213 protein-coding genes, 2 tRNA genes, 2 pseudogenes and 1 riboswitch (2 of these 218 only partly in view) are annotated in these 225,376 nt (G+C 71.9%); of the genes and pseudogenes, 135 read left to right on the plus strand and 82 right to left on the minus strand.

What is annotated here, in order from left to right; genetic code table 11:
* Positions 1-1,046, plus strand: partial view of a succinyl-diaminopimelate desuccinylase gene (gene dapE, locus OG753_RS27250; RefSeq protein ID WP_327264292.1) — the 3' portion only. 34 nt of this gene lie to the left of the window's left edge; only the last 1,046 of its 1,080 coding nucleotides appear in the window; its start codon lies off the left edge, out of view; the stop codon is at positions 1,044-1,046.
* Between the two features lie 64 nt (positions 1,047-1,110).
* Positions 1,111-1,878, plus strand: coding sequence for a TIGR00730 family Rossman fold protein (locus OG753_RS27255; protein ID WP_327264293.1), 768 nt, complete (start codon positions 1,111-1,113; stop codon positions 1,876-1,878).
* A 41-nt stretch (positions 1,879-1,919) separates the two neighbouring features.
* Here the strand turns inward: OG753_RS27255 and folP are convergent, their stop codons facing one another.
* The gene (folP, locus tag OG753_RS27260; protein ID WP_327264294.1) at positions 1,920-2,780 is read right to left on the minus strand and encodes a dihydropteroate synthase; all 861 of its coding nucleotides are present in this window, start codon (positions 2,778-2,780) and stop codon (positions 1,920-1,922) included.
* Positions 2,781-2,857: 77 nt separating this feature from the next.
* Between folP and OG753_RS27265 the strand changes: the two genes are divergently transcribed.
* Together OG753_RS27265 and OG753_RS27270 are read left to right on the plus strand one after the other, a co-directional pair.
* Positions 2,858-3,226, plus strand: a complete 369-nt coding sequence (locus tag OG753_RS27265) for a DivIVA domain-containing protein (RefSeq protein WP_405792823.1) — start codon at positions 2,858-2,860, stop codon at positions 3,224-3,226.
* Positions 3,223-3,801, plus strand: coding sequence for a DNA-3-methyladenine glycosylase I (locus OG753_RS27270; protein WP_327264295.1), 579 nt, complete (start codon positions 3,223-3,225; stop codon positions 3,799-3,801). Before OG753_RS27265 ends, OG753_RS27270 begins: the two co-directional genes overlap by 4 nt.
* Positions 3,802-3,823: 22 nt before the next feature.
* Here the strand turns inward: OG753_RS27270 and OG753_RS27275 are convergent, their stop codons facing one another.
* Positions 3,824-4,627, minus strand: a complete 804-nt coding sequence (locus OG753_RS27275; protein ID WP_327264296.1) for an enoyl-CoA hydratase-related protein — start codon at positions 4,625-4,627, stop codon at positions 3,824-3,826.
* Positions 4,628-4,960: 333 nt separating this feature from the next.
* Between OG753_RS27275 and OG753_RS27280 the strand changes: the two genes are divergently transcribed.
* Together OG753_RS27280 and OG753_RS27285 are read left to right on the plus strand one after the other, a co-directional pair.
* Positions 4,961-5,128, plus strand: a complete 168-nt coding sequence (locus OG753_RS27280; RefSeq protein WP_003966491.1) for a DUF3117 domain-containing protein — start codon at positions 4,961-4,963, stop codon at positions 5,126-5,128.
* A 160-nt stretch (positions 5,129-5,288) separates the two neighbouring features.
* Positions 5,289-5,906, plus strand: coding sequence for a hypothetical protein (locus tag OG753_RS27285; RefSeq protein ID WP_405790490.1), 618 nt, complete (start codon positions 5,289-5,291; stop codon positions 5,904-5,906).
* 61 nt (positions 5,907-5,967) lie between these two features.
* Here the strand turns inward: OG753_RS27285 and OG753_RS27290 are convergent, their stop codons facing one another.
* A complete protein-coding gene (locus OG753_RS27290) occupies positions 5,968-6,630 on the minus strand; it encodes an O-methyltransferase (RefSeq protein ID WP_030385883.1) in 663 nt (220 codons plus the stop codon).
* 178 nt (positions 6,631-6,808) lie between these two features.
* On the opposite strand from OG753_RS27290, the gene sigE reads away from it, so the two are divergent.
* The 5 genes and pseudogenes from sigE (at position 6,809) to OG753_RS27315 (ending at position 11,101) form a co-directional block, all read left to right on the plus strand.
* The gene (sigE, locus tag OG753_RS27295) at positions 6,809-7,588 is read left to right on the plus strand and encodes an RNA polymerase sigma factor SigE (RefSeq protein WP_327264298.1); all 780 of its coding nucleotides are present in this window, start codon (positions 6,809-6,811) and stop codon (positions 7,586-7,588) included.
* Positions 7,585-8,064 (plus strand): annotated as a pseudogene (locus tag OG753_RS27300) (anti-sigma factor family protein); the annotation flags it as partial. The gene sigE and the pseudogene OG753_RS27300, both read left to right, overlap by 4 nt.
* 234 nt (positions 8,065-8,298) lie before the next feature.
* On the plus strand, positions 8,299-9,675 hold the full coding sequence (locus OG753_RS27305; protein WP_405790492.1) for a S1C family serine protease: 1,377 nt from the start codon (positions 8,299-8,301) through the stop codon (positions 9,673-9,675).
* A gap of 117 nt (positions 9,676-9,792) precedes the next feature.
* Positions 9,793-10,230, plus strand: coding sequence for a sec-independent translocase (locus OG753_RS27310; RefSeq protein WP_405790494.1), 438 nt, complete (start codon positions 9,793-9,795; stop codon positions 10,228-10,230).
* A 139-nt stretch (positions 10,231-10,369) separates the two neighbouring features.
* Complete coding sequence (locus tag OG753_RS27315; RefSeq protein WP_327264301.1) at positions 10,370-11,101, plus strand: hypothetical protein; 732 nt, start codon at positions 10,370-10,372, stop codon at positions 11,099-11,101.
* A 133-nt stretch (positions 11,102-11,234) separates the two neighbouring features.
* On the opposite strand, the gene OG753_RS27320 is transcribed toward OG753_RS27315, so the two are convergent.
* The 3 genes from OG753_RS27320 to OG753_RS27330 form a co-directional block, all read right to left on the minus strand.
* On the minus strand, positions 11,235-12,350 hold the full coding sequence (locus OG753_RS27320) for an Mrp/NBP35 family ATP-binding protein (protein WP_383201639.1): 1,116 nt from the start codon (positions 12,348-12,350) through the stop codon (positions 11,235-11,237).
* Positions 12,351-12,437: 87 nt separating this feature from the next.
* Positions 12,438-13,034, minus strand: a complete 597-nt coding sequence (locus OG753_RS27325; protein WP_327266922.1) for a DUF1003 domain-containing protein — start codon at positions 13,032-13,034, stop codon at positions 12,438-12,440.
* Positions 13,035-13,119: 85 nt separating this feature from the next.
* A complete protein-coding gene (locus tag OG753_RS27330; protein ID WP_327264303.1) occupies positions 13,120-14,391 on the minus strand; it encodes a magnesium transporter MgtE N-terminal domain-containing protein in 1,272 nt (423 codons plus the stop codon).
* 187 nt (positions 14,392-14,578) lie between these two features.
* Here OG753_RS27330 and OG753_RS27335 point away from each other — a divergent pair, with 187 nt between their 5' ends.
* Entirely contained in the window at positions 14,579-15,370 is a 792-nt protein-coding gene (locus OG753_RS27335; RefSeq protein ID WP_327264304.1) for a hypothetical protein, read from the plus strand.
* A gap of 86 nt (positions 15,371-15,456) precedes the next feature.
* Here the strand turns inward: OG753_RS27335 and OG753_RS27340 are convergent, their stop codons facing one another.
* Both OG753_RS27340 and OG753_RS27345 read right to left on the minus strand, forming a co-directional pair.
* Positions 15,457-15,969, minus strand: coding sequence for a hypothetical protein (locus OG753_RS27340; protein WP_327264305.1), 513 nt, complete (start codon positions 15,967-15,969; stop codon positions 15,457-15,459).
* A 76-nt stretch (positions 15,970-16,045) separates the two neighbouring features.
* Positions 16,046-17,161: a magnesium and cobalt transport protein CorA gene (locus OG753_RS27345; protein WP_327264306.1), complete on the minus strand. Its 1,116-nt coding sequence runs from the start codon at positions 17,159-17,161 to the stop codon at positions 16,046-16,048.
* A gap of 394 nt (positions 17,162-17,555) precedes the next feature.
* Here OG753_RS27345 and OG753_RS27350 point away from each other — a divergent pair, with 394 nt between their 5' ends.
* The 4 genes from OG753_RS27350 to OG753_RS27365 all read left to right on the plus strand — a co-directional run bounded on the left by OG753_RS27350 (position 17,556) and on the right by OG753_RS27365 (position 20,455).
* Positions 17,556-18,140: a suppressor of fused domain protein gene (locus tag OG753_RS27350; protein ID WP_327264307.1), complete on the plus strand. Its 585-nt coding sequence runs from the start codon at positions 17,556-17,558 to the stop codon at positions 18,138-18,140.
* Between the two features lie 60 nt (positions 18,141-18,200).
* A complete protein-coding gene (locus OG753_RS27355) occupies positions 18,201-18,848 on the plus strand; it encodes a DUF6758 family protein (protein WP_401272964.1) in 648 nt (215 codons plus the stop codon).
* Positions 18,849-18,910: 62 nt separating this feature from the next.
* Positions 18,911-19,774, plus strand: a complete 864-nt coding sequence (locus OG753_RS27360; RefSeq protein ID WP_327264309.1) for a PHP domain-containing protein — start codon at positions 18,911-18,913, stop codon at positions 19,772-19,774.
* A gap of 75 nt (positions 19,775-19,849) precedes the next feature.
* Positions 19,850-20,455, plus strand: a complete 606-nt coding sequence (locus OG753_RS27365; RefSeq protein WP_327264310.1) for a MarC family protein — start codon at positions 19,850-19,852, stop codon at positions 20,453-20,455.
* An 84-nt stretch (positions 20,456-20,539) separates the two neighbouring features.
* On the opposite strand, the gene OG753_RS27370 is transcribed toward OG753_RS27365, so the two are convergent.
* The 3 genes from OG753_RS27370 to OG753_RS27380 form a co-directional block, all read right to left on the minus strand.
* The gene (locus tag OG753_RS27370; RefSeq protein ID WP_167745535.1) at positions 20,540-20,692 is read right to left on the minus strand and encodes a hypothetical protein; all 153 of its coding nucleotides are present in this window, start codon (positions 20,690-20,692) and stop codon (positions 20,540-20,542) included.
* Positions 20,693-20,789: 97 nt separating this feature from the next.
* A complete protein-coding gene (locus OG753_RS27375; RefSeq protein ID WP_327264311.1) occupies positions 20,790-21,647 on the minus strand; it encodes an alpha/beta hydrolase in 858 nt (285 codons plus the stop codon).
* Between the two features lie 107 nt (positions 21,648-21,754).
* Positions 21,755-23,701, minus strand: a complete 1,947-nt coding sequence (locus OG753_RS27380; RefSeq protein ID WP_405790497.1) for a DEAD/DEAH box helicase — start codon at positions 23,699-23,701, stop codon at positions 21,755-21,757.
* A 471-nt stretch (positions 23,702-24,172) separates the two neighbouring features.
* Here OG753_RS27380 and OG753_RS27385 point away from each other — a divergent pair, with 471 nt between their 5' ends.
* Entirely contained in the window at positions 24,173-24,931 is a 759-nt protein-coding gene (locus OG753_RS27385; protein ID WP_327264313.1) for a ferritin-like fold-containing protein, read from the plus strand.
* Between the two features lie 113 nt (positions 24,932-25,044).
* Here the strand turns inward: OG753_RS27385 and OG753_RS27390 are convergent, their stop codons facing one another.
* From OG753_RS27390 to OG753_RS27405, 4 genes are all read right to left on the minus strand, one after another.
* Complete coding sequence (locus OG753_RS27390) at positions 25,045-25,347, minus strand: hypothetical protein (protein WP_327264314.1); 303 nt, start codon at positions 25,345-25,347, stop codon at positions 25,045-25,047.
* A 109-nt stretch (positions 25,348-25,456) separates the two neighbouring features.
* Entirely contained in the window at positions 25,457-25,684 is a 228-nt protein-coding gene (locus OG753_RS27395) for a DUF3107 domain-containing protein (protein WP_326588154.1), read from the minus strand.
* Between the two features lie 129 nt (positions 25,685-25,813).
* Positions 25,814-26,452, minus strand: coding sequence for a TetR/AcrR family transcriptional regulator (locus tag OG753_RS27400; RefSeq protein WP_202199848.1), 639 nt, complete (start codon positions 26,450-26,452; stop codon positions 25,814-25,816).
* A gap of 172 nt (positions 26,453-26,624) precedes the next feature.
* The gene (locus OG753_RS27405) at positions 26,625-26,840 is read right to left on the minus strand and encodes a hypothetical protein (protein ID WP_327264315.1); all 216 of its coding nucleotides are present in this window, start codon (positions 26,838-26,840) and stop codon (positions 26,625-26,627) included.
* Between the two features lie 133 nt (positions 26,841-26,973).
* Between OG753_RS27405 and OG753_RS27410 the strand changes: the two genes are divergently transcribed.
* From OG753_RS27410 to moeZ, 12 genes are all read left to right on the plus strand, one after another.
* Positions 26,974-27,969: an alpha/beta fold hydrolase gene (locus tag OG753_RS27410; RefSeq protein ID WP_405790500.1), complete on the plus strand. Its 996-nt coding sequence runs from the start codon at positions 26,974-26,976 to the stop codon at positions 27,967-27,969.
* Between the two features lie 5 nt (positions 27,970-27,974).
* A complete protein-coding gene (locus OG753_RS27415; RefSeq protein ID WP_405790502.1) occupies positions 27,975-29,387 on the plus strand; it encodes a DUF3152 domain-containing protein in 1,413 nt (470 codons plus the stop codon).
* An 82-nt stretch (positions 29,388-29,469) separates the two neighbouring features.
* On the plus strand, positions 29,470-29,565 hold the full coding sequence (locus OG753_RS27420; RefSeq protein ID WP_323185344.1) for an Ms4533A family Cys-rich leader peptide: 96 nt from the start codon (positions 29,470-29,472) through the stop codon (positions 29,563-29,565).
* Positions 29,566-29,737: 172 nt separating this feature from the next.
* Positions 29,738-31,498, plus strand: coding sequence for an ABC transporter substrate-binding protein (locus OG753_RS27425; protein WP_405790504.1), 1,761 nt, complete (start codon positions 29,738-29,740; stop codon positions 31,496-31,498).
* Positions 31,495-32,493, plus strand: a complete 999-nt coding sequence (locus OG753_RS27430) for an ABC transporter permease (protein WP_405790506.1) — start codon at positions 31,495-31,497, stop codon at positions 32,491-32,493. The genes OG753_RS27425 and OG753_RS27430 overlap by 4 nt, the downstream gene beginning before the upstream one ends.
* Positions 32,490-33,482 (plus strand): ABC transporter permease, encoded by a 993-nt coding sequence (locus OG753_RS27435; RefSeq protein WP_327264319.1) that lies wholly within the window; start codon positions 32,490-32,492, stop codon positions 33,480-33,482. Before OG753_RS27430 ends, OG753_RS27435 begins: the two co-directional genes overlap by 4 nt.
* The gene (locus OG753_RS27440) at positions 33,479-35,146 is read left to right on the plus strand and encodes an ABC transporter ATP-binding protein (RefSeq protein ID WP_327264320.1); all 1,668 of its coding nucleotides are present in this window, start codon (positions 33,479-33,481) and stop codon (positions 35,144-35,146) included. The genes OG753_RS27435 and OG753_RS27440 overlap by 4 nt, the downstream gene beginning before the upstream one ends.
* A 221-nt stretch (positions 35,147-35,367) precedes the next feature.
* Entirely contained in the window at positions 35,368-36,972 is a 1,605-nt protein-coding gene (gene pelF / locus OG753_RS27445) for a GT4 family glycosyltransferase PelF (RefSeq protein ID WP_405792826.1), read from the plus strand.
* Positions 36,969-37,919 (plus strand): hypothetical protein, encoded by a 951-nt coding sequence (locus tag OG753_RS27450; RefSeq protein WP_405790507.1) that lies wholly within the window; start codon positions 36,969-36,971, stop codon positions 37,917-37,919. Before pelF ends, OG753_RS27450 begins: the two co-directional genes overlap by 4 nt.
* A gap of 135 nt (positions 37,920-38,054) precedes the next feature.
* Positions 38,055-39,065, plus strand: coding sequence for an NAD-dependent epimerase/dehydratase (locus OG753_RS27455; protein ID WP_033218566.1), 1,011 nt, complete (start codon positions 38,055-38,057; stop codon positions 39,063-39,065).
* Positions 39,053-39,808 carry a spherulation-specific family 4 protein gene (locus tag OG753_RS27460; protein WP_405790508.1) on the plus strand — a complete coding sequence of 252 codons (756 nt, stop codon included), beginning with the start codon at positions 39,053-39,055 and terminating at the stop codon, positions 39,806-39,808. Before OG753_RS27455 ends, OG753_RS27460 begins: the two co-directional genes overlap by 13 nt.
* 84 nt (positions 39,809-39,892) lie before the next feature.
* The gene (gene moeZ / locus OG753_RS27465) at positions 39,893-41,071 is read left to right on the plus strand and encodes an adenylyltransferase/sulfurtransferase MoeZ (RefSeq protein WP_030011110.1); all 1,179 of its coding nucleotides are present in this window, start codon (positions 39,893-39,895) and stop codon (positions 41,069-41,071) included.
* A 75-nt stretch (positions 41,072-41,146) separates the two neighbouring features.
* On the opposite strand, the gene OG753_RS27470 is transcribed toward moeZ, so the two are convergent.
* Both OG753_RS27470 and OG753_RS27475 read right to left on the minus strand, forming a co-directional pair.
* On the minus strand, positions 41,147-42,751 hold the full coding sequence (locus OG753_RS27470) for an alpha/beta hydrolase (protein WP_327264323.1): 1,605 nt from the start codon (positions 42,749-42,751) through the stop codon (positions 41,147-41,149).
* Between the two features lie 87 nt (positions 42,752-42,838).
* Positions 42,839-45,673 (minus strand): YbhN family protein, encoded by a 2,835-nt coding sequence (locus OG753_RS27475; RefSeq protein WP_405790509.1) that lies wholly within the window; start codon positions 45,671-45,673, stop codon positions 42,839-42,841.
* Positions 45,674-45,840: 167 nt separating this feature from the next.
* On the opposite strand from OG753_RS27475, the gene OG753_RS27480 reads away from it, so the two are divergent.
* The 5 genes from OG753_RS27480 to nudC all read left to right on the plus strand — a co-directional run bounded on the left by OG753_RS27480 (position 45,841) and on the right by nudC (position 56,369).
* On the plus strand, positions 45,841-46,203 hold the full coding sequence (locus OG753_RS27480; RefSeq protein ID WP_383199221.1) for an MGMT family protein: 363 nt from the start codon (positions 45,841-45,843) through the stop codon (positions 46,201-46,203).
* A 192-nt stretch (positions 46,204-46,395) separates the two neighbouring features.
* A complete protein-coding gene (locus tag OG753_RS27485; protein WP_405790511.1) occupies positions 46,396-49,935 on the plus strand; it encodes an ATP-dependent helicase in 3,540 nt (1,179 codons plus the stop codon).
* Positions 49,936-50,014: 79 nt separating this feature from the next.
* A complete protein-coding gene (locus OG753_RS27490; RefSeq protein ID WP_405790513.1) occupies positions 50,015-53,938 on the plus strand; it encodes a UvrD-helicase domain-containing protein in 3,924 nt (1,307 codons plus the stop codon).
* Between the two features lie 9 nt (positions 53,939-53,947).
* A complete protein-coding gene (locus OG753_RS27495) occupies positions 53,948-55,360 on the plus strand; it encodes a dipeptidase (protein WP_405790515.1) in 1,413 nt (470 codons plus the stop codon).
* A gap of 52 nt (positions 55,361-55,412) precedes the next feature.
* Positions 55,413-56,369, plus strand: a complete 957-nt coding sequence (gene nudC / locus OG753_RS27500) for an NAD(+) diphosphatase (protein WP_405790517.1) — start codon at positions 55,413-55,415, stop codon at positions 56,367-56,369.
* A 97-nt stretch (positions 56,370-56,466) separates the two neighbouring features.
* On the opposite strand, the gene OG753_RS27505 is transcribed toward nudC, so the two are convergent.
* Complete coding sequence (locus OG753_RS27505; RefSeq protein ID WP_327264330.1) at positions 56,467-56,727, minus strand: mycoredoxin; 261 nt, start codon at positions 56,725-56,727, stop codon at positions 56,467-56,469.
* 179 nt (positions 56,728-56,906) lie between these two features.
* On the opposite strand from OG753_RS27505, the gene OG753_RS27510 reads away from it, so the two are divergent.
* The 5 genes from OG753_RS27510 to OG753_RS27530 all read left to right on the plus strand — a co-directional run bounded on the left by OG753_RS27510 (position 56,907) and on the right by OG753_RS27530 (position 60,763).
* On the plus strand, positions 56,907-59,072 hold the full coding sequence (locus OG753_RS27510; protein ID WP_327264331.1) for an ATP-dependent DNA helicase UvrD2: 2,166 nt from the start codon (positions 56,907-56,909) through the stop codon (positions 59,070-59,072).
* Positions 59,073-59,251: 179 nt separating this feature from the next.
* On the plus strand, positions 59,252-59,563 hold the full coding sequence (locus OG753_RS27515) for a hypothetical protein (protein WP_327266925.1): 312 nt from the start codon (positions 59,252-59,254) through the stop codon (positions 59,561-59,563).
* A gap of 197 nt (positions 59,564-59,760) precedes the next feature.
* Positions 59,761-60,132, plus strand: a complete 372-nt coding sequence (locus tag OG753_RS27520) for a WhiB family transcriptional regulator (RefSeq protein WP_053167873.1) — start codon at positions 59,761-59,763, stop codon at positions 60,130-60,132.
* Positions 60,129-60,458: a hypothetical protein gene (locus tag OG753_RS27525; RefSeq protein WP_327264332.1), complete on the plus strand. Its 330-nt coding sequence runs from the start codon at positions 60,129-60,131 to the stop codon at positions 60,456-60,458. Before OG753_RS27520 ends, OG753_RS27525 begins: the two co-directional genes overlap by 4 nt.
* 98 nt (positions 60,459-60,556) lie before the next feature.
* A complete protein-coding gene (locus OG753_RS27530) occupies positions 60,557-60,763 on the plus strand; it encodes a hypothetical protein (protein WP_327264333.1) in 207 nt (68 codons plus the stop codon).
* 13 nt (positions 60,764-60,776) lie between these two features.
* On the opposite strand, the gene OG753_RS27535 is transcribed toward OG753_RS27530, so the two are convergent.
* Together OG753_RS27535 and OG753_RS27540 are read right to left on the minus strand one after the other, a co-directional pair.
* The gene (locus OG753_RS27535) at positions 60,777-62,105 is read right to left on the minus strand and encodes an AarF/ABC1/UbiB kinase family protein (RefSeq protein WP_327264334.1); all 1,329 of its coding nucleotides are present in this window, start codon (positions 62,103-62,105) and stop codon (positions 60,777-60,779) included.
* Between the two features lie 73 nt (positions 62,106-62,178).
* Positions 62,179-63,312, minus strand: coding sequence for a ThiF family adenylyltransferase (locus tag OG753_RS27540; RefSeq protein ID WP_327264335.1), 1,134 nt, complete (start codon positions 63,310-63,312; stop codon positions 62,179-62,181).
* A gap of 134 nt (positions 63,313-63,446) precedes the next feature.
* Here OG753_RS27540 and OG753_RS27545 point away from each other — a divergent pair, with 134 nt between their 5' ends.
* The 4 genes from OG753_RS27545 (at position 63,447) to OG753_RS27560 (ending at position 67,332) form a co-directional block, all read left to right on the plus strand.
* Positions 63,447-64,085 carry a M48 family metallopeptidase gene (locus tag OG753_RS27545; protein ID WP_401682516.1) on the plus strand — a complete coding sequence of 213 codons (639 nt, stop codon included), beginning with the start codon at positions 63,447-63,449 and terminating at the stop codon, positions 64,083-64,085.
* Positions 64,086-64,223: 138 nt separating this feature from the next.
* On the plus strand, positions 64,224-65,858 hold the full coding sequence (locus OG753_RS27550) for a TerD family protein (protein ID WP_327264337.1): 1,635 nt from the start codon (positions 64,224-64,226) through the stop codon (positions 65,856-65,858).
* Between the two features lie 11 nt (positions 65,859-65,869).
* A complete protein-coding gene (locus tag OG753_RS27555) occupies positions 65,870-66,559 on the plus strand; it encodes an AIM24 family protein (RefSeq protein ID WP_327264338.1) in 690 nt (229 codons plus the stop codon).
* Positions 66,560-66,576: 17 nt separating this feature from the next.
* On the plus strand, positions 66,577-67,332 hold the full coding sequence (locus OG753_RS27560; RefSeq protein WP_327264339.1) for an AIM24 family protein: 756 nt from the start codon (positions 66,577-66,579) through the stop codon (positions 67,330-67,332).
* A 69-nt stretch (positions 67,333-67,401) separates the two neighbouring features.
* On the opposite strand, the gene OG753_RS27565 is transcribed toward OG753_RS27560, so the two are convergent.
* Both OG753_RS27565 and OG753_RS27570 read right to left on the minus strand, forming a co-directional pair.
* Positions 67,402-67,932: an NUDIX hydrolase gene (locus OG753_RS27565; protein WP_327264340.1), complete on the minus strand. Its 531-nt coding sequence runs from the start codon at positions 67,930-67,932 to the stop codon at positions 67,402-67,404.
* On the minus strand, positions 67,929-69,335 hold the full coding sequence (locus OG753_RS27570; RefSeq protein ID WP_327264341.1) for a zinc-dependent metalloprotease: 1,407 nt from the start codon (positions 69,333-69,335) through the stop codon (positions 67,929-67,931). The genes OG753_RS27565 and OG753_RS27570 overlap by 4 nt, the downstream gene beginning before the upstream one ends.
* A gap of 192 nt (positions 69,336-69,527) precedes the next feature.
* On the opposite strand from OG753_RS27570, the gene OG753_RS27575 reads away from it, so the two are divergent.
* The 4 genes from OG753_RS27575 to OG753_RS27590 all read left to right on the plus strand — a co-directional run bounded on the left by OG753_RS27575 (position 69,528) and on the right by OG753_RS27590 (position 72,893).
* On the plus strand, positions 69,528-70,694 hold the full coding sequence (locus tag OG753_RS27575) for an SDR family oxidoreductase (protein WP_327264342.1): 1,167 nt from the start codon (positions 69,528-69,530) through the stop codon (positions 70,692-70,694).
* Positions 70,695-70,852: 158 nt separating this feature from the next.
* A complete protein-coding gene (locus OG753_RS27580; protein ID WP_327264343.1) occupies positions 70,853-71,314 on the plus strand; it encodes a molybdenum cofactor biosynthesis protein MoaE in 462 nt (153 codons plus the stop codon).
* Between the two features lie 145 nt (positions 71,315-71,459).
* A complete protein-coding gene (locus OG753_RS27585; RefSeq protein WP_327264344.1) occupies positions 71,460-71,675 on the plus strand; it encodes a hypothetical protein in 216 nt (71 codons plus the stop codon).
* Between the two features lie 126 nt (positions 71,676-71,801).
* On the plus strand, positions 71,802-72,893 hold the full coding sequence (locus OG753_RS27590; RefSeq protein WP_327264345.1) for a PDZ domain-containing protein: 1,092 nt from the start codon (positions 71,802-71,804) through the stop codon (positions 72,891-72,893).
* Between the two features lie 60 nt (positions 72,894-72,953).
* On the opposite strand, the gene OG753_RS27595 is transcribed toward OG753_RS27590, so the two are convergent.
* A complete protein-coding gene (locus OG753_RS27595; protein WP_327264346.1) occupies positions 72,954-73,523 on the minus strand; it encodes a PPA1309 family protein in 570 nt (189 codons plus the stop codon).
* Between the two features lie 130 nt (positions 73,524-73,653).
* Here OG753_RS27595 and OG753_RS27600 point away from each other — a divergent pair, with 130 nt between their 5' ends.
* From OG753_RS27600 to OG753_RS27610, 3 genes are all read left to right on the plus strand, one after another.
* Positions 73,654-76,545, plus strand: coding sequence for a UPF0182 family protein (locus tag OG753_RS27600; protein ID WP_327266926.1), 2,892 nt, complete (start codon positions 73,654-73,656; stop codon positions 76,543-76,545).
* 49 nt (positions 76,546-76,594) lie between these two features.
* Positions 76,595-76,668, plus strand: a tRNA-Met gene (locus tag OG753_RS27605).
* Positions 76,669-76,860: 192 nt separating this feature from the next.
* Positions 76,861-78,717, plus strand: a complete 1,857-nt coding sequence (locus OG753_RS27610) for a tetratricopeptide repeat protein (RefSeq protein WP_327264347.1) — start codon at positions 76,861-76,863, stop codon at positions 78,715-78,717.
* 42 nt (positions 78,718-78,759) lie between these two features.
* Here the strand turns inward: OG753_RS27610 and OG753_RS27615 are convergent, their stop codons facing one another.
* Positions 78,760-79,836, minus strand: a complete 1,077-nt coding sequence (locus tag OG753_RS27615) for an FAD-dependent oxidoreductase (protein WP_405790522.1) — start codon at positions 79,834-79,836, stop codon at positions 78,760-78,762.
* Positions 79,837-79,925: 89 nt separating this feature from the next.
* Here OG753_RS27615 and OG753_RS27620 point away from each other — a divergent pair, with 89 nt between their 5' ends.
* The gene (locus tag OG753_RS27620) at positions 79,926-80,540 is read left to right on the plus strand and encodes a TetR/AcrR family transcriptional regulator (RefSeq protein ID WP_405790523.1); all 615 of its coding nucleotides are present in this window, start codon (positions 79,926-79,928) and stop codon (positions 80,538-80,540) included.
* Between the two features lie 47 nt (positions 80,541-80,587).
* Positions 80,588-80,661, plus strand: a tRNA-Met gene (locus OG753_RS27625).
* Positions 80,662-80,791: 130 nt separating this feature from the next.
* On the opposite strand, the gene OG753_RS27630 is transcribed toward OG753_RS27625, so the two are convergent.
* Positions 80,792-81,208, minus strand: coding sequence for a Fur family transcriptional regulator (locus OG753_RS27630; protein WP_327264350.1), 417 nt, complete (start codon positions 81,206-81,208; stop codon positions 80,792-80,794).
* Between the two features lie 130 nt (positions 81,209-81,338).
* Between OG753_RS27630 and OG753_RS27635 the strand changes: the two genes are divergently transcribed.
* Positions 81,339-82,808, plus strand: coding sequence for a catalase (locus OG753_RS27635; RefSeq protein WP_327264351.1), 1,470 nt, complete (start codon positions 81,339-81,341; stop codon positions 82,806-82,808).
* Positions 82,809-82,877: 69 nt separating this feature from the next.
* Here the strand turns inward: OG753_RS27635 and OG753_RS27640 are convergent, their stop codons facing one another.
* Both OG753_RS27640 and hisN read right to left on the minus strand, forming a co-directional pair.
* Entirely contained in the window at positions 82,878-83,270 is a 393-nt protein-coding gene (locus OG753_RS27640) for a CBS domain-containing protein (protein WP_327264352.1), read from the minus strand.
* Between the two features lie 170 nt (positions 83,271-83,440).
* Positions 83,441-84,244: a histidinol-phosphatase gene (hisN, locus tag OG753_RS27645; protein ID WP_405790525.1), complete on the minus strand. Its 804-nt coding sequence runs from the start codon at positions 84,242-84,244 to the stop codon at positions 83,441-83,443.
* Positions 84,245-84,369: 125 nt separating this feature from the next.
* Here hisN and OG753_RS27650 point away from each other — a divergent pair, with 125 nt between their 5' ends.
* Positions 84,370-84,912 (plus strand): TetR/AcrR family transcriptional regulator, encoded by a 543-nt coding sequence (locus OG753_RS27650; RefSeq protein ID WP_327264354.1) that lies wholly within the window; start codon positions 84,370-84,372, stop codon positions 84,910-84,912.
* Here OG753_RS27650 and OG753_RS27655 read toward each other — a convergent pair.
* The 4 genes from OG753_RS27655 to OG753_RS27670 all read right to left on the minus strand — a co-directional run bounded on the left by OG753_RS27655 (position 84,878) and on the right by OG753_RS27670 (position 88,472).
* On the minus strand, positions 84,878-85,201 hold the full coding sequence (locus OG753_RS27655) for a multidrug efflux SMR transporter (protein WP_030011402.1): 324 nt from the start codon (positions 85,199-85,201) through the stop codon (positions 84,878-84,880). The genes OG753_RS27650 and OG753_RS27655 overlap by 35 nt on opposite strands.
* A 103-nt stretch (positions 85,202-85,304) precedes the next feature.
* Positions 85,305-86,315, minus strand: coding sequence for a ribosome small subunit-dependent GTPase A (rsgA, locus tag OG753_RS27660; RefSeq protein ID WP_327264355.1), 1,011 nt, complete (start codon positions 86,313-86,315; stop codon positions 85,305-85,307).
* A gap of 8 nt (positions 86,316-86,323) precedes the next feature.
* Positions 86,324-87,694: a 3-phosphoshikimate 1-carboxyvinyltransferase gene (aroA, locus tag OG753_RS27665; protein ID WP_327264356.1), complete on the minus strand. Its 1,371-nt coding sequence runs from the start codon at positions 87,692-87,694 to the stop codon at positions 86,324-86,326.
* Between the two features lie 64 nt (positions 87,695-87,758).
* Positions 87,759-88,472 carry a M50 family metallopeptidase gene (locus OG753_RS27670; protein ID WP_327264357.1) on the minus strand — a complete coding sequence of 238 codons (714 nt, stop codon included), beginning with the start codon at positions 88,470-88,472 and terminating at the stop codon, positions 87,759-87,761.
* Positions 88,473-88,552: 80 nt separating this feature from the next.
* Between OG753_RS27670 and OG753_RS27675 the strand changes: the two genes are divergently transcribed.
* From OG753_RS27675 to def, 8 genes are all read left to right on the plus strand, one after another.
* Positions 88,553-89,371, plus strand: a complete 819-nt coding sequence (locus tag OG753_RS27675; protein ID WP_327264358.1) for an SOS response-associated peptidase — start codon at positions 88,553-88,555, stop codon at positions 89,369-89,371.
* Positions 89,372-89,407: 36 nt separating this feature from the next.
* Complete coding sequence (locus tag OG753_RS27680; protein WP_405790528.1) at positions 89,408-90,064, plus strand: alpha/beta family hydrolase; 657 nt, start codon at positions 89,408-89,410, stop codon at positions 90,062-90,064.
* A gap of 377 nt (positions 90,065-90,441) precedes the next feature.
* Positions 90,442-91,086 carry a sigma-70 family RNA polymerase sigma factor gene (locus tag OG753_RS27685; RefSeq protein ID WP_030385954.1) on the plus strand — a complete coding sequence of 215 codons (645 nt, stop codon included), beginning with the start codon at positions 90,442-90,444 and terminating at the stop codon, positions 91,084-91,086.
* Entirely contained in the window at positions 91,083-91,388 is a 306-nt protein-coding gene (gene rsrA / locus OG753_RS27690; RefSeq protein ID WP_030012982.1) for a mycothiol system anti-sigma-R factor, read from the plus strand. Before OG753_RS27685 ends, rsrA begins: the two co-directional genes overlap by 4 nt.
* A gap of 201 nt (positions 91,389-91,589) precedes the next feature.
* Positions 91,590-93,080: an HD-GYP domain-containing protein gene (locus OG753_RS27695; protein ID WP_405790530.1), complete on the plus strand. Its 1,491-nt coding sequence runs from the start codon at positions 91,590-91,592 to the stop codon at positions 93,078-93,080.
* Positions 93,077-94,336 carry an HD-GYP domain-containing protein gene (locus OG753_RS27700; protein ID WP_405790532.1) on the plus strand — a complete coding sequence of 420 codons (1,260 nt, stop codon included), beginning with the start codon at positions 93,077-93,079 and terminating at the stop codon, positions 94,334-94,336. The genes OG753_RS27695 and OG753_RS27700 overlap by 4 nt, the downstream gene beginning before the upstream one ends.
* A 131-nt stretch (positions 94,337-94,467) precedes the next feature.
* Positions 94,468-95,454 carry a hypothetical protein gene (locus OG753_RS27705; RefSeq protein WP_030385957.1) on the plus strand — a complete coding sequence of 329 codons (987 nt, stop codon included), beginning with the start codon at positions 94,468-94,470 and terminating at the stop codon, positions 95,452-95,454.
* Positions 95,455-95,536: 82 nt separating this feature from the next.
* Positions 95,537-96,172 (plus strand): peptide deformylase, encoded by a 636-nt coding sequence (gene def / locus OG753_RS27710; RefSeq protein ID WP_327264362.1) that lies wholly within the window; start codon positions 95,537-95,539, stop codon positions 96,170-96,172.
* A gap of 73 nt (positions 96,173-96,245) precedes the next feature.
* Here def and OG753_RS27715 read toward each other — a convergent pair whose 3' ends face one another.
* A complete protein-coding gene (locus OG753_RS27715; RefSeq protein WP_327264363.1) occupies positions 96,246-97,211 on the minus strand; it encodes a helix-turn-helix domain-containing protein in 966 nt (321 codons plus the stop codon).
* An 81-nt stretch (positions 97,212-97,292) separates the two neighbouring features.
* Between OG753_RS27715 and OG753_RS27720 the strand changes: the two genes are divergently transcribed.
* Positions 97,293-97,517 (plus strand): hypothetical protein, encoded by a 225-nt coding sequence (locus OG753_RS27720; RefSeq protein ID WP_327264364.1) that lies wholly within the window; start codon positions 97,293-97,295, stop codon positions 97,515-97,517.
* A 118-nt stretch (positions 97,518-97,635) separates the two neighbouring features.
* Here OG753_RS27720 and OG753_RS27725 read toward each other — a convergent pair whose 3' ends face one another.
* From OG753_RS27725 to OG753_RS27750, 6 genes are all read right to left on the minus strand, one after another.
* A complete protein-coding gene (locus OG753_RS27725; RefSeq protein WP_327264365.1) occupies positions 97,636-98,652 on the minus strand; it encodes a ribonucleotide-diphosphate reductase subunit beta in 1,017 nt (338 codons plus the stop codon).
* A complete protein-coding gene (locus OG753_RS27730) occupies positions 98,652-101,030 on the minus strand; it encodes a ribonucleoside-diphosphate reductase subunit alpha (RefSeq protein ID WP_405790535.1) in 2,379 nt (792 codons plus the stop codon). Before OG753_RS27730 ends, OG753_RS27725 begins: the two co-directional genes overlap by 1 nt.
* A 143-nt stretch (positions 101,031-101,173) precedes the next feature.
* Positions 101,174-101,303: riboswitch (cobalamin riboswitch) on the minus strand.
* 44 nt (positions 101,304-101,347) lie between these two features.
* Positions 101,348-101,845 (minus strand): GNAT family N-acetyltransferase, encoded by a 498-nt coding sequence (locus OG753_RS27735; RefSeq protein ID WP_327264367.1) that lies wholly within the window; start codon positions 101,843-101,845, stop codon positions 101,348-101,350.
* Between the two features lie 98 nt (positions 101,846-101,943).
* On the minus strand, positions 101,944-102,138 hold the full coding sequence (locus OG753_RS27740) for a YbdD/YjiX family protein (RefSeq protein WP_327264368.1): 195 nt from the start codon (positions 102,136-102,138) through the stop codon (positions 101,944-101,946).
* A complete protein-coding gene (locus tag OG753_RS27745) occupies positions 102,138-104,357 on the minus strand; it encodes a carbon starvation CstA family protein (RefSeq protein ID WP_327264369.1) in 2,220 nt (739 codons plus the stop codon). The genes OG753_RS27740 and OG753_RS27745 overlap by 1 nt, the downstream gene beginning before the upstream one ends.
* Positions 104,358-104,520: 163 nt before the next feature.
* The gene (locus OG753_RS27750; RefSeq protein WP_030016685.1) at positions 104,521-105,285 is read right to left on the minus strand and encodes a GntR family transcriptional regulator; all 765 of its coding nucleotides are present in this window, start codon (positions 105,283-105,285) and stop codon (positions 104,521-104,523) included.
* A gap of 289 nt (positions 105,286-105,574) precedes the next feature.
* On the opposite strand from OG753_RS27750, the gene OG753_RS27755 reads away from it, so the two are divergent.
* From OG753_RS27755 to OG753_RS27770, 4 genes are all read left to right on the plus strand, one after another.
* A complete protein-coding gene (locus OG753_RS27755) occupies positions 105,575-106,855 on the plus strand; it encodes an extracellular solute-binding protein (protein WP_327264370.1) in 1,281 nt (426 codons plus the stop codon).
* A 75-nt stretch (positions 106,856-106,930) separates the two neighbouring features.
* Positions 106,931-107,926: a sugar ABC transporter permease gene (locus tag OG753_RS27760; RefSeq protein WP_327264371.1), complete on the plus strand. Its 996-nt coding sequence runs from the start codon at positions 106,931-106,933 to the stop codon at positions 107,924-107,926.
* Positions 107,927-107,928: 2 nt separating this feature from the next.
* The gene (locus OG753_RS27765; RefSeq protein ID WP_383196560.1) at positions 107,929-108,831 is read left to right on the plus strand and encodes a carbohydrate ABC transporter permease; all 903 of its coding nucleotides are present in this window, start codon (positions 107,929-107,931) and stop codon (positions 108,829-108,831) included.
* 7 nt (positions 108,832-108,838) lie between these two features.
* Positions 108,839-110,320 (plus strand): glycoside hydrolase family 3 protein, encoded by a 1,482-nt coding sequence (locus OG753_RS27770; protein WP_327264373.1) that lies wholly within the window; start codon positions 108,839-108,841, stop codon positions 110,318-110,320.
* A 166-nt stretch (positions 110,321-110,486) separates the two neighbouring features.
* Here OG753_RS27770 and nagB read toward each other — a convergent pair whose 3' ends face one another.
* Positions 110,487-111,272, minus strand: coding sequence for a glucosamine-6-phosphate deaminase (nagB, locus tag OG753_RS27775; RefSeq protein WP_327264374.1), 786 nt, complete (start codon positions 111,270-111,272; stop codon positions 110,487-110,489).
* Positions 111,273-111,390: 118 nt separating this feature from the next.
* Complete coding sequence (locus OG753_RS27780) at positions 111,391-112,152, minus strand: SDR family oxidoreductase (RefSeq protein WP_327264375.1); 762 nt, start codon at positions 112,150-112,152, stop codon at positions 111,391-111,393.
* Between the two features lie 84 nt (positions 112,153-112,236).
* Between OG753_RS27780 and OG753_RS27785 the strand changes: the two genes are divergently transcribed.
* Positions 112,237-112,833 (plus strand): TetR/AcrR family transcriptional regulator, encoded by a 597-nt coding sequence (locus tag OG753_RS27785; RefSeq protein WP_327264376.1) that lies wholly within the window; start codon positions 112,237-112,239, stop codon positions 112,831-112,833.
* Positions 112,834-113,250: 417 nt separating this feature from the next.
* Positions 113,251-114,720 (plus strand): PAS domain-containing sensor histidine kinase, encoded by a 1,470-nt coding sequence (locus OG753_RS27790; protein ID WP_327266927.1) that lies wholly within the window; start codon positions 113,251-113,253, stop codon positions 114,718-114,720.
* Positions 114,721-114,889: 169 nt separating this feature from the next.
* Here OG753_RS27790 and OG753_RS27795 read toward each other — a convergent pair whose 3' ends face one another.
* Complete coding sequence (locus OG753_RS27795) at positions 114,890-115,147, minus strand: WhiB family transcriptional regulator (protein WP_003953983.1); 258 nt, start codon at positions 115,145-115,147, stop codon at positions 114,890-114,892.
* Between the two features lie 324 nt (positions 115,148-115,471).
* A complete protein-coding gene (locus OG753_RS27800) occupies positions 115,472-116,437 on the minus strand; it encodes a diacylglycerol kinase family protein (RefSeq protein ID WP_327264377.1) in 966 nt (321 codons plus the stop codon).
* A gap of 84 nt (positions 116,438-116,521) precedes the next feature.
* Here OG753_RS27800 and OG753_RS27805 point away from each other — a divergent pair, with 84 nt between their 5' ends.
* Positions 116,522-116,980: a hypothetical protein gene (locus OG753_RS27805; protein ID WP_405790540.1), complete on the plus strand. Its 459-nt coding sequence runs from the start codon at positions 116,522-116,524 to the stop codon at positions 116,978-116,980.
* Between the two features lie 33 nt (positions 116,981-117,013).
* On the opposite strand, the gene OG753_RS27810 is transcribed toward OG753_RS27805, so the two are convergent.
* The 3 genes from OG753_RS27810 to OG753_RS27820 all read right to left on the minus strand — a co-directional run bounded on the left by OG753_RS27810 (position 117,014) and on the right by OG753_RS27820 (position 118,930).
* Positions 117,014-118,054 carry an RNA polymerase sigma factor SigF gene (locus OG753_RS27810; protein ID WP_327264378.1) on the minus strand — a complete coding sequence of 347 codons (1,041 nt, stop codon included), beginning with the start codon at positions 118,052-118,054 and terminating at the stop codon, positions 117,014-117,016.
* Positions 118,051-118,464, minus strand: coding sequence for an anti-sigma regulatory factor (locus tag OG753_RS27815; protein WP_030012703.1), 414 nt, complete (start codon positions 118,462-118,464; stop codon positions 118,051-118,053). Before OG753_RS27815 ends, OG753_RS27810 begins: the two co-directional genes overlap by 4 nt.
* Before the next feature lie 205 nt (positions 118,465-118,669).
* On the minus strand, positions 118,670-118,930 hold the full coding sequence (locus OG753_RS27820; RefSeq protein ID WP_327264379.1) for a UBP-type zinc finger domain-containing protein: 261 nt from the start codon (positions 118,928-118,930) through the stop codon (positions 118,670-118,672).
* 211 nt (positions 118,931-119,141) lie between these two features.
* On the opposite strand from OG753_RS27820, the gene OG753_RS27825 reads away from it, so the two are divergent.
* The gene (locus OG753_RS27825; protein WP_327264380.1) at positions 119,142-120,722 is read left to right on the plus strand and encodes a Na+/H+ antiporter; all 1,581 of its coding nucleotides are present in this window, start codon (positions 119,142-119,144) and stop codon (positions 120,720-120,722) included.
* Here the strand turns inward: OG753_RS27825 and OG753_RS27830 are convergent.
* Positions 120,704-121,621 carry a 1-aminocyclopropane-1-carboxylate deaminase/D-cysteine desulfhydrase gene (locus OG753_RS27830; RefSeq protein ID WP_405790543.1) on the minus strand — a complete coding sequence of 306 codons (918 nt, stop codon included), beginning with the start codon at positions 121,619-121,621 and terminating at the stop codon, positions 120,704-120,706. The genes OG753_RS27825 and OG753_RS27830 overlap by 19 nt on opposite strands.
* Positions 121,622-121,899: 278 nt before the next feature.
* On the opposite strand from OG753_RS27830, the gene OG753_RS27835 reads away from it, so the two are divergent.
* Positions 121,900-122,097 carry a superinfection immunity protein gene (locus tag OG753_RS27835; RefSeq protein WP_327264382.1) on the plus strand — a complete coding sequence of 66 codons (198 nt, stop codon included), beginning with the start codon at positions 121,900-121,902 and terminating at the stop codon, positions 122,095-122,097.
* A gap of 53 nt (positions 122,098-122,150) precedes the next feature.
* Here the strand turns inward: OG753_RS27835 and OG753_RS27840 are convergent, their stop codons facing one another.
* The 3 genes from OG753_RS27840 to OG753_RS27850 all read right to left on the minus strand — a co-directional run bounded on the left by OG753_RS27840 (position 122,151) and on the right by OG753_RS27850 (position 124,685).
* Positions 122,151-122,741 (minus strand): N-acetylmuramoyl-L-alanine amidase, encoded by a 591-nt coding sequence (locus OG753_RS27840; protein ID WP_327264383.1) that lies wholly within the window; start codon positions 122,739-122,741, stop codon positions 122,151-122,153.
* A gap of 128 nt (positions 122,742-122,869) precedes the next feature.
* A complete protein-coding gene (locus OG753_RS27845; protein WP_405790545.1) occupies positions 122,870-124,066 on the minus strand; it encodes a globin domain-containing protein in 1,197 nt (398 codons plus the stop codon).
* Between the two features lie 163 nt (positions 124,067-124,229).
* Complete coding sequence (locus tag OG753_RS27850) at positions 124,230-124,685, minus strand: Rrf2 family transcriptional regulator (RefSeq protein ID WP_327264385.1); 456 nt, start codon at positions 124,683-124,685, stop codon at positions 124,230-124,232.
* 235 nt (positions 124,686-124,920) lie between these two features.
* Here OG753_RS27850 and OG753_RS27855 point away from each other — a divergent pair, with 235 nt between their 5' ends.
* The 5 genes from OG753_RS27855 to OG753_RS27875 all read left to right on the plus strand — a co-directional run bounded on the left by OG753_RS27855 (position 124,921) and on the right by OG753_RS27875 (position 129,019).
* Positions 124,921-126,327 carry a family 2B encapsulin nanocompartment shell protein gene (locus OG753_RS27855; RefSeq protein ID WP_405790547.1) on the plus strand — a complete coding sequence of 469 codons (1,407 nt, stop codon included), beginning with the start codon at positions 124,921-124,923 and terminating at the stop codon, positions 126,325-126,327.
* Entirely contained in the window at positions 126,324-127,376 is a 1,053-nt protein-coding gene (locus tag OG753_RS27860; RefSeq protein ID WP_405792830.1) for a family 2 encapsulin nanocompartment cargo protein polyprenyl transferase, read from the plus strand. The genes OG753_RS27855 and OG753_RS27860 overlap by 4 nt, the downstream gene beginning before the upstream one ends.
* 139 nt (positions 127,377-127,515) lie before the next feature.
* Positions 127,516-128,109, plus strand: a complete 594-nt coding sequence (locus OG753_RS27865; protein ID WP_327264387.1) for a GNAT family N-acetyltransferase — start codon at positions 127,516-127,518, stop codon at positions 128,107-128,109.
* An 88-nt stretch (positions 128,110-128,197) separates the two neighbouring features.
* The gene (locus OG753_RS27870) at positions 128,198-128,779 is read left to right on the plus strand and encodes a dihydrofolate reductase family protein (protein WP_405790548.1); all 582 of its coding nucleotides are present in this window, start codon (positions 128,198-128,200) and stop codon (positions 128,777-128,779) included.
* A gap of 36 nt (positions 128,780-128,815) precedes the next feature.
* Entirely contained in the window at positions 128,816-129,019 is a 204-nt protein-coding gene (locus OG753_RS27875) for a hypothetical protein (protein WP_327264389.1), read from the plus strand.
* A gap of 1 nt (position 129,020) precedes the next feature.
* Here OG753_RS27875 and snpA read toward each other — a convergent pair whose 3' ends face one another.
* Positions 129,021-129,689, minus strand: a complete 669-nt coding sequence (snpA, locus tag OG753_RS27880; protein ID WP_327264390.1) for a snapalysin — start codon at positions 129,687-129,689, stop codon at positions 129,021-129,023.
* A 209-nt stretch (positions 129,690-129,898) separates the two neighbouring features.
* Between snpA and OG753_RS27885 the strand changes: the two genes are divergently transcribed.
* A complete protein-coding gene (locus tag OG753_RS27885; RefSeq protein WP_327264391.1) occupies positions 129,899-130,846 on the plus strand; it encodes a LysR family transcriptional regulator in 948 nt (315 codons plus the stop codon).
* 18 nt (positions 130,847-130,864) lie between these two features.
* On the opposite strand, the gene OG753_RS27890 is transcribed toward OG753_RS27885, so the two are convergent.
* Positions 130,865-131,686, minus strand: a complete 822-nt coding sequence (locus OG753_RS27890) for a hypothetical protein (protein ID WP_405792832.1) — start codon at positions 131,684-131,686, stop codon at positions 130,865-130,867.
* 154 nt (positions 131,687-131,840) lie between these two features.
* On the opposite strand from OG753_RS27890, the gene OG753_RS27895 reads away from it, so the two are divergent.
* Together OG753_RS27895 and OG753_RS27900 are read left to right on the plus strand one after the other, a co-directional pair.
* A complete protein-coding gene (locus OG753_RS27895) occupies positions 131,841-132,791 on the plus strand; it encodes a DUF4097 family beta strand repeat-containing protein (protein WP_327264392.1) in 951 nt (316 codons plus the stop codon).
* A 1-nt stretch (position 132,792) separates the two neighbouring features.
* Positions 132,793-133,734 (plus strand): helix-turn-helix transcriptional regulator, encoded by a 942-nt coding sequence (locus OG753_RS27900; protein ID WP_405790551.1) that lies wholly within the window; start codon positions 132,793-132,795, stop codon positions 133,732-133,734.
* Positions 133,735-133,750: 16 nt separating this feature from the next.
* On the opposite strand, the gene OG753_RS27905 is transcribed toward OG753_RS27900, so the two are convergent.
* The 4 genes from OG753_RS27905 to OG753_RS27920 form a co-directional block, all read right to left on the minus strand.
* Complete coding sequence (locus OG753_RS27905) at positions 133,751-134,323, minus strand: Clp protease N-terminal domain-containing protein (protein WP_327264394.1); 573 nt, start codon at positions 134,321-134,323, stop codon at positions 133,751-133,753.
* Entirely contained in the window at positions 134,323-134,532 is a 210-nt protein-coding gene (locus OG753_RS27910; protein ID WP_030013034.1) for a helix-turn-helix domain-containing protein, read from the minus strand. The genes OG753_RS27905 and OG753_RS27910 overlap by 1 nt, the downstream gene beginning before the upstream one ends.
* Before the next feature lie 60 nt (positions 134,533-134,592).
* Positions 134,593-135,555 carry a zinc-binding dehydrogenase gene (locus OG753_RS27915; protein WP_383195918.1) on the minus strand — a complete coding sequence of 321 codons (963 nt, stop codon included), beginning with the start codon at positions 135,553-135,555 and terminating at the stop codon, positions 134,593-134,595.
* 208 nt (positions 135,556-135,763) lie between these two features.
* Entirely contained in the window at positions 135,764-136,966 is a 1,203-nt protein-coding gene (locus OG753_RS27920) for an NADP-dependent malic enzyme (protein ID WP_405790554.1), read from the minus strand.
* A 526-nt stretch (positions 136,967-137,492) separates the two neighbouring features.
* Between OG753_RS27920 and OG753_RS27925 the strand changes: the two genes are divergently transcribed.
* Genes OG753_RS27925 through OG753_RS27935 form a run of 3 tightly spaced genes read left to right on the plus strand, consistent with a single transcriptional unit; the run spans position 137,493 to position 140,200 of the window.
* Positions 137,493-138,455: an ABC transporter substrate-binding protein gene (locus OG753_RS27925; RefSeq protein ID WP_327264396.1), complete on the plus strand. Its 963-nt coding sequence runs from the start codon at positions 137,493-137,495 to the stop codon at positions 138,453-138,455.
* Between the two features lie 39 nt (positions 138,456-138,494).
* Complete coding sequence (locus OG753_RS27930; RefSeq protein WP_405790556.1) at positions 138,495-139,436, plus strand: amino acid ABC transporter permease; 942 nt, start codon at positions 138,495-138,497, stop codon at positions 139,434-139,436.
* Positions 139,436-140,200 carry an amino acid ABC transporter ATP-binding protein gene (locus tag OG753_RS27935; RefSeq protein WP_166663123.1) on the plus strand — a complete coding sequence of 255 codons (765 nt, stop codon included), beginning with the start codon at positions 139,436-139,438 and terminating at the stop codon, positions 140,198-140,200. The genes OG753_RS27930 and OG753_RS27935 overlap by 1 nt, the downstream gene beginning before the upstream one ends.
* Positions 140,201-140,301: 101 nt before the next feature.
* Here the strand turns inward: OG753_RS27935 and OG753_RS27940 are convergent, their stop codons facing one another.
* Positions 140,302-141,090, minus strand: a complete 789-nt coding sequence (locus OG753_RS27940; RefSeq protein WP_405790559.1) for a methyltransferase domain-containing protein — start codon at positions 141,088-141,090, stop codon at positions 140,302-140,304.
* Between the two features lie 82 nt (positions 141,091-141,172).
* Between OG753_RS27940 and OG753_RS27945 the strand changes: the two genes are divergently transcribed.
* Entirely contained in the window at positions 141,173-141,802 is a 630-nt protein-coding gene (locus OG753_RS27945) for a CGNR zinc finger domain-containing protein (protein WP_327264398.1), read from the plus strand.
* Here the strand turns inward: OG753_RS27945 and sodX are convergent.
* Positions 141,706-142,128 (minus strand): nickel-type superoxide dismutase maturation protease, encoded by a 423-nt coding sequence (gene sodX / locus OG753_RS27950; RefSeq protein WP_327264399.1) that lies wholly within the window; start codon positions 142,126-142,128, stop codon positions 141,706-141,708. The two genes, OG753_RS27945 and sodX, sit on opposite strands and share 97 nt — an antisense overlap.
* A gap of 171 nt (positions 142,129-142,299) precedes the next feature.
* Here sodX and sodN point away from each other — a divergent pair, with 171 nt between their 5' ends.
* The gene (sodN, locus tag OG753_RS27955; RefSeq protein ID WP_030709803.1) at positions 142,300-142,695 is read left to right on the plus strand and encodes a superoxide dismutase, Ni; all 396 of its coding nucleotides are present in this window, start codon (positions 142,300-142,302) and stop codon (positions 142,693-142,695) included.
* A gap of 277 nt (positions 142,696-142,972) precedes the next feature.
* Here sodN and OG753_RS27960 read toward each other — a convergent pair whose 3' ends face one another.
* Complete coding sequence (locus OG753_RS27960) at positions 142,973-143,161, minus strand: DUF6104 family protein (RefSeq protein ID WP_052873789.1); 189 nt, start codon at positions 143,159-143,161, stop codon at positions 142,973-142,975.
* A gap of 105 nt (positions 143,162-143,266) precedes the next feature.
* On the opposite strand from OG753_RS27960, the gene OG753_RS27965 reads away from it, so the two are divergent.
* The 9 genes from OG753_RS27965 to OG753_RS28005 all read left to right on the plus strand — a co-directional run bounded on the left by OG753_RS27965 (position 143,267) and on the right by OG753_RS28005 (position 157,002).
* Positions 143,267-145,399, plus strand: coding sequence for a trypsin-like peptidase domain-containing protein (locus tag OG753_RS27965; RefSeq protein WP_405790562.1), 2,133 nt, complete (start codon positions 143,267-143,269; stop codon positions 145,397-145,399).
* 61 nt (positions 145,400-145,460) lie between these two features.
* Complete coding sequence (locus OG753_RS27970; RefSeq protein ID WP_327264401.1) at positions 145,461-146,492, plus strand: MoxR family ATPase; 1,032 nt, start codon at positions 145,461-145,463, stop codon at positions 146,490-146,492.
* Between the two features lie 6 nt (positions 146,493-146,498).
* Entirely contained in the window at positions 146,499-149,768 is a 3,270-nt protein-coding gene (locus tag OG753_RS27975; RefSeq protein WP_405790564.1) for an SAV_2336 N-terminal domain-related protein, read from the plus strand.
* A 112-nt stretch (positions 149,769-149,880) separates the two neighbouring features.
* On the plus strand, positions 149,881-150,075 hold the full coding sequence (fxsA, locus tag OG753_RS27980; protein WP_202199748.1) for an FxSxx-COOH cyclophane-containing RiPP peptide: 195 nt from the start codon (positions 149,881-149,883) through the stop codon (positions 150,073-150,075).
* 156 nt (positions 150,076-150,231) lie between these two features.
* The gene (locus OG753_RS27985) at positions 150,232-151,677 is read left to right on the plus strand and encodes an FxsB family cyclophane-forming radical SAM/SPASM peptide maturase (RefSeq protein ID WP_405790566.1); all 1,446 of its coding nucleotides are present in this window, start codon (positions 150,232-150,234) and stop codon (positions 151,675-151,677) included.
* Entirely contained in the window at positions 151,674-152,930 is a 1,257-nt protein-coding gene (locus OG753_RS27990) for an aKG-HExxH-type peptide beta-hydroxylase (protein ID WP_405790568.1), read from the plus strand. The genes OG753_RS27985 and OG753_RS27990 overlap by 4 nt, the downstream gene beginning before the upstream one ends.
* A 62-nt stretch (positions 152,931-152,992) precedes the next feature.
* Positions 152,993-156,016, plus strand: a complete 3,024-nt coding sequence (gene fxsT, locus OG753_RS27995) for an FxSxx-COOH system tetratricopeptide repeat protein (protein ID WP_327264405.1) — start codon at positions 152,993-152,995, stop codon at positions 156,014-156,016.
* A gap of 223 nt (positions 156,017-156,239) precedes the next feature.
* Positions 156,240-156,599, plus strand: coding sequence for a hypothetical protein (locus OG753_RS28000; protein WP_405790570.1), 360 nt, complete (start codon positions 156,240-156,242; stop codon positions 156,597-156,599).
* Between the two features lie 127 nt (positions 156,600-156,726).
* Entirely contained in the window at positions 156,727-157,002 is a 276-nt protein-coding gene (locus OG753_RS28005) for a hypothetical protein (protein ID WP_327264407.1), read from the plus strand.
* Between the two features lie 75 nt (positions 157,003-157,077).
* Here OG753_RS28005 and OG753_RS28010 read toward each other — a convergent pair whose 3' ends face one another.
* The 4 genes from OG753_RS28010 to OG753_RS28025 all read right to left on the minus strand — a co-directional run bounded on the left by OG753_RS28010 (position 157,078) and on the right by OG753_RS28025 (position 165,048).
* Entirely contained in the window at positions 157,078-160,989 is a 3,912-nt protein-coding gene (locus OG753_RS28010; RefSeq protein WP_405790572.1) for a multifunctional oxoglutarate decarboxylase/oxoglutarate dehydrogenase thiamine pyrophosphate-binding subunit/dihydrolipoyllysine-residue succinyltransferase subunit, read from the minus strand.
* A 271-nt stretch (positions 160,990-161,260) separates the two neighbouring features.
* Positions 161,261-162,352 (minus strand): HAMP domain-containing sensor histidine kinase, encoded by a 1,092-nt coding sequence (locus OG753_RS28015; protein WP_327264409.1) that lies wholly within the window; start codon positions 162,350-162,352, stop codon positions 161,261-161,263.
* A complete protein-coding gene (locus OG753_RS28020; protein WP_030390170.1) occupies positions 162,349-163,089 on the minus strand; it encodes a response regulator transcription factor in 741 nt (246 codons plus the stop codon). The genes OG753_RS28015 and OG753_RS28020 overlap by 4 nt, the downstream gene beginning before the upstream one ends.
* Before the next feature lie 201 nt (positions 163,090-163,290).
* Positions 163,291-165,048, minus strand: coding sequence for a glycoside hydrolase family 3 protein (locus OG753_RS28025; RefSeq protein WP_405790574.1), 1,758 nt, complete (start codon positions 165,046-165,048; stop codon positions 163,291-163,293).
* Between the two features lie 142 nt (positions 165,049-165,190).
* Here OG753_RS28025 and OG753_RS28030 point away from each other — a divergent pair, with 142 nt between their 5' ends.
* Positions 165,191-165,871 carry a TetR family transcriptional regulator gene (locus OG753_RS28030; RefSeq protein WP_405790576.1) on the plus strand — a complete coding sequence of 227 codons (681 nt, stop codon included), beginning with the start codon at positions 165,191-165,193 and terminating at the stop codon, positions 165,869-165,871.
* On the opposite strand, the gene OG753_RS28035 is transcribed toward OG753_RS28030, so the two are convergent.
* Positions 165,868-166,455: a hypothetical protein gene (locus OG753_RS28035; protein ID WP_405790578.1), complete on the minus strand. Its 588-nt coding sequence runs from the start codon at positions 166,453-166,455 to the stop codon at positions 165,868-165,870. The two genes, OG753_RS28030 and OG753_RS28035, sit on opposite strands and share 4 nt — an antisense overlap.
* Before the next feature lie 36 nt (positions 166,456-166,491).
* Between OG753_RS28035 and OG753_RS28040 the strand changes: the two genes are divergently transcribed.
* The 5 genes from OG753_RS28040 to OG753_RS28060 all read left to right on the plus strand — a co-directional run bounded on the left by OG753_RS28040 (position 166,492) and on the right by OG753_RS28060 (position 172,882).
* Positions 166,492-167,874: a hypothetical protein gene (locus OG753_RS28040; RefSeq protein ID WP_405790579.1), complete on the plus strand. Its 1,383-nt coding sequence runs from the start codon at positions 166,492-166,494 to the stop codon at positions 167,872-167,874.
* Positions 167,875-168,008: 134 nt separating this feature from the next.
* On the plus strand, positions 168,009-168,932 hold the full coding sequence (locus tag OG753_RS28045; RefSeq protein WP_405790580.1) for a sulfurtransferase: 924 nt from the start codon (positions 168,009-168,011) through the stop codon (positions 168,930-168,932).
* A gap of 65 nt (positions 168,933-168,997) precedes the next feature.
* On the plus strand, positions 168,998-169,762 hold the full coding sequence (locus tag OG753_RS28050) for a DUF4097 family beta strand repeat-containing protein (RefSeq protein WP_405790582.1): 765 nt from the start codon (positions 168,998-169,000) through the stop codon (positions 169,760-169,762).
* Between the two features lie 94 nt (positions 169,763-169,856).
* Entirely contained in the window at positions 169,857-172,274 is a 2,418-nt protein-coding gene (lon, locus tag OG753_RS28055) for an endopeptidase La (RefSeq protein ID WP_383192263.1), read from the plus strand.
* 167 nt (positions 172,275-172,441) lie between these two features.
* Complete coding sequence (locus OG753_RS28060; protein WP_053704694.1) at positions 172,442-172,882, plus strand: MarR family winged helix-turn-helix transcriptional regulator; 441 nt, start codon at positions 172,442-172,444, stop codon at positions 172,880-172,882.
* Positions 172,883-172,904: 22 nt separating this feature from the next.
* On the opposite strand, the gene OG753_RS28065 is transcribed toward OG753_RS28060, so the two are convergent.
* Positions 172,905-173,678: a hypothetical protein gene (locus tag OG753_RS28065; RefSeq protein WP_327264417.1), complete on the minus strand. Its 774-nt coding sequence runs from the start codon at positions 173,676-173,678 to the stop codon at positions 172,905-172,907.
* Between the two features lie 397 nt (positions 173,679-174,075).
* On the opposite strand from OG753_RS28065, the gene OG753_RS28070 reads away from it, so the two are divergent.
* Genes OG753_RS28070 through OG753_RS28090 form a run of 5 tightly spaced genes read left to right on the plus strand, consistent with a single transcriptional unit; the run spans position 174,076 to position 179,852 of the window.
* The gene (locus tag OG753_RS28070; RefSeq protein ID WP_405790584.1) at positions 174,076-177,069 is read left to right on the plus strand and encodes a nitrate- and nitrite sensing domain-containing protein; all 2,994 of its coding nucleotides are present in this window, start codon (positions 174,076-174,078) and stop codon (positions 177,067-177,069) included.
* Positions 177,066-177,551 (plus strand): roadblock/LC7 domain-containing protein, encoded by a 486-nt coding sequence (locus OG753_RS28075; protein ID WP_327264419.1) that lies wholly within the window; start codon positions 177,066-177,068, stop codon positions 177,549-177,551. The genes OG753_RS28070 and OG753_RS28075 overlap by 4 nt, the downstream gene beginning before the upstream one ends.
* Complete coding sequence (locus OG753_RS28080) at positions 177,548-177,937, plus strand: DUF742 domain-containing protein (protein WP_327264420.1); 390 nt, start codon at positions 177,548-177,550, stop codon at positions 177,935-177,937. Before OG753_RS28075 ends, OG753_RS28080 begins: the two co-directional genes overlap by 4 nt.
* Positions 177,918-178,559, plus strand: a complete 642-nt coding sequence (locus OG753_RS28085) for an ATP/GTP-binding protein (protein WP_327264421.1) — start codon at positions 177,918-177,920, stop codon at positions 178,557-178,559. The genes OG753_RS28080 and OG753_RS28085 overlap by 20 nt, the downstream gene beginning before the upstream one ends.
* 3 nt (positions 178,560-178,562) lie before the next feature.
* Entirely contained in the window at positions 178,563-179,852 is a 1,290-nt protein-coding gene (locus tag OG753_RS28090) for a styrene monooxygenase/indole monooxygenase family protein (RefSeq protein ID WP_405790586.1), read from the plus strand.
* Here OG753_RS28090 and OG753_RS28095 read toward each other — a convergent pair.
* From OG753_RS28095 to OG753_RS28105, 3 genes are all read right to left on the minus strand, one after another.
* Positions 179,774-180,973: a C40 family peptidase gene (locus OG753_RS28095; RefSeq protein ID WP_405790588.1), complete on the minus strand. Its 1,200-nt coding sequence runs from the start codon at positions 180,971-180,973 to the stop codon at positions 179,774-179,776. The genes OG753_RS28090 and OG753_RS28095 overlap by 79 nt on opposite strands.
* Before the next feature lie 111 nt (positions 180,974-181,084).
* On the minus strand, positions 181,085-182,008 hold the full coding sequence (locus OG753_RS28100) for an RNA polymerase sigma-70 factor (protein ID WP_405790590.1): 924 nt from the start codon (positions 182,006-182,008) through the stop codon (positions 181,085-181,087).
* 103 nt (positions 182,009-182,111) lie between these two features.
* A complete protein-coding gene (locus OG753_RS28105; RefSeq protein WP_327264425.1) occupies positions 182,112-182,585 on the minus strand; it encodes a carboxymuconolactone decarboxylase family protein in 474 nt (157 codons plus the stop codon).
* A 269-nt stretch (positions 182,586-182,854) separates the two neighbouring features.
* Between OG753_RS28105 and OG753_RS28110 the strand changes: the two genes are divergently transcribed.
* Positions 182,855-183,343, plus strand: a complete 489-nt coding sequence (locus OG753_RS28110) for a hypothetical protein (RefSeq protein WP_405790592.1) — start codon at positions 182,855-182,857, stop codon at positions 183,341-183,343.
* 6 nt (positions 183,344-183,349) lie between these two features.
* Here OG753_RS28110 and OG753_RS28115 read toward each other — a convergent pair whose 3' ends face one another.
* Both OG753_RS28115 and OG753_RS28120 read right to left on the minus strand, forming a co-directional pair.
* Positions 183,350-183,769, minus strand: coding sequence for a hypothetical protein (locus OG753_RS28115; protein ID WP_405790594.1), 420 nt, complete (start codon positions 183,767-183,769; stop codon positions 183,350-183,352).
* A complete protein-coding gene (locus OG753_RS28120) occupies positions 183,769-184,176 on the minus strand; it encodes a DUF6325 family protein (RefSeq protein WP_327264428.1) in 408 nt (135 codons plus the stop codon). The genes OG753_RS28115 and OG753_RS28120 overlap by 1 nt, the downstream gene beginning before the upstream one ends.
* A 106-nt stretch (positions 184,177-184,282) precedes the next feature.
* Here OG753_RS28120 and OG753_RS28125 point away from each other — a divergent pair, with 106 nt between their 5' ends.
* On the plus strand, positions 184,283-185,653 hold the full coding sequence (locus OG753_RS28125; protein ID WP_327264429.1) for an FtsW/RodA/SpoVE family cell cycle protein: 1,371 nt from the start codon (positions 184,283-184,285) through the stop codon (positions 185,651-185,653).
* Positions 185,650-187,113 carry a penicillin-binding transpeptidase domain-containing protein gene (locus OG753_RS28130; protein WP_327264430.1) on the plus strand — a complete coding sequence of 488 codons (1,464 nt, stop codon included), beginning with the start codon at positions 185,650-185,652 and terminating at the stop codon, positions 187,111-187,113. The genes OG753_RS28125 and OG753_RS28130 overlap by 4 nt, the downstream gene beginning before the upstream one ends.
* A 57-nt stretch (positions 187,114-187,170) precedes the next feature.
* Here the strand turns inward: OG753_RS28130 and OG753_RS28135 are convergent, their stop codons facing one another.
* On the minus strand, positions 187,171-188,280 hold the full coding sequence (locus OG753_RS28135) for a ferritin-like domain-containing protein (protein ID WP_327264431.1): 1,110 nt from the start codon (positions 188,278-188,280) through the stop codon (positions 187,171-187,173).
* A 168-nt stretch (positions 188,281-188,448) separates the two neighbouring features.
* On the opposite strand from OG753_RS28135, the gene OG753_RS28140 reads away from it, so the two are divergent.
* From OG753_RS28140 to OG753_RS28150, 3 genes are all read left to right on the plus strand, one after another.
* A complete protein-coding gene (locus tag OG753_RS28140; protein WP_327264432.1) occupies positions 188,449-189,378 on the plus strand; it encodes a diiron oxygenase in 930 nt (309 codons plus the stop codon).
* A 143-nt stretch (positions 189,379-189,521) separates the two neighbouring features.
* Entirely contained in the window at positions 189,522-190,235 is a 714-nt protein-coding gene (locus tag OG753_RS28145) for a helix-turn-helix domain-containing protein (RefSeq protein ID WP_327264433.1), read from the plus strand.
* A gap of 10 nt (positions 190,236-190,245) precedes the next feature.
* Positions 190,246-190,515, plus strand: a complete 270-nt coding sequence (locus OG753_RS28150; protein ID WP_327264434.1) for a hypothetical protein — start codon at positions 190,246-190,248, stop codon at positions 190,513-190,515.
* Between the two features lie 202 nt (positions 190,516-190,717).
* Here OG753_RS28150 and OG753_RS28155 read toward each other — a convergent pair whose 3' ends face one another.
* The 3 genes from OG753_RS28155 to OG753_RS28165 form a co-directional block, all read right to left on the minus strand.
* On the minus strand, positions 190,718-191,971 hold the full coding sequence (locus OG753_RS28155; protein WP_405790598.1) for a histidine kinase dimerization/phospho-acceptor domain-containing protein: 1,254 nt from the start codon (positions 191,969-191,971) through the stop codon (positions 190,718-190,720).
* Positions 191,968-192,747, minus strand: a complete 780-nt coding sequence (locus OG753_RS28160) for a hypothetical protein (RefSeq protein WP_405790600.1) — start codon at positions 192,745-192,747, stop codon at positions 191,968-191,970. The genes OG753_RS28155 and OG753_RS28160 overlap by 4 nt, the downstream gene beginning before the upstream one ends.
* A gap of 107 nt (positions 192,748-192,854) precedes the next feature.
* Entirely contained in the window at positions 192,855-193,523 is a 669-nt protein-coding gene (locus OG753_RS28165) for a hypothetical protein (RefSeq protein WP_327264437.1), read from the minus strand.
* A 186-nt stretch (positions 193,524-193,709) separates the two neighbouring features.
* Here OG753_RS28165 and OG753_RS28170 point away from each other — a divergent pair, with 186 nt between their 5' ends.
* Positions 193,710-194,522 carry a nuclease-related domain-containing protein gene (locus OG753_RS28170; RefSeq protein WP_327264438.1) on the plus strand — a complete coding sequence of 271 codons (813 nt, stop codon included), beginning with the start codon at positions 193,710-193,712 and terminating at the stop codon, positions 194,520-194,522.
* A gap of 361 nt (positions 194,523-194,883) precedes the next feature.
* Here the strand turns inward: OG753_RS28170 and OG753_RS28175 are convergent, their stop codons facing one another.
* The gene (locus OG753_RS28175) at positions 194,884-196,047 is read right to left on the minus strand and encodes a Ku protein (protein ID WP_405790603.1); all 1,164 of its coding nucleotides are present in this window, start codon (positions 196,045-196,047) and stop codon (positions 194,884-194,886) included.
* Between the two features lie 31 nt (positions 196,048-196,078).
* Between OG753_RS28175 and ligD the strand changes: the two genes are divergently transcribed.
* Positions 196,079-196,981 carry a non-homologous end-joining DNA ligase gene (gene ligD / locus OG753_RS28180; RefSeq protein ID WP_327264440.1) on the plus strand — a complete coding sequence of 301 codons (903 nt, stop codon included), beginning with the start codon at positions 196,079-196,081 and terminating at the stop codon, positions 196,979-196,981.
* Positions 196,981-197,865 carry an ATP-dependent DNA ligase gene (locus OG753_RS28185; RefSeq protein ID WP_405792834.1) on the plus strand — a complete coding sequence of 295 codons (885 nt, stop codon included), beginning with the start codon at positions 196,981-196,983 and terminating at the stop codon, positions 197,863-197,865. The genes ligD and OG753_RS28185 overlap by 1 nt, the downstream gene beginning before the upstream one ends.
* Before the next feature lie 43 nt (positions 197,866-197,908).
* Here the strand turns inward: OG753_RS28185 and OG753_RS28190 are convergent, their stop codons facing one another.
* Positions 197,909-198,304 carry a DUF6479 family protein gene (locus tag OG753_RS28190; RefSeq protein WP_401682727.1) on the minus strand — a complete coding sequence of 132 codons (396 nt, stop codon included), beginning with the start codon at positions 198,302-198,304 and terminating at the stop codon, positions 197,909-197,911.
* A 155-nt stretch (positions 198,305-198,459) separates the two neighbouring features.
* On the opposite strand from OG753_RS28190, the gene OG753_RS28195 reads away from it, so the two are divergent.
* The gene (locus OG753_RS28195) at positions 198,460-198,738 is read left to right on the plus strand and encodes a plasmid stabilization protein (RefSeq protein WP_405792836.1); all 279 of its coding nucleotides are present in this window, start codon (positions 198,460-198,462) and stop codon (positions 198,736-198,738) included.
* 57 nt (positions 198,739-198,795) lie between these two features.
* Here the strand turns inward: OG753_RS28195 and OG753_RS28200 are convergent, their stop codons facing one another.
* A complete protein-coding gene (locus OG753_RS28200) occupies positions 198,796-199,782 on the minus strand; it encodes an XdhC family protein (protein ID WP_405790605.1) in 987 nt (328 codons plus the stop codon).
* A 295-nt stretch (positions 199,783-200,077) separates the two neighbouring features.
* Here OG753_RS28200 and OG753_RS28205 point away from each other — a divergent pair, with 295 nt between their 5' ends.
* The 6 genes from OG753_RS28205 to OG753_RS28230 all read left to right on the plus strand — a co-directional run bounded on the left by OG753_RS28205 (position 200,078) and on the right by OG753_RS28230 (position 208,241).
* On the plus strand, positions 200,078-200,488 hold the full coding sequence (locus tag OG753_RS28205) for a hypothetical protein (RefSeq protein WP_405790607.1): 411 nt from the start codon (positions 200,078-200,080) through the stop codon (positions 200,486-200,488).
* On the plus strand, positions 200,485-201,972 hold the full coding sequence (locus tag OG753_RS28210) for a hypothetical protein (protein WP_405790609.1): 1,488 nt from the start codon (positions 200,485-200,487) through the stop codon (positions 201,970-201,972). Before OG753_RS28205 ends, OG753_RS28210 begins: the two co-directional genes overlap by 4 nt.
* Positions 201,973-202,094: 122 nt before the next feature.
* The gene (locus tag OG753_RS28215) at positions 202,095-202,589 is read left to right on the plus strand and encodes a hypothetical protein (protein WP_405790610.1); all 495 of its coding nucleotides are present in this window, start codon (positions 202,095-202,097) and stop codon (positions 202,587-202,589) included.
* An 805-nt stretch (positions 202,590-203,394) separates the two neighbouring features.
* Positions 203,395-204,636 (plus strand): hypothetical protein, encoded by a 1,242-nt coding sequence (locus OG753_RS28220; RefSeq protein ID WP_405790611.1) that lies wholly within the window; start codon positions 203,395-203,397, stop codon positions 204,634-204,636.
* Between the two features lie 80 nt (positions 204,637-204,716).
* Positions 204,717-205,025 carry a hypothetical protein gene (locus OG753_RS28225; RefSeq protein WP_405790613.1) on the plus strand — a complete coding sequence of 103 codons (309 nt, stop codon included), beginning with the start codon at positions 204,717-204,719 and terminating at the stop codon, positions 205,023-205,025.
* A gap of 1,782 nt (positions 205,026-206,807) precedes the next feature.
* Complete coding sequence (locus tag OG753_RS28230; RefSeq protein WP_405790614.1) at positions 206,808-208,241, plus strand: hypothetical protein; 1,434 nt, start codon at positions 206,808-206,810, stop codon at positions 208,239-208,241.
* Positions 208,242-208,381: 140 nt separating this feature from the next.
* On the opposite strand, the gene OG753_RS28235 is transcribed toward OG753_RS28230, so the two are convergent.
* The 4 genes from OG753_RS28235 to OG753_RS28250 all read right to left on the minus strand — a co-directional run bounded on the left by OG753_RS28235 (position 208,382) and on the right by OG753_RS28250 (position 211,581).
* Positions 208,382-208,834, minus strand: coding sequence for a deaminase (locus OG753_RS28235; protein ID WP_405790616.1), 453 nt, complete (start codon positions 208,832-208,834; stop codon positions 208,382-208,384).
* Positions 208,831-209,514, minus strand: coding sequence for a RibD family protein (locus tag OG753_RS28240; protein WP_405790618.1), 684 nt, complete (start codon positions 209,512-209,514; stop codon positions 208,831-208,833). Before OG753_RS28240 ends, OG753_RS28235 begins: the two co-directional genes overlap by 4 nt.
* Before the next feature lie 43 nt (positions 209,515-209,557).
* Positions 209,558-210,976, minus strand: coding sequence for a helix-turn-helix domain-containing protein (locus tag OG753_RS28245; protein ID WP_405790620.1), 1,419 nt, complete (start codon positions 210,974-210,976; stop codon positions 209,558-209,560).
* Positions 210,977-211,203: 227 nt separating this feature from the next.
* Positions 211,204-211,581, minus strand: a complete 378-nt coding sequence (locus tag OG753_RS28250; protein ID WP_405790621.1) for a winged helix-turn-helix domain-containing protein — start codon at positions 211,579-211,581, stop codon at positions 211,204-211,206.
* A gap of 550 nt (positions 211,582-212,131) precedes the next feature.
* Here OG753_RS28250 and OG753_RS28255 point away from each other — a divergent pair.
* The 10 genes from OG753_RS28255 to OG753_RS28300 all read left to right on the plus strand — a co-directional run bounded on the left by OG753_RS28255 (position 212,132) and on the right by OG753_RS28300 (position 218,207).
* Positions 212,132-212,434: a hypothetical protein gene (locus OG753_RS28255; protein WP_405790622.1), complete on the plus strand. Its 303-nt coding sequence runs from the start codon at positions 212,132-212,134 to the stop codon at positions 212,432-212,434.
* Positions 212,431-213,084, plus strand: a complete 654-nt coding sequence (locus tag OG753_RS28260; protein WP_405790624.1) for a GGDEF domain-containing protein — start codon at positions 212,431-212,433, stop codon at positions 213,082-213,084. The genes OG753_RS28255 and OG753_RS28260 overlap by 4 nt, the downstream gene beginning before the upstream one ends.
* Positions 213,081-213,959, plus strand: coding sequence for a DUF2637 domain-containing protein (locus OG753_RS28265; protein WP_405790626.1), 879 nt, complete (start codon positions 213,081-213,083; stop codon positions 213,957-213,959). The genes OG753_RS28260 and OG753_RS28265 overlap by 4 nt, the downstream gene beginning before the upstream one ends.
* Positions 213,959-214,297, plus strand: coding sequence for an RRQRL motif-containing zinc-binding protein (locus tag OG753_RS28270; protein WP_405790628.1), 339 nt, complete (start codon positions 213,959-213,961; stop codon positions 214,295-214,297). Before OG753_RS28265 ends, OG753_RS28270 begins: the two co-directional genes overlap by 1 nt.
* 95 nt (positions 214,298-214,392) lie before the next feature.
* Entirely contained in the window at positions 214,393-214,731 is a 339-nt protein-coding gene (locus OG753_RS28275; protein WP_405790630.1) for a hypothetical protein, read from the plus strand.
* Positions 214,725-216,617 (plus strand): cell division protein FtsK, encoded by a 1,893-nt coding sequence (locus OG753_RS28280; RefSeq protein WP_405790632.1) that lies wholly within the window; start codon positions 214,725-214,727, stop codon positions 216,615-216,617. Before OG753_RS28275 ends, OG753_RS28280 begins: the two co-directional genes overlap by 7 nt.
* A 140-nt stretch (positions 216,618-216,757) precedes the next feature.
* Positions 216,758-217,009: a hypothetical protein gene (locus tag OG753_RS28285; protein WP_405790634.1), complete on the plus strand. Its 252-nt coding sequence runs from the start codon at positions 216,758-216,760 to the stop codon at positions 217,007-217,009.
* Between the two features lie 23 nt (positions 217,010-217,032).
* The gene (locus OG753_RS28290) at positions 217,033-217,227 is read left to right on the plus strand and encodes a hypothetical protein (RefSeq protein ID WP_266784542.1); all 195 of its coding nucleotides are present in this window, start codon (positions 217,033-217,035) and stop codon (positions 217,225-217,227) included.
* A gap of 12 nt (positions 217,228-217,239) precedes the next feature.
* Positions 217,240-217,689, plus strand: a complete 450-nt coding sequence (locus OG753_RS28295) for a hypothetical protein (RefSeq protein ID WP_405790636.1) — start codon at positions 217,240-217,242, stop codon at positions 217,687-217,689.
* Between the two features lie 11 nt (positions 217,690-217,700).
* A complete protein-coding gene (locus OG753_RS28300; protein WP_405790638.1) occupies positions 217,701-218,207 on the plus strand; it encodes a hypothetical protein in 507 nt (168 codons plus the stop codon).
* A gap of 168 nt (positions 218,208-218,375) precedes the next feature.
* On the opposite strand, the gene OG753_RS28305 is transcribed toward OG753_RS28300, so the two are convergent.
* Positions 218,376-218,840, minus strand: a complete 465-nt coding sequence (locus OG753_RS28305; protein ID WP_405790640.1) for a hypothetical protein — start codon at positions 218,838-218,840, stop codon at positions 218,376-218,378.
* Between the two features lie 232 nt (positions 218,841-219,072).
* Between OG753_RS28305 and OG753_RS28310 the strand changes: the two genes are divergently transcribed.
* From OG753_RS28310 to OG753_RS28320, 3 genes and pseudogenes are all read left to right on the plus strand, one after another.
* Positions 219,073-221,055 carry a DUF3987 domain-containing protein gene (locus OG753_RS28310; protein WP_405790642.1) on the plus strand — a complete coding sequence of 661 codons (1,983 nt, stop codon included), beginning with the start codon at positions 219,073-219,075 and terminating at the stop codon, positions 221,053-221,055.
* Positions 221,056-221,391: 336 nt separating this feature from the next.
* A complete protein-coding gene (locus tag OG753_RS28315) occupies positions 221,392-221,583 on the plus strand; it encodes a helix-turn-helix transcriptional regulator (RefSeq protein ID WP_405790644.1) in 192 nt (63 codons plus the stop codon).
* Positions 221,553-223,037 (plus strand): annotated as a pseudogene (locus tag OG753_RS28320) (tyrosine-type recombinase/integrase). The gene OG753_RS28315 and the pseudogene OG753_RS28320 overlap by 31 nt, the downstream one beginning before the upstream one ends.
* 126 nt (positions 223,038-223,163) lie before the next feature.
* Here OG753_RS28320 and OG753_RS28325 read toward each other — a convergent pair.
* Positions 223,164-224,351, minus strand: a complete 1,188-nt coding sequence (locus tag OG753_RS28325; RefSeq protein ID WP_405790646.1) for a hypothetical protein — start codon at positions 224,349-224,351, stop codon at positions 223,164-223,166.
* A 434-nt stretch (positions 224,352-224,785) separates the two neighbouring features.
* On the opposite strand from OG753_RS28325, the gene OG753_RS28330 reads away from it, so the two are divergent.
* On the plus strand, positions 224,786-225,376 hold the 5' portion of the coding sequence (locus OG753_RS28330; protein ID WP_405790648.1) for a hypothetical protein. Its footprint extends 51 nt past the window's final position; only the first 591 of its 642 coding nucleotides appear in the window; it begins with the start codon at positions 224,786-224,788; its stop codon lies beyond the right edge, outside the window.

Here is a 225,376-nt window from a genome sequence, read left to right on the forward strand (position 1 = left end):
CCGCCGAGCTGACCGCCCGGCTCGTCGACATTCCGTCCGTGAGCGGCGACGAGAAGGTACTCGCCGACCTCGTGGAACACGCGTTGCGGGGCCTTGCCCACCTGACCGTGGACCGCTTCGGCAACAACGTCGTGGCCCGAACGAACCTCGGCCGGGCCGAGCGCGTCGTGCTCGCCGGCCACCTCGACACCGTGCCGATCGCCGACAACGTGCCCTCCCGCCTCGACGAGAACGACGTGCTGTGGGGCTGCGGCACCACCGACATGAAGTCCGGTGTCGCCGTGCAGCTGCGCATCGCCGCGACCGTGCCCGAGCCCAACCGGGACCTCACCTTCGTCTTCTACGACCAGGAGGAGGTCGCCGCCGACCTCAACGGCCTCGGCAAGGTCGCCGAAGCCCACCCCGACTGGCTGACGGGCGACTTCGCCGTCCTGCTGGAACCCTCCAACGCCGAGGTCGAGGGCGGCTGCCAGGGCACCCTGCGCGTCCTGCTGCGCACCGCCGGCGAGCGCGCCCACTCCGCCCGCAGCTGGATGGGCTCCAACGCCATCCACACGGCGGGCCCGATCCTCGCCCGGCTGGCGGCCTACGAGCCCCGCAAGCCGGTCATCGACGGCCTGGAGTACCACGAGGGCCTCAACGCGGTCCGCATCGCGGGCGGCGTCGCCAACAACGTCATCCCCGACGCGTGCACGGTGACGGTCAACTTCCGCTACGCCCCGGACCGTACCGAGGCCGAGGCGCTGGCCCACGTACGGGAGGTGTTCGCGGACTGCGACATCGCCGAGTTCGTGGTCGACGACTCCTCGGGCGGCGCCCTCCCGGGGCTGTCCCACCCGGCGGCGGCGGCCTTCATGGAGGCGGTCGGCGGCCGGGCGATGCCCAAGTTCGGCTGGACGGACGTCGCCCGCTTCAGCGCCCTCGGAGTCCCGGCGGTCAACTACGGTCCGGGCGACGCCCTGCTGGCGCACAAGGTCGACGAACGCGTCGAGACGAAGGCGATCCTGCACTGCGAGGAACGACTCCGCGCCTGGCTGACCTCCTGAATTCCGCTTCTCGTCACCTTTGTGCGCCTACCCTGATCCAACGATCAGCAGGAGGGAGCACAGCATGGGCAACCACGGCAATCCCGAAGGTTCCGCTCGTCGCCGGCCCGAGGAGCAGCAGCTCGGGCCGGTGTTGAGGAGGCGGAGCCAGGTGCAGGCGGGCAGTACGACGGACCAGCGGCTGCTGGATTCGGCCGGGCCCTCCGAGTGGGTGCACACCGATCCCTGGCGGGTCCTGCGCATCCAGTCGGAGTTCATCGAGGGCTTCGGCACGCTCGCCGAGCTGCCGCCCGCGATCAGCGTGTTCGGTTCGGCCCGTACGCCGCAGGGCTCGCCCGAGTACGACGCGGGCGTACGGATCGGCAGCGCGCTGGTCGACGCCGGCTTCGCGGTGATCACCGGCGGCGGTCCGGGGGCGATGGAGGCGGCCAACAAGGGCGCCCGGGAGGCCAGCGGCATCTCCGTCGGCCTCGGCATCGAGCTGCCCTTCGAGCAGGGGCTGAACGAGCACGTCGATCTCGGGCTGAACTTCCGGTACTTCTTCGTCCGCAAGACGATGTTCGTGAAGTACAGCCAGGGCTTCGTCGTCCTGCCGGGCGGCCTGGGCACGCTGGACGAGCTGTTCGAGGCGCTGACCCTGGTCCAGACCCAGAAGATCACCCGCTTCCCGATCGTGCTGTTCGGCACGGAGTACTGGAGCGGCCTGATCGACTGGCTGCGGAACACGGTGATCGCCCAGGGCAAGGCCTCGGAGAAGGACCTCTACCTGTTCCACGTCACGGACGACGTGGACGAGGCCATCGCGCTGGTGACGAAGGAAGTCGGCAAGTAGGCCCCGGGGTCCGGGGCGGTCCGCCCCGGACCCGGAAGGCCTCAGGCCAGGCCGCGGCGGGCGACCGCCGGGGGACGGTGGCCCTGGATGGAGCGGACCATGTCCAGGATCTGCCGGGTCTCGGCGACCTCGTGGACGCGGTAGACCTGCGCGCCCAGCCAGGCCGAGACGGCCGTCGTGGCCAGGGTGCCCAGCAGGCGTTCCTTGACCGGCTTGTCGAGGGTCTCGCCGACGAAGTCCTTGTTGGACAGGGAGACCAGGACCGGCCAGCCGGTCGCCGTCATCTCGTCCAGCCGGCGCGTGGCCTCCAGCGAGTGCCGGGTGTTCTTCCCGAAGTCGTGGCCGGGGTCGATCATGATGGCGTCCCGGCGCACACCCAGCGCCGCCGCCCGCTCCGCCAGCCCGACCGTCACGCGCAGGACGTCCTCCATGACGTCCTCGTACGCGGTCCGGTGCGGCCGGGTGCGCGGCTCCACGCCGCCCGCGTGGGTGCAGACCAGGCCCGCGCCGTGGCGCGCGGCCACCTCCGCCAGCCTCGGGTCCACCCCGCCCCAGGCGTCGTTGAGGACATCGGCGCCGGCCTCGCAGACCGCCTCGCCGACCTCGTGCCGCCAGGTGTCCACGCTGATCACCACGTCCGGGTGGCGGCGCCGTACCTCGGCCACGAAGCCGACCGTGCGCCGCGCCTCCTCGGCCGCGTCCACGTGCTCGCCCGGGCCGGCCTTGACGCCGCCGATGTCGATGATCGCGGCGCCCTCGGCGATGGCGTGTTCGACCCGGTCCAGCGCCGGCTCGTCGCGGAACGTCGCGCCCTGGTCGTAGAAGGAGTCCGGCGTCCGGTTCACGATGGCCATGATCACCGGCTCGTGGGTGTCGAACTCGCGCCTGCCCAGTCGCAGCATCCTGCTCTTTCCTCCTTCGGCGGCCCTTGCGCCTCGCCTGCGACCTTAACCTGGTGGCCGGAAGTCTCTCAGGGGAGTTGATCGTGTTCTTCTTCTTGATGATCGCGCTGGTCGTGGTCGTGGCAGCGGTCACCCTGGCGGTGATCGGCGGCGGTTCGGAGGCCGTCCTGCCGGAAGCGGAGCCGGACCGGGTGGCGGACGGTCTGCCGGAGAGCCGGCCCGTCGTGCGCGAGGACATCGACGCGCTGCGGCTGCCGGTCGCCCCGCGCGGGTACCGGATGGCCGAGGTGGACGACGTGCTGGAGCGGCTCGCGGCCGAACTGGCCGAACGGGACGCGCGCATCGCGCAGCTGACGGCCCGGTCCCAGGCCCCGGCGGCGGAGCCCGCCGACGCCCCGGCGGACGCGCCCGCGCACGTCGACCTCGCCAAGGGCGGCGAACGGTGACCGGTCCGGTCGCGGGCGCGGACGGGCTGCTGCGCTGCCCGTGGGCGCTGTCCACGCCGGACTACGTGGCCTACCACGACACCGAGTGGGGCCGCCCGGTCCACGGCGACGACGCCCTGTACGAGCGCCTGTGCCTGGAGGCCTTCCAGTCGGGGCTGTCCTGGCTGACGATCCTGCGCCGCCGGGAGGGGTTCCGTAAGGCCTTCCGCGACTTCTCGATCGCCGCGGTCGCGGAGTTCGGCGACGGGGACGCGGAGCGGCTGCTGACCGACGAGGGGATCATCCGCAACCGGGCCAAGATCGAGGCGACCCTCGCCAACGCGAAGGTCCTCGCCGGGTGGGAGCCGGGCGAACTGGACACCCTCATCTGGTCCCACGCCCCCGAGGAGCCGGGACCGGCCCCGCTGACCGTCACCGAGGTCCCGGCGGTCACGACGGAGTCCACCGCCCTCGCCAAGGCCCTGAAGAAGGCCGGCATCCGCTTCGTCGGCCCCACGACGGCCTACGCCCTGATGCAGGCCTGCGGGCTGGTCAACGACCACCTGGCCGCCTGCGTCTCCCGCGACCCGGCCTGACCGGCCGGGCCGCGGGCCGGCCTCAGCGGCCCAGGTACTTCGGCGGCTGCTTCGCGAGGAAGGCCTGGACGGCGATGGAGTGGTCCTCGGAGGCCCCTGCACGGGTCTGGAGGGCGTCCTCGTGGGCCAGCGCCTCGGAGAGCGTGTGGGAGGCCCCGTAGGCCAGGGACTCCTTCAGCGCGGCGTACGCGACCGTCGGGCCGGCGGCCAGGGTGCGGGCCACCGCCTCCGCCTCGGCGTGCAGGGAGTCCGCGGGCACCAGGCGGTTGACGATGCCCAGCTCGAACGCCTCCTGCGCCTTGACCGAACGCGGGAAGAGCAGCAGGTCCGAGGCGCGGGAGGCGCCGATCAGACGGGGCAGGGTCCACGAGACCCCGGAGTCGGCCGTCAGCGCCACCCCGGCGAACGAGGTGTTGAAGGACGCGGTGTCGGCGACGACCCTGAAGTCCGCCGCCAGCGCGAAGCCGAAGCCCGCTCCGGCCGCGACGCCGTTGACCCCGGCCACCACGGGCTTCGGCATCTCGGTGAGCGCCCGCACGATCGGGTTGTAGTGGTCGGCGACCGTGGTCATGGTCAGCGAGGAACCGGTCTCGCGGTCCGAGGCGAGGTTCCCGATGTGCTCCTTGAGGTCCTGGCCCACGCAGAAGGCCCGGTCGCCGGCCGCGGTGAGCAGAACGGCCCGAACGGCGGTGTCCGCGGCGGCGGCCTGGACCGCGTCGCGCAGGGCGACCTTGGCCTCGGTGTTCATCGCGTTCATCGCGTCCGGACGGTTGATCGTGATGGTGGCGAGTCCGTCGGTCACTTCGTAGAGCACGCTGTCGGCCATGGCAGGGGGTCCCCCTTCGTCGCGGGCTGGGCTACCGGTCGGTACTGTCCGGTGCAAGGGCCAGCATGGCGGACCGGACGTGGCGCGCACATGTGATGTGCGTCAAAGAAAGCCGATGCCGCTTCCCGGGTGCGGCGGCGAAGTATCGCAGGCGGATCCCCGAAATGAGTGGTTTTGGTCGAGCGCGTTGCCCAAGCGTTCACGGGCGATGTTGGTCATCGGGTCCTGACATGCGGGATAATGGCTGGGAAGCAATGTGTTCGATGCCGGGTATTAGGCGCCTGAATGGGGCCGTCGGCTGACGATGAGCTGGTTTCAGGAAGGGGAACGAGCATGGCGGCCATGAAGCCGCGGACGGGCGACGGCCCGCTCGAGGTCACCAAGGAGGGGCGGGGCATCGTCATGCGCGTACCGCTCGAGGGCGGCGGTCGGCTTGTCGTCGAGCTGACCCCTGATGAGGCGGACGCCCTGGGTGACGCCCTGAAGAAGGTCGTCGGCTGACCCTCCGGGGGCACTGACAGCACTTCCACCTTCTGCGTTTCTGCATTCTCTGCGCTGCCCCGACCGCGATCAGCGGCCGGGGCAGCGTTGTGTCGTGCCCCGGCCCGGGCCGGCCCGACCTGCAAGCACCCCTGGACCTGACCTCTTCGGGAGCCATGCCATGACCTTCGCCCCGCCCGCGCCGCCCGCCTTCGCGGACTGCACGCCCCGCCAGAAGGCGGCCCGGGTCCTCTCCGACGTGCTGGCCCCGGCGAACCTCGTGGTCGCGCTGCTCCTGCTCGTCGGATGGCACAGCACCGCCTCGTGGGCCGGGCTCGGCTGGGGTCTGCTCGCCGCCCTGTTCTGCGGGGTGGTCCCGATCGGGATCATCACCCTCGGCGTCCACCGGGGCGCACTGACCGACCAGCACATCCGGGTGCGGCGCCAGCGCATCGTCCCGATGGCCCTGAGCCTGGTCTCCGTCGTCGCCGGGATCACCCTCCTGCACGTCCTGGGCGCCCCCCGGGAGGTGTTCGCGCTCGTCGTCGCGATGCTGGTGGGCCTCGTGTCGTCGCTGCTCGTCACGATCGTCTGGCAGATATCGATCCACATGTCGGTGGCCGGCGGCACCGTGATGATCCTGCTGCTCGTCCTCGGGATCCAGGTGCTCCCCGCGGCCCTGGTCGCCGCGGCGGTGGGCTGGTCCCGGCTGGTGCTGGGGGCGCACACCCCGGCCCAGCTCCTCGCCGGCACCGCGCTCGGCGGCACCGCGGCCCTCACCTTCGCGCTCCTGAGCTGACCCGCCGCCCGGCAGGGCCGCAGGACGCGCCCTACGGGAGCCTTCGGCGCGCCCCCGGTGGTCAGCGGCGCACGGCGCACAGCAGCCCGTCGCCCACCGGGAGCAGCGCGGCCTCCAGGGCGGGGCTCTCGCGGACGCTGCGCAGCAGCTCGCGGACGCGCAGCACCTCCACCGGCTGGGCCGCGGAGTCGACCGTACGGCCGTCGGAGAAGACCCCCTCGAAGCACACCAGTCCGCCGGGGCGCAGCAGCCGCAACGATTCGGCGAGGTAGTCGAGGGACTCGGAAGGGTCCCCGTCGCAGAAGACGAGGTCGTATCCGCCGTCGGCGAGCCGGGGCAGTACGTCGAGGGCGCGGCCGGGGATGAAGCGGGCGCGGTTGCCCGCGAAGCCGGCGGCGCGGAAGGCCTGGCGGGCGAAGGCCTGCCGGTCCGCCTCGGGATCCACGGTGGTCAGGACCCCGTCGGGGCGCATTCCGTGCAGGAGGTGGATGCCGGAGACACCGGTTCCGGTGCCGATCTCGGCGACCGCCTTGGCGTCCGCGGTGGCGGCCAGCAGGCGCAGCGCGGCCCCGGTGCCGGGTGAGACGGACCGCAGGCCCGCTTCCCTGGACCGGTCGCGGGCCCATCGCAGAGCGTCGTCCTCGGCGACAAACGCGTCGGCGAACGCCCAGCTCGTCTGCCGGTTGCCGGTAATGACCCTCTCCTGTCCCCATAGTTGGCGCAACGGTGACTGTATCCGTTGACGTCGGGAACCCGCAGATGGGACCGGGCGTTGTGAAGGGTGGAGGCGGGATAAGAAGGGACGGTGCCGGGCAGATCGACGGCCGGGACCGCTCCGGGGCCTAAGTCTCGCGTAAAGATACTGCAAAAACGCTTATCCGGAGCTGACAGAGGGGGTGGCTATGGTAGGGACTCCGCTGGACACCACCAGAGCCGATAGGGGAGGTGCGGCTGCGCCTGTGGATCGTGGGGGCGTACTGAGACGCCTCTTCTGGTCGGCGGGTGAGCCGAAATCCGTGACCAACATTGCTGACCGCTTCCACACCGCAGACACCGCAACCACCGCGACCTTTGCCGCCGATGCGGGCTCCCAGGCGTGGACCCCTCCTTCGTGGGAGGAGATCGTCAGCACGCACAGCGCGCGGGTCTACCGCCTTGCCTACCGTCTGACGGGCAACCAGCACGACGCCGAGGACCTGACCCAGGAGGTCTTCGTCCGGGTCTTCCGCTCGCTGTCCACCTACACGCCCGGCACGTTCGAGGGCTGGCTGCACCGCATCACCACGAACCTCTTCCTGGACATGGTCCGCCGCAAGCAGCGGATCCGCTTCGACGCGCTCGGCGACGACGCCGCCGACCGGCTGCCCAGCCGTGAGCCGTCCCCGCAGCAGGTCCTGCACGACACCCACTTCGACGCGGACGTGCAGCAGGCGCTGGACACCCTCGCCCCCGAGTTCCGCGCGGCCGTGGTGCTGTGCGACATCGAGGGTCTTTCGTACGAGGAGATCGCCGCGACCCTCGGGGTGAAGCTCGGCACCGTGCGCAGCCGTATCCACCGGGGCCGTTCACACCTGCGCAAGGCGCTCAAGCACCGTTCTCCCGAGGCCCGCGCCGAGCAGCGCGCGCTGGCGGGAGTGGCGATGGGCGCACCCGGCGCCGGGGGAGAGGGCGGAGCCGAGTGAGCGAGGTCAGTCCGTCCCCCGCCGAACAGCACCTGGGCGACCGGCTTGCCGCCCTCGTGGACGGGGAGCTGAAGCACGATGCCCGCGACCGGGTCCTGGCCCACCTGGCGACCTGCGCCAAGTGCAAGGCCGAGGCCGATGCCCAGCGCCGTCTGAAGACCATGTTCGTGGAGAGCGCGCCGCCACCGCTGTCCGCCGGGCTGCTGGCCCGGCTGCAGGGGCTGCCGGGCGGCGGTCTCGACGACCCGTCCGGCCCCGCCGGTCCGCCCGGCACCACGGGGGCCGGCCCGTTCGACGCGTTCGCGTACGGACTGCCGGTCGCCGCCCGTCCCGAGCCGCAGGACGGCTTCCGCATCCACGAGGTGGGCCGGCCGCGCCGCCGGTTCGCGTTCGTCGCCGCCGGGGCCGTCTCGCTGGCCGCGCTCGCGCTCGGTGGCGCCCTGCCACTGGAGGCGGACCCGAACCTCAGGGGCGATTCCCCGGCCCCGGCCTCCCGGCCCGGTCCTCCCGCCCTGCCCGTGGCCGATCAGGGGGCACGTGACCGCCTGCCCACCCCCGCGGCCGTCCCGACCCTCCTGTCGGCCGTGGCGACCCCGCTGCCGCCGCTGCGGCCCTCCCCGCAGGTCCCGGCCCGCCCGGTCTCCCTGCTGCGCTGACGCGGGACCTGATTGAATCTGCGGCACATGCGCATAGGTACGCGGGGAGCGCCCATGGCCGACAGGCAGCAGACCGATCCGGCTCCGCAGTGGTGGAGCCGGCCCGAGGGGACGGCCGAGGACGGCCGCCGCGAGGGCGTTCCCGCGCCCCGGCCCGAAGCCGGGAGCGGGTCCGACGGCAGCGAGTCCGACGGCACTGGGTCCGACGGTGGCGTGACCTTCGGCGAGCCCTCCGGCGGGGGCGAGCCGGCGCAGCAGGCGGCCGATGCCCCCGCGGTGCGGTACGACCCCTGGGCCGCCGTGCCGCTGCAGGTCGTGGACCGGGGCCGGACGCCGCGCGGGATCAGGCTGTGGCAGGTGGTGGCCCTCAGCCTCGGAACGGCCCTGCTCGCGGGCGGGATCGGCGGCTACGCCGGCGTGCTCGCCGAACGGCGCAGCAACACCCGGCTGGAACTGCCCCAGGCAGCCGCCGCCGACAAGGGCCGGGCACCCGAGAGCGTGGCCGGCATCGCGGCCACCGCCCTGCCCGGGGTGGTGACCCTGCACGTGCGGGGCGCGAAGGGCAGCGGTACGGGCACCGGCTTCGTGCTCGACCAGCAGGGGCACATCCTGACCAACAACCACGTGGTGGCCGACTCCAAGGAGATAGCGGTCACCTTCAGCACCGGCGAGAGCGTCACCGCCGAGCTGGTCGGCCGCGACTCCGGCTACGACCTGGCCGTGGTCAAGGTCAGCGGGGTGCGCGGGCTCCAGCCGCTGAGCCTGGGCAACTCCGAGAACGTGAAGGTCGGTGATCCGGTGGTGGCCATCGGTGCGCCGTTCGACCTCTCCAACACCGTCACCGCCGGCATCATCAGCGCCACCGGCCGGCCCGTCACCGCGGGCGGCGACAAGGGCGACGGCAGCGACATCAGCTACGTCGACGCGCTGCAGACCGACGCCCCCATCAACCCGGGGAACTCCGGCGGCCCGCTCCTCGACGCCAAGGCCCACGTGGTCGGCATCAACAGCGCCATCCGCGGGGCCGACAAGGACGACCCCACCCGGCAGGGCGGCTCCATCGGGCTCGGCTTCGCCATCCCCATCAACCAGGGCAAGCGCGTCGCCGAGGAGCTCATCCGCACCGGCCGCGCCACGCACCCCGTCATCGGGGTCACGCTCGACATGGACTACACGGGCGACGGAGCCCGGGTCGGGGACAAGGGCGAGGACGGCAAGCCGTCCGTGGTCGCCGACGGACCGGGCGCGCGCGCCGGGATCAGGGCCGGAGACGTGATCACCAAGGTGGACGGACAGCGAGTGCGCGGCGGTGACGAGCTGATCATCAAGATCCGGGCCCATCGCCCCGGAGATCCGCTGACCCTCACGGTGCTGCGCGACGGCCGCGAAAGCACACTGAAAGTGGTCCTCGGATCGGCGAACGGCTCATGAGCGCGGCATGACGGCCGGGTGAAACCGCCGCGGAGGCGGTACGGAGGTATGGGCCCGCGGGCAACGACGGGTACCGTGTGTCGGGGCCCGAAGTGAGAGAGAGCCGAGGAGCGGCAAGTGTTCAACGACATAGGCGCACTCGAACTTGTCACGATCGTGGTGCTCGGCATTCTCATCTTCGGCCCGGAAAAGCTGCCCAAGGTCATTCAGGACGTCACCGGCTTCGTCCGGAAGATCCGTGAGTTCTCCGACAGTGCGAAGCACGACATCCGCTCCGAACTCGGCCCGGAATTCAAGGACTTCGAGTTCGAGGACCTGAATCCGAAGACCTTCATCCGCAAGCAGCTGACCGAGAACGAGGACCTCAAGGAGATCCGCGGCAGCTTCGACCTTCGCAAGGAGCTGAACGACGTCTCCGACGCCGTGAAGAGCTCGGCGTCCGACAGCGCCCCGGCCGCCGCCGCCACGCCCGCCGTGACCGGCCCCGACCTGCTGAAGAAGCCCGCCGCCCCCGCCCCGGAGCAGCACTCGCGCTTCGACGCCGACGCCACCTGACGCGCGGCCTGCCCGGCGATCCGCGGTCGGATGGCTATCCTCCATCTGTCCGGATCGCAGGACGCCCGAGGGAGGGGGTCCCCCCAGCGAAGCGAGGGGGAGGGCCGTTCCGGACCCCACGGAACGAGAGGCCGCCCAGATGGAGACGACGAGCAGCAGCCGGGCAGGGACGCAGACCGCGGAGGCCCTCGCCCCCGCAGGCGCACCCGGCCAGGAGCCGGATACCGGCCCGCACGGTGATACGCAGCCACAGGAGGCCCCTGCGCCCGTACCGGCGGCCCGCCGGACGGCCGAGGGGTTCCTGGCCGCGGACTTCCCCTGGTACGGCCTGGACGGGGCCTTCAGCGGCCCCCGCTGGCTCATGCAGGTCGGTACCGCCGCCGACGGCACCGTGGAGCACGGCTCCACCGGCCACGGCGACGAGCCCTCCGCCCGGGGTGAGATCGCCACCGGCGAGAAGGAGCGCTTCGCGGTGGTCATCACCGTGGCGAGCAACCCGCTGCGCCGCAGCGGAGACGGCACCGGAGTCCTGGAGGCCACCTCGGTCGCCTCGGCGGCCTGGCTGGCCGGCTCCGGACTGCTGGCCTACAGCTGGCCCGGCCAGATGGACCACACGCTGCGCGACGACTGGCTGGACCAGCAGACCGAGGCCGCGTGGGAGCTGGCGGACGACCTGGCCGGTGAGGACTGGTCCACGCTGTCGCTGCCCGTGGACGGGGAGCCGACGGCCTTCCACTACCGCGAGTCGGAGTTCGGCTGGGTGCTGGCCGGGTCCACCGGCAGCGGGGTCCACCTGGGTGCTTACGGCCGCGGGATGAGCGCGTACGGGCTCGGGTTCTCCGCGATCGCGGACCTCGGTTCGTACGAGTGAGGCCCGGCGGCCGTCGGGTGACCGGCGGCGGGTGACCGGGAGCCGGCGACCCGTCGCCGGTACGCGGAAGGGCGCCGCTCGGCGAGCGGCGCCCTTCCGCGTGGTATCCGGGGCCCGGATCAGAACTTCCGGATCAGAACTTGTTGCGCGGGGTGATCCCCAGGGACATGCCCGACAGTCCGCGCGCGCGGCCGCCCAGCTTGCCCGCGATCGCGCGCAGGGCCGCGCCGGCCGGGGAGTCCGGGTCGGACAGCACGACGGGCTTGCCGTCGTCGCCGCCTTCGCGCAGCCGGACGTCGATCGGGATCGAGCCCAGCACCGGCACGGACGCGCCGACCGTCTTGGTCAGGCCGTCGGCGACCTTCTGGCCACCGCCCGAGCCGAAGACGTCGACCATCTCGTCGCAGTGCGGGCACGGCAGGCCCGACATGTTCTCGACCACGCCGACGATCTTCTGGTGGGTCTGCACGGCAATGGAGCCGGCCCGCTCCGCGACCTCGGCCGCGGCCTGCTGCGGGGTGGTGACGACCAGGATCTCCGCGTTCGGCACCAGCTGGGCCACGGAGATCGCGATGTCACCGGTGCCCGGCGGCAGGTCCAGCAGCAGGACGTCCAGGTCGCCCCAGAACACGTCGGCGAGGAACTGCTGGAGGGCGCGGTGCAGCATCGGCCCGCGCCACACCACCGGCGCGTTGCCCGGGGTGAACATGCCGATGGAGATGACCTTCACGCCGTGCGCGGACGGCGGCATGATCATGTTCTCGACCTGGGTCGGACGCCCGTCCACACCCAGCATGCGCGGCACGCTGTGGCCGTAGATGTCCGCGTCGACCACGCCGACCTTCAGGCCGTCCGCCGCCATCGCCGCGGCCAGGTTCACCGTGACGGACGACTTGCCGACACCGCCCTTGCCGGACGCGACCGCGTACACGCGGGTCAGCGAGCCCGGCTTGGCGAAGGGCACCTCGCGCTCGGCGGTGCCGCCGCGCAGCGTGGCCGCCAGGTCCTTGCGCTGCTCGTCGCTCATCACGTCGAGGGTGACGGCGACGGAGGTGACGCCCGCGACCTTCTCGACGGCCTCGGTGACGTTCTTCGTGATGGTCTCGCGCATGGGACAGCCCGACACCGTGAGGTAGACCGTGACGGCGACCTCGCCGCCCTCACCGATCTCCACCGATTTGACCATGCCGAGCTCGGTGATCGGCCGGTGGATCTCGGGGTCGTTCACCGTCGCCAGCGCGTCCAGGATCGCGTCCTGCTCAGGCACGGCGGCGGAGCTTGTGTCGGTAGCCATGCACCGATGGTACGGCTCGGTAGCAGGCCGCAGGAAAGCCCGTCAGCGGTCGCCTTCATCACGTTCCGCGGGGAATAGACGCCGCTCGTCCATCTCCTTGATCAGGTCCTGGAACTCGGACCTGATCCAGTCGCGCGTGGCGACCTCGCCCAGACCCATCCGCAGGGCGGCGATTTCCCGGGTCAGGTACTCCGTGTCGGCGATGGACCGCTCGTTCTGCTTGCGGTCCTGCTCGTGCGTGACCCGGTCGCGGTCGTCCTGGCGGTTCTGCGCGAGCAGGATCAGCGGAGCCGCGTAGGAGGCCTGGAGCGACAGCATCAGCGTCAGGAAGATGAAGGGGTACTTGTCGAACCGCAGGTTGTCGGGCGCGAAGACGTTCCACAGCACCCAGACGACGACGACCAGGGTCATCCAGACGATGAACCGGCCGGTGCCCAGGAAGCGCGCCACCCGCTCCGACAGCCGTCCGAAGGCCTCCGGGTCGTACTCGGGCAGCAGCGACCGCCGCGGCGCGCGCGGCAGGTCCAGGCGCACCCGCGAGCGCGTCAGCGCGCTCGACCCGGTGCCCGACGACTTCGCCGCGCGCTCGCCGGAACGTTCCGCCGCGTCCGCCGCCAATCCGTGTTCGCGCGCCTGCATCCGCGCCTGCTCGCGCCGCTCCCGGATCTGCTCCCGGCGCCGCTCGCGCGCCTGCTCGCCCCGTCCCCGGTCGAAGCGTCCTCGCTCAGCGGCCACCGATGGCCTCCTCGGAATGGAAGTCCGTCTCCCGCCAGTCGTCCGGCAGCAGGTGGTCCAGCACGTCGTCCACCGTCACCGCGCCCAGCAGTGAACCGCTCTCGTCGACCACCGGCACCGCCACCATGTTGTAGGCGGCGAGGTGCGTGGTCACAGCGGGCAGCGAGGCGTTCGGCCGCAGCGGCGGCAGGTCCGTGTCCACGATCGAGCTGACCAGCGTGAACGGCGGATCCCGCAGCAGCCGCTGGAAGTGCACCGTGCCCAGGTACTTGCCCGTCGGCGTCTCGTCCGGCGGCCGGCACACGTACACCTGCGCCGCCAGCGCCGGCGACAGGTCCGCCTGCCGTACGCGGGCCAGCGCGTCCGCTACCGTCGCGTCCGGCCGCAGCACGATCGGCTCGGTGGTCATCAGACCGCCGGCGGTGTTCTCCTCGTAGGACAGCAGGCGGCGCACATCGGCCGCGTCGTCCGGCTGCATCAGGGTCAGCAGCCGCTCCTTGTCGTCCTCCGGCAGCTCGGACAGCAGGTCGGCCGCGTCGTCCGGGTCCATCGCCTCCAGGACGTCGGCGGCGCGCTCCTCCTTCAGCTTGCCGAGGATCTCCACCTGCTCGTCCTCGGGCAGCTCCTCCAGCACGTCCGCGAGCCGGTCGTCGTCGAGGGCGTTGGCCACCTCGGCGCGCCGTTTCGGCGTCAGGTGGTGCAGCACGTTCGCCACGTCGGCCGGGCGCATCTGCTCGAAGGTGGCGACCAGGTTCTCGGCGCCCTGGCCGTGCTCCTCCAGCGAGAAGCCCGTCACCGCCGACCACTCCACGGTCAGGGCCTCACCGCGTCGGCGCAGCGCCCCCGACTTGCCCTTCCGTACGAAAATCCGGTCGATCTCCCAGTCCCGGCGGGCCGGCAGCTGCTGGATGGCCACGTCCAGGACGGTGACCTCCTCGCCGCTCGAGACCAGGGTCACCCGCCGGTCCAGCAGCTCGCCCAGGACCAGGCGTTCGGTCGGGCGCTGCTCGAACCGCCGCATGTTGACGACACCGGTGGTGATGACCTGCCCGGACTCCACACCGGTGACCCGGGTCATCGGCAGGAAGATCCGCCGCCGGCTGACGACCTCGACCACCAGGCCCAGCAGCCGCGGCGGGCGGCCGCCGACCCGGAGCATCGCCACGAGGTCGCGGACCCGGCCGACCTGGTCGCCGTTGGGATCGAACACGGGCACACCCGACAGATGCGAGACGAAGATCCGCGGGGCGCCTGCAGCCATCCGAGCGCCTCCTAGTGCGTCGATCAAGAGTCGTGCCGCCCCTCAGGCTAGCCCGTGCCGCAGGAAAGCGTCCTGGTGGGGCGGTCCGCCCGGGGGCCCGTGAACACCGGGGCGCGGTCGCGGGGCGCGACGTACGGACGGGTACGCTGCCTGCTGCTCGCAGACGACCGACGAGAGGCCCCCGCCCGTGACCGCCTACTTCCCTGCCGCGCGGCTGCGCCGGGCCGCGTTCATCGGTGTGCTGTGCGCGGGCCTCGCCGTCACCGGTACGGGCTGCGGGGACGACCCCGACGAGGGCACGAACGGCGTCGGCAAGCTCACCGCGGACAAGATCGAGGCGAAGGCGAAGGCCGCCGCGACCGAGGCCGACTCGGTGCACCTGTCCGGCACGCTGGTGAGCGGCGGCAAGTCCTTCACGCTCGACATGCGGCTGAAGGCCGACGGCGGCTCCGGCGAGGTGAAGTCGAAGGACGACACCTTCCAGCTGCTGCGCGTGGGGGAGCAGCTGTACCTGAAGGCGAGCGCGGCGTTCTGGGGCCAGTCCGACTCGGCCGGCAAGCTCGGCGACAAGTACGTGAAGGTGCCCGAGGGCGACCCCTCCTACAAGCAGTTCCGCGGCTTCACCGACATGGACGTCCTGCTGGACGGGCTCCTCGGCCTGGAGGGCAAGCTCGCCAAGGGCTCGTACACCAAGGTCGGGCACACCCGTGCGGTCCAGGTCACGGCGAACGAGGGCAAGGGCGGCAAGCTCTCGGTCTCGCTGGAGGGGACCCCGTACCCGTTGATGATGGAGCGGGCGGGCGGCGCCGGCCGGGTGGAACTCGCCGAGTGGGGCAAGACGTTCCCGCTGGAGGCGCCCGCGCAGGACCAGACCGTCGACTACGGGTCCCAGCTGCCGACGACCAAGGACCAGAGCGGCGAGCCGGCCCCGGCCCCCTCCAAGGGCTCCGGCCAGGGCTCGAACCCCACGAAGCCGTAGGGCTGCGATCGGCGGATCAGCGGGTGTCGTGCCGATCACTCCGGCTCGCGGGTTCCGGCGCCGCCAAGACGCCCTGACGACAGGACCTAGCGGGCGGCCTTCTTGCGCTTGAGCAGCAGCTTCGGCAGGCCTGCCGGAACGGCCCGGCGGGTCGTCGCCGGAGACGGCAGCGGCACCGCGGCCAGCGAGCCGTCCGGCAGCTGTGCCCGGACCGACTCCGGCTCCAGCCGCAGCAGCCGGCACTCGCGCGCCCATCGCTCGGTCATGTCCCCCGAGTCGGGCGCGTTCAGCCGCTTGCCCTTGAGCTCGGCGACGGCCGCGGCCCACTCCTCGCCGCGCGGCGGGAGCTCCCGTACCGTCGCCGTCCAGGCCACGAGCCGGCCGCCCTTGTCCTTGCTCCGCACGGTCACCTCGGCGCTCGCCCCGTCCGCCAGGCCCGGGAACGGCTGCTCGCCGGGCCCGTCGCCCAGCACATGGGCCGCGCCGTCCACCCAGGCGTGCCACAGGGCGCGGTCGGCCCCGCCGCCGCGCACCCAGATCAGGCCGGACTTCTTGGTGGCCTCCTCGACGAGGGCCAGGTCGAGCGTGCTGAGAGTCATGCCGACAGGGTAGGGGGTCGCTCCCCGCGCGCGAGCGGGCGTCCCGGCCCCCGGGACACCCCGCCGTCGGCCCCGCTCAGAGCCAGCCGTGGCGGCGCAGCGCCCGGTGGATGGTGAAGCAGGCACCGAAGATCGTGGCCATCACCATGGGGTAGCCGTACTCCCACCGGAGCTCGGGCATGTGGTCGAAGTTCATCCCGTACACGCCGCAGATCATCGTCGGCACGGCGATGATGGCCGCCCAGGAGGTGATCTTGCGCATGTCCTCGTTCTGGGCGACCGTCGCCTGCGCGAGGTTGGCCTGGAGGATCGAGTTCAGCAGTTCGTCGAAGCCCACCACCTGCTCGTGCACCCGCGCCAGGTGGTCGGCCACGTCCCGGAAGTACTTCTGGATGTCCGGGTCCACCAGCCGCATCGGCCGCTCGCTCAGCAGCTCCATCGGACGCAGCAGCGGCGAGACCGCCCGCTTGAACTCCAGCACCTCGCGCTTGAGCTGGTAGATCCGGCCCGCGTCGCCGCCGCGCGCACTGCCTTTGGCGGGGGCCGCGAAGACCTCGCTCTCCACCTCGTCGATGTCGTCCTGCACCGCCGCCGCCACCGCGATGTAGCCGTCGACGACGTGGTCGGCGAGGGAGTGCAGGACCGCCGAGGGGCCCTTGGCGAGGAGGTCCGGGTCGTCCTGGAGGCGGTGGCGCAGCCCCTTGAGGGAGCCCTGTCCGCCGTGCCGGACGGTGATGACGAAGTCGGGGCCGGTGAAGCACATCACCTCGCCGGTCTCCACCACCTCGCTGGTGGCGGTCAGTTCGGCGTGGTCGACGTAGTGGATCGTCTTGAAGACGGTGAAGAGGGTGTCGTCGTAGCGCTCCAGCTTCGGCCGCTGGTGCGCGTGCACCGCGTCCTCCACGGCCAGTGGGTGCAGCCCGAAGGTGGCGGCGATCCCCGCGAACTCGGCCTCCGTGGGCTCGTGCAGGCCGATCCAGGCGAACCCGCCGTCCTCGCGGACCCGGCGGATCGCCTCACGGGGCGTCAGACACGCCGGACCCAGCATTCGCCTCCCGTCCCGGTACACGGCGCAGTCGACCACCGCGCTGCTCGCCGACGGGTCGCGGGTCGTGTCGTATCCGGGCTGTACGGGGGTGGCCCTGCGCAGGGACGGGCGTACGGCCGCACGCAGGTAGGGCAGCATCGACATGGCAGGCTCCTTCGCGCGCACGGCCGCGGACCGTACGGGTGGGAGACCCTCCACCGCGGGCGGGCGGGCAGGCCCGGGCAGGGGGGAGGGAACAGGACGGGAGGACAACGTTCTGCCGTCGCTCTTCTACTGATCGGCGGATCAGGTGATCGAGCAGATCAAAGGGGGCGGGATGCGCCCGTCACAGAAGTGGAAGAGCGATTGGTACTGCACGATCGACTTCGGTCCACCGCAGCCCCACCTCCTCCGGCCGGTCCCCCGTGAGGGACGTCCTGTTGCCGGGGCGCTGAGACACCGCTTCTGCGTGCGGCCCCGAACAGCTGTCAACACTATCAGCCGACGGATGGTCAAGACCCGCCCTTTACCCGGCTGATACGAGTTCTATGCTCGCTCCATGGCAGAAATTCTGGCCCTCGTGGAGGCCCGGCTGCGGACGGCGTTCGGTGAACCCGACGCGCGCGCCGCCGTCACCTTCCTGGGCACCGACCGCATCGAGGTACTCCGTTTCGCCGAGGGCGACCTCGTGCGGTACGCGACCCTCGGGATGTCCGCGCACCCGATGACCGATCCGACCGCCGTGGTCGCCGACCCCGTACGGGGCCCGCGCGCGGAGCTGGTGCTGACCGTACGAGGAGGGCTGGCGGCCACCGACAAACTCCTGCGGCCGCTCGCGGTGCTGGCGGCGTCCCCCCAGGTCGAGGGGCTGATCGTGGCTCCCGGGGCCTCGCTGGACGTGGGCGCGCCGCTCTGGGACGGGGCCCCCTTCAGCTCCGTCCTCGTGGCGGAACCGGGCGGTCTGGTCGAGGACCTGGAGCTGGACGAGCCCATGGATCCGGTCCAGTTCCTCCCCCTGCTGCCGATGACGGCGAACGAGGCGGCCTGGAAGCGCGTGCACGGAGCGGGCGCCCTCCAGGAGCGCTGGCTCGCGCGCGGAACGGACCTGCGGGACCCTTTGCGCAGTGCTGTCGCACTGGACTGACAGCCCGGACGGGTGAGCGTGCCTTGACTGGCGGCCGGGCGGGGAGGAGCGTGGCTTCCTATGAGGGGTGAACCAAGTTGCCCGAAGTGCGGTGGCCGGGTCAGGGCGCCCGGACTCTTCTCCGACTCCTGGCAGTGCGCGCTGCACGGCGCTGTCCACCCCCTGCAACCCGTGATCCCGCCGAGCGTCGAGGGCCTGAGCGTGGTGGCGCACCGGGCGCGGGTGCCGGTGTGGATGCCGTGGCCGCTGCCGGTGGGGTGGCTGTTCACGGGGGCCGCGTCCGCCGGTGACGACCGCAGCGGCGGCCGGGCGACCGCGGTGGCCTGTTCGGGCCCCGGCCCGCTGGGCGGCATCGGGGAGTTGCTCCTGATCGCGGAGGAACTGGGCGTCGGCCTGGGCGCGCGGTACGCGGGCATCGACGGCCTCGACCCCGGCTCCTCCATCAACGTGTCGGCGCCGCCGCACGCCAAGGTGGTCGCGGCCGGCCGGCCGACACCGCTGTGGCACGTGGGCGGCGGCCCGGACGACCGGGCCGTCTTCGCCGGAGAGGCGCGGGGCCTGTGGCTCTGGGCGATCGTCTGGCCGGAGCAGTCCGGCCTCCTGATGTACGACGAGCTCGTCCTCACCGACCTGCGCGACGCGGGGGCCGAGGTCGAGCTCCTTCCGTGCGGGGCCCTGAGCCCCCGTATCCTGGGCGGCCCTGCCTGAGCGGGCCCTGAGCCCGGTTATCCTGGACCGTCACCCGTTCGTACGACCCATGGAGCCAGGCTGTGCGCATCGACCTGCACGCCCACTCCTCGGCCTCCGACGGTACGGACACCCCCGCCGAGCTGATGCGCAATGCCGCGGGCGCCGGCCTGGACGTGGTGGCGCTGACCGATCACGACACCGTGCGCGGCCACGGCGAGGCCGTCTCGGCCCTTCCCGCCGGACTGACCCTCGTGACCGGCGCCGAACTGTCCTGCCGCCTCGGCGGGATCGGCGTGCACATGCTCGCGTACCTCTTCGACGCCGAGGAGCCCGAGTTCGCCCGTGAGCGCGAGCTCGTCCGCGACGACCGCGTCCCGCGCGCCCGCGCCATGGTCGGCAAGCTCCAGGACCTGGGCGTCGGCGTCACCTGGGAGCAGGTGGCCCGGATCGCCGGCGACGGCTCGGTCGGGCGGCCGCACATCGCCACCGCCCTCGTCGAGCTGGGCGTCGTCCCCACCGTCTCGGACGCCTTCACGCCCGACTGGCTCGCCGACGGCGGCCGCGCGTACGCCGAGAAGCACGAGCTCGACCCCTTCGAGGCCGTACGCCTGGTCAAGGCGGCGGGCGGGGTCACCGTCCTCGCGCACCCCGCCGCCGTCAAGCGCGGCCAGTGCGTCTCCGAGTCCGCGATAGCCGAACTGGCCTCCGCCGGCCTGGACGGCATCGAGGTGGACCACATGGACCACGACGCCGTCACCCGCACGCGGCTGCGCGGCCTGGCCGCGGGCCTCGGCCTGCTGACCACCGGGTCCAGCGACTACCACGGCAGCCGCAAGACCTGCCGGCTCGGTGAGTACACGACCGACCCCGAGATCTACGGCGAGATCACGCGCCGCGCGACCGGGGCCTTCCCGGTGCCGGGCGCGGGCGGACGCGAGCGCTGACGGCCGGATCCGGCCCGCTCCACCCGTCCCACCTTCTTCTCTTCGCGACACCCCTCTCTCCTGCAAGGCATCACTGTGTTTGATTTCGCCGTCTTCGGATCCCTTTTTCTCACGCTTTTTGTGATTATGGACCCTCCGGGGATCACGCCGATCTTCCTCGGTCTGACCTCCGGCCGCCCCGTCAAGGTGCAGCGCCGCATGGCCTGGCAGGCCGTCTGCGTGGCCTTCGGCGTCATCGCGGTCTTCGGCATCTGCGGCCAGCAGATCCTGGACTACCTGCACGTCTCCGTTCCGGCGCTGATGATCGCCGGTGGTCTGCTGCTCCTGCTCATCGCGCTGGACCTGCTCACCGGCAAGAACGACGAGCCGAAGCAGACCAAGGACGTGAACGTCGCCCTGGTCCCGCTGGGCATGCCGCTGCTGGCCGGTCCCGGTGCGATCGTCTCCGTCATCCTGGCCGTGCAGAAGGCGGACGGCGCCGCCGGGCAGGTCTCGGTCTGGGCCGCGATCGTGGCCATGCACGTCGTGCTGTGGATCACCATGCGCTACTCGCTGGTGATCATCCGGGTCATCAAGGACGGCGGCGTCGTCCTCGTCACCCGGCTCGCCGGCATGATGCTCTCGGCGATCGCCGTCCAGCAGATCATCAACGGCGTGCTCCAGGTCGTCCAGGGCGCCTGACACCCAGCCGCGCCGGCGCGACCGCGCACACGAACGCCCCCGCACCGATCTCGGTGCGGGGGCGTGAACGTTTGGTGCGATGCGTCAGCAGGACGCACTCTCGGCCGGTCGGATCAGAATGCGCTGGCCGACGGCTGCGGCCTGCTGCACGATCCGGTTGACGGAGGCCGCGTCGACGACGGTGCTGTCCACGGCGGACCCGTCGACGTCGTCCAGGCGCAGAATCTCGAAGCGCATGGGGCTTCTCCCTTCGTCAGTGTTTCTCCTTGCACTGGGTCAACGAAGTGTAGGCCGCAATCATTCCCTACGCTAAGGAAATTTTTTCACTGTCTAACTACACACGTTCGCAGGAGCCCCAGAACGAGGCCAGCTCTCGCGCCGTCGTTCCCGGATCCTCGGCGTTCGGGGAGTGATCCGTCCCCGGCACGATCACCCGCCGCGCACCCAGGCGCCGGGCCGTCCCGTCCAGCAGCGGCACCGGCCAGGCCTGGTCCACGGCCCCCGAAAGGACCAGCTTCGGCAGGTCCACGCGGCTCAGCTCCGCCACCCGGTCCGGCTCACAGATCAGCGTCCGGCCGGTGACGATCAGCTGCTCGGGGACGGTGGCCAGCCACCGCTCCCGCAGGAAGTGCGCGAGCTCGGGGGAGTCCGCGGCCGCGTCCTCGGGATCGTGGGCGCGCATCGCCGCCCAGATCCCGGGCATGTCGTCGCCCATCGCCTCCAGCGCGGCCACCAGCAGCTTCGTCCGGGCCTGCTGCTCCTCGGAGATCGCGGCGGGCCCGCTGCTCATCAGGGTGAGCGAGGCGAAGGGCGAGGCGTCGCGCAGCACGGCGGCGCGCGAGATCAGCCCGCCGAGCGAGTGGCCGACGAGGTGCACGCGGTTCCCGCCCAGCGCCCGGACCTGCGCGAGGACGTCCTGCGCCAGCTCCTCCAGGGCGTACGGGGCCTCCTCGCGCGGGCCCGGGGTCTCGTACTGGCCGCGGCCGTCCACGGCGACGACCCGGTACCCGGCGGCGGCCAGCGGCTCCAGGAGGCCGATGAAGTCCTCCTTGCTCCCCGTGAAGCCGGGAACCAGCAGGGCGGTGCCACGGACGGGCTCACCGGCTTCGTGCACGGCGAAGGGGCCGCGGTCGGTGGCGAGGAGGTACGCGCGGGCGGCGGAGGGCAGGGTGAGGCGCGGCGGCTTGCTCATGGCCCGAGGTTACCGGCCCGTACGCGGCCGGCGCGGCCCGGGCAGACCGATGGCCCCGGCCCCCTCGGAAGGGGATCGGGGCCATCGGCCGCGGTACTGCGTGAGGCCTACGCCTCGGGCGCGGCCGCGACCTTGCGGGTGCGGGTCCGCTTCGGCTTGACCGGGGCCTCCTCGGCCACGGCGACGGCCTCGGTGGCGACCGGGGCGGCCTCCGCGACCTTGCGGGTGCGGGTGCGCTTCGGCTTGACCGGAGCCTCTTCGGCCACGGCGACGGCCTCGGTGGCGACCGGGGCGGCCTCCGCGACCTTGCGGGTGCGGGTGCGCTTCGGCTTGACCGGAGCCTCCTCGACGACCGCGACGGCCTCGGCGACCGGGGTCACCGCGACGACCGGGGCCGGCGCGACGGCCGGGGCCGGCGCGGCCTTGCGGGGGCGACGGGTCGCCCGCACGGGCTCGACCAGCGGCGGCATCTGGAAGTCCGGCTCCGGGGCGGTCTCCACGACCTTGCGGGTACGGACGCGCTTCGGCCGGACCGGAGCCTCCTCGACGACCGGGGTCACCGGGGCGGCCACGGGGGCCGGAGCCTCGACGACCGGCGCGGCCACGGGGGCCTGGACCGGCACGACGGCCGCACGGGTGCGGCGGCGGCGCGGACGGCGCGTCTCCTCGGCGGCCGGGGCAGCGGGGGCCTCGGGAGCCTGGACCGGGGTCACCGCGGCGGTGGCCTCGGCGCCCTCGGCGAGCTCCGAACCGCCCCGCGTACGGCGGCGCTGGCGCGGCGTACGGGTACGGGCGGGACGCTCCTCGGTCACCACGGCTGCGGCCGCCGGACCGGAGCGGCCGCCACGGCCACCGCGGCCGCCGGTCTCGCCCAGGTCCTCGAGGTTCTCGGCCTTCAGGCCGGCCCGCGTGCGTTCGGCGCGCGGCAGGATGCCCTTGGTGCCGGCCGGGATGTTCAGCTGCTCGAACAGGTGCGGCGACGTGGAGTACGTCTCGACCGGGTCGTGGAAGTCCAGCTCCAGCGCCTTGTTGATCAGCTGCCAGCGAGGGATGTCGTCCCAGTCGACCAGGGTGACGGCGATGCCCTTGTTGCCCGCGCGGCCGGTGCGGCCCACGCGGTGCAGGAAGGTCTTCTCGTCCTCCGGCGTCTGGTAATTGATGACGTGGGTCACACCCTCGACATCGATACCGCGCGCGGCGACGTCGGTGCACACCAGCACGTCGACCTTGCCGTTGCGGAACGCGCGCAGGGCCTGCTCGCGCGCGCCCTGGCCCAGGTCGCCGTGGACGGCGCCCGAGGCGAAGCCGCGCTTCTCCAGCTGCTCGGCGATGTCGGCCGCCGTGCGCTTGGTGCGGCAGAAGATCATGGCGAGGCCACGGCCCTCCGCCTGCAGGATGCGGGAGACGAGCTCCGGCTTGTCCATGTTGTGCGCACGGAAGACGTGCTGCGCGATGTTGGCGACGGTCGCGCCCTCGCCGTCCTCGGAGACGGCGCGGATGTGGGTCGGCTGCGTCATGTACCGGCGGGCCAGGCCGATGACCGCACCCGGCATGGTCGCCGAGAACAGCATCGTCTGACGCTTCGCGGGCAGGTAGGCCATGATCTTCTCGACGTCGGGCAGGAAGCCCAGGTCGAGCATCTCGTCGGCCTCGTCCAGGACGAGCGCCTTGACCTGCGAGAGGTCGAGCTTCTTCTGGCCGGCCAGGTCGAGCAGGCGGCCCGGGGTGCCGACGATCACGTCGACGCCCTTCTTGAGCGCCTCGACCTGGGGCTCGTACGCGCGACCGCCGTATATGGCGAGGACGCGGACGTTGCGGACCTTGCCCGCGGTCAGGAGGTCGTTGGTGACCTGGGTGCACAGCTCGCGGGTCGGAACCACCACGAGGGCCTGCGGGGCGTCGGTCAGCTGCGCGGGGGTGGCGCGGCCGGCCTCGACGTCCGCCGGGACGACGACCCGCTCCAGCAGGGGAAGGCCGAAACCGAGCGTCTTGCCGGTACCGGTCTTGGCCTGGCCGATGACGTCCGTGCCGGAAAGGGCGACGGGGAGGGTCATCTCCTGGATCGGGAAGGGGGACACAATGCCGACGGCCTCGAGGGCTTCGGCCGTCTCGGGAAAGATCCCGAGGTCTCGGAACGTAGTCAGGGTGCTGCCTCTTCTGTGAGACGCGGCGCGAGGCGGCGAGGGGGGTCGTACCGTGCCGTGCTTGCAGTACTGCTACGTACGAAGCTGCGCGGGACCACTAGCCTTCGCTCAAGCGCATCTGCCGCTGAGGGGGCCCCTCGTGGGAGGCGGTACGCATGAACGTACGCACCGCACCGAGGGCGGTCGGTTGGAGCCGATCGGGCCACCGACCGGGCATCCTCATTCTGATGGCCCGCCGAGTATTCGGCAGGCGCATTACCACTGTACCTCGGAATCGCGCAGCTGTGTCGGGTGAATTCACCGGGTAGGTGCGTTTAGCTGGACAGGCAAGGATCCGGCGTGGTGACTTGGAGGGCCATTCGGCGGGCTATTGTGCGGAGCATGTCGACCGTAGAAAACGCCTCGCCCGCCGACGACAGCGCCCCCGCCGCAGCGGTGGGTATCGCCTCCCAGGACTGGGCCGCCGCCTCTGCCTCGCCGCAGTACCGCGCCGCCGTCGTGGACCTGCTCGGCGCGCTCGCGTACGGAGAGCTCGCGGCCTTCGAGCGCCTCGCGGAGGACGCGAAGCTCGCGCCCACCCTGGACGACAAGGCCGAGCTCGCCGCGATGGCCTCCGCCGAGTTCCACCACTTCGAGCGGCTGCGGGACCGGCTCGCGGCGATCGAGGTCGAGCCCACCGCCGCCATGGAGCCCTTCGCGAAGGGCGTCGACGACTTCCACCGCCAGACCGCTCCGTCGGACTGGCTGGAGGGCCTGGTCAAGGCCTACGTCGGCGACTCCATCGCCAGTGACTTCTACCGTGAGGTCGCCTCCCACCTGGACAACGACACCCGGGCGCTCGTGCTCGGCGTGCTCGACGACACCGGCCACGGCAACTTCGCCGTGGAGAAGGTGCGCGCCGCGATCGAGGCGGACCCGCGCTGCGGCGGCCGGCTCGCGCTGTGGGCCCGCCGGCTGATGGGCGAGGCCCTCTCGCAGGCCCAGCGCGTGGTCGCCGAGCGTGACGCGCTCTCGACCATGCTGGTCGGCGGCGTCGACGGGATGGCGGCCGGCTTCGACCTGGCGGCCGTCGGCGAGATGTTCACCCGGATCACCAAGGCGCACACCAAGCGCATGGCGGCCCTCGGCCTCGCGGCCTGACCCGGACCGCTTCCGTACGTCGGCCCCGGCGCGCCGTGTGCGCGCCGGGGCCGACGTATGTGGTTCAGGGGCTTGCGAGCCCTGCAGCGGCCTGCAGGGGGCGCAGTCAGGGGTCACCCCCGCGACGGGAGCGAAAACGGAGTCCTGTGGGACGGCCTGCGGGGCCCTGCGGCCGGACGGAGCAGCAAGGACAGGACCACCGCCGACACCAGCAGGCCGCCGATGAGGGTCGCGGTCAGGGTGTTGTGCCCGGGGCCGAGCGCGAAGTGCGTGAGATACGCCCCGAACAGCGCCCCCAGCACCCCGCTGACCAGCACCACTCTGCGGGAAGGCAACCGGCGTGCGAGCACTCGGGCGGCTGTCGCGGACAGGGCGAGGCCCAGGAGCGCGGAGCCGAGCACTTCCAACAGCAGCATGTGGTCTCTCCCATACGTCAGGGCAAACCGGGTCACTGCGGTCCTACCCGAAGCGGAAGAAACAGAAACGGCCCGGTGGGATCAACCACCGGGCCGTTCAGCACAGTTCTCAGAGCGCGCCGAAGCCCACCTTGCGCACGCTCGGCTCGCCCAGGTCGACATACGACAGGCGGTCGGACGGCACCAGGACCTTGCGGCCCTTGTTGTCGGTGAGGCTCAGCAGCGGCGCGGTGCCGGACAGCGCGGCGGTGACGATGCGCTCCAGCTCCTCGGCGCTCAGGTCGCTCTCCAGCACGATCTCCCGGGGTGCGTGCTGCACGCCGATCTTGACCTCCACGGCTATGTCCCTCCGACGATCCGGTTCGCGCGATCAGCCGCGCCGTACGCGGTCCACATTAGCCCGGTGAGGGGACGCGGACCGCGCAGAGCGGACACGCTCGCAGCGAACACGGGCCGTAACGGCCCCTCAGGCCTCCGTGCCGTGCAGCGGGAAGCCCGCGATACCGCGCCAGGCCAGCGAGGTCAGCAGGCCGACCGCAGTCTCGCGGGCGACCGGGCTCTCGCTGGAGAGCCAGTAGCGGGCCACGACCTGCGAGACCCCGCCCAGGCCCACGGCCAGCAGCATCGACTCGTCCTTGGACAGGCCGGTGTCCTCGGCGATCACGTCGGAGATGGCCTCGGCGCACTGGAGCGAGACGCGGTCGACGCGCTCGCGCACCGCCGGCTCGTTCGTGAGGTCCGACTCGAAGACCAGCCGGAAGGCGCCGCCCTCCTCCTCCACGTACGCGAAGTAGGCGTCCATCGTGGCCGCCACGCGCAGCTTGTTGTCGGTCGTCGACGCGAGGGCGGTGCGCACGGCGAGCAGCAGGGCCTCGCAGTGCTGGTCCAGCAGCGCCAGGTAAAGGTCCAGCTTGCCGGGGAAGTGCTGGTAGAGCACCGGCTTGCTCACGCCGGCCCGCTCGGCGATGTCGTCCATCGCCGCAGCGTGGTACCCCTGCGCGACGAAGACTTCCTGGGCCGCGCCCAGCAGCTGGTTGCGCCGGGCTCGGCGCGGCAGTCGCGTGCCCCGCGGACGCGCTGCCTCGGTCTGCTCGATGGCTGTCACGCCGCCTCCCACTTTCTCTAAGAACACAGTGCGCTCTGCGCCGCGCCGCCATCGTACTTTTCGGTAACCGAATCTGGAGGGTTCAAGCCGACTTTTCTCGCGGTACGGACGGCCCGGAGGCGCTGGTCAGCGGTTTGATCAGCGGTTTGACCGGCGGTCGGCCGGCTGCGGGTCAGCGGTAGTCGTCCTCGTCCAGCGGGACCACCCGCGCCTGCTCGACGGCATCGCCGTCCGTGGCCTCGCCCGCCGTGCGATCGGTGATCGGGTCGTCCTCGTCCGGCCGGAGATCGGCCAGCTGCTCCGCCACATCCGCCTCGGGCGCCTCAGGATCGAGGGATTCCGGAAACTGCTCCCGGAAGGTGTCCGGCTCCGCAGGGTCGACAGTCATGCCGCTCCCCTCGCTTCCTTGTGCTCACTTACGAGCCTAGGAGGATCGCGGATGCACCGCTATAGGGATCCGGCCCGTGTCTGTGACGGCGAACACAAGAGGAGGAGCGTGATCGTCTCGTAACATTGCCCGCATGTCTTCGACCGAGCTGCCTGGCGTACGCTCCACCGCCGAGCCGTCCTCCCAGGTGGGAGCCGTTCGGCTGGCCGAAGGGGAGCAGCTGCGCACCGTCGCGCTGCCCGGGCTGGAGCTGGCCGTCCGGGACCGCCCACCCCTGCGCACGGGCCTTGCGCCCGCGCTTTTCGTGCACGGACTCGGCGGTTCCTCCCAGAACTGGTCGGCCCTCATGGAGCAGCTGGCCGGCACCGTCGACGGCGAGGCCCTGGACCTGCCGGGCTTCGGCTGGTCCCCGCCGCCCGCCGACCGAAACTACTCCGTCACCGCCTTCGCACGCGCCGTCATCCGGCACCTCGACGCCGCGGGCCGCGGCCCGGTCCACCTCTTCGGGAACTCCCTCGGCGGCGCCGTCTCCACCCGCGTCGCGGCCGTCCGGCCCGACCTCGTACGCACCCTGACCCTGGTCTCGCCCGCCCTGCCCGAACTGCGCGTGCAGAGGTCGGCCGTGCCGACCGCGCTGCTCGCCGTGCCCGGGGTGGCCGCACTCTTCAGCCGGATGACGCAGGGGCTCAGCGCCGAGCAGCGCACCCGGGGGGTGACGGCCCTCTGCTACGGAGACCCCTCCCGGGTGACGCCCGAGGGATTCCGCAACGCCGTCGAGGAGATGGAGCGGCGGATGGCCCTGCCGTACTTCTGGGACGCGATGACCCGGTCCTCGCGCGGCATCGTCGATGCCTATACCCTCGGCGGCCAGCACGGACTGTGGCGGCAGGCGCAGCGGGTTCTCGCACCCTCCCTCCTGGTCTACGGTGGCCGGGACCAATTGGTCTCGTACCGCTTGGCGCACAAGGCGGCCTCGGCGTACCGGGGTTCGCGGCTGCTGTGTCTGCCCGAGGCCGGACACGTGGCGATGATGGAGTACCCCGAGGTGGTTGCCGCCGCCTTCCGGGAGCTGTTGAGCGACACCGGGACGGGCGAGAGTGACCGATATACCGAAGACGGCAGAGGCTGAGGACCGTGGGACGACATAGTCGCAAGGCCTCCGCTCCGGCGCCCGCTCCGGCCCCCGCGCGGCCGCAGCCGGAGCCCGAGCCGCTGCCGTACGAGGAACCGCCCGCCGCCTACTGGCCCGAACCGACCGTCACCCACGACGGGTACGCGTCGGCACAGGACCGGTCCTTCGCCGACGCGCGGACCGGGGGGCACCCCCAGCAGTACGAGTCCGGCGGCGCCTGGGGGACCGGCCCCGACGCCGTGTACGGGGACTGGCACGGGGTGCGGCGCCCCTACGGCGCCAACGCCGGCGGGCCGCCCGCCGACTTCCTGGACTCCGGCACCCCGGCCTACGGCACCCCCGCGGTGGGGTTCCCGCAGGTCGGCCCGACACCGCCGTACGCCTCCGGCCCCGTGCCGGCGGCCGGCCCCGACCCCGTCACGTCCACCGGGTCCCACCGCCGCGTGCCCGGGCCGCGCAGGCCCGTCGATCCCGTCGGTCCAGTAGGTCCCGTCCTTCCCGAAGGACCGGCCGGGCCGGACGGTCCCTCGGGGTCCGCCGGCGCCGACGAGGAGGCGCCCGGCTCCAGCCGCGGCTCGAAGGTCCGTACGTACACCGGCATGGCCGCCGCGGCCGTCACCACCGTCCTCGCCGTGGTCGTCGCGGGCCAGGTCATCACCGAGGGCGACGGCGCCCGGATCGGCGCGCAGCCCGCCTCCGGCGACAGCCGTACCGGCGAGGCCGCCTCCCGCTCGGACGACCGTCCGACGCCGCCGCAGGCCGCCGTGCCGGCCGGGCCCGCGGCGCCGTCCGCCGTCGCGCCCCCGCCGGAGCTGACGTACGAGCAGAAGATGGCGGAGCAGCTGCCGATCGACGCGAAGCTCGCCGGTCCCGGGACCTTCGACACCGTGCCCGGTGTGGCCAAGGCCCCCGGCAAGGGCAAGCTGGTGCGCTACCGGGTCGACACCGAGCAGGGCCTGGGCCTGGACCCGCAGCTCTTCGCCGAGGCCGTCCACCGCACCCTCAACGACCCGCGCAGCTGGGCCCACGGGGGTGCCATGACCTTCGAGCGGGTACCGGGCGGCGAGGCCGATTTCGTGATCACCCTGGCCAGTCCCGGGACCACCGGGGTCTGGTGCGCCAAGTCCGACCTGGACACCACCGTCGACAACGTCTCCTGCGACTCCGCCTCGACCGAGCGCGTGATGATCAACGCGTTCCGGTGGGCGCAGGGCTCCGCGACGTACGGACCGGACCAGATGTTCGCCTACCGGCAGATGCTCATCAACCACGAGGTCGGCCACCGGCTCGGACACGGGCACGTGAACTGCCGCACGCCGGGCGCGCTCGCGCCGATCATGCAGCAGCAGACCAAGTCCCTCGACATCAACGGAGTCCAGTGCAAGGCCAACCCGTGGGTGCACCCCGGTAGTTGACCAGCGCGGCCGGGTCCCCGCCCGCCGGCCGGGCGGGGACCCGCGTTGACAATCCGTCCGATCATCGGCAATCGTTCTCCGCATGTCGCACCACCACACCATGACCGCGAGCGCCGCCATTGAGCTGGCGCTGCTTGGTGTGACCGCGCACAGCGTGGCCGACATCCTCTGTCGCTGAGCCTGCCCGCAAGCGCCGCGACCCTTTTCGAGTTCCTTCGCCGCGCCCGGGTGTACGTACGCCCGCAGGCGCGGCTTTCTCATGCTCCGGTGCCGGATCCGGCACCGTCGTCGACCGCTGCCCCTCGCGTGGCCCTTCCGCCCTTCCTTCACGCCGAGAGGTCAACACACCCATGTCTTCCGCCGGACCTGCCCGTCATCTCACAGCGCGCCGCGTGGCCGCCGTCACCGTCAGCCTCGTCCTGGCCGGGGGCGCCGCGGCCTGCGGGCCCAAGGACGGTGCGGACAAGGCCGGTTCGGGCGCCAAGCCGGGCGCCGCCGGGGGTGCGCCGCAGAAGGGCGGCACCCTGAGCGTCCTCAACTCCGAGCCGCAGAGCGACTTCGACCCGGCCCGGCTCTACACCTCGGGCGGCGGAAACGTTCCCTCGCTGGTCTTCCGCACCCTGACCACCCGCAACCGCGAGGACGGCCCGGCCGGCACCAAGGTCGTGCCCGACCTGGCCACCGACACCGGAAAGCCCAACGCCGACGCCACCGAGTGGACGTACACGCTCAAGGACGGGCTGAAGTACGAGGACGGCTCCCCGATCACCACCGCCGACATCAAGTACGGCATCGAACGGTCCTTCGCCGCCGAGCTGTCGGGCGGAGCCCCGTACCTGCGGGACTGGCTGGTCGGCGGGGAGAGCTACGAGGGCCCCTACAAGGACGGCGGCAAGGGCCTCGACTCGATCCTCGTACCCGACGCGAAGACGATCGTCTTCAAACTCCGCAAGCCCGAGGGCGAATTCCCCTTCGTCGCCACGCAGACGCAGTTCGCACCCGTCCCCAGGGCCAAGGACACCGGGGTCACGTACGAGGAACACCCCGTCTCCTCCGGCCCGTACAAGGTCGTCAAGAACGACAACGACGGCGAGCACCTCACCCTGGAGCGCAACGAGCACTGGGACGAGAAGACCGACGAGGAGCGCAAGGCCTACCCGGACAGGATCGACGTCCGCTCCGGCCTGGACGCGGCCGTCATCAACCAGAGACTGACCACCAGCTCCGGTCCCGACGCCGCCGCCGTCACCACCGACACCAACCTCGGCCCGGCCGAGCTCGCCCGGATCGGGGACTCCGCCGACAAGAACGAGCTCGCCGGACGCGTCGGCACCGGCCACTTCGGCTACGTCAACTATCTGGCCTTCAACCCGAAGGTGGCCCCCTTCGACAACCCGAAGGTGCGCCAGGCCATCTCCTACGCCATCAACCGCACCAGCGTCGTCAACGCCGCCGGAGGATCCGCGCTGGCCGAACCGGCCACCACCTTCCTGCCCGAGCGCGAGGCCTTCGGCTTCACCCCCTACGACCACTTCCCGGCGGGGAAGACCGGCGACCCGGCCAAGGCCAAGCAGCTGCTGGCGGAGGCGGGCTTCCCCGACGGCGTCACCGTCACCCTGACCCACTCCACCGCGCAGAACCGCCAGACCAGCCCCGAGGTCGCCACCGCCGTGCAGCAGGCGCTCGCCGCCGCCGGGATCACCGTCAAGCTGGAGGGCCTGGAGAACAACGCCTTCAACGAGAAGCGCTGGGACGTCAAGAACACCCCCGGCTTCTTCCTCTCCCGCTGGGGCGCCGACTGGCCCTCCGGCGCCCCCTTCCTCGCGCCGATCTTCGACGGCCGGCAGATCGTGACCAGCGGCTCCAACTACAACCACGCGCAGCTCAACGACCCGGCCGTGAACGCCGAGATCGACGAGATCGCCAAGCTGACCGACCTCGCGGCCGCCGGCAAGCGCTGGGGAGCACTCGACAAGAAGATCGGCGAGCAGGCCCTGGCCGTGCCGCTCTTCCACCCGGTCTACAAGCGACTCGTCGGCAAGGACGTCAAGAACGTCGTCATCAGCGACTGGACCGGCGTCCTCGACGTCTCGCAGGTCTCCGTCAAGTGAGCGTCGCCCTGAAGCAGCCGGCACCCGACCTGCCGGTGCCCGCGTCCGGGGCGATCGCCCCGGGCGCGGGCACCGCGCGCCAGGTCTGGCGGCGCGTGCGCCGCCGGCCGGCGGCCCTCGTGGCCGCCGGGGTGCTCGCCCTGCTCGTCCTCCTCGCCCTCGCCGCGCCGCTGCTCGCGCAGCTCACCGGCCAGGACCCGAACACCTACCACGACGACCTCGTCGACTCCGCGCGCGGCGGGGTCCCGCTCGGCTCCTTCGGCGGGATCTCCGCCGACCACTGGCTCGGCGTGGAACCGGGCACCGGCCGCGACCTGCTGACCCGGCTCCTTCACGGCGCCCGCATCTCGCTGCTCGTCGCCCTCGGGGCCGTCGTCGTCCAGACGCTCGTCGGCGTGGGCGTCGGACTCGCCGCCGCGCTCGGCGGCCGCCTCGCGGGCCAGCTCATCGGCCGGTTCACCGACGTGATGATCGCGCTGCCGATGCTGGTGATCGGTATCGCCCTCACCGCGGTCGTCCCGCCCGACTTCCCGCGGCCGCTGCTGCTGATCCTCGTCATCGGACTGCTCGACTGGGGCGGCACCGCCCGGATGGTGCGCGCCCAGGCCCTCGCCCTGCGCGGCCTCGACTTCGTCGACGCCGCCCGCCTCTCGGGCAGGGGACCGGTGGCCGTCGCCCGCCGCGAGCTGCTGCCCTCGCTGGCCGCGCCCGTCATCACCTACGCCGCGATCAAGGTGCCCACCGCCATCGTCGCCGAGGCCTCGCTGTCCTTCCTCGGCGTCGGCGTGAAGCCGCCCACGCCCTCCTGGGGGCAGATGCTCGCCGGCGCACAGACCTGGTTCCGCGCCGACCCGGCCTACGTCCTGCTCCCCGCCGGGCTGCTGTTCGTCACCGTGCTCGCCTTCACCGTGCTCGGCGACGCCGTCCGCACGGCCCTCGACCCGCGCGAAGGCTCCCGCCTGCGGGTCGGCACCGACAAGGAGCGCAGGGCGTGACCCTCTTCGTGCTCAAACGGACCGGCGGCGCACTCCTCGTGCTGCTCACCCTGTCCGTCATCGTCTACGCCCTCTTCTACCTCGCCCCCGGCGACCCCGCCCGCCTCGCCTGCGGGGAGCGCTGCAACCCGGCGCAGATCGCCCAGGTCCGCGAACAGCTCGGGCTGAACGATTCCGCCCCCACCCAGTACCTGCACTTCCTCCAGGGGCTGCTGGCAGGCCGCGACCACTCCGGCGGAGCCGGGCTCGTCCTGCACTGCGACGCGCCCTGCCTGGGATTCTCGTACCAGAACGACCAGCAGGTCACCGAGCTCATCCTGGACCGACTGCCCGCCACCCTGTCGCTGGCGCTGGGCGCGCTGGTGATCTGGCTGGTCGTCGGCGTCGGCACCGGGCTGCTGTCCGCGCTGCGCCGCGGCGGCATCACCGAACGGGCGCTGACCGTCCTCACGCTCGCCGGGACCGGCACCCCCGTCTTCATCCTGGGGCTGCTGCTGCTCATGACCGTCTGCGCCCACCTCCAGTGGCTGCCCTTCCCGACGTACGTGCCGCTGAGCGAGGACCCCGAGCAGTGGGCCTGGAACCTGCTCCTGCCGTGGGTCACCCTCGGCTTCTTCGAGAGCGCCAAGTACGCCCGTCTCACCCGCAGTTCGACCCTGGAGACGCTCGCCGAGGACCACATCCGCACCTTCCGCGCCTACGGGGTGGGGGAGCGGGCCGTCGTCACCCGGCACGCGGTGCGCGGCGCCGTGGCCCCCGTGATCGCGCTCAGCGCCGTGGACTTCGGCACGATGATCGGCGGCGCCGTGCTGACGGAGTCGCTGTTCGGGATCCCCGGCCTCGGCAAGACCCTCATCGACGGGGTGCGCGTCGTGGACCTGCCGGTCGTGGTGGGCGTCGTCCTCACGATCGGCACGGCCGTGGTCCTCGCGGGCGCGATCGCCGACCTGCTGTACGCCGCCGCGGACCGAAGGGTGACCCTCGCATGACGCACTCGCTGGTGGAGGTCACCGACCTCGTCGTCGAATTCCCGGTCGGCGGGGCGGGGGAGCACGTACGGGCCGTGGACGGGGTCTCCTTCACCCTGGAGGCCGGCCGGGCCCTGGGCATCGTGGGCGAGTCCGGCAGCGGCAAGTCCACCGTGGCCACCGCCCTGCTCGGACTGCACCGCGGTACGGGCGCCCGCCTCGGCGGAACCGTCCGGGTGGGCGGCACCGACGTGGCCACCGCGTCGGCGGCCGAACTGCGCCGGCTGCGCGGCGGGACCGCCGCCATGGTCTTCCAGGACCCGCTGAGCGCCCTGGACCCGTACTACGCCATCGGCGACCAGATCGCCGAGGTCCACCGGATCCACGCGGACGTCTCCCGGCGGGCCGCCCGGGCCCGGGCCGTCGAGGTGCTCGACCGGGTGGGCATCCCGGACGCGGTACGCCGCTCCCGCGCCAGGCCGCACGAGTTCAGCGGCGGCATGCGGCAACGGGCCCTCATCGCGATGGCGCTGGCCTGCGAGCCGCGGCTGCTGATCGCCGACGAGCCGACCACCGCACTGGACGTCACCGTCCAGGCCCAGATCCTCGACCTGCTGCACGGGCTGCGCGAGGAGCGCGGGCTCGGGCTGCTGCTGGTCACCCATGACGTGGGGGTGGCGGCGGAGAGCGTGGACGAGGTGCTGGTCATGCGGGGTGGCGGCGCCGTCGAGCGGGGGGCGGTGGCTTCCGTCCTGGCCGCACCGGTGGAGGCGTACACGCGGGCCCTGCTGGCGGCGGTGCCGAGGCTGGACGGGCCGCGCCGTTCCCGGGGATCCGCCCCGGACCCCGAGCCTCGAACGCCGACGGGGCCGGAGGTGCCGCCGGCCGGGGAAGGGGCGCCCGTTGTCGAGGCCTTCGCGTTGCGACGGGAGTTCGGGCGGGGGCGGCGCAGGGTCACAGCCGTCGCCGGGGTGTCCCTCGCCGTGCACGCCGGGGAGACGCTGGGGATCGTCGGCGAGAGCGGCTCCGGCAAGAGCACGCTCGGGAGGATGCTCGTCGGCCTCCTGGAGCCCGGCTCCGGGCAGCTGCGCCGCGACGGCGCCGAGGTCACCGGCGTCGCGAGCGGTGTGCAAATGGTGTTCCAGGACCCCGTGTCCTCCCTCAACCCGCGCCGCTCCATCGGCGAGTCCATCGCCGACCCGTTGCGCGCCGCCGGGGAACGGAACGAGGCGGCCGTACGGGCCCGGGTGGAGGAGCTGCTGCTGCGCGTCGGGCTGGAGGCCGAGCACTACGACCGCTACCCGCACGAGTTCAGCGGCGGCCAGCGCCAGCGGGTGGGCATCGCACGGGCGCTGGCGCCGCGGCCCCGGCTGATCGTCTGCGACGAGCCGGTCTCCGCCCTCGACGTGACCACCCAGGCGCAGGTCACCGCCCTGCTCGCGGAGCTCCAGCGGGAGCTCGGCATCGCCCTGGTCTTCATCGCGCACGACCTGGCGGTGGTCCGGCAGGTCAGCGACCGGGTGGCCGTCATGCGGGCCGGCGAGATCGTCGAGGAGGGCCCGGTCGACCAGGTCTACGACCGCCCGGCCCACGCCTACACCCGGCAGCTGCTGGCCGCCGTGCCGGCCCTGGATCCCGGGCGGGCCGCCGATCGCCGCAGGACGCGGCAGGAGGTCTTCGCGTAGCCGGGCTTCCGGTGGGCCCGCTGCGGTCCGGCCCCGTTCCGAGGCTGTACTTCTAGCGTGCTCGAACGCGAACCGTACGGGAAAGTTACGACTCTTCACCCCTTCCGGTGGCGCGACGGACAACCGTCCGTCGCGCCTTCGGCATATCCGCTTGAGTTCTCCCGCGGCGGGTCGCCTGACCGAACGGCGACCGCCTGAACGGGAGATCGGGGGTGCCACTCGTGCGGATCGGACTGCTCACGGAAGGTGGTTATCCGTATGCGACGGGAGAGGCGAGGCTGTGGTGCGACCGGCTCGTGCGCGGGCTCCCGCAGCACGAGTTCGAGATCTACGCACTGAGCCGCAGCGCCGAGCAGGAGCGCACCCGGGTGCCACTGCCCGAGAACGCCGTCCGGGTCCGGACGGCCCCCCTGTGGGCCCCCGCCGACGACGGGCGCAGCTACTCCCGGCGTGAACGCCGCCGGTTCGTGGACTGCTTCAAGGAGCTGGTCCACGGGATCTGCGCCGGTGAGCCGGAGCCCTTCGCCGCCGGCCTGTACGGGCTCGCCGGACTCGCCCGCGAACAGGGCGGGATGTACGCGGCCCTGCGCTCCGAGTCCGCCGTGCGGGCCCTGGAGTCCGCCTGCCGGGCGCCCGGCGCCGCACGGACCGTACGGACGGCGCAGGTGACCGACCTGCTGGAGTTCGTCGACGAACTGGAAGTCATGCTGCGGCCGTTGTCCCTCGACTGGTACGAGGAGAACTCCGAGCCCGGTGGCCTCGGCGAGGCCGACATCTGCCACGCGGCCGCGGGCGGGGTGGCAGCGCTCCCCGGACTCCTGGCCAAACGCTTCTTCGGGGTCCCGCTCCTGGTCACCGAGTACGGGGTGCAGCTGCGGGCCCACTACCTGGCCCAGCTCGACACCCGGAGCGAGCCGGAGACCCGCCCCGCCGTACGGGCCCTGCTCGCGGCCTTCCACCTGCGGCTGGCCACCGAGATCTACGCCCGGGCCGACTTCCTGACCCCCGGGAACGCGCACGCCCGGCGCTGGCAGGAGCGGTGCGGGGCCACCCGGGAACGGCTGCGGACCGTCTATCCCGGGATGGAGGCGGACCGATTCGCCACCGTCGGGGAGGCCGCGGACTGCGGGGACCCCGACACGCTGGTGTGGGTCGGCCGGGTGGAGCCCGCCAAGGACCTCATCGCGCTGCTGCACGCCTTCGCCGAGGTCCGCCGGGCCGCGCCCGGCACCCGGCTGCGGATCTTCGCCACCGCCGTGGCCCCCGGCTACCTGACCGACTGCCGTTCCCTGGCGGCCCAGTTGTTCCCCGACGAGGCCGCCGACTCGGTCACCGTGGGGGAGAACCCGGTCTCCTTCGAGGAGATCGGCGGACCCGACGCCCCCACCACGGCCGAGGCGTACGGCGCCGGGCGCGTCGTCGTGCTGTCCTCCGTGATCGAGGGCTTCCCGGTCACCCTCGCCGAGGCGATGCTCTGCGGGCGCGCCACCGTCTCCACCGACGTCGGCGCGGTCTGCGAGGTCATCGGCGGCACCGGCCTCGTGGTCCCGCCCCGCAATCCCCGGGCGCTCGCCGAGGCCTGCCTGTCGCTGCTGCAGGACCCCGAGCGGGCGCAGCGGCTCGGCGCCGCCGCCCGGGCCCGGGCCCTGGAGCTCTTCACCGTCGAGCAGAACGTGGCCGCCTTCCAGGAGATCTACCTGCGGCTGCTGGCCAAGGGCTCCGCGCGGCCGGACGGCGGGATCCCCTTCGCCCGGCCCCCGGAGGCCCGGGTGCCCGGCCACTGGACCAGCCCGACGTGGGCTCCCGCCCCGGAGGCGAGCGTATGACCACCGTCGACCCCGAGATCTCGGCCCCGGCGCCGCCGGAGAGCGCGGCGGCCGGTCCGGCCCGGAACCCTGCCGCGGGCACCGGCCCCTCCGCCGCCCGGCGCAAGGCCGCCGGGGATCCCGTCAAGGCCCTGCTGCACCGTCACCGGGACCTGTGCGAGCGGGCCGTGGACCCGCTGGAGATCGCCGCCGGGCTGGAGGCCCACGGCATCACCGACCGCACCGCCGCCCGCTTCCGGCACCGGGACGTCTTCTCCCTCGCCGAGGAGCTGTATGCGCGCAGCCCCCACGAGGAGGTCTCCGCGGCCGCGCCCGCCCTGGTCCCGGCCGGCCCCGCCGCCTTCCGCGGCATCGGCTACGCGCTGCTGCCCGCCGCCCTCGCCTGCTCCGCGGCCGCCGCCGGGCAGGTGTGGGCCGGGGCCGCCGCCGCGGCCGCCGTCGCCGCCGCCCTGGTGTGGCCCGGGCGGGCCGCCGGGGGCCGGTTCCCCTACGCGGCGCACCTGCTGGCCGCGGCCGTCGCCGGCTGGGCCGTGTACCGCCACGGCACCGCCCTCGCGGTCGGCCTCGCGCTGGCCGTGGTCCCCGGGCACCTGGCCGCCGTCGCCTTCGCCGCCGGGGGCAGGGCCCGGCTCGACGGGAGCCGCGCCCTGGAGGACTTCGCCGACCGGACCCGTCCGCTGCTGGTGGCGGCCGTCGTCGTGTTCACCGGGGCAGCGGCCGGGGCCGCCGCACTCGCCGGGACACCGCTGCCGGTGGCCGTGCCGCTCGCCCTGCTGCTGTTCCTGACCCGGCTCCTGCTGCGGCACGGCGCGCACCGCGCACCGCTCGGCGCCGCCCTCGCCCTCGCCCTGGTGCCCGTCCCGGAGGCGGCCCTCGCCGCCGCGGCCGGACTCCTCGTACACGCCGTCCTCGCCCTGTCCCGCGCATCCGCGCATGCGAGGCCCTGACGTCCCCGGGACGTCCCCAGACCTTCGGAGCCGACGCCGAGGCGCTTTACCCGTACCCCGCCCCACCCGTCCGTCCACCCGTCCGCAAGGAGAAACAGACATGACCGGCCAGCCAACCAACCAAGGGGTCACGCGATGAGGGTGCTGCTGATCGGAGCCAACGGATACCTCGGCCGCTACGTCGCCGACCGGCTGCTCGCCGACCCCGCCGTCCAGCTCACCGCGCTCGGCCGCGGCGACGACGCCGACGTCCGCTTCGACCTCGCCACCGGCAGCCCCGGGGCGCTCACCCGCTTCCTCGACGCAGTCCACCCCGGCGTCGTCATCAACTGCGCCGGAGCCACCCGGGGCGGGGCCCGTGAACTGACCCGGCACAACACCGTCGCCGTCGCGACGATCTGCGAATCGCTGCGCCGCAGCGGCTGCGGGGCCCGGCTGGTGCAGCTTGGCTGCGCCGCCGAATACGGGCCCAGCCAGCCCGGATCGTCCACGGCCGAGGACGCCGTGCCGAGACCGGGTGGGCCGTACGGGGTGAGCAAGCTCGCCGCCACCGAACTGGTCCTCGGCTCCGGACTGGACGCCGTCGTCCTGCGGATCTTCTCGCCCGTCGGCCCCGGCACCCCCGCCGGATCCCCGCTCGGCCGGCTCGCCGAGGCCATGCGCCGCGCGATGCAGGCGGGCGACGGCGAGCTGAAGCTCAGCGGGCTCGGCGTGCAGCGCGACTTCGTGGACGTACGGGACGTGGCGCGGGCCGTGCACGCCGCCTCCCTGTCCGCCGCCCAGGGCGTGGTCAACATCGGCACCGGCCGTGCCGTCCGGCTGCGCGACGCGGCCGCGGTCCTCGCCCGGGTCGCAGGGTACGGAGGCGCCCTGCACGAGCTGGACGTCCCGCACGGCGGACCCCAGCAGGCCCACGGACACCCCGGCCGCCCGGCCGGACTCGCCACCATCGGCTCCCCCCGCTCCGAGGCCACCGCGGAGCAGATGGCCGCCGCGGCGCCCCAGCCGTACCCCTACCCGGACGGCTGCGGGGCCTGGCAGCAGGCGGACGTCCGTACCGCCCGGGACCGGCTCGGCTGGCGGCCCCGGATCAACCTGGAGGAGTCCCTCGCGGACATCTGGATGGAGGCGGCGTGCCGTATCTGACGACCCCTCCGGGTGCCCTGACCGCCGCCGCGACCGAGGCCGGCCGTCTCGGCCTCGGCATCCCCGGCTACGGGCACCCGCTGCTCGCCCCCGTCGAGTGGGCCGAGCTGACCCGCCCCGGCACCCCGCTGCACTGGGCCGTGCTCAACGTCAAGGACGGCCCGGGAGGGCGGCCCGACCCGCACTGCACGGAGGCGGCCGCGAAGCTGCGCCGGGCGGGCGGCATGATCCTCGGGCATCTCGCGATGCGAGACGGATCGAGGTCCTTCGGGGAGCTGATCTCCGACGCCCACCGCTTCCGCGACTGGTACGGCGTCGGCGGCTTCTATCTCGCCGGGGCCCCGGCGAGCAAGGCCGAACTGGCCTCGGTGAGCCGGGTCGTGGACACCCTGCGGAGCCTCGGCGAGGACCTGCGGATCGTGCTCGGGCACGGCACGCACCCGTACGAGGGCTATGCGGAGACCGCCGACCAGCTGGTCACCTTCTCCGGGGCCTGGGCCGACTACCGCTGGTCGCAGGTGGCGGAGTGGACGGCGGACCATCCGGCGGAGCGGTTCTGCCACCTCGTCCACGGGGTGCCGCGCACGCACCTGGAGGAGGCGATGCGGATCGCCCGCTGGCAGGGAGCGGGCACGATCTGGTTCACGGACCGGCCCGGGGTGCGCGGCAGCGACCCGTGGGCGTCCATGCCCGCGTACTGGGACGAAATTGTCTCAAGGATCGGGACAGGTGTCTTGGAATGAAGACGGCCGTGGCAGTGTTACTGGGAGAACAACCATCAGTTTGCTCCCTGCACCTGCGGGGATGCTCCCACCTCCGGAGTGCCCGTGTCGCTGCCACCGCTGGTCGAGCCAGCAGCTGAGCTCACCGTTGACGAGGTCCGTCGGTATTCGCGGCACCTGATCATCCCGGATGTCGGGATGGACGGCCAGAAGCGCCTGAAGAACGCCAAGGTGCTGGCCGTGGGTGCCGGCGGTCTCGGCTCGCCCGCCCTCATGTACCTCGCCGCGGCCGGTGTCGGCACGCTGGGCATCGTGGAGTTCGACGAGGTCGACGAGTCGAACCTGCAGCGCCAGATCATCCACAGCCAGGCGGACATCGGCCGTTCCAAGGCCGAGTCGGCCCGCGACAGCGTGCTGGGCATCAACCCGTACGTGAACGTGGTCCTTCACGAAGAGCGGCTCGAGGCCGAGAACGTGATGGAGATCTTCAGCCAGTACGACCTCATCGTCGACGGCACGGACAACTTCGCCACGCGCTACCTCGTCAACGACGCCTGCGTGCTGCTGAACAAGCCGTACGTGTGGGGCTCGATCTACCGCTTCGACGGCCAGGCCTCGGTCTTCTGGTCCGAGCACGGCCCGTGCTACCGCTGCCTCTACCCCGAGCCGCCCCCGCCGGGCATGGTCCCGAGCTGCGCCGAGGGCGGCGTGCTGGGCGTGCTCTGCGCGTCCATCGGGTCCATCCAGGTCACCGAGGCCATCAAGGTCCTCACGGGTGTCGGCGAGCCGCTGGTCGGCCGTCTGATGATCTACGACGCCCTGGAGATGCAGTACCGCCAGGTCAAGGTCCGCAAGGACCCCGACTGCGCGGTGTGCGGTCCCAACGCGACCGTCACCGAGCTCATCGACTACGAGGCCTTCTGCGGCGTCGTGTCGGAGGAGGCCCAGGAGGCGGCCGCCGGTTCGACGATCACTCCCAAGCAGCTCAAGGAGTGGATCGACACCGACGAGCCCATCGAGATCATCGACGTCCGCGAGATCAACGAGTACGAGATCGTCTCGATCCCCGGCGCGAAGCTGATCCCCAAGGGCGAGTTCCTGATGGGCACCGCCCTCCAGGACCTGCCGCAGGACAAGCGCATCGTCCTGCATTGCAAGACGGGTGTCCGTAGTGCGGAAGTCCTCGCGGTGCTGAAGTCCGCGGGCTTCGCGGACGCGGTGCACGTCGGCGGCGGCGTGATCGGCTGGGTCCACCAGATCGAGCCCGAGAAGCCGGTCTACTAGGCGGCCCCGGCAGCAGTGGTCCGAAGGGGCCGTACCCCACGCGCGTGGGGTACGGCCCCTTCGGCGTCCTGCGGGTCAGGCGGCCGGCGGCGGCTGCGGCGGCTGCTGTGTCCCGGGCGGCGCCGTCGGGTCCGCGACCGCGGTGCAGACGGTGCCCTCGGCCGGCGTCTTCCCGTCCAGCAGATAGGTGTTCACGGCCGTCTGCACGCACGGGTCACCGCTGTTGTAGGCGCCGTGCCCCTCGCCCTTGTAGGTCAGTTCCACGCCCACGCCCGGGCCGAGCCGCTCCACCATCTTGCGCGCACCCTCGTACGGGGTGGCCGGGTCACCGGTGTTGCCGATCACCAGGATCGGGTCGGAGCCCGGTGCGGAGACGTCGGGCGTCTCCCAGGTGCCGGCGACCGGCCAGCCGGTGCAGGACATCATGGCCCAGCCCAGGAGGTCCCCGAAGACCGGTGAGGCGGCCCGGAAGGTCGCCAGCTTGGCCTTGGTCTCCTCCAGGGTGTAGCGCTCCTTGTCGTCCACGCAGTTGATGGCCGTGTTGGCCGCGCCGATGTTGCTGTAACGCCCTTGCTGGTCACGCCCGTTGAGCGCGTCCGAGAGGGCCATCAGCAGCTGGCCCTGACCGCCCTGCGCCTCGTCGATGCCCTGCTCCAGCAACGGCCACAGCTCCTGGGAGTACAGGGCCTGCGCGATGCCGTTGGTCGCCTGGTTCTCGGTGAGCATCCGGTTGCCGGTGCCCGGAATGGGCTTGGCGGCCAGCGACTTCTGCAGCTCGATGATGCTGTCCTCGATCTCCTTGGGCGTGCTGCCCTGGAGCCGGCACTCGTCACCGCGGTCCACGCAGTCCTGGGCGAAGTTGCCGAGCGCGAGCTGGAAGCCCTTGGCCTGGCCCAGCGCACTCTGCTCGGCGGTCTTGGTCGGGTCCACGACGGCGTCGAAGACGGCCCGGCCGACGTTCTTCGGGAAGAGGTGGGCGTAGACCCCGCCCAGTTCGGTGCCGTAGGAGATGCCGAAGTAGTTCAGCTTCTCGTCGCCGAGCGCCTGGCGGATGCGGTCCAGGTCGCGGGCGGCGTTCTCGGTGCCGACGTGGGGGAGGAGCTTGCCGGAGTTCTTCTCGCAGGCCTCCTGGTACTTCCTGATGTTGTCGACGAAGGCCTTCTCCTCCTCCGGGGTCTCGGGGGAGGAGTCCTCGCTGTGGTAGGCGTCCAGCTCCTTGTCGCTCTCGCACAGGACGGGATCGCTGCCGCCCACCCCGCGGGGGTCGAAGCTGACCAGGTCGTACCGGGCGCGCAGGGCCTCGTACTCCTTGGCGGCGCCGGGCAGCGTACTGATCCCGGACCCGCCGGGGCCGCCGAAGTTGAAGACCAGCGAGCCCAGCCGGTTCTTCCGGTCGCGCGCCTCGGCCCGGATCAGGGAGATCGGGACCGTCCCGCCCTCGGGCTTCGCGTAGTCGAGCGGGACGTCGAGGGTGGCGCACTGCCAGTCCTTCGGCGGGGCCGGACCACCGCCCTGGGCGGCGGTCGGGGCGTCGCAGTCACCCCACTTGAGAGGCTTGACCTCCGGTGTGCCGTCGGCCGTCGTCTTCTTCCCGTCGCCGTCGTCGGAGCAGGCGGCCGTGGCGAGCAGCCCGGCTGCGAGCGTGGCGGCGGCGGTGACCCGCCAGGCGTGTGTCGGCATGTCCCCATCCTGTGGGCCCCGTGCCGACCCCGCCCGCGCGCTGACCCGAACGGGGGGCCGCGGCCGGCGGGGCCCTCGCCCGACCCCCTAGATGGCTTCCTTGCGGGTCAGGAAGTTGAACGAGATCCACCCCGGCAGCACCGGCAGCCAGAAGGTCATCAGGCGGAACAGCAGCACCGCCGAGATCGCGACCTCCTTCTCCAGGCCCGCCGCGATCAGCCCGAGGGTGAGCGTGGTCTCCACCGCGCCCATACCGCCCGGTGTCGGCGCCGCCGACCCCAGCGCGTTGCCCGCCAGGAACACCACCGCGATGCTCGCGTAGCTGATGGCCTCGCCGCCCCCGAACGCGCGGATCGACGCGTCCAGGCACATCACGAAGCAACCCGTCAGCAGCAGCATGCCGCCGATGCCCGTCACCAGCTTCTTCGGCCGCTGCAGCACGTCCAGCATGCGCGGCACCACACCGGCGAACAGTGCCCGTACCCGTGTCACCACGAACTTCCGCATGAACGGGACCGCCGTCACCACCAGCACCAGCACGGCCACCGTCAGCAGACCCGCGATGACGGCCCGGGACGGGGTCATCTCCGGGGTCTTCTCGGTCCCGGTCAGATAACCGAACGACAGCAGCAGCACGATGTGGCTGGCCAGCCCGAACAGCTGGGAGGCGCCCACGCTCGCGACCGCCAGCCCCGGCCGGACACCCGCCCGCTGCAGGAACCGCGTGTTCAGCGCGACACCGCCGACGGCCGCCGGAGCCACCAGCTTCACGAACGACCCGGCCACCTGCGCGACCACCGTCCGCAGGAACGGCACCCGCTCCGGCACGAAGCCCAGCAGGCTCATCGCCGCCGCGAAGTACGTCAGCGCCGAGAAGGCGAGGGCCGCCCCGACCCAGCCCCACTGCGCCTCGCCGATGATCGTCGCGAAGTCCACGTGGGCGAGCTGCGTGAGCAGGAAGTACGCACCGAACGCGCCCGCGATGAACGAGACCAGCGTGCGCGGCCGGATCCGCTCCAGCCGGGCCGGCTCCACCGGCGCCTGCGGGCGGATCAGCAGCACCTGGTGGCGGATCTGGGTCAGCAGATCCTCCTCGCGCGCGCCGTCCAGCGCGTCCTCCAGGGCCTTCTTCTCGGCCTTGCGGTCCGCGGCGGCCGAGGCGGAGACAGGAGTGGCGGAGTGGGCGGATTCCGCCTCGCGCGCCGCCTTCGCCGCGCGCGAGGACTCCAGTACGGCCTCCCGCTGCCGCTCGGCCCGCTCCCGGGCCAGCTTGCGCAGCGTCGCCCGGGTGGAACGGCTCAGCGCGATCGGCTGGAGCAGCGGCAGGCAGTCCGCCACCGCATCCGGGCCGAGCACCGACACGGCCGAGGCCACCGCGCGCTCCGCGCCGACCCGCAGGCCGACCGTGGTCAGCAGCTGTGCGATGTCCATCCGGAGCACGAGGTCGCCCGCGGCGATCTCGCCGCCGCGCAGGTCGGTGAGGATGACGTTGCCGGAACGATCCACCACCAGGGCGTCACCGGTCAGCCGCCGGTGCGCGATCCGCCGCGACTGGAGGGCCCGTACCTGCTTCCACGTGGTGTGGATCAGTTCGTCGGTGATCTCCTCGTCGGAGAGCGCGTCGAGGGCCCGGACATCCAGGTGCTCGTAGACGAGCATCACCGCGTCCGGACCGAGCTCGGACGTGGCGATCAGCTTCGGTGCGTTCGCCCCGGCCGCGATGGCCGCGTAGGCGAGGAGCGCCTCCTGCTCCAGCGCCTGGCGCAGCGACTGCAGGCTGCGCCCGGTGGTGATGCCGCGCAGGGTGAGCCGGCGCCAGACCCGGTAGAAGAAGCCGTGAGCCTGCTGCTCGCGGTCGACGATCGTGACGTCGAGCGGCGGCCCGTCCTCGAGGGTCACGTGGTAGCGGCGCCCCCGGTCGTTGGCCTCGGACGGCTCGGGGCCCTCCGGCATCTCGGCGCGCATCGCGCTGACCGGCTGGAAGCCGACCCGGCGCAGTCCGGCGAGGAGGTGCTGCCCGGTGGGGCGCACGTTGGGCGAGCCGACGGCGTAGAGGGTGCCGTAGGCGACGCTCCAGCCGATCAGCACGGTCAGGACGATCGAGAAGGGTGTGGTGTACCCGTTGACCAGCATGGCCAGGGCGTTGAGCAGCAGGACCACCCACAGCGCGACGCGCCAGTGGGGTCTGCGGGTCATGCCGACCGCGGTCATGTACGCGATGACGGGCGCGAGGTAGCCGTGGACCGGGTCGGTGAGGGTCCCGCCGCCCGCGGGGCGGGTGAGGGCGTCCTGGATGGTGTCGGGGGCGGCCTGCGAGACCCACAGGTCGGTGGCGAGGGTGACACCGTGGGCGAGGACGGCGGCGAGCACGCCGTCGGCGATGCGCAGGCCGTCGCGTTTGATCAGCCGCTCGATGGCGAAGGCGACGGGCAGCAGCAGCACCGCGATGCTGGACACCAGCGCGGCGACCTTGATCAGCAGGGCGGGCGCCTGGCCGGTGCCCTTGCTGATGTCCTCCTCCAGGCCGACCGTGGTGCCGTGGGCGAAGGCGGCGATGGCGAGGAGGACGGCGATGCCGAGGATGCCGACGAGCAGGCGTACGAGGTCGGACGGCCGGTGCACGCGGGCGGCGAGCAGCGGTTCGTCGACCTCGACCCGGTCGGCGGGCGAGGAGGCGTGGCCGTGCGAGACCTCGGCGCCGCGGGCGTCCAGGGCATCGCCGGCCCGGTCGTCCCGGTCGCTCAGGTCGTCCCGGTCGTCCTGGTCGCTCCGGTCGCTCAGGTCGTCCCGGTCGCCGCGGACACCTCGGCCGTCGGGGCGCGGGGGCTCCGGACGGGGCTCCGGGACGGGTTCGCGGTGGGAGGCGTGGCCGTCGTCAGGGCGTGCGCCGTCGTCGGTCGCCGCGCCGTCCGGAGGGCTCACACCCTGCTCCTTCGTCGTCACTTCCGTCTCTTCTTGATCACGTATCACCAGTCACCGCCCGGAAGATGGTGGCACGGACCGACACGCCAGCGGGGCATCAGGGTGCGCGCCGGTGCGGAAGCGAGACTTCCGCCCGAGCGCCGACGATGTGCTGCACCATGTGCCGAATGAGTGAGGAGCTGCCCGCGTACGCGGAGCGCGTGCTGGAGGTGGCCGAGCGTATTCCGCCCGGCCGGGTGATGACGTACGGGGACGTCGCCGAGTGGCTGGGCGAGGCGGGACCCCGTCAGGTCGGGCGTGTCATGGCCCTGTACGGGGGAGCCGTGCCCTGGTGGCGCGTGGTGCGGGCGGACGGCCTGCCCCTGCCCGGCCACGAGGTGCGCGCCCTGGAGCACTACCGGACCGAGGCCACCCCGCTGCGCCTGACGGCGGGCGGCGAGCCGCGCCTGGACATGCGCCGGGCGCGCTGGGACGGGTCCCCCGGACAGGATGGCGGACAGGACGGCATGCGCGACGAGGCTCACACCTGACAGCTTCGGCCATGCGGGGCCGGGGCGGGCGATCGGGCGACGGTCCGAACGCCCGTCCGGGCTACCCGGGGGGACTGCGCGGCGTCGGCCGGTTGCCGTAGCGTTGCCTCTTCGGCTTCCGCGCCGGCTCGCGCCCGAGCCGTCACGGCAGCACCGCCCCACCCCGCAGACCCACCAGGACCGGCACCCCACGTGATCACCTCTTCCTCCGACCGCACCGAACGGCGGCGTACGCGGACCCCCGACGCGTACCGCCTCGTGCGCACCGGGCCGGAACGGGTGGATCCCCCTGAGCTGGACGCAGCGCAGCGGGCGGTGGTTGACCACACCGGCGGACCACTCCTGGTTCTCGCCGGGCCGGGCACCGGGAAGACGACCACGCTGGTCGAGGCCGTGACCGCCCGTGTGGAAGCGGGTACCGACCCCGCCCGGATCCTCATCCTCACCTTCAGTCGCAAGGCGGCGGTGGAACTGCGCGACCGGGCCGCCCTGCGCCTCGGCGGAGCGCGCGCCCCGCAGGCCACCACCTTCCACTCCTTCTGCTACGGACTGGTCCGCGCCCACCAGGACACCGACCTCTTCGCCGACCCGCTGCGGCTGCTGTCCGGCCCCGAGCAGGACGTGATGGTCCGCACCCTCCTGGAGGGCCAGCGCCGGATCCGCTCCATCCGCTGGCCGGACGACCTGCGGGCCGCGCTGACCACGCGCGGGTTCGCCGACGAGGTCCGGGCGGTGCTCGCCCGCGCCCGCGAGCTGGGCCTCGGGCCGCAGGCCCTCTCCTCGTTCGCCGACCGCATAGGGCGCCCGGACTGGAAGGCGGCGGCGGCCTTCCTCTCCGAGTACCTGGACGTCCTCGACATGCAGGGCACGCTGGACTACGCGGAGCTCCTGCACCGGGCGGTGCTCCTCGCCGAGCGCACGCCGTCCCTCGCCTCGGCGTACGACGCGATCTTCATCGACGAGTACCAGGACACGGACGCCTCGCAGCTGCGGCTGCTGCGGGCGCTGACCGGCCCGGGCGGCACGCTGGTCGCCTTCGGCGACCCCGACCAGTCGATCTACGCCTTCCGGGGCGCCGACATCAACAACGTCCTGGACTTCGAGTCGGCCTTCCCCGGCGCGCGGGTCAAGGCCCTCACCGTCGGCCGCCGCTCCGGCGCGGCCCTGCTGGCCGCCACCCGGCTCCTCACCACCCGGATGCCGGTCCCGCGGCTGCCGGCCGAGGCGGTCCGCGCTCACCGCAACCTCGCGCCGGTGCGGGACGGCGGGCGGGTGGAGGTCTTCACGTACCCGACGGCGGGCGCCGAGCTGGACAACATCGCCGACATCCTGCGCCGGGCCCACCTGGAGGACGGTGTCCCGTGGCAGGACATGGCCGTCCTGGTCCGCGCCGGGGGCCGCACCCTTCCGGCGATGCGCCGCGCCCTGATCTCGGCGGGAGTCCCGGCCGAGACGGACGGCACGGACACCCCGCTGCGCCACGAACCGGCGGTCTCCCCCCTCCTGACGGCCCTCCGCGCCGCAGCCACCGCCGCCGAACCGGCTACGGGCCCCGTGCCCCCCACCGGCTCTGCCGCCGCGGCCGCGCCGGGCGCGGGCTCCTCGGGAACCGACCCCGACGCGGTCGAGCCCGGCTCTGCCGACGCCGAGCCGGCCGGCGACCCCGCCGGAGGCGACCAGGCCGGCGAGCTCGCTCGCGCTGTCGGGGTGGGTGGGCGGGAAACATCCCCGGCCGGAGGCGAGCCCGACGCCGTCACAGAGAGCCCGGGGTCGAGCCACGCGGACCCCACCGGTGGCGAGCCCGACGCCGTCGAAGCGGGCCCGGGGTCCGACCTCGCGAGCACGGCCGACCCCGCCGGAGGCGTCACCGTCGAGGCCGCCCTCACCCTGCTCGCCTCCCCCCTCGGTGGGATGGACGCCGCCGACCTGCGGCGGCTCGGCCGCGCCCTGCGCGACGAGGAGCGCGCCGCGGGCATCAAGGTGCCCGCGCCCTCCGACGTGCTGCTCGCCCGCGCCCTCGCCGAGCCGGAACGGCTCACCGCCCACGACCCTGCCTACGCCCGCGGCGCGCAGCGCCTCGGCCTGCTCCTGCGCAAGGCCGGAGAGCTCCTCCAGGGCGGCGGCACCGCCGAGGAGGCCCTCTGGGTCCTCTGGGACGGCACCCCCTGGCCGCAGCGCCTGGAGCGCAGCGCCCGCCGCGGCGGCGCTGCCGGCCGCAACGCCGACCGCGACCTCGACGCCGTCTGCGCCCTCTTCGACACCACCGCCCGCGCCGAGGAGCGCACCGGCGGCCGCGGCGCCCTCAACTTCCTCGAACAACTGGAGGCGGAGGACATCGCCGCCGACACGTTGACGGCCCGTGCCACCCGCTCCGACGCCGTCCGGCTGATGACTGCCCACCGCTCCAAGGGACTGGAGTGGTCCCTCGTCGTCGTCGCCGGCGTCCAGGAGGGCCTGTGGCCCGACCTCCGCCGCCGCGGCTCCCTCCTGGAGGCCGACCGCATCGGCCGTGACGGTCTTGCCGAGCCCCTCACCCCCGGCGCCCTGCTCGCCGAGGAGCGCCGGCTCTTCTACGTCGCCGCCACCCGCGCCCGCGACCGCCTCGTCGTCACCGCCGTCAAGGCCCCCGCCGACGACGGCGACCAGCCCTCCCGCTTCCTCACCGAGCTCGGCGTCCCCCCGCGGGACGTCACCGGCCGCCCCCGCCGCCCCCTCGCCGTCGCCGCGCTCGTCGCCGAGCTGCGCGCGACCACCGTCGACCCCGACGCCTCGCCCGCCCTGCGCGACGCGGCCGCCCGCCGCCTCGCCCGCCTCGCCGCGCTCACCGACGACGAGGACCGCCCCCTGGTCCCCGCCGCGCACCCGCAGCGCTGGTGGGGCCTGTACGAGCCCACCCGCAGCAGCGTCCCGCTGCGCGACCGGGACCGGCCCGTCGCCCTGTCCGGCAGCGCCCTGGAGCAGCTCGCCAACACCTGCTCCCTCCAGTGGTTCCTCGGCCGCGAGGTCAAGGCCGACACCCCCTCCACGGCCGCCCAGGGCTTCGGCAACGTCGTCCACGTCCTCGCCGACGAGGTCGCCTCCGGACGTACCCCCGCCGATCTGGCCGTCCTCATGGAACGGCTCGACTCGGTGTGGGACGCCCTCGCCTTCGACGCGCCCTGGAAGTCCCGCCAGGAGAAGGACAACGCCCGCGCCGCCCTGGAGCGCTTCCTGCGCTGGCACACCACCGACCGCGGGGGCCGGGCGGCCGTCGCCACGGAGCACGAGTTCGACGTCACACTCGAGGCCGGTGACGTCGCCGTCCGCATCCGGGGCTCCATGGACCGGGTCGAGACGGACCCGCAGGGGCGTGCGTACGTCGTCGACTTCAAGACCGGCAAGTCCGCGCCGACCCGGGACGAGGTCGCCCGCCACCCCCAGCTCGCCGTGTACCAGCTCGCCGTCCGCGAGGGCGCCGTCGACGAGGTCTTCGACGGCGTGCGCCCGCCGCCCGGCGGCGCCGAGCTCGTCCAGCTCCGCCAGGGCGCCGCGATCCGCGAGGGCGGCGAGGCGGTGCCCAAGGTCCAGGCCCAGCAGCCGCTCGACGGGGAGTGGGTCGGGGACCTGCTGGCCACTGCCGCGGGCCGGGTGCTGGACGAGCGGTTCGCGCCCGCCGCCGGCCGCCACTGCGACCACTGCTCCTTCCGCAGCTCGTGCAGCGCCCGCCCGGAGGGCCGCCAGACCGTCGAGTGAGCCCGGGGCAGGGGCGGCCACCGCGGCTGCGGTGGCCGGGGCGGTCGGGGCTGTCGGTGGGGGCGGCTAGCCTTTTTACGTGCCCGCGCGTCCGCCCGCCCTCTCCGACCCCGAGCAGCTCAAGGAGCTCCTCGGGATCCCTTTCACGCCCGAACAGATGGCCTGCGTCACCGCCCCGCCCGCCCCGCAGGTCGTCGTCGCCGGCGCGGGCTCGGGCAAGACCACCGTCATGGCGGCCCGCGTGGTCTGGCTCGTGGGCACCGGCGCCGTCGCCCCCGAGCAGGTGCTCGGCCTGACCTTCACCAACAAGGCCGCCGGTGAACTGTCCGAGCGCGTGCGCAAGGCCCTGGCACGGGCCGGCATCACCGATCCGGACCCCTCCCCGGCCGACGCCGACGCCGTCGGCGGCGAGCCCCGCATCTCCACCTACCACGCCTTCGCCGGCCAGCTCCTGAAGGACCACGGCCTGCGCATCGGCCTGGAACCCAGCTCCCGCCTGCTCGCCGACGCCACCCGCTTCCAGCTCGCCGCGAAGGTGCTGCGCGAGGCCCCCGGCCCCTACCCCTCGCTCACCAAGTCCGTCCCCGACCTCGTCGGAGACCTCCTCGCGCTCGACGGAGAGCTCTCCGAGCACCTCGTCGAGCCCGAGCACCTGCGCCTGCACGACACCGGACTGCTGGACGTGCTCGCCGGCACCAAGCTCACCAACGAGGACCTCCGCAAGGTCCCGGAGGCCGTGCGCGGCCGCCTCGAACTGCTGGAACTGGTCGTCCGCTACCGCGCCGCCAAACGCTCCCGCGACCTCTTCGACTTCAGCGACCAGATAGCCCTCTCCGCACAGCTCGCCACCACCCGGCCCGAGGTGGGGGCGCTGCTGCGCGAGGAGTTCCGGGTGGTCCTGCTCGACGAGTACCAGGACACCTCCGTCGCCCAGCGGCTGCTGCTGTCCGGCCTCTTCGGCGCGGGCTCCGGCCATGCCGTGACCGCCGTCGGCGACCCCTGCCAGGCGATCTACGGCTGGCGCGGGGCCTCCGTCGCCAACCTCGACGACTTCCCGGAGCACTTCCCGCACGCCGACGGCACCCCCGCCACCCGGCTCTCCCTCAGTGAGAACCGGCGCAGCGGCGGCCGCCTGCTGGACCTCGCCAACGGTCTCGCCGCCCCGCTGCGCGCCATGCACGAGGGCGTGGAGGCGCTGCGCCCGGCGCCGGGGGCGGAGGCCGCCGGGCAGGTCCGCTGCGCCCTGCTGGAGACGCACGCGCAGGAGCTCGACTGGCTCGCCGACTCCGTGGCCCACCTGGTCCGGACCGGGACCGAGCCGCGCGAGATCGCCGTACTGTGCCGCTCCGCCGGGGATTTCGCGCAGATCCAGGCCGTGCTGGTGGACCGGGACGTGCCGGTGGAGGTCGTCGGCCTCTCCGGGCTGCTGCACCTGCCCGAGGTCGCTGACCTCGTCGCCGTCTGCGAGGTCCTCCAGGACCCGGGAGCCAACGCCTCCCTGGTCCGGCTCCTGATCGGCCCGCGCTGGCGGATCGGCGCGCGCGACCTGGCCCTGCTGGGCCGCCGGGCGCGGCTCCTCGTGGGCCGGTCGCCCGCCGAGTCCGACCCGGACGAACGGCTCGCGGCGGCCGTGGAGGGTGTGGACCCGGCCGAGATCGTGTCGCTGGCCGACGCCCTGGAGACCTTCCTCGACGGCTCCGGCCAGGCCCCGGACGACCTGCCCTTCTCCGCGGAGGCCCGGGTCCGCTTCGCGCACCTCGCCCAGGAGCTGCGCGACCTGCGGCGTTCCCTCGCGGACCCGCTGATGGACGTACTGCACCGGGTGCTGGGCGCCACCGGCCTGGAGGTGGAGCTGTCGGCCTCCCCGCACGCGCTGGCGGCCCGCCGCCGCGAGACGCTGTCGAACTTCATGGACGTCGCGGCCGGTTTCGCCGCCCTGGACGGCGAGGCCACACTGCTGGCCTTCCTGGCGTTCCTGCGCACGGCTGCCCAGTACGAGAAGGGCCTGGACCACGCCCTGCCCGGCGGCGAGAACACGGTCAAGGTGCTCACCGCCCACAAGTCCAAGGGCCTGGAGTGGGACGTGGTGGTGGTCCCGGACCTGTGCGCGGGGGCCTTCCCGAAGGAGAAGCCGCCGGAGGCCTGGACCTCGTACGCGAAGGTCCTCCCGTACGCGCTGCGCGGCGACGCCCCCACCCTGCCCGGGGACCCGGCCTGGACCTCGGCCGGCCTGAAGGCCTTCAAGGCCGCGCTCAAGGACCACAAGGCGGTGGAGGAGCTCCGCCTCGGCTATGTGACCTTCACCCGGCCGCGCTCCCTGCTGCTGGCCTCCGGCCACTGGTGGGGCCCGAGCCAGAAGAAGCGCCGCGGGCCCTCGGCGTTCCTGGAGGCCCTGTACGAGCACTGCGCGGCCGGTTTCGGCGAGATCGAGGCCTGGGCGGACGAGCCCGATCCCACCGCCGAGAACCCGGCGTTGTCCGGGGAGTCCACCCAGGACCACTCCTGGCCCCTCCCGCTCGACCCGCAGTCCCTCACCCTGCGCCGCGCGGCGGCCGCCCTGGTGGAGTCCTACCTCGCGGCCCCGCCCCCGCAGGAGGACGAGTCCTACCTCTGGCCCCCGGACTGCGAAGAGCCGTGGCCGGCCGAAGACCCCTGGGAACCCGACCTCGCGTCCGACGCCGCCCCTGCCAGGGACCAGGACGACGACCGCCGGTCCGGCGAAGCCTGGGCGCCCTCGGGGCCGGACGCGGACGACGTCCGGCCCGCCGAGGCCCACGCCGCCCCCGTCAGGGGCCGGGGCGACGACCACCGGTCCGGCGACGCCTGGGCGCCTCAGGGCTCGGACGACCTCTGGGCCACCGAGGGAGACCTCGCCCCTGCCCGGAGGCAGGACGACGACCGCCGGTCCGGCGACGCCTGGGTACCTCCGGGGCCGGCCTCGGACGACCTCTGGGCGGCCGAGGCCGCGCAGGCCTCCGGGCGGCCGGGGCCGGCAGGCCGGGCCGTCCCCGGGGTCCGGGGCAGCGCCCCGGTTTCGGGAAGGGGCGGGGTGGGGGACGAATCCGCCTCCGCCCACCCCACCGCCGCGCCGGACGACGACCTCTGGGCCGGAGCGTCCCCGTCCGCCGCCGGAGCGACTGCATCGACCCCGCACGCGCGGCAGGGCGCACCCGCCGGTCGGCATGCCGTCCCGCAGGACGACGACCTCTGGCCGGAGGCCGAGCTCCGGGCCCCCGCTGCGGCGGCCGTACCCGGCCCCCCCGCCGGGAGGCACCTCGTACCCGAAGAGGCCCGCGCCGTCGCCTCCTGGGACCGCGACCTCGACGCCCTCGAGGGCGAGCTCCGCCGAGCCCGAGCCGCCGTCCGTGACGTCGAGCTGCCCTCCGCCCTGTCCGCCAGCCAGCTCCTGCGGCTCGCCGCCGACGAGCAGGGCTTCGTACGCGACCTCGCCCGCCCCATGCCGAGGCCCCCGCAGCCCGCCGCCCGCCAGGGCACCCGGTTCCACGCCTGGGTCGAGTCCCGCTTCGACGAACTGCCGCTGCCGTTCCTCGACGTCCTCGACCCCGTCGCCGACCTCCCGGGCGCCGGTTCCGACCAGGAGATCGCCGACGAGGCCGACCTCGACTCCCTCAAGGCCGCCTTCGAGCGCAGCCCGTACGCGGACCGGCCCCCGTACCGCATGGAGGCCCCGGTCCAGCTGACCCTCGCCGGCCGGGTGATCCGCGGCCGGATCGACGCCGTCTACCGCGACCCGGACGGCTCGTACGAGATCGTCGACTGGAAGACCGGCCGGACCACGGAGGCCGATCCGCTCCAGCTCGCCGTCTACCGCGTGGCCTGGGCAGAGGCCACCGGCACCCCGCTCGACCGCGTCTCCGCCGTCTTCCTGCACGTCCGCAGCGGCCGCGTGATCCGTCCCCGCAACCTCCCCGACCGCGCCCGCCTTGAGCGGATCCTCCAAGGCGAAACGGCCCCGGACGGTGCCCACCGGGCGGACGGCTAGGCTCGGGGCATGAGCGACACCCCGCCGGACAACGTCGTCCGCACGTACATCGACACGCACCGCGCCGCCTTCCTCGACGACCTCGCCGAGTGGCTGCGCATTCCCTCCGTGTCGGCGCAGCCCGAGCACGCGGGCGATGTACGCCGCAGCGCCGAATGGCTCGCGGCCAAGCTCAAGGAGACCGGCTTCCCGGTCGCCGAGGTGTGGGAGACCCCCGGCGCGCCCGCCGTCTTCGCGCACTGGCCCAGCGAGGACCCGGACGCCCCGACCGTCCTCGTGTACGGGCACCACGACGTACAGCCCGCCGCCCTCGCCGACGGCTGGCACACCGACCCGTTCGAGCCGGTGATCCGCGACGGCCGCATGTACGGGCGCGGCGCCGCCGACGACAAGGGGCAGGTGTTCTTCCACACCCTCGGGGTGCGGGCGCATCTGGCCGCCACCGGCGCCGCCGCGCCCGCCGTGCACCTCAAGCTGATCGTCGAGGGCGAGGAGGAGTCCGGCTCCCCGAACTTCCGCGCCCTCGTCGAGGCCCGCGCCGCCGAGCTCGCCGCCGACGTCGTGATCGTCTCCGACACCGGCATGTGGTCCGAGACCACCCCCACCGTCTGCACCGGCATGCGCGGCGTCGCCGACTGCGAGATCGACCTCCACGGCCCGGACCAGGACATCCACTCCGGCGCCTTCGGCGGGGCCGTGCCCAATCCGGCCACCGCCGCCGCCCGCCTGGTCGCGGCCCTGCACGACGCCGACGGGCGGGTCACGATCCCCGGCTTCTACGACAACATCGCCGAGCTGACCGACGCGGAGCGCGCGCTCATCGCCGAGCTGCCCTTCGACGAGTCCGAGTGGCTGCGCACCGCCAAGTCCCACGCGGCCGCGGGCGAGGCCGGGTACTCCACCCTGGAGCGCGTCTGGGCCCGCCCCACCGCCGAGGTCAACGGCATCGGCGGTGGCTACCAGGGCCCCGGCGGCAAGACCATCGTGCCCGCCTCCGCCCACCTGAAGCTGTCGTTCCGCCTGGTGTCCGGGCAGGACCCGTACGAGGTAGAGGCCGCCGTCAGGGACTGGGTCGCGGCCGGGATCCCGGACGGGATCCGGCACTCCATCACCTTCGGCGCACCGACCCGCCCGTGCCTGACCCCGCTGGACCACCCGGCCCTGCAGTCGGTCGTGCGGGCCATGGGCCGCGCCTTCGGCCAGAAGATCCGCTTCACGCGGGAGGGCGGCTCCGGCCCCGCGGCGGACCTCCAGGACGTCCTCGGCGCGCCCGTCCTCTTCCTCGGCATCTCGGTGCCGTCCGACGGCTGGCACTCGCCGAACGAGAAGGTCGAGCTGGACCTGCTGCTCAAGGGTGTCGAGACGACCGCCTACCTCTGGGGAGACCTGGCCGCCCACCACAGCCACCGCACCACCGCCTGACCCGACGCACACACCTGTCGTACCGAGCCTGCCTGTCCCACCACCGGGGGAGTTGGAAGTACCTGTGAGCACCCATACCGAGCGCCCTCTCACCGAGCGCCCTCTTTCGCTCGCCGCGCCCAGCGGGATCGACCGCGCCGCGCACCACCGCCTCGACGAGGCGTGGCTCGCCGCGGCCTGGAGCCACCCGACGACCCGCGTCTTCGTCGTCTCCGGGGGCCAGGTCCTGATCGACGACACCCCCGACGGCGGTACCGGCATCGTGATGACCCCGGCCTTCGAGGCCCCGGTCACCGAGACCCACCGCTACTTCCTGGGCACCGACGAGGACGGCGTACGGTACTTCGCGCTGCAGAAGGACGCGCTGCCCGGCCGCATGGACCAGTCGGCCCGCCCGGCCGGCCTGCGCGAGGCCGGACTGCTGCTGTCGCCGCGCGACGCCGGACTGATGGTCCACGCGGTGGCGCTGGAGAACTGGCAGCGGATGCACCGCTTCTGCTCGCGCTGCGGCGAGCGCACGGTGGTCGCGGCCGCCGGGCACATCCGCCGCTGCCCGGGCTGCGGCGCCGAGCACTACCCGCGCACCGACCCTGCCGTGATCATGCTGGTCACGGACGATCAGGACCGGGCGCTGCTGGGTCGCCAGGTGCACTGGCCGGAGGGCCGCTTCTCCACCCTCGCCGGGTTCGTGGAGCCGGGCGAGTCGATAGAGCAGTCCGTCATCCGCGAGGTGTGGGAGGAGGCGGGCGTCAAGGTCGGCGAGGTCGAGTACGTGGCCAGCCAGCCGTGGCCCTTCCCGTACAGCCTGATGCTGGGCTTCACGGCCCGCGCCACCACTTCGGAGATCACCGTGGACGGCGAGGAGATCCAGGAGGCCCGCTGGTTCTCCCGCGAGGAGCTGCGCGCGGCGTTCGTGTCGGGCGAGGTGCTGCCCCCGTCGGGCATCTCCATCGCGGCCCGGCTGGTCGAGCTCTGGTACGGCGAGCCGCTGCCGAAGGCGGCCGCGTAACCTTCGTCACGTCCCGCTCCGCGGGACATGCGTCACACACGTGCGTCACACAGCGGAGGGCCCCCGCACCGGCGGGGGCCCTCCGCTGTGTCTCCGGTCAGACGGCGAGAGCCTGCTTGACCTGGGCCAGGCTCGGGTTCGTCATGACGGACTCACTGCCCGCGGCGGACTTCACCAGCACGGTGGGAACCGTCTGGTTGCCGCCATTGGCCTTCTCCACGAACGCGGCGGACTGCGGGTCGAGCTCGATGTTGATCTCGTTGTACGCGATGCCTTCCCGGTCCAGCTGGGTCTTCAGCCGACGGCAGTAGCCGCACCAGGTCGTGCTGTACATCGTGACGGTGCCCGTGTCCTGCATGCTGCGCTCTCCTTCGTGAGGGCTCGGTGGTCCGAGTACTCGAACGTACGCCACCCTGCGGCCATTCCCTTGCGGCGTCCCCCGCGCACCCGGTGTGACCGATACGACTGATACGACGGATACGTGCCGCCTGTGGACAACTTTCCCGCCCGACCCACGGGACCTGGCAGCATGGCGGGGTGACAGCAGCAACGCACTCCTCATCGTTCCCCGCCGCAGCAGACTCGGCCGACGCGGTGCTCCTGGGCCTCGACCCGGAGCAGCGCGAGGTCGCGACGACCCTGCGCGGGCCGGTGTGCGTGCTGGCGGGCGCCGGTACCGGCAAGACCCGCGCGATCACCCACCGCATCGCCTACGGCGTCCGCTCCGGGCAGCTCATGCCGGCCAGCGTGCTGGCGGTCACCTTCACCAACCGCGCCGCGGGCGAGATGCGCGGACGCCTGCGCACCCTGGGCGCGGGCGGGGTCCAGGCCCGCACCTTCCACTCCGCCGCCCTGCGCCAGCTCCAGTACTTCTGGCCCAAGGCGGTCGGCGGGGACGTGCCACGGCTGCTGGAGCGCAAGATCCAGTTCGTCGCCGAGGCCGGCGCGCGCTGCCGCATCCGCCTCGACCGCAACGAGCTGCGCGACGTCACGGGCGAGATCGAGTGGGCGAAGGTCACCCAGACCGTGCCCGCCGACTATCCGGTGGCCGCCCTCAAATCGGGCCGCGAGGCCCCCCGGGACCTGGCCGAGATCGCCCAGATCTACGGGACGTACGAACAGCTCAAGCGCGACCGCGGCATGATCGACTTCGAGGACGTGCTGCTCCTGACGGTCGGCATCCTCCAGGACCGCCACGACATCGCCGAGCAGATCCGCGGCCAGTACCAGCACTTCGTCGTCGACGAGTACCAGGACGTCAGCCCGCTCCAGCAGCGGCTGCTGGACCTGTGGCTCGGCGAGCGCGACAGCCTCTGCGTCGTCGGTGACGCCAGCCAGACCATCTACTCCTTCACCGGTGCCACCCCCGACCACCTGCTCAACTTCCGCACCCGCTACCCGCAGGCCACCGTGGTCAAGCTGGTCCGTGACTACCGCTCCACCCCCCAGGTGGTCCACCTGGCCAACGGGCTCCTGAACCAGGCCAAGGGGCGGGCCGCCGAGCACCGGCTGGAGCTGATCTCGCAGCGCGAGACCGGCCCCGACCCCGTCTACGCGGAGTACGCGGACGAGCCCGCCGAGGCCGAGGGCGTCGCCCACCGGATCCGGGACCTGATCGCCGCGGGCGTGCCGGCCGGCGAGATCGCCGTCCTCTACCGCATCAACGCCCAGTCCGAGGTCTACGAGCAGGCCCTCGCCGACGCCGGTGTGCCCTACCAGCTGCGCGGCGCCGAGCGGTTCTTCGAGCGCCAGGAGGTCCAGAAGGCGATCCTCGCGCTGCGCGGAGCCGCCCGTTCCGGCGGGAACGACCCGCTGCTCGAGGACGTCGTGGAGCTGGGCTCCCAGGTCCGGGCGGTGCTCAGCTCCACCGGCTGGAGCACCGAGCCGCCCGCCGGTTCCGGCGCCGTGCGCGACCAGTGGGAATCGCTGGCCGCGCTGGTCCGGCTCGCCGAGGACTTCGCCCGGACCCGGCAGGGGGCCACCCTGGCGGACCTCACGATCGAGCTGGACGAGCGCAAGGCCGCCCAGCACGCCCCGACCGTCCAGGGCGTCACCCTCGCGTCGCTGCACGCGGCGAAGGGCCTGGAGTGGGACGCCGTGTTCCTCGCCGGCCTCACCGACGGCATGCTGCCGATCACCTATGCGAAGACCGACGAGCAGGTCGAGGAGGAACGGCGGCTGCTCTACGTCGGAGTCACCCGGGCGCGGCTGCACCTGACCCTCTCCTGGGCCCTCTCCCGCGCCCCCGGCGGCCGGGCCTCCAGACGCCCCAGCCGCTTCCTGAACGGCCTGCGGCCGGGCTCCGCGGCCCCGGGCGCCCCGGCGGCCTCCGCGGCCGAGCGAGGGGCCCGCAAGCGCGGCCGCCGCGGGCCGGTGCTGTGCCGGGTCTGCGGCAGGACCCTGACCGAGGCCGGCGAGCTGAAGCTGATGCGCTGTGAGGACTGCCCGTCAGACATGGACGAAGGCCTCTACGAGCGCCTGCGGGACTGGCGCGCGGGCCAGGCGAAGGAGCAAGGCCTGCCCGCGTACTGCGTCTTCACGGACAAGACGCTGATGGCGATCGCGGAGGCCGCGCCCTCCGAGGAGGGGGAGCTGTCGATGATCTCCGGAGTGGGCGGCCGTAAGCTTGACCGGTACGGAGCCGATGTCCTGGCGATCTGCGCAGGTCAGGAGGTTGAGTCCGGGCATCCTGACGACGCGTAGAAACTCGTCGGAAAAATAGTTTGCACATGCCCAGCGAAGACCCATAGGTTCTTAGCAACGGAAACGGTGGCTTCTCCGAAGCCCTGGATCCGTGCTGTACTTATCCGAATACGCATGGGACAGGCCCTCGGGCCGAGTCCCCGAGACGCCGAGAGGAGGCGAGACCAGTGACCAGCTTCATGACCTTCACCAAAATGACCGATCGCTCGGTCGACGCTTCCTGCCTGCTCGGTTCCGTCTCCCTCCTGGGTACCGGTGTGTCCGCGATTTCCGCCGACCGCCCCGCCCTGCTGGCGACCCTTCCGGTCAGTGAGCGCAATGAGCGACCGACCCAGGCACCGGTGGCAGTACTGGCAGCAGAAGCGCAGACGCATGGCGCCTATGGATTCGCTGCCGCAGCCGGTGCCGGATCCCTGAAGAAGCAGACGAAGCAGCAGCACCACCTGATGTGGGCCTTCCGCGGGCTCGAACCCTGGAGTGATCCAGTCTGATCGCATGATCAGACCGGCGCCTTCAGGGCCGCGGAACCCCACCCGGGATCCGCGGCCCTTCTGTTTGTCCCCGACCGGGGGCGACGGAGCGAAGGGGCCTCGGGACTGGCCGAGCCAGTCGGTGTGAGAGCACAGCCCAGCCGAACCCGGCCGACCGGCCGGAACGACTAGCCGAACAAGACGAGGAAGAAACCACCGTGCAACTCGAAGCGCACGCCCCGTCCGTACCGCAGACCCAACTGATCTCCCCGCCCGCAGTCCCGGAGGACCACACCTTGACCCCGCTCACCGCGCTGACCGCGCTCGACGACGCCATCGAGAACCTCGGCGTACCCGTCCCGTGCCGCACCTTCGACCCCGAGGTCTTCTTCGCCGAGTCCCCGGCCGACGTCGAGTACGCCAAGTCCCTCTGCCGCACCTGCCCGCTGGTCGAGGCCTGCCTCGCCGGTGCGACCGAGCGCCGCGAGCCCTGGGGTGTCTGGGGTGGCGAGCTCTTCGTCCAGGGTGTCGTCGTCGCCCGCAAGCGTCCCCGTGGCCGTCCGCGCAAGAACCCGGTTGTCTCGGCATGACCGCCATCGGAACCATCGACCGCCCCCTGACGCACGACCCCTTGAAGCAGGCCCTCATGACCGCCCACATCACGAGCGAGCAGCCCCACGGCGCCGCCCACGCAGACTTCATCACCACCGGCGCGATCACCTCGCGTCAGAACAGGACCCGCGAAATGCAACTCATCCCAGAAGCCCTGGCTCGTGCCCATATGGACGAGCTCATGCGTGAGGTGGACGTCGAGCGTCACGCCGTGCGCCTGGTCGCCGCCCGCCGCATGCAGCGGCGAGCCGAGCGCGTCTCCATGCGCGCCCGGCGTGCGCTGGCCATGGCCGTCATGCAGTAAGAGCTGAAACAGCATCCCCGGGGGGACCGGTCCGCACGGACCGGTCCCCCCGGTGCGTTGCGCGGCGCTGTCCCGCCGTACGGGGATATCGTCTGGAGGTGGACCAGCCGACTCCCCGCCCCGGCCCGTCGGGCTCCGAGGCCCAGCCCGTCGTCTGCGCGGGCTGTGGCGCCAAGGCCCCGGGCGAGACCCCGCCCACCTGGACCTGTTCGGTGGAGAACGGGACCAGACAGTACTTCTGCGTCGACTGCGCGCGCGCCAACCTCCGGGCGATCGAGGGCAGGCTCGATTCGTCCTGGTGGTGACGCGCCCGCGCGGTCACTCCGCGGAGGCGAACCCCGGCAGCCAGGAATCCAGTTCGTCCCGCAGCCGCACCGTCGCGCCCAGCTGGCACAGCACCCCGATGGTGCTCAGCGTCACGCGGTGGATCAGCAGGTACGAGGGCGGCAGGTTGATCTGCCGGCCCAACTGGTGCGCGGGGGAGCGGGGATCGGCGATCCGTGCCGCCTGTCCGCGCAGCCACGGCCGGGTGAAGGTGAACTCATCGGCCTCGGCGGGCTCGATGATCGGCTTCAGGTAGTCCAGCACCGCGTCGGGGTCGAGCTCGATGGACTCCTTCACGAACCCCTCGGCGCACAGGTGCCCGTAGACCCCCTCGGCGTCACCGTCCAGCGTCATCCGCAGCGACCTGCCGATGGGCTTCGGCCAGCCCCCGGGCAGCCGGTCGACAGTGCCGAAGTCCAGGACACCCAGCCGCAGCCGGCCGTCCGCACCCGGTATCAGCCTGAAGTTGCCCGGATGCGGGTCCGCGTGCAGCAGACCGGTGCGCGCAGGACCCGAGAACAGGAACCGGGCCAGCAGCTGTCCGGCACGGTCCCGCTCCTCCTGGGTGCCGTCGGCTATCACCTCCGACAGCGGGGTCCCCTCCATCCACTCCGTCACCAGCACCTGATCGCCCTGGTGCACGACGTCCGGCACGACCACGTCCGGGTCGTCCACGAAGGCGTCCGCATGCGTCCTCTGGGCCTCGGCCTCCAGCTCGTAGTCGAGCTCCTCGGCGACCCGGTCGCGCAACTCCTTGATGAGCGGCTTGATCTCCATGCCCGGGATCAGCGGCCCGAGCAGCCCGGCGAACCGGCCCAGCTGCTTCAGATCCGACAGCAGCGCCTCACCGGCCCCCGGGTACTGGACCTTGACGGCCACCTGCCGGCCGTCGTGCCACACCGCCCGGTGCACCTGCCCGATCGAGGCCGCCGCGGCCGGCTTGTCCTCGAACTCCTCGAACAGGTCCCGCCAGTCGGCGCCGAGACGCTCCGTCAGCACCTGGTGCACCGTCGCCGCGGGCAGCGGCGGGGCCGCCTCCTGAAGCTTGGTCAGCGCCGCCCGGTAGGGCCCCGCGACCTCCTCGGGCAGGGCCGATTCGAAGACCGACAGGGCCTGCCCGAATTTCATCGCACCGCCCTTCAGTTCCCCGAGCGTGCGGAACAACTGCTCGGCGGTGCGCTGCTGGAGCTCGCGCGCCACGATCTCCGCGGACTTGCCCCCGATCCGCTTGCCCAGCCCCCACGTGGCCCGGCCTGCGATGCCGAGCGGCAGCGCGGCCAGCTTGACGGTACGGGTGACCGCCTTCCGGGGAAGATCAGACATACGCCCCTCCATGTCCCAGACAGCTGCGCCGCGAGCGGCGGAATTCAGGAAGGGCTCCGCCGACCCGACAGCCTCAACGCATCCTGTCATGGCGCTCCCGGCCGGTCCCCTCCCCGTCCTCGTCCACGGCTCTTCCCGCCCCACAGGGACAGTCGAGATGCGGACGGACCGGGGTGGATTCCCAGTTGAGGGTGGGCAGAGCGGCCTCCCAGCGGGAGGCGGTGGACGCGGGCAGCCTCCCGTCGAGGAAGGACAGCGCATGGGCCGCGGCGAGCCCGGCCACCGCCGTGGACAGGCCCAGGTCGCAAGCGGCGCTCGCGCGCCGGCGGTGCGCCGAGCGCCACTGCACCAGCATCCTCGGCCAGGCAGGGTCCCGTTCCACGCGGTCGCGCTCCATGCACCCCGCGCAGGCCGTCGCGCCCGGCAGCACCAGAGGACCCACCAGCCCCGTCCCCTCCAACACCCCCGCGTACAGGTGCGGGATGCCCGCGGCGACCCAGTCGGCTGCGGTGTCCGGATCGGGTGCCCAGGCGTGCAGCCCGTCCCGGGGCGCGACCACGACCAGGGCCAGCCCCGGATCCGCCCCCTCGTCGTCACCGGCCCGCGGGCTGCGCCCCGGCGCCGACTCGCGCACCAGCCTGCCCGCGGACTCGGCCCGCAGCCGGCCCACGCTCCCGGTGTCCAGCCCGCCCGGTGCCACGTCCGCCGGCTCCACCCGGCCCCCGTCGAGCACTTCGACCCGGCCCACGCCGGCTCCCGCCAGGACCGCGGCGATCACGGCGCCGACCCGGCCGCTCCCGCGCACCCGGACCCGTATCGACCGGCGGGCCGCGATCGCCCGGAGGTCCCCGCCCGGCTCACGGTGGACCAGGGACAGCGACCCCAGATCGGGCCCCAGCCGCTCCACCGTCTCCGGATGTCCCCTCAGGGCCTGGGCCCGCGGCCCGCCCGCCGTGGCGTCGTCGAGCAGACCGGCTCCCGCCAGCGTCCTGACCACCTCGTCGGCCCGGCCGTCGGGCAGTCCCATCCCCGAGGCCTCCGCCCGCAACAGCTCCATCCCCCGGGTCCCGTCGATCCGGTCGATCAGCGTGCCCGTCGCCGTGTCCACGGGGCCGAGCACCACCGCATGGGCGGGCGTCACCCCGAACTGGACCGTCTGAAGATCCCGCCACGCCCTCGCCAACGCCGGCTTCACCCTTGGATACATGTCCGGTCCCCCTCGATATCCCTTGCGTCCCTTGCGCACACGCGCCGCTCGATTCCCGCTCTTCCGCCACACTGCCCGCCCGTCGGAATCCGTGCAGGAATTTGTCCACAGGTGCGAGGTATTAGGCATATGAGATGAAGGGAAATGGTGTTCCGGAAATCGGCTGCGAATCCCTCGTGTTCGACCCCCGGACGGGCGGGACTTCCGCAGGGGGAACCGGGTACCGTCGTGGCGTGTCCGCCGACCCACCGCAGCGCGCCGTCGAAGTCCGCCGGAGCGCGCGCCGCCGCAGGACCGTATCCGCCTATCGCGAGGGTGACCGTACGGTCGTCCTCATCCCTGCCCGGATGTCCGAGGCGGAGGAGCAGCGCTGGGTGGGCGTCATGCTCGACAAACTGGCCGCCCAGGAGAGCCGGCGCACCTTCGGGGACGCGGAACTCACCGAGCGTGCCGCACAGCTGTCCGAGCAGTACTTCGACGGCCGCGCATGCCCCCGCACCGTCCGCTGGGTGACCAACCAGAACACCCGCTGGGGCTCCTGCACCCCCGCCGAGGGCAGCATCCGGCTCTCGCACCGCCTTCAGGGGATGCCCGAGTACGTCGTCGACTACGTGCTCCTGCACGAGCTGGCCCACCTGCTCGTACCCGGCCACGGACCCCGATTCTGGGCGCTCCTGGAGGCGTACCCGCGTACCGAGCGGGCCCGCGGCTATCTGGAGGGCGTGGTCGCGGCCGAGCGGCTGCCGCAGGTCCCCGCCGCCCGCGAGGAATGACCCGGGACGCGTGATCGCCGCCCGTCACGTCACGCAGAGTGTTTTGTACCGGGTCGGTACCGGCTTGGCCGGATGTCGGCAGTTGCCGTTAGCCTGAGCCGCACGCATTCACAGTCGGGATGGGGGACGGTCGTACGTATGGCCAGGGAATTCCAACGCGGCCACAAGGCCAAGATCAGTGATCTCACGGCGGGCACCGATCTGTATGTAGGCGTACAGATCGCCGGGTCCGGACTCTCCTTCGACATCAGCTGTTTCGGCCTCGACGCCAATGAGCAGCTGTCGGACGACCGTTACTTCGTCTTCTTCAATCAGCCGAAGTCACCGGAAGAGTCCATTCAGCAACTCGGTGCCCAGTCAGGTGACACCGAATCCTTCCGGGTGACGCTGGACCGCATTCCGGCGTCGATCCACAAGCTGTCCTTCACCGCCACCATCGACGGTGCCGGACAGATGTCGCAGATCGGACCGGGCTACATCCGGATCGTGGCCGGCGGCGAAGAGGTCGTCCGGTACGCCTTCACGGGTGCGGAGTTCACCACCGAGCGGGCCGTGATGCTCGGCGACTTCTACCTGAAGGACGTGTGGCGCTTCGCCGCCGTCGGCCAGGGCTTCGACGGCGGGCTCGACGCACTGCTGCGGAACTTCGGCGGCGAGGTCGCCGAGGAGGCGCAGCCGCAGGCCCCCGCCGCCGCCTCGCCCGGGTTCGCAGCGCCGCCGCAGGCGGCCGCCCCGGCCCCGTCCTTCGGCGCCCCGGCCCAGCAGGCCCCGGCCCCCGCGCCCTCCTTCGGCGCGCCCGTGCCCGCACCCGGCGCCGCGCAGCCGCAGTACCAGCAGCCCGTCGCCCCGGCCCCGGTGCACGCCGCGCCCACCATGGCCGCGCCGATCGCCCCGCCGGCCCCGGCGCCGTACGGCCAGCCGCCGCAGCCGCCGCAGCCCTCGTACGGTCAGGTCCCCGGACAGGTCCCGGGCCAGTACCCGGGCCAGGTCCCGCCGCCCGCCCCGGCCCCCTACGGGCAGCAGCCGGGCTACGGCCAGGTCCCCGGCCAGCCGCCCGGTCAGTTCCCGGGCCAGCAGCCCGGGGGTTACGCGCCGCAGGCCGCGGCCCCGGCCGCCGGACTCGCCGCCGCGCTCCAGCCCTACAAGGAAGCCCCCACGGGCAGCCGCTGGACCCCGCAGAACCAGCAGCTCATGCGCGTCGACCTCGCGATGGGCGGCCAGGCCGTCCTCGCCCGCCAGGGCAGCATGGTGCTGTACCAGGGCAAGGTGGACTTCAGCTACAAGGGCGCGGGCTTCGCCGGCCGCATCGTCGGCAACGCCACCGGCCAGGAGATGCAGCTCATGCGCTGCACCGGCCGCGGCCAGGTCTTCCTCGCCGAGGACGGCGCCCACCTGCACGCCGTCGAGCTGCAGGGCGACGGAATCTGCGTCTCCGCCGAAGCCGTGCTCGCCTTCGACGAGTCGCTCCAGCACGAGATCCGCCGTATCGAGGGTCACGGCATCCCGGGCGGCGCCCTGTTCACCATGCAGTTCCAGGGCACCGGCACGGTGATCATCAAGACGCACGGCGTCCCGGTGGTCCTGCCCGTCACCCCGACCACCTTCGCGGACAGCAACGCCATCGTCGCGTGGTCCTCGGCCGCGCAGGTGATCCTGTCCAGCCAGGTCCGGCTGCGGCGCAACGCCTATCCCGGCCACAGCGGGGAGACCGTGAACCTCCAGTTCCGCGGCGCGCCCGGAAACTTCATCGTCGTCCAGCCGTACGAGGTCTGAGGGAGCCCGATATGAACGCAACGAACCAGCAACTCGCGGGCTACGCCCCGACCCCTGTCACGGCCCGCATGGAGAACCACGGCCGGTCCATGCTCAAGGTCGCCATGCAGAGCGGCCAGGACCTCTTCGCCCGCACCGGCTCGATGGTCGCCTACGAGGGCTTCGTCCAGTACGAGCCCAACCCGCCGGCCGTCCGCCAGATGGCCTCGCAGTGGGCCACCGGCGAAGGCGCGCCGCTGATGAAGTGCACCGGTGACGGCCTGCTCTACCTCGCCGACTACGGCGCGGACGTCGTCGTCATCAACCTCAACAACGACTCGCTCTCGGTCAACGGCACCAACCTGCTCGCCTTCGACGCCCACCTCCAGTGGGGCGTCGAGCGGGTCAAGGGTCTCGCCAAGTTCGCCGGCCAAGGCCTGTTCAACGTCGAGGTCGCGGGCACCGGGTGGGTCGCCCTGACCTCCCGCGGCACCCCGATCGTGGTCGACTGCGGCCGCGGTGAGGACGAGACGTACGTCGACCCCGACGCGCTCGTCGCCTGGTCCCCGAACCTCAAGGTCAAGGGCAAGCGCAGCTTCAAGGCCTCGTCGATGATCGGCCGGGGCAGCGGGGAGGCCTACCAGATGGCCTTCTCAGGCCAGGGCATCGTCGTCGTACAGCCCAGCGAGGACAGCACCGACCGGCTCCGGGTCCGGGGCTGAGGGGGAGCGGACACATCATGCAGAGCGCACTTTTCGCCCACGCCGAAGCCCAGTCGCAGGAGCGGTACGCCATCCAGAACCCGCAGTTGCTGCGGGTCTCGCTGACCGGCTCCGACGACGTACTCGCCCGCAAGGGCGCGATGGTCGCCTACCAGGGACTCATCGACTTCGACGGCGAGTACCAGACCACCAGCCAGCGCAACGCCCGCCGCCGCACCGGCGAGGGCCTGGACCTCATGCGCTGTTCCGGGCAGGGCACGGTCTACCTGGCCAACCTCGCCCAGTACGTGCACGTCGTGGACGTGGACCAGGAAGGCCTCACGGTCGACAGCAGCTACGTGCTGGCCCTGGACTCCACCCTGCACACCGAGGTCATCGCGGTGGACAGCCAGTACGGGATCTCCGGGTCCGGCAAGTACCAGCTCAACATCACCGGCCGCGGCAAGGTCGCGCTGATGACCTCCGGGCAGCCGCTGATGATGCACGTCACGCCCGACAAGTACGTCAACGTGGACGCGGACGCGATCGTCGCCTGGTCCACCTCGCTGCGGGTGCAGATGCAGGCCCAGACGCACTCCAGCGGAGTGTGGCGGCGGCGCGGCAACACCGGCGAGGGCTGGGAGCTGAGCTTCCTCGGCACCGGCTTCGCGCTGGTGCAGCCCAGTGAGGTGCTGCCACCGCAGAACGCCCAGCTCGGCCAGGGCGTCGCCGCGCAGTTCGGCATGGGCCAGCAGGGCTCCCACGGACAGAACCAGAACAACGCCTGGAACTGACCGGCCCGAATGCGGCGAAGGGGCGGTCCCGTCCGGGGCCGCCCCTTCGCCGTGTCCGCGTCCGCGCGCTCAGCCCCCGAGACGGGCCAGGGTCGCCTCCAGCAGCCGCACGACGGAGTCGTCGGCCACCGCCGCCACCTCCTCGTACGGGAACCAGCGCAGGTCCAGCGACTCCTCGCTGATCTCCGCCTCGGCGCCGGCCGGGGCCAGCGCCGCGTACTGCACGTCCAGGTGCCAGTTGCAAGGCGCCGGGATCGGATGCCGGTCCAGGCGCACCGGGCCGCCGTCGAGCAGGGTCAGTCCCGAGGCGATGCCCGACTCCTCGCGGGCCTCGCGCAGCGCCACCTCGGCGAGGGTCGCGTCACCGGGCTCGCAGTGGCCGCCCATCTGGAGCCACATGCCGAGCTTCTTGTGAAGGGTCAGCAGGACGCGCCGCCGCACCGGGTCGATCACCAGCGCGCTGCCCGTGACGTGCCCGGCCCCGCACGGCTTGTAGACCCCGTCCGGATGGGCCGCCAGGTGTTCCAGGTACAGATCGCGCAGCTCCGGCTGGTCCTCGTACGCCTTCAGTACGAGAACCGCGTCTTCGTGCAGGCTCACTTCTTCTCGTCGCCGTCCTGTTCGCGCTTCTCGGCGGCCTCGCCGAGCATCTTGTCGATCTCGGAGAAGTCCAGCTGCTCGCGGTGCACGAAGCCGTCCGGGTCGTCCAGGTCGGAGGCCGTCGGAAGCATGTCCGGGTGCTCCCACAGACCGTCGCGGCCGTCCACCCCACGGGCGTCCGTGAGCGAGGCCCACAGGCGCGAGGCGTCCCGCAGCCGGCGCGGGCGCAGCTCCAGGCCGATCAGCGTCGCGAAGGTCTGCTCGGCCGGGCCGCCCGAGGCGCGCCGCCGCCGCATGGTCTCGCGCATCGCGTCCGCCGAGGTCAGCCGGGGCTTGGCCGCCTCGTGCACCACCGCGTCGACCCAGCCCTCGACCAGCGCGAGCGCCGTCTCCAGGCGGGCCAGTGCTGCCTTCTGCTCCGGGGTGTCCTGCGGCTGGAACATGCCGCCCTGGAGCGCTTCCTGCAGCTGCTCCGGGTTGGACGGGTCCAGCTGGCCGACCACGTCCTCCAGCTTCGAGGTGTCGACCTTGATGCCGCGGGCGTAGCCCTCGACCGCGCCGAACAGGTGCGAGCGCAGCCACGGCACGTGGGCGAACAGCCGGGCGTGGGCGGCCTCGCGCAGGGCCAGGTAGAGCCGCACCTCGTCCGAGGGCACGCCCAGGTCCTTGCCGAAGCCCTCGATGTTCAGCGGCAGCAGCGCGGCCTTCCCGGCCGGGCCCAGCGGCAGACCGATGTCCGTCGAGCCGACGACCTCGCCCGCGAGGGTGCCGACGGCCTGGCCGATCTGCTGGCCGAACATGGCGCCGCCCATCGAGCGCATCATGCCGAGCAGCGGGCCCGCCATGGCCTGCATCTCCTCGGGCAGCACGCCGCCCATCGCCGCGCCGACGCGCTCCGCGACCGGGTCCACGAGCTCCTTCCACACCGGGAGGGTCGCCTCGACCCACTCGGCGCGGCTCCAGGCCACGGCCGTGGTCGCGCCCGAGGGCAGCGAGGTGACACCGTCCAGCCAGTGGTCGGCGAGGCGCACGGCCTCCTCGACGGCGGACTTCTCGGCGACGCCGACGCTCGTGTCCTTCACGCCGTCCGAGGTGCCCTGGGCGACGGTCTGGCGGGCGATGTCCTTGGCCATGTCCCAGTTCACGGGACCGCCCTCGTAGCTCAGCATCTGGCCGAGCTGCTGGAAGGCGGCGCCGAGGTCGTTCGGGTTCATCGAACCGAACATCGCGGCGAACGGGTTGTCCGCTCCGGGAGCGCCCGCGCCGCCCGGCAGACCCATGCCGGGGAACCCGAAGGGATTCGCCGGGCCGCCCTGACCGCCCTGGTTGCCCTTCTTATTGCCATCGTCGCCGTTCTCCGGCTCCTCCGGCGGAAGGCCGAATCCGAATGGGGTGTCGCTCACGGGTTTCCTCGGCTCGTAGGGCCGCCGGCGGGAGCCGACGGGCAATGGTCCGACAACACCACCCAGCGTAGACACCGCAGCCGCATCCGGGCTCGGTGCTCCGCCGACTCCTGGGCTGCGGCAGGATGGACATCACCTGGTGGGTACGCGTCACGGCGCGTCCCTACTGAAGACAACCGCTGGAGACGCCCGGTGAGTTCCCCAGATCCGCAGTTTCGCGCGATGCCCGACGACGAAAACAGCTCCGACCACGGTGACGGCGCCCCCGGCGTTCGCCAGCCGCGAAACCCGTCGGACATCCGCCGGCGCAGCCCCGTGATCGCCGTGACCGGCGCCGCGTCGGGCGTCGGCGCCGCGCTGGTGAGCCGCCTGGCCGCCTCCGACGAGGTCAAGCAGGTCGTCGCCATCGACGAGCGGCGGGGGGACTGCGCCGCCGCGCAGTGGCACATCCTCGACGTGCGGGACCCCGCGATCGCCGAGAAGCTGCGCGGCGCCGACGTCGTGGTGCACCTCGCCCTCGACCTCGACCTGGAGACGGACCCGGCCGCCCGTACGGCGTACAACGTGCGCGGGACCCAGACCGTCCTGACGGCCGCCGCCGCGGCCGGCGTGCACCGGGTCGTGCTCTGCACCTCGGCGATGGTCTACGGGGCCCTGCCCGACAACGACATCCCGCTGTCCGAGGACTCCGAGCTGCGGGCCACCGCCGAGGCGACCGGTGTCGGCGACCTCCTGGAGATCGAGCGCCTCGGCCGGCGCGCCCCCCGCGCGCACCCCGGACTGAACGTCACCGTGATCCGCCCGGCCGTCCTGGTCGGCGGCACCGACACCGCCCTGACCCGGTACTTCGAGTCCCCGCGGCTGCTCGTGGTGGCGGGATCCCGCCCCACCTGGCAGTTCTGCCACGTGGACGACCTGGTCAGCGCCCTGGAGTACGCGGCCCTGGAGAAGGTCGAGGGCGAGCTGGCCGTGGGCTGCGAGGGGTGGCTGGAGCAGGAGGAGGTCGAGGAGCTGAGCGGCATCCGCCGCATGGAGCTCCCCTCGGCGGTCGCCCTGGGTGCGGCGGCCCGGCTGCACCGGATCGGCCTGACCCCGTCCCCGGCCGGGGACCTCGCCTACACGATGCACCCGTGGGTGGTCAGCGTCAGCGGGCTGCACGCGGCGGGCTGGCGGCCGCGCTGGACCAACGAGGAGGTGCTCGCCGAGCTCCTCCGGGAGGTCTCGGGCCGGCACACGGTCGCGGGCCGCCGGCTGGGCCGCAGGGACGCCGCCACGGCCGCCGGTGCGGCCGGCGCCACGGTCGCCCTGCTGGGCGCGGCCGCGGCCGTCCGCCTGGCGCGCAAGCGGCGCGGGATCTGAGCGGACCCGCGGCGCCCGCCGGCCGGGCGGACGCGGCTCCGGCCGGGGCGGACCGCGGGCCCGTGCGGGCCCGCCCTGTAGGAGGCTCCCAAGGCCGCGGGCCCGCACCGGGCGAATCTGCTATTTCGCCGGGTCAGCGGCTAGGGCACGATGAAGACATGGCACCGCACTTCGACCACCCCGGTGAGCAGGCCGCTTCGGACCCGATCCGGCTGCTCCAGATCCGCAGGACCCCGCTCTCGATCGACGAGGTCTTCCAGGCCGTCGGCGACGACGCTTCGGGCGGTACGACGCTCTTCGTCGGCACGGTGCGCAACCACGACAGCGGCGCGGACGTCGACTCGCTCGGCTACTCCTGCCACCCGACCGCCGAGGCCGAGATGCGCCGTGTGGCCGAGCGCGTCGTGGCCAAGTTCCCGGTCCGCGCCCTCGCGGCCGTGCACCGCGTCGGTGACCTGGCCGTCGGTGACCTGGCCGTCGTCGTCGCCGTGTCCTGCCCGCACCGCGGCGAGGCCTTCGAGGCCGCCCGGATGCTGATCGACGACCTCAAGCACGAGGTCCCGATCTGGAAGCACCAGACCTTCAGCGACGGCACCGAGGAGTGGGTCGGAGCCTGCTGAACCCCCGGTCGCGGAGAGCCACCCGGAAGGCGGTAGCCTCGCACCCGTTCGGCCGCGCAACACGCCCTCGATTTGCGTAACCCCCCCACGGGCACGAGCGTTGAAGCCACCAACGAAACGTACTTCGGGGTAGGGAGGCAGGCCCATGGCATCTTTGGCGTGGTTGCTGATTCCGCTGTTCGCCGCGATCGGAGCGGCGATATGGGGCAGCTGGGCGGCACGCGACCGCACGCAGGGCGACATATCCGAGCTCGCGGGTTACGCGCGCTTCCGTGAAGCCATGGCCAATGCCGATCAGGTGAGGGTGAAGGCGGACGCCCATTCCGCGCACACCCCCCACTCCGCCTCCGACGCCGTCTGACGCTCCGCATCCGTCCCGTTCCGGTGCGCCGCCGTCGCTGAGAATCCGCTGAGAGTTTCGCGTACGGACCCCGTACGGACCGGCCCCGAGGGCCACCCGCCAGGGCCGTCCCGTACTGTCGGATCCATGCCACGCCGCACCGCGACGATGCTCGCTTCCACCCTGGTGCTGTTCGCGCTGCTCTGCGCAGGGGTGTTCATCAAGGTCCCGTACTCCGAGATGAGCCCCGGCCCCACCGTGAACACGCTCGGTGACTCGCACGGCGCGCCCGTCCTCAACATCTCGGGACGCAAGACGTACCCGACCAGCGGCCACCTCAACATGACGACCGTCCGCGTCACCGGCGCCGACTACGACATGAGCCTGGTGGAAGCGGTGTACGGGTGGCTGGCCGGCGACAACATCGTCGTCCCGCACGAGAACCTCTACCCGAACGGCAAGACGGAAGCGGAATCCACCCAGGAGAACGCCGAGGAGTTCAGCCAGTCGCAGCAGAGCGCCAAGGTGGCCGCCCTGAAGCAGCTCGGCATCCCGGTCACCGCCCGGGTGATCGTCTCCACCGTCGTCAAGGACAGCCCCGCCGAGGGCCGGCTGCACGCCGGCGACGTGATCAAGGCGGTGGACGGCACCGCCGTCACCGCCCCCGAGGACGTGGCCAAGCTCGTCACCAAGCACAAGCCGGGCGAGCCGGTGGAATTCACCATCGTGCCCGCCAAGGAGGCCGCCGAGGCGGCGAAGGCGAACCACGAGGCCACGGGCTCCTCGAAGGTGACGATCAACGCCGGCAAGGCGGAGGGCGACGGTCACGCCATCGTCGGCATCCGGGCCGGCACCGACCACACCTTCCCGTTCACGATCGACATCAAGCTCGCCGACGTCGGCGGCCCGAGCGCCGGTCTGATGTTCGCCCTCGGCATCGTCGACAAGCTCACCCCGGAGGACCTGACCGGCGGGAAGTTCGTCGCGGGAACCGGCACCATCGACGACGCGGGCAAGGTCGGCCCCATCGGCGGCATCCAGATGAAGACCATCGGGGCCCGTCAGGCCGGCGCACGGTACTTCCTGACGCCCGCCGAGAACTGCGCCTCCGCGGCCTCGAACGTGCCCGACGGGCTGACGCTGGTGAAGGTCGCCACCATCGACGACGCCACCAAGGCGCTGCAGAAGATCAGCAAGGGGGACACGGCCGGGCTGCCGCAGTGCAGCACCCGGCCCTGACCGCTCCGTCCCCCCGGCGGGCAGGGCCCGCGTCCGGGCGGGACCCGCGTCCGGCCGGACCTAGGAGAAGGTCGCCGCCAGGGCCTCCGCCAGGCCGGGCACCAGGCCCGCACCGGTGAGGACCTCCGTCGAGGAGTCCTTCTCGCGCAGCCGTACGGCCGACTCGCGCGAGCCGTCGCGCAGCACGGCCACCGTGAGGCGGACCTCCTGACGCTCCGGGTGCGCGGCGACCCACTTGGACAGCTGCTTGTCGTTCAGACCCTCCGGCACGGAGGCCTCCGCGGACGGCGGCAGCATCAAACGCTCCACCGTCAGCGCGCAGCCGACGACGGCGTCGGGCCAGGCGATGGTGCCCAGGAACTTGTCGAGCGGGGTCCCCTTGGGGACCTCGTCCTGCTCGATCGGGGTGAGGGAGGACTTTCCGGCGTCGTCCTGGTCGAGACCGAGCTGGCCCGCGAGGCGAGGCTCCTGCTTCTTGAGCCGGGCGGTGTCGACGAGCGCGAAGAGCCGCGCGGGCTTGTCCCAGCCGAGGCCGGCCGCGTACTCGTCGATCTCGAGGCAGGCACGGGTCAGCGGACTGGCCGCCATGGGGGTGCCGGGGGAAGGTGAGAGGTTGGACATGGGCAACATCCTGCCTCCTTTCCATCGATTACCGGGAACTGACCGAAGCCTCAGTAAGTTGCATGAGTGGGCTCTACGATCGGGGGCCCGTTCATTACCAGACTCAGCGACTTTCGAGGTGCGCACCTTGGCTTTCCAGATGCCGGACCGCGGCGGAGGCCCTTCCGGGCCACGGATGAGAGTCGGCCGCCCCTCCCGGCGGGCCCGAACTCTCCTGATGACCTTGGGCGTGCTGGCCGTCCTGGCCATGCTCTTCATCATGTTCGCGGGCTTCTGGACTGACTGGCTCTGGTTCCGCTCCGTGAAGTACTCCACCGTCTTCACCACCACGCTGTGGACCAAGATCGGCCTCTTCGCCGTGTTCGGTCTGCTGATGGCCGGTGCCGTCGGGCTGAACATCTGGCTGGCCCACCGGCTGCGCCCGCCGCTCAGCGCGATGTCGATGGAGCAGCAGAGCCTCGACCGTTACCGGATGAGCATCGCCCCGTACAAGAAGTGGCTGCTCCTGGGCATCGCCGTGCTCGTCGGCCTGATCGCGGGAGCGTCGGCGGCCGGCCAGTGGAAGACCTGGCTCATGTATGTGAACGGGGTGACCTTCGGTACGAAGGACCCGCAGTTCAACATGGACGTGTCCTTCTACACCTTCGACCTGCCCTGGTACCGCTTCCTGCTCGGCTTCGGCTTCGCCGCCGTCGTCCTGTCGGTGATCGCCGCCGCCGTCGTGCACTACCTGTACGGCGGACTGCGCGTGACCAGCCCGGGCGCCCGCGCGACCGCCGCGGCGACCGGGCACCTGTCGGTGCTGCTCGGCCTCTTCGTGACGCTGAAGGCGGTCGCCTACTGGCTCGACCGGTACGGCCTCGCCGTGAAGTCCAGCGACTTCAAGGCGGCCGACAACTGGACGGGCCTGCGCTACGTCGACGCGAACGCCTACCTCCCGGCGAAGACGATCCTCGTCGCCATCGCCGCGATCTGCGCCGTGCTGTTCTTCGCGACGCTGTGGCGCCGCACCTGGCAGCTGCCGGTCATCGGCTTCGGCCTGATGGTGCTCTCGGCGATCCTGATCGGCGGGCTCTACCCGGCGATCGTGCAGAAGTTCCAGGTCCAGCCGAACGAGCAGGCCAAGGAATCCCCGTACGTCCAGAAGAACATCAAGGCCACGCGCGACGCCTACGGCATCGCGGGCTCCGAGGTCACGGACTACCCGGGCTCCCCGCAGACCGAGGACCGGGGCAAGCTGCGGCCGCAGGCCGACAGCACGGCCAGCATCCGCATCCTCGACCCCAACATCGTTTCGCCGGCGTTCCAGCAGCTCCAGCAGGTCAAGGGCTACTACGCCTTCCCGTCCACGCTCGCCGTGGACCGGTACAGCGGCCAGGACACGGTCATCGGGCTGCGCGAGCTGAACATCGGCGGCATCCCGAAGAACAACTGGATCAACGACCACTTCAAGTACACGCACGGGTACGGCGTGGTCGCGGCCAAGGGCACCACCGTCGGTGCCGAGGGCGCTCCCGACTTCACCCAGTCCGACCTGCCCTCCAAGGGCATGTTCGGCACGGACTTCGAGCAGCGCATCTACTACGGCGAGCAGACGAAGCAGTACTCGATCGTCGGCGGGCCGCAGAAGGAGCTCGACTACTCGGACGACAAGGGCGAGAAGGAGACGAGCTACAAGGGCGACTCCGGAGTCAACCTGGACAACCCGGTCAACCGGGCCGCGTACGCGCTCACCTTCAACGAGCCGCAGATCCTCTACTCGGGCGCCATCGGCGACGGCTCGCGGATCCTCTACAACCGCACGCCCAAGCAGCGCGTCGAGGCCGTCGCACCGTGGCTGACCATCGACGGCGCGCCCTACCCCGCCGTGATCGACGGCCGGATCAAGTGGATCGTCGACGCGTACACGACCACCAACGGCTACCCGTACGCCTCGCGCACCACGCTGGGCCAGAGCACCGCGGACTCGCTGACCAACAGCCAGCGCGCGGTGGTGGCCCAGGAGAACCAGGTCAACTACATCCGCAACTCGGTGAAGGCGACCGTCGACGCGTACGACGGCTCGGTCGACCTCTACCAGTGGGACACCCAGGACCCGGTCCTGAAGACCTGGATGAAGGCATTCCCGGGCACGGTCAAGCCCAAGGCCGACATCGCCAAGCCGCTCATGGACCACCTGCGGTACCCGCAGGACCTCTTCAAGGTCCAGCGCGAGCTGCTGACCCGGTACCACGTCACCGACCCGCAGACCTTCCTCAGCGGCAGTGAGGCGTGGGCGGTCCCGGACGACCCGACGACCAAGGCCGGTACGGCGGTTCCGCCGTACTACCTGTCGATGAAGATGCCGGGGCAGAAGGAGAAGGACCAGGTCTTCTCGCTCACCACGACGTTCACGCCGAACGAGCGGCCCAACCTGAGCGCCTTCATGGCGGTCAATGCCGATCCGGGCACTGCGGACTACGGCAAGATCCGCATTCTGAAGATGCCGACCAGCAAGCCGCCGGACGGCCCCGGTCAGGTGCAGAGCAAGTTCCAGTCCGAGCCGAAGATCGCCGAATCCATCCGCCTGCTGCGCGGTGGTGACTCGGAGATCGAGTACGGCAACCTGCTCGCGGTGCCGCTCGACGGCGGCATGCTCTACGTGGAGCCGGTCTACGTCCGCAGCTCCGGCCTGAAGTACCCGCTGCTGCGCAAGGTGCTCGTGACCTACGGCGGCCAGACGGCCTTCGAGGACACGCTGGAGAAGGCGCTGAACGTGGTCTTCGGGGCCGAGGCCCCGACCACGCCGGTGCCCCCGGTCCAGCCGCCGGGTGACGGCACCGTCACGCCGCCGACCATCCAGGACCCGACGGTCAAGGCGGCCCTCGGCGACGCGCAGAAGGCGATCGAGGAGGCCGAGAAGGCCCGGCAGGCCGGCGACTGGGCGGCCTTCGGCAAGGCCCAGGAGGACATCAAGGCGGCGCTGAAGCGGGCGATCGAGGCCGAGGCGAAGACCGCGACGCCCGCGCCGTCCGCGCCGTCCGGCCAATGATCAATGGGTAATGGTTCCACCCCGCGTCGTGATACTGTGGTTTCACCGACGCGGGGTGGAGCAGCTCGGTAGCTCGCTGGGCTCATAACCCAGAGGTCGCAGGTTCAAATCCTGTCCCCGCTACTGAAGATGAAGGCCCGGATCCATGGGATCCGGGCCTTCGTCATGCCCGGGGCAGACACGCGGTAGCCGGGGAGGGTGAGTTGTCGGTGGAGCGTGTTTGACTTACTCCACTGTGGGCATGTCGACAAAACGCTGTAGTGACCTCACTGGCTGCGACATACCAGGTGTACGCGGGTAGCAGGTGATGCGACGATGGGATTTATGGGGGACAGGTCAACTCTGCTGGAGACAGGGCGGTTTGTGAGGGCGGAGTCCGGGACGGACACAGAGGCCGAGGGGGCGTCTCCGGTCGTCGACGCGCAGACCGCACTGACCGATGCGGATTTCGCTGAGGACATGTTCGCTGAGACCGACGCGGCGAGCGACGCCGAGCTGGAGGCTCGGCACCGGGTGGCCGCCGACAAGGGCGACCCCGGTGCCATGAGCGTGCTCGGCGCCCTGCTGCTGCGCCGCGGCGACCTCGACGGCGCCGAGCCGTACCTGCGCGGAGCCACCGGCGAGGGGGACCGCGCCGCCGCCAACAACCTCGGCGTGCTGCTGCACCAGCGGGGCTACCCCGAGGAGGCCGCCGGCTGGTGGCGGGTCGCCGCCGTCGCCGGATCCGCCCCCGCGGCCCACGCCCTGGGCCGCTACTTCCGCGAGCGCGGGGACGAGCCCGCCGCCGAGTACTGGATGCGGCAGGCGGCCGAATCCGGCCACGCGCTGGGCGCGTACGGGCTGGCCGACCTGCTGGAACACCGCGGGGACAAGGGCGTCGAGCGCTGGTTCCGCGCCGCCGCCGAACAGGGGCACCGCGAAGCCGCGTACCGGCTCGCGAGGCACCTGCGCAAGGGCGACCCCGCCGAGGCCGAGCAGTGGTACCGGCAGGCCGCCGCGCGCGGGCACCGGCGCGCCGCCCTGCACCTGGGCGCCCTGCTGGAGGCGCGCGGCGAGCTCAAGGAGGCCGGGCGCTGGTACCTGACCTCCGCCAAGCAGGGCGAGGCGCGGGCGGCGTGCGCGCTCGGCTTCCTGCTGCGCGACGCGGGCGACGAGGAGAACGCGGCCGTGTGGTGGCACCGGGCGGCGCAGGACGGCGACGGCAACGCCGCCAACGCGCTGGGCGCGCTGCACGCCGCACGCGGCGAGACCCAGACCGCGGAGCGCTGGTACCGGACCGCCATGGACGCCGGAGATCAAAACGGGGCGTACAACCTTGCTCTGCTGTGCGTCGCACAGGACCGGACCGCGCAGGCCGAGCAGTGGTACCGGCGCGCGGCCTACGCCGGGCACCGCGAGGCGGCCAATGCGCTGGCCATCATGCTGCTCCAGGTCGGGGACGCCGCGGGCGCCGAGCCGTGGTTCTCGAAGGCGGCCGAGGCGGGCAGCGTCGACGCCGCGTTCAACCTCGGGATCCTGTTCGCCAGCCGGGACGAGGACCGGACGGCGCTGAAGTGGTACGAGCGGGCCGCGTCGGCCGGCCACACCGACGCGGCGCTGCAGGTCGGGATCGCGCTGGTACGGGACGGGGAGGACCGGGCGGCCGAGCGACACCTGCGCTGCGCGGCCGGCGGCGGCAGCGCGGAGGCGGCCTTCAGGCTGGCCGCGCTGCTGGAGTCGCTGGCCCCGCCGCCGGAGCCGGTGGCCCTGGGCGAGCCCGTGGGCGGAGCCCCGCGCACCGAGAGCGAGGAGTGGTACGAGCGGGCCGCGGAGCTGGGCCACCGCCGGGCCCAGGTGCGGGTCGGCATGCTGGCCGCCGCCCGCGGTGACCTGGCGGTCGCCGCGCGCTGGTACCGCGAGGCGGCCGAGGCCGGTTCCCGCAACGGGGCCTTCAACCTCGGGCTGCTGCTGGCCCGTGAGGGGAACGAGCCGGAGGCCGCCCTGTGGTGGACCCGCGCGGCGGTGGCGGGCCACGGCCGTGCCGCCCTGCGCCTCGGACTGCTGGCGGCCCGCCACGGGGACCTCGCGGAGGGCCAGAAGTGGTGCGTACGCGCCATGGAACTGGGCCCGGCCGAGGTCTCGCAGCGCGCGGCCCGGCTCCGCGAGGCCCTGGCCGAGGAACTCTCGGCCTGAGGCTTCAGGCCTCAGGCCCCCGCCCGGGTCCGCCCCCGGCTCTCAGCTGTAGAGCCAGGAGGTGGAGCGGGCGTAGACGTGGCGGAAGGCCAGGGGCATCAGCAGGTCGTTGACACGGCGCTGCATCGTGCCGGGGGTCTTCGAGTCGCGGTTCGTCGCCGCGGCCCGGGTCATCCGCGCCACGCGGGGGCGCCGCACCCGGGTGTACTCGGCCAGGGCGCCCGCCACCCCCGGTACCGAAGAGACGCAGCGCGCCAGGGCCACGGCGTCCTCGATCGCCATCGACGCGCCCTGCCCGGCCCCCACCGGGTGGGCCGCGTCACCGATCAGCACGGTGCGCCCGTCGTGCCAGACGGGCACGTCCGCCAGCCGGTGCATCGGCATCGGGCGGTCGACGCGGGTCGCGGCCCGGATCAGGGACAGCGGCAGCTCCTCCTTGCCGTACAGCTCCGCCAGCAGGCCCTGCGTGACCTCCTCGGGGTCCGGGGGCTCCGGCGAAGGCACCTGGGCCGACCACCACACGGTGCCGTCGGCCGCCGGGACGCAGAGGAACGCCCCGCGGCGGCCGAAGACGAAGTGATAGGTGCCCGGGGTGAGGCGCACGCCCTCGGAGACCCCCGACACGCTGTAGAGGCCCGCGTACCGCACCTGTGGCGCCGCCGGGTCCAGTGCCGTACGGGTCGCCGACCAGATGCCGTCGGCCGCCACCACCAGGTCGGCGTCCAGGTCCGCCGGGTCCACCCGCCGCCCGGTCTCGATCCGCGCCCCGGCCAAGGCCGCCTCGGCCCGCAGGACCTCGACCAGCCGCCCGCGCAGCAACGTCGTGCTGTGCAGGCTGTCCGAGGCGCGCCGGCCGCGGGGCACCTCCCCGAGGAGCTTGCCCGAGGCGGACCACATCCGCTGCAGGGCGACCGGGAATCCGGCGGCCTGCACCTCGGGCAGGCAGCCCAGCGCGTCCAGGCCGCGCAGCCCGTTGACGGCGAGGCTGAGGAACGAGCCCACCTGCCCCGCCGGGTCCTCGTACGCCTCGTGGACCGTGACCTCCGCGCCGGTCGCGCGGCGCAGGGCGATCGCGCTCGCCGCTCCGGCGACCCCGCCCCCGATGACTGACACGCGCATGTCCTACCTCTTTCGCTGAATCAACATTCACTGAACTTCGATTCGGTGAAACTCGGTTCAGTATGATGAGCGCGAGAAGACGGCGTCAAGTGGGAACGGGGATCGCGGTGGGAGTGCGCAAGGAGCGGGCGGCCGGCACGGAGGCGGCGCTCAAGGAGGCGGCGCGGGCGCTGTTCCTGGAGCGCGGCTACGCGCAGACGAAGATCACCGACATCACCAAGGCCGCCGGCCGGTCCACCGGGTCGTTCTACGAGCACTTCGCCGGCAAGGACGAGCTGCTGGACGCGCTGCTCGCGGACATGGGGGCCCAGGTGGACGTGGAGGTCGGCGCCCACGACCACCCCCGCGATCACGACCTCGCCGACCGTGCGCAGCTGCGCATGCATGTAGCGGCCACCTGGAGGGTGTTCCGCGATCATCTGCCGGTCGTGGTGGCCCTCTTCCAGAAGTCCATGGCCGAGCCGCCCGGCTCGGGGCAGGTGTGGGGGCGGCTCCTCGGGGACACCGAGCCGCTGCGCGAGCACCTCGCGTACATGCGCGAACAGGGCCGTGAGCTGCCCGGTGACCCCGAGCTCGTCGCCGCGGCGATCGGGGCGATGATCTCGATGCTGGGGTACGCCGCCATGACCGGCGAGGCAGGGCTCGACGACGACGAGGTGGTGGAGACGCTGACCGCTCTCCTGCACCGGGGTCTGGCCGGTTAACCGATTTGCATCTGCCGGGGGCCTTCACGTAACGTTGGGTTTACCGACGCGGGGTGGAGCAGCTCGGTAGCTCGCTGGGCTCATAACCCAGAGGTCGCAGGTTCAAATCCTGTCCCCGCTACTGAAGGCCCAGGGCCCGGATCCAATGGATCCGGGCCCTGAGTCGTTTCCGTCCGCCAAGAGCGCGAACAGAAGCCGAACGCGGAAGGGCCCGGACCCCCGAGGGGTCCGGGCCCTTCCGCGTCGTGTGCTCAGGCGGCCGCGCAGTTCGGGCAGACGCCGCGGTACGTCACCTCGACCGCCGATACGACGAAGCCGAAACGCTCCGCGTCGGGAAGGTCGGCCAGCGGGTTGCCCGACGGGTGCACGTCGCGGATCGCGCCGCACTGGGCGCAGACCAGGTGCTGGTGGGGGCGGTGGGCGTTCGGGTCGTACCGCTTGGCGCGGCGGTCCGTGGAGACCTCGAGCACCTCGCCGAGGGTAACGAGCTCGCCCAGCGTGTTGTAGACGGTCGCACGGGAGATCTCGGGCAGCTTGGCCACCGCGAGCGCGTGCACCTCGTCGGCCGTCAGGTGCACGTGGTCACCGTCGAGCACCTCGGCCACGACGCGCCGCTGCGCCGTCATGCGCCAGCCGCGTCCGCGAAGTCGATCCAGCAGGTCACTCATAGACATCAGCCTAACAGTGAGGGATTCGGTGTAAGTCCCGAACCAGTGCGGACTTGGATGCTTACTTGACTTAGACAAAGTCCATCGTAGGATCGGTTACGGCAAACGCCAAGGACAGGACACGCAGGGAATGACGCAGGAGGCGCACGTGACGCAGGGACCGCTCACCACGGAGGCCGGAGCGCCGGTCGCCGACAACCAGAACAGCGAGACCGCCGGCGTCGGCGGCCCCGTCCTGGTCCAGGACCAGCTGCTGCTGGAGAAGCTCGCGCACTTCAACCGCGAGCGGATCCCGGAGCGCGTGGTGCACGCCCGCGGCGCCGGTGCGTACGGCACCTTCACGCTGACCCGCGACGTCTCGCAGTGGACCCGGGCCAAGTTCCTGTCCGAGGTCGGCAAGGAGACCGAGACCTTCCTGCGCTTCTCCACCGTCGCGGGCAACCTCGGCAGCGCCGACGCGGTCCGCGACCCCCGCGGCTGGGCGCTGAAGTTCTACACCGAAGAGGGCAACTACGACCTCGTCGGCAACAACACCCCGGTGTTCTTCATCAAGGACGCCATCAAGTTCCCCGACTTCATCCACACCCAGAAGCGCGACCCGTACACGGGCTCGCAGGAGGCGGACAACGTCTGGGACTTCTGGGGTCTGTCGCCCGAGTCGACCCACCAGGTGACCTGGCTGTTCGGCGACCGCGGCATCCCCGCGTCCTACCGCCACATGAACGGCTACGGCTCGCACACGTTCCAGTGGAACAACGAGGCCGGCGAGGTCTTCTGGGTCAAGTACCACTTCAAGACCGACCAGGGCATCAAGAACCTCACCCAGGCCGAGGCCAACGCCCTCGCCGGCGAGGACCCGGACTCGCACCAGCGCGACCTGCGCGAGTCCATCGAGCGCGGCGACTTCCCGAGCTGGACCGTGCAGGTCCAGATCATGCCCGCGGCCGAGGCGGCCGAGTACCGCTTCAACCCGTTCGACCTCACCAAGGTGTGGCCGCACGAGGACTACCCGCCGATCGAGATCGGCAAGCTGGAGCTCAACCGCAACCCGGAGAACGTCTTCGCCGAGGTCGAGCAGTCGATCTTCTCCCCGGCGCACTTCGTCCCCGGCATCGGCCCCTCCCCGGACAAGATGCTCCAGGGCCGCCTCTTCGGCTACGGCGACGCCCACCGCTACCGCGTCGGCATCAACGCCGACCACCTGCCGGTGAACCGCCCGCACGCCACCGAGGCGCGCACCAACTCCCGCGACGGCCACCTCTACGACGGCCGCCACAAGGGCGCGAAGAACTACGAGCCGAACAGCTTCGGCGGCCCGCACCAGACGGACCGCCCGCTGTGGCAGCCCATCGCCGTGACCGGTGGCACCGGCAACCACGCCGCCGCCGTCCACCGCGAGGACAACGACTTCGTCCAGGCGGGCAACCTCTACCGCCTGTACTCGGAGGACGAGAAGTCCCGTCTGGTCGAGAACCTGTCCGGCTTCATCGCCAAGGTCTCCCGCGACGACATCGTCGAGCGGGCGATCAACAACTTCCGCCAGGCGGACGGTGACTTCGGCAAGCGGCTCGAGGCCGCGGTCCAGGCCCTCCGCGGCTGACACGGATCGCTTGCCGTAGCAGGACGCCGGGCCGCAGCCCTCTTCGGAGGGCTGCGGCCCGGCGTCGTTTCACGCGGGGACCGTGCGCCGGGCCGGTACCCAGCAGCGGATGACGTCGCGCACGGACACGATGCCGACCGGTCCGCCGTGCTCCAGCACGATCAGGTGCCGGAAGCCGCCGTGGGCCATCGCCTCGGCGGCTTCCTGCAAGGTCGCCTCCGGGGTGCAGAACACGACGTTGTTGGTGGTGTGCGCGCCCACGGACTCCCGGTCCGGATCGTGGCCCGCGCCGATCGAGTTGAGGATGTCGCGCTCGGTCAGGATGCCGATTCCGCTGTGGTCGGGGTCGAGGACTACGGCCGCGCCGACGCGTCGGCCGGACATCAGGCAGGCCGCCTGTCGGAGGGTGTGTGCGGGTCCGAGGGTGAGGATCACGGTGCTCATGGCGTCACGGACGAGCATGAAGAGAGCCACCTCCTGGGGTGATTCCCCCCGCCTGGGTGGGTGCGCCCGAGGAGCCGCCTCAAGAGAAACGCTTCACAAGCGCACAAGCGGGGGGAGTATCAGATTCCCATGGACCCGGATGGCCGACAAGAAGGCGTGCAACGGAGCGCGAAGGGCGCTCGACGGACTCAGGCGCGCGGGCGCAGCAGGCCCAGCATCTCCTCGTGGAGCAGCCCGTTCGAGGCCGCGGCGTTCCCGCCGTGGACCCCGTCCACCCCGTCGAGGCTGGTGAAACGGCCGCCGGCCTCCTCGACCACCACCGCGATGGCCGCCATGTCCCAGAGGTTCAGCTCCGGCTCCGCACACAGGTCCAGCGAGCCCTCCGCGACCATCATGTAGGGCCAGAAGTCGCCGTAGCCCCGGGTGCGCCAGCACGCACGCGTCAGGTCCAGGAACCCGGCGAGCCGGCCCTGCTCCTCCCAGCCGCTCAGCGAGGAGTACGCGAACGAGGCGTCGCCCAGAGCGCCCACCTTCGAGACGCCGATCGCCGTGGTCGCGCCGAGCGCGCCGCCCGCGTACGCGCCCCCGCCCCGGGTCGCCCACCAGCGGCGGCCCAGCGCCGGGGCGGACACGACGCCCACCACCGGGCGGAACTCGCCGTCCTCGCCCTCGGCCATCAGGGAGATCAGCGTCGCCCAGACGGGGACCCCGCGCACGTAGTTCTTGGTGCCGTCGATCGGGTCCACGACCCAGCGGCGCGGACCGCTGCCCTTGAGGCCGTACTCCTCGCCCAGGATCGCGTCGCCCGGCCGGGCGGCCGCGATGCCGGCCCGGATGATCTCCTCGGCGGCCTTGTCCGCCTCGCTCACCGGCGTCATGTCCGGCTTCGTCTCGACCTGCAGGTCGAGCGCGCGGAACCGCTCCATCGTGGCGGCGTCCGCCGCGTCGGCGAGTTCGAGGGCAAGGCGCAGGTCATCGTCATACTCGGGCATGCCCGAACAGTATCGAGACTCCCGGACCCCGACCAACGCAGTCCACAGTGCGGCACCGACGCGCCCTTGACAGGACCTGGCGACCCGTCAACTCTGGCCGGAGAGAGCCGAACGGGGAGGCGTGGATGCCGGCAGCCCGGGAGTCCTTACTGGAGGCGGCGGGAGTGGCGCTCTCGGCGCGCCCCTGGCCGGACGTGCGGATGGTCGACGTGGCCGCCGCTGCCGGGGTGTCCCGGCAGACCCTCTACAACGAGTTCGGCGGCAAGGCGGGCCTCGGCCGCGCCCTGGTGCGCCGCGAGGCCGACCGCTACCTCGCCGGGGTGGACCGGGCCCTGTCCGCCCCGGCCCAGGCCGCCGAGCGGCTCGCCGCCGTCGCGGAGTGGACCGTACGGGCCGCCCGCGCGCAGCCCCTCGTACGGGCCCTGCTCACCGGCAGCTGGGACGCGCGCCTGCCCGCGGCGGGCGGCCGGGCACCGGGGCCCGGCGAGCTGGCCCGGGCCGTCCGGGACCGGGCGGCCGCCGCGCTGACGCCGGGGGAGGGCCCGCAGCGCTGCGAACTCGCCGTCCGCCTCGCCCTCTCCTACGTGATAGCTCCGGGGGAGGACCCGGGGCCGGGAGAACTGCGCAGGATGCTCAGTGTGCCGACCCGGACAGCTGGAGCCCGATGACGCCCAGGATGACCAGCGAGATCGAGACGAGTTTGAGGGTGGAGACCAGGTCGCCGAGGAAGACCATGCCGTAGATCGCCGTCCCGGCGGCGCCGATGCCCGTCCACACCGCGTACGCCGGTCCCACGTCCAGCTTCTTGAGCGCCAGCGTCAGCAGACCGAAGCTGCCGAGAGCGAAGCACGCGAAGGCGACGGTCGGCCACAGCCGGGTGAACCCGTGGGAGAGCTTGAGACAAACCGCGAAACCGGTCTCCAGGAGTCCCGCGACCACGACCAGCAGCCACGCCATGTCGAATGCCTCCCCGCGTCACGTGACGTCACGTCACTTGGTGCGATTATGCATTTATCCAGACAGAGGGCTCGACAAACGCGGCCGACCCCCGCCCGTACGGTCAGTCGCCCTCGCGGCGTTCGCGCGTCTCCAGCAGCCGCCGCAGCGAATACAGCCGCGCCGGGTCCGCGTGGCCGTCCTCCACCCATTTGTCGAGCGCGCAGTCCTGTTCGTCGTGGCTGCACGCCCGCGGGCACTCCTCCGTCCCCGGCACCAGGTCCGGGAAGGCCAGGATCACCCGGGACGGGTCCACGTGGTGCAGGCCGAAGGAGCGCACGCCCGGGGTGTCGATGACCCAGCCGTCACCGCTCGGCAGCGGCAGTGCCAGCGCCGAGGTGGTGGTGTGCCGGCCGCGGCCGGTGACCGCGTTGACGTGCCCGGTGGCGCGCTGGCGGCCCTCGGCGACCAGCGAGTTCACCAGGGTGGTCTTGCCGACGCCCGAGTGGCCGACGAAGGCGGTGATCCGCCCGTCGAGCCGCTCGCGCACCCGGTCGGCCGCGTCGCCCGTGGCGAGCTCCTCGCGGTTGGTCACCACGTAGTTCACGCCGAGCGTCGAGTAGATCTCCAGGATCTTGTCCGCGGAGGTCAGATCGGACTTGGTGAGCACCAGCAGCGGCTCCAGCCCCGCGTCGTACGCCGCCACCAGGCAGCGGTCGATCATCCGGGGCCGGGGCTCCGGATCGGCCAGGGCCGTCACGATGGCCAGCTGGTCGGCGTTGGCGACGACCACCCGCTCGTACGGGTCGTCGTCGTCGGCGGTGCGCCGCAGGACGGACTTGCGCTCCTCGATCCGCACGATGCGGGCCAGCGTGTCCTTCTTGCCGGACAGGTCACCGACGATCCAGACCAGATCGCCCACGACCGCCGCCTTGCGGCCCAGTTCACGAGCCTTCATCGCGTGCACCGTGCGGTTCTCGACCAGGCAGGTCAGCCGGCCGCGGTCCACGGTGAGGACGAAGCCCTCGGCCGCGTCCTCGTGCTTGGGCCGGATGCTGGTCCGCGGCCGGTTCCCCTTGGGGTTCGGGCGCTGGCGGATGTCGTCCTCGTCGGTGTGCTTGCCGTACCTGCGCATGACCGGCCCTACGCTCCCGCACCCGCTCCGGGAGTCCCGGAGTCACCGGCGTCCCCGGCGAGCATGTCCGCCCACATCTTCGGGAAGTCCGGCAGGGTCTTCGCGGTCGTCGCCACGTTCTCGATCTGTACGCCCTCCACCGCCAGGCCGATCACCGCGCCCGCGGTGGCCATCCGGTGGTCGTCGTACGTGTGGAAGATGCCGCCGTGCATCCGGCGCGGGCGGATGCGCAGGCCGTCGGCGGTCTCGGTCACGTCGCCGCCGAGCGCGTTGATCTCCTTGGTCAGCGCGGCCAGCCGGTCCGTCTCGTGCAGGCGAAGGTGCGCGACACCGCGCAGCACCGACTCGGAGTCGGCCAGGGCCGCCACCGCCGCGATGCCCGGGGTGAGCTCGCCCACCTCGCTCAGGTCCACGTCGATGCCGTGGATCTTGCCGGTGCCGGTGAAGACCAGGCCCGCATCCGTCAGTTCGCAGGAGCCGCCCATCTCGGTGAAGATCCGGCGCAGCGCGTCACCGGGCTGGGTGGTGCGGCGCGGCCAGTCGGGGACGGTGACCGTACCGCCGGTGATCAGGGCCGCGGCCAGGAAGGGCTGCGCGTTGGAGAGGTCCGGCTCCACGACCATGTCGCGGCCCAGCAGCGCGCCGGGGGTCACTCGCCACACGTCCTTCTCGCCGCCGGCCTCGGGGGTGTCGACCTGGGCGCCCGCCGCGCGCAGCATCTCCACCGTCATCCGGATGTGCGGCATCGACGGCAGGGTGGTCCCCACGTGCCGGACCTCGACGCCCTGGTTGAAGCGCGGGGCGGAGAGCAGCAGCGCCGAGACGAACTGCGAGGAGTTGCTGGCGTCGATCTCGACCGTGCCGCCCTCGAGGGCGCCGCCGCCCAGGACGGTCATGGGCAGCGCGCCCCGGTTGTCGTCGTCGATGCGGGCACCGAGGGTGCGCAGGGCGCTGATGACCTGGCCGAGCGGGCGCTCGTAGGAGCGCGGGTCGCCGTCGAAGCGGATGTCGCCGTCGGCGAGGGTGGCCACCGGCGGCAGGAAGCGCATGACCGTGCCCGCATTGCCGACGTCCACGGTCGTCGGGCCGTGCAGGGCCGCCGGGATGACCCGCCAGGCCTCGCCGCCGGCGCCGTCGCCGGAGCTGGAGGAGACGGTCTCCTCGATGCCGACGCCCATCGCGCGCAGCGCGTCGGCCATCAGCTGGGAGTCGCGCGAGCGCAGCGGGCGGCGCACCCAGCCGGGCTCGGAGGCGAGAGCGGCGAGGACCAGGGCGCGGTTGGTGACCGATTTGGACCCCGGCACCGTGACGGTGGCGTGGACGGTCCCATCGGCGAGCGGAGCGGGCCAGAGGGCAGGGAGCGCGGGGGTCTCGGTCATGGCCCCCACTTTAGTGGCTTCCTCCGGCCCCAGATCTTGATCCCGGTCCCGTCTCAGGGAGCGGTCACAGACCGAGCAGCCAGCGGGCGCCGCCGATCAGCGAGCACAGGGCGACCACGTGGAAGAAGAGCAGCCACACCACCGGGTGCAGGTGAGTGAGCCGGCCGAGCTGGTCGGCGTCGGAATCCGGCGCCCCGCCGTTCCTGCGCTTGGCCCCCAGCTCGAAGACCGGCCGGACCCCGCCGAGCAGCAGGAACCACACCACGAGGTAGACGAAGGCGGCCTGCACGTCGGCCGGCGTCAGCCAGGACACCAGCAGGAAGGTCCCGCCGGTCAGTACCACCGTCAGCGCCCCGTACGCGTTCCGGATCATCACCAGCATCGCCAGGAGCAGGGCGGTGGCCACCCACAGCAGCAGCGTGATCCGGTGCGCGGAGAGCAGTGCCGCGCCGCCCAGCCCGAGCAGCGAGGGCGCCGTGTACCCGCCCGCGGCGGTCAGGATCATCCCGATCCCGGTCGGTCTGCCCCGGCTGACGGTGACCCCGCTGGTGTCGGAGTGCAGCCGTATCCCGCTCAGGCGCCGCCCGGTCAGCAGCGCCAGCAGGCCGTGCCCGCCCTCGTGCGCGATGGTGATGGCGTTGCGCGACAGCCGCCACAGCGGGCGGGGCCCCACGGCGGCGAGGGCGACCAGCCCTGTCACGATCACCAGCCACAGTTCGGGCGCGGCCTGTATGCCCGTGAGCCGGTCCCAGAGACCGGCCGTCGTACTGCTGTCCATAGGGTGGCGGACTCCTTGCGGTGGTGTTCCTGGGGGCACCTTCCGGCGGTGGCCGGGGGCGACATGGCAGTCTGGCAGCCATGTGCGGACGGTATGCAGCCAGTCGTGGGCCCGAGGACCTCGTGGAGGCGTTCGGCATCGAGAAGTGGGAGCCGGAGGAGGTCCTGGCCCCCGATTTCAACGTGGCGCCGACGAAAGAGGTCCACGTGATCCTCGACCGTCCCCTCAAAGACGCTTCGCACGCCCGTCCGGTTCGCCAGCTGCGCGTCCTGAAATGGGGGCTGGTCCCCTCCTGGGCCCAGAACCCCGACGGCGCCGCCCGGATGATCAACGCCCGGTCCGAGACCCTGCACGAGAAGCCGTCCTTCCGCCGGCCGTTCGCGCAGCGCCGCTGCATCGTCCCCGCGGACGGCTACTACGAGTGGGTCACCGCCCACGACGAGCGGCAGCTGGAGGTGGAGGGCAAGAAGAAGCGGGCCCGCAAGCAGCCCTACTTCGTGCTCCCCTCCGACGGATCCGTCTTCGCCATGGCCGGGATATACGAGTTCTGGCGCGACCGGACCCTGCCTGACGAGCACCCGCTCGCCTGGTGGGTCACCTGCTCGGTGATCACCACCGAGGCCGAGACGACACCCCTGGGCGTGGCCCCCGCCGAGGGGCCGCGCTCGCTGTCCGAGATCCACCCCCGGATGCCGCTCATGCTGACCCCGGACCGCTGGGACGCCTGGCTGGACCCCGCGAACACCGACACCGAGGGCTCGCTGCGGGCGCTGCTGGCGCCGCCGCCCGGCGGGCTGATGCGGGCCTACCCGGTGTCCACGGCCGTGAGCAGCGTGCGCAACAACGGCCCGGAACTGCTGACGGAGCTCGCCGCGCCGGAGGAGGCCACCCTCTTCTAGGGGGTCCTTCGGCTCCTGCCCGGCAGGATGGGACGCATGACCACGCGTACCGAGAGCGTCGACACCCCGGCGGGCGAGGCCCGCATCACCTGGCACACGGCGCCGGAGCCCGGGCCAAAGCTCGTCCTCGCCGTGAGCCACGGAGCCGGCGGCGGCATCGAGGCCCGGGACCTCCGGGCGCTGGCCGACGCCCTGCCGGCCCGCGGGATCACGGTGGCCCTGGTCGAACAGCCCTGGCGGGTCGCCGGGAAGAAGGTCGCCGCCGCCCCCAAGGTGCTGGACGAGGGCTGGCGCGGGGTCTGGCCGGCGCTCACGGCGCCCGGACTGCCGGTGGTCGCGGGCGGCCGCAGCGCCGGGGCCCGGGTGGCCTGCCGGACCGCCGCCGAACTGGGCGCCGCCGGGGTGCTGGCGCTGGCGTTCCCGCTGCACCCGCCGGGCCGGCCGGAGAAGTCCCGCGCCGCGGAGCTCACCGGGGCCGGCCGGCCCACCCTCGTGGTCCAGGGCGGCCGGGACCCCTTCGGGCGGCCCGAGGAGTTCCCCGAGCCGGGCGGCCGGGACCCGTACGAGCTCGTGGAGGTGGCGCACGGGGATCACGGCTTCGCGGTGCCGAAGAAGGCGGACACCACCCAGGAGGAGGCGCTCCTGACGATCACCGAAGCGGTCGCGGAGTGGCTCGCGCGGCTCCCCGTGTGACGGCGGACGGGCGCGCCCCGGGGACGGGCCGCATACCTGCAAAAAGATCCGCCGAGGACCTGCCGGGGACCTGCCGAAGATCCGCCGAGGACCTGCCGGGGACCTGCCGAAGATCCGCCGAGGACCTCGCGGCCCCCGGGAATGCGCCGCCCGCCCCTTCTGTTGTCTCGGATGTCGGAACGTAGGGGAACTCGTCGGAGGAGAGGGAGCGCATGACCCAGGTCATCAGCCAGAACCGTCGGCAGGCCGCTGACCTGGACTGGACCGTGCTGCCCGCGCCCAAGCGCAGCTCGCTTCGGGCGGCGGAGGGCCGGGAAGGTCGACTATTCTCCGATTCGAGCGGATCCGCTTTCGGAGCCGCCACGCTGTCGGAGGAGGTGGGTCCTGTCGCTGGGACCGACGAAGGCCACGCGGAGGAGACGACCCTGGAGCGCAATGCGCGCTTCGAACGGGACGCCCTCGGCTACCTCGACCAGATGTACTCGGCCGCGCTGCGCATGACGCGCAATCCGGCCGACGCCGAGGACCTGGTCCAGGAGACGTACGCGAAGGCATACGCGTCCTTCCACCAGTTCCGCGAGGGCACCAACCTGAAGGCGTGGCTGTACCGCATTCTGACCAACACCTTCATCAACTCCTACCGCAAGAAGCAGCGCGAACCCCAGCGCAGCGCCGCGGAGGAGATCGAGGACTGGCAGCTGGCGCGCGCCGAGTCGCACATGTCGACCGGACTGCGTTCCGCCGAGTCGCAGGCGCTCGACCACCTGCCCGATTCGGATGTGAAGGAAGCACTGCAGGCCATTCCGGAGGAGTTCCGCATCGCGGTCTACCTTGCCGACGTAGAGGGCTTTGCGTACAAGGAGATCGCGGACATCATGGGTACACCCATCGGTACGGTCATGTCGCGACTGCACCGTGGCCGCCGTCAACTCCGCGGAATGCTGGAGGACTATGCCCGTGAGCGCGGGCTGGTTCCCGCGGGCGCGGGAGAGTCGAACGACCGGAAAGGCTCGGGCTCATGAGTTGCGGAGAGCCGCACGAGACAGAATGCTCCGAGGTACTGGATCACCTGTACGAGTTTCTCGACCAGGAGATGCCGGACAGTGACTGCACGAAGTTCGAGACGCACTTCGGCGAGTGCAATCCCTGCCTGGAGAAGTACGGCCTGGAACAGGCCGTGAAGAAGCTCGTGAAGCGTTGCTGCGGGTCGGACGACGTGCCGACCGACCTGCGGTCGAAGGTGATGGGCCGGATCGAGCTGATCAGGTCCGGTCAGGCGGTTCCCGACCACGACGTCACCGCCGACAACCCCGCGCCCGGCTGACCGGCCCGGTAACCGGCCGACGATTCGACAGCCGCCCCCGGAAGGGCACTTCGTTCACCCGAATGTGCTAATCCGGGGGCGTCCGCATGGCCCAATGCACAAATCCGGCCCACCACGCTCCGGGCCCCGCCTATTCTCCCCATTCGGTGCTGGTTCCTTATCTCAGTACCCGGTGTGCACGGCACAGGGGAGGAGAGCGCCATGCGGGCACTTCCGCCGGGGGCGCGCGGATTCATCCTGTGCGCCGTCCTCGCCGCCGCCGCGTGCGTCACCCCGGCCCTCACGGATTCCGGTACGCCCTGGGCGGCCGTGGCCCTGCTCGCCGTGCTCTGCCTCGCCTGCGAACTCGTCAGGATCTGCCCGCTGCTGGGCAGCCGGGTGCCCGAGGGCCTCGGCTCCTTCTTCCCCGTGGTGCTCGCCGCCGTCTTCCTGCTGCCGCCCGCCGCCGCCGCGCTCGTGGCGCTGCCCGGAGGGCTCGCGGGGACCGTCGCCCAGCGGCCCGTCCGGGTGCGCCGTGTGTGGCACGGCGCTCAGCAGGCGATGGCAGCATGGGCCGCGGGGCAGGTGTACGGGCTGCTGGGCGGCCCCGCCGCCCTCGCCGCGGGCCCACCCGCCACCGCGTCCGGACCGCCGGCCGGCTTCCCCTGCCTGCTGCTGCCCGCGGCCGGTGCGGCCGTCACCTTCTGCCTGGTGCTCGCCGCCCTCGACGTCGGCATCCTGGCCGTCGCCGAACGCAGGCCGGCCGCCACGGCCCTGCGCGGGCTGCCGGCCCTCGCCCCGTACTGCGTCCACGGCCTCGCCGGCCTGATGATGGCCGTCATGTGGCGCAGCCCGTACGGGATCCCGGCCGCGCTGCTCGTGCTGCTGCCGATGTACGTCTCCTGCTGGGTCTTCGCCCAGTACCACCGCGAGCACGCCGCCCACCGGGCCACCATCCGCGCCCTCGTCCAGGCCGTCGACATCAAGGACCGCTACACGCGGGGCCACAGCGAACGGGTGGGCCAGGCCTCGGCGATGATCGCCCGTGAGCTGGGCATGACCGGGGACCGGCTGGAGACGGTGCGCATCGCCGGGATCCTGCACGACGTCGGCAAACTCGGCGTTCCCACCCGGCTGCTGCGCAAGGACGGGCCGCTCACCCCGCAGGAACGCCGGATCATCGAGCTGCACCCCGAGTACGGGCACGAGATGGTGCGCGGGATCGACTTCCTGGGCGAGGCCCGGTGCGCGATCCTGCACCACCACGAGCGGGTCGACGGCTCCGGCTATCCGTACGGGCTGACCGGCGAGCAGATCCCGGTGCTGGCCCGGGTGGTGGCGGTGGCCGACGCCTTCGACGCGATGACCTCGACCCGCTCGTACAGCAGGGCCCGGCCGGTCCCGACGGCGCTGGCCGAGCTGGAGCGGTGTGCGGGCGCCCAGTTCGACCCGGCGATGGTACGGGCCCTGACGGGCGCCATCGGGCGGCACGGCTGGCACCCGGTGGTCACCTCGGACGAGGACCTCCAGGTGATCAGCGGCCCGGCTCCCGCAGGCCCCCTGCCCGGACCCGGCGCCCCCGCCCCCGCTCCCAGGGCCGGTGCGAGCGAGGACGGGCCCGGCGGGAGCGGCACCCCGGGCCGGAGCCCGCAGGACAGCAGCCCGGCCGACGGCGGTGCGGGCCCGATGCAGCCCACCCGGGGCGCGCGGTGAAGGGGACCGCCACCTGGGGCGTGCGCGGCGCGGCCGCGCTGCTCACCGTCGCAGGGCTCGGCCACACCCTGTGGCACGGCGTCGACGAACCCGGCGCGGCCCTGGCCTTCGGAGCCCTGATCGCCATCGGGGAGCTCGCCCGGCGCGACCGCCAGGACCCCCCGGGCCGCCGGCCCGCACCGCTCGGCTCCGCCGGGGCCCTCGCCTACGCCCTGCTCGGCCAGAACGCCGGGCAGCCCACCCACCACGGGGTGCTCCAGACCGTCGCGGTCGTCGTCGCGGCCGCCCTCGCCGGGATCGTCCCGCACATCGCCCGCGGCCGGGGCCCCGCCCTCGACCACCTCTCCCGCCGGGTGCTCACCGCCGCCTTCGCCGCCGCCTGTTTCCAGCCGCTCTACAACTCGGGCCGGCTGGAGCAGTGGCTGGGCCAGGGCCCGTACCTCGTCCTCTTCCTGCTCCTCCTCCTCGGCCTCACCGTTCTGTGCGACGCGGTGCTCGCCGCCGCGCCGGCGGGTGCCCGGACCGGCCGGCCGTACGGTCCGCTGCTGCGCGACGAACTGCGAGCCCAGCTCGGCATCGGCTCGGCGATCTGCGCCACCGGGGTCGTGATGGCGCTCGGTGCGGCCGTCGCGGGCCTGTGGGCCGTACCCGTCTTCAGCGTGCCCCTGCTGCTGACCCAGCTGTCCTTCCACCGGATCACCGCGATCCGCACCACCTACCGCCAGACCATCACCTCCCTGGCCCGCGCCACCGAGATCGCCGGCTGCACCCGGCCGGGCCACTCGCGCCGGGTCGCCGCCCTGAGCTGCGCCGTGGGCCGGGAGCTGGGCCTGTCGGAGCGGGAGCTCACGGTGCTGGAGTACGCCGCCCTGATGCACGACATCGGGCAGCTCTCCCTCGTCGACCCGGTCCCGGACGGGGCCACGGCCGGGCTGCCGGGCGCCGAGGCCCGGCGGATCGCCGAGCTGGGCGGGGAGGTGGCCCGGCAGACCGGGGTGTCCGCCGAGGTGGCCGTGATCGTGGAGCGGCAGGCGGATCCTTACCGGGAACAGCCGCTCGCGGCCCGGATCGTGCGTACGGTGAATGCGTACGACGATCTGGTCGGCGGGAGCCGTCACCCGGGTGGCTCACTGGCCGCTCTGGAGCGGCTCCGCCTGGGCACCGGGCATGATTACCAGCCGGAGGTCGTCGAATGCCTGGCAAGGGTTCTGGCCAGGGGCGGACGTGGCAGAGTGGTGCCCGTCCCACCTGGGTAACCCATGGGTAATGAGCGGCCGTCCGAGTGGGCATGGTTGGATGCCAGTAAGAGGGACCGTAGGAGTGTCCGCAAGGCTGCACCGTAGTCACCCGGCGACCGCCGGGAGGTGCCCCCAGGCAGGCGGGAATCGTGAGGATCTTCGGGAAGGTACGGCATCGGCCCTCCGCCTCGTGGCGGCAGGCCACCGACCGCGCGTTCACGCTGATCGGCGACGGGCGGTACGAGGACGCGGGCGCGCTGCTGACGAGAGCGGCGGACCTGGAGCCCTGGCTGTCCGAGTCCTGGTTCAATCTGGCCCTTTTGCACAAGTTCCGGCACGACTGGGAGCAGGCGCGGGCCGCCGGGCTGCGCGCCGTGGCCCTGCTGGACCGTGAGACCGGCGCCCCGGACTGGTGGAACGTGGGGATCGCCGCCACCGCGCTGCAGGACTGGCCGCTGGCCCGGCGGGCCTGGCAGGCGTACGGGCTGAAGGTGCCCGGGGACGCGGCCGGGGCGGGCGAACCGGTCGGCATGGAGCTCGGCAGCGCCGCCGTGCGGCTCTCGCCCGAGGGCGAGGCCGAGGTGGTCTGGGGCCGTCGGCTGGATCCGGCCCGGCTGGAGGTCCTGTCGATCCCGCTGCCCTCCTCGGGGCGGCGCTGGGGCGAGGTCGTGCTCCACGACGGGGTCCCGCACGGCGAGCGGGTGACCGCGGCCGGGCCCTCGTACCCCGTCTTCGACGAGATCGAGCTGTGGGCGCCGTCCCCCGTGCCGACCTGGGTGGTGCTGCTGGAGGCGGCCACCGAGGCGGACCGTGACGCGCTGGAGCAGCTGGCCTCGGACGCCGGTTTCGCCGCCGAGGACTGGTCCTCGTCGGTGCGGCTGCTGTGCCGGACCTGCTCGGAGAGCGAGATGCCGAGCGACGAGGGCGACGGCGAGCACCTCGATCCGCATGATCACAGCGAGCCGGGGCACCCCGGACCGCTGGGGCACCGTACGGCCGGCTCCGGCTCCCTGTGGGTCCCCGAGCGCGAATGCGGGATCGCGGCGCCGGCCGGTCTGGTGCGCGGACTGCTCGACGGCTGGGTCGCGGACAGCCCGGGCACCCGCGAGTGGCGGGATCTCGAAGAAGTCTGCTGACCCGGGGCCGTAGGCTGTACGGGCACATCGGTGGCCGTCACGGCCATCGGTGACCGGGACTTACGGAAGGCGTACGGCGGACATGGCGCAGCAGGAGAACGAGGTTGTCGAGAGCGTGAACGACGGGTACGTCGTGGACACCGAGGACTGTGAGGCGCGCGAGCTCGCCCACCGTCAGCGCGGCACGGCCCGTCCGATCACGGTGGTCGGCAACCCGGTCCTGCACAGTGAGTGCAAGGACGTCACCGAGTTCGGCGACGAGCTGGCGCAGCTGATCGACGACATGTTCGCCAGCCAGAAGGCCGCCGAGGGCGTGGGCCTGGCCGCGAACCAGATCGGTGTGGACGCCAAGGTCTTCGTCTACGACTGCCCGGACGACGACGGCAAGCGGCACACCGGTGTCGTGGTCAACCCGAAGCTGATCGAGCTGCCGGCCGCCACCCGCGTGCTCGACGATTCGAACGAGGGCTGCCTGTCGGTCCCGACGGCGTACGCCTCGCTGGCCCGCCCGGACTACGCCGAGGTCGAGGGCCAGGACGCCCAGGGCAACCCGATCAAGGTGCGCGGCACCGGCTACTTCGCCCGCTGCCTGCAGCACGAGACCGACCACCTGTACGGCTACCTCTACATCGACCGCCTCTCGAAGCGGGACCGCAAGGACGCCCTGCGGCAGATGGAGGAGGGCACCCCGCGCTACGAGACGGTCCCCAACGCCTGACCGTCCCGCCGCGGCAGAGCTCCGCGTACGCCCCGCAGGCCCCGCTCCGGACCGGAGCGGGGCCTGCGGGGCGTCAGGCGGCCCGGGGGCCGCGGAAGGTGCGCCGGAAGGCGTTGGGGGTGGTGCCCAGGGTTCGCAGGAAGTGGTGGCGCAGGGCCGCCGCGTTGCCGAAGCCGCAGCGCCCCGCGATCGCGTCCACCGTTTCGTCGGTGGACTCCAGCAGCTCCTGCGCCAGCAGGACCCGCTGGCGCAGCACCCACTGGTACGGGGTGGTGCCGGTCTCCTGGAGGAAGCGGCGGGCGAAGGTGCGCGGGGACATCAGCGCGCGTTCCGCGAGCTGCTCGACCGTGATCTCCTCGTCCAGGTGGCGGGCCATCCAGCCGATCACCTCGCCGACCGTGTCGCAGGCCGTCCGGGGCAGCGGCCGCTGGATGAACTGGGCCTGCCCGCCGTCCCGGTGCGGGGGCACGACCATCCGGCGCGCGATGATGTTGGCGACCTCGGCCCCGTGCTCCTGGCGCACCACGTGCAGGCACGCGTCGATGCCCGAGGCCGTGCCGGCGGCAGTGATCACCGGGCCCTCGTCGACGTAGAGCACGTCCGGGTCGACGGCCGCCCGCGGGAAGCGGCGTGCCAGGGCCGCGGCGTGCATCCAGTGCGTGGTGCACTGTCGGCCGTCCAGCAGCCCGGCCGCGCCGAGGATATAGGCCCCGCTGCACACGCTCAGGACCCGCGCGCCCCGCTCCACGGCCCGGCGCAGGGCGGCGAGCAGGGGCTCGGGGTAGATGCGCTGGGCGGCGTCGCTCGCGGCGGGCAGGCAGATGAGATCGGCCTCCTCCAGCCGGTCCAGGCCGTGCGCGGGGGTGATCCCGAAGGCGCCCCCGCCCACCGCCAGCGGCCCGTCCTCCGCCGCGCACACGGCGAAGTCGTACACCGGTACGCCCATGTCACTGCGATCGATTCCGAACACCTCGCAGAAGATCCCCAGCTCGAAGGGGGCGACTCCGTCGACGAGGGCCACGGCCACGTTTTTCAGCATGACCACAGTGTGGCAGTAATTCGGCCTTCTGTGACAGTACTGCCACTGTCGATCATGGGCGATCAGGCGGACAGTAGAGACATGACCACCTTCGTGAGTTACCTCGCCATCACCGCCATCGCCGCCCTCCTGCTCGGGCCCAGCCTGTACGGGATCCTGCGCGACCGGCGCACCGACCGGCAGCTTCGGGCCGTCGCGACCCGGCTGGTGTGGCTGCCCCGCCAGCGCGCGGGCGGCCTCCCGCCCACCCCGCGCCGGCACGGCTTCCGGCCCGCCCGGCACTACTGGGGCCCCATCGCCCACTGAACACCGGGGAACGCGAGAAGCCGGGACACGGATTCCTCCGCATCCCGGCTCCCCGGTCACCTCGTGACCCGACTGACCCGGCTGACCCGACCGGACACGAGTCCGGGGACAGGGTCCCCTAGAAGTCCTCGTCCAGGTCGACCGTGCCCTCGACCGCGACCTGGTAGGCCGACGGACGGCGCTCGAAGAAGTTCGTCAGCTCCTGCACGCCCTGCAGCTCCATGAAGGAGAACGGGTTCTGCGAGCCGTACACCGGCGGGAACCCGAGACGGACCAGACGCTGGTCCGCGACGCACTCCAGGTACTCGCGCATCGACTCGGTGTTCATGCCCGGCAGGCCGTCACCGCACAGGTCGCGGCCGAACTGCAGCTCCGCCTCCACGGCCTCCTTGAGCATGTCGGTGACCTGCTGCTGGAGGGCGTCGTCGAAGAGCTCCGGCTCCTCCTTGCGGACCGTGTCCACGACCTCGAACGCGAAGTTCATGTGCATGGTCTCGTCACGGAACACCCAGTTGGTGCCGGTGGCCAGGCCGTGCAGCAGACCGCGCGAGCGGAACCAGTACACGTAGGCGAAGGCGCCGTAGAAGAACAGGCCCTCGATGCACGCCGCGAAGCAGATCAGGTTCAGCAGGAAGCGACGGCGGTCGGCCTGCGTCTCCAGCCGGTCCAGCTTCTCGACCTCGTTGATCCACTTGAAGCAGAACTGCGCCTTCTCGCGGATGGAGGGGATCTCCTCGACCGCGTCGAAGGCCGCCGCGCGGTCGTCCGGGTCGGGCAGATAGGTGTCGAGCAGCGTCAGATAGAACTGGACGTGCACGGCCTCCTCGAACAGCTGGCGCGACAGGTACAGGCGCGCCTCCGGGGAGTTGATGTGCTTGTAGAGCGTCAGCACCAGGTTGTTCGAGACGATCGAGTCGCCCGTCGCGAAGAACGCGACCAGACGGCCGATCATGTGCTGCTCGGCGGGCGTCAGCTTCGCGAGGTCCGCGACGTCCGAGTGGAGGTCGACCTCCTCGACGGTCCAGGTGTTCTTGATCGCGTCCCGGTAGCGCTCGTAGAAGTCCGGGTAGCGCATCGGGCGGAGCGTGAGCTCGAAGCCCGGGTCCAGGAGGTTCTTCTGGTCGTTGGAGCTCATTACTGGCAGGCCTCGCAGGACTCGGGGTTCTCAAGGGAGCAGGCCAGCGCCTCGGCGTCGGCGACCGCCTGCGGCAGCTCGACGGGCGCGGCCGCCTGCGCGGCACGGGCGATCTTCGTCGCCGGGCGCGAGCGCAGGTAGTAGGTGGTCTTCAGGCCCTGCTTCCAGGCGTACGCGTACATCGAGCTGAGCTTGCCGATGGTGGGCGTCTCCAGGAACAGGTTCAGCGACTGCGACTGGTCCAGGAACGGCGTACGGGCCGCCGCCATGTCGATCAGACCGCGCTGCGGGATCTCCCACGCCGTGCGGTACAGGTCGCGGACCTCGGCCGGGATCCAGCCGAAGCCCTGGACCGAGCCGGAGGAGTCGCGCAGCGCCTCACGGGTCTGGGCGTCCCACACGCCGAGCTGCTTCAGCTCCTCCACCAGGTAGCCGTTCACCTGGAGGAACTCACCGCTGAGCGTCTCGCGCTTGAAGAGGTTGGAGACCTGCGGCTCGATGCACTCGTACACACCGGCGATCGAGGCGATCGTGGCCGTCGGGGCGATGGCGAGGAGCAGCGAGTTGCGCATGCCGGACTTCGCGACGCGGGCGCGCAGCGCGTCCCAGCGCTCCGGCCAGTTCAGCTCGACGTCGTAGTGGTCCGGGTGCAGGACACCGCGGGCGGTGCGGGTCTGCTCCCAGGCGGGCAGCGGGCCGCTGCGCTCGGCGAGGTCGCACGAGGCCTCGTACGCGGCCAGCATGATGCGCTCGGAGAGCTTGGTGGACAGGGCCTTCGCCTCGGGGGAGTCGAAGGGCAGCTTCAGCTTGAAGAAGACGTCCTGCAGGCCCATCGCGCCCAGGCCCACCGGGCGCCAGCGGGCGTTGGAACGGCCGGCCTGCTCGGTCGGGTAGAAGTTGATGTCCACCACGCGGTCGAGGAAGGTCACGGCGGTGCGGACGGTCTCGTCGATCCGCTCCCAGTCGATCTCGCCGTCGACGACGAAGGCGCCCAGGTTGACCGAACCGAGGTTGCAGACGGCGGTCTCGCCGTCGTTGGTGACCTCGATGATCTCGGTGCACAGGTTCGAGGAGTGCACGACGGTGCCCGGCTCGGCGGTCTGGTTCGCCGTGCGGTTGGAGGCGTCCTTGAACGTCATCCAGCCCTGGCCGGTCTGCGCGAGGGTGCGCATCATCCGGCCGTACAGGTCGCGGGCGGGCATGGTCTTGCGGGCCAGGCCGTCCGCCTCGGCCTTGCGGTAGGCGGCGTCGAACTCGTCCCCCCACAGGTCGACCAGCTCGGGCACGTCGGCCGGGGAGAACAGCGACCAGTCGGCGTCGGCGTTCACACGGCGCATGAACTCGTCCGGCACCCAGTGGGCGAGGTTCAGGTTGTGCGTACGGCGCTGGTCCTCACCGGTGTTGTCGCGGAGCTCCAGGAACTCCTCGATGTCCGCGTGCCAGGTCTCCAGGTAGACCGCGGCGGCGCCCTTGCGGCGGCCGCCCTGGTTCACGGCGGCGACGGAGGCGTCGAGGGTCTTCAGGAACGGCACGATGCCGTTGGAGTGCCCGTTGGTGCCGCGGATCAGCGAACCGCGGGCGCGGATGCGGGAGTACGAGAGGCCGATGCCGCCGGCGTGCTTCGACAGGCGCGCCACCTGGTGGTAGCGGTCGTAGATCGAGTCGAGCTCGTCCAGCGGGGAGTCCAGCAGGTAGCAGGAGGACATCTGCGGGTGACGGGTGCCGGAGTTGAAGAGCGTGGGGGAGGACGGCAGGTAGTCCAGCCGGCTCATCAGCCGGTAGAGCGAGGCCACTTCCTCCACGGCCTGGACGCTCTCGTCCGCGGCGAGACCGCAGGCCACGCGCAGCATGAAGTACTGCGGGGTCTCGATGACCTGACGGGTGATCGGGTGGCGCAGCAGGTAGCGGCTGTGCAGGGTGCGCAGGCCGAAGAAGCCGAAGCGGTCGTCTGCGCCCTCGGCGAGGGTGAGCTCGACGAGCGAGTCCAGCCGGGCCGCGTGGGTGCGGACGAACTCGGCCGTGCGGTCGGCGATGAGGCCCTCGAGGTGGCCGACCTCGACGGAGGCCGAGAAGGACGTGGAGCCCTGGCTCGCGGCCTCGTCGCGCACGGCCAGCGTCAGCAGGCGGGCGGCGAGGCGGGAGTAGGCCGGGTCCTCGGAGATCAGACCGGCGGCGGCCTCCGTGGCCAGCCCGCGCAGTTCGGCGTCGTCGGCGGCGGAGCTGCGGCCGCGCAGCGCGGAGGCCGCGACCCGGCCGGGGTCGGTGTCGGGGAGGTCCGCCGTAAGTTCGGTGAGGGTACGCAGCAGCGTGGCCCCCGGGCCCTCGGTGTTGTCGCCAGAAGTGGACTCGGCGCGCGGTGCGGAAGGCGCGATGGTCACGGCGGGAGCTCTCCCTCGCTCGGCCCGGTCATCGGCGGGGAGGGGCGCGAGCGGGCGCATGCGGGCGCGACGCGAACGCGTACCCCGGCATGGCGTCCACCGGCCCAACCGCGAGGCCCGGACGAATCGGCACCCGGTTCGGTCGAGCCGGGCGCGCTGTCGGCAGGTCATCGGACTTGGCGTCCGGTAGCCGGACACTTCATACCGTTGCGGGACAGTTCCGGATTCGCACCGGATTCCCCTGCGGCGACAGCAGGCATGAGCATACATGTGGGGGCGGCCCGTTGCGGCAACCCCCACATGTAGTGTCGGCGTGGCTACAGCTTGAGCCGATACGCCAGGAGTGTCAGGCCCTCGATCGGCGCCCAGTCCCGCTCCGGCGTGCGTACGAAGCCCAGTCGCAGATAGATCCGGTGGGCGCCGGCCATGCTGCGCTGCGTGGAAAGAACCAGGCCGGTCACCCCGTCGAGGGCCTTCGCCCGCTCGATGCAGGCCCGCACCAGAGCCTCACCGGCACCCTGCCCGCGGGCCTCGTGGGCCACCGCGAGCATCCGGAACTCGGCCTCGTCCGGGGCCGCGATGTCGGCGAGCGGGCTGCCGGGCGCGGCGAAGGTCACCCCGCCCAGCAGGCGCCCGTCCCGCTCGGCGACGAGCACCTCGGCCCGGGCGGCCCGGCCGGCCACGTCGCGCAGCACGTCGAGGTAGGCGTCGTCCTCGTTGAAGTCCAGATGCCCGTCGGTGAGGTAGGCCTGCGCCGTGATCCCACCCAGCTCCGCGTAGTCGGCGGGCAGCGCCGTTCTGATCACCATGTCCATGAGGTCGAGTGTGCAGGACGGGCCGGTGGCGGTGCCCGGTGCGGATCCGGCGAAGGCCCCGCCGGAAGTGTCCGGCGGGGCCTTCGGTCCGGGTGGGCTCAGCAGCAGCGGAAGCCCTCGCGGGGGTCCGCCTCGCGGGCGTCCGTGCGGGCGCGTTCGAACGCGCGGCGGGTGAGCACCTCCGCGTCCGGGTCGTGGGAGCGGGCGTGGGCCACGTAGCGGTCGTACGCCGCCTCCCCCGAGAACTCCCGTACGTAGAAACGCACCTTCGCCAGCGCGCTGCGCACGCTCATCAGGCCACCGGCTCCTTGACGTGGCCGCCGCCCGCGTCCGGGCCCGCCGCGGCGAGCTCCGCCCGCTCCTCGGCGGTCGCGATCAGCCCGGCCGGGGCGACGATCTTCGACTCGGTCCACGGGACCTCGGAGAGGGTCGCCGAGCCGGGGTCGCGGACGGCCTTCAGGCAGGTCCGGGCCGCGTCCGCGAGGACCACGATGATCAGGACGGCGAAGAGGGCGCACAGGACGCCGTCCACCGTGGCGTTGGTGACCACGGTGTGCATGTCGTCCATGTTCTTGGCGGGCGGCAGGACCTTGTCGGCGTCGATCCCGGCCTGGTACTTGTCGCGCTGGGCGAAGAAGCCGACCTTCACGTCCTCGGAGAAGATCTTCTGATAGCTCGCGGTCAGGGTCACCGTGGCGTCCCAGACCAGCGGAACGCCCGTCACCCAGGCCCACTTGAGCCGGCCGGACTTGACCAGCAGCGTGGTGCAGACGGCCAGGGCGACCGCGGCGAGCAGCTGGTTGGCGATGCCGAAGAGCGGGAAGAGCTGGTTGATGCCGCCCAGCGGGTCCTTGATGCCGACCCACAGGAAGTAGCCCCAGCCGCCGACGACGATCGCGCTCGCGAACCACACGCCGGGCTTCCAGCTGACGTCCTTGAAGGACTTGTGCACGTTGCCGAGGGTGTCCTGGAGCATGAACCGGCCCACGCGGGTGCCCGCGTCGAGCGTGGTCAGGATGAACAGCGCCTCGAACATGATGGCGAAGTGGTACCAGAACGCCTTCATGCCCGCACCGCCGACCACGGCGGAGAAGATCTCGGACATTCCGAGTGCGAAGGTCGGCGCGCCGCCCGTACGGGAGAGCAGGCTGGCCTCCTCGACGTCCTTGGCGGCCTGGGCGAGCGCCTCGGGGGAGACGGCGAAGCCGAAGTTGGTCACGGCCTGGGAGGCGGACTCGACCGTGGTGCCGATGATGCCGGGAGGGGAGTTGACCGCGAAGAAGAGGCCGGGCTCGATGATGCAGGCCGCGATGATCGCCATGACGGCGACGAACGACTCGGTCAGCATCGCGCCGTAGCCGATCATGCGGACCTGCGTCTCCTTCTGGATCATCTTCGGGGTGGTTCCCGAGGAGACCAGGGCGTGGAAGCCGGAGAGCGCACCGCAGGCGATGGTGATGAAGACGAAGGGGAACATCGAGCCGGCGAAGACCGGTCCGTCGCCGCGGGCCGCGAAGTCGGTGACCGAGGGCATCTTCAGGGTGGGCATCGCGATGACCACGCCGATCGCGAGGAGCGCGATGGTGCCGACCTTCATGAAGGTGGACAGGTAGTCGCGGGGGGCGAGCAGCATCCACACCGGCAGCACCGATGCCAGGAAGCCGTACACCACCATCCAGATGACCAGCGTCTCCTTTTCCAGGGTGAAGGTGCCCGCGAAGGAGGACTCGGCGACCCAGCCGCCCGCGACGATGGCGAGCAGCAGCAGCGCGACGCCGATGACGGAGACCTCGGTGACCCGGCCCGGCCGCAGGACGCGCAGGTAGAAGCCCATGAACACGGCGATCGGGATGGTCATGCCGATGGAGAAGACGCCCCAGGGCGAGTGCGCCAGGGCGTTGACGATGACCAGGGCCAGGACCGCCAGCAGGATGATCATGATGGCGAACACGGCGATCAGGGCGGCGGCACCGCCGACGGGGCCGATCTCGTCCCTGGCCATCTGGCCGAGCGAACGGCCGTCGCGGCGGGTGGAGAAGAACAGCGTGACCATGTCCTGGACGGCGCCGGCGAAGATCACGCCCGCGACGATCCAGATGGTGCCCGGCAGGTAGCCCATCTGCGCGGCGAGCACGGGTCCGACGAGCGGGCCGGCGCCCGCGACGGCGGCGAAGTGGTGGCCGAAGAGCACCCGGCGGTCGGTGGGATGGAAGTCGACACCGTTGTCAAGGCGTTCGGCGGGGGTGGCCCGGGTCGCGTCCACCTTCAGCACGCGGTGGGCGATGAAGCGCGCGTAGAAGCGGTAGGCGATCGCGTACGAGCCCAGTGCGGCGGCGAGCAGCCAGGCCGCGGAGATCTCCTCGCCGCGCGAGAGCGCGAGCACGCCCCAGCCGATGGCGCCGACGAGTCCGACGAGCACCCACGCGGCGATGGACTTGGGAGAGGGCGAGCCGGGCGCGGTGCCCGGACTCGCCGTGTCCCGTTCTGCCCCTGTTGCTTCCGGTTCAGGCATGACCTCGTCCCCTCGTCGATCATCTGCGTAAGGGCAGGGAATCTACGGGGGATTGCCCGGTGAGCGTAAGGGTCCGTCCGCATTCCGGTATGTGAAGGAATTCGGTAGGCCGGGGTCCGCCGGGCGGGGCCGGGCGAGCTCGGACGGGGCCGAACGTACGAGGTCAGACCGCCGGGCGCTTGAGCCTGGCGACGAACTTGTAGCGGTCGCCGCGGTACACCGACCGCACCCACTCCACCGGTTCGCCGTCGGCGTCCAGGGAGTGGCGGGAGAGCATCAGCATCGGCAGGCCGACGTCGGTGCCGAGCAGGCCGGCCTCGCGCGGGGTCGCCAGTGAGGTCTCGATGGTCTCCTCGGCCTCGGCGAGGTGCACGTCGTACACCTCGGCGAGTGCCGTGTAGAGGGAGGTGTACTTGGCGAGCGACCGGCGCAGCGCGGGAAAGCGCTTGGCCGACAGGTGCGTGGTCTCGATGGCCATCGGCTCACCGCTCGCCAGGCGCAGCCGTTCGATGCGAAGGACCCGTCCGCCCGTGGTGATCTTGAGCAGTCCGGCGAGGGTGTCGTCGGCCGTCACGTAACCGATGTCGAGGAGCTGGGACGTCGGTTCCAGTCCCTGGGCCCGCATGTCCTCCGTGTACGAGGTCAGTTGCAGGGCCTGGGAGACCTTGGGCTTGGCCACGAAGGTGCCCTTGCCCTGGATCCGTTCCAGTCGCCCCTCTACGACCAGTTCCTGGAGGGCCTGCCGGACGGTGGTCCGCGAGGTGTCGAACTCGGCCGCGAGCGTGCGCTCCGGCGGCACCGGGGTGCCGGGCGGCAATGTCTCGGTCATGTCGAGCAAGTGCCGCTTGAGTCGGTAGTACTTGGGCACGCGCGCCGTGCGAGTGGCCGCCCCGCCCTCCGGCTCCGTGGTCGCCCCTTCGGTGGCCATCGCCGCCCGCCTTCCCGACTCCAGTTTCGCTGCCGTCACCGGCTCCTCCGATATGTGCGGTCACATCGTGACACGTAAGGGGGGACAGGCCTTCTCTCTCCCCAGGTGTCGGTCCGATAACGGACCGGGCACCCGCTCATTAGACCCTTGACACCCCTAAAGGTCTAGGCCAAGCTCCAGCTACTGGTCTAAACCAATATGGATCAGATCCCGGCCCCACGGCAGTACTTCGCGTATGTCACCGCGGCGGGCAAGGGAAGTGCAGGCAGGCATCCCTGAGGAGGGTGGCGTGAAGCGCAAGCTCATCGCGGCGGTTGGAGTCGCGGGCATGGTGATCGGCCTCGCGGCGTGCGGTGATTCCGACAGCAAGGGGGGCGACAAGGCTTCCGAGGCCAAGGAGCTCACCGTCTGGCTGACGGTCGACGCCCAGAAGAACTGGCCGGAGCTCGTGAAGGCGGCCGACGACGCGATCGTTGCCAAGCACCCGGGTCTCACGATCAAGCACGAGTACTACGGCTGGCCGGACAAGAACGCCAAGCTGGACGCCGTACTTGCCACGGACAAGGCCCCGGACGTTGTCGAGATGGGCAACTCCGAGATGATCGGCTACACGTCGACCGGCGCCTTCGCCGAGATCGACCCGTCGAAGTTCGAGAACTCCGGCGCCTGGCTGGACGCCCTCAAGGAGTCCGTGACCTACGACGGCAAGACCTACGGCGTCCCCTACTACGCCGGTGGCCGTGTGGGCACCTGGCGCAAGGACATCGCCGCCGAGGCCGGCGTCGCCGCCGCGCCGAAGACGTGGGCCGAGTACACCGCCGCGCTGGACAAGATCCAGGCCGCGAAGGGCGACAAGTTCAGCGCCCTCTACCAGCCCTCCCCGGACTGGTACGCCGCGATGTCCTTCGTCTACGAGGCGGGCGGCAGCATCGCCAAGAAGGACGGCGACAAGTGGAAGGGCAACCTGTCCTCCCCCGAGTCGCTGAAGGGGCTCAAGCAGTACAAGGAGCTCCTCGACAAGTACATGCACGCCGACAAGACCAAGGACGAGTCCGACCGTCCGGTCGTCTTCGGCCAGGGCAACTCCGCGGCGATCTTCGCCGCCGCCTGGGAGGGCGCCACTGCCGCCACCCCGGAGAACGACAAGGTCGGCGGCCTGAAGGACAAGCTGGAGAACTTCGTCCAGCCCGGCCCGAGCGGCAAGAACCTCCCGGTCTTCCTGGGCGGTTCGGACCTGGCCATCCCGGCCAAGTCCAAGGCCAAGGACATCGCCGCCGAGTGGATCAACGTCTTCACCGGCGCCCAGGGCCAGAAGGGCCTGATCGCCAAGGGCAACCTGCCCAACAACAAGACGGACCTCGGCCCGCTGAAGGCCGACCCGAAGACCCAGGTCGCGGCCACCGCCGCCGAGTCCTCCTGGTTCGTCCCGACGGCGTCCGGCTGGGGCCAGATCGAGAAGGCCAAGCTCCTCCAGACCACGCTGCGCGACATCGGCACCGGCAACAAGTCGGTCGAGGACGCGGCCAAGGCCGCCGACGCCGAGATCGACAAGGTCATCAACACCAAGTGACCTGAGTGGGCAGGGCCCCGCCGGACCGGCGGGGCCCTGCTGCCCGTCAAGAGAGGGACCCCCGAGGAGCGCGCGATGAGTGCCGCACAGACAACCACCGCCGACCTGCCGCCGGCGAAGCAGAAGACTCCCCCCGGAGCGAAGTCGGGCAGCCCCGCCGCGCCGGGCCGGCCCAGCCGCAAGGGCCCCGGTGCCACTCCCTGGCTGCTGCTGGCCCCGTGCCTGCTGGTCATCGCCCTCGTCATGGGGTACCCGCTCTACCGGCTGGTGGCCCTGTCCTTCCAGAGCTTCGGCAAGTCCGAGCTCTGGGGCTTCAAGGATCCCGAGTTCGTCGGCTTCGACAACTTCGCCAAGATCCTCGGCGACGGCGAGTTCTGGGCCGTCGTCCTGCGTACGGTGATCTTCGCAGTCGGCGCGGTCGCCGCGACGATGGTGATCGGCATGCTCATCGCGCTGCTGCTCCAGAAGGTCTCCGGCTGGGTCAAGGCGCTCATCAGCATCGCCCTCGTGGCGAGCTGGGGCATGCCCATCATCGTCGCCACCGCCGTCTTCAAGTGGCTCTTCGACGCCGACTACGGCGTCCTCAACTACCTGATGAGTAAGCTCCCCGGCGTCGACATGGTCGGCCACAACTGGTTCACCAGCGGCCCCCAGGGCCTCGCGGTGATCATGCTGCTGGTGGTCTGGGGTGCGGTCCCCTTCGTCGTCATCACCCTCAGCGCGGGCCTCACCCAGGTGCCCAAGGAGCTGGAGGAGGCCGCCCGGCTCGACGGGGCGGGCGCGTGGGGCGTGTTCCGGCACGTCACCCTCCCGATCCTGAAGCCGATCCTCGTCATGCTGACGACCCTCTCCGTCATCTGGGACATGGGCGTCTTCCCGCAGGTCTTCGTGATGCGCAACGGGAACCCCGAGGCGGAGTTCCAGCTGCTGACCACCTACTCGTACCAGCAGGCCTTCGTGGTCAACGACTATTCGGGCGGCTCCGCGATCGCCCTGGTGACCGTCCTGCTGCTGCTCGGCGTGGTCGCCGTCTACATGCGCCAGATGCTCAAGATCGGAGAGGTGGAATGAGCGTGACCACCACGTCCACCACGTCCACCGCGACCCCGCGCGCCGAAGGCCCGAAGCAGCCCGAGCAGCGCAGACGGCGGGGGCAGCGCGGAAAGTCCAAGCTCGGCTGGAACCTCCTCGGCCTGCTGGTCTTCGCCACCGCGGGCTTCCCGGTCTACTGGATGCTCAACACGGCCTTCAAGCCGTCCAAGGAAGCGATCAACCCCGATCCGCAGTTCTTCCCGCACACCTTCACGCTGGACAACTTCTCCCGCGCGCTGGACGTCGCCGACTTCTGGGGCCCGGTCGGCCGCAGCCTGATCGTCTCGCTCGTCGTGGTCGTCATCGGCATCGCCGTCGGCATGCTGGCCGCCCTGGCCATCTCCCGCTTCGCCTTCCGCGGCCGCAAGGTCGTCATCGTCGGGATCCTCGCCGTCCAGATGGTCCCGCTCGTCGCGATGATCATCCCGGTCTTCCTGCTCCTGAACGACCTCGGTCAGTACGACAAGCTCACCGGCCTGATCATCACGTACCTGACCTTCGTCCTGCCCTTCACCGTGTGGACGCTGCGCGGCTTCATCGTCAACATCCCCAAGGAGCTGGAAGAGGCGGCCATGGTCGACGGCTGCACGCCGACCGGCGCCTTCCTGCGGGTCGTCTTCCCGCTGCTGGCCCCGGGCATGGTCGCCACCTCCGTCTACGCCTTCATCCAGGCGTGGAACGAGTACCTGTACGCGCTGATGCTGATGAGCCAGCAGAACCAGACCGCCACCGTCTGGCTCGGCAACTTCACCACCAAGCACGGCACCGAGTTCGCCCCGATGATGGCCGGCTCCACCATGATGGCCGTCCCGATCGTGGTCCTCTTCCTCATCGTCCAGCGCAAGATGGCCGCGGGCCTCACCGCCGGCGCCGTGAAGGGATAACGGCCCCATGACTGTTCTTGCGCACCGCACCGACACGGTCACCCGCGACGCCCTCGCCGTCCTCCAGCCCGGCTTCGAGGGCACCACCGCCCCCGACTGGCTGCTCCGCCGGATCGGCGAAGGCCTCACCGCCGTCGGCCTGTTCGGCCGCAACATCGCCTCGCCCGGACAGCTCGCCGCGCTGACCGCGCAGCTGCGTACCGAGCGCGACGACGTGCTGGTCGCCATCGACGAGGAGGGCGGCGACGTCACCCGCCTGGAGGTCCGGGGCGGCTCGTCCTTCCCCGGCAACCTGGCCCTCGGCGCCGTCGACGACACCGGCCTCACCAGGGACGTCGCCCGCGAGCTGGGCCGCCGCCTCGCCGAGTGCGGGGTCAACCTCAACTGGGCCCCGTCCGCGGACGTCAACTCCAACCCGGACAATCCCGTCATCGGCGTACGGTCCTTCGGAGCCGACACCCACCTCGCCGCCCGGCACACCGCCGCCTACGTCGAGGGCCTCCAGGCCGCCGGCGTGGCCGCGTGCACCAAGCACTTCCCGGGCCACGGCGACACCAACGTCGACTCGCACCACGCCCTGCCGCGCATCGACGTGGACCTGGACACCCTCCAGGTCCGCGAACTCGTCCCCTTCAAGGCGGCCATCGAGGCCGGCACCAAGGCCGTGATGAGCGCGCACATCCTGGTGCCCGCCCTCGACCCGACCCGCCCCGCCACCCTCAGCCCGCAGATCCTGACCGGCCTGCTGCGGCGGGAACTGGGCTACGAGGGCCTCATCGTCACCGACGGCATGGAGATGCACGCCATCGCCGGGACGTACGGGATCGAGCGCGGCTCGGTCCTGGCCATCGCGGCCGGTGCCGACGCCATCTGCGTCGGCGGCGGACTCGCCGACGAAGCCACTGTCCTGCGGCTGCGCGACGCGCTGGTCGCGGCCGTCCGCGAGGGAGCGCTCCCCGAGGAGCGCCTCGCCGACGCCGCCGCACGCGTCCGCGCGCTCGCCGTATGGACCCGCGAGGCCCGGCCGGACGCGCAGCCGGAGGGGAGCCGCGCGTCCGGCATCGGGCTGACCGCCGCCCGCCGCGCCCTGCTCGTCACGGGCTCGGCCAAGCCGCTCTCCGACCCGTACGTCGCCACGCTCGCGCCCGTCGCGAACATCGCGGTGGGGGACGAGACCCCGTGGGGCGTGGCGGCCGAACTCGCCGAACTGCTTCCGGGAACCGGGTCGGGCGTCTACCCCGAGGGCGCATCGGCCGGGGACATCCTGGCGGCCGCGGGGGAGCGCACCGTCGTCGCGGTGGTGCGTGACGCACACCGGCACCCCTGGATGACCGAGGCCGTCGACGCGCTGGTCGCGGCCCGGCCGGACACGGTCGTGGTCGAGATGGGCCTGCCGCGCGCCGAGCCGCGCGGGGCCCTGCACATCGCCACGCACGGCGCCTCGCGCGTCTGCGGCCGCGCAGCCGCCGAGGTGATCGCGGGCGCCTGACCCGCCAAGAGCCCCTGACCAGGGCGGCAGCCCCTGTGCCGGACACCGTCCGGGGCAGGGGCTGTCGGGCGTCCGGGGCCGGTGGACCGGTGGACCGGCGCACGGCGAAGGGCCGGACTCCCCGTCAGGGGATGTCCGGCCCTTCGCCGTGGCGTGTGCGTGGGGTCTACAGCCCCTGCCAGGAGGGCTTGTTGGCATAAGTGTGGCGGAAGTAGTCGGCCAGCTTCAGCTTCGAGGCGGCGGCCTCGTCCACGACCACGGTGGCGTGCCGGTGCAGCTGCAGCGCGGAGGCCGGGACCAGCGCGGACAGCGGGCCTTCGACGGTCTGCGCGACGGCCTCGGCCTTGCCCTCGCCGGTGGCCAGGAGGACCAGGTGGCGGGCGTCGAGGATGGTGCCGATGCCCTGGGTGATGACGTGGTGCGGCACTTGGTCCAGGTCGTTGTCGAAGAAGCGCGCGTTGTCCACGCGGGTCTGCTCCGTCAGCGTCTTGATGCGGGTGCGCGAGGCGAGGGAGGAGCAGGGCTCGTTGAAGCCGATGTGCCCGTCCGTGCCGATGCCCAGCAGCTGGAGGTCGACGCCGCCGGCCTCGGCCAGCGCTCGGTCGTAGGACTCGCACGCGCCGACGATGTCCTCGGCCGAACCGTCGGGGCCCATGAAGGACGCCTCGGACAGGCCGAGGGGTTCGACGACCTCGCGGAGCACCACCGCGCGGTAGGACTCGGGGTGCCCGGCCGGCAGGCCGACGTACTCGTCGAGCTGGCAGATCCGGGCGCGGGAGGCGTCGACCAGCCCGGCCCCGACCTTGGCGGCGAGGGCCTCGTAGACGGGCAGCGGGGTAGAGCCGGTCGCCACGCCGAGCAGGGCGTCGGGCTTGCGCCGCACCAGGGCGGCCATGGCCTCCGCGATGAGCTCGCCGCCTGCCTTGGCGTCCGGGACGATGACAACTTCCACGCGGGGCCTGCCGATCTGGAGTGGGTGATGTGGTATAGACCAATCTAGCAGAGGCCGACGGGTTCGGCGGGGGTCCCGCCGTTATCCATGGTGGTCCGGATCCGGGCGCCCGGCCCGCTCAGAGCAGCGCGAGCTGCAGGCCGCCCGTCGCGTCCAGGTGCTGGCCCGTCACCCAGCGGGAGTCGGGCGAGGCCAGGAAGGCCACCACGTCGGCGACCTCCTGCGCCGTGCCCACCCGGTGGAAGACGGAGCGGGCGGCCAGGTGGGCCCGCGTCGCCTCGTCCGCGAGGAGGCCCGCGTTGAGGTCGGTCGCGGTGATGCCGGGGCCGACCGAGTTCACGGTGATCCCGCGCGGGGCCAGTTCGGCGGCCAGCGACCGGGTCAGCGCGTTCGCCGCGCCCTTCGCCGTGACGGTGGCCAGGATGGCCGGCAGGGCGATGTCCGGGGTGCCGGTCACGTTCACGATCCGGCCACCGTCCCGCAGCCGCTCCAGCCCGTACTTGATCACGAAGAACGGCGCCTTGGCGTTGAGCGCGTGCGCCCGGTCGTACGTCTCCTCGTCGGTCTCCCTGATCCCGGCGAAGATCGCCGCCCCGGCGTTGTTCACCAGGATGTCCACGCCCTCGGTGTGCGCGGGATGGGCCCCGTACGCCGCCCAGAGGGCCTGTGCGTCGCCGGGGACGCCGAGTTCGGCCCCGATGGCGAAGGCCCGTCCGCCGGCCGCCCCGATCGCGTCGACCGTCTCCTTCGCCGCCACCGCGTCACGCCCGTAGTGCACCGCGACCAGCGCCCCGTCCCGAGCCAGCCGCTCGGCCACCGCCCGTCCGATGCCCCGGCTGCCGCCGGTGACCAGTGCCGTCTTCCCCTTGAGCACGCCCATGGCGCGCCCCCCTTCGCTCATCACTAGTGGTCGCTACAGAAATGACCGTACCAGATTCCCTAGCGCCCGCTATAGAATGCGGGCATGGTGACCGGACAGCGCGGCAGGCCCCGTTCCTTCGACCGCGACGCCGCCCTCGACAAGGCGATGCTCGCCTTCTGGGAGCGCGGCTACGAAGCGACCTCCATCGCCGACCTGACCGCCTCGCTCGGCATCAGTGCGCCCAGCCTCTACGCGGCCTTCGGTGACAAGCGCACGCTCTTCGGCGAGGTGGTGGCGGTGTACGGGGGCCGGTACGGGGACTTCGCGAGCGTGGCGCTGGCCGAGGAACCCACCGCCCGGGCGGCCGTCCACCGCATCCTGCGCGAGGCCGCCGAGGTCTACACCGACCCGGCCCACCCGCGGGGCTGCATGGTGATCAGCGCCGCGATCAACACGACCTCGGACGAGGTGGCGCAGGCGTTGCGCGAGCGGCGCAACGCCAACCTGGAGATGTTCGAGAGCCGGATCCGGGCCGACATGGCCGCCGGCGCGCTCCCCGCGGACACGGACGCGCGGGCGCTGGCCCGGTACGCCGGAGCGGTGATCCAGGGGATGTCCCAGCAGTCGCGCGACGGGGCGAGCCGGGAAGAGCTGGAAGCGGTGGCGGAGCGGGCCCTGCTGGCCTGGCCGGCGGAGTAGCCGGCGGGGGAGTCCGCCGGGCTTTCGTCCCGGGATGTTCACGGGAAGTGCCGCGGGGCGCGCCACGGAGAGTTCCTCTGGGCCACGGTGCAGGACGGGACCCTCGACCCGCCCGGCACCGTAGCCCGGAGTACTAACGGCCGACAGGTGTGCGGTTCCCGACGGCCGGTGGGAGGTGCCTGCGCGGTCAGGGCAGAGCGCGCGGCTTACCTCGATCCGTCCTCCTGTGCGGGGAGGGCGGAGGTTCTTCCATCAATTGTGGACTAGACCATTCTGTTCTGTCCATCCAATGACAGGGCCTGGAAACCCGTCACTTCCTCCAACAGTACGCGGCTCGCGCCCCGCTTGGATACTCCTGAGTACCGTCGTGGGCAAAGTCATGGCGCGTACCCGGGGTACGCTCGCAACGTGCCCTCCATGAACGACCTCGTACGCCAGCACACCGCTCTCGGTGAAACCGACCTGGAGTGGCTCCACCTGCTGGTCTCGGAGTGGCAGCTGCTCTCCGACCTGTCCTTCGCCGACCTCGTGCTGTGGGTGCCCACCCTCGACGGCACGCGGTACGTCTCGGTCGCCCAGATGCGTCCGAACACCGGTCCCACCTCGTACCAGGACGACATGGTCGGCCACCTGGTGCCGCGCGGCCGCCGGCCCCTGCTGGACGCCGCGCTCGACGAGGGCCGGATCGTGCGCGAGGGTGACCCTGAGTGGCGGGAAGAGGTGCCGGTCCGCGTCGAGTCGATCCCGGTCCGCCGCGAGGGCCGGGTACTGGGCGTGATCGCGCGCAACACCAATCTGCTCACTGTGCGTACACCGAGCCGGCTGGAGCTGACCTACCTCCAGTCCGCCTCCGACCTGGCCCAGATGATCGCGGCCGGCTCCTTCCCCTTCCCCGGCCAGCAGGTCGACATGGACGCCTCCCCGCGCGTCGGGGACGGCCTGATCCGGCTCGACGCCGACGGCGTGGTCACGTACGCCTCCCCGAACGCGCTCTCGGCCTACCACCGGCTCGGCCTCGCCTCCGATCTCGTCGGCCAGCACCTTGGCAAGACCACGGCCGAACTCGCCCCGTCCCGCGGACCGGTGGACGAGGCCCTGGTCAAGCTGGCCAGCGGCTGGGCCCCCCGGGAGACCGAGGTCGAGGGCAACAGCGGGGTCATCCAGCTGCGCGCCATCCCGCTCAAGCCGAAGGGCACCCGGATCGGCTCCCTGGTGCTGTGCCGCGACGTCACGGAACTGCGTCGTCGCGAACGTGAATTGATCACCAAGGACGCGACCATCCGGGAGATCCACCACCGGGTCAAGAACAACCTCCAGACCGTTGCCGCACTGTTGCGGCTGCAGTCCCGCAGGATGGATTCGCCGCAGGGCCGCGAGGCGCTCAACGAGGCGGTGCGCCGTGTCGGATCGATCGCGATCGTGCACGAGACGCTGTCTCAGAACCTCGACGAGCGGGTCGAGTTCGACGAGATCGCCGACCGGGTCATCGCGATGGTCTCGGAGATCTCGCCGGGCAAGGTCGACTGCCGGCGCACCGGAAGGTTCGGGATCCTGGACGCGGAGGTCGCCACTCCGCTGTCGATGGTGCTGACCGAGATCCTGCAGAACGCCCTGGAGCACGCCTTCACGCAGGGGGAGCGGGGCACCGTGGAGGTGGCCGCGATCCGCAGCGGAACCGGCCGCACCGATGGCCGGCTGCTGATCACCGTGCTCGACGACGGCAGCGGACTGCCCGAGGGATTCGACCCTCAGCGGGCCGGCAACCTCGGGCTGCAGATCGTACGGACCCTCGTGGAGGGGGAGCTCGGCGGCACGTTCGACATGCTCCGGGCCGAGCCGCGGGGCACCAAGGTCGTCCTCGACATCCCGTCCAGCCCGCAGAAGTAGCACCCGCAGCATGACTCTGTGTGACCGTCGGTCCTCATCGGACCGGTCGGCGCCGGACCCCGAACAGCACTGAGCCCCGGACCGAATGCTTCGGTCCGGGGCTCAAGAGCACGTTGCTGAGCGCTTATCCGGTTACTACGCGCTGCGCGTCGAGGCTCGAAAGTCGTTGTCAGGCGCTGGCGTTGCGCGCCCGGTTGCGAGCGGCGCGGCGCTTCATGGCGCGGCGCTCGTCCTCGCTGAGACCGCCCCAGACGCCGGAGTCCTGACCGGACTCGAGCGCCCACTGCAGGCACTGCTCCATGACGGGGCAACGGCGGCAGACGGCCTTGGCTTCCTCGATCTGCAGCAGCGCAGGACCGGTGTTGCCGATGGGGAAGAAGAGTTCCGGGTCTTCCTCACGACAAACGGCGTTGTGACGCCAGTCCATGGCTGCTCCATCTCCTTGTATTGCGAACAGGTTGCTTGTGAATGTGAACGCTTTCACGAATCCCCCCGTGAGGGAAGGGTGACCGCCCGGTTTCACGCGGGTGATCCATCAGAGATTCGTGGAGGGGTTCTGGCGGTCTGTGTGGGTGCCGGGTGTTGCGGGCTGTCCCGATCGCCATGAAGAGATTCGCAAACCTCGGACGGGGATACAACCCCTTCCGGAAAGTTTTTTTTGATTCGTCGGTGTCTACTAGGTCACAGCCCTACATCGTGAGGGTGGACCGGCGTGTAAACGTTCGAGTGAAAGGCCTTCGGGCCCTTCTACTCACACAATCACACGCAGTGCACGGCGTACGCCTGTGAACCGAACGCTGGTGCGCAGTCCGAGGTGATCGCCGTCCATCTGGAACGGAAGCGGAACCTTCGAATGCAAGGTGAAGTCGGTCAGATCGTGCAGAGACACCGCGTGCTTGCCGTGTGGACCCCGCTCAGGAGTGGAGGTCAGGAGCTGTGTCGCGTACCGCGCGACCGCCGGAGTTGACAAACGGTTCAGTGCCAATACGTCAAGCGCAGTATCGAACGAGGCTTCGGGGGAGGCGTAAAGGGGACGATTCCCCAGATACGTCCACGGTGAGGTATTGCACACTATCGACAGGACCAGATCGGTCACCGGGTCAGCTCCCGGGCGCTCCAGCGTGACCGTGCCGTGCCGCCGGTTCGGCTCCTCCCAGAACTGGCGCATCAGCTGTCGCACATACAGGGCGTGCGTCGAACGCTTGCCGCGCTCCCGCTGCTGCTCCACCCGGCCCACCACCCCGGCGTCGAAGCCGAAGCCCGCACAGAACGTGAACCACCGGGCCGGGACCGACTCGTCCTCCGTGCCCGGGGTGCCGGCCGCCAGGCCCAGACCCACTGTCCGCTCGCGCTGCTCGCGCAGCGCGTCGAGGAGGGCGCCGGTCGCCTCGACCGCGTCATTGGGCAGTCCCAGGGCGCGGGCGAACACATTGGTGGAGCCGCCGGGGACCACGGCCAGTCGGGGCAGCCGGTCCGGATCGGGCCCGTTGTGCAGAAGTCCGTTGACCACTTCGTTGACCGTGCCGTCGCCGCCCAGTGCGACGACGAGGTCGAGCCCCTCGTGGGCCGCCTTGCGCCCGAGATCCCGCGCGTGGCCGCGGTACTCGGTGGTGATCGCCTCCAGCTTCATTTCGCTGGCCAGGGCATGGATCAGGACGTCACGCGTGCGCGCACTGGTGGTCGTCGCTGCTGGGTTGGCCACGAGAAGTGCACGCATGAGCGCCAGACTACCCACCCCTTCAAATGTCGACCCTACTGCCCGTCCCCTCCGGGGCCCGGGGCGCGCCGCTACCCTGCTGGAGTGAGTAAGAAGCAGCCCGCGAACGCCCCCGCCCCCGCTCCCGCCGCCGACCTCCCGACCGCCGCGCTGCCCGGTCGGCTGACCGCGGCCGCCGCGCTCACCGCCCTGGAGGGCCTGGCGCTGGCCGGCCTCGGGGTCTACATGCTCTTCGTGGGGATCGCCGGCGACCCCGACTCCCCGCAGCAGGCCGAGACGGGCGGGATCACCCTGCTCGCGCTCGCCGCGCTGCCGCTGGTCGCGGCCCGCGGGCTGCGACTGGGCCGCCGCTGGAGCCGCGGCCCGGCGCTGATCACCCAGCTGATGGCGCTGCCGGTGGCCTGGACCCTCTACAGCGCCGGCGGTGCGATGATCGCCGCCGCCGTGGCGCTGGCCGTGGCCGCCGTGGCCGTCGTGGCGCTCCTGGTGAATCCGACGGCGACCGAGGCTCTCGGTATCGGGCCCGGGGAACAGGCCCGATAACCGGTCGTCCGGTCGTGCCGCCCTCGCCGGCGCCTACTCCTCGACGAGGAGCTTCTCGCGGAGCTGGGCCAGGGTGCGGGCCAGCAGCCGCGAGACGTGCATCTGGGAGATGCCGACCTCCTGCGCGATCTGCGACTGGGTCATGTTGCCGAAGAAGCGAAGCAGCAGGATCCGCTTCTCCCGCGGGGGCAGGCCCTCCAGCAGAGGCTTGAGGGACTCGCGGTACTCGACGCCCTCCAGGGCCTCGTCCTCCGCACCCAGGGTGTCCGCGACCGCCGGCGACTCGTCGTCGGTGTCCGGGACGTCGAGGGAGAGCGTGCTGTAGGCATTGGCCGATTCCAGCCCCTCCAGCACCTCCTCCTCGGAGATCCCCAGCCGTTCGGCCAGTTCGTGCACCGTCGGGGAACGGCCGTGCTGCTGGGACAGTTCGGCCGTGGCCGTCGTCAGCGAGAGCCGCAGCTCCTGCAGACGACGCGGCACCCGCACGGCCCAGCCCTTGTCACGGAAGTGGCGCTTGATCTCGCCGACCACCGTGGGCGTGGCGTACGTGGAGAACTCGACCCCGCGGTCCGGGTCGAACCGGTCCACCGACTTGATGAGGCCGATCGTCGCGACCTGGGTCAGGTCGTCGAGCGGCTCACCGCGGTTGCGGAAGCGCCGCGCCAGGTGTTCCACCAGCGGCAGGTGCATCCGTACCAGCCGGTTGCGCAGCTCGGCCTTCTCCACCGACCCGTCGGGCAGTGCCCGCAGCTCGATGAACAGGGCCCGCGCGCCACTGCGGTCGCGCGGATCCGGCAGCGCATGGCTCACCGGGAGCACCGGCGCCGCCGGTACCACCGGTGCCAGTTCCGGGGCCGCGGCAGCGGCCTCGGTCGGCTGGGATGGTTGTGGTTGTTCCTGCTGGTTCTCGCTCATAGGGCCCGCCCGTCGCTCCGCCGAGTCCAAAAAGCCGTCTTCCGCATCCGCGTCAGCCGGGTGCGGCCGGGCGTGCTGCTGCTCCGGGATGCCGCCGTCGACCTCGTGCCGTACCCGGGGCCGATCCCCGCCCCGCACCGGGATCTCCCCGCCGCTCACGCCGGGCCTGGTCCCGCGCCGCGCTGTTTGTAGAGGCTGATGCTCACCGTCCGGTTCTCCTCGACCGTGGCCTCGACCTTGCCGGCCAGCGCCGACAGGACCGTCCACGCGAACGTGTCACGCTCCGGTGCGCGCCCGTCGGTGGTCGGCGCCGAGACGGTCACCTCCAGCGAATCGTCGATCAGCCGGAACACGCAACTGAGGACGGAGCCCGGCACGGCCTGCTGGAGCAGGATCGCGCAGGCCTCGTCCACCGCGATGCGGAGGTCCTCGATCTCGTCGAGGGTGAAGTCCAAACGTGCCGCGAGACCGGCCGTGGCCGTCCGCAGCACCGACAGGTAGGCACCCGCAGCGGGCAGCCGGACTTCCACGAAGTCCTGAGTCCCGGGCTCGCCTGCGATCTGGGACACCCTCACCTCCAAGGTGGTACGAGCTCTGTTCGCCGGTGACGCTATCGCGATCCGGGCGATCGTGTCGCGGCACCCCTCTTGGTGCCCGCTTCGAGCACCCCGCCTGCGAGCCAGTGACTGATGGTAAGCCCATGGGTACGCACAGTGGCTAGGGGTCTGCGGGGCCCAAATCAGGGGAACCGGCGGAGGGTTGAACTACCCCGCTTCAGACGATCGAACCGTCGACAAAACACCATCGCCAGGTCTCGCCCGGTTCGAAGCTCCGCATCATCGGATGCCCGGTCTCCTGGTGGTGCGCGGTGGCGTGCCGGTGGGGCGAGGAATCACAGCAGGCCACGTGCCCGCACCCCAGGCACATCCGCAGCTGGACGGGGTGGCTGCCGAGCGCCAGGCACTCGGAGCAGGTCTGGTGGGAGGGCACCGGTTCGGGACGCGGCAGTTCGGCAACGTGGGTGCACTCGCTCATTGCATTCTCCTTGTACCGGACCCCGGCCCTCAGTCTCGGGGCGAACCACGCGCACGGGCCGGAGCGACGATGCAGCGGAGTGTCGTTGCGTCACGCTTTGACCGGAGCTTGATCTCGTACAGAATACGTTCCCGCCGTGTGAGCCATGAGGATCTCCTCAGTCCAACGTGCTCGTTCGGGGCGAGCGGCCGACGATTGAGGTGGATCTTCGATGGAGGTATTGCCGCTGGTGGCGCTGATCGCCGGCAGTGCGGCCGTCGCGGGGCTGGCGCGCCGGACCCCGGTGCCCGCGCCGCTGCTGCTGGTCGCCGCCGGACTGCTGGCCGGCTACGTCCCGGGGGTGCCCGAGTACACCCTCGACCCGCACATCGTGCTGCCGCTGCTGCTCCCGCCGCTGCTGTACACGGCGGCCGTGGACAGCTCGTACCTGGACCTGCGCGCGAACGTCCGGCCGATCGCGATGCTCTCGGTGGGCTACGTGCTCTTCGCGACGCTCGCCGTCGGATACGCGGCGTACCTGCTGGTGCCGGGGCTCTCCGTGCCGGTGGCGCTGGTGCTGGGAGCGGTGATCGCCCCGCCGGACGCGGTCGCCGCCACCGCGATCGCCCGCAAGCTCCGGCTGCCGAACCGGATCACGACCATCCTGCAGGGCGAGTCCCTGGTCAACGACGCCACCGCGATCACCGCCTACAAGGTGGCGCTGGCCGCGGCCGTCGGGGTGAGCGCCGGCTGGGCGGGCGGCATCGCCGAGTTCCTGCTGGCCTCGGTCGGCGGGATCGGCGTCGGCCTGCTGCTGATGGTGCCGATCCACCACCTGCGCACCCGCCTGAAGGAGCCGCTGCTCCAGAACACCCTCTCGCTGCTGATCCCCTTCGTGGCCTACGCGGCCGCGGAGCGGGTGCACGCCTCCGGGGTGCTGGCCGTGGTCGTGGTCGCGCTGTACCTCGGGCACCGGAACTGGCAGGTCGACTTCGCCACCCGGCTCCAGGAGGAGGCGGTGTGGAAGGTGGTCGCCTTCGTGCTGGAGTCGGTGGTCTTCGCGCTGATCGGGCTCCAGCTGCCGGTGGTCCTCAAGGGACTGGGCGAGTACAACGGCCTGCACGCGGCCTGGTACGCGACCGCCGTGTTCCTCGCGGTCGTGGTGGCCCGCTTCCTGTGGGTCTTCCCGGCGACCTTCGTGCCCCGCTGGATGTCGCCGCGGATCCGGGACCGGGAGCCGGAGACCGACTGGAAGGCCCCGGTGATCGTGGGGTGGGCCGGGATGCGGGGCGTGGTCTCGCTGGCCATTGCCTTCTCCGTGCCGATGTCGGTGCCGCACCGGAACCTGATCCTCTTCCTGACCTTCACCACCGTCATCGGCACGCTGGTGGTGCAGGGGCTGACGCTGCCGCCGCTGATCCGGGCGCTGAAGCTGCCGCCGAAGGACGTGCAGGCGGAGACCCTGGCGGAGGCGCAGGCCCAGAGCGAGGCCTCGCGGGCCGCCGAGGAGCGGCTCGCGGAGCTGCTGGAGGAACCGGAGAACAGCACGCTGCCGCCGCCACTGGCGGACCGGCTGCGGACGGTGCTGGAACGGCGGCGCAACGCGGTGTGGGAGCGCCTCGGTGAGGTCAACCCGGAGACGGGGGAGTCGGCGGACGACATCTACCGGCGGCTCGCGCGGGAGATGATCGCGGCCGAGCGGGAGGTCTTCGTGGCGCTGCGGGACGACCGGCGGATCGACGACGAGATGCTGCGGGCGCTCCTGCGCCGGCTGGACCTGGAGGAGGCAGCGGCCTACCGGGAGGAGGGCTGACCCGTGATGACCGCGGCCAGCGCGCTGCCGCGGGCGACGGCGCCCGACGCGGTGAGTTCGGTCAGGGCCCAGAGCAGCTTGGCCACGTAGATCCGCTCGACCGGGAGCCCGTGGCGGTCCTCGAAATCGGCGGCGAAGGCCTCCAGCGGGGCCGGGACCCGGGCGTAGCCGCCGTGGTCGAAGCCCTCGGCCAGGCTCCATTCCCCGGCCGGGCCCCCGAAGGCGGCCGCCTGGAGGGAACGTATCTCCGCGGCCAGGAAACCGCCCGCCAGGACCGGAACCCCGAGCGCCCGCTGCCCGGGGGCCAGCCCGGCCGCGAGGCCCGCCAGGGTCCCGCCGGTGCCGCAGGCCACCGCCACCACGTCGGCGGCACCGCGCAGCTCACGGCCGAGTTCGGCGCAGCCGAGCAGGGCGAGGGCGTTGCTGCCGCCCTCGGGCACCACGTACGCGCCGCCCGCGCCCGCTGCCTCCACCAGCCGTGCCAGCTCCTGCGGCTCGGCCTTGCGGCGGTACTGCGACCGGGACACGAAGTGCAGCCGCATGCCGTCGGCCGCGCACCGGGCGAGGGAGTCGTTCAGGGGCCGCCCGGCCAGCTCGTCCCCGCGCACGATGCCGGTCGTCCCCAGCCCGAGCAGCCGCCCGGCGGCGGCGGTGGCCAGCAGGTGGTTGGAGTACGCCCCACCGAAGGTGACCAGCCGATCGTGACCGCCGTCCAGGGCGGCGCGGAGATTGGGCGCGAGCTTGCGCCACTTGTTCCCGGGCAGCTCCGGATGCACGAGGTCGTCCCGCTTGAGCAGGAGCCGTACGCCGTGCCGGTCGAACCGCTCGTCGCGGATCTCCAGCAGCGGGGACGGCGGTCGGGGCTGCAGGAGCGCGTCAACGTTCGCGGGGCGATTCACCCGTCCATTGTGGGCGCACCCGCCCGTGCCGTCGCACGTCAGAGCCCGGCCCCGCGTCGGTCCGGAACCCGAACAGCATGGTCGTGGCGTGGGCGGTGGTCACCGACGGGGAGGGGCGGATCCTGCCGCAACGGCGACGGGAGCGCCGGACCTCGGCAGAGCGCGCACCGGCTGTGACGGGGTGCGGGCGGGCGGGAACGGTGCCCGAGGGGTTCTTCACGTGCAGTGGGTCATCAGTGATGATGGGTCGTCAAATCCGTTGATCCTGGGGGGAATTCATGAGCTCCGGCAGTGATGCGATTCCGTTCGGCGTGGTGGGGCTTCTGGTCATCGTGCTGGCCTATTTCATTCCGACCGCCGTCGCGTTCGGGCGAGGGGTGCCCAATAAGGGCTCCGTGCTGGTGGTCAACCTGTTCTTCGGCTGGTCCGTCGTGGGATGGGTGATCGCGCTCGCCATGGCCGCGCGCAGCAGGTAGCGGCGCTCCGTCGTCGCCCCCGGCACGGTGCCGGGGGCGACGGCCCGGGGCGGCTACTTCAGGCGTTCGCCGATCCGGTCGCGCATGGCGTCCATCGTGAAGCCCCTGGGGTCGGGCTTGCCCGGCTGCCATTCGCGGTGGCCGATCACCGAGCGGGCCGTCCAGCGGTGGATGCGGCAGATGGCGGCCGAGGCGCGGGCGATGGCGTCGAGCTGGACCGCCGGCCAGGGGTCCTCGCCGTCGCCGAGGTTCTCGCACTCGAAGCCGTAGAAGTGGCGGTTGCCGTCGGTGTCCGTCTCGTTGTCCGGGGGGAGCCGCTTTTCCGCGATCACCGCCGCCAGGACGTCGGAGTCTCCCGAGCCCGCGTGGTTGGCGCGGCCGTAGCCGACCAGGTGGACGCGGCCGTCCTTGGTGATCACGCCGTGGCAGAGCGGGCCGGGCAGGGCGCTGTGGCCCGCCCGGCAGAGCTCGACGGTGCGTGCCGTGCCGCGGGTGACGGTGTGGTGGATCATCACCCCGTGCACGGGGCCCCAGGGGCCCTTGTGGTTGCGGTTGTGGGTGCGCCAGGCGCCGACTTCGACGACGGTCAGACCTTCGTTCCGCAAGGCGTTGATGAAACGGTCCGCGGACATGGGTGCGGCCATGGCCGCCTCCTTCGTTGCGGTGCGCGACGGGCACCCTCTGTGTCCGTCTCGTCACCCTCCGGTTTAGTGGAGGCGACCCTTCCGCGGCTAGTGCTTTCGTACTTTGAGCGAGCCGATCCGGCCAGTCGTCAGGCCGATGCGAGCCACAGGTCAGGCCCGAAGACCTCGTAGTGGATGTCGGCCGCCGGCAGCCCCTTGGCGATCAGCTGCTCGCGCACGGCCCGCATGAAGGGGAGCGGCCCGCACAGGTAGGCCCGGGTGCCCGGGGCGAGGGGCACGGCCGTGAGGTCCATGAGGCCCACGCCGTCGCCCGGCTCCGCCTCCTCCTCGTACCAGAACCGGGCCGAGGCGTCGGCCAGCTTGTGCGTCAGCGCCCGGTGATCGCCGCGCAGGGGGTGGTCGGCCGGGGAGCGGTCGGCGTGCAGCACGGTCACCGGGGCGGTGTGCCCCGTGTCGGCCAGGTGCTCCAGCATCGAGAGCATCGGGGTGCAGCCGATGCCGGCCGAGGCGAGCAGGACCGGGGCGGCGGAGTCCGCCAGGACCAGGTCGCCGTACGGGGCCGAGACGCGCAGGGTGTCTCCGACGCGGACCCGGGTGTGCAGGTGGTGGGAGACCTCACCGTCGGGGCCCGCGGCGGCCGGGCCGTGCACCCGCTTGACGGTGATCGCGCGGACCGCGGACCCGGGGGAGGTGATGAGGCTGTACTGGCGGATCTGGCGGGCTCCGTCCGGGAGTTCGACCTGGACCGAGACGTACTGGCCGGGCCGGTGCGAGGGCGCGGGCGCGCCGTCCGCGGGGGTGATCCGGAAGGTGGTGCAGTCGGCCGTCTCCTCCACCCGGCCGGTGACGGTCCACTCGCGCCACACGTCACCGGCGACGACCCGCTGCTCGGCGTAGAGGCGCTCCTCCAGGGCGATCAGGGCGTTCGCCATCAGCCAGTAGACCTCGTCCCAGGCCTCGGCGACCTCCGGGGTGACGGCCTCGCCGAGGACCTCGGCGATGGCCTCGAAGAGGTGCCGGTGGACGACCGCGTACTGCTCGCGGGTGACGCCGAGGCTGGCGTGCTTGTGGGCGATGCGGCCGAGCATCACGTCGGGGCGGGTGTCCGGGTGGGCGAGGAGGTGGGTCGCGAAGGCGGCGATCGAGCCGGCGAGGGCCTGCTTCTGCAGGCCCGCGTTCTGGTTGCCCCGGTTGAAGAGGTCGCGGAGCAGGGCCGGGTGGGCGGCGAAGAGCTTGGTGTAGAAGAGCTCGGCTATGTCGCCGATCGCCGCCCCCACGGCGGGCAGGGTGGCTCGTACGGTCGCGCTCGACTTCTCGGACAGCATGCGGAACTCCTCGCGGGATGAGCGTGTGCGCGTGACAGATTGAATTTGCATCTAAGATGCGTATTTTTGATCGAAGAAGGACCGCAGTGGTGCGGACTTCTGTTCGGGCTGCCGCCGGACCGGTTCGGGCCGGGCGGCGGTAATCGGCCATTCGGCCCTGCGGTCAGGGGTCGCCCGCCCCCGTCGGCGCCCTGCTCGAAATGCCCAGCAGGAGCGGCCCGGTCGGGGATGCCACCAGGTCGTTCACCGTCAGCGGGTCCAGGGCGGCGTAGAAGGCCTCCTGGGCCCTGCGCAGCGCGCCGCGCAGGACGCAGGCGCCGCGCAGCGGGCAGGGGGTGGTGCCCTCGCAGTCCACCACGTCGCCCTCGCCCTCCAGCTCGCGCACCACGCCGCCGACCGGCGCTGCGCGCCCGGCGGCGGTGAGGGCGAGCCCGCCTCCGCGGCCGCGGCGTGCCTCCACCAGGCCGAGGTGCTGCAGCCTGGCGACCACTTTGGCGGTGTGCGTGTACGGGACCTCCATGGTCGCCGCCACGTCACGGGTGGTCGGGAGGTCCGTTTCCTCGATGGCCAGGCGCATCAGGACGCGCAGTGCCAGGTCGGTGAATCGGGTGAGCCGCATGGGGTCACCGTAGGGAAAGTTGTATCCCATATGCAAGTTAAGGCGCTGGGAGGTTCCGGCATGGCCGGAATTGATGGGGTGCGTGGGGCTGAGGGGGCTCATGGGGAAGGGGAGGGGCCCGAAAGAGTGCCCACGCCCGGACGGAGTAGTCCCACCCGTTTGTGTAATGGTCCCACCACGTTCCGTGCTGAAAGGCTGCTCCCGCAGATCCATGGAGTGATCGAAAGGGAAAGACATGTCGGTCCAGGCAGGTTCCGAGTCCGAGACCCAGACGCCGCAACGCAGTCTTGGGACGACGGCCGCACGGAACTTGGCAACCACGACCAAGTCCGCGCCGCAGATGCAGGAGATCACCTCGCGGTGGCTCCTGAAGATGCTGCCGTGGGTGTCGGTGCAGGGCGGCACCTACCGCGTCAACCGCAGGCTGAGCTACTCGGTCGGCAACGGCGTCGTGGAGTTCATCAAGACCGGCACCCAGGTCCAGGTGATCCCGGCAGAGCTCGGCGAGCTCCCGCTCCTGCGCGACTACGAGGACCTCGACGTCCTCGGCGAACTCGCCCAGCGGTGCCGGCAGACCGACTTCGAGGCCGGCCAGGAGCTGACCTCCTTCGGCAGCCCCGCCGGCCACGTCTTCCTGGTCGCCCACGGCCGCATCGACCAGATCGGCCCCGGCCCCTACGGGGACGACGCCGTCCTGCGGACCGTCGCCGACGGCGCGTACTTCGGCGACGACTCCCTCGTCGATGAAGAATCGATTTGGGAGTACACCGCCCGCGCCGCCACCTCCGGCACCGTGCTCACCCTGTCCCGCCAGGACTTCCAGCTCCTCGCCGACCGGGTCGAATCGCTGCGCGCGCACGTGGAACGCGTACGGACCCTGCCCGACCGCGAGACCAACAAGTACGGCGAGGCGGCGATCGAGCTCTCCGCCGGCCACCAGGGCGAGGCCCAGCTCCCCGGCACCTTCGTGGACTACGAGGCCCGGCCGCGCGAGTACGAGCTCTCCATTGCACAAACGGTCCTGCGGGTGCACAGCCGCGTCGCCGACCTCTACAACCACCCGATGAACCAGACCGAGCAGCAGTTGCGGCTCACGGTCGAGGCGCTGCGCGAGCGCCAGGAGCACGAGATGCTCAACAACCGCGACTTCGGCCTGCTCCACAACGCCGACTACGACCAGCGCATCCAGCCGCACGACGGCGCGCCCAGCCCCGACGACATGGACCAGCTGCTCAGCATGCGGCGCGGCTCCAAGCTGTTCCTGGCGCACCCCAAGGCGATCGCCGCCTTCGGCCGCGAGTGCAACAAGCGCGGGATCTACCCGGAGTCGGTGGACGTCGGCGGCAACCGGGTGCCGTCCTGGCGCGGGGTGCCGATCTTCCCGAGCAACAAGATCCCGATCAGCGACGCCCGCACCACCTCCATCCTGTGCATGCGCACGGGCGAGGACGAGCAGGGCGTGATCGGCCTCCACCAGCCGGGCATCCCGGACGAGATCGAGCCGAGCCTGTCGGTCCGCTTCATGGGCATCAGCGAGCAGGCGATCATCTCGTACCTGGTCACCGCCTACTTCTCGGCCGCGGTGCTCGTTCCGGACGCGCTCGGCGTGCTGGAGAACGTCGAGATCGGACGCTGGCGCTGACTGTGGTGAACGCCATCGCGACCGGTGAGGGCCAGGAGGCCGCGGCCCTCCTGGAACGGACGAAAGCAGCGGTCGACCCACAGCTGCGCCGCACGGTCGAGAGCCTGCCCGGTTCGATGCGGCGCGTGGCGATGTACCACTTCGGCTGGGAGCACGAGGACGGCAGCCCCGCCGCGGGCGGGGCGGGCAAGGCGATCCGGCCGGCCCTGGTGCTGGCCGCGGCCCAGGCCCTGCGGGGTCCCGGGGCCGGGTCGCCCGACGAGGCCGTACGGGCGGCGGCGGCCGTGGAGCTGGCGCACAACTTCACGCTGCTGCACGACGACATCATCGACAAGGACGTCCGGCGGCGCGGCCGGGCCACGGCATGGACCGTCTTCGGGACACCGGACGCGATCATCACGGGCGACGCGATGATGGCGCTCGCCCTGCGGCTGCTCGCGGAGGATCCGCATCCGGCCGCCGCGGCCGCCTCGGCCCGGCTCGCCGCCTGCGTCATCGAGCTGTGCGCGGGCCAGCAGGCCGACTGCGCCTTCGAGCAGCGCCCGGACGTCTCGCTCGACGAGTGCATGGCCATGGCCACGGCCAAGACCGGGGCGCTGCTGGGCTGCTCGTGCGCGCTGGGCGCCCTGTACGCGGGAGCCGGGCCGGACGAGGTCGACGCCATGGACGCCTTCGGCCGGGAGGCCGGGCTGGCCTTCCAGCTGATCGACGACCTGATCGGCATCTGGGGGGATCCGGGGCACACCGGCAAGCCCGCCGGGGCCGACCTGATCGCCCGCAAGAAGTCCCTGCCGGTCGTGGCCGCCCTCACCTCGGGCACCGCGGCGGGTGAGGAGCTGGCCGCGCTCTACGCCGGACCCATGACCGGGGACGACGTGCGCAGGGCGGCCGAGGCGGTGGACCGGGCCGGCGGACGCGACTGGGCGCAGGCCCAGGCCGCGGACCGGATGGGGCGGGCGGTGCAGCAGCTGTCCCGGGCCGTGCCGGACCTCGGGGCGGCCGGGGGGCTGCTGGCACTCGCGGAGTTCGTGACGCGCCGTACGAGGTGAGCCCGAGGGGGGCGAAGGAGGCAGAAGGGGTTCGAGGCCCGTTCCGGTACCGCACGGCGCCGGAACGGGCCTTACCGCATGTCCGCTCCAACTCTAGGATCGCTCACGGTTGTTGACACGTGAGCGAAGGGTGTGACCAGTGGCGCTGGAGATACGTCAGGCGGATCAGTCGGACCGGGACGCGGTGGCGCGGCTCCTCGACGAGGCCTTCCGCACCGATCCGGTGAGCAGCTGGGTCTTCCCGGACCCGGAGCACCGGGCCGCGGTGCACGCGAAGTTCCTGGGCGTCTTCGTGGACGTGGCTTTGGAGGAGGGCCGGATCGACTACGCCGCGGACGGCTCGGCGGCCGCGCTGTGGCTGCGGATCCCGGCGGGTGAGCCCGAGGGTGAGGATGAGGTCCCGGCCCGGATGCGGGCCGTGGCGGACCCGGACAACGAGCGGTGCGAGCTGGTCGGGCGCCTCACGGGCGCGGTGCACCCGACCGCCGAGGAGCACGAGTACCTGCTGATGATCGCGGTCGCCCCGGGCCGGCAGGGGGAGGGGCTCGGCAGCGAGTTGATGCGCCCGGTGCTGGAGCGCTGCGACCGCGAGGGGGTGCCGGCGTACCTGGAGGCGAGCAGTGAGCGCAGCAAGGGGCTGTACGAGCGGCTCGGCTGGGAGTTCACGGGAGAGGCGGTGCAGCTGCCCGAGGGGCCGCTGATGTGGCCGATGTGGCGCAAGCCGCGCGGCTGATCCGAAACCCCTTGTGTAACCACTGCAGGCGAAGTACTTTATTCGACGTGCCCCGGCGCGGTGGCACTGCCCAGTGAAAGAGAATCGCTTGCGCAAGCTGACGTACCTCATCGCCACCTCGATCGACGGCTTCATGGCGGACCCGGACGGAGACGGCGACTTCTTCAACGACTATCTGGACCCCGAGTACCTCGGATACCTGACGGCCGAGTACCCGGAGACCATCCCCACCCACGCCCACGAGGCGCTGGGCGTCGACATCTCGACCGCCCGGCACTTCGACGCGGTCGTCATGGGGCGCGGCACCTACGACCCGGGCCTCAAGATGGGCGTCACCAGTCCCTACGCCCACCTCGCGCAGTACGTGGCCACGCGCTCGATCGCGGTCACCCCCGACCCGGCGGTCGAGCTGATCAGCGGGGACGTGGCGGCGCGGGTGCGGGAGCTGAAGGCCCAGGACGGGCTCGGCGTCTACCTGTGCGGAGGCGCGGATCTCGCCGCCCAGCTGGTCGACGAGATCGACGAGTTCGTGATCAAGACCTACCCCGTCCTCGCCGGGAGCGGGATCCCCCTCACGCGGGCCGGCTTCGCACGACGCGACCTGGAACTGACCGGGGTCAAGACCTTCGGCGGCGGCCAGGTCGTGACCACCTACGCGCGCAGGCGCTGACCCGCCGAACGCGCGAAACCGGCCTACCGTGGAGGTATGGCCGGTGAACAGCAGCACCATGTGCACGAGACGGTGGCCCCGCAGGCCGGGCACGAACAGCAGGTGTGCCCGGCGTGCGGGCGCCGCGTCGACACGGTGGTCAGGCGGCGCAAGTCACTCGGGATCTTCATTCCGGTCTGGGGCCGGGGTCCCTGTCGGAACCCCGGCTGCCGCGACTACTCGGACCCCGAGGAGCGGTGACTCAGCCCTTGGTGGCGAGGTCCTTCGCGCCCAGGCCCGAGGCGAAGCCGTTGGCCCAGAGCTGGTTGACGCGCGAGCGCTCGGCGGAGTTCGGGGTGGCGTTCGTGCACGACGTGCCCGGGCCGCCCCCCGACATCAGCTCGCTGCACGGGCCCGAGTAGTGGTCCGGCAGACCCAGCACGTGGCCGGTCTCGTGCGAGGTCACCCGGGTGGAGTTGTACTGCTGGTTCTGCCGGTAGTCGAGGAAGATGTAGCCCCGGCCGTGCCCGTCCGTGCTCGCGTACGAGCCGCGTGAGTCGTTGCCCTCGCGGTACGAGAAGTTCCCGCCCGAGGACACCTCCTGCAGCTTGACGTTGGACACCGAGCTGTTCCAGATCTGCGTGGAGCGGGCTATCTGGGTGCGGAAGCTGGGGGCGCTGCGGGTGTTGTACGTGACGGTCACGGCCAGAGCGGCCGGGTTCGCGGCACGCTGCTCGGCGACCGAGCGCTGCACGGCCTCGAAGAAGGCGCGGTTGGCGGCCTCGTTCTCCGGCGAACGCTCGTACGCGGCGTAGCTCACGGCGTTTCCGACGGGGGCGGGCGCGGCGGTGGCGGTGGGGACGACACCAAGGGTTGCGGCGAGGCCGAGGCCGACGGTCGTGGCCAGCATGGCCTTACGGGAGTGGCGCATGTGGGGGAGCTCCTACTCGTCCGGTGCGGTGGGGGGTGGTCTTTCGAACCGGAGTCTGCGGGAGCCCACGTGCCCGGCGGATGATGTCACTCCCCGATAGCGCCGGCCTATCGGAGAGATTTCGGCAGCCCAACTAGCGTGAGAATGGCGGGATTCGGGGGGCTATCGGTGGCTGGTGCGGTCCACCGGGACCGGCCTACCCTCGGGGCATGGAGCTTGAGGTCAGGCACTTGCGCGCCCTGTGCGCCATCGCCGACGCCGGAAGCCTGCACAAGGCCGCCCGGCAACTCGGCGTGAGCCAGCCCTCCCTGACGACCCAGCTGCGCCGCATCGAACGGGCCCTCGACGGCGAGCTGTTCCTGCGCGAGCGGACCGGATGCCGGCCCACCCCCTTCGGCCGCACCGTGCTGGGCCGGGCCCGCCCGCTGCTCGCCGAGATGGCCGCGCTGGTCGCGGAGGCCCGCGAACTGGCCCACGCGTCGCGGCTGCGCATCGGCTCCACCGCCAGCAGTGCACTGCCGGGCTGGCTGCGGCGGATCCACCGGCGGCTTCCGGACACCGAGACCTCGCTGGTGGTGGACGTCTCCGCCAACGCACTGCTCAGGATGGTCGCCGCCGGGCAGCTGGACGTGGCGTTCGTGCACGAGGTGGAGGGCAGCCCGCTGCGGGTGCCGGCGGGGCTGCAGGTGCACGTGCTGATGGATCGCGAGCCACAGTTCGTGTCGATGTCCCGGGACCACCCGGCCGCCGGGCAGTCGGTGGTCTCCTTACGGGACCTGGCCACCGACCGCTGGATGGTGGACCCCTCGGTCGACGGCGAGTGGGACGGCCTGCGCCGGATCTTCGCCGGGGCCGGGCTCGACCCGCCGGTGCTGCACGCCGACTACCACACGGCGACCTCGCTGATCATCTCCGGCGAGGCGGTCGCCCCCTGCCAGCCGACCTCCGGGCCGCGCGAGGACATGGCCATCCGGCCGCTGTCGGGGGACCCCCTCGCCGTGCGCCTGCTGCTGGCCACCCGCCCGGGCGCGCACGCGGAGGTCTACGAGGACCTGCGCGACGCCTATCGCGAAGCCGCCCTGCGGACGCCCCCGTACCGGGCCTGGCTCCACCACCACGCGAGCCCCCTGCTGGAGGTCGCCCGGATCGCCTCATAGGGCGTGCCTTGCGGACCTTCAGCCGGCTTCCGCCTGCCGCGCGCGGGCCCGGTCGTACGCCAGTGATGCGGCGCCCTGCGCCAGCAGGACCGCGCCCGCCGCCGCCCAGCCGGGACTGCGGCGGTGGGCCGCCCAGGCCAGCAGGGGTGCGCCGGCCGCCACCTGGGCCGCGCCCAGCAGGCGGGCCCTCGGGCCGCGGACCCACGGGCCCAGCGGGCTCTCCTCCACCGCGTCGAGCTCGGCCCGTACCGCGTCGCGCCAGCCGGACCACTCCACCGTCTCGACGCCGGGAGCCACCCGGGCCGCGCCCCGCAGCCGGTCGGCCGACTCGCCGGGGGCCAGCCCGGCGGGCAGCGCCAGTCCGGCGCGGGTCAGCAGGGCGATCAGCGCGAGCAGCCGGCCCTCCCCGTCGACGGCGGGGTCGGCGTCGGTGCGGGTGAGGCGTTCCAGTTCCGCCAGGTCGAGTACGGGGTCCAGGCCGAGGCGGGCCGACAGGGCGCGCATGGCATCGGGCTCGCCGGCCGGGCGCCCGGCCGCGTCCCACGCGTAGGCGGCGGTGCGCCGGAAGCCGCTCGACAGGGCGAATCCGGTCCGGCCGCCCTCCCACCACAGGCTCAGAACCGGCCAGTCGGTGCCGACCGCGATCGCCGAGCCCCAGCCGGCCAGGACGTCGGCCACGGTGCCCGGACCGTCCAGCCATGGCTTGTCCTCGGGGACGAGCACGCTCCATTCGCCGGCCGGAGCGAGCAGCAGGCGTACGCGCAGCAGATGTGCCGGACGCCGGGCGGCACGCGGTTCGGCGCGGCAGAGCAGCAGTCCGCCGGTCACGGTCCGGGAGATTGACATGCCCACACAATAGAGCAAAACACCCTGAATGGTGGGGTTCCGGCAGGGCGCTTGACTTCCCCAGACCGCGATATATCGTGTTAACAGAAGACGCGATATGTTGCGTGCGTCGAGCCCGGTCCGTGAACGCACGAGGAGGATCAGCACCATGGCAGAGCAGTCGCCCCAGCCGTCGCCGTCGCCGACGACGTGGCACTTCGCCGAACCTCAGAAGCTCACCTTCGAGGAGCCGGTGATCGAGCTCCGCGTCCGCGTCGTGAGCGGCACGGTCAACGTGGTCGCCGCCGAGGAGGGCCCGGCCCGCCTGGAAGTGACCGAGGTCGACGGGCCGCCCCTCTTCGCCGTGCAGGACGGCGGCATCCTCACCGTCTCCTACGAGGACCTGCCCCGGAACGGCTCCCAGGGGCTCAAGGAGTGGTTCGAGTCCAAGCCGTGGAAGGCCTGGTCCGGTTCGTCCTCCGGCCGCAAGGCCTGGGAGCGCAGCGTCGCGATCACCCTCACCGTCCCCGCCGGCACCCAGGTCAAGGTGGCTGCCGTCGACGCCGTCCCCTTCGTCTCGGGCATTTCCGGCGGCACCGACGTCAATGTGGTCTCCGGCGACGCCACGCTGGTCGGCCTGTCCGGCCGGGTCAAGGCGCACACCGTCTCCGGCAACGTCGAGGCCCAGTCCGTCACCGGCGACCTCGGCTTCCAGTCGGTCTCCGGCGACCTGACCGTCGTCGACGGCGCGGGCGTGAAGGTACGGGCCGACTCGGTCAGCGGTGACATGCTCATCGACCTGGACCCCGGCCCGGAGGCCGCGCGCCCCGTGGACATCGCCCTGAAGTCCGTCTCCGGCCAGGTCGCGATCCGGCTCCCGCACCCCGCGGACGCCCGCGTGGAGGCCAACACCGCCACCGGCCGCGTCTCCAACGCCTTCGAGGACCTGCAGGTCTCCGGGCAGATGGGCGCCAAGCGGATCACCGGAACCCTCGGCTCCGGCGTCGGCACCCTGCGGGCGACCACGGTCTCCGGCTCGATCGCACTGCTGCGCCGCCCGCAGGCCGAGGCCGACGGCCCCGCTCCCGCCCCCCTCGCGCTCGACAAGAAGGTGCTCTGACATGCCGCCCGTCTTCGCCCACGGCCGCCTCCGCCTGTACCTCCTCAAGCTGCTGGACGAGGCCCCGCGCCACGGGTACGAGGTGATCCGCCTGCTGGAGGAGCGCTTCCAGGGCCTGTACGCGCCCTCCGCGGGGACGGTGTACCCGCGGCTTGCGAAGCTGGAGGCCGAGGGCCTGGTCACGCACGCCACCGAGGGCGGGCGCAAGGTGTACTCGATCACCGAGGCGGGCCGTGCCGAGCTGGCCGACCGCGGCGGTGAACTGGCCGACCTGGAACTGGAGATCCGCGACTCGGTCACCGAACTGGCCGCGGAGATACGCAGCGAGGTCCGGGGCGCGGCGGGTGACCTGCGGCGCGAGATGCGGGCCGCGGCCTCCGCCTCGGCGACCCAGGTCACCGAGGACGAGTCCTGGAAGGTCGCCAAGGAGGAGCTGCGCAAGGCGCGGCACGAGTGGAAGGAACAGGCGCGCCGGGCGAAGGACGAGAGCCGCCGCGCCCGTGAGGAGGCGCAGCAGGCCCGCCGTCAGGCCAAGGAGGCCCAGGACCGGGCCCGCGAGGAGGTCCAGCGCATCGCGGGCCAGCTCCAGGAGCAGTTCGCCAAGTCCGGCGGTGTGCTGGGCAGCCTGGCCGGCGCCTGGCTGGGCGGCGGTACGCAGACCATGCCCGCGGAGCCCCGTACGGCCGATGCCGACGCGGCCGCGCATACCGCGGCCGCGCATACCGCGGCGGCGGACGCGGACCGGGATCCGGACTGGGCCGCGGACCTGACGCCCACCGGCGATGCGGGCCGCGACCTGGACCGGCTGCTCGACCGCTTCCGCGACGAGGTGCGCGACGCGGCCCGGGACCGCGGGGTGACCGCGGCCCAGGTGGCCGAGGCCCGCCGGCATCTGGCGGCTGCCCGCGGCCGGCTGGAGACCGCGTTCGGGTCCGGGCGGTAGCCCGCCCGGACGGCGGTCAGGCCGCCAGGCCCGTCTCGGCCGTGTTGTAGGTGATGCCGTGGTCCGTCAGGACCTCGGAGACCGTGCCGGGGCGGGAGAGCAGGGCCAGCAGCAGGTGCAGGGTGCCGATGTGGTTGTCCTTGCGGCCCAGGGCGATCCGCAGGGACTGCTCCAGCACCTTCTTCGAGCCCTGGGTGAAGGGGACGTGGCGGCTGCCGGTGCGGTCGTCGGCGCCCTCGCGCCCGAAGGCCGAGCGGAGCGAGGCGCCCAGGGTCCGCCTGCGGGGCGCCGGGGCCGCGAGGGCGCCCTCGCCGTGGGTCTCCTCGATGCGGGTGACGATTTCGGTGAGGTCGATGCCGAGTCCGGCCAGTGCCTCCTCGTCCGCCCTGGACATGCCGCCCCGGCGGCGGGCCGCCGCGAGATCGGCGGCCACCGCCGTGCGGTCCACGCCGAGGGGGTCCAGGGCGCCCAGGGCCAGCAGCGAGAGCAGCAGGTGTTCCTCGGTGACGGTGGCGGCGCCGGTCTGCCGGGCCTCGGTCACCGCCCCGGTCACGGTCGACCGGGCGTCGCGGGTGAAGCGTTCGAACATCAGAGCCTCCCGTACTTCTTGTGCACGGCCTGCCGGCTGACGCCGAGCTCGGCCGCGATCTCCTGCCAGGACCAACCCTGCGCGCGGGCACTGCGTACCTGTACGGCCTCCAGCTGCTCCAGCAGCCTCCGGAGGGCGGCCACGGCACGCAGGCCCACACGCGGGTCCCGGTCACCGGCCCGCTCGGCGAGATCAGTGGCTTCGGTCATGCATGTCAATGTAGGTTGACGCGGGAGATTCGTCAACCCCGGTTGACATGCCGGTGTGCGTCAGGGGGTGAGGACGATCTTGCCGAAGAGGTCGCCCGACGCGAGCTTTTCGAACCCCTCCCGCGCCCGGTCCAGCGGCAGCACCTCGTCGATGACCGGCCGCAGCCCCGTCGTGGCGCAGAAGGCGAGGAGGTCCTCCAGCTCGTCCTTCGAGCCCATCGTCGAGCCGACCACCTTCAGCTCCAGGAAGAAGATCCGGGTCAGCTCGGCGTGCGCCGGGCGGTCGCCGCTCGTGGCGCCGGAGATCACCAGGGTGCCGCCGGGGCGCAGGGACTTCACCGAGTGGGACCAGGTGGCGGCGCCCACCGTCTCGATCACGGCGTCCACCCGCTGCGGCAGCCGCGCGCCCGGCTCGTACGCCTCCACCGCGCCCAGCTCGACGGCCCGCTTGCGCTTGGCCTCGTCCCGGCTCGTGGCGTAGACCCGCAGGCCGGCCGCCTTGCCGAGGGCGATCGCGGCGGTCGCGACACCGCCTCCGGCGCCCTGCACCAGGACGGAGTCCCCCGGACGGACCCCGGCATTGGTGAACAGCATCCGGTACGCCGTCAGCCAGGCCGTCGGCAGGCAGGCGGCCTCCTCGAAGGTCAGCTCGGCGGGCTTGCGCAGCACGTTCCAGGCGGGGACGGTCACCTGCTCGGCGAAGGTCCCCTGGTAGCGCTCGGTCAGGATCGAGCGGGGCTCGTCCGGGCCGACCCCGTGGCCGCTCTGGCCGATCACGGAGTGCAGGACGACCTCGTTGCCGTCCTGGTCGATCCCGGCGGCGTCGCAGCCGAGGATCATCGGGAGTTTTTCCTCGCCGAGGCCCACCCCGCGCAGCGACCACAGGTCGTGGTGGTTGAGGGAGGCGGCCTTGACGTTCACGGTCACCCAGCCGGGCCGGGCCTCGGGAGCCGGGCGGTCGCCCAGCACAAGGCCGTTCAGCGGCTGGTCACGGTCGATTCGGGCGGCGTAGGCAGCGAACATGCGGCGACGCTACCGCTCGGTAGGGCCGGGTTCCAGCCTTCCCGCGACCGTGGGTGTGAGGCCTTCGTCCCACCGGGCCCGGGACGACCCGGGACGGTCCGGTACAGCCCGGGACGCTCCGGGACGGTCCGGGCGCCGGACGGGGAAACGCAGAGGCCCGGCCGGAGGAATCCGGTCGGGCCTCTGCGCGTACTGCTCGGCTCCGGTCTCAGACCAGGCGGGCCACTCCGTCGGCCTTCGCCGCGGCGGCGACGGCCGTGGCGACGGCCTCGGCCACGCGCTCGTCGAACGGCGACGGGATCACGTAGTCGGCGGCGAGCTCGTCACCCACGACACCGGCGATGGCGTCGGCGGCGGCGATCTTCATGCCCTCGGTGATCCGGGTCGCGCGCACCTTGAGGGCGCCCGCGAAGATGCCGGGGAACGCCAGCACGTTGTTGATCTGGTTCGGGAAGTCCGACCGGCCCGTGGCCACGACCGCCGCGTACTTGTGAGCGACGTCCGGGTGGACCTCCGGGTTCGGGTTGGCCATGGCGAAGACGAACGCGTCCTTCGCCATCGAGGCCACCGCCTCCTCCGGGACCGTACCGCCGGAGACGCCGATGAAGACGTCGGCGCCGTTCAGCGCCTTCTCCAGGGAGCCGGTCTGGCCGGTCCGGTTGGTCAGGCCCGCGATCTCCGCCTTGACGTCCGTCAGGTCGGAGCGGTCCGCGGACACGACGCCCTTGCGGTCGGTGACGCAGACGTCGCCGATGCCCGCGTCCACCAGGATCTTGGCGATGGCGATGCCGGCCGCGCCGGCACCCGAGATCACGGCGCGCAGGTCGCCGAGGGTGCGACCCGTCAGCTTCGCGGCGTTGCGCAGCGCGGCGAGCGTCACGATCGCCGTGCCGTGCTGGTCGTCGTGGAAGATCGGGATGTCCAGCGCCTCCTGGAGGCGGCGCTCGATCTCGAAGCAGCGGGGGGCGGAGATGTCCTCCAGGTTGACCCCCCCGAAGGACGGAGCGAGGCGGATGACCGTCTCGATGATCTCGTCCGTGTCCTTGGTGGCGAGCGCGATCGGGACCGCGTCCACGCCACCGAACTGCTTGAAGAGAATGGCCTTGCCCTCCATCACGGGGAGGGAGGCCTCGGGACCGATGTCACCGAGTCCGAGCACGGCCGTACCGTCGGTGACGACGGCGACCACGTTGGACTTCCAGGTGTACTCGTTCACCAGCTCGGGCTGCTCGGCGATGGCGGTGCACACCTTCGCCACGCCGGGCGTGTACGCCAGGGAGAGGTCATCCTTGTTGGTGACCGGGACGGTGGCCTGGATGGCCATCTTGCCGCCCCGGTGCAGCGCGAACACCGCGTCCGGGTTGTTGTCCGTGACGCTGTCACTGCGAGGGTTGAAGATTTCCGCTGCCACTTCGTGTGACCCCTTAAGTCCTTTGAATCGTTGAGGGTGGCCACTCCTGGTTAAGGGGTGGGCGGGCACCGCGTCCGTACTCCGCGTCAACGGTTGGCCCGTCTCCGCGAAGGGGAGGTTCGTACGCGCGGGCGCGCCGCACGCGCGCCCTGAGCCCCGGATGAGGGGTGTAAGGATCTGTTCTACCCGAAGAACGCTCGCCCAGACGAGTCGATTCCCGCTCAACTGTAGGTCCCTTGCCCGGCTTTTGGCGAAAAGTCCAAACCTTGCCGTCCAGTGGGCGAGACGCTCCGTAGAAACTGCGGTCAAAACAGCAGGTCACAGCAGTATCTGCGGCCTTGAACCCCCTTCTCCGCAGTCCTGTTGGGCTACCCCCACCGCCCGTTATGCGATTTTGACCTGACGGGCACCCTGAATGTCTCAGTCCGAATGGCAAGATGCCGTAATCACACAAGGTCGCGACACTCGATGGTGCGTGTCCGACCGTTTTTCGATGCTTTTCCACCAGCGCCGGAGGAACCAAGCCATGACCGCTAGCACCACCCGTCGTACGACCGCCGCACGGTCCCGGATCGCCGCGGTCGGCGCGATCGCGGTCGCGGGCGCCCTGATCCTCACCGGCTGTGGTGACCAGACCGACAAGGCCTCCAGCACCCCGTCGGGTGCGGCGAACAACAGCAGCGCCCCGCTCTTCTCCAAGCTCCCGAAGAAGATCCAGGACGCCGGTGTCATCAAGGTCGGCACGGACGCCACGTACAAGCCGATGGAGTTCACCGAGGGCGGCAAGGTCGTCGGCGTGGACCCGGACATCGCGGCGGCCCTGGAGAAGCAGCTCGGCGTCCCGTTCAAGTTCGAGTCGGGCACCTTCGACACGCTGATCAGCAGCATGCAGACCGGCCGCAGCGACGTGGTCATGTCCTCGCTGAGCGACACCAAGGCCCGTCAGGACGGCCTGGACGACAAGGGCGCCAAGACCGGTGCCGGTGTCGACTTCGTCGACTACTTCTCCTCCTCCACCGCCATCCTGGTGAAGAAGGGCAACCCGGAGGGCATCAAGACCCTCGACGACCTGTGCGGCAAGACGGTCGCCGTCCAGCGCGGCACCACCTACGAGACGGTCGCCAAGACCCAGGCCGAGAAGTGCAAGACGGACGGCAAGGGCGAGCTCAAGATCGAGTCCTTCCCGACCGACGCCGAGGCCCAGACCCGCGTGAAGGCCGGCGGCGCCGTCGCCGACCTGAACGACTCCCCGGTCGCCGCGCACATCGCGAAGGAGGCGGGCGGCGGCAACGACTTCGAGGCCATCGTCACCCCGAGCGACGCCGGCTTCTTCGGTATCGCGGTCGACAAGAAGAACACCGAGCTGCGCGACGCGATCAAGGAAGCCCTCGACGCGGTCATCAAGGACGGCACGTACAAGGCCGCCCTGGACAAGTGGAACGCGGGCTCCGGCGCCGTGACCGAGGCCAAGATCAACGCCGGTTCCTGACCTCCGCGTACCACCGCAGCACACTGAAGGGCAGTCACTGTGACTGACAAGCTCGACAAGGTCCCGGACCCGGCGGACACCCCGCCGGCCGGGGCCGTCCCCCCCGAGGCCATCCGCGCCATCCCGGTCCGCCACTACGGCCGCTGGATCAGCGCCGTGGTCGTCATCGGCCTGGTCGTGGCCCTCGTCGTCGCCTTCTCGCAGGGCAACGTGCGCTGGGCGACCGTGCCGGAGAAGCTGTTCGACCCGACGATCCTCCGCGGTGTCGTCAACACGGTCTGGATCAGCGTCGCCTCGATGGCCCTGGGCCTGGTGCTCGGTGTCCTGTTCGCCGTGATGCGGCTCTCGAAGAACCCGGTGACCAGCACCATCTCCTGGTTCTACATCTGGCTGTTCCGCGGCACCCCGGTGTACGTGCAGCTCCTCATCTGGTTCAACCTCGCCCTGATCTTCCCGATCCTGAACCTCGGGTTCTACAAGGACGAGATGACCCAGGTCATGACGCCCTTCCTGGCCGCCCTGCTGGGTCTCGGCCTCAACGAGGGCGCGTACATGGCGGAGATCGTCCGCGCCGGCATCCAGTCGGTCGACGAGGGCCAGAGCGAGGCCTCGCACGCGCTCGGCATGACCCGGATGCAGACCATGCGCCGCGTCGTCCTGCCGCAGGCCATGCGCGTGATCGTGCCGCCGTCGGGCAACGAGTTCATCAACATGCTCAAGACCTCGTCGCTCGTCGTCGCCGTGCAGTACTTCGACCTGCTGCGCGCGGCCCAGGACATCGCGTCCACGTCGTTCGCGGTGATGGAGATGTTCTTCGTCGCGTCGATCTGGTACCTCGCCCTGACCAGCGTCTTCAGCGTCGGCCAGTACTACCTGGAGCGCCGCTACGCCCGCGGTGCGCTCCGCTCGCTGCCGCCCACGCCGCTGCAGAAGATCAAGGCGAAACTGTCCAGCTTCTCGAACCGCAAGGCGGTGGCCTGATGACGACTGCCATGGTGAAGGCCGAGGGCGTCCACAAGTCCTACGGTGCGGCGCACATCCTCAAGGGCATCGACCTGGAGGTCGCCCCGCGTGAGGTCTTCTGCCTGGTCGGCCCGTCCGGCTCCGGCAAGTCGACCTTCCTGCGGTGCATCAACCACCTGGAGCAGGTCAACGCGGGGCGGCTGTACGTCGACGGCCAGCTGGTGGGCTACCGCCAGAAGGGCGACAAGCTCTACGAGCTGAAGGACAGCGAGGTCGCGGCCCAGCGCCGGGACATCGGCATGGTCTTCCAGCGCTTCAACCTCTTCCCGCACATGACGGCCATAGAGAACGTCATGGAAGCCCCGGTCATGGTCAAGGGCGAGTCCAAGGCGGTGGCGCGCGAGCGCGCCGTGCGCCTCCTGGACCGCGTCGGCCTCGGCGACAAGGGCGGGAACTACCCCACCCAGCTCTCCGGCGGCCAGCAGCAGCGCGTGGCGATCGCCCGCGCGCTGGCCATGGAGCCGAAGCTGATGCTCTTCGACGAGCCCACCTCGGCGCTCGACCCGGAGCTGGTGGGTGACGTCCTGGACGTCATGCGGGACCTGGCCGAATCGGGCATGACCATGATCGTGGTCACGCACGAGATGGGCTTCGCCCGCGAGGTCGGCGACAACCTCGTCTTCATGGACGGCGGTGTGGTCGTGGAGTCGGGCCACCCCCGCGAGGTGCTGGGCAACCCCCAGCACGACCGCACGAAGGCGTTCCTGTCCAAGGTGCTGTAGTTCGGCGCACCCGCGGACGGTGAGGGGCGGTACGGGAGACCCCGTACCGCCCCTCAGCCGTTCCCGCGCGTGTGCCGCGGGCTTCCTGCGGTTCCAGGTTCCTACTTCAGCCCTAGGACCAGCGCGTCCGAGGGGGAGCGCCAGACCGTACGGGCCTCCGCGAAGCCCGCGGCGCGCAGGGTCTCGGCGTGCCAGGCCTCGGACGGGGTGTCGCCGTCCGCGTGCTCCCCGTAGATCTCGAAGCGCCGCTTCACCTGCTCGGCGAGCGCCGGGTCGGCGCCCGCCAGGGCCCACCACTCGCGCCAGTCCACGGCCCCGGCCGCCCTGGCCCGGTCCATGCCGGCGTGCCGGTGGGCGTGCTCGGCGGCGTCGATGCGCGGGGTGGCCGGGTCGGGCATGTGGTCGGCGTTCATGAACACCCCGCCGGGGGCCACGAGCGGTGCGAGCTGCCCGTACAGGACGGCCAGGTCCCCGCTCGGCAGCCAGTGCAGGGCGGTGGCGGTCAGGACGGCGTCGTAGGCGGCGTGGGGGAGGGCGGCGCGCCAGTGGGGGTCCTTGAGGTCGGCGGTCACGAAGGTGACCCGTTCGTCGCCCGCGAAGTGCCCCTCGGCGATGGTCAACAGGGCGGGGTCGAGATCGACGCCCGTACTGGTGGCTTCCGGGAACCGCTTGAGGACGCGGTCCGTGATACTTCCCGTACCGCATGCGAGATCCAGCACCCGGGGGGCGGGTCCCACCAGCGCCTCGACCATGTCCAGCATCACCCGGAACCGCTCCTCGCGGTCGGGCATGTACCACTCCTGCTGCCGGTCCCAGCTGTCCTGCCAGGCCTGCCAGTCGCTGGTGCCCGCCGGAGCCGCTGAAGCTGTCGTATTCGCCGTATCCGTCATCCCGTACCCCTCCATACGTAATACCCTCGAAGACGTCTCAGCCGTTACCGGAGACATTAATCCGCAGCCGTAAGGACTACAAGTGGAACTGGCCCATTACTCGGACTTCGCCGTGCGCCTGGTCAACACCGAGGAGCCGGCCCGCAACAAGGACTCGCTCACCTCGGTGGACGCCGTCCGCGACCTGTTCGGCGCCAGTCAGCAGATGGCGCGCCGCGTCACCGACGGTGACGTCACCCGCTTCCGCAACGTCCGCGGCCGCCTGCGTTCGGTGTTCGAGGCCGCCGACAGCGGCGACGAGGTCCTCGCCGTCGACCTGCTGAACTCGCTGCTCATGGAGTTCCCCGTCAGCCCCCAGGTGTCCGGCCACGAGACCCTCGCCGACGACGGCCGCCCCGACTGGCACATCCACCTGGCCGAGCACCCCTCGAACGCCTCCGCGGGCTACGCCGCGATGGCGGCCATGGGCCTGGCCTTCGCCCTCACCGAGCACGGACCCGACCGCCTCGGCCTGTGCCAGGCCGCGCCCTGCCGCAACGCCTACCTCGACACCTCGACCAACCGCTCCCGGCGCTACTGCTCCGACCGCTGCGCCACACGGGCGAACGTGGCCGCCTACCGCGCCCGCAAGCGGCTGGAGGCCGAGGCGTCCGCGCGCAGCGGGCGCAGCGCCGAGACCGCCCAGGACAGCCGGGCCCTCAGCGAGCGCTGATCCTCCTCGCGCGGCCGGAAGCGCAGCACCGCCGTGGCCAGCACCAGCTCCCCGGGCACCGGCCCGTAGACGGTGCTGTCGCCGGTCTCGTTGAAGGGGTTGTCGCCGAGCACCCACCAGCTGCCGCCCGGCCGTCGCTCCACCGCCCGCTTGACCACCAGCAGGTCCTGCTGGAACGGGTGGCGCAGCACGACCACGTCACCCGGCCGGACCGCAGCCCCGTACCGGACCACCAGCCGGTCCCCGTTCAGCAGCGTGGGCACCATCGACGCCCCCGTCACCTCCACCACCTCGAACCGCTTCCGCGGGCGCCCGTTCTCCACCATGCGTGTCCTCCTCGTCACCCCCGCATGCTGCCGCACGGGTCCGTACATTCGCTCACCGGTCCGGCCGCGACCCTGGACTTTTGTCCTAAGCCCATGGGGGCGCCCGCGAAATCCGGTTGTTCAGCGAGTAATCTCCCCCTTGAGAAGACGATCACGAGGAGGACAAACTCCATGCTTTCCCGCCTCTTCGCCCCCAAGGCGAAGGTCTCCGCCCACTGCGATCTTCCGTGCGGCGTGTACGACCCTGCCCAGGCCCGCATCGAGGCCGAGTCCGTCAAGGCCGTGCAGGAGAAGTACCAGGCCAACGACGACGCCGACTTCCGCGCGCGCGCCATCACCATCAAGGAGCAGCGCGCCGAGCTCGCCAAGCACCACGTCTCGGTGCTGTGGAGCGACTACTTCAAGCCCCCGCACTTCGAGAAGTACCCGCAGCTGCACACCCTGGTCAACGACACCCTGAAGGCCCTCTCGGCCGCCAAGGCGTCGAACGACCCGGCGACCGGCGCCAAGGCCCTTGAGCTCATCGCCGAGATCGACCGCATCTTCTGGGAGACCAAGGCCGCCTGATCCTGGGTGCCCCGAGGTTCTGCCCGCGCTGCCGGTGACGGCGCGCATGACTACGGCCCGTCCGCTCCGAGCGGCCGGGCCGTAGTCATGCGCGGCGACCGCAGTCAGCCCCTCTCACCGAGGGCGGCCCGCAGCCAGTCGAGGGGGTCTCCGGGCTGCGGGCGGCTCCTCGTCGTGGCTCGGGCCGTGCTCGACGGCATCGCCGGTGGCGGTGGCGGGCGGAACCGGCCAGTACGTACGGTCGGCCGCCCCTGAGCAACCGTCCCGGCCCGGGGGCTCAGGCGTCCTCGTCCTCGTCCTCGTCGTCCAGGCGGGCCAGCCAGGTGGCGAGGCGTTCCACCGGGACCTCGAAGTCCGGGTTCAGGTCGACGAAGGTGCGCAGCTGCTCGGCGAGCCACTCGAAGGTGACCTCCTCCTCGCCGCGCCGCTTCTCCAGCTCCTCGATGCCGCGATCGGTGAAGTACAAGTCGGGCTCCGTGCCGTGATGGGGGTGTGCAGGGGGTGTTTCCCGCCAGGATAATCCGCCTTAAGGCGAGACCTCCCGCCTGCGCCCTCCCCGGGTCTAGCCTGGATGCCCGACAACCAGGGGGCGCGGATGACGGACGGGCGCACGACGGGTGCCGCGCGCGCCTTCGAGCTCCTCGAGCCCCTCGTCCAGGCGGCGACCGTACGCGTTCACGCCCCGCCGGGCGGGTATGACAACCCTCGCAGTCATCGGACCGGTCCCACCTGGGGGAGCGGCTTCTTCATCGCTCCCGGCTGGGTCCTGACGTGCGCGCACGTGGTCGGCGAAGGGGGTGCTGCGGTGCGTCTGACGGGGCGCGAGGTCGGGATCACCTTCTCCGCGGGGAGCGTCACCGGCACGGTCACCGGGCGCGTGGAATGCGTACTGCCCGAGCGGCTGGAGGAGCGGCGGCCCGGCCGGCACGCACTGTGGGACCTGCCCGACCTGGCGCTGATCAGGGTCCTGGCCCCCGTCTCGCACGCCTGCGTCTGGATCACCGACCGCTCCCGGCCGCGCTTCGACGAGGTCGCCTACTTCGGCTGCACCGAGGACCTCGGCACCCCCGAGATCACCGGCCGCACCACCCGGCTGCGCGGCACCGCCGGGAACGGCGCGGCCATCCGGCTCGGCGACGACGACGAGATCGAACCCGGCATGTCCGGCGGGCCCGTGGTGGACCTGGCCCGCGGGGAGGTCGTCGGCGTGCTCAAGGCCCGGCGGCAGACCGGCGGCGGCGGGCTCGCCGTCTCCGTCGTACAGCTGCGCACCCTCCCGATGGCCGCCCGCGGCCAGGTCGGGCTCTACCGCCGGATCATGCAGGCCCACGACCTCCACCACTACGACCAGCACCTCAGCGATCTCGACAACCGCCGGACCTGGACGGACGTGCACGGCGAGCTCCCGCCGGAGGAGGGTGACCCGTACGCCGGCCGGGGCCGGCTCACCCCCGGCGAGCGCACCACCCTGTACGGGCTCCTGGCCGAACTGCCGCCGCCCGGCTCCTCCGAGGTCGTACGCGCCCTCGTCGAGGAGGTGCGCGGGGAGGAGCCGGACCCGCAGCCGCCCGCCCCGCTGAGCTGGCGCGACGGGTTGGGGCTGCTGCACGACCCGCCCGGTGGGACGGGAGAGGCCGCGGCGATGCTCCGGTACGCGACGGACGTGAGCGTCGCCGAGTACCGGGAGCCGGCCGCACCGGGCGCCGACGAGGAGCTGTGGGACTGGGTACGGGCCACGGCCGAGCGGCTGTGGCGGCCCCTGCGGCGGGAGCTCGGCGAGCGCCGCGAGCGGGGCCTCGCCGAGCGCGAGCGGCGCCGGCGGGCCACGGCCGGGCGGTCGGTCCACGGCCCGGCCCGGCGGGCCGGAGGTCTGCCGTCCGGTGCCTCCGTACTGCTGGAGGTCTGGGCGCACGGCTGGGAGGACGTCTACGACTGGCGGGTCTCCGTGCTCGCCGGACCCGCGCACGCGGGGCGGGTGACTCCGGTGGACTCGGGCGTACGGGCCACCCTGGCGGGTCTGCCGGAGGCGTTACGGGTCCCGCTCGCCGAGGGCTTCCGGCGGTGCGACACCCACGAGGCGGCGGCCCTGCTCGAAGTGGCCGTGGCCCCCGAGCTGTTCGGGCTCGCGGTGGACGCGTGGGTGGTGGTGGGCGGCGTACCGCTCGGCGTGCAGCGGCCGGTGGTGCTGCGCCACCCGGCCGGGACCGCAGGGCCGAACCCGGGCGGCGCGCGGGAGCATCCCGCCGACCGCGAGGGCGGCGACGCAGGCGCCCGGTGGGCCCGGGTGCAGGCGGGCCCGCTCCAGGACGAACGGGCCGACTGCGCCGGAGGGCGCCCCCGCAGCCCCGCCACCGAGTGGCTGACCGGCCTCCCCGACAACACCGTGCCCGTGCACTGCCGGGCCGCCGACCAGGAGCCGACGCTCGGCTCGCTGCACGCGGTGCGCGACGCCGGGTACGGGGTGGCGGTGACCCGGAGGCCCCCGCCGGAGCCCGGGGCCTCGTGCGCGCCCTTCCACCGCGGGCTGCGGGAGGAACTGGCCGACGCCGGGCGGGCGGAGGTGCTGCCGCTGCGCTTCCAGACCCTGCGGGGGCGGGCGTACGGGGCGGACCCCGACGCCTACTGGGCGACCGGGGCGGGACTGGTGTGGGAGGACCCGGCGCGGCCGCTGCCCGAGGACGAACCGCTGCAGGGCGACCTGTGACCAGGCCGGGCGGCGGCGGCCCGGCGGATGCGAGCGGCCCAGGCGAGGGAGGAGCAGCACCATGAACGACGAGTGGCTCATATACCGCGGGGTGGGTGAGCCCCACGACGGCATCGACGCGCTGCCCGACCCGCCGCCCTGGCGGGACTTCGACGGCGGGCCCGTGGCGGAGGCGGACGGTCCGGCCCGGGCCGCCGACGGCAACGTGGCCCGGCGGCTCGGCGCGCACCGGCAGGCCGCCGAGCTGCACCGGCCGGAGCCCGAGGAGCTGGAGGCCATCAACGCGGCGCTGTACCTGCGCCGGCCGCTGCTCGTGACCGGCTTTCCCGGAACCGGGAAGTCCACCCTCGCGCACGCCGTCGCCCACGAGCTGAAGCTGGGGCGGGTGCTGCGCTGGCCGGTGGTGTCGCGGACCGTGCTCCAGGACGGGCTGTACCGGTACGACGCCCTGGCCCGGCTGCAGGACGTGCAGATCGCCGCGAGCGGCGGCGGCCCGGCCCAGGCCGGCTCCGGACCCGCAGCCGCCCCCGGCATCGGGAAGTACATCCGGCTCGGGCCGCTCGGCACCGCCCTGCTGCCGACCGCCCGCCCCCGCGTGCTGCTCATCGACGAGCTCGACAAGAGCGACATCGACCTGCCCAACGACCTGCTGAACGTCCTGGAGGAAGGGGAGTTCGCCCTCCCCGAACTGGAACGGGTCGCCGACACCGAACCCGAGGTGCAGGTGCTCACCGACGACGGGACCAAGGTGACCGTCCACGGCGGCCGCGTCCGCTGCCGGTCCTTCCCGTTCATCATCCTGACCAGCAACGGGGAACGCGACTTCCCGGCCGCCCTGCTGCGCCGCTGCATCCAGCTGAAGCTCGGACAGCCCGGCGAGAAACGGCTCGCCACCATGGTCCGCGCCCACCTCGGGGAGGAGGCAGCCCGCCTCGGGGCCGACCTGATCCGGGAGTTCCTCAGCCGCTCCCAGTCCGAGCTGGTCGCCGCCGACCAGCTGCTCAACGCCGTCTACCTGACGCACTACGCCGCCCCGCCCACCCGGGAGGACCTCGCGGACCTGCTCATCCAGCGCCTCGACCGCCCGAGGTGATCGGCCGTGGCATCCGCCGGAGCACCCGGCGTCCGTGAACTGGCCGCGCTGCTGCGCGCGGCCGGGCTCGACCCGTCCGCCGAGGAACTCGCCGACGCCCTGTGGCTGGCCGGGCACATCCGCGGACCCGGGCAGAGCGCCCCGGGCCCCCGGGAGCCGGGCGGCCCCGACACCGCGGCCGAGGAGCCGGTCGCCGGGAGCGCCGAGCCCGTACGGCCGGACGCCGAGGATCCGGTCGGCCTCTACGCGCCCGGGGCGGCCCGCGCCGACGGCGCCGCGGGGGAGCGGCCGCAGGAGTCGCCCGAGGAGTACGGCGTGCCCGTACGGGTGCCGGGCGCCGCAGCGCTGCCCCGCATCCTGGACATCCAGCGGGCCCTGCGCGCCCTCCAGCGCCACCGCCCGCCCGGCCCGCCCACCCGCCTGGTGATCGACGAGTCGGCCACCGCCGACGCCAGCGCCCGCGCCCTCGGCCTGGTCATCCCGGTGCTCCGGCCGGAGAGCCGGCGCGAGGCGACCGTACGGCTGGTGATGGACGCGTCCCCGTCGATGGCCGTCTGGCAGGACATGTTCGAGGAACTGCGCTCCGTGTGCGAGCGGTTGGGAGCCTTCCACGACGTACAGGTGCACTACCTGCACCGCCTCACGGACGGCACGGCCGCGCTCGGGCGCAGCCCCGCACCCGGCTGCGTACGCGCCTCCGGCCTGCGCTCCGGGGACCAGCTGCGGGACCCGACCGGCCGCGCCCTGACCATGGTGGTCTCCGACTGCGCCGGACCGCTGTGGCGCGAGGGCACCGCGCAGCGGCTGCTGCACCGGTGGGCCGAATGCACCCCGTGCATGGTCGTCCAGCCGCTGCCGCAGCGGCTGTGGGGGCGCAGCTGGCTGCCCACCGAGCGGGGCACCCTCACCCGGCTGGAGGGCGGCGCGCGCAGGCTCACCTTCCGGCCGGACCGGCCGCCGCTGCCCGGACGGCCCACGGGAGGGCTGACCGTGCCGGTGCTGCCGCCGAGCGCGACCGCCCTCGGCGCCTGGGCCCGGCTGCTGGCCGGGCTCGCCGCCGGGCCGGTACCGGCCGAGGTGGGCCGGGTGCTGGCCGGGCATCCGGCCGCGCCCCTGCCGCCGCCGCGTGCCGTACGGCCGCCGCGGGAGCTGGTGGCACGCTTCCGTTCCTCGGCAGCGCCCCGGGCCGTACAGCTCGCCGTGTACCTGTCGGCGGCTCCGCTGACGCTGCCCGTGATGCGGCTGGTGCAACGCACGATGCTGCCGGACTCCGAGCCCTCCGACCTGGCGGAGGTGCTGCTGAGCGGGCTGCTGCGGCGCAGCGGTCCGGGGCCGGGGCACTGGTACGAATTCGCCCCCGGGGTGCAGGACGTGCTGCTGGGACCGCTGGGGCGCGACGAGGCCGCGCTGGTGCTCAAGCACTGCTCGGAGTACGTGCTCGCGCACTTCGGGCGGGGCGTGCGGAACTTCCCCGCGCTCGCCGTGTCCCAGCTGACCGGGATCCCGCCGGCGGTTCGCGACCCCGGGCCGGAGGACACCGAGCGGGCGCCCGAGGGCCGCCTCCCGCAGGCCTTCGCACAGGTTTCGGCCAAAGTCGTACGGCGCTACCTGCCCGGGATGCCCGAGGAGGGCCCGGCGGTACGGGAGCCCGCCCCGGCCCCGGTGCCCGTCCGGGCCGGGGCGGTGCGCGCCGCCCGGGTCCGGCTCGCGGACGCGGACGCCGACGGGGACGGCGGCGCACGGGCCCTGTACGAGGCCGTGGCGGTGCTCCGGCGTGCCGTGACGGCCCCGGCGGGGCCCGGCGATCCGCCGGAGGAGGCGGAGACCGAGCTGGCGGGGGCTCTGCTGAGGCTGTGGACGGCCCAGCGGGACCCGGAGCTCCTCGCCGAGGCGGAAAGGGCCGTGACCGGGCTGCGCACGGCGAAGGCGGGGGCGGTCCTCGGCCGGGTGCTGTACGAGCGGGCGCTGGCCGCCGGACCGGATGCGGAACTGCTCGCGGCGGCGGACCTGGAGTTCGCGGCGGCGGGCGCCGCGGCCGACCCCGAGCTGCGGCGGGACTGCGCCGTGCGGCGGGCCGAGACCCTGATCCGGCTGAGCGGGCTGCGGGACGACACGGGGGCGCTCCGCGAGGCCCGCGCGGCCCTCGAACCCCTGGCGGGCCCGGCACCCGGCGCGGACACGGGCCTGCGGGACGGCGGCGGTGACGGCGGTGACGGCGGTGAGGGTACGAGCGGCGTTCGCGGCGACGGCGGCCCGGCCCCGTACGCGGAACTGCACCTGGCGCTCGGCCGCGTCCTGCTGGCCCTGCTGCCCCGCACCCGGGACCCGGCCGAGCGCACGGCCCTGGCCGGACAGGCCGCGGCCCGCCTGACGCTGGCCCTGGACGCCCCGTCGGCCCCACCCGGGCGTACCGGAGGCGGCACCGCGCGGGTGCGGGTGGAGCTGGCCGACGCGCTGCGCCACCTCCCCGGCCGGCTGGAGGAGGCCGCCGCGCAGCTGGACGCGGCCCTGGCGGAGACGGGCGGGGACCCCGAGCTGCGGGTCGCCGCCCTGGTGTGCCTGGCCCGGGTGCACCGGGAGCGGTACGCGCGGGACGCCGACCAGGCGGCGCTGGAGGACGCCGCCGAGGCGTACGGCCGGGCCCGGCGGTTGATCCCCCGCGACGGGGAGGCCTTCGGCGAACTGCTGCCCGAGTGGGGCGAGGTACTCCTGGACCGGGCCCGGGCCACCGACGGGCGGCGGTTCACCGGGACCGCCGTACGCGTCCTGCGCGAGAGCCGCTCCGCCGTCGCCCAGTCCGACCCGGGGTCGGCGCACCGGCTGCTGCGGCTGGCCACCGGGCTCCGGCTGCGGCACGCCTACGAGGGCGATCCGGTGGACCTGCGGGAGGCCGAATACCTGCTGGAACTGGCCGTCCGGCACAGCCGCGACCCCCTGGAACAGGCCCGCGCCTGGCGGGACCACGGAGACGTGCAGCAGGAGATCCACGGCCACACGCGGGCGCTGGACCGCCTCGACCGGGCGGCGGACTCCTACCGGCGGGCCTGGCGGGCCGCCCTGGAGGCCGACGTGGAGGACCGCGAGGACACTGCAGTCCAGCTGGCCGCCCGCGTACAGGAGCTGCGCGGGGACGTGCTGGCGCGCCTCGCCCGGCCCCGCGCGGCCCTGGACGCGTACCGCTCGGCGCTGGAGCTGTGGACGCGGACCCGCGAGGGCGCCGCCGGGCGCACGGAGGCGGTCCGCGTACGGATACGGACCCTGGAGGCGGGCCTCTGACGCCCGCGCGGCGGGCGCCCCCGCGACCGGGGAGCGCCGTTTCCACGGAGCGGACGGCGGGAACAGGAAGTGGACCATCCGGTGTGCGACGCGACAGGGGGACCGGCGGCACATGGTGACGAAGCAGCAGGAAGTGGCGGCAGCGACCCCGGGATGCCCGGGGCGGCTGCCGGATCTCTCCGGGCTGGACCTCGCGGCGCTGCGCGGGATCGACCATCCCGTGCTGGCCCGGGTGATCGAGGGCATGGTCGAGCGGGTGACCCATCCCGCGGAGATCCTCAACGCCTTCGACTCCAGCGTGGCCTGACCGTCCGGTGCCCGTGCCGCGCTCGGGCCGTGCCTGATCCGCCCCACCTTGAAAGCGAGTTGACCACTTTCCGCCGTTAGCCGGGTCCGTCCCCAGGGCAGGGATGCACCGTCCGCCGGGGTGTCCCCGGGCGGAGGCCGGGGAGGAGGTGCGGCGATGGCGCGATCGGTCACGAGCGACTCCCCGCTGCCCGCACCCGGCAACCCCGGCCCGCCCCCGCACCCCGCCCCGGCGCCCGCGGCGGCTCCCGACCCGACGACCCCGCGCCCCGACCCCGTGCCCGCGGCGGCCGACGCCCCGGCGCCCGCGCCCGCCCCCGACCCCGTCGTGGAGCGGCAGCGGGAGCAGCAGCGCCATGCGCGGAACGCGCCCTGGCCCTACCTCCGGCTCGACGTGGCCGCCGCGCGGGCCGCCGGCCACCGGCCCCACCCCATCCGGCAGTTCGTCCTCAAGACCCGCAGCCGCTGCAACCTCGCCTGTACCTACTGCTACGTCTACGAGATGGCCGACCAGGGCTGGCGCGACCAGCCGCCCGCCATGACCCCCGCCACCGCCGCCCGCGCCGCGCAGCGCATCGCCGAGCACGCCGCCGCCCACGACCTGCCCCGGGTCGACCTCGTCCTGCACGGCGGGGAGCCCCTGCTCACCTCGCCCGCCGAACTGGCCGCGCCCGTCGACGCCGTACGGGCCGCCGTGGCCGGGACCGCCCCGCGCACCCGGGTCACCGCCACCGTCCAGACCAACGGCACCCTGCTCACCCGCGGCCGCCTCGCCGCACTCGCCGCCGCCGGGATCCGCGTCGGCGTCAGCCTCGACGGAGGACTGCCCGCGCACAACACCCGGCGGGTGGACCACGCGGGACGGCCCGGCTTCGGCGCCGCCGCCCGCGGCCTGCGGCTGCTGGCCCGGCACCCGCAGAGCTACGCCGGGGTGCTCGTCGTCGTCGACCTCGGCCACGACCCGGTGGAGACCTACGAGTCGCTGCTCGCCTTCGCCCCGCCCAGCATCGGGCTGCTCCTGCCGCTCGCGAACTGGAGCGCCCCGCCACCCGGCCACCACCCGGACCGGACCCCGTACGCCGACTGGCTCCTCGCCGTCTTCGAGCGCTGGTGGCACGACGGCGTACGGCGCACCCGGATCCGGCTCTTCGAGGAGATCATCGCCCTGTTGCTCGGCCTGCCCGCCGCCACCGAGACCCTCGGGCTCACGCCCGCCGCCACCGCCGTGATCGAGACCGACGGCTCCATCGAACAGGCCGACTCACTGAAATCCGCGTACGAGGGCGCCGCCGCGACCGGGATGACCCTGGACACCCACAGCTTCGACCAGCTCCTCGACCACCCCGGACTCGCCGCCCGCCAGCTCGGACGGGACGCGCTCGCGCCCCGGTGCCGCGCCTGCGAGCTGGTCGACGTGTGCGGCGGCGGGCACTACCCGCACCGCTACCGCGCCGGCGAGGGCTTCCGCCAGCCGTCCGTGTACTGCGCAGACCTCCAGCTGCTGATCCGCCACATCGCCGCCGCCGTCCAGCGCGCCGCCCGGACCTCCGCCGCCGCCCCCGCGACCGAGCCCCCCGCACACCCCCCGGCGGTCGCCTCATGACCGCCGCCCTCACCGCCTTCACCGTCTCCTCGCCCACCCTGCGCGCCCTCGCCTCCACCGAGCCGTCCATGGAGGGCACCCGCCTGGTCCGCGACGTACGCCGCTCCAAGCGCCTGCTTCTGCTGCGCGCGGTCCTCGACGCCGCCCCCGGCGGCCGGTCCGGGGAGACCGCCGACGCCTGGGCCCTGCTGGAGGAGGCCGAACGGCACGACGCCGGCGCCGTGCGCGACGTGCTGCACTACCCCGCCACCGGGGTGTGGGCCGAGGAGACCCTGCGCCGGCTGCACGCCCGGTGCGGCCCCCCGGCCGACCTCGGCCACCTCGGGGCCCTCGCCGTCGCCGCCGCCCTGCGCGCCGGGATCGCCTTCACCCACACCCTGCGCCCCCTGCACGGCCGGCTCGTCCTGCCCACCCTCGGTCTGCTGCGCCCGGACCGCCCCGGCCCGCTCGCCCTCACCGAACGCTCCTGGGACCCCGACGACCCCGCCACCGTGCCCCTGCACAGCCTGCCGGGAGGCAGGACCGCCCTCGACGACCTCGACCCCTACCGGGCGCCCGGCCCGGCGCAGCAGGCCCAGGTCCGCCCCGCCCGCCGGCTCACCCCCAAGGGCCACAAGCGGTGGGACACCCAGTGGTCCGGCGCGCTCACCCTGCTCCAGCGCTACGACACCGTCCGCGCGGAGGAGACCGTACAGCTGCTGCGCTCCGTCGTACCGCTGGCCGTCGGCTCCCGCTCCAGCGGCGCCACCCTCCCCGCCGCCGCCGGTTCCGTACTGGCCCGTGCCCAGGCGCCGCCAGCGCTCGCCGCGACCCTCGTCCACGAGGTCCAGCACGGCAAACTGGCCGCGCTGGCCGACGTCCTGACCCTGCACACCGCCGACCGCACGCCCCGCCACTGGGCCCCGTGGCGCAGCGACCCCCGCCCCCTGGAGGGACTGCTGCACGGCGCCTACGCCCACCTGGCGCTCGCCGGGTACTGGCAGCGCGCCGCCCTCTACGGGGCCCGAGGCGCCTGGGCCCAGCACGCCCGGATCCGCGCCCAGGTCGCCGCGGTCCTGCCCGCGCTGCGGGAGCACGAACGACTGACCGCGGCCGGACGGGAGTTCACCGAAGCGATGGACGCCGCCGAGCGCGCGATGGACGACCTCCCGCCTCCCGGCGACCAGCACGCCGCGGCCCGCCGGGCCATCGACCGCGAACGCCGCGCCTGGTGCGAGGCACACCCCGAACTCGCCCCGTTCGCGCAGGGCTGACGGACCGTCCGCTGCGGTACCTTTCAAGCCCGTCCACCGCCCGCATTCAGGGAGACGGCCCGATGACCACCGGTAGTCGCCAGGACCGTGAACCGGCGGCGCAGCAGCCGCCCCAGCCGCCCCAGCCGCAGCGATTCGTCATCAGCTTCGCGGGGTTCAACCGTCCCTGGGCGGTGTGGATCGCCCACCGCCTGGAGGAGCACGGCCACCGCGTCGCCCTCCAGCGCTGGGACCCCCAGAGCACTCCCGGCATCGGCCAGGCCCTCGACGACCTGGCCCGCTCCGGCAGCCGGGTCCTCCTCGTCCTCAGCGAGCGCTACTTCTCCGCCGGCACCCACACCGAGGAGGAGTGGAACACGGCCCTGCGCGCCGTCACCGACCGCCACCCCGACCGGTTCGCCGCGGTCTGCCTCACCGACGCCCCGCTGCCCAGCGCCGTCGCCGTACTGGAGAAGACCGACCTGTGGGGCCTGGACGCCTACGAGGCCGAGTACCGCGTGCTGCGCCGCCTGGAGCTGCCCACCGAACGGATCGGCACCGAGACCGGCCGCCGCGGGCCGCGCTTCCCCAACGATCCGCCGGAGATCTGGGGGCGCGTCCCGCGCCGCAACCCGCGCTTCACCGGCCGCAATGACGTCATCGGCACCCTGCGCGAGGCGCTCGCCGAGGCCCCGCCCGGCGCGTCCACCGTCACCCTGCTCGGGCTCTCCGGCGTCGGCAAGACCCAGGTCGCCACCGAGTACGCGTACCGCTTCGCCTCCGAGTACGACGTGGTGTGGTGGGTCCCCGCCGAGGACCGGCCCACCCTGCGCGAACGCCTCGCCGACCTGGCCCCGGCGCTCGGGCTGCCGCGCGGGGCGGGCAGTTACGGCGAGCAGATCCGGGCCGTCCTCGAAGCGCTGCGGCGCGGAAATCCGTACGGCCGCTGGCTGATGGTCTTCGACGGCTGCGACAACCCGGACGACCTGATCGACCTGCTGCCCTCCGGCGCGGGCGACGTGATCATCACCTCGCGCAACCGCGAGTGGGCCGCCCGCCACACCAGCCTCGTCGAGGTCCCGCTCTACGCCCGCCCCGAGTCGATCACCTTCATCCGCCGCCGGGCCCTGCGCCTGACCGCCGACGAGGCCGACCAGCTCGCCGAGGCGCTGGAGGACTACCCGCTGGCCCTCGACCAGACCGCCGGCTGGCTCGCCGACTCCCCGCTGCCGGTGGGCGACTACCTCGTCCTGCTCCAGCACCGGATGGACTCCCACGAGGCCGTCGCGATCTCCGAGGACTACCCCCTCCCCTTCCCCACCGCCCTCGCCATACTGCTCAACAACGTCCGCGAGAACTTCCCCGACGCCCTCGCCCTGCTGCGGCTGTTCGTCTTCTTCGCGCCAGGCCCGGTGCCGCTGCGGCTGCTGCGCGAGTTCCCCGCCGACGACGTGCCCGAACAGCTCGCCGGGCTGATCAACGACCAGATCCGGTGGAACGCCGCCCTGAACAAGCTCGTCCAGTTCTCCGTGGTGCGGCTGGAGTACTCGGACCTCGCCGTGGAGGAGGGCGGCGGCGGGCTGGAGACCGTCCAGCTGCACCGCATGGTCCACGGCATCGTCCGCGAGAACCTCTCCGAGGCGGAGGCCGAACCCCTTTCGCGCGCCGTGCGCCAGGTCCTCGCCGCCGCCGACCCCGGCCGGCCCTCCGACGCCCGGCTCTGGCCCCGGTACGCCGAACTCATCCCGCACCTGGCCACCTCCGGGGTGCTCACCAGCAGCAACCCGCGCATCCAGAACTTCCTGCTGCACTGCCTGCGCTACCTGATCCTCGCCGGCGAGTACCGCACCTGCCTGCGGCTCTCCGAGGAGACCGACCTGATCTGGCGGGCCCTGCTCGGCGAGGACCACCCCAAGGTCCGCGAGCTCAGCTACCAGTACGGCGAAGCCCTGCGCAACCTCGGGCTCTTCCGGCGGGCCGAGACCCTCACCCGCGCCCGCGCCGACCGGCTCGCCGGGGAACGCGGCGACCGCGACCTGGAGACCCTGCGCGCCACCAGCTCGTACGGCGGGGTCCTGCTGTGCATCGCCCGCTTCGAACCGGCCCGCGAGATCTTCGAGCACTGCCTGGGCACCTACCGCGAACTCCTCGGCGAGGACGACTCCACCACGCTCGCCGCCCAGAACAACCTGGCCGCCACCTACCGCCTGCTCGGCCGCTACCAGGACGCCTACGACCTCGACCTGGACACGCTGCGCCGCCGCGAGCGGGTACTGCGGACCCACCACATCTCCACCCTCTCCTCCGGGATCGCCTGCGCCATGGGCCTTCGGCTGATGGGCCGCTACCACGAGGCGCAGACCCGGCAGGAACAGGGCGTGAAGATCAACACGCAGGTGCTGGGCCTGGAACACCCGCAGACCCTGCGCGCCGAGCACAACCTCGGGATGTGCCTGCGCCGCTCCGGCGACATCCCCGGCGCGGGCCTGCGGCTGCGGACCGTGTGGGAGCGGGCCACCCGGGTCTTCGGCGCCGACTACCCGTGGACCCTGATGGTCGCCTCCGACTACGCCACCTACCTCAGGGAGTACGGGGACATCGGCGAGGCCCGCCGGATCTCCGAGGACGTGGTCCGCGGCTACCAGTCCCAGCTGGGCCTCGCCCACCCGTACAGCATCGGCACGGTCGGCAACCTCGGCCTCGTCCTGCGGGCGCAGGGCGAACGCACGGAGGCCCTCTCCCTCGCGGAGCAGGCGCTGGTCGGCATGCGGGGCGCGCTCGGCGACCGGCACCCCTGGACGCTGGGCTGCGCCCTGAACGCCACCGGACACCGCAGCATCACGGGGCGGCTGGAGGACGCGCTGGACCTCAGCCGGGAGACGCTGCGCACGGCCGAGCGGGTCCTGGGCCCGGACCACCCGATGGCCCTGAGCGCCCAGATCGCCCTGGCGGCGGACCTCCGGTCGGTGCGGGAGTACGAGGAGGCGGCGAAGCACGAGGACGCGGGCATCCGCGGCCTGACCCGCACACTGGGAGCCCAGCACGTCCACACGGTCTCGGCGAAGCAACAGACCCGGCCGTACTGGGACTTCGAGCCCCAGCCGTAGGGGTGCGGGGCGGCGGTACGGGGCCCACGCGTGCGGGGCCTCCACCCCCGCGGCACCAGGCTCGGCGACAGGGGCGGGCAGAAGGCCTCGGCCTTCACGTCTCCGCGCGACTACTGTGCTGGTGATGATCGTCGCGACCGACCGGGGGAGCTGAGTCGTGCTGACCACCACGCATCCGCCGTAGGTGCCTCTGGAAAGTCCGGAGGGCCTACGGAGGCTCTCGATGTCCCGAACTGTCCGCACGACTCCCAGGCGACTCCGCATCCAGGAGGGCGCATCGGAGTCCATGTCGCTCTACGACCTGCGCTATGCGCATGCCGAACTGGCCCTGGCCGCCCGCGAAGGCCGTCGCCCCGCCCCGGCGAAGACACTGCGCCGGATCACCTCTTGGCAGTGGATGGTGCTCTCCTGCAGGACGGGTTCGTTTTCCGGCGAGATCGCTACGGCCGAGGGCCGCGCCCGGCTCCAGGGTCGGCTCCACGCCCAGCGGATCCGTGGACTGCACCGCGCCGGCCACGAACTCGACGACGCGGACATGCCGCCGGTCCGCCACCGTCATGACGGGCTCTGGAACGCCTGGTAGAGGCGAAGCGTCGGAAGCGGGCGAGACTTTCGTCTCCCGCCTCGCGAGCCTCACGCGACGAAAGTAGCGGGCACGATCATCCTTCGTGGGGAGGAGGCCGCCGCCCCGGGCGCCTAGCGTGATCCGTATGACCAGTGACATGGGGGACGGTATCGACGGGGCAAGGTGGCGGACCGCGCTGGGCGTTGTGGCGGGAATCCTCGTCGCGGCGGCCGTGTGCGGGGTCTTCTGGTGGCAGGGCTGGAACCTGCCCTTCACCGCGGCCTGGCTGTCCGGCAAGGCGGCCGTGAAGGTGGGCTTCTTCATCGCCGCCGGAGGCCTCGCCGGTGTGACCGTGTGGTGGCAGGGGCGCCGTGCGTCGCGGTCCGCGCCGCCCGAGGAGACCGGCAGGGGCGCTCGCTGACCGGTCCGGCACGAACGGCCGGAAGGCCCGGCTCCCTCAGGGGAGCCGGGCCTTCCGTGCTGCTGGGGTCGGGGCCTAGGCCTCGAAGACCTCGTTCAGCAGGAGCTGCTGCTCCGCCTGGTGGCGCTTCGCGGAACCCACCGCCGGGGACGAGCCGTGCGGGCGCGAGATGCGCCGCAGGCGCTCGCCCGCCGGGACGTCCGCGCCGACCGCCAAGTCGAGGTGGTCGATCAGGTTCAGCGCGATGAACGGCCACGCACCCTGGTTCGCCGGCTCCTCCTGGGCCCAGATGTACTTCGCCGCGTTCGGGAACTTGGCGATCTCCGCCTGGAGTTCCGTGCCCGCCAGCGGGTACAGCCGCTCGATGCGGATGATCGCGGTGTCCGTGATGCCGCGCTTCTCGCGCTCGGCCTCCAGGTCGTAGTAGACCTTGCCGGCGCAGAAGACGACCTTGCGGACCGCGTTCGCGTCCACCGTGCTGTCACCGATGACCGGACGGAACGAACCGGTCGTGAACTCCTCCGCCTTCGACGCCGCCGCCTTCAGACGCAGCATCGACTTCGGGGTGAAGACGATGAGCGGCTTGTGGTGCGGGTTGTGGACCTGCCACCGCAGGAGGTGGAAGTAGTTGGAGGGGAGGGTGGGCATGGCCACCGTCATGTTGTCCTGCGCGCACATCTGGAGGAAGCGCTCGGGACGCGCGGACGAGTGGTCCGGGCCCTGGCCCTCGTAGCCGTGCGGGAGGAGCAGCGTGACGCCGGAGGTCTGGCCCCACTTCTGCTCGGCCGAGGAGATGAACTCGTCGACGACGGTCTGCGCGCCGTTGACGAAGTCACCGAACTGGGCCTCCCAGAGGACCAGCGCGTCCGGACGGGCCAGCGAGTAGCCGTACTCGAAGCCCATGGCCGCGTACTCGGAGAGCAGCGAGTCGTAGACGTTGTAGCGGGCCTGGTCCTCGGACAGGTAGAGGAGCGGGGTGTAGTCCTCGCCCGTCTCCCGGTCGATGAGGACCGCGTGGCGCTGGCCGAAGGTGCCGCGGCGGGAGTCCTGGCCGGACAGGCGGACCGGGGTGCCCTCCATCAGCAGCGAGCCGAAGGCGAGGGTCTCGCCCATGCCCCAGTCGATGGTGCCCTCGTCGATCATCGCCGCGCGGCGCTGCAGCTGCGGCAGCAGGCGCGGGTGGACGGTGACGCCCTCGGGGATGGTGACCTGGGACTCGGCGATCCGCTTGACGACGTCCTGCGAGATCGCGGTGTTCATGGTGACCGGGAACTCGGCCTGCGCGGCCGGGGAGGCCGGCGCGGCGACCGCGGGCTGCGTGGCGGCCTCGCGGACCTCGGCGAAGACCTTCTCCAGCTGGCCCTGGAAGTCCTGGAGCGCCTGCTCGGCCTCTTCCAGCGTGATGTCGCCGCGACCGATGAGGGACTCGGTGTAGAGCTTGCGCACCGAGCGCTTCTTGTCGATCAGGTCGTACATCAGCGGCTGGGTGAAGGCCGGGTTGTCGGACTCGTTGTGGCCGCGGCGGCGGTAGCAGATGAGGTCGATGACCACGTCCTTGTTGAACGCCTGGCGGAACTCGAAGGCCAGCCGCGCGACGCGGACGACGGCCTCCGGGTCGTCGCCGTTCACGTGGAAGATCGGCGCCTCGATCATGCGGGCCACGTCGGTCGCGTACATCGAGGAACGCGAGGACTCCGGGGCGGCGGTGAAGCCGACCTGGTTGTTGATGACCACGTGCACGGTGCCGCCGGTGCGGTAGCCGCGCAGCTGCGACATGTTCAGCGTCTCGGCGACGACGCCCTGTCCGGCGAAGGCCGCGTCGCCGTGGAGCGCCAGCGGCAGGACCGTGAAGTCCGTGCCGCCCTTGTTGATGACGTCCTGCTTGGCGCGGGCGACACCCTCCAGGACCGGGTCGACCGCCTCCAGGTGCGAGGGGTTCGCGACGAGCGAGACCTTGATCTGCTCGCCGTCCAGGCCGGTGAAGGTGCCCTCGGCGCCCAGGTGGTACTTGACGTCGCCGGAGCCGTGCATGGACTTCGGGTCGAGGTTGCCCTCGAACTCGCGGAAGATCTGCGCGTACGACTTGCCGACGATGTTCGCGAGCACGTTCAGGCGGCCGCGGTGGGCCATGCCGATGACGACCTCTTCGAGGCGGGCCTCGGCGGCCGAGTCGATGACGGCGTCGAGCAGCGGGATGACGGACTCGCCGCCCTCCAGGGAGAAGCGCTTCTGGCCGACGTACTTCGTCTGCAGGAAGGTCTCGAAGGCCTCGGCGGCGTTCAGCCGGCGCAGGATGCGCAGCTGCTCCTCGCGCTCCGGCTTGGTGTGCGGGCGCTCGATGCGGTCCTGGATCCAGCGGCGCTGCTTCGGGTCCTGGATGTGCATGAACTCGACGCCGGTGGTGCGGCAGTACGAGTCGCGCAGGACGCCGAGGATGTCGCGGAGCTTCATCATCGACTTGCCGGAGAAGCCGCCGACCGCGAACTCGCGCTCCAGGTCCCACAGGGTGAGGCCGTGCTCGGTGATGTCGAGGTCGGGGTGCTTGCGCTGCTTGTACTCCAGCGGGTCGGTGTCGGCCATGACGTGGCCGCGGACCCGGTAGGAGTGGATCAGCTCGAAGACGCGGGCGGCCTTCGTGACGTCGTCGTCGTGCGAGGCGTCGATGTCCCGGTTCCAGCGGACGGGCTCGTACGGGATGCGCAGCGACTCGAAGACGGCGTCGTAGAAGCCGTCCTCGCCGAGCAGCAGGTTCGCGACGATGCGCAGGAACTCGCCGGAGGCCGCGCCCTGGATGACCCGGTGGTCGTAGGTCGAGGTCAGGGTCATGACCTTGGAGATGCCCAGCTTGTTCAGGGTGTCCTGCGAGGTGCCCTGGAACTCGGCGGGGTAGTCCATGGAGCCGACGCCCATGATGACCGACTGTCCGGGCATCAGGCGGGGCACGGAGTGCACGGTGCCCAGGCCGCCGGGGTTGGTCAGCGAGACGGTGACGCCGGTGAAGTCGTCCATCGTCAGCTTGCCGACACGGGCGCGGCGGACGATGTCCTCGTAGGCCTGCCAGAACTCGAAGAAGTTGAGGGTCTCGGCCTTCTTGATGCCGGCGACGACGAGCTGGCGGTCGCCGTTGGGCTTCACCAGGTCGATCGCGAGACCGAAGTTGATGTGCTCCGGCTTGACCAGGGTCGGCTTGCCGTCCTTCTCCGCGAAGGAGTAGTTCATGGCCGGCATGGCCTTGATCGCCTGCACCATCGCGTAGCCGATCAGGTGCGTGAAGGAGATCTTCCCGCCCCGGGCGCGCTTGAGGTGGTTGTTGATGACGATGCGGTTGTCGAACAGCAGCTTCACCGGGACGGCGCGGACGGAGGTGGCCGTCGGCACGTCGAGGGAGGCGTTCATGTTCTTGGCGACGGCAGCCGCCGGGCCGCGGAGCGTCACCAGCTCGGGGCCCGCGGGGGCCTCGGTGGCGGGCGCGGCCTTCTGGGGGGCTACGGAGGAGGCGGCGGGCGCGGCCGGTGCGGCGGCCGGGGCCTGGGAGGTGACAGTCACAGCAGGGGCACCAGAGGGGGTGGCAGGAGCAGGGGCGGGCGCGGACACGGGCGCAGCAGCTGGCGCGGCGGCAGCCGCTCCAGTGGAGCCGGTGCTCGCACCAGGAGTCGGAGCAGGGGCTGCGGCGCGCGCCGCCCCCGTGGCGGCGGCGTCGGTGACCTGCGGCGCCGCGGAGACGGTGGTGGCGGCCTGTGCGGAGGCGCCGTCCGTCGTCGCGGGCTTCTGGGGACCGTCCGACTTCACCGGAGCGACAGCGCCACCCGGCTTGTAGTCGGCGAAGAAGTCCCACCAGGCCCGGTCGACCGAGTTCGGGTCCTGGAGGTACTGCTGATAGATCTCGTCGACGAGCCACTCATTCGCGCCGAAGCCTGAGGCAGGGTTCTTCCCGCCCTCTGCTGCTTCGGTCGTGGTGCTCGAGTTACTGGGGGACTGTGGCGACACGGCGGCAACCGCCCTCTTCCGCTTCACAAGGTATGGACAGCGGGAATAAAGGCTACGCCTCCTCGGCCGCTGCATGCAGGCCGGGCGGGACTTACGTCATGCAGGTCACATCGAACGGCGGGTTTCGGCACGTGGAATGGCGGGAAACCAGCCTGGTTCGGGTAGGCGGCACCGAGGTTGCGGCCCCCTTGGCTTCGCACCCCTGACGGACCCCGGGTACGTGTGGCCGAGATCATGTCCTTCCCACTCGAACCCTACGTCAACACGGCACCTACGAGCTGCCCGGAAGCGTGACGAGGATGCGGCAGCCACGTGACGATTCGGCCACTCCGATCCGCCCTCCGTGCAGCTCCACGGCCCAGCGGGCGATCGCGAGGCCCAAACCGGTGCCTCCGTCGCCGCCGCGGGCGCTGCCCCGGTTGAAGCGCTCGAAGACCCGGTGGCGCTCCGCCTCCGGGATGCCGGGACCCTCGTCGCGCACCTCCAGGACCAGGCTTCCGGCGGTGTCGCCGGCCCGGGCGCGGACCGTGACCCGGCCGTGCGGGGGGCTGTGTTTGACCGCGTTGTCGATCAGATTTGCTACCACCTGGTGCAGCCGCTCGGCGTCCGCGTGCGCCCACAGCTCGGGCGGGTGGACGTCCAGGTGCAGGTGCACGTCGTTGCGGGTGTGCCCGCCCGAGCCGGAGAGCAGTCCGGGCCGGCCGGCGGCCGCGAGCCTGGATTCCTTCAGCACGCCCGACAGGTAGGGCCACACCTCGAAGCGGCGGGCGCGCAGCGGGACCACGCCGTTGTCGACCCGGGAGAGGTCCAGCAGGGTCTCCACGAGCCCGCCGAGCCGCTCGGTCTGCTTGAGCATCGTGCGCATGGTCTCGGGGTCGGCGGCCGAGACCCCGTCCACCACGTTCTCCAGCACGGCCCGCAGCGCCGCGATGGGCGTGCGCAGCTCGTGCGAGACATTGGCGACGAGCTCCTTGCGGTGCCGGTCCACGGCCTCCAGGTCGTCCGCCATCAGGTTGATGGTGGAGGCCAGGTCGCCGAGCTCGTCGCGGCGGCCCGCCCCGCGTACGCGCCGGGTGAAGTCGCCGTGGGAGATCGCCCGGGCGACCGTCGTCATGTCGTCGAGCGGCGCCGTCAGGCTGTGCGCCACGAACTGGGTGATCAGCATCGAGGCGATCACCGAGAAGACCGTGATGAAGCGCAGCTCGGTGTCGGTGCGCAGGGCCACCAGCAGCAGGCCCGTCGTGATGAAGACCGAGACCACCACGAGCGTGCCCAGCTTGGTCTTGATCGAGAACGGCGAGAAGGGCCGCAGCCCCGCCGGGGGCCGTTGCCGCTGCCGCTGCCGGATCGGCGGGCCGCTCATGCCTGGGCCGGGGTCTCCAGGGCGTACCCGACGCCGTGGACCGTACGGATCCGCTCCGCGCCGATCTTGCGCCGCAGGGCCTTGATGTGGCTGTCGACCGTACGGGTCCCGGACGCGTCGGCCCAGTCCCACACCTCGGCCAGCAGCTGCTCCCGGGAGAGCACCGCCCGCGGGGTGCCGGCCAGGCACACCAGCAGGTCGAACTCGGTCGGGGTCAGGTGCACGTCCTCCGTGTGCACCCGCACCCGGCGCTGTGCGTGGTCGATCTCCAGATCGCCCAGGCGCAGGGTGGCCCCGCGCGGGGTGTGCGCGGCGATGGTGGCCCGCTCCACGCGCCGCAGCAGGACGTGGACGCGGGCGGCCAGCTCGCGCATCGAGAACGGTTTGGTCATGTAGTCGTCCGCGCCGACCCCGAGCCCGACCAGCAGGTCGGTCTCGTCGTCACGCGCGGTGAGCATGAGGACCGGGACGGGCCGCTGGGCCTGGACCCGGCGGCACACCTCCAGGCCGTCGAAGCCGGGCAGCATGATGTCGAGGACCAGCAGCTCGGGCAGCCAGCTCTCGGCCGCCGCGACGGCCGAGGGGCCGTCCCCGGCGGTCTGCACCTGGAATCCCTCCGCGCGCAGGCGGGCCGCGATGGCCTCGGCGATGGTGTGGTCGTCCTCGACGACCAGCACACGCCGCTGGGCGCCGGGTGTCGCCGCGGCGCCCTGATGGGTGGTGTGTGTCTGTTCCATGTCCGCCCCTGAAGATCCCGCGTGAATGGGGTGCAGCGTAGAGGAGGCGTCGGCCTGCGGCTACGTGGGGTTCGGACATGGCATATGTGCTGGACCACAGTAAACGGAATGTGATGTACCGGGTACCGGCCCCCCCACGGGACCGGTACCCGGCGGGCGAGACCGGTCAGGTGCCTCGCCGTCCGTGCCCTCCGGGGGCGTCTAGAAGGTCAGTCCGTGACCGTGCGGGAAGACCGGGTCGAGCGTGTCGTTCGGCACATCCGGACGCGACGCCTCGACGGCCTTCATCGAGCGCGGGAGCTCGAAGGGGAGGCGGCCCTCGGGGGTGGCGCGGCCGAAGGCCACGTCCAGCAGGGCGGCGTCGCAGGCCCCGTAGTCGGCGATCAGGGCCGCCGCGCGCTCGGCGATCTCCGGGACGACGGCGGCCCGCTCCAGGTTGATGCAGACCAGGGTCGGGACCCGGTCCAGGAGGGCCAGGATCTCCGCCAGCTCGGCCTCGGGGAAGGCCAGCGAACCGGAGTGGAAGAAGGATTCGAAGATGTTCTCGCGGGGCTCGTACGGGGTCCGCAGGCGCAGCACGGCCAGGTCCGCGTCGGCCGGGCCGGCGACGACCTCGCCGTACTCGGCGGCGACGGCCGCGTCCACGCCGCGCACGTACAGCTTCGGGCGGGTGGTGAGCGGCAGCAGGCCCCCGCGGTTGGTGAGGACGGTGAGGGAGCGGCGCTGGGCCGCCGCCCCCAGGGCCGTGAAATCGGCCCGGCCCACGATTCCGGCCGCCGCGTCCGGGTCCACGTACGGGTCCTCGAACAGGCCGAGCACGAACTTCTCCCGCAGCAGGCGGCGTACCGACTCGTCGATCCGGGCCTCCGGGACACGGCCGGAGCGGACCAGCTCCACGACGACCTCGGGGCACTGCTCGCCGCCGAACTGGTCGCAGCCGGCCTCCAGGGCCCGGGCCGTCCGCTCGGCCACGCTCAGGTGCTCCAGGCCCCAGGCGCGCGCCGGGTGCACCTGCCCGAAGATCGTCGCGTCGTTGAGCAGTCCCCAGTCGCTGCAGACGATGCCCTCGAAGCCGAGCTCCTCGCGGAGCAGGCCGGTGACCACGCCCTTGTTGAAGCCGAAGCCGACCTCCTCCCAGTCGGTGCCGAGCGGCTGGCCGTAGTACGGCATCATCTGCGCGCACCCGGCGGCGATCGCCGCCTTGAACGGCTCCAGGTGGTGCTCGCGCATCCCGCCCGGATAGATCTGCTCCTTGCCGTGCGCGAAGTGCGGGTCCTCGCCGTCCTTCTGCGGGCCGCCGCCGGGGAAGTGCTTGACCATCGCGGACACCGACCCGGGCCCGAGGGCCGGCCCCTGGAGGCCGCGTACGTACGCCGCCACGAGCTCGCCCGTCAGCTGCGCATCGGAGCCGAAGGTGCCGGACTGGCGGGCCCAGCGGGGCTCGCTGGCCAGGTCGATCTGCGGGTGCAGGGCGACCCGGAAGCCGACGGCGAGGTACTCGCGGCGGACGGTGTCGGCGAACCGGTGGACGAGCTCGGGGTCGCCGATGGCGGCCAGGCCCAGGGCCTCCGGCCAGGCGGAGAAGGCGCCGGAGTTGAAGGAGGCGCCGATGTTGTCGGTGAAGGTGTGGCGCGGGTCGGTGGAGAGCGTGACCGGGATGCCGAGGCGGGTGCCCGCGGCCATCTCCTGGACGGCGTTCTGCCACAGGGCCATTTCGCGGGGCGCGTAGCTGCCGAGCAGGTTGAAGTGGGTGAGGAAGCGGTCCTCGATCAGCTCGGGCGTGGTGAAGGGGAGCATCGAGCCGTCGGTCTCGGTGACCGGGGTGCCGTCCGCGTTCATCATCAGCATCGAGTGGAAGAGCTGGCCGGCCTTCTCCTCCAGGGTCATCCGGGAGAGCAGGTCCTCCACGCGGCGGCCGATGGGGAGGGAGGCGTCCTGGTAATCGGGCGATGCGTTCATGGCGGGGCTCCTGGAGCACGTGACCGGGCGGATCGGCACGGCCAAGGTAGAACTGAAAACCATGCACCTGCTAGGTTTTCGGAAAGTGACCTGGGTCACCCCGTCCTGCCCGGACCCGGCGGGGGCCTCATAGGGTGGCCGCATGGCACAGGACAAGCCGCGGACGGCGGCGAAGGGATCGGCCCGGGGGACCTACGCGGTGGGCGACGCCCGGCGGCAGAAGATCCTCGACACCGCCGTCGAGCACTTCGCGCAGTGGGGCTTCAACGCGTCCTCGCTCGCCCGCATCGCGGCCGACTGCGGGATCACCCAGGGCGGACTGCTGCACCACTTCCGCGGCAAGGAGGACCTGCTGCTGTCGGTCCTCGCCCAGAGCGAGCAGCACGACGTGGAGCGGCTGTTCAGCGAACCCGCCGAGTCGGTCGCCGCCCACTTCGCCACCGTCGTGGCCCTCGCCGCCGACAACGAGCGGCGGCCCGGCATCGTCCGGATGTTCAACACCCTGGTGGGCGAGTCCGGCAACCCGGGGCACCCCGCACACGCCTACTTCACCCGGCGCTACGCCCGGGTGCTCGGCTACACCGTCGACCTGCTGGAGGCCGGCGTCGCCCGCGGCGAACTGCGCCCGGACACCGACTGCGAGGCCGTCGGCCGCGAGATCCTCGCCGTCATGGACGGCCTGCAGATCCAGTGGGTGCTGGCCCCCGGGAGCGTGGACATGCCGGGCCGGCTGCGCGGGTTCCTGGACAGGCTGCTGCGCGAGATCTCCACGACGGGCACGGGCGCAGGTCCGGACGCGGGCACGGGTCCGGGCGCGGTCTAGGGGGCGTCCTGCGCGCCCGTGAACGGGGGCAGCGCGTCGATCACCTTCGTCAGGACCGGCGGCAGCGACCCCTGGGCGCCGGCCACCTCGTGACCGTCGTGCACGAAGGCGTAGTAGTACCCGTCGTAGATCGTCGGGCCGCCCGTCGCGATCCGGGGCAGGCGGGCGAAGTCCGCCTCCCGCAGGGCGGCGCTCAGGCCGGCCAGCTCCGCCTCCGACAGCCGTCCGGTGCCCGTCGGCTTCGCCTTGGCGTCCAGCCGGGTGTACGAGCCGTCGCCCTTGACGATGAGGGTGTGGGTCTGTCCGGCGAAGCCGCCGGTCCGGGTCACCCGGACCAGGGTCTGCGCGCGATCCGGAACCCGGCCGGCCGTGGGGCTCGCGGTCGGGCCGACGGTCGGGCTCGTGGACCCGCCCGGGCTCGCCGAGACGCCCGGGCTCGCGCCCGGGTCCGCGGACGCGCTCGCGCCCGGCTGCGTGGAGGAGCCCGCGGGTGCGTCGTCACCGCCCCCGGAACCCGACGGTCCGCAGCCCGCCAGGACCACCGCACCCAGTACGGCCGCCGCAACCGCTCGTAACGCGCGCACACCCACCTCCGCCGGGACTCGGGTCCAACCCCGAGTATGGAGCCCGCACACCCGTTCCGACAGCACGCGGAGGACGCCATCAGCCGGATCGCCCCCTGGCGCCTGCTCCCCCCGCTGCTCGCCGTGCTCCTCGGCGTGTGGGGCCTGGAGCGCGGCGGCAGCATGTGGCGCGACGAGTCCGTCACGTGGCAGGTGGCCCACCGGCCGCTCGGCGGGATCGTGGAGCTGCTGGGCCGGGTCGACGCCGTCCACGGCCTGTACTACCTGCTCATGCACGGGGTGTTCCAGGCCTGGGACGGCGGTCTGTGGGCGCTGCGGCTGCCCTCCGTCGCCGCCACCGCCCTCGCCGCCGCCGGGGTGGCCGCGGTCGCCCACCGCCTGGTGGGAGAGCGGGCCGCGCTGCTCGCGGGCTGCGCGTATGCCGTACTGCCGCCCGTGCAGGCCTACGCCCAGGAGGGGCGCTCGTACGCCCTGGTCGCGGCCGCCGTGGTGTGGGCGACGTACCTGATGCTCCGCGAGCGGTGGACGGCGTACGCGGTGGTGCTGCTGCTCGGCTGCTGGCTGCACGAGTTCGCCGCGCTGGCGCTGCTCGCCCACGCCTTCACCGCGTGGCGCTCGCGCGGCTGGAGGTGGAGCGCCGCGGCCGTCGTCGTCCTGCTGCTGCCGCTGGCCGTGGTGAGCGCCCGGCAGGCCGGGCAGCAGCTCGGCTGGCTCGGGCGGCCGAGCTGGCAGGACTGGACGGCGTACGCGGTGGTGGGCGCCGCCGCCCTGCTGCTCGCGCGGGGGGCCCCGAAGGACCTCGTACGGGTGGCCCTCCCGCTCGTCCTGCTGCCGCCCGGGCTGCTGATGACGGTCTCGCTGGTCAACCCCTGGTACGTCGACCGGTACGTGCTCTACGCGCTGGCCGGGCTCGCCCTGCTGGCGGGCACCCGGCTCGCGACGGCCCGCGGCTGGTGGCCGTGGGTGCTGGCGGGCGCGCTCCTGGTGCCCTTCGGCATCTGGTCGGTGTGGCTGCGTACGCCGGAGAGCCGCAAGGACGACGCGCGCGCGGTGGCCGAGGCGGTCCGCGAGCGGGCGCGGCCGGGGGACGCGGTGGTGTTCATGCCCTCGCGCCGGCGCGAGTGGCTGCTGTCCTCCCCGGAGGCCTACCGGGAACTGCGCGACGTGGCCCTGGACCGCACCCCGGCGGCCTCCCACAGCCTCCAGGGCACCGAGCTGCCCCCGGAGCGGATCCGCGAGGCGCTGCTCGCTTCGTCCCGGGTGATCGCCCTGCTGGACCCGGCGGACCAGCCGCTGGACCCGTACCCGCGGGAGGCGGTCAAGCGCGAGGAACTGGCCGCCCGCTTCGACCTGTGCTCGACGGACGAGGTGCGCGGCGCCCGGGTCGCGGTCTACGCCCGCCCCGGCACCTGCCCCTGACCGCGCCCCGAGCCGCCCGCCTGCCTGCCTGCCTGTCCCCCCTGCCCGTCGCCGCCCGCCCGACCCCGCCGTCGGGGCCGGGCCGGGCCGCGTCGGAGGATGGGACGGCCCGTGTCGTCCCGCCGGAGGTGCCCATGACCACGCCCCAGCACGCCACACCCGAGGAACGGCCCGAGGAACGGCCCGCGGAAGGGCCCGGGGAACGGCCCGAAGCCCCGCCGGGGACGCTGCCCGGGCCGCTCGTCGGGGTGGACTGGCTCGCCGCGCGGCTCGGGACGCCCGCTCTCGTCCTCCTCGACGCCTCGGTCGGCGCCCACCGGGGCGCCGGCCACCGGATCCCGGGCGCCCGGCCGTTCGACCTCGACGGGGATCTCTCCGACCACACCGCGCCCGCCCCGCACACCATGCCGGGCGCCGCACAGTTCACCGAGGCCGTGCGGGCCCTCGGGATCCACGACTCGGACACCGTCGTCGTCTACGACGGCGCCGGCCTCTACTCCAGCGCCCGCGCCTGGTGGATGCTGCGCGCGATGGGCTTCGACCGGGCCGCCGTCCTCGACGGCGGGCTGCCCGCCTGGACCGCCGCCGGCCTGCCCACCTCGGCCACCGGCCCCGCCTACGACGGCCCGCGCGGCTCCTTCACCGCCCGGCCCCGGGTCGGCCTGCTGGCCGACAGCGCCACCGTCGCGCGGGCCCTGACCGACCCGGACGCGGCCGTCCTCGACGCCCGCACCCGGGGGCGGTTCGCCGGCACCGCCCCCGAACCCCGGCCGGGCCTGCGCGGCGGCCACATGCCGGGCGCGCTCAACCTGCCGTTCGCCGAACTCCAGGACCCGGCGGGGCTGATGCGCCCCGCCGGGGAACTGCGCGCGGCCTTCCGCGCGCTGGCCGGGGAACGGGAGCGGCTCTACTTCAGCTGCGGATCCGGGGTGACCGCCTGCGTACTGGCCCTGGGCGCCGACCTCGCCGGGTACCGGGATCTCGCGGTGTACGACGGCTCCTGGAGCGAGTGGGGCATGCCCTCGGACCTTCCGGTGACGACGGCTCAGGGGGGATAACCCCACCGGGGGTTCGGGTACGCGCCCCATCGGCCCGGGGCGGGCCCCCGGCCGAGAATCGGGCCATGACCTCACACGCCACCTCGGCCCGCATCGCCCGCACCGCCGTCGCCGCCCTCGGGGCCGGCCTCCTGCTGGCCGGCTGCTCCCTCCCGGACGCGCTCGACGACGGTCCGCGCCGGAAGGCGACCGCCGACGCCACGGTCACCGAGGCGGTCACCGCGGTGCGGGTGACGGGGGCCCGGGCCGGATCGATCGAGGTCACCCCCGGAGCCGGTCCCGGTGTCACGATCCGCCGCACCGTCCACTACCGCGAGGGCGCCGTTCCGACGCCCGGCCAGAAGGTCACCGACGGCGTACTGACCTTCACGGACGGCTGCTCCACGAGCTGCTACGTCGACTACCGCCTGGAGGTCCCGGCCGCCGCGACGGTCGAGCTGGAGAGCACCAGCGGCGACATCTCGGTGGCGGGTGTGGCGGCGGCCGTGGTGACGGCCGACTCCGGCACGGTCCGGGCCGAGCGGATCGGCGGCCCCCTGAAGATCGGTACTTCCTCGGGCGACATCACCGCCACCGGCCTGTCCGCGACGAGCGCCGACGTCCACTCGGAGTCGGGCGACGCCCGCCTGGACTTCGCGAAGACCCCGTCCTCGGTGCTCGCCGAGACCACCTCGGGCAACGTCACCCTGACGGTCCCCCCGGCCCCGTACCGGGTCGCCGTCTCCACCTCCTCCGGCGACCGCGACGTCACCCTCCCCGACGACGCCTCCGCCCCCTCCCGCCTCTCGGCGAGGACCACTTCGGGCGACGTCCGCATCTCGGCCGTCTGACGCGTTCGCCCCGGGCGAACGGCTCAGGGGGAACATCGGGAGGCGCACATGCATTGAGTCGGCATAGCTCAACTTCACTGCCGGAGGGAAGATCATGGCTTCGACGTCCATCACACTCACCCTGCCCGTGCTGCCGCTCGACGACGAGGTCGTGCTGCCCGGAATGGTCGTTCCGCTGGATCTCTCCGACGCCGAAGTGCGCGCCGCCGTGGAGGCCGCGCAGGCCGCCGCCGGGACGAGCGGCAGCGGGAAGCCCCGGGTCCTGCTCGTGCCGCGCATCGACGGGACGTACGCCGCGACCGGTGTGCTCGGGACCGTCGAACAGGTCGGCCGGCTCTCCGGCGGGGACCCCGGCGCCCTCATCCGCGGCCTCGGCCGGGTCCGTATCGGCGCCGGGACCACCGGGCCAGGCGCGGCCCTGTGGGTCGAGGGCGAGACGGTCGACGAGGCCGTGCCCGATCCGCTGCCCGGCGCGGTCGCCGAGCTCGTCAAGGAGTACAAGGCGCTCGCCACCAGCTGGCTCAAGAAGCGCGGCGCCTGGCAGGTCGTGGACCGGGTCCAGCAGATCGAGGGCGTCTCCGCCCTCGCGGACAACTCCGGCTACTCGCCCTTCCTGACGGTCGAGCAGAAGGTCGAACTGCTGGAGACCGCCGACCCGGTCGCCCGGCTCAGGCTCGCGGTCAAGGCGCTCAGCGACCACCTCGCCGAGCAGGACGTGGCCGAGTCCATCGCCAAGGACGTCCAGGACGGCGTCGACAAGCAGCAGCGCGAGTTCCTCCTCCGGCGCCAGCTGGAGGCCGTACGCAAGGAACTGCGCGACCTGAACGGCGAGAAGGAGGGCGAGGAGTCCGACGACTACCGGGCCCGCGTCGAGGCCGCCGACCTCCCCGGGAACGTACGGGAGGCCGCGCTCAAGGAGGTCGAGAAGCTGGAGCGGTCCAGCGACCAGAGCCCGGAGGGCTCCTGGATCCGCACCTGGCTGGACACCGTGCTCGAACTGCCCTGGAACGAGCGCACCGAGGACGAGTACGACATCCGCGGGGCCAGGGCGGTGCTCGATGCCGAGCACGCGGGCCTCAGCGACGTGAAGGACCGCATCACCGAGTACCTCGCTGTGCGCAAGCGGCGCAGCGAGCGCGGCATGGGCGTCATCGGCGGCCGCCGCGGCGGCGCCGTGCTGGCCCTCGTGGGGCCTCCGGGCGTCGGGAAGACCTCGCTCGGCGAGAGCGTCGCCCACGCCATGGGCCGCAAGTTCGTCCGCGTCGCCCTCGGCGGCGTCCGCGACGAGGCCGAGGTCCGCGGCCACCGCCGGACCTACGTCGGCGCCCTGCCCGGGCGGATCGTCCGCGCCATCAAGGAGGCCGGGTCGATGAACCCCGTGGTCCTCCTCGACGAGATCGACAAGGTGGGATCCGACTTCCGCGGCGACCCGGCGGCCGCCCTGCTGGAGGTCCTGGACCCGGCGCAGAACCACACCTTCCGCGACCACTACCTGGAAGTGGAACTGGACCTCAGCGACGTCGTCTTCCTGGCCACCGCCAACGTCCTGGAAGCCATCCCCGAGGCCCTGGCCGACCGGATGGAGCTCGTCCGCCTCGACGGCTACACCGAGGACGAGAAGGTCGTCATCGCCCGCGACCACCTGCTGCCCCGCCAGCTGGAGCGCGCCGGTCTCGCCGCCGACGAGGTGGTCCTGGAGGAGGACGCCCTGCGCAGGCTGGCCGGCGAGTACACCCGCGAAGCGGGCGTGCGCACCCTGGAGCGGTCCATCGCCCGCCTGCTGCGCAAGGTGGCCTCGCAGCACGAGCTGGGGGAGCGGGAACTGCCGCTGCGCATCGGCGCGGACGACCTGCGGGGGCTGATCGGGCGCCCGCACCACGTGCCCGAGTCCGCCCAGGACCCGGCCGAGCGGCGCACCGCCGTGCCCGGGGTGGCCACCGGCCTCGCGGTGACCGGCGCGGGCGGCGACGTGCTGTTCGTGGAGGCTTCGCTCGCCGACCCGGAGACGGGCGCGGCCGGCCTGACCCTCACCGGCCAGCTCGGCGACGTCATGAAGGAGTCGGCGCAGATCGCGCTCAGCTTCCTGCGCTCGCACGGCGCGGAACTGGAGCTCCCGGTCGCCGACCTGAAGGACCGGGGCGTGCACATCCACTTCCCGGCGGGCGCCGTCCCCAAGGACGGCCCGAGCGCGGGCATCACCATGACCACCGCCCTCGCCTCGCTGCTCTCCGGGCGGCAGGTGCGCACGGACGTGGCCATGACCGGTGAGGTCTCGCTGACCGGGCGCGTGCTGCCCATCGGCGGGGTGAAGCAGAAGCTGCTCGCCGCGCACCGGGCCGGGCTGACCACGGTCGTCATCCCGAAGCGGAACGAGGCAGACCTGGACGATGTCCCGGCGGAGGTGCTCCAGGGGCTGGAGGTGCACCCGGTGACGGATGTGCGCCAGGTGCTGGAACTGGCCCTGGCCCCGGCTCAGGCCCCGGCTCAGGCTCCGGTCACCGCCGCGGCCTGAGCACCGCACCCGGTGACCGCACCCGGCCGCGCGTCCGGCGACCGCACGAGGTGACTGCACACGGCCCGGTGTCCCGCTCCGGCGGGGTACCGGGCCGTTGCCGCACCCGCTGCGAAATACTGGCCCCGCACCCACCGGGGTGCCGGACGCCATCGAAGGAGCGGGACGTGCACGGGAGTGAAGACCAGGAGTTCCTTGCCCTGGAGCGGGAGCTGTCCGTCTTCCTCCGGCGGGCCCGCGCCTCCTCCGGCGAGATGGCCCGCGAGCTCCACCCCGAGCTGGAGCCGGCCGCGTACGGGCTCCTCGTACGCCTGGAGGCGGCCGGCCGGCAGCGGGCCACCGAGCTCGCCGCCTACTTCGGGGTCGGCAAGGCCACCATGAGCCGACAGCTGCGAGCCCTTGAGGTACTGGGCCTGGTGGCCCGCGAGCCCGACCCCGCCGACGGCCGGGCCTCCCTGGTCGGCCTCACGGAGGAGGGCCGGGAGCGATTCCTGCGGGTCCGGGGCGCGCGCCGCGAGCAGTACATGCGCAAGCTCGCCGACTGGGACCGCGGCGAGGTCGCCGAACTGGCCCGGCTGCTGAACCAGTTGAACTCGGGCGGGGAGTAGCGGGAGCCGGGAGCCGGTCCGCTCAGAGCTCGGCGTAGACCGCCGACGCGTCGTCGTGCCGCTTGTACCGGGCCGACGGGCGGGCCGGATCGGACTCGACGGCCCGCACCCGGCCGATCAGGCCGTGCGCACCCTCCTCGCGCAGTACCGCCAGGCACGCGGCCCAGTCCCCCTGCCCGAAGGTGTCCGTCCACCGGCTCGCCCCGTCCGTGAGCGCGGCCACCGCCCGCACCCGCCCCCGCGGGGTGCGCCCGGTCACCGCCCGGGCCGCCACCGCCGGGTCCGCGGCCGCCGTGAAGAAGCCGCCCTCCGCGTTCCGCAGGGCGTCCGTCGCGGCCACCGAGCCCAGCACCTCCCGCGGGATCCGGTCCAGCCGGTCGTCGAGCACCGCCGTCACCCCGCCCGCGGGCGTCTCCAGGAGCAGTACGGAGTCCGACAGCACGAGGTGCTCCACGTACTGCGCGTCCCAGCGGACCACGACGACCGTCGCCTGCGGAGTCCTGACGTGAGAAAGGTCACAGGTGCCGCGGTGGGCGTCTGCCGTGGCGCGGACGGACTCGGCCAGAACCTGATCGAGCGGCATGTCCCGTCGCGATCCGGACAGTTCGGTCAATCGGCCGCCGAGCCGCGCCGCGAACCAGGGCACTCCGTGCACGCACCCGTCATCGTCGGCCGGCGGGGTGACGCCGTCCAGGACCACCAGGACGCCGCCGCCCGAAGCGGGGATCGCGGCCGATACCCAGTCCTCATTGGGGCGTTCCGGGTGGCCGGGGGCCGAGGCGAGGTCGATGCGCATACCGGCATTCTGACCCGCGGGGGGCGGGGAGCGCGGGCAGGTCCGTACCAAAACGGACGGAGCCGGGTGGGCCGCAGGCGCAGTGCGGGGGAGCGGGCCGCGCGGGCCGGGGCGGCGGACCGGTGATGTGGGCGGGCATCCTGCCAAAGCCCGTATCGATCTTTCAACCACCTGTCCACCGAGGACCTCTGACACCGGGTGCCCGAGTTGGTCGGCAACTCATCCGTGATGTTCACTCGTTCGAGTGGCCGGGTGGGTGATGTGCGGCTCTCTCCCCAACACGCTGCAAAGGTCTGAGGCGGTACGAGGGGGCAGGGAGCGTTTACTTGTTGACCGGCCGTTACCTCGGCCACACGAGTAGACGAGCAAGAGCACACGTACAGGATTGCGAGCACCGGTGCAGAAGAAGCGGTCTCGGAAGAACGGCACCGCCGCCGACGGCCCGGCCCCCGCAGGACGCCGCGTCCGCGTGCGCCGCAGGCTGGTCATCGGCGTCGCCGTCGCGGGCCTCACCGTCCTCGCGGCAGGCGCGCCCGCCGTCGTCTCCGCGTCGAGGGAACTGAACGACTCCCAGCGCCTGGTCACCCTGGCGGACCAGACCCGGCAGACCCTCACCCTCACGCACCTCCTCGCCGACGAGCGCGACGCCGTCGTCGAGTACGCCGCCAAGGGCCGGCCCGGCGCGGCCAAGGGGTCCGTCCAGGAGCGCACCGCCCGGACCGACCGGCAGCTCGCCGAGGTCCAGGCCGAGGCCGACGAGTCGACCGCCCGCGCCCTCGCACGGGTACGGACCGTCCGCGGCGAGGCCGTCGACGGCAAGGGCAGCGCCCTCGCCGCACACCAGGCCTACGCCGCCGTCATCGCGGAACTCCTCGCCCCGGGCGAACGGCTCGCCGTGCTGACCCCGCCGCGCGCCGAGGACGCCCTCGTCACCACCCGGCCGCTGGCCCCGCTGGGACAGGCCGTGGAACAGGCCTCGGCCACCCGTGGACTGCTGCTCGCCGCGCTGGCCGTCCCCCGCGGCGAGCAGCTCCCCAACTCGGCCGTGGTCGACGAACTCACCACCGCCGCCCAGCGTGCGCGCGTACGGGAACAGGCCGCCCTCGACGACTTCGCACGGGCCGCACGGCCCGACGTGCGCCAGACGCTCGCCGCCACCGTCACCGGGCCCGAGGTCAAGATGGCCGACGACTTCCTCAAGCGGCTCACCGACCGGCCCACCCTGAGCGCCGCCGACCGCAAGACCGACGGGGCCACCGTCGGCACCGCGCTGACGGCACGCATCGACCGCATGCGGACCGTGGAGGCCACCCTCGCGGGTGAACGGGCCTCCGCCCTGGCCGCCCTGCGCGACGACGACGTGACCCGGCTCGAAATCGTCATCGCCTTCATGGGCGTGCTGTTCCTGTTCGCCGTCGGCTTCTCGACCGCCGTGGCGCGGTCGCTGACCCGGCCGCTGTCCGTCCTGCGCCGCGGCGCGCAGCGGCTGGCGACGCCGGAGGGCTCGGTGGAGCCGGTGCGCTTCACCGGCCGCAACGACGAGTTCGCCGAGGTCGTGCGCCACCTGAACGCGGTGCGCGACCAGACGGTCTCCCTGCACACCCGGATCGCCGGACTCGACGCGGACCGGCGCCGGATCATCGGCCGCAACGAGGCGCTGGCCTCCGGCCGGGACGTGCTGGAGGAGGAACTGTCCAAGCTGCGGGCCGGGCTGGAGGAGCACCGCCGCGTCATGTCGACGACCTCCGTCTCCCTGTCCCTGCGGACCCTGGGCCTGGTGGAGCGCCAGCTCGCGGTCATCGAGGAGCTGGAGTCACGGGAACAGGACCCCGACCGGCTGGCGACGCTCTTCAAGCTGGACCACCTGGCGACCGTGATGCGCCGCCACAACGAGAACCTGCTGGTCCTCGCCGGGCAGGAACACGGCCACGGGCAGGGCCTGCCGGTGCCGCTGGTCGACGTCATGCGGGCCGCCGTCAGCGAGATCGAACGCTACGAGCGCGTCGACCTGGCCTCGCTGCCCTCGTACACCCAGGTCGCGGGGCACGCGGCCGACGACATCTCGCACGTGCTGGCCGAACTGCTGGAGAACGCGACCACGTTCTCGCCGCCGGACGTCAAGGTGAAGGTGTCCGGCCGGCTGCTGGACTCCGGCGACGTGGTCCTGTCCGTCGTGGACGAGGGCATCGGCGTCACCGAGGACCGCCTGGAGTCGCTGAACGCCCGCCTGTCCACGCCCGAGGCCTACGACGAGGAGCCCGAGGCGGAACACGGCCTCGGCCTCGGCCTGTACGTGGCCGGGCGGCTCGCGGCCCGGCACGGCGTCACCGCGGAGCTGCGCACCCCGCGGCACGGCGGGACCGAAGCCCTGGTGGTCGTCCCCGCGACGCTGCTGCCCACCACCCCGATGGTCTCCCCGGTGCACGCCCTGGCCACGCCGGGCGGGCCCGCGCTGCGGCTGCCGGGCGTGATAGCGGAGGCCAACGAGAACACCCTGCCGCCCCGGCAGCGGGGTGCGCACGCCGCGCCGGACCCCGACGCGGAGACCGAGGCGGGAGCGGGCGAGGAAGCCGAGGCCGCGGCCGACACCGCGACGGAGGCCGCCGTCGAGCCCGAGCCGCAGCAGGAGCCGCAGCCCGAGCCCGAGCCGGAGCCGGAGCCCGCCGTCGCGGCGGTCCCGATCACCCTGGCCGAGGCCCTGGCGGGCCCCGCCGTCGTGGCCGGGACCCCGGCGGAGCCGGTCGCAGGCGAGCCCGCCGCGGATGGACTTCCGCCCGCCGACCAGGTGTTCGTCGCCGCGCCGCCGGCGGCGGACGGTGCACCGGCCGAGCCGGTGTTCACCGCCGAGCCCCCCGCAGGGGACGGGCCGACCCCCGAGGAACAGCTGCTCGCGCGGGTCGTCCCCGACGCCGAGCCCGTCGCTCCCGGCGTGCCGGACCCCGCCGAGGGGATCCCGGCCGCGCCGCACGCCGCCGCACCCGTGGCCGACGTACGGGAAACCGAACCGGAGGCGGACCCGCACACCCACGCCCCGGCCGAGGGCAACTGGCTCCCCCGCCAGGGCAGCCACCCTGCCGACCAGGCCGAGGGCGAAGCAGCCGTCACCGACAAGGGCCTGCCGAAGCGGACCCCGCGCACCGTCCCCGCCAAGCGCGCCGACGACGACGTACGGCCCGAGCCGCCGCGCCGGGTCGACGCGGAGGAGCTGCGACGCCGGCTCGGGGGCTTCTACCAGGGAGCCCAGGACGGGCGGCGCGTCGTCGCCGCCGAACTCGCGCAGGACCGGGGACCCGACCAGGCGCACGACCAAGCGCTCGACCAGGGACAGACGCAGAGGCAGGGCCAGAGCAAGACCGACCGGGGGGACACCGCACAGGAGGCACGCACATGACCGCGCCCAGTACGTACGGACTGAGCACCCAGGCCCGCAACCTGCAGTGGCTGCTGACCGACCTGGTCGAGGAGGTGCCCGGCGTCAACTCCGTCGCCGTCGTCTCCTCGGACGGGCTGCTGCTCCTGTCCTCCGACCCGGGAGCGGGCGCGGCCGAGCCACCGGCTCAGCCGAGGGCCAAGGGTCCGCGCGGCGCGTCCGCCGACCTCGCCACCATCGTCTCCGGCCTCGGCAGCCTCACCACCGGCGCCGCGGCCCTGATGGACACCGGCTCGGTCAAGCAGACGATGGTCGCGATGGAGCACGGCTCCGTCTTCGTCATGGCCATCAGCGACGGTTCGCTGCTGGGCGTGCACGCCACCCCCGACTGCGACATGAGCGTCGTCGCCTACCACATGGCCCTGTTCGTCGGCCGCGCCGGCCACGTACTGACCCCCGAAGTCCGCAGCGAGCTGCGCCAGTCGATGGAGAACACCCCGTGAGGAGTACGGCCTCCGACCGGCTGCCGATACGTGGCGCCGACCGCCGCCCCGCCCGCGTCCGCCCGTACTCCCTCACGGGCGGCCGCACCCGCTTCACGCAGGTCCTGCTCGTCGAGACGTTCGTCGCCGCCCTGGACACCAAGGTGTCGGAGCCGCAGAAGCCCGACCGCATGCCCGAGATGCCGGCCATCGTCGAGGTCTGCCGCCGCATGCGCACGATCGCCGAGATAGCCGCGCTGCTGAAGCTCCCGCTCGGCGTGGTCCGCGTCCTGGTCAGCGACCTCGCGGACCAGGGCAGGATCCGCGTCTACGGAACGGGTCACGGCACCGGGCGTCCCGAACGCGCGCTCCTGGAAAGGGTGCTCAGTGGTCTTCGCCGTCTCTGACAACCCGGTGTCCCTGCCGCAGTCGGACGACGAGCCGGCCCAGCCCTGGCAGTACGACCGCTCCCGCGCACCCGTCGCCGTCAAGGTGCTGGTCGCCGGCGGCTTCGGCGTCGGCAAGACCACCTTCGTCTCCTCCGTCTCCGAGATCACCCCGCTGCGCACCGAAGCGGTGATGACCCGGGCGAGTGCCCCGACCGACGACCTGTCCGGCACCCCGGACAAGAACACCACCACCGTCGCCATGGACTTCGGCCGCGTCACCCTCGACGACGACCTCGTCCTCTACGTGTACGGGACCCCCGGCCAGGAGCGGTTCTGGTTCATGTGGGACGACCTGGTGCGCGGCGCCATCGGCGGCCTCGTCCTGGCAGACACCCGCCGCCTGCGCGACTGCTTCCCGGCCCTCGACTACTTCGAGAGCTGTGGGCTCCCGTACGCCGTCGCCGTCAACCACTTCGACGGTTCGCAGTCGTACGAGCCCGAGGACGTGCGCGAGGCGCTCAGCGTCCCGCCCCACGTGCCCGTCGTGATCATGGACGCCAGGCGCCGCGACACGGTGATCGAATCCCTGCTCGCCCTGGTGGGTCACGCCCTGGACACCACTCCCGAAGAGAGAGCCTGAGAGATGCGCCGGATACTTGTCGTGGGAGCCGGCCAGTCCGGTCTCCAGCTCGCCCTCGGACTCCAGTCGAAGGGGTACGAGGTCACCCTCATGTCCAACCGGACCGCGGACGAGATCCGCACCGGGCGGGTCATGTCCACGCAGTGCATGTTCGACACGGCCCTGCAGCACGAGCGCGACCTCGGGATCAACTTCTGGGAGCAGCAGGCCCCGAGGATCGAGGGCGTCGGCGTCTCCGTCGCCGCCCCCGACGCCACCCGCCCCATCGACTGGCTCGGCCGGCTCAAGGGGTTCGCGCAGTCCGTCGACCAGCGCGTGAAGATGGCCGGCTGGCTCGACACCTTCGTGCAGCGGGGCGGGCAGCTCGTCATCCACGGTGCCTCCGTCGCCGACCTCGACTACTTCTCCCGCACGTACGACCTGGTGCTGGTCGCCGCCGGCAAGGGCGAGCTGGTCTCGATGTTCGGCCGGGACGCGGCGCGTTCCCCGTACGACGCCCCGCAGCGCTCGCTCGCCGTCGCCTATGTGCACGGCCTCGGCCCGCGCCCGGAGCACCCGCAGACGGAGGCGGTCCGCTGCAACCTGGTCCCGGGCGTCGGCGAGCTGTTCGTCATGCCGACCCTGACCACCTCGGGCCGGGCGGACATCCTGTTCTGGGAGGGCGTCCCGGGCGGACCGGTGGACGTCTTCAACGGCGTGAAGGACCCGGCGGAGCACCTGGCGCTCACGCTGGGCCTCATGGAGAAGTTCACGCCGTGGGAGCACGCCCGGACGAAGGAGGTGGAGCTGACGGACGCCGGCGCCACGCTCGCCGGGCGCTACGCCCCGACCGTCCGCAACCCGATCGGACGCCTCCCCGGCGGCGGCCTGGTGCTGGGTGTCGCGGACGTGGTCGTGGCGAACGACCCGATCACCGGGCAGGGCTCGAACTCCGCCGCGAAGTGCGCGGCCTCGTACCTGTCGTCGATCCTGATGCACGGGGACAAGCCGTTCGACGAGGCGTGGATGAAGGCCACCTTCGACAAGTTCTGGTTCACCACGGGCAAGCCGGTGACCCAGTGGACGAACGCGATGCTGGGTGTCCCGCCGGAGCACGTCCTCAACCTGATCGGCGCGGCCGGGCAGCTCCCGCCGGTGGCGAATCGATTCGCCAATGGCTTCGACAACCCGGCCGACTTCGACTCGTACTTCTACGACCCCGAGGACACCGCCGACTACCTGGCGGAGGTCGCCTCGTCCGCCGGAGCCTCGTCAGCCGCAGCCTCGTCCGCCGGAGCCTCCTCGGCGGAGTAGCCGGTGTCGTCCCCCGCCTCCGCCGCCGGTGTCTGCGGCAGCGCGGGCGGGGTGAACTCCGCGAGCGGGGCACCGTCCGGGTCCGGCCGGACCGCCCCCAGCAGCGGGTTCGCGGCGATCGGCGACACCTTGACCCGGGCCCCGGGCCGCGGCGCCTGGATCACCTTGCCGTCGCCGACGTACAGGCCCACATGGGTGGCCTTCGGGAAGTAGACCACCAGGTCCCCGGGCCGCAGCTCGTCCAGCGGCACCTTCGGCAGCCGGGCCCACTGCTCCTGGCTGGTCCGGGGAATGACGCGCCCGGCGTGCGCCCAGGCCTGTGAGGTCAGCCCGGAGCAGTCGAAGGACCCCGGCCCCTCGGCGCCCCAGACGTACGGCTTGCCGATCTGGGCCGCCGCATAGGTGAGGGCCGCGCCACCGGCCGCCGTGGGCGTGCCCGTACGGGTGGGGAGCCGGCCCGAATCGACCAGATCCCGCTGCGCGGCCTCGGTGTTCTTCGCCTCCTGCGCCCCGAGCCGGGTGAGCTGGGCCGGGGTCAGGGCGGCCAGTACCCGCTCGACCTCCCTGAGCTGCGCCGCGACCTCGTCCTTGTGGCCCTTCTGCCGCGCGGCCAGTGTCTGCCGGGCGTCCAGCGCCTCGCGGGCCCGGAGGGCGCGCGCGTCGGCCTCCCTCTCGCCGCGGGCCAGCCGGGCCAGTACGGCCGCCCGCCGGGCGCCCTCGCGGGCGGCGAGCCGCCGCTGGTCCAGCGCGGCCCGGGGGTTCCCGGCGAGCAGCATCCGGGCGTACGGGGACAGGCCCCGGCTCGCCTGGTACTGCTCCCGGGCCAGCCGCCCGGCCAGGGCCCTCTCGGAGTCGAGAGCCGTACGGGCCTTGCCGAGGTCGGCGCTGCGCAGCCGCTCCTCGGCCTCGCCCGCCCGGAGGGCGACGTCGGTGGCGTTGTACGCCTCGGCGGCCTCCTCGGCCTTCTGGTACAGGCCCTGCAGGCGGGTGAGCAGTACCCCTACGGACTCGCCCTCGGGCAGGCCCGGCTCGGCGCCGGCCCTCGGGACCGGCCCGGCGACGAGGAGGGCAGCGGCGATGCAGGCGGCACGAAGCAGCGTGCGGGACGACCGGTATGACATGGGATCACCTCCGAGGCGCCCGATGCTGCCACGCCCGGTATGACAAATCGCCCAACGGAGGCGGCCGGTCGGGCGGGGTCACCCGGTTGGGGGCGGCGGCGGGCTCCCACGTCACCTCGTCCGGCGGCGGGCCTCCCTGAGCTCGCGCGCGACCGCCCAGGCGTCGGCCACCGGGCCGAGGTGGCCGAGCTTGTCCGGGTTGACCACCGAGCGGATCGTCCGGATCCGGCCGTCCAGCAGCTCGAAGGCCAACACGTGCGTCACCGCGCCGTCCGCGTCGCGGAAGACCGCACCCGGCTCACCGTTCACGTCGCGCGGCTCGTACGTCACGCCGATCCGGAGCAGCTCGGGGAGGACCGAGGCGAGCAGACGGGCCACGTTCCCGGCGCCCGTGACGGTCCTGGCCAGCTGCGGGGCCTTGCCGCCGCCGTCCCCGACGAGTTGGACGTCGGCCGCGAGCAGCCGCTGCAGGCCGCTGACGTCGCCGCCCTTCATCGCGTCCAGGAACCGGGTCGCCAGCTCCTGCCGTTCCCGGTGGTCCGCCCGGAAGCGCGGCCGGCCGGCCTCCATGTGCCGCCGCGCCCGTACGAGGAGCTGCCGACAGGCCGCCTCCGACCGGCCCACCGCGGCGGCGACCTCGTCGAAGCCGAAGGCGAAGACCTCCCGCAGGACGAACACCGAGCGCTCCAGCGGGCTGAGCCGCTCCAGGAGCAGCAGCGCCGCCATCGACACCGAGTCGGCCAGTTCCACCGACCGCGCCGGGTCCTGGTACGGATCGTCGAGCAGCGGCTCGGGGAACCACGGCCCCACGTACTCCTCCCGCCGCACCCGCGCGGAGCGCAGTACGTCGATCGACAGCCGGGTGACCGTCGTCGCCAGGAAGGCCTTCGGCGACGCGGGCCGCGTCGGCGAGGCGTCGAAGCGCAGCCAGGTCTCCTGCACCGCGTCCTCGGCCTCGCTCACGCTGCCCAGGATCCGGTACGCGATCGAGAACAGCAGCGACCGCAGGTCCTCGAACTCCTCGACCTTGCTCATGCCGGCCTTCCTCCCCGTGGTCCCCCCGCCCGGCCGAGCCCGTCGGCGCGGGCGCCTGTGATGATCATCAGAGCATCGGCGGGCGGAGGCAAGGCGATCCCGGTCAGTGGAACTGCCCGGCCACGTAGTCGCCGCCCGGCTGCCGGGTGACGATGTTGATCCGGTTGGCCATGTTCATGAAGGCGATCAGGAGCACCAGGGCGTTGAGCCGCTCCTCGTCGTAGTGCTCGGCCGCCCTCGCCCACACCGCGTCGGCCACTCCACCGGCCCCGTCCGCGGTCCGGGTGCCCTCCTCCGCGAGCTCCAGCGCGGCACGCTCGGCCTCGGTGAAGACCGTGGCCTCGCGCCAGGCCGCCACCAGGTGCAGCCGCACCGCGCTCTCGCCGGCGGCGGTGGCCTCCTTGGTGTGCATGTCGATGCAGACGGCGCAGCCGTTGATCTGGCTGACGCGCAGCGACACCAGTTCCTGCGTCGCGGCCGGCAGCGACGAGTTCTTGAGCACCTGGCCGGCCGCCATGACGTGCTTCAGGGCCTTGCCGGTGTTCGGGCTTGCGAAGAGGTTCAGTCGCGCGTCCATGGTGTGCTCCTCGGGAGTCGTCGTCAGCGGTCGTCGTCGGCCACACCCCTGGGACGAGACAGCCCGGCGCCCTGTGACACGGGCGCGGGTGTGACCTGGGTCTCCCCGGCGGCGGACTGCGCTTGGAGGTGCCGGAGCCGGCGCGCACGGGCGCCCGGGCGTCCCGGCTGAGGGCCGCCTCGGGCGCGAAGGTGTCGAAGCCGCGCGATGCAGGCTGGGCGGAGCCGCCGCACTGTGACCGTCCTGTTGCATCAACTGCGGTCCAGGTCATGGACGTTGTGGTCCCGTACTGCTGGACTGCACCGATGGCGCTCCTGCTGCTTCTGTTCCTTCCGGCCCTGCCCTTGCTGACGCTCGGCCTGCTCGGCCGCGGTATCGCCACCGTCGGCGGGCGGGGGTGGCACCGGCCGGCGGCCGCCCTCCTCGGCGCCTGCGCGGCCGGCTTCTACTCCTGGGGACTGCTGCATGTGGCCGGTGCGGTCCTGGCCGCCGAGGACGGCGGGGCCTCGTCGTCGCCGATCCTGCCCTGCCGCACCCCCGGCCAGGAGGAGCGGGCGTCGCACGTCGTGGACTACTCCGTCGACTACGTGCCGCTGCGGTTCGTCTGCGAGACGACGGGCGGCGGGAGCTACGCCGCCGCGTCCGTTCCGGTGTACGTCAACCCGGCCGTACTGGGCTTCGCGCTGGCCGCGGCCGTGTGCGCCGGCGCCGGAACCGTCGGTGCGCGGCGCCGGGCCGGGACGGCCCCGGCCGGCTGACGGGGGTCAGCCGCGCAGCAGGCGGGCCTTGGCCGCCGTGAACTCCTGCGGGGTGAGCAGGCCCTCACGGGCCAGGACGGCCAGCTGGGTGAGCTCCGCGACCAGACCGGCCGAGGCGCCCGGCCCGGCGGGCGCTGCGGGCCCGGCGGGTGGGGTGGTGTCCGGGCGGATCGTCACCCCAGACTCCGACCCCGGGTCCGCACCCGGCTCCGGCCCCGCGTCCGGCCCGGCCGGCTCCCTGGGTTCCGGCTGTGCGCCGGGCAGGGGTTCGGCAGCGGTCACCGCGCCCGCGGTCCGTTCCCAGGCCTGTGATGCCCGCGACGCCTCCGCCGCCCCCGCCGCCCGTGCCAGCAGGCCCCGCAGCAGCGGGTGCCCCGCCGGGCGGTTCGCCGCGCTGACCGTTACTCCCATCGGGCGGATGAACATCAGGCCACCCCTGCGCGGGGGTCCGCCGGTACCCGGTCCGGCGGGATGCGGACCGAGCCCACGATCCGGCCGCCCGCGGCCCGTACGGCGACGGCCGCGTCCTCGGCCCACAGGTGTTCGACCACCAGCAGCAGCGCGCAGCTCCCGCGCTCCAGCAGCCCCGCGGCCTCCTGCACGTCCTCCGGCCCGATCAGCCGGGCCACGTCCCGGCCCGTCAGCAGCCCGTGCAGCTCCACGAACTCGTCGAACTCGGCCGCCAGTACGTCTCCTGAGGCCGTCCTCGTCGCCACGATGCCGTCGATCAGCCGGACCACCCCGGTCTTGCGCAGCCCCATCACGGCCTCGACCGCCGGGGCCCGCAGCTGCTCCTCCGGGAAGGCGAGGACGATGAATTCCACAGGTCCCATGCGCCTCGGCTCCTCACTTTCGACACTTCCGACCGTTTTTGACGACTCTTCGGCACACTATGACATAAGCGGACATATCATTCGTCTGCTTGCTACGTTTCGGTGTATGACCGCTCTGACGGCAAAGGTGGCGGAGCCCGCCCCGCCCCCACCCCCCGGCGCAGGCGCACCCAAGCGGCGCGGCGTCGAGCTGACGCTCCTCGCCGGAGCCGTCCTGATCTCCGTCCTCGGTCACCTCTACGTCGGCCTCGCCACCACCGGCCGCATCCCCGGTCCGGCCACCCGCTACGCCGCCGGCCTCTGCGTGGCCGCCCTGCTCGCGCACCTCGCCGTCCGGCTCCGGGCCCCCTACGCCGACCCCCTCCTGCTCCCGATCGCCGTCCTTCTCAACGGCCTCGGCCTCGTCCTCATCCAGCGCCTCGACGCGACCACCCCCGGGCACATCACCGCCGGGGACCAACTCCTGTGGTCCGCACTGGGCGTGGCGCTCTTCGTCCTCGTCGTCGCGCTGCTCCGCGACCACCGGGTGCTCCAGCGCTACGCGTACCTCTCCGTCGCGGTGGCCCTCGTCCTGATGCTGGTCCCCGTCTTCTTTCCGGCCGTCAACGGCGCGCACATCTGGATCCGGTTCGCCGGGCTCTCCTTCCAGCCGGGGGAGTTCGCCAAGATCCTGCTCGCGGTCTTCTTCGCCGCGTACCTCGCCGCGAACCGCACCGCGCTCGCCCTCACCGGCCGCCGGCTCTTCTGGAAGCTGCGGCTCCTGCCCGGCCGCGTCCTCGGCCCGATCCTCGCGATCTGGCTGCTCAGCGTCGGTGTGCTGGTCCTGGAACGGGACCTGGGGACCTCGCTGCTGTTCTTCGGACTGTTCGTGATCATGCTGTTCACCGCCACCGGGCGGATCGGCTGGATCGCGATCGGTCTGCTGCTCGCAGCCCTCGGCGCCTACGCGGTGGGGACCTTCGAGCCGCACGTGCACAGCCGGGTCGAGGACTGGCTGAATCCTTTCGCCTCGATCGAGCGCGGCGAAGGCCCCGGCCAGCTCGCCCAGTCCCTCTTCGCCTTCGGCGCGGGCGGCCTGCTCGGCGCCGGGCTCGGCCACGGCGAGTCCTTCCTCATCGGCTTCGCCGCCAAGTCGGACTTCATCCTCGCCACCGCCGGCGAGGAGCTCGGCCTCGTCGGCCTCGCCGCGATCCTGCTCCTCTACGGGCTCCTCGTCGCCCGCGGCTTCCGCGCCGGGCTCGCCCTGCGCGATGCCTTCGGCCGGCTGCTCGCCACCGGACTCGCCTCGATCGTCGCGCTCCAGGTGTTCGTCATCGCGGGCGGGGTCACCGGCCTGATCCCGCTCACCGGCATGGCCATGCCCTTCCTGGCCCAGGGCGGCTCCTCCGTCGTCACGAACTGGATCATCGTCGCGCTGCTGGTCCGGCTCAGCGACAGCGCCCGCAGACCCCGCCCCGCGAAGGAGCCGGCCGAGTGATCCGCTACATCCGCTGGTGCGCGTACTTCTGTGCGCTCCTGCTCGTCGCGCTGCTGGTCAACCTCACCCGCGTGCAGGTCTGGGAGTCCGCCGCCTACGGCGCGAACCCGGCCAACAAACGCCCCGCCATCGCACGCTACGCCGAACCCCGGGGGGACATCCTGGTCGACGGGCGCCCCGTCACCGGCTCCCGCGACAGCGGCCAACTGCTGCGCTACGAGCGGACGTACACGCACGGCCCGCTCTACGCGCCCGTCACCGGATTCTCCTCCCAGACGTACGGGACCAGCTTCGTCGAGCGTGCCGAGGACGCGGTCCTGTCGGGCACCGACCCGGGACTCTCGGTCTTCCCGCTCTGGTACGAACTGGCCCGCGGCCGCCCGGCCGGCGGAAACGCAGCCACCACCGTCCGCTCCGGCATGCAGCTGGCCGCGTACCGCGGGCTCGCCGGCAAGCGCGGCGCGGTGGCCGCCGTCGAACCGGCCACCGGGAAGATCCTCGCGCTGGTCAGCAGCCCTTCGTACGACCCCTCGGTGCTCTCCGGCACGGGTACGAAGGTCAAGGAGGCCTGGGCGGCACTGAACGCGGACCCCGCACGGCCGATGCTCAACCGCGCGCTGCGCGAGACGTACCCGCCCGGCTCCACCTTCAAGATCGTGACGGCGGCGGCCGCCCTCGACGCGGGAGTCGTCACCGATGTGGACGCGCCGACCCGCACCCCCGACCCGTACCCGCTGCCCGGGACCAGCACCCTGCTGCCGAACGCGGGCACCGGCTGCGAGGACGCCTCGATGGCGGACGCCGTGCAGTGGTCCTGCAACACGGTGATGGCGAAGATCGGGGTGCAGGTCGGGCTGCGCGGGATGGTGGAGGCGGCGCGACGCTTCGGGTTCAACGCCGAGGGGCTGCGGGTGCCCTCGTGGGTGTCCCGGTCGAACTTCGACACCGACATGAGCCAGGACCAGCTGGCCCTGTCCTCGATCGGGCAGTTCAACACGAAGGCCACCCCGCTGCAGATGGCGATGGTGGCGGCGGCGGTCGCGAACGGCGGCGAGGTCACCTACCCCCACCTGGTGGAACGGACGACCCAGGACGACGGATCCCAGGTCCGGCGGGGCGACCGGCGCAGCCTCGGGCGGGCGATGAACCCGGCCACCGCCGTCCGGCTGCAGGAGCTCATGGTCAAGGTGGTGGAGAACGGGACGGGCCGCAACGCGGCGATTCCGGGCGCGGTGGTCGGCGGCAAGACCGGCACCGCGCAGCACGGGGTCGGCAACGCGGGGACCCCGTACGCATGGTTCATCGCCTGGGCAAGGGCCGACGGCGCGCCGCAGCCGCAGGTGGCCGTCGCGGTGGTCGTCGAGGACGCCTCGGCCGACCGGGGCGACATCAGCGGCAACGGCGCGGCGGCGCCGATCGCGCGGGCGGTGATGGAGGCGGCGCTGGCCACCGGCCGCTGAGGCATCCGCCCCGGCCCGGCCGCCGGGCGGAGCCCCGGACGGCCGCCCGGACACCCCTCAGGCGGTGTCCGCGCCCTCGGCGATGGCGGCCTCGACCTCCGCCACCCGCGCGGACTCCTCCGCCGCGAACCGCTCGCGGTCCAGGGCCTCGGCGATCTCCTCGTCCTGGCTCATCAGCAGGTCGAGGTTGGAGTCGCCCATGTCGAAGACGCCCAGGTCCAGGTAGGCCCGCTGCAGCCGCTCGCCCCACAGCCCGATGTCCTTCACGCACGGCACGATCCGGCTGAACAGCAGCCTGCGGAACAGGTGCAGGAACTCCGACTGCTCGCTGAACCGCTCCGCCTCCTCCTTCGGGATGCCGAAGTTCTCCAGCACCTCCACCCCGCGCAGCCGGTCCCGCATCAGGTAGCAGCCCTCGATCACGAACTCCTCGCGCTCGCGCAGCTCGGCGTCCGTCAGCTGCTTGTAGTAGTCGCGCAGCGCCATCCGCCCGAAGGCCACGTGCCGGGCCTCGTCCTGCATCACGTACGCCAGGAGCTGCTTGGGCAGCGGCTTGGTGGTGGTGTCCCGGATCATGCCGAAGGCGGCCAGGGCCAGCCCCTCTATGAGCACCTGCATGCCGAGGTAGGGCATGTCCCAGCGGGAGTCGCGCAGGGTGTCGCCGAGCAGCCCCTGGAGGCTGTCGTTGATCGGGTACAGCATCCCGACCTTGTCGTGCAGGAAGCGCCCGAAGATCTCGGCGTGCCGGGCCTCGTCCATGGTCTGCGTGGCGGAGTAGAACTTCGCGTCCAGGTCCGGCACCGACTCCACGATGCGTGCCGCGCACACCATCGCGCCCTGCTCGCCGTGCAGGAACTGGCTGAAGTTCCAGGAGGCGTAGTGCCGGCGCAGCTCGCCCCGGTCCTTCGCGGTGAGCCGGGCCCAGTGCCGCGTCCCGTACAGCGGCAGGGACTCGTCGGGGGTGCCCAGCGGATCGTAGGGGTCCACCTCGATGTCCCAGTCGATGCGCTTTCCGCCGTCCCACTGCTTGTCCTTGCCCTTCTGGTACAGGGCGAGGAGGCGCTCGCGGCCGTCGGCGTATTCCCAGCTGAAGCGGGCGGAGCCGGTGGCGGGGACCTGCCAGACCGCCTCGCCCGGGTTCTCGGTGTAGAGCTCGTGCGTCGACACTGACGCCCCCTCGTCTCACGTACTGCCGTGCGGTACCGGACAGTTGGCAGCGTCACACGTTGGTAGACACGGGGTCAACAAGTCGCGCGCGAGGGATTGACGACCTTGCTGACAGGCAGTCTCATAAGAGGAGACCGCCGGTAACTCGACGACGAGGTGTCCGAACCCATGACGACCGTGACCGAACGAGCCGCGCTCAGGGACGCCCTCGGCCTGCTCAAGGACCGTGAGCAGATAGCCGAGCGACTGCTCGAATCCTCGGCCAAGCACTCCTTCGACCCCGACAAGGAACTCGACTGGGACGCCCCGCCGATCGAGGGCAAGTACTACTGGCCGCCGGAACTGCTCTCGCTCTACGACACCCCGCTGTGGAAGAAGATGGGGGAGGAGCAGCGCATCGACCTCTCCCGCCACGAGGCGGCGGCGCTCGGCTCGCTCGGCATCTGGTTCGAGATCATCCTCATGCAGCTGCTGGTCCGGCACATCTACGACAAGTCCCTGACCAGCAATCACGTCCGCTACGCGCTCACCGAGATCGCCGACGAGTGCCGCCACTCGATGATGTTCGCCCGCATGATCCAGAAGGCCGAGGTCCCCGCGTACCCGGTCTCCCGCGTCAACCACAACCTCGCCCGGGTCCTGAAGACCATCTCCACCACCCCCGGCTCCTTCGCCTGCACCCTCCTCGGTGAGGAGATCCTCGACTGGATGCAGCGCCTGACCTTCCCGGACGAGCGCGTCCAGCCGCTGGTCCGCGGTGTCACCCGGATCCACGTCATCGAGGAGGCCCGGCACGTCCGGTACGCCCGGGAGGAACTGCGCCGCCAGATGCTGACGGCCCCGCGCTGGGAGCAGGAACTCACCCGGATCAGCTGCGGAGAGGCCGCCCGCGTCTTCTCCCTCGCCTTCGTCAACCCGGCCGTCTACGACAACATCGGCCTGGACCGCCGCGAGGCCGTCGCCCAGGTGAAGGCGAGCGGCCACCGCCGCGAGGTCATGCAGAGCGGTGCGAAGCGGCTCACCGACTTCCTCGACGACATCGGCGTCCTGCGCGGAGTCGGCCGGAGGCTGTGGCAGAGCTCGGGGCTGCTGGCGTAGGCGGGCGGCTCCTGTACTGCGTCGACCGGCCCGGCCCGGTCCGGCCCGGCCCGGTCCGGCCCGGACCGTTGCGTACCGGGCCGGATCGGGCCCGATCGACCGGACACCCACTCGTCCGGGGCCCGCGGGGCTACCCTGCGGACATGACCGTACGCGCGTACCGCAGGCTGAGCGTCGAGGAGCGGCGAGCCCAACTCCTCACCGCCGCCCTCTCGCTGTTCGCGCACCGGGCGCCGGAGGAGGTCTCGCTCGACGACGTCGCCGAGGCCGCCGGGGTGTCCCGCCCGCTCGTCTACCGCTACTTCCCGGGCGGCAAGCAGCAGCTCTACGAGGCCGCCCTGCGCTCGGCGGCGGACGTCCTCGAACTGTGCTTCGCCGAACCCCAGGAGGGGCCCCTCACCCGGCGCCTCTCGCGCGCACTGGACCGCTACCTCGCCTTCGTCGACGAACACGACGCCGGCTTCGCGGCCCTCCTCCAGGGCGGCAGCGTCGTGGAGACCTCCCGCACGACGGCGACCGTGGACGGCATCCGCCGGGCCGCCGCCGACCAGATCCTCCTCCACCTGGGCGCCCCGGCCCCGGGCCCCCGGCTGCGCATGATGGTCCGTACGTGGATCACCGCGGTCGAGGCGGCCTCCCTCATCTGGATCGACGAGGGCAAGCAGCCGGAGGTCGAGCACCTGCGGGACTGGCTCCTGGACCAGTTCATCGCCCTCCTGACGGCCACCGCCGCCACGGATCCGGAAACGGCGGAGGCCGCCCGCGCAGCCCTCGCGCTGGAATCGCCGGACGGTCCGGTCGGGGTCCTGGCCCGCCGTGTGATCCCGGTGGTGTCCGAGGCCGCCCACCTGCTGTGACACTGGTGGGGTGAGAAGCCAACCGACCCCGTTCGAGGACGGCCCGATGGACGGCCGGGTCCTCCCCGTCCTCCTCGGCCCGACCGGACACCCCCCGAAGTGGTACGAGATCCCCGTCCCGGCGCCGGACGGCGGCCCGCCGACGGTGCTGCTGTACGAGCGCGTGCCCGCGGGGTACTCCAAGCGGCTCGGCCTGCAGAAGGGCTGGAAGTACGCCTTCCGCCCCTCGGGCACCAAACCGCGCCCCCGCTGGCCCTGGACCAAGACCCCCCGGACCTGACGCCCCGCGACGGGGAGCCCCGGCCTGCGCGGTGTGTACCGGGGCGCTCCCCGCAGGGCGCGGAAGGCACCGCCGACGAGGCACGGCCGCCGTGGCCTCCGGCCCTGAACGTCGAGCAGCCCGGGGATCCCTCCCGGATCCGTCCCGGGATCCGGCCCGGGATCCGTCCCGGCCTCTGGCCCGGCATCCGGTCAGGGGCCGGCTAGGAACCCGGCAGCGTGAGGACCGCCAGGCCGCCGCCGCCCTCCGCCGCCCGGAACTCCAGCCGCGCCCCGATCACGGCCGCCTGTCCCACCGCGATGGTCAGCCCCAGCCCGTGGCCCTTGCCCCCGCTCCGGAAGCGCTGCGGGCCGTGCGCCGCCAGGTACTCCGGGAAACCGTCCCCGTGGTCCCGTACGGTCACCACCGGCCCGTCCACCGTCAGCACCACCGGCGCCCGCCCGTGCTTGTGGGCGTTGGCCACAAGGTTCCCGAGCACCCGCTCCAGCCTGCGCCGGTCCGTCTCCACGTGCGCGTCCCGGACGACCGCCACCTCAGTGTCCGTCCCGGACGCCCGCACCACCCGCCGCACCAACCGCCCCAGCTGGTGCAGATCGGCCTCCACCACCTCGCTGCCCGAGTCCAGCCGGGAGATCTCCAGCAGGTCCTCCGTCAGCTGCCGCATCGTCCGCACCCGCTCGCGCACCAGCTCCGTCGGCCGGCCCTCCGGCAGCAGCTCCGACGCCGCCTGCAGGCCCGTCAGCGGCGTGCGCAGCTCGTGCGCCACGTCCGCCGTGAACCGCCGCTCGCTCTCCAGCTTCGACTGCAGGCTCCCCGCCATCGTGTCCAGCGCCGCGGCCACCGTCGCCACCTCGTCCTGGTGCCGCGAAGGGGTCCTCGTACGCGGGTCGTTCACGCGAGCGTCGAGGTCGCCCTGGGTGATCCGCCGAGCCACCGTCGCCGTCTGGTGCAGCCGCCGGGTCACGCGGGTCACCGCGAAGGCGCCGACCAGCAGCGTGCCGCCGATCGCCAGCAGTGACGATCCGATGATCGCGTTGTCGAGCCCGCTGATCGTGCGGGCGCTCTGCCCGTAGTCGATGGCGGCCGCGAGCGCCCGGCCGTCCGCCGGAGCCGCCGCCCACATGGTCGGGCGGCCCCGGTACTCCGCGACCAGCGTGCCCCGGCGCCCGCTGACGGCGAGGGCGCGCAGCTCCGGCGGCAGGCCCGCGGGATCCAGGCCCGAGCCGCGCGGAAGGGGTTCACCCGCCTCGTACGCGCGTACGACGTCGTGCAGTTTGCCGAGCGCCTTCTCCCGCGCCGTGGCCACCGTCTGCCGGGTCACCTCCACATGCACGAGGGCACCCACCACGGCCGCCAGCGAGCAGCACATCACCACGATGAAGCACGCCGACTTCCAGGTCAGCGTGGCCGTCCAGGAGGGCCAGGAGGGCCAGGAGGGCCAGGAGGGCAGTCTCATGGCCGGACCGGCAGGGGCGCCTGCTCCCGGCCGCCCGGTTCCCGGCCACCGGGCGCACGGCTGCCGGGCTCCCGATTGCCGGGCTCCCTGCTTCCGGGGGCCTGCGGATTGCCGGGGACCCGTACGATCTGCTCGCGCGTCGGCAGCATGGTGAGCTGCTTCTCGTCCCAGGACCAGGCGGTGATCAGCTCGTAGCCGTGGTTGCCGCTGGGCACCCGCAGGATCACGTCGCCGTCGGCGAGCTCCACCGAGATGACGGTCTCCGTGGTCGCCATGATCCGGTTGAGCCGCCCGTCCGGGTCCGCCGTGTACACCCGTACGGACATCATCTTGTCGGGGAACTCGATGCCGACGATCAGCTCGTCCTTGCCGTTGCCCGTGAGGTCCCGGTAGTACGGCTTCAGCACCGGGCACGACTCCGGCTCCTCCTCGGCCCTGTCCTTCGCGCACGCCCTGATCGCAGCCGCAGTCCGGGGCGGCATCCCGTCGGCCCCGACCTCGGTGTCCGGGTGGGCCCGCAGCTCCGCCTGGACGAGGGCCACCGGGTCGACGGCGTGCACGTCCTGGTCGCGGACGGGCGGGATCCCCTTGACGTACTCGGGCGGCGCCCCACCCGGATCGGCGGGCGGTACGGACGCCCCGCGGCGATCCGGCCACAGATGTACGGGCCCGCTCGCGGTCGCCGTCGCGCCCGCGCTCACCAGCCCGCCGGTGTCCCCGCAGCCCGTCAGCAGCGGAACCAGCGCCGACAGGGGGAGCAGTATGCACACGGCCACACGCGACCGCACCCTCTTCACAGCCCCATGTGCCCTTCTGCCCGCGATACGCCGACGGCCGATCTCGTCAACCATATGCGGAGGTGCATCCCTTTTACCGTGAGGTCTCAGCTGTCCGTGCGCCCTCGGCGCAGCATCGCGAAGCCCAGCCCGGCGGCGCCGACGGCGGCGATGCCGCCGCCGGCCGCGAGCAGCAGCACGCCGTCGCCCGGACCGTCGGCCAGCGTACTCAGCCGCCGCCCGGTGTTCGAGCCGTCGGCGACGGTACGGGAGTCGGCGGCGTCCGCGTTCCGCCCGACCGAGGCCGGGACGACCTGTCCGCCACGGGTCCCGGTGTGGCTGCCGGCGTGACTCCCCGCGCGGGTACCGGTCTTGTGCCCGTCGCCCGCCACGGTGTGATCGGTGCCCCGGGCCGCGGCGTCGCCCACCCAGGAGGTCAGCTGCCCCGTGGAGTCCAGCGAGGCGTGCAGATCCCCGGCGCCGCCGAAGTCGGTGACCCCGTCACGGCTGGTCAGAGTGGCAGCCCTGGTGCCGTCGGCCGCCAGGATCTCGGCCCGGTAGGCGCCCTGGGCGGTCCGGTAGACCTTCGCCGTGGAGAGCCCGTCCGCGAGCGAAAGGCTCTTGACGAGGCTCCACTGCGGGGCGGCGGAATGCGCGGACGAGGCCGCGGGCACCCCCTCGGCCAGGGCGGCGGCGGTGGGCAGCGCCAGCAGGCTTCCGGCGCATGCGGTCACGGCGGCGGCGCGAACGAAAGTGCGGCGGCTGGCGGTGCTCACGGGGAAATCCTTCGCTGCCTGTCAGGGCCTGGGCCATCCAGGTGGGTCAAACCTAGGGCCCGGCCGTTGCGGCAACACCCCGTTCGTGTAACAGCGGAGTCGCAAGGTTCCGTCGGAGTCGTTACACATCCGAGGGATTGCCCTGCGGCGCCCCGGCTGCTCCCATGGACGGCGGGGGTGAGGGCGATGCGCGGACTCAAGGTACTGCCGAGCGGCCGGCCCGGCCGCGGCCGGCTGTATGTCAACCTGCCCGACGGGCAGGCGGTGGCCTGGTACGACCGGCAGGCCAACCGCATCAGCGTCCTCGCGGACGACCACCGCGAGGCGATCCTGGCGGCCTTGCGCCCCTACCTGAGCGGGACCGTCTCGATCGGCCCGCCGCCGGTCCCCACAGCCTCCGACCTGCGACGTCTCGCGCTGGCGCCGGACGCCGACCTGGCCCCGAACCGCCCGGGGGAGACCCTGCTGGGAGAACTGGAACACGGCCCGGCGGGCACCAGAGCCCGCCACCGGCTGCGCCAGGACCTCACTGCGCAGCAGCGGATGGGCGATGCCTTCGACGCCCTGGAGCCCGACGGCTGGCGGATCCTGCACTGCGTTCCGCTCCCGGGCCTGGGCCACATCGACCACCTGCTCATCGGCCCGCCCGGGATCTTCTGCGTGCGTACGGTCCCGGGCCGCCGCCAGCGCGCGGTGGTCGGCGACCTGCTGCTCACGGTGGGCCGCACGGAACCCCGCCCGGAGCCGCGCTGGATCCGCCGCGCGGCGGCCCTGGCCACGACGGCCCTGGCGGCGAGGGTCACCCCGGCGCTGGCGGTGGTCGACGCCTCACGGGTGGAGACGGCCCCCTCGGTGCGCGACATCCGCGTCCTCCAGCCCCCGACGGCCACCCCGACCCTCGCGGCAGCCCCGCCGACCCTGAAACCCCCGGAGATCGATTCCCTCTTCGCCAAGGCCCGCACCACCACCACCTGGCTCCCCACCCCGTCCCGCCCCTAGTGCTGTGACCGGAAAGGTCCACCGGGTCGCGGCGCCCGGCACGGCACACCTTTCCGGCCACAGCACTGGATCCAGCCTCGCCGACGCTCACGTCGCCCGGGGCTGCACCCGCGATCCAGCTCCGCCGGCGTTCGGGGCTCCCGCCACCCCGGGCTACGCCCTCCGCGGCCCGGCCCGGCCCCACCACCCAGCCCGGCCGGTGCTCGAGGCCCACCCACCGCGGGCTACGCCCCTCGGCCCTGCCGCACCATCCAGCCTCGCCGGCGTTTGAGGCGCGGGGTCTGGGGCGGAGCCCCAGGTTCGGGAAGGGGCGGGTAGGGGAAAGCGCCGCAGGCCCCCAACCCCGCCACCCCACCACCGCTCAGGCCGAGGTCCGCTTCCGCGGCGTCGCCGCCTTCTTCGCCGCACCCGCACCCGCACCCGCCTTCTTCGCGGTCGCCGCCGTCTTGGCCGTGCTCTTGGCCGTGCTCTTCGCCGTGGACTTGGCCGTGGACTTGGCCGTGCCCGAAGTGGACTTGGCCGAAGCCGACTTGCCCGTGGTCGTCTTCTTCTTCGTCGCGGCCGCCGCGGTCTTCCTGGCCGAGGCCGCCGTCGACTTCTTCCCGCCCACCGCCTTCGGCGCAGCCGCCCTCGTGCCCGCACCGGCCCCCGACTTCCGCCGAATCGGAGTCACCTCGGCCCCGGCCCCGGCCCCGCCCTCGCCGGAGCCGGCGCCTGCGCCACCGCCGGCGCCACCGCCCCCCTCCCCCCGGGAAGCCTTCGCGGCGCGCACACTCTTCTCCAGCGCCGCCATCAGGTCGATCACCTGACCCCCGGCCGGTTCCAGGACGGCCTCCGTCGGCTCGAACGCCCCCTCCGACTTCGCCACGATCATCGCTTCCACGGCATCCCGGTAGTCGTCGTGCAGCGAGGCCATCTCCACCTCCCCCAGCGTCGCCATCAGCGCGTCCGCCAGGTCGAGTTCGGCGTCCCGCACCGACACCGAGACGTCCGGCGCCACCCCTTCCGGCGCCCGGATCTCGTCCGGCCACAGCAGCCCGTGCATCGCGATCACGTCGTCCACGACCCGCAGCATGCCCAGCCGCTCCCGCCCCCGCAGGGCGTACTTGGCGATCGCGACCTTCCGGCTCCGCTTCAGCGCCTCCCGCAGCAGCGTGTACGGCTTGGCCGCCGTCGCCCCGTTCGCCGCGAGGTAGTACGCCGCGTCCATCTGCAGCGGATCGATCTCCTCCGCCGGTACGAACGACATGATCTCGATCGTCTTCGCGGTGGCCAGCGGCAGCTGCGCGAGGTCCTCGTCCGTGATCGGCACGATCGACCCGTCGGCCTCCTCGTACCCCTTGCCGATCTCGGCGCTCGGCACCTCCTCCCCGTCCAGCTCGCACACCTTGCGGTACCGGACGCGTCCGCCGTCACTCACATGGATCTGGCGAAAGGAGATCGAGTGGCTCTCGGTGGCGTTCACGAGCTTGATCGGGATGCTGACCAGGCCGAAGGAGATCGCCCCGTTCCAAATGGATCGCACGGTTCCTCCCGTTTCGTGGCAGTCTCATCGTATGACGCCGATCACATTGGTGGAGGGCCGTCGCATCGCGCTCAGCAATCTCGACAAGGTCCTGTACCCGGAGACCGGCTTCACCAAGGGCGAGGTGCTCCACTACTACGCCACCGTCGCGGAGCCGCTGCTCGCCCACATCCACGACCGGCCGGTGTCCTTCCTGCGCTATCCCGACGGACCGGACGGCCAGCTCTTCTTCACGAAGAATCCGCCCCCCGGCACGCCCGCCTGGGTGAAGACCACCCCCGTGCCGCGCTCGGAGGACGTGACCGCCGCCCAGGTGGTCGTCGCCGACCTGGCCACCCTCATGTGGTCCGCCAACCTCGTCGTGGAGTTCCACACCCCCCAGTGGCCCGTCGGCCACCCCGCGCTCGCCGACCGACTGGTCCTCGACCTCGACCCCGGCCCGCCCGCCACCGTCGTCGAGTGCTGCGCCGCCGCGCTCTGGCTGCGCGACCGGCTCGCGGCCGACGGCCTGGAGGCCCACGCCAAGACCTCCGGCTCCAAGGGCATGCACCTGGCCGTGCCGCTGGAGCCGACCCCCTCCGAGCGCGTGTCCGCGTACGCGAAGCAGCTCGCCCAGGAGGCCGAGCGCGAGCTCCCCGGCCTGGTCGTGCACCGCATGGCCAAGGCGCTGCGCCCCGGCAAGGTCTTCGTCGACCACAGCCAGAACGCCGCCGCCAAGACCACCGCCGCCCCCTACACCCTGCGCGCTCGGGCCCGGCCCACCGTGTCCGCGCCCGTCTCCTGGGCGGAGGTCGGGGCCTGCCGGACCCCCGCCGGCCTGGTCCTCCTCGCCGACGACATCGCCCCGAGGCTCGCCCGCGACGGGGACCTCTTCGCCCCGCTGACCGACCCCGAGCGGGCCCGCCCGCTCCCCGGGACGGGGACCCGGCCGTGATCCGCGTCGCGCTGGCCGCCGCCGTACGCACCCTGCCGCGCGGGGCGGGGCTGGCGTACGAGCCGAAGTTCGACGGCCACCGGCTCGTCGTGCTGCGCTCGGCGACCGACGTGACGCTCCAGGCACGCTCCGGCCGGATCGTGACCGGCGCCTTCCCCGACCTGGCCGCGGCCGCGCTGCAGTTGCCCGCCGACACGGTCCTCGACGGCGAGGTGGTCGTCTGGCACGCGGGCCGGACGGACTTCGCGCTGGTGCAGCGCCGGGCGGCCGCCACCGCCGCACGGGCCGCCGTACTCGCGCAGCGCCTGCCCGCCTCGTACGCCGCCTTCGACGTGCTGGAACTGGCCGGGCTCGACCTGCGCCCACGCCCGTACGAGCGCCGCCGCGCCCTCCTCGTCGACCTGCTCCTGCCGCTCGGGCCGCCGCTGCAGCCGGTGCCGATGACGACCGACCCGGAACTGGCCGCCACCTGGTACGAGACCCTCCCGGCCAGCGGTATCGAGGGCCTCGTCGTGAAACGGCTGGACCAGGCCTACCCGGCCGGGCGCCGCGGCTGGCAGAAGCTGCGGCACACGGACGTCCGGGACGCCGCGGTGGTCGGCTACACCGGCACCGCGCGCCGGCCGCTCGCCCTGGTGCTCGTCCTGCCGGTCGGGGACGAGACCCCGCTGGTGTCGAGCCCGCTGTCGGCGGCGCTGCGCGCGGAGATCGCGGCCGAGGTGGCCGCCCGGGGGGCGACTTCGCCCTCCCCGGCCACGGTCACGGCGATCGGGCTCGGGGAGGTCCCTTTCCGGCCGCTGGACCCGCCCCTGACGGCGGAGGTCCGGCAGGCCTCGGCCCGGCACCCGCCACCGGAGGTCCTCCGGCTGCGAACGGACCTCTGACCCGCGCGGGAGGCGCGGGTCAGAGGCCGGTGACGTGGGTGGGTCAGGAGTGCGCTCCGCGCCCGGCGTCCGGGGGAGCCCCCGGCTGTGGATGCGGACCGGGGCCCTCCGGCAGCTTGTAGCCGGACTCCCGTTCCGCCCGGACCTCGTCGGGGTGGGTGGAGGTGGTGGAGCCGAAGTTCCCGTAGCCCTGCATCTCGTGCGGCCGCAGTCCGCCCTCGGGAATCTCCACCTGGTCCCGCTCCTCGCGGACCTCGTAGACCGCCCCGCCGTCCGGCAGGTGGGGCTGGCTCTCGGTCGTGGGCGGGGGTGGCTCCTTCTCCCGGACCTTCTTGCCCAGCAGGAAGCCGCCCAGCAGGAAGCCGGCGACGAGGATGCCGACGACCAGGAACCAGGCGATGTCGGCGAGGGTCGCGTCCACGCTCAGGGTCGTGTCCATACCCGCCATGTTCCCGCACTCGGGTCCGGTATGCGCTCCTATGTCCCGTATGGCCTGGGCCATACGGGGTAGACGCCGGGCCTGGACGGAGAACGAGAAGGAGGCCGGACACGCCCCGAGGATCTTCCCCGAAGCGCGAACGCCAGTACGAACACATCAAGGAAGGGCTGGAGCAGCGCGGCGAGCCCGAGGAGAAGGCGAAGGAGATCGCCGCCCGGACGGTGAACAAGGAACGCGCCCGGGCCGGCGAGTCCCGGACCGCCAGCAAGGAATCCCTCGACGACATCTCCTCGTCCCGGCGCGGGGGCCTGCACTCCCACTCGGGCGCGCAGGGACCCACGTACGACCAGCTCTACGCCGAGGCCCGCCGCCGCAACGTCCACGGCCGCTCGGAGATGAACAAGGCACAGCTCGAGCGGGCCCTGGGCGAGTGAAATCCCTTCCGGGCGCCAGGTCCTGTCGGGCCAGTGGGCTGATCGCCCGGACACTCCCTAGGAGTTGATGGGACCTTCGGCATCCCGCAGGGCGCCGGCGGCCTTGCGCTCCCCAAGCGTCCCGAGGATCTCGGCGCAGATCGCCAGCGAGGTCTCCGCCGGGGTACGGGCGCCGAGGTCCAGGCCGATTGGGCCGTGCACTCGGGCCAGTTCGGCCTCCGGGACCCCGGCCGCGAGCAGCCCCTCCCGCCGCCGGGCCGTGGTCTTGCGGGAGCCCAGCGCACCGACGTACGGCACCCCCTGGGCCAGCGCCACCCGCAGCGTCGGCACGTCGAACGACTCCTCGTGGCTCAGCATGACCAGGCACGCGGCGTCCCGGCGCGCCTCCAGCACCCGGCTCGCCTCCTCGGGTGCGTCGACCAGTACGGCCTCCCAGCCCAGCAACAGCGCCTGCCGCTCGATGATCCCGGCCAGCTCACCGCCGCCGCCGATGACCAGGCACGGGGCCGACGGGAAGGCCTCGACCAGCACCAGCCCGGACTCCGCGTACAGCGCGTCCCGCCCGGCCCGCCGCGTCGCCAGCAGCTCGCCCGCCCGCCGCCCGGCATCGTCACCGGGCACGTCCGTGGCCCGTACGACCTCACTGACGGCCCGGTCCGCGGCCTCGTTCAGCCGGGTCACCAACGCCACCCCGACCCCGTCGCCCAGCAGCTCCCACCACTGGGCCGGGATCGCCGCAAGCGGCTGCAGCAGCACCTCGGCCTGCCCGCCGCAGGTCAGCTTCGCGGCCACCGCCTCGGCCGCCCGCACGGACACCTCGCACACCCGCGCCGTGACCCCGGCCGGCAGGGCCGCCACCTCGGCGGCGAGCTCGGCGTCGAAGACCCCGCGGTACAGGGTCCCGGCACACTCCCCGCGCGCATCGACGAGCAGGGCCCCGGCCGGATCCCGCGGCCCGAACCCCTGCTCGGTCACGGGCCGGGCCAGATACCCGGCCCGCCCCTCGGCCACCCACCGCTGCGCCGTCTCCACCAGCTCACGCATCCGCGCCGCCCCATCCCGATCGTCAGAGCCCGCCACATGGCACCGGCCCAGCGGTGCCATGCAGCCTCACCCCCAACGTACGCATGCCCCCACCACCGACCCACCCCCCAAATCCCACAGACCCCGCCCCACCTCCCTCGTACGGACCACCGGAACCACTCGGCCTCACCCCGCCCGAACCCGGGAGCCGACGTCCTGCAGGGCTCGGAAAGCCTGATCTGTCAGGTCGAACAGCCGTTCATCCGGCTGCTGTTAGAGTGATCAATTCCGATTTGTACGCCAGGGGGAGGCTTCGGTGACGTTCGACGAGGAATGGGCAGCCGCCAAGCAGAGCACCGCCACGACGGGTGGTTCGTCGTACGACCTCGTCGTCACACAGGACGACCTGGGCGCCGTCGGACACGAGGCGTTCGTCATCCACCGCGAACTGCGCAAGAAGTCGGACATCGCCGGTACGGGGGCGTCCGGCAGGGCCGCAGCCGAGTGCTCCGCCCGAAACCTGGCCATGGGGTCAGAGCTGTCGGTGACCCTCTCCACGTGGGACTCGCAGGTCAAGACGGTGCTGCAGATGTACGCGCACATCTCTAATCACCTCGACTACTCCAAGAAGTCCCACGCGAACAACGACGAGGCGATCGCCGCGAGCATGCGCCATCGCGACGGGTCCGCGATGTCGGCCTCCGAGATACAGAGGTACGTGAAGTGACCTTCACCTGGACCGACCTGATCACCCTCGACCTCGCCAAGGTGAACGAAGCCGCCACGGAGTGGAAGACGGCTGCGGAGGAACTCGCCAAGCTGCACGGCACCGTACGCGACGGCCTCGTCAAGAAGTCCGAGGCGGCCAGGTGGGAGGGGGCCAACGCGACCGTCACCCGGGAGTTCGTCCGCAGCGCGGCGAAGGAGGTGGACGATCTCCACCGTGAGGCCAAGAGCATCCACGCGGTCCTCGCCGACGCACACGAGGAGCTGACCCGGATCCAGAAGCAGGCGAAGACCCTGGCCGACGAGGCGAGGCAGGGTGCCCCTGCCCACACCCCCGAACCGGATCCGGGGCTGCTGGTGTCCGACGGCGGCGGTGGCAAGGTCCGGGTGGAATCATCCATCTGCGATGCGAAGGGCCCCAACCAGCGCACAACGGACATGATCCGCTGGTATGCCGACACACTCACCGGCCTGGTCACCCACGCGGCCGAGGTGGATGCCGCGGTCACCCGCGCCTTGCGCGCCTCCCACGGCGCCGACCCGTACGACGCCGGCCACGCCGAATACACCTCGCTCGATCAGGACCAGCTGCCGCGGGCCATGAAGCTGGCCGCACTGGGCGCGGACGTCAAGCCGGCCCAGCAGGCGGAGCTGCAGAGGCTGTGGCAGTCACTCAGCCCTGACGCCCGCATGCAGCTGTGGACCGCCCACAAGGACGACCTGCTGGCGGCCGGGCTCCTCAACCCATCGGTCAAGCAGGTGGCAGCCGACCGCGGGTCCGGCAAGCACGGGGCGGAGGACATCGAGTGGAACGACTGGGTCACCAGGTCGAAGATGCAGGCGCTCGTCGTCCTGGCCGACGGCGGTGACCTGAACGACGCCTCACGCCACATGAAGCACTACCTGGACAACACCGGCACCCTGATGGAGCTCCCGGTCGACAAGATGCTCACCGACAACAAGGGGTTCCAGGACCACGTCGACCAGCTGTTCCTCCAGGGCAACGAGAAGCAGTGGCGGGAGCAGGCGCTGACGGAGTACGAGAGGAACGGCGGCCGCCCGGTCGTGATACCGGTCGAGACGGGCAGCGAGGGCTACTACTTCAGCGATGCGGCGGACCAAAACTGGTACTACGCGGTCGGAGGCTCCCAGTCGAACGTGACGGGGGTGGTGACCGTCACGCCGGGCGCGGACGGCAAACCGGTGGTCGGCCTCGACTACCAGGTCAACGTCTGGGACCGGTACAACTGGGACGAGGGCAAGGGCGTGACCATCGGGAAGTTCGAGATACCCGACGGCGAGCCGAGTCAGCAGCACAAGGTCGGCCTGGCTCAGGAGTTCAACATGGCGGGAAGCAGTTCGGTCAAGCACTATGAGCTGGGCAGCGGATCGGCAGCGCCCGCTCCCGACGATCCCGGGCGCGCCGGGGAACGTAGTGATCCGGGCCGCCATGCCCGGGACGGCGGAGGGGACATCGACCGATGAACCGTCCCGCGAGCGCGGCTGCGTCCGATGCCGGGAGGCGGAAGCCCTGGCAACGGCGCCTCGCCATTGGGGCCGGAATCTTCGCGGGCCTCTGCATCCTCGGGGTCCTCGGGACGCTCCTGATGCTCACGTACGAGCTGGGACAGCCGGCCGATGCCGAGAGGCGGGCGTGCTGCTGGGAGGAGAACGCCACGCCCGAGTGGACGGCGGGCGTGCTGGGTCTGCGGGTGCCGGAGACGGCCACCGACCGGCGGGCCGGGCTCCACAGCAATGTGCAGTACGACGTCGCGCTGCTCACCTTCACGGTTTCGACCGCGGAGGCGGACCGGTTCTTGCAGCCGCTCCTACGAGAGGGCGCCCAGATGGCCCGCAACCGGCACCCGGAGAAGCCGGGCTACACCCGCAGCGACGGCTTCACCCACCTCGGTCTGCCCGAGCCCGAGACCTTCACCGAGGGCATGCGCATCACCAGCGTCTGCCCCCGTGATGCAAAGTCGCCCGAAAGCGAAGCACTCGGGCTGTGCGCGAAGATCCACGCACACGAGTTCCAGCCCGGCACCACCCGCGTCTACATCTGGGCCGGCAGCGACGCCCCCCTCCAGAAGCCGACGACGTAACGGCGGGGCCCTACTCCGCCCCGGCCGGACCAGCGCGCGGGACCCGCAGAGCCCCGAGACGGGCGGACGCACCCGTCACACAGGTCTTTATGCCCTGCCGAGCCGGGGTGTCACGGACGCGACTCAGGTGCTGGTGTCCGGGGACGGAATGCCGACCACCACCACGTCGATGCCCTGCGCGCAGGGGGCGACCCGCCTGAAGCAGGGACACCTGGGCGAAGGTGAGGTGAAGTCCACGCCGACGGGGTGCCCCAGCTGCCTTTCCTGCACGCGCCGGGCGAACTCGGCGCGAGCTCCGCGTCGTAGCGCACGGTGTCGGCAGGATCCTGCCCTGCCGACCAGCCGGCTCACCACTTCTCCGTACTCCTCGAGGGGAAACGCGCGGATGTCCACTCTTCCGGCCGTGGCCGACCGCAGCGACGCCCGGATCCGGCCGCACGGGCCATGGGCGCTGCCTGCAGCACGTTCGCCATCGGCCTGCAGCGACGTCGCACTGATCGCAGGGTCTGTCCCTCTGTCGGCCGTTAGGGTGAGGGCCGTTGAGCGGAGCCCGAGCCGGATCGGAGTGCGGGAGAGTCGTGGTCTTCCATACCGAGGCGAAGCTGAGGGAGCTGGCCGGGGACGTTCATTCGAGCGTGAGCTCGGTGATCCCGACGCGGTGTCAGGGTTCGACGTCGGTGATGACTGCCGCACGCCGTTCCCAGAGCATGGCCCCCACCACCCTGAAGCCTGACGCGTACCACCCGTACAGCACGTGGACCAGTGCAGAGTGCCCGGTCCGGGCCACGGTCCGAAAGAAGTGACCATGGATGACGAGATCCAGTTGATCAGGGACGGCGATGGCCTGATGGTCATCGGGAATCAAGAGACGGTCGATCGTTTCCTCGTCGCTGAGGGGCTGCGGTCGAAGGGCCCGGGTCCGCGACGGCTCCGATCCGCCTTCGGTAACGCGGCCGGAACCGCGCAAGCAGGTTCCGATATCGCCGCTGGCTCACGTCGCTGGGTGAAGCTGACCAAGGAGTCCGCGCGGCGTGTCGACCAGTACGGGCTGAGGGAAAGCGCCACGACGGGTCTCAGCACAGGCGTGCTGAAGGGGGACAGCGGCCAGATCAAGGGATTCGTCGAATTCGCCAAGCGGTCGGGGCCACTTCGGACCAATCCTGCGGTTCTGGCCAATGTCGCGGCGATCATGGCGCAACTCGCAATGCAGCAGGCCATGGACGAGATCACCGACTATCTCGCTGCGATCGACGAGAAGGTCGACGAGGTGCTCCGCGCCCAGAACGACGATGCGCTGTCGAAAATGATCGGAGCGGAGCTCGCGATCGAGGAGGCCATCACTATCCGGGAGCAGGTGGGGCGGGTCTCAGAGATCACGTGGTCGAAGGTGCAGGGCACGTCGACGACGATCGCGACGACTCAGGTGTACGCGTTGCGTCGACTCGACGCACTCGCGGAGAGGATGGAGCGAAAGGCCAAGATCGGTGATCTTGCCGAGGCGGCCAAGGAAGCCGAATCCAAAGCTCAGGAGTGGCTCGCTGTTTTGGCTCGCTGCTTCCAGCTGCAGGACGCGATCGCCGTGCTCGAACTCGACCGGGTGCTGGACACGGCTTCGGAGGACCTGGACCGGCATCGTCTCGGGATTCGGATCGCCCGGCAGAATCGGCTCGAGCTCATCTCGCGGAGCACCGAGCGCCTCGTGGCCCGAATGGAAGCGGCTGCCAGCGAGGCCAACGCGAAAGTGCTGCTGCACCCGGCCAAGTCCCCGGCTGTGGTCCAGTCGAGCAATCATGTCGTGACCGGCGTCCATGACTTCCACGGGCGACTCGGGATCGAGGCCGGTCGCCGGCCGTCGGAGACGAGACGATGGGCGGCTGCGGCGGCGGAGGTGAGGGATAAGGCACTTGAGACGGGAGCGAAGGGCGTCGGAGCTGCCAGAAGCCTGGGCAACGAGGCCCTCGACCGGGCAGGTTCGGTGAAGCACAAGCTCTCCAGCGGGATATCCGAGCGAGCGCGGCGCCTGCGCGGGGGCGACGAGGAAGACTGAGAGAGCTGACCGAGCCCCGCTCCAGCCTCGCCCCCGACCATCCCCACCCCACTTGACCCACCGTCCGCCCGGAGCGTGCCGTGACGCACAAGGTCCTGCCCGCAGTCGTCGGACGGGCCGGATCCGACACTCCCGTCGTCCTCCCGTATGACCACGACGAGTTCGGCCTCTTCAAGCGGGGCCGCTTCCGCGACGGCTTCCACTGCGGAATCCTCCTCGGCGGCTGCGGCAAGAAGCTCAGTGCCAAGCGCTACACCGAGAAGAAGTGCCCTTCCGCCCACTGCCTTCGCACCGCGACCTGCAAGTCCAGTGCTGATCACCTTGACCTCGGCCAGGCCGTCCAGGACTGGCTGCGCCGCCAAGGTCGCCGAAAGGCGACCATCACCTAACCGGACCGCGGGGCGACGAAGGCCGGTTCGAGTCGGCCTATTTCGATCCGACTCCGCTCGCCGGGTGAAGAGACCGGGGCCCTAGGGCGGAGAACAGGTGTTTCCGCGGGTCCTGGCCAATGCCGTGGAAGGGAGCAAGCTCCTCACTGCAGTCTCTTATGTCGGTTTCGTTAACTGGAATGGCGGCCGAACCGGTCGGACTGCGGGAGCAGGACTGAGTCCTCTACGCCCCTCACACGGGACCAGTGCGTAGCAACGACAAAGGCCCGGACTCAGTGAGACTGAGTCCGGGCCTTCATGCTTGGCACTTCAGCTGGTCAGCGTGTTGATCGCATTGTTCCGGCTGGAGTGCCCCCGGCAGGATTCGAACCTGCGCACACGGCTCCGGAGGGCATCCATAGATCGTGCATCGCGTGGCGTTGACCTGCAGAAACGGCGGGACATGTATCGCCTAGACGCTGCCTCACACGCCGATCACACGAGCGTCGACCGCGCGCGACCGAAGCCGACGCTCCAGTCTCTCTGGGCGCCGGACGATGCCGCCCTGCTGCTCCCTCAGGCTTGGCTCCTCCTGACGACCACCACTGCTGCAGCAGTCAGTGGTGGGGCCAGTTCAGGAAACCAATAGACCCCGGCGAATACCACAGCCCCGGATGCCCAGCGGACGGACGGAGCACTTGCCCACAATGCTCGAAACTTCGCGCTCCATGCGCTCAACCACTCCTTGTTGAACAACAGTCCTCCTTGGACGCATGCCTTCCAGCACGAGGCTTCTCTCGTGCTGCTGACCGGACTGTGCCAAGTGGCTCCCGGACAGCGAAGAGAACCGAGACCAGCCAGTGCCGACTTCAACTACGCTCCAGCTCAGGGGTGTTGTCTGACAGGTCCGAGTCGGACAGCTGCAGGCGGGTACGCACGGGAGCGGTGGTGCTGGTGACCGAAGGCAAGAGGGCACATGCCATGCACGAGGAGCTCAGGTCCCTTGAGCGCAGGGCACAGGCTCTGCGCAAGGAGAAGGGGCGGGCATGGACCCGCAACGCAGCTGCTCAACTGGCTGGCCTCTCGAAGCAAACTGTGAGCGGCTGGTTTAGTCAGTCGCTCCCCAGGGTCCCTAAAGATCGTGACGACCTCTGGAGCCTTGTCTCGACCTACAGTTCGTGGGCGGAGGAGACACCTCGCCGTGCATTCTGGAATGAGCTCTGGGATCAGGCTGCTAGCGCGAACGGTGGGAATGGCGTTCAGAAGTCCCTGGGTCGCCGAGTGAGAGAATGGGTCGACCCCTTCGCCTTGGAGGTTCATCGGTCCATTGATTCGAGATTTTCGGAATCTGACCTACCTCTTCTCCCTCATTACATCCGACGCCCTCATGATATTCGACTCGACGATGTGGTTTCTCGGGCAATTAGCGGGGAAAGTGTCATCGCTGTTCTCGTCGGGGAGTCCTCTACCGGGAAAACGCGGGCCTGCTGGGAAGCTATTCAAAAGCTTCCGGATTCGTGGAATCTATGGCACCCGATTAACCCCGGACATGTCGAAGCCCTAATAAATGGCCTACGGGCCGGAATTCCATCGAGAACCGTTCTTTGGTTGAATGAAATGCAACTCTATGTAGATACTCCCGCGGGAGTGGGTGGGGAACAGATCGCGGCCGGCCTCCGCGAGCTGCTCAGAGACCCGCAGTGTGGGCCCCAGTTAGTTCTTGGAACGATGTGGCCAGAATATTGGGGTCGACTCACGCGGCACCCCGAATCGCGAGTTACAGATACTCACCCGCAGGCACGGATGCTGCTCGCCTGTTCGGACATCTCGGTTCCGAGCTACTTTTCGGGTGAATCGCTGGACGATCTGAAGAATGCCATAGGGGTGGATCCGCGACTAGCTGAATCCCATAAAAACATCAATGGATCTCGGGCTAGAATCACACAATTCCTTGCGGGCGCCCCCGTCCAGATGGAGCGATATAGAAACGCACCCGAAGTCGCTAAGGCGGTTCTTGATGCGGCTATCGACCTCCGGCGTTTCGGGCATGGTCCTTCCATTCCGGGCAGGTTATTGGTCGAAATGGCAGCCGCCACGATGGATGTCGATCTGCTTAACAGGGCGGATGACGACTGGTTTGATACCTCCTTGGAGTACCTTCTCTCCCCCTGCCGAGGAGCGAGCGGGCCACTCGTACGGGTCCGACGATTCCCGGGATCCCCTGTTCGCGGCGATGAAGCCTTTCAGGTGGCCGACTATCTAGAGCAGGTTGGGCGCAGTGCAAGGAGTTCATTCTTTCCGCCTCTCGCGATCTTGGATGTCGTACTTCGCGGCATAGTTGAGGCAGAAGATCTGCGAGCCCTCGCCGCCTTTCTGGTGGAGAGGGGTCGGGTGTTCCATGCTTCTCAGGTCTATCTGCGGGCGTTGGATCTTGGAGATTACGAGTCTGCGGATCGCCTGGCGGATCTGCTGGAGTTCGCCAAGGATCGGAGTGGAGCGGTAGAGATTGCGAGGATTCGACATCAAGGAGGCGATCCTGCAGCAAGCGCAAATCTGGCCTATTATCTGTACCGAAGTGGCCAGAAGGAAGAATCGGCGGAGCTGTGTATCGAGGAATTCGATCTAGGGAACTCGAAGCCTTTCATCAAGGTTAGAGAGGCGTACGAACTTGACGACAATGCAGGGTATGGAATCCTTGAAGGCCGTATCTTGAGTCGAAAATTCCCTGAGATTTACTCCAGAATTTTCCGCTCAGACGCTCCTTCGGATGCCGCTCGGCGTTTTGCGGAAGAGCTGGGGAGGCGGATGGAGATCTCAATGATTGAAGCTGTGGGGCTGGTAAATGGAGAGATGGAGTTGCTTGTTCCGCGACTTAGGCGCGTGACCGAAGCCCTCAGTCTGCATGTTGAAGAAATTCAAGTAACCCATGATCGCCTAAATGAATATATGGATCAGCTGAGATCTGATGCGAATGGATACGGTGAAATGAGGGCTCTTCGCCGGAAGATTGAGGCCTGTGAGGAGGCAGGAGATCTTGAAAGGGCGCGTGGTCTGATTGCCGAAGGGCTGAATGTAGGGAGCATTGGGTTGGAGACTCTTGGTGGCCATCTGGAGCGATTTGGGCAGCAGGTGTCGGCGGAATCAGTCGAAAGGTTTGGTGTCGATTGGGATGGGAATCCACGTTCGCCGTGGGATCTCGCCGATGTGCGCGGAGCAAACCGCAAGAGTCTTGGCTGATCTGCCTCTTAGATAGTCGCCATCCGGATTTCTGTCGCGCGTTCGCATGGGAGTGCAGAAATTTTTAGCCGTATGTGAGACGGGTGGGGCAGGGTGGCGGCAGTAAAGGAACTCCGAGCAATCCACCGGCGGGAACCTACTTACCCCAGCAGGTGGGTATTCGTCGCGCGCGCTCTGCTGGCCAGATCCGGTAGCTCCACGACCTCGATACCGTCGGCTTGGAGGGTTTCCACTCCCACGCAGTCGGCCACCAGGAGGCTTGGCTCGCGCCAGGCGATGACCACGCGGCGGAGGGGGGAGCGGAGGATGAGTTGTGTGCAGGTGAGGGGGCGGGATTTGCGCTCGGAGCAGGGTTCCAGGGTGCTGTAGAGCGTGGCGCCGGCCAGGCGGGGGTCGTCCGTCGGGAGCTTGGCCAGGGCTGATTCCTCGGCGTGGACGTGGGCGTCCGTCTCGCGGGAGTAGCCGTGGGCTAGCTCCTCGCCGTCGGCGCCCACGATGATGGCGCCGACCGAGAAGGCTCCTTCCGCCGGTGGGCACTTGCGGGAGAGTTCGATGGCCCGCTCCATCCAGGTCACATCGTCAGCGTGCGTCATGAGGAGCCCTCCTGCTTGGGCAGGTAGCGGAGAAGGACGACGTCGCCGATGGTGCTGGCCTCAGCGAGGTGCATTCGGTGGGTGGAGCCGCCGGGGTACGTGGCGGGGTTCAGGAAGCGGGGGGCGCCTGGGTCGCCGACGATCAGAGGGGCGATGGCGAGGTGGATCTCGTCGGCCAGGCCCTGGGAGAGGAAAGCGGTGTGGATCTGTCCGCCGCCCTCCACCATCAGCCGCTCTATGCCGCGGGCCCCGAGGTCGTCCAGCAGGGCGCCGAAGTCGATGGCCGGGCCTGTGGAGACCACGTCCGCGAGGCCAGCCAGTCGCTCGCGGAGCTTCTCTTCGCCGGCGTCCGTTGTGTAGGCGAGTTTCTCTCCGCCGTGGTGCCAGAACTTCAGGTCGGCGTCCAAGTCTCCGCTCGCGGAGATGGTGACCTTGAGCGGGTAGGCGGGCTTTCCTACGGCCACCCGCGCCGCGCGCCGTTCCTCGCTGTTCACCAGCAGCCGGGGGTTGTCGGATCGCATCGTGCCAGCGCCGATCAGGATCGCGTCCGACTCGGCACGCACCTGGTCCACTCGCTCGAAGTCCTCGCTGTTGCTCAGCAGGAGGCGTTCGGTGCTGGTGTCGTCGATGTAGCCGTCCACGGATGTGGCCACGCTCAGCAGGACGTACGGGCGGGGCATTAGGGGTCTCCTTCAGTTGCTGGTCAGGGCGGAGGGAGCCTGTTCAGGCCTGGCGTAGTACAGCCTCGGTCAGAGCGTCCTTGAAGTCGCTCACGCCACGGACCGTATGCCATTGATCAAGTACCCCATCGAGCTGGGCCAGCTCCCGCGCGATGCGGTCAGACCCGGTCTCCTTCGCGACGGCCAAGGCCTGCAGCCCCGCGGAGGCCGCCTGCTCGGCCTCGCCCGCGCGGGCAAGGGAAACAGCCTCCCGTCCCAGGTAGACCCCGCGGTCGCGGTGGTAGCCGGCGGGCAGTCGGCTGATGGCATCCCGGAAGCCTGCAGCCGCTCCCCGATGGTCACCGAGTGCGGCAAGGCTGTGCGCCCGCTGCACGTCTATGTATGCGCCATCGAGCCAGACACCCCAAGGCGAGGTGGGATCCGGGTCCATCTTGGCGAGCAGCTCCCGCGCGTGCTCGTACGCCCGCTGTGCCATGAGCTGGTCATTGCGGAGAGCGTGACCGTGTGCCCCATACGTTGCGGCCACTGCGGCCAGACGACTCCTCGGCGCGGCTCGGTCTTCCGCGGCCTCGGCCACGTCCACCGCCTCGATCGGATCGTTCATGTCGCCGGCGAGCTGGCTGCGACGAGCCAGGATGTACGTGGTCAGCTCGTCATCACCAGCCATGTGGGAGGCCTCCAGAGCCTCGCGCATCCAGTGCTGGGCGGCACGAAAGTCCCCGAGGTCCTGATAGAGCCAGCCGCACAGTTCGGAGTACTGGGTCTGCAGCTGGAGCAGCTGTCGGCGATCGGTTCCGCGGCGGTCCGCGCGCAGTTCCTTAATGGCAGCGATCTGCTGCTGGACCGTCGGTATCACCCGATGGGGACCGAACAGGTTGTCGTTGTCGATCAGCACACGTCGGGTGGCTTGGAGGAGCTCGATGGGGTCGGCCCCGGAGGCGATGAGATCGGATCGTGGGGCAGGGCTCGCCGCTGCTGAGAGGTCTGAGGCTGCAGCGATTGCGGCACCAGCGCCAAGCGCGCCGATCAAAGCCCTTCGGGACAGTGACACGAAGATGATCCTTCCGTCATCGGAACGAACGGGGACGGACATCCCCTCCTCCGACGGTGCCTGAATCTCCGGTTTCTCAGCCAGGGCCACAGAGCCGTTGGCCACATGGGGCCCTCGATTAGCCACATTCTCCTGGGGGAGGCCCTCAAGGCTGATCCCTTCGAGGACCGATGCGTGCAGCCGGACGAGCGAGCCGCCGGCGCCGAGCGCGTCGTCGTATGCCCGGACCAGATCGGCCGACGCCGCCTGCCCGCCGCGCTCAACGCGGGCCATGTAGCTGGTGTTGAACAGGATCGATCGGCTGAGCTTGCCCAGCGATAAGCCCCGCTGCGTGCGCCAGGCGCGCATTTCGGCGCCGAGGTAGTGCTGAGGGCTTGCATGCGGTGTCAGGTCGTTCGGTCGCTGCCCCACTCGTCCCCCCTCATGCGGCCTATGTGGCCGTCTCTTGGCGGCCACATGGCGGATCTGTCGGTCACTCAACTGCCCGGTCTACAAAGGATGCAGAGGGGCGACGACAGCCTAGCGACGCAGGTCGGAGCCCTCCATTCGATCCGAACGAAGGGGGCAAGATCGTGACACCGGCAGCCGATCGTGAACTCGTCACGTGCCCCGGCGGCTGGGCCGACGCGCGCCGGGAGTTACTTCTCCTCCAGCTCCACGACCCGCTCGCGGAGTTCGGCGACCTCGCCCTGGAGCCGAGCAAGCTGGTCGCGAAGCTCCACGATCGCGTTCTCGGGGCTGGCGAGCTTCGCGGCGTCGGAGGCCTCCGCGGTCAAGAACGCCCCCTTGCCCTGATGACTGACCGCGAGGCCGTCCGTCTTGAGCTGGCGGATGGCGTCGCGAGCCACGGTCACGGTGACGCCGTACGTCGCCTGGAGGTCTGCCAGGGACGGCAGCTTGCGGGACTCCGCGAACTCGCCGGCCGCGATCCTCCGCCGCAGCTGCTCCGCCACCTGCTGGTAGGCGGGCTTGCCGGTCCACTCGACCATCTGCACCCCAAGTTTCTTCGCTGTCACTGCCTCAGTGTGCCCAAGCGGCACAGCGAGAGCTAGCGCTCGCCCTGCTCTTACTCCGACGAGGGCTTGCACAACTCTGCCTCACAGTGCACTCTGAGGCAGAGTTTAGCTTCGCCGGAAGCGCGACTCAACCGGCCGCAACTGCCGTGCAGGCAGGTGCGATCGAGCCGTCATTTGCCCTGCCCGGAGGGCCCTCGAAAGGGGTCTGAAGGAAGCACTCGCCCTTTGAGAACTCAACAGCGTGCCAAGTGAGACGAGACGGGGCGTGATCCCCGTCCCCGTGGCGACGGGTTGTCGCCGGCGGCCACTTCTTCCGCGTGCTGGCTCTGGAGAACACCCCTCGGGGTGCCACCCGGCACGCGCCGCCCTGCTGGCGTCAGAGCAGTGACGATGACGCACCCGAATTTCGGGCTCGGGGCCGGAGCGCCGTGGCAACGATGCGCCGGTGAAGCCTCGCTCCATCGAGTTACGGCTTGAACCCCGGGGCCGGTCGCCTCTCGCCAAAAGACCGCGACCGCCTCGGCATCCCTTCGACTTCAGGAGAACGACGATGCGTACGTACATCGGCGGCCAGGAGGCCGTCAGCGTCAACGAGTTCATCGAACTGGCCCTCGGCACCCCGCTGGAGCTCTGGCTCGGGGTGGAGGGGGAGACCGAGGAGGAGCGCGCGGCGCGGATGGACGCGGCCTGCGACATCCTCGCCGAGCACCCCAACCTGCCCGACGACGTGAGCCGGATCGCCGCCCAGGTGATCGAGGCCAGCGCCCCGGAGCTGTTCAACATCGTCCCGCTGGTGGGGCGGTCCGCCGGCCGTCGCCCGGCTCGCAAGGGCGGCAAGGGGGCCGCGGCATGAGTCACACCCTGACCGCCCTGTCCGCCGCCTTACCGCTCGCATCCGGCTGGTCGATTCACAGCCTGTGGATGCGGCGCCGGATCGAGGCCGCGCGCCGGGACCCGCTGACCGGGCTGCTGACCCGGGACGGCTTCACCGAGCTGGCCCGGCGTCGGCTGGCACACAAGCCGAGGGCGGTCTGTCTGATCGACCTCAACAAGTTCAAGCAGATCAACGACACCTACGGCCACGCCGCCGGGGACGCGGTCATCCGTGCTGCCGGCGAGCGACTGAGCGAATGGGCCGTCGACCACTCGGCCGTCGTGGGCCGCTTGGGCGGCGACGAGTTCGCTGCTGTGGCTCCTGCCTACAGTCAGAATCAACTCGCCGAGACCCTCAATTGCCTCGCCTCTGAACTGGAACGCCCGGTAGAGGCGGGAGGCCACTCGCTGATGGTCAGCGCTTCGATTGGTGCGGTCTGCTTCAACCCGCGTGCCGGTCAGCCGGACCTTCCCGAGCTGCTGCGCGCGGCGGACGAGCAGATGTACCGGGCGAAGCGCCAAGGCGCCCCGTGGTTGGCCGCTCAGAGCCTCACTTCGGAACGGGCGACGGTCAACGGCCGTCGCGCCGGCCGCCGAGGAGCGGCGAGCGGGACGGGGGAGGCGGCATGAACCGCGGCGCAAAGACCCTCCTGGTCGCCGCTCTGGTCGGCGTCGTCGGCATGGCGTTCCGGGTGTCGTGGAACGCGCTGCGGGATGTCGCGCGCTCCATCGGCGCGGACGCCACGGCGGCCATGCTCTACCCGTTCGTCGTGGATGGGCTGATGGCCCTGGCCCTGGTGGCCACGCTGGTCCTCACCGACGATGCCCGCAAGTTCGCCCTGCGGGTCCTCGCCGGGTACACGCTCGCGTCGCTGGTCCTCAACTACGTGCACGGGCTCGTCCCGGCGTTGCACTCGGAGTCGGTGGACTGGAGCAGGCTGGCCGACTGGGACCCGGCGAACTGGGCCCTCGTACTCCTGGCCACATCCCTCCCGGTCGGCTCCATCTACTTCGGTTCGGACCTAGTGGCCAAGGTGCTCCACCACCGCCCGGAACCGCAGGACGCCGGGCCGTACGGGGAGCGTGCGGGCCGCCCCGCACAGCACCCGCACACCCTGGATGCGGGCGGCTTCGACCGTCCGCACACTCAAGCCCCGGCTGCCCCCGCTCTGCCCGTTCCGGGGGAGCGCGCGCAGCTCAGCGCCCGTGCGGCAGGCGTGCGGGAGGGGAGTCCTCACACCCCGCACGACGTTCCCGCACCGCCCGCGTCCACAGATGAGGAGGAGGCACGGCAGGCCGCGTATGAGGAGGCAGAGCTGGAGCGGATGCGGCAGGACGCGCGCCGCACGTACGCCGAGTCCGTACAGGCCGCACGGCCACTGTCCGCGCGTGCGCTGGGTGAGGCGTACGGCATGAGCGAGTCCTGGGGCCGCAAGCAGATCCTCGCCGCCCGCGATGAAGCCGACCGGCCCCACCTGACCGCGGTTTCCTCCGGGACTGGCTGATGGGGACCCTGCCCGTCTATCCGTGGCGACTCGCCCCGGACGGACTGGCCACCCGCCGACAGCTCCGCGCCGCCGGCCTGCGCCCCGGCGGTCAGGACGTTGTCGCCCAACTGGAGCGGCCTCGCTACCGGCGCGGCCCGTTGATCGCCTTCCTGTACCGCATCGAGCTGGCCCTCCCGGTCCGGCCGATGACCGAGGCCAAAGCCGCCGCGCTCGCCAAGGCGAACGCCGCCCGCCGGACATGCCCCACCTGCCGCCGCGACGCCGGATACGTCATCCCGGCCACGCTCGGCGCGTGCGTGCCCTGCGCCTACCCCGAAGAACAGCGCGCCGCCTGACCCGCACCGATCACGTCGCGCGGGGCCCGGACGGTCGGCCGTCCAAAGCGCCGTCCGGGCCCCTTTCTCAACTCCACAGAGGGAGCAGACCCATCGTGTCTGAGATCCACGTCATCGAGCAGCCGGACGAAGAGCCGGACAGCACGCAGAACTCCCCGGGGTCGGCGTCGGTCCTGCCGTTCCCGGCCAAGGAGGGCAAGACCGAACCGATCGCCCCGGGCGAGGCCAGGGCGGGGGAGTGGCAGGCGGAACTCCCCGACGACACCCCGGACGACGGCGGGACCGTCGCCGAGGGGGACCCGGTGGACCCGCCCAAGCATGAGTTCCCGCCGTCGATCGCCGAGGTCATCGAAGCCAAGGACAAGGCTCGTCGGCCGGTGCTTCCGGACTGGCTGACCAGCGCCAAGCAGCGCGCCGCAGTTACCAAGTGGTAGCTGGCCACTACGGGCAGACCACCGCCTACCACCTAGTGCGGACCCCCGTGTACTCCGCGAAGCTCCTGGCCTACGCCCCGCGCGGCGCCTTCCGCTGGGTGGGTGCGACTGGCCGCTGGGTCTCCGACGCTGAGGGCCTGCCCGTCCGCCTCGCGGCCGTACGGACGGAGGACGCGGGCGAGTACCTCAAGCTCTCCCGGCAGCGGGACGCCCGGGTCAAGCTGCGCAGCATCATCGCCACCCTGGCCAGCGTGATCGGCCTCGGCGCGGCTCTGGCCATGTGGGTGCTGGCCCCGGCCTGGCTCCTGGCCCTGGCCTTGGTCGTGCTGACCGGCGCCCTCGGGTGGGCGGGCACCCCGGCGGACCGGCCGCTGATCGACGCGGCCAAGGTGAAGTTCCGCCACCGCAAGCTCACCTCCGACATCGTCACCCGCGCCTTCCTCGCCGCCGGCCTCACCAAGCCGGACCAGGGCATCGCCTTCCCGCAGCCCATCCGGCAGGACGGCGACGGCTGGCGCGTCGTCGTGGACCTCCCGTACGGCAAGACGTTCTCCGACGCGGTCAAGAAGCGCGACGCGCTCGCCTCGGGCATCGACGTGGCCGAGACGCAGGTGTTCCTGGACCGCGATACGACCAGTTCGCGCAGGGTCTCCATGTGGGTCGCCAACCGCGACCCACTCGCTGTCCCGACCGGCCGCACCCCGCTGCTCGGCGCGGACCGCGTGGACTTCTGGAAGCCCTTCCCCTGGGGCCGCGACGAGCGCGGCGTCGAGGTCGAGATCAGCATGCTCTGGCTCTCGCTGCTGGTCGGAGCCGTCCCGCGGCAGGGCAAGACGTTCTCCGCCCGCACCATCGCGCTCGCCGCGGCCCTGGACCCGTACGTCCGCCTGTACGTGTTCGACGGCAAGGCTTCCCCGGACTGGCGGAAATTCTCGATGGTCGCCCACCGGGTCGGCTTCGGCACCGTCCCACAGAGCGGGGTGGACCCGGTCATGCACCTGGTCAACTCGCTCCAGGAGCTCAAGGCCGACGTGGAGGACCGCTACCACCGCCTCTCCGAACTGCCGCTGCACGTCTGCCCGGAGGGCAAGCTCACCCCGGCCATCTCGCGGGACAAGAAGTACGACATGCCGCTCGTGCTGTTCGTCGTGGACGAGGTGCAGGAGTACCTGATGCACCCCGTCCACGGGAAGACCATCCTTGACCTGCTGGTCTTCCTCGCCCGCGTCGCCCCCGCAGTCGGCGTCTCGGTCATGACCGCAACCCAGAAGCCCGACGACACCGCCTGCCCGTCCGTGCTCCGCGACCAGCACCAGGCCCGGTTCGCCCTGCGCGTCGGCGCCTACCAGGTGTCGGAAACCATCCTCGGCGCCGGATCGTACGGCGAGGGCCTGGACGCCTCCCGGCTCCTCAAGTCCCACAAGGGAGTCGGCCTGCTCAAGGGCATGTCCGACGACGCCGGGATCGTCCGCACCTACCTGGCCGACGGCCGCGACGCGGAGACCATCCTCACCCGCGCTCAGGCTCTCCGGCAGGCGGAGGGCACGCTCTCCGGCGACGCCGCCGGAGAGGCGCCGGCCGACGCCGCGCTCGCGACGATCCTGGACGACATCGCCGCAGTTATCGGCAAGGGCGAGACCAAGATCTGGTCCGAGACCATCGTGGACCGGCTCGCCGACCACCGCCCCGAGGTCTACGGGCCGTGGGCCGAGATGGAGCCCAAGCCCAAGGCCGAACAGCTCACCGCGGCGCTCAAGCCGTACGGCATCGGCACCGACCAGATCGGCCGCCGCATCGACGGCAAGACCGTCAACAAGCGCGGCATCGAGCGTGCTCACATCGCCAAGGCGATTACAGAGCGCGACAAGAAGCGGGACGCGGGCTAACCCTCAGAGGTCGCTAGTGCTAGCAGCAGACGTCGCTAGCGCTAGCGACCCCGCTAGCGGCCCGCATCCCGCCTGATCAGGCCGCTAGCAGATAGCGGCCCACCTGCAGAAACCGCAGGATCCCGCCCTGGAGGCCTCTTGTGACCCTCTTCCTGCTCGCTAGCGTCCTCACCCTGCTGTTCACGCTCGGTTACGCAGGTCTATGCGCGTCCTCGCCGTTCGGCCGCTGCCGCAAGTGCAACGGGCTCGGCTTCGCTCTCACCCACGACCGCAAGGGCAAGCCCAAGCGCGGCAAACACTGCCGCCGCTGCGACGGCCACGGCATCCGCATCCGCGTCGGCCGCCACCTCTACAACCTGTGGGCCCGCACCTACCGCAACGGCACCCGCTGAACCCCACACCGACAGGAGTCGCCATGACCTTCACCATCTCCGCCGTCCTGCTCTTCGGCGCCGGATCGTTCTTCGTCCTCAAGTCCAAGTCCGCCGGAGCGGGCGCCGCGATGGTCCTGTTCCTCTTCGGCTTCTTCACCGCCGGGACCGGCGCCTACGAGCCCATCACCAACCTCGTGAAGTCCGCCGCCATCGCCGTCACCGACATCGCCGAGTAAGGAGGCACCGCCGTGAACCACCACGACCCCGCCTGCTGGGAGACCACCGAGCCCCACCACCCGGTCCCCCTCACGCCCGCCCCGCTGGCCGTCCACCACCCGCACGCCGTCCCGGACATCCAGACGATCCAGCTCCCCGACGGCCGCATCATCACCGGCTACGCCATCGCCCCCACCAAGGCCCCCGAGCCGGTCCCAGAACGGCCGGCCATCAACCCGCTCGCCGTCAACATCGCCCTCGGCGGCATCGGGTTCGCCGCGGCCTGCGGCGGGCTGATGCTCCTGACCACCTTCATCGCGGCTGTTGCCGCGCTCCTCCAGCAGCTCGTCATCCTGGCGGCCGTCATCTTCGGCGGCTTCATCGCCACTCAGGTCCTGGGCACCAACCACGGTCGCGGCAGGGGCGAGACGGTCGTCAACATCCGCCGGGCCGTCTTCAAGCGCAACAACTTCCGAGGGTGAAGGAGCCAGCCATGTTCGAGATCCGCATCATCTGCAGCCCGACCGAGGGACCCGAGATCACCAAAGCCCTGTCCGAAAGGTTCACGACCGGCCCGGTCCGCCAGCACCCCACCCGCGACGGCGAGCGCGTCCGGCTGTACGTCACCGCCGAACAGCAGCCGAGCCACTGGCCCGTTCCCGAGACCGCCTATGCCGCCGCACCGAGTGTCATCAGCGAGATCGGATGGACCGCCCGAGGAGTCCGAGACTGCCTGCACGGCGTCCACGTCCGTGAGTTCTGGCTCCGCAAGGCAGCGCTCCTGGACCGGATCGCCCTCACGGATGACGACCCCGTGAGCGGCGACGCCGCCACCCTCGCCCTCGAAGCGGCCCGGCGCCTCATGGACATCGACCAGACCGCCGGCCTCGGCCCCAGTGGCTACGCCGACGGCCCGTACACCCCGGACCACCCGGACAGCATCCGCGATCCTCGCGGCTACGTCCGCCAGGAGTACGCCCTCTGGAAGCGGCACCACTAGCTGTGCCCGGGGCGGTTGCCTCTCGCCAAAGACCGCGACCGCCCCGGTTCTCCGTCCCTTCGACATCACGTCAGGAGTGTTGGCAGTGCTGACCACCGAAACCCTCACCGGTCATGAGCTGAAGTGGGTGAACGACTAGCAGGGGTGATCACCAGTGCTGCGGTGTCTTCATCCTGATCGAACCACACGGCCGATTGCGTCGATCACGGCGCTCGCTGCGGCACGGGTACGAGCGGAGCGCATCGCCAGATCTTCCTCGTCGATGGCGTTGTGCAGGGTGAATGTTGCCTCGGCCAGCTCAGCGAGCTGCGCGCGTATGTCGGTCTCCTCGGTCAGCATTTCGACCTCAGCCAGGGCTGCGATCACTTCTGATCGAGCCTCCAGCGCGGCGACGGTTGCCGCGTCCTTCTCCGGTGCGGGAGCGTCGCGCAAGCCCCACCGGTCGTACTGGAGGCGGCGGAAAACCGTCTCGGATGCGAGTAAGCGAGCAGTTGCCTGGCGGAGTTCGCGACGGATCTCCGCACTTTGGCCACTTGAGTGCAGTCGGTTGGCAGTTCGGGACTGCAGCGTGTGGGAGACGACCGAACCCAGCAGCGTTCCAGCAATGGCGATGACTCCCGTCAAGAGCTCCAATGCGCCCTCTCCCCATCTCTGCGGACCGGTCACATCGCCCGTGGCCCAGTTCGACGTGCCCCTGGGCTATGCGTCCCGAATGGGGTCGACACCGTGCAGTTCGACGAATGCGATACCGGCTGTAGCTCCGGCTGGTGCATGACCTGAGAAACGCCCGGGGCGGTCGCCTCTCGCCAAAGACCGCGACCGCCCCGGTTCTCCGTCCCTTCGACAGAAACAGGAGACCACCAGCATGACACCCGAACCCGCGTCGGAGCAGTACGCCTCCGTGCTGCCCCTGCGGGCAGCACCCGCTGGCAGCTTGGAGCGCGTACCGCCCCACGACCTGGAGGCCGAACAGGCCGTCGTCGGCGCACTGATGCTCGCCCCCGAGGTCACTGCACAGGTGGCCGCGGCGATGGACCCGGCCGACCACTACCGCCCGGCCCACGAGACGATCCACCGCGCGATCCTCGACCTGCACGGCCAGGGGCAGGCCGCCGACCCCATCACCCTCGGCCACCACCTCGACCACGCCGGAGTCCTCGGCAAGGTCGGCGGACGGCCGTACCTCCACACCCTGGTGCAGGCGGTCCCCAGCACGGCCAATGCCGAGTACTACGCCGGGATCGTCCACCAGCTGGCGCGCCGCCGCCGCAGCATCGAAGCCGGTACTCGCATCGTCCAGGCCGGCATGTCCCCGGACGCCACGGACGACGACCTGCGTGATGCCCTGGCCCTGGGCGCCGACACGCTCCCGGGAGTGTGGGCGGAGCCCATCCCGCTCAATGTCCAGCCCAAGCTTCCGCCCTTCCCCACACATGCACTCCCCGGGTGGCTGGCCGACTACGTCGCCGCAGTCGCCGAGGAGACCCAGACCCCGCCCGACATGGCGGGAGCCCTGGCCCTCTCGGTCCTGTCCACCGCTTCCGGCGGCCGTTCCGTGGTCCAGGTGCGCGGCCGCTGGCGGGAGCCCACCAACCTCTTCGTCGTCGTCGCGCTCGGCCCTGCGAACCGGAAGTCGTCGGTGTTTGCCGCAATGACCCGACCGCTCTACGAGGCGGAGAAGAGCCTCGTGGAGGGCGCGAGCCTCACGATCGTGGAGGCCGAGGTCACCGCGAAGATGGCCCGCGAGGCAGCCGACAAGACCGCAGCCCAGGCCGCGAAGGCAGAGGGACCGGAGCGAGACAACCTGATCGCCGAGGCCATCGGCCTCGCCCAGGTAGCCGAGACCCTGACCGTGCCTGCCCGCCCGCGACTGCTCGCGGATGATGCCACCCCAGAAGTCATCACCACCTTGCTTGCCGAGCAGGGCGGCAGGCTCGCGGTCATGTCCGCCGAGGGCGGCATCTTCGACATCATCGCCGGGCGCTACTCGGGCATCCCCAACATGGAGGTCTTCCTCAAAGGCCACGCCGGCGACCGGCTCCGAGTGGACCGCCGCAGCCGCGAGGAGTTCATCGAAGCCCCGGCCCTGACCATGGGTCTGGCCGTCCAGCCCAGCGTTCTCGAAGAGATCGGCAAGAACCGCGGCTTCGACGGACGCGGCCTGCTGGCCCGCTTCCTGTACTGCCTCCCCGAATCCCTGGTCGGGCACCGGAGGATCAACCCGGACCAGGTACCGGCCGCCGTGGCGGCGACGTACGAGCGCAACGTGTACGCGCTCACCCTCCGGCTGGCCGACTGGACCGACCCTCTCGTCATCCAGCTCACCCCTGAAGCCGACCGAGCCCTGATCTCCTACGAGGAGCGGCTGGAGCCGCAGCTCAGGGCCAAGGGCGGCAGGCTCGGCCACATCGACAAGTGGGCGGGCAAGCTCATCGGCGCCACCGCCCGCATCGCCGGACTCCTCCACCTCGCGACCCACATCGATGGTGGGCACCATGAGCCCATCACCGAGGCCACCCTGCGCTCCGCCATCGAGATCGCGGACTACTTCACGGCCCACGCCCTGACCGTCTTCGACCTCATGGGCGCGGACACATCGCTCGCCCGGGCCCGCGTCCTGCTGACGGCCCTGGAGCACAACGGCTGGGAGAGCATCACCCGCCGCGACCTGTTCGCCAAGCTGTCCCGCTCCGAATTCCCCACGGTCGCCGAGCTGGAGCCTGCCCTCGCGCTCTTGGAGGAGCACGGCTACCTCCGTACCGACACCCCGCCCCGGACCGGCAAGCGTGGACGTCCGCCGGCCCCTCGGTACGTCATCCACCCGAATGTCCGGGAGCCCAAGGCGTGAGTCCTCGACGGAGCTGCGCCCCCTGCGCCCCGCCGCAGAAACCGCAGAATCCGCAGAAACCCGCCACGACCCACTCTGACCAGCGACGACGCCACGGCAGCGCGGCCGCCGCAGAAAGCCTTGGAACTCCCGCAGAAATCAGCGCCCGCAGCTGGCACCGCCTCGCCCCACGCGCCGCCACCTATTTCTGCGGAGATTCGCGTGGTTTCTGCGGTGCATACCGGCAGGGCCCCAACGCCGCAGGTCAGGCCACAGATCCGGGTATTTCTGCGGATTCTGCGGTTTCTGCGGCGCCTCGCCGTCCCGTAGCCCAACGACCTGCCCCGTGGAGGAACAGTGGCCGCACGGCGTGACGAGATGTTGACCATCCCCCAGGTCGTCGAAGAGATCGGCGTACCGCTGGCGACGTTCTACCGCTGGCGGCAGCTCAGGAAGGGCCCCAAGGCCATCAAGCTCCCGAACGGCTCGGTACGAATCCGGCGCTCTGAGCTGGAGCGATGGATCGCAACCCTGGAAGAGGCCGCGTGACCAACCGCAAGACCGCGAACGTGCCGGGCCCCCGCAACAGTGGGGGCTCGGCCCCCACGGCGGAACTCACCCTGACCACGGATGTCCGGATCTGGAAGATCAGCAGGCTTTCCAGTAAGTCGGCTCCCTACCAGCTGCGATGGGTCGTGGCCGGGCAAGTCCGGCACGCCACGTTCGCCACGGTGGCGCTCGCCGAAAGCCGCCGCTCGGAACTCTGGAACGCGATGACGAAAGGGCAGCCGTTTGACGTCGAATCGGGCTTACCGGAATCCGAGGTCCGGAAGGCCGCCGCAAAAGAGAACGTCCGCCCCGATCCCACTTGGTGGGACTTCAGCCGTGAGTACATGGCCGTCCGGTGGCGGACAGCCGCAGCGAAGACCCGCGAGGGGCTGGCGGACAGCCTCGCGACGGTGGCCATCGCGATGATGGGCGACGGCGCCAAGGCGCCCACCCCGGAAGAGGTGCGGCTGGCGGTGCGCTGAGCCGTCGTTCCGGCGCACAAGGGCGAGGAGCCTCCACCGGAGCTCGTGCGGCCCTGTACGTGGCTTTCGCAGAGCTCCCGACCGCTCTCGGACCTCCAGGACCCGAGGGTGCTCCGAGACGTCCAATACCGGCTCTCGTTCAAGCTGGACGAGACCCCGGCGGCGGGGGAGACGTACAAGCGGCGCCGCCGCGGCTTCAACACCGCCATGGAGTACGCGATCGAGTCGGGCTACCTGGACGCCAACCCCCTGGCCGGAGTGAAGCGGGCCGGTCCCAAGGGTGGCGACGCGGTGGACCCCAGGGTTCTGGTCAATGCCGTCCAAGGAAGCCAGCTCCTGACCGCCGTCTCCTACGTCGGCTCCGTCCACCGCAACCGCGGCCGACGCCTCGTCGCGTTCTTCGCATGCCAGCTCTACGCGGCGATGCGGCCGGCGGAAGCGGTCGGGCTGAGGGACCAGGACTGCCACCTTCCCGAGACGGGGTGGGGCACGCTCACACTCCGGGAGACGCTGCCCGTATCGGGGAAGAGATGGACCGACTCCGGGAAGCGCCACGACAAGCGCGGCCTCAAGTCGCGCGAGGCCAAAGCCGACCGGCCGGTGCCCATTCCGCCGCTCCTGGTGGCGATCCTCCGCGAGCACATCGAGGAGTTCGGCACCGCTCCGGGCGGCCGGCTCTTCGCCAACGAGCGAGGCGGCGTGCTGGGGACGTCCAGCTACTGGAGGGTCTGGCAGGAGGCCCGGGCATTCGCGCTCCCGCCCGACCGGGCCACCTCGCCGCTCGCGCGGCGGCCATACGACCTGCGCCACACCTGCATCACGAACTGGCTGAACGCCGGCGTTCCAGTCGCCGAGGTCGCACGCCGCGCCGGCAACTCGCCGGAGGTCATCCACCGGCGATACGAAGGCTGCATCGACGGCCACGAGGAGCTGAACAACGCGAAGATCGAACGGGAGATGGGGTGGGAGTAGGCCTCGCGCGCTGACGACTCCTGGAGCCTCCCGAGCCCGGCAGCTGGCGCCTGCCGCTGTCGGGCCACCGCTCGATCAACCACCCACGGTCAGGCGTCGACAGCCTGCAGATTGTGGATGGCAGCATCAACTTGTAGCCGCAAGATTCCGGTCGATTGTCTTGATGTCGCGGAAATTTTGATGGTTGTAGTCAGGGAAGTTGTCTACCCGGGGAAGCTTTGACGGACTGGCGCGAACCTGTTGGAACGGGATGGGGATGGAAGGCAGACTGCCCACGTTCTTCAGGACGAGACAGACAGCCTGCTGGGCATCCGTCTGAGTAGCCAATTGATAGATCCGGTGCATGCCGTCGATGATGACGAAACTTCCATCCGGCTGCTCTTCGACGATGGGAGGGATGAGCGTCAACGGTCGGCCGCCGCTCTCAAGCTTGCAGGGCTCGAACGGCTCCAAATCGAAGCGGCGGTACCCTTCGATCAACGCCGACACCCGTTGCAGCTTCGCTGCCTTCACCGTCCGGCAGCATGAGTACAGCGAGGCGATCGAGATCTTTTTTACTTCGAGATCGCCTGTTCCGATATGGCTGTAGTGCGGAATTTGAGACAGGATGGTGCGGTATCGGCTTTTGGTGAGTGTCAACTTGGTCATGATTATCCCGTGTGGCAGCCCCTCCCATGCGGATTCAAAGAGCTGATGCAGCGTTGAGATGTAGGTTGAGTCGCTGCCGGGGAGGTAACGGCGCGCCTCGTAGTCGAACAGGCTGGAGTTGACGGGTTGCCCCGATCCAATTGGGATGTTTGGCTTCGGGGTCTTCGTTACGGTGAGGGCTGTGCCGCTATCCAGACCCATGCTTGTATCTACGACGAGCCCGCGTAGCTTGATGAGGTCGTCCGCGAAATATTTGACCTGGACTCCCGCCGCAATCAATGCCTGCACTTGCTCGATTCGGCTGGGAGTCGAAGGCCATCTGCAGAGGACGCGCACGACGACACCTGCTTGAGTGCGATTTGTGAGTGCGCTCTGGCTGCTCTGTGCCCAAGATACGTCTCCAGCGAATACGGAGACGGAGGAGTCTGCGCGTGTAAGCAATGCCTGCCAGGCAAGGTCGACCTTGCCCTTGCCTCGAAACCTGTTTAGGTCGCGGCGAAGGACTTGCGTGAGTGCATAGACGAGAAAGGCGGCGATCGCGACGCCTGATGAGATGTTTGAGGCGAGAGGATGTTCCTTCAGGAGCTTGTCGAGGGAAATTCCTGTGATGCCGACTAAGAGGCTACCCCACTGAATGAGGGCATTGGCTTTTCGCGACAGGGCCACTTAGCGCTCCATGCTTTCGGTCAAGTGATTTCGCGTTGCGTGGAATGGTCCAGGGATCTCGCGTGCGCGAGGCCGCTTGTTCGCTCGCTTACCTAATCGCACAAGTGCTCGCCTCGCTGCGCAGGTGGGGCTGCTGCCTGTTGGGCGCAGGACTGCTGCACCGGCACCTCGGTGGCGCATTCTATGGGTCAGCGAACCCGCATTGGTAGAAGAGTTGCCGGGCCGGAAGATTCGCGGGTGGCCAACCTGGGCCCCATGTGCTCCTGCTCTCCGGTGAGTTGAGATGCGACCCTGCATGTCGCGCAACGACGTAGGGGTCAGCCGCGGTCGCCGAGGTTGCCCGCCGCGCCGGCAACTCACCGGAGGTCACGGGGTGGGCCGAACCCCAGTGAGCGTGCGCAACGGCACGCACTAATCTGCCGATCATGCGACAAGTGGCGAGCCGATTGGGGCTGTTGGCGTTCCTGGTGGTCATAGCCGGGTGCGGCGGCCGGCAGACGACGACCACGACGGGGTCCGTGACCACGACGGTGGTGCAGGACAGTCAGTGGGTCACGGCAGCCATCTCTGCCGGAGCTGTCCTCATCAGCTCGGCTGCAGCGGCCTGGATCACCCACTACTTCACGGGGCGGACCGAGCAGAGGAGGCAGCAGCACGCCGACGTCCTGGAGGCCGCGAAGCGCGACCACGAGGCCAAGCTGGCTCACGAGCAGCGCATTCGCGAGCAGGTGATCGCCACCTCTACGACCATCTCGAAGATGCTCCAGGACTTCCGGGCGAAGATCGGTGAGGCGACGGAGGCGGCGGACACGTTGGCCGCCACGCTCCTGTACGACGAGTGCTCTGCCGCGGTGCGCCGGCACCACGACGACGCCTTGCCCGTCATCGAGGTCATGCCGGACCTGGAGCTCCGGCAGCGGGCCAACGCCGTCTTCGAGGCCTACGGGGAGTGGGCTGCAGGCACCGCTGAAGCGCTGTCGAATCTGACGAGGCGACCGGATGCCGCGGGGCTGGACGGGACGCGC

The organism is Streptomyces sp. NBC_00029, from assembly GCF_045160505.1.
In the GTDB taxonomy this organism is placed as follows: domain Bacteria; phylum Actinomycetota; class Actinomycetes; order Streptomycetales; family Streptomycetaceae; genus Streptomyces.

What these genes read in the sequence shown, in the direction of transcription:
- OG753_RS27255 (WP_327264293.1), top strand. Translation starts at nt 1,111, where the DNA reads ATGGGCAACCACGGCAATCCCGAAGGTTCCGCTCGTCGCCGGCCCGAG.
- folP (WP_327264294.1), bottom strand. Translation starts at nt 2,780, where the DNA reads ATGCTGCGACTGGGCAGGCGCGAGTTCGACACCCACGAGCCGGTGATC.
- OG753_RS27275 (WP_327264296.1), bottom strand. Translation starts at nt 4,627, where the DNA reads ATGGCCGACAGCGTGCTCTACGAAGTGACCGACGGACTCGCCACCATC.
- OG753_RS27280 (WP_003966491.1), top strand. Translation starts at nt 4,961, where the DNA reads ATGGCGGCCATGAAGCCGCGGACGGGCGACGGCCCGCTCGAGGTCACC.
- OG753_RS27285 (WP_405790490.1), top strand. Translation starts at nt 5,289, where the DNA reads ATGACCTTCGCCCCGCCCGCGCCGCCCGCCTTCGCGGACTGCACGCCC.
- sigE (WP_327264298.1), top strand. Translation starts at nt 6,809, where the DNA reads ATGGTAGGGACTCCGCTGGACACCACCAGAGCCGATAGGGGAGGTGCG.
- OG753_RS27305 (WP_405790492.1), top strand. Translation starts at nt 8,299, where the DNA reads ATGGCCGACAGGCAGCAGACCGATCCGGCTCCGCAGTGGTGGAGCCGG.
- OG753_RS27315 (WP_327264301.1), top strand. Translation starts at nt 10,370, where the DNA reads ATGGAGACGACGAGCAGCAGCCGGGCAGGGACGCAGACCGCGGAGGCC.
- OG753_RS27325 (WP_327266922.1), bottom strand. Translation starts at nt 13,034, where the DNA reads ATGCAGGCGCGCGAACACGGATTGGCGGCGGACGCGGCGGAACGTTCC.
- OG753_RS27330 (WP_327264303.1), bottom strand. Translation starts at nt 14,391, where the DNA reads ATGGCTGCAGGCGCCCCGCGGATCTTCGTCTCGCATCTGTCGGGTGTG.
- OG753_RS27340 (WP_327264305.1), bottom strand. Translation starts at nt 15,969, where the DNA reads ATGACTCTCAGCACGCTCGACCTGGCCCTCGTCGAGGAGGCCACCAAG.
- OG753_RS27345 (WP_327264306.1), bottom strand. Translation starts at nt 17,161, where the DNA reads ATGTCGATGCTGCCCTACCTGCGTGCGGCCGTACGCCCGTCCCTGCGC.
- OG753_RS27350 (WP_327264307.1), top strand. Translation starts at nt 17,556, where the DNA reads ATGGCAGAAATTCTGGCCCTCGTGGAGGCCCGGCTGCGGACGGCGTTC.
- OG753_RS27355 (WP_401272964.1), top strand. Translation starts at nt 18,201, where the DNA reads ATGAGGGGTGAACCAAGTTGCCCGAAGTGCGGTGGCCGGGTCAGGGCG.
- OG753_RS27370 (WP_167745535.1), bottom strand. Translation starts at nt 20,692, where the DNA reads ATGCGCTTCGAGATTCTGCGCCTGGACGACGTCGACGGGTCCGCCGTG.
- OG753_RS27375 (WP_327264311.1), bottom strand. Translation starts at nt 21,647, where the DNA reads ATGAGCAAGCCGCCGCGCCTCACCCTGCCCTCCGCCGCCCGCGCGTAC.
- OG753_RS27380 (WP_405790497.1), bottom strand. Translation starts at nt 23,701, where the DNA reads ATGACCCTCCCCGTCGCCCTTTCCGGCACGGACGTCATCGGCCAGGCC.
- OG753_RS27385 (WP_327264313.1), top strand. Translation starts at nt 24,173, where the DNA reads ATGTCGACCGTAGAAAACGCCTCGCCCGCCGACGACAGCGCCCCCGCC.
- OG753_RS27390 (WP_327264314.1), bottom strand. Translation starts at nt 25,347, where the DNA reads ATGCTGCTGTTGGAAGTGCTCGGCTCCGCGCTCCTGGGCCTCGCCCTG.
- OG753_RS27405 (WP_327264315.1), bottom strand. Translation starts at nt 26,840, where the DNA reads ATGACTGTCGACCCTGCGGAGCCGGACACCTTCCGGGAGCAGTTTCCG.
- OG753_RS27410 (WP_405790500.1), top strand. Translation starts at nt 26,974, where the DNA reads ATGTCTTCGACCGAGCTGCCTGGCGTACGCTCCACCGCCGAGCCGTCC.
- OG753_RS27420 (WP_323185344.1), top strand. Translation starts at nt 29,470, where the DNA reads ATGTCGCACCACCACACCATGACCGCGAGCGCCGCCATTGAGCTGGCG.
- OG753_RS27425 (WP_405790504.1), top strand. Translation starts at nt 29,738, where the DNA reads ATGTCTTCCGCCGGACCTGCCCGTCATCTCACAGCGCGCCGCGTGGCC.
- OG753_RS27440 (WP_327264320.1), top strand. Translation starts at nt 33,479, where the DNA reads ATGACGCACTCGCTGGTGGAGGTCACCGACCTCGTCGTCGAATTCCCG.
- OG753_RS27450 (WP_405790507.1), top strand. Translation starts at nt 36,969, where the DNA reads ATGACCACCGTCGACCCCGAGATCTCGGCCCCGGCGCCGCCGGAGAGC.
- OG753_RS27455 (WP_033218566.1), top strand. Translation starts at nt 38,055, where the DNA reads ATGAGGGTGCTGCTGATCGGAGCCAACGGATACCTCGGCCGCTACGTC.
- OG753_RS27470 (WP_327264323.1), bottom strand. Translation starts at nt 42,751, where the DNA reads ATGCCGACACACGCCTGGCGGGTCACCGCCGCCGCCACGCTCGCAGCC.
- OG753_RS27480 (WP_383199221.1), top strand. Translation starts at nt 45,841, where the DNA reads ATGAGTGAGGAGCTGCCCGCGTACGCGGAGCGCGTGCTGGAGGTGGCC.
- OG753_RS27495 (WP_405790515.1), top strand. Translation starts at nt 53,948, where the DNA reads ATGAGCGACACCCCGCCGGACAACGTCGTCCGCACGTACATCGACACG.
- OG753_RS27505 (WP_327264330.1), bottom strand. Translation starts at nt 56,727, where the DNA reads ATGCAGGACACGGGCACCGTCACGATGTACAGCACGACCTGGTGCGGC.
- OG753_RS27515 (WP_327266925.1), top strand. Translation starts at nt 59,252, where the DNA reads ATGACCTTCACCAAAATGACCGATCGCTCGGTCGACGCTTCCTGCCTG.
- OG753_RS27525 (WP_327264332.1), top strand. Translation starts at nt 60,129, where the DNA reads ATGACCGCCATCGGAACCATCGACCGCCCCCTGACGCACGACCCCTTG.
- OG753_RS27535 (WP_327264334.1), bottom strand. Translation starts at nt 62,105, where the DNA reads ATGTCTGATCTTCCCCGGAAGGCGGTCACCCGTACCGTCAAGCTGGCC.
- OG753_RS27540 (WP_327264335.1), bottom strand. Translation starts at nt 63,312, where the DNA reads ATGTATCCAAGGGTGAAGCCGGCGTTGGCGAGGGCGTGGCGGGATCTT.
- OG753_RS27545 (WP_401682516.1), top strand. Translation starts at nt 63,447, where the DNA reads ATGAAGGGAAATGGTGTTCCGGAAATCGGCTGCGAATCCCTCGTGTTC.
- OG753_RS27550 (WP_327264337.1), top strand. Translation starts at nt 64,224, where the DNA reads ATGGCCAGGGAATTCCAACGCGGCCACAAGGCCAAGATCAGTGATCTC.
- OG753_RS27555 (WP_327264338.1), top strand. Translation starts at nt 65,870, where the DNA reads ATGAACGCAACGAACCAGCAACTCGCGGGCTACGCCCCGACCCCTGTC.
- OG753_RS27560 (WP_327264339.1), top strand. Translation starts at nt 66,577, where the DNA reads ATGCAGAGCGCACTTTTCGCCCACGCCGAAGCCCAGTCGCAGGAGCGG.
- OG753_RS27580 (WP_327264343.1), top strand. Translation starts at nt 70,853, where the DNA reads ATGGCACCGCACTTCGACCACCCCGGTGAGCAGGCCGCTTCGGACCCG.
- OG753_RS27585 (WP_327264344.1), top strand. Translation starts at nt 71,460, where the DNA reads ATGGCATCTTTGGCGTGGTTGCTGATTCCGCTGTTCGCCGCGATCGGA.
- OG753_RS27590 (WP_327264345.1), top strand. Translation starts at nt 71,802, where the DNA reads ATGCCACGCCGCACCGCGACGATGCTCGCTTCCACCCTGGTGCTGTTC.
- OG753_RS27595 (WP_327264346.1), bottom strand. Translation starts at nt 73,523, where the DNA reads ATGTTGCCCATGTCCAACCTCTCACCTTCCCCCGGCACCCCCATGGCG.
- OG753_RS27600 (WP_327266926.1), top strand. Translation starts at nt 73,654, where the DNA reads ATGCCGGACCGCGGCGGAGGCCCTTCCGGGCCACGGATGAGAGTCGGC.
- OG753_RS27610 (WP_327264347.1), top strand. Translation starts at nt 76,861, where the DNA reads ATGGGATTTATGGGGGACAGGTCAACTCTGCTGGAGACAGGGCGGTTT.
- OG753_RS27615 (WP_405790522.1), bottom strand. Translation starts at nt 79,836, where the DNA reads ATGCGCGTGTCAGTCATCGGGGGCGGGGTCGCCGGAGCGGCGAGCGCG.
- OG753_RS27630 (WP_327264350.1), bottom strand. Translation starts at nt 81,208, where the DNA reads ATGAGTGACCTGCTGGATCGACTTCGCGGACGCGGCTGGCGCATGACG.
- OG753_RS27635 (WP_327264351.1), top strand. Translation starts at nt 81,339, where the DNA reads ATGACGCAGGAGGCGCACGTGACGCAGGGACCGCTCACCACGGAGGCC.
- OG753_RS27640 (WP_327264352.1), bottom strand. Translation starts at nt 83,270, where the DNA reads ATGCTCGTCCGTGACGCCATGAGCACCGTGATCCTCACCCTCGGACCC.
- hisN (WP_405790525.1), bottom strand. Translation starts at nt 84,244, where the DNA reads ATGCCCGAGTATGACGATGACCTGCGCCTTGCCCTCGAACTCGCCGAC.
- OG753_RS27650 (WP_327264354.1), top strand. Translation starts at nt 84,370, where the DNA reads ATGCCGGCAGCCCGGGAGTCCTTACTGGAGGCGGCGGGAGTGGCGCTC.
- OG753_RS27655 (WP_030011402.1), bottom strand. Translation starts at nt 85,201, where the DNA reads ATGGCGTGGCTGCTGGTCGTGGTCGCGGGACTCCTGGAGACCGGTTTC.
- rsgA (WP_327264355.1), bottom strand. Translation starts at nt 86,315, where the DNA reads ATGCGCAGGTACGGCAAGCACACCGACGAGGACGACATCCGCCAGCGC.
- aroA (WP_327264356.1), bottom strand. Translation starts at nt 87,694, where the DNA reads ATGACCGAGACCCCCGCGCTCCCTGCCCTCTGGCCCGCTCCGCTCGCC.
- OG753_RS27670 (WP_327264357.1), bottom strand. Translation starts at nt 88,472, where the DNA reads ATGGACAGCAGTACGACGGCCGGTCTCTGGGACCGGCTCACGGGCATA.
- OG753_RS27675 (WP_327264358.1), top strand. Translation starts at nt 88,553, where the DNA reads ATGTGCGGACGGTATGCAGCCAGTCGTGGGCCCGAGGACCTCGTGGAG.
- OG753_RS27680 (WP_405790528.1), top strand. Translation starts at nt 89,408, where the DNA reads ATGACCACGCGTACCGAGAGCGTCGACACCCCGGCGGGCGAGGCCCGC.
- rsrA (WP_030012982.1), top strand. Translation starts at nt 91,083, where the DNA reads ATGAGTTGCGGAGAGCCGCACGAGACAGAATGCTCCGAGGTACTGGAT.
- OG753_RS27695 (WP_405790530.1), top strand. Translation starts at nt 91,590, where the DNA reads ATGCGGGCACTTCCGCCGGGGGCGCGCGGATTCATCCTGTGCGCCGTC.
- def (WP_327264362.1), top strand. Translation starts at nt 95,537, where the DNA reads ATGGCGCAGCAGGAGAACGAGGTTGTCGAGAGCGTGAACGACGGGTAC.
- OG753_RS27715 (WP_327264363.1), bottom strand. Translation starts at nt 97,211, where the DNA reads ATGCTGAAAAACGTGGCCGTGGCCCTCGTCGACGGAGTCGCCCCCTTC.
- OG753_RS27720 (WP_327264364.1), top strand. Translation starts at nt 97,293, where the DNA reads ATGACCACCTTCGTGAGTTACCTCGCCATCACCGCCATCGCCGCCCTC.
- OG753_RS27725 (WP_327264365.1), bottom strand. Translation starts at nt 98,652, where the DNA reads ATGAGCTCCAACGACCAGAAGAACCTCCTGGACCCGGGCTTCGAGCTC.
- OG753_RS27735 (WP_327264367.1), bottom strand. Translation starts at nt 101,845, where the DNA reads ATGGACATGGTGATCAGAACGGCGCTGCCCGCCGACTACGCGGAGCTG.
- OG753_RS27740 (WP_327264368.1), bottom strand. Translation starts at nt 102,138, where the DNA reads ATGAGCGTGCGCAGCGCGCTGGCGAAGGTGCGTTTCTACGTACGGGAG.
- OG753_RS27745 (WP_327264369.1), bottom strand. Translation starts at nt 104,357, where the DNA reads ATGCCTGAACCGGAAGCAACAGGGGCAGAACGGGACACGGCGAGTCCG.
- OG753_RS27750 (WP_030016685.1), bottom strand. Translation starts at nt 105,285, where the DNA reads ATGGCCACCGAAGGGGCGACCACGGAGCCGGAGGGCGGGGCGGCCACT.
- OG753_RS27760 (WP_327264371.1), top strand. Translation starts at nt 106,931, where the DNA reads ATGAGTGCCGCACAGACAACCACCGCCGACCTGCCGCCGGCGAAGCAG.
- OG753_RS27770 (WP_327264373.1), top strand. Translation starts at nt 108,839, where the DNA reads ATGACTGTTCTTGCGCACCGCACCGACACGGTCACCCGCGACGCCCTC.
- OG753_RS27780 (WP_327264375.1), bottom strand. Translation starts at nt 112,152, where the DNA reads ATGGGCGTGCTCAAGGGGAAGACGGCACTGGTCACCGGCGGCAGCCGG.
- OG753_RS27785 (WP_327264376.1), top strand. Translation starts at nt 112,237, where the DNA reads ATGGTGACCGGACAGCGCGGCAGGCCCCGTTCCTTCGACCGCGACGCC.
- OG753_RS27790 (WP_327266927.1), top strand. Translation starts at nt 113,251, where the DNA reads ATGAACGACCTCGTACGCCAGCACACCGCTCTCGGTGAAACCGACCTG.
- OG753_RS27795 (WP_003953983.1), bottom strand. Translation starts at nt 115,147, where the DNA reads ATGGACTGGCGTCACAACGCCGTTTGTCGTGAGGAAGACCCGGAACTC.
- OG753_RS27800 (WP_327264377.1), bottom strand. Translation starts at nt 116,437, where the DNA reads ATGCGTGCACTTCTCGTGGCCAACCCAGCAGCGACGACCACCAGTGCG.
- OG753_RS27820 (WP_327264379.1), bottom strand. Translation starts at nt 118,930, where the DNA reads ATGAGCGAGTGCACCCACGTTGCCGAACTGCCGCGTCCCGAACCGGTG.
- OG753_RS27825 (WP_327264380.1), top strand. Translation starts at nt 119,142, where the DNA reads ATGGAGGTATTGCCGCTGGTGGCGCTGATCGCCGGCAGTGCGGCCGTC.
- OG753_RS27835 (WP_327264382.1), top strand. Translation starts at nt 121,900, where the DNA reads ATGAGCTCCGGCAGTGATGCGATTCCGTTCGGCGTGGTGGGGCTTCTG.
- OG753_RS27840 (WP_327264383.1), bottom strand. Translation starts at nt 122,741, where the DNA reads ATGGCCGCACCCATGTCCGCGGACCGTTTCATCAACGCCTTGCGGAAC.
- OG753_RS27845 (WP_405790545.1), bottom strand. Translation starts at nt 124,066, where the DNA reads ATGCTGTCCGAGAAGTCGAGCGCGACCGTACGAGCCACCCTGCCCGCC.
- OG753_RS27850 (WP_327264385.1), bottom strand. Translation starts at nt 124,685, where the DNA reads ATGCGGCTCACCCGATTCACCGACCTGGCACTGCGCGTCCTGATGCGC.
- OG753_RS27855 (WP_405790547.1), top strand. Translation starts at nt 124,921, where the DNA reads ATGTCGGTCCAGGCAGGTTCCGAGTCCGAGACCCAGACGCCGCAACGC.
- OG753_RS27875 (WP_327264389.1), top strand. Translation starts at nt 128,816, where the DNA reads ATGGCCGGTGAACAGCAGCACCATGTGCACGAGACGGTGGCCCCGCAG.
- snpA (WP_327264390.1), bottom strand. Translation starts at nt 129,689, where the DNA reads ATGCGCCACTCCCGTAAGGCCATGCTGGCCACGACCGTCGGCCTCGGC.
- OG753_RS27885 (WP_327264391.1), top strand. Translation starts at nt 129,899, where the DNA reads ATGGAGCTTGAGGTCAGGCACTTGCGCGCCCTGTGCGCCATCGCCGAC.
- OG753_RS27895 (WP_327264392.1), top strand. Translation starts at nt 131,841, where the DNA reads ATGGCAGAGCAGTCGCCCCAGCCGTCGCCGTCGCCGACGACGTGGCAC.
- OG753_RS27900 (WP_405790551.1), top strand. Translation starts at nt 132,793, where the DNA reads ATGCCGCCCGTCTTCGCCCACGGCCGCCTCCGCCTGTACCTCCTCAAG.
- OG753_RS27905 (WP_327264394.1), bottom strand. Translation starts at nt 134,323, where the DNA reads ATGTTCGAACGCTTCACCCGCGACGCCCGGTCGACCGTGACCGGGGCG.
- OG753_RS27910 (WP_030013034.1), bottom strand. Translation starts at nt 134,532, where the DNA reads ATGACCGAAGCCACTGATCTCGCCGAGCGGGCCGGTGACCGGGACCCG.
- OG753_RS27915 (WP_383195918.1), bottom strand. Translation starts at nt 135,555, where the DNA reads ATGTTCGCTGCCTACGCCGCCCGAATCGACCGTGACCAGCCGCTGAAC.
- OG753_RS27925 (WP_327264396.1), top strand. Translation starts at nt 137,493, where the DNA reads ATGACCGCTAGCACCACCCGTCGTACGACCGCCGCACGGTCCCGGATC.
- OG753_RS27935 (WP_166663123.1), top strand. Translation starts at nt 139,436, where the DNA reads ATGACGACTGCCATGGTGAAGGCCGAGGGCGTCCACAAGTCCTACGGT.
- OG753_RS27940 (WP_405790559.1), bottom strand. Translation starts at nt 141,090, where the DNA reads ATGACGGATACGGCGAATACGACAGCTTCAGCGGCTCCGGCGGGCACC.
- sodX (WP_327264399.1), bottom strand. Translation starts at nt 142,128, where the DNA reads ATGGTGGAGAACGGGCGCCCGCGGAAGCGGTTCGAGGTGGTGGAGGTG.
- sodN (WP_030709803.1), top strand. Translation starts at nt 142,300, where the DNA reads ATGCTTTCCCGCCTCTTCGCCCCCAAGGCGAAGGTCTCCGCCCACTGC.
- OG753_RS27965 (WP_405790562.1), top strand. Translation starts at nt 143,267, where the DNA reads ATGCCCGACAACCAGGGGGCGCGGATGACGGACGGGCGCACGACGGGT.
- OG753_RS27970 (WP_327264401.1), top strand. Translation starts at nt 145,461, where the DNA reads ATGAACGACGAGTGGCTCATATACCGCGGGGTGGGTGAGCCCCACGAC.
- fxsA (WP_202199748.1), top strand. Translation starts at nt 149,881, where the DNA reads ATGGTGACGAAGCAGCAGGAAGTGGCGGCAGCGACCCCGGGATGCCCG.
- OG753_RS27985 (WP_405790566.1), top strand. Translation starts at nt 150,232, where the DNA reads ATGGCGCGATCGGTCACGAGCGACTCCCCGCTGCCCGCACCCGGCAAC.
- OG753_RS27990 (WP_405790568.1), top strand. Translation starts at nt 151,674, where the DNA reads ATGACCGCCGCCCTCACCGCCTTCACCGTCTCCTCGCCCACCCTGCGC.
- fxsT (WP_327264405.1), top strand. Translation starts at nt 152,993, where the DNA reads ATGACCACCGGTAGTCGCCAGGACCGTGAACCGGCGGCGCAGCAGCCG.
- OG753_RS28000 (WP_405790570.1), top strand. Translation starts at nt 156,240, where the DNA reads ATGTCCCGAACTGTCCGCACGACTCCCAGGCGACTCCGCATCCAGGAG.
- OG753_RS28005 (WP_327264407.1), top strand. Translation starts at nt 156,727, where the DNA reads ATGACCAGTGACATGGGGGACGGTATCGACGGGGCAAGGTGGCGGACC.
- OG753_RS28015 (WP_327264409.1), bottom strand. Translation starts at nt 162,352, where the DNA reads ATGAGCGGCCCGCCGATCCGGCAGCGGCAGCGGCAACGGCCCCCGGCG.
- OG753_RS28020 (WP_030390170.1), bottom strand. Translation starts at nt 163,089, where the DNA reads ATGGAACAGACACACACCACCCATCAGGGCGCCGCGGCGACACCCGGC.
- OG753_RS28025 (WP_405790574.1), bottom strand. Translation starts at nt 165,048, where the DNA reads ATGAACGCATCGCCCGATTACCAGGACGCCTCCCTCCCCATCGGCCGC.
- OG753_RS28030 (WP_405790576.1), top strand. Translation starts at nt 165,191, where the DNA reads ATGGCACAGGACAAGCCGCGGACGGCGGCGAAGGGATCGGCCCGGGGG.
- OG753_RS28040 (WP_405790579.1), top strand. Translation starts at nt 166,492, where the DNA reads ATGGAGCCCGCACACCCGTTCCGACAGCACGCGGAGGACGCCATCAGC.
- OG753_RS28045 (WP_405790580.1), top strand. Translation starts at nt 168,009, where the DNA reads ATGACCACGCCCCAGCACGCCACACCCGAGGAACGGCCCGAGGAACGG.
- OG753_RS28050 (WP_405790582.1), top strand. Translation starts at nt 168,998, where the DNA reads ATGACCTCACACGCCACCTCGGCCCGCATCGCCCGCACCGCCGTCGCC.
- lon (WP_383192263.1), top strand. Translation starts at nt 169,857, where the DNA reads ATGGCTTCGACGTCCATCACACTCACCCTGCCCGTGCTGCCGCTCGAC.
- OG753_RS28065 (WP_327264417.1), bottom strand. Translation starts at nt 173,678, where the DNA reads ATGCGCATCGACCTCGCCTCGGCCCCCGGCCACCCGGAACGCCCCAAT.
- OG753_RS28075 (WP_327264419.1), top strand. Translation starts at nt 177,066, where the DNA reads ATGACCGCGCCCAGTACGTACGGACTGAGCACCCAGGCCCGCAACCTG.
- OG753_RS28090 (WP_405790586.1), top strand. Translation starts at nt 178,563, where the DNA reads ATGCGCCGGATACTTGTCGTGGGAGCCGGCCAGTCCGGTCTCCAGCTC.
- OG753_RS28095 (WP_405790588.1), bottom strand. Translation starts at nt 180,973, where the DNA reads ATGTCATACCGGTCGTCCCGCACGCTGCTTCGTGCCGCCTGCATCGCC.
- OG753_RS28100 (WP_405790590.1), bottom strand. Translation starts at nt 182,008, where the DNA reads ATGAGCAAGGTCGAGGAGTTCGAGGACCTGCGGTCGCTGCTGTTCTCG.
- OG753_RS28105 (WP_327264425.1), bottom strand. Translation starts at nt 182,585, where the DNA reads ATGGACGCGCGACTGAACCTCTTCGCAAGCCCGAACACCGGCAAGGCC.
- OG753_RS28110 (WP_405790592.1), top strand. Translation starts at nt 182,855, where the DNA reads ATGGACGTTGTGGTCCCGTACTGCTGGACTGCACCGATGGCGCTCCTG.
- OG753_RS28115 (WP_405790594.1), bottom strand. Translation starts at nt 183,769, where the DNA reads ATGTTCATCCGCCCGATGGGAGTAACGGTCAGCGCGGCGAACCGCCCG.
- OG753_RS28120 (WP_327264428.1), bottom strand. Translation starts at nt 184,176, where the DNA reads ATGGGACCTGTGGAATTCATCGTCCTCGCCTTCCCGGAGGAGCAGCTG.
- OG753_RS28125 (WP_327264429.1), top strand. Translation starts at nt 184,283, where the DNA reads ATGACCGCTCTGACGGCAAAGGTGGCGGAGCCCGCCCCGCCCCCACCC.
- OG753_RS28140 (WP_327264432.1), top strand. Translation starts at nt 188,449, where the DNA reads ATGACGACCGTGACCGAACGAGCCGCGCTCAGGGACGCCCTCGGCCTG.
- OG753_RS28145 (WP_327264433.1), top strand. Translation starts at nt 189,522, where the DNA reads ATGACCGTACGCGCGTACCGCAGGCTGAGCGTCGAGGAGCGGCGAGCC.
- OG753_RS28155 (WP_405790598.1), bottom strand. Translation starts at nt 191,971, where the DNA reads ATGAGACTGCCCTCCTGGCCCTCCTGGCCCTCCTGGCCCTCCTGGACG.
- OG753_RS28170 (WP_327264438.1), top strand. Translation starts at nt 193,710, where the DNA reads ATGCGCGGACTCAAGGTACTGCCGAGCGGCCGGCCCGGCCGCGGCCGG.
- ligD (WP_327264440.1), top strand. Translation starts at nt 196,079, where the DNA reads ATGACGCCGATCACATTGGTGGAGGGCCGTCGCATCGCGCTCAGCAAT.
- OG753_RS28190 (WP_401682727.1), bottom strand. Translation starts at nt 198,304, where the DNA reads ATGGACACGACCCTGAGCGTGGACGCGACCCTCGCCGACATCGCCTGG.
- OG753_RS28200 (WP_405790605.1), bottom strand. Translation starts at nt 199,782, where the DNA reads ATGCGTGAGCTGGTGGAGACGGCGCAGCGGTGGGTGGCCGAGGGGCGG.
- OG753_RS28215 (WP_405790610.1), top strand. Translation starts at nt 202,095, where the DNA reads ATGCTCACGTACGAGCTGGGACAGCCGGCCGATGCCGAGAGGCGGGCG.
- OG753_RS28220 (WP_405790611.1), top strand. Translation starts at nt 203,395, where the DNA reads ATGGATGACGAGATCCAGTTGATCAGGGACGGCGATGGCCTGATGGTC.
- OG753_RS28230 (WP_405790614.1), top strand. Translation starts at nt 206,808, where the DNA reads ATGCTGCTCGCCTGTTCGGACATCTCGGTTCCGAGCTACTTTTCGGGT.
- OG753_RS28235 (WP_405790616.1), bottom strand. Translation starts at nt 208,834, where the DNA reads ATGACGCACGCTGACGATGTGACCTGGATGGAGCGGGCCATCGAACTC.
- OG753_RS28240 (WP_405790618.1), bottom strand. Translation starts at nt 209,514, where the DNA reads ATGCCCCGCCCGTACGTCCTGCTGAGCGTGGCCACATCCGTGGACGGC.
- OG753_RS28255 (WP_405790622.1), top strand. Translation starts at nt 212,132, where the DNA reads ATGCGTACGTACATCGGCGGCCAGGAGGCCGTCAGCGTCAACGAGTTC.
- OG753_RS28260 (WP_405790624.1), top strand. Translation starts at nt 212,431, where the DNA reads ATGAGTCACACCCTGACCGCCCTGTCCGCCGCCTTACCGCTCGCATCC.
- OG753_RS28265 (WP_405790626.1), top strand. Translation starts at nt 213,081, where the DNA reads ATGAACCGCGGCGCAAAGACCCTCCTGGTCGCCGCTCTGGTCGGCGTC.
- OG753_RS28270 (WP_405790628.1), top strand. Translation starts at nt 213,959, where the DNA reads ATGGGGACCCTGCCCGTCTATCCGTGGCGACTCGCCCCGGACGGACTG.
- OG753_RS28290 (WP_266784542.1), top strand. Translation starts at nt 217,033, where the DNA reads ATGACCTTCACCATCTCCGCCGTCCTGCTCTTCGGCGCCGGATCGTTC.
- OG753_RS28300 (WP_405790638.1), top strand. Translation starts at nt 217,701, where the DNA reads ATGTTCGAGATCCGCATCATCTGCAGCCCGACCGAGGGACCCGAGATC.
- OG753_RS28310 (WP_405790642.1), top strand. Translation starts at nt 219,073, where the DNA reads ATGACACCCGAACCCGCGTCGGAGCAGTACGCCTCCGTGCTGCCCCTG.